Raw genomic sequence first — 230,686 nt, 5'->3', positions numbered from 1 at the left:
AATATTGCGGCAGCCTCTGCCAAGAGGTTGTGCCAGCTATTATCGTCTAGCGAAGGGGATAACGGGTTCATCGTTCATTTTCTCCTAAGCGTTCATAGAATACATACTCACGATTTCCATTATACAATATAGCGGGCTTGGAAGCGATCAAACGTTCGTATGGCTGCGATGCAAAATGAAAAAAGCTTACGGAAGCGCGTTGGCGCATTCGCAAGCTTATTCGTTCGTGTAGTGCCTATTATTTCTCGTAGAAGCTATTCGGCGTCCTCAAGCGTCATCGCGCTCAGATCAGCGCCGCGCTGAAGCTCGCGAATGCTGTAGCCGAACGTCATTTGCAGATGAGGGTAATCAGGGAAGCTGTCCCAGTCGCCGCCCCATTCAAAATGGAGCGATTTCGCAATCGCGACGACCTCTTGCCAGTCGGATTTCCCGTTATCGTTCAGGTCGGCGTTCATCTCCCAGCTTGCGCTGCCGTCATCCTTGAGCAGAGCGAAATCCACGGCCAGCCCGAAGTTATGGTACGATTGCCCGCCTTTCGCCTTCGTCACAATCGATCCGTCATCGGAACGGCCTTTGCGGTAAAGCGCATCTTGCTCGGCTGCGCTGCGGAAGCCGTCCGTTATGAGGATACGGATGCCTTGCTTCTTGGCTAATCGGACGAGCTCATCCGCTTGCTGGCGCACGATAGGATGGAGCTGGGCCGTCTTGATTTGCAGCTGCCTCGGCTTGGCCATGTCGGACAACTGCCTGTCGATCAGGACCGCGGCAATGATGACGATGAACGTGAGCAGCAAATAGAGCATAAAGCGGCGCCGACGGCGGCTTTTTTTCACAGATAGTCGAGTAGGCGCTTGCGGCATGGTGTTATATTGCACGGGTGAGGCTCCTTCCTATACGAAAAAACAACGGGGAACAGCAAAAAGCGGCGATACGGTCGCCGCTCTGCCGTCCATCAGGCCGGTCGCTCTGCGGCGTCCGGTCCTATTCCTAGATCAAGCCAGCGTGTTTCAGCCCTTGGCGGATGCCGCCTTCATCGACATGCGCGGTCACGTAATCCGCATGCGGAATCAGCTCCGGATGCGAGTTGCCCATCGCGATGCCAAGGCCAACGGCCGCTAGCATTTCCTTGTCGTTGAGGCCGTCGCCGAATGCGGCAGCTTCTTCGACTGCGATGCCTAGATGCTGGAGCATTGCTTCGATGCCGAGCGCTTTGGAGCCGCCCTCCGGCAGCACGTCCATTGCGGTTTTGTGCCAGCGAACGAGGCGCAAGCCCGGAAGGGACTCCGCATAAAGCTCTTCCTCATGCGCTTCGCAGTGGAGGAATGCTTGATAGATGCTCGTCTTTTGCCAATATTCCGGGTCATGTCCAGGCAGCTCAACCTTCAGCGAGTTGACCGAATTCAGCATGTGCGGATGCGAATCTGTATCTGCGTAGTAGGTTTCGCCGCCTTCGAATACGAGCGGATGGCCGTGTTGGCCGGCTTGCACGACCAGTGCCTCCAAGCGCTCGCGCGGAATCGGACGCTCGAACAGCACGCGTCCTTGGTGTACGACGTAAGCGCCGTTCAGGCTAATGAATGAATTGATGCCGAGCTGCTCGGCGATCGACTTGAAGAAGTAAGGCGCGCGGCCCGTTGCAATGACGACCTCGACGTCCGTCTTGCTCAGCTCGCGCAGCGCGTCGATCGTATCCCGCGGAATTTGTTTTTCCTCGTTTACAAGCGTACCGTCAATGTCAAAAAACACGATTTTATAACTCATGATTGCCTCTCCTATCCTTCCCTTGCGGGTCTCTAGTAGATTGCGTTGATTACCGCCTATCATACTATGGACCGGCTGTGTGCGTCGAGGGTGGGGGGATGGTGGATTTAGGAGGAGCAGGGCTGCGATGCTTACTTCATTGCAACGATTGAGCCGGTTATAAAGATTTTGTTGAAAGGATGCATGTATCGGTCGCCTAAAGATCTTCTAAATATTGATTTCTTTCGACTAAAATCGACAAAAATAAAATTGATCAGCATATAGTATGGGTGTTGTTGCAAATGATTCAATACAAAATGAAAATTAAAATGGAGGTTTATATGAATAATTCATCTTTTATCGTGGTAACTCTAGTTGCTGTAGTTATTTTTGTTATTACATTGCTTACATTTTTAGTGTCGCTTCCAAGTCAAGGATTAATCTCGATGAGTGATACAAAAACCGCAACGATGTCGGGAATAGGCCTCATTGTTGAGGCTGTGCTCTATTATCTTATTGTTAAAGTCTATCTAGCGCATAAAGAATAAAATTGTGATCCCGCATCGCGTAGCGCAACTTTAGCATCAGCATCCACGTCGGGGAGGTAACAGATAGTTAGGGGGCTGGATGTCGATGAAATATAGAGGGCTCGCAGGCGGTTTGCTGGCGTTGCTGCTATTGCTAACGGTACACGCAGTTCCGGCGCATGCGCTGGATTTCGCGATGGTGCCGCTGCCGGAGCTGGCAGATCAGGCAGACACTATTGTCGTTGGCGTACCGGAAGAGAAAGAGCATAGGAAGCAAGGGAAAGACCGGTATGAGGTTGCGATTCAACAAGTTATAAAAGGCAGCATGGACGTTGGCGACGAGATCGGCGTTTATCTCCTGCCTTTTGGAGACGAAGGCTTGATGGAGCTGGATGAGTCGTATGTGCTGATTCTGGATAAGCGGGAAGGCGAATATCATGTCGCGGGCGTGCATCAAGGCTTTATCCGGCTGGAGGAGGACGGCTCGTTCTACTCGCGTTATTATGCGGCCAATGACGTGAAGGACTGGCTGGAATCGGTAGGAGCTATTGATGAATCGATTAGGCCCGAGCGTCCGAATGCCGTGACGGATGTCGGGCGAGATTTTGACGGGGATTCAGGCTGGGAGCCAGATCGCCACGGGCATATGCGAGTCATACACGGCCACGATCATCGAGGCGTATCGGGGGACCGCGATGACGTGAATGAGGGCCGCTATTTGGATAAGCAGATGATGCGATTTATCATAACCGCTGTCAGCATGGGAGCAGGCTTGTTGTTGGTAGCCGGAATCGTAGGCTTTGCTGGCTCGCGTCGGCAAGATTAAGTGCATAATGGAGCGCCTTCGGGGACAGTCTATGGTTGACGAAGGAGGCGATTCGCATGAGCTACTTTAACAACCTCAACACCTCGCAATTCGTGCAAAAAGTAAACGAGCAGCAGAACAGGCAGCGGTTGAACAAAAATCGCGGCAAAGGTTCGCCGGAGGCGTCGCTGCAGACGAAGCAGCATTCGACGAATAAGTAGGATTGTGAGAAATATTGAAAGCTTAACAGCCCTTTTTGGATAGGGGCTGTTTTTGTTGTTTGTAATTCCAAATAATTGGTATACTGGTGTTGCGAACCTGAAGCTCACATGATTTTCCTAGGAGGTTCGCGCAGCCCGCTGTTGTTGGGTTTGTTGGGGTTTGAAGCGGATATTTTTGAGTTTTGGAGAGGTAATATTTGAGGTTCGCGAATTATGCCCTGAAAACCTTGATTTAATAGGGGGTTGGAGAGGGTGCTGTCGCTCCCTACGCGGGAGCGTGGATTGAAACGCGCGAAATCAAAACAGGTAAAATGAGGTTGTTGTCGCTCCCTACGCGGGAGCGTGGATTGAAACACCAGCAGGAGCTGCTTGTGCTCGCAAAGGTAAGAGTCGCTCCCTACGCGGGAGCGTGGATTGAAACAACCCTGACTGGTTTAGCTTTACTGCAGATTTTGTCGCTCCCTACGCGGGAGCGTGGATTGAAACTGTTGACTGCTTATTAGGTAGGACTGACGATCCTTGTCGCTCCCCATACGGGAGCGTGGATTGAAAACTAGTGGGATAAGAGGATGTATCCACGAGTCACTCCCCGTGCAGGAAAAGGTGCAGATCGGGGCAGTGAGTTGTGAAGAAAAAATACCTACTGGTCTCTTTTTAGCTGTCATATAATTAAGATACGAAAGGATGTGGTGAATCATAAACAAACGTGGATGGCTAGGCCTTGCCTTTTTAATCGTGGCTATTGTATTCGTCCTACTGGGTTCTTACTTGATTGTTAAAAGTCCGAATTTAGGGTGGGCAGCTGCCGAACGTTTCCTGCAGGAGAAGAGTAGTTTAAATTCGTCGGAGTACACCCTGTTCCTTCAAAACGCAATTGACTCGTATAAATTAACCGGTATCCTCTTCTTATCTGGTGGACTGTTGTCGTGCCTGCCACCAATAATTGTAACAAGCGTTTTTGGATGGAGAGAGCGTGTAATCTATGACAAAACGTAACTCGAGCATCAGCATGTCTCTGCTTATAGTTGTTGCAGTACTGGCGGCAATCGTATTCGGAGGTTATCACTGGTTTGAATCGAAAATGACTGACCGACCCGTTCCTAAAGAACGAACCGTCGAAGAGCACTTCAATGCTTCAGACGTTAAATTGCTTGGTCCAGCATACACAGATATGCTCCAAACGAGTCCTTACTATTACGCATTTGAAGGGACAAAGGATGGCAACACAATCGTTATTATTGTGGATCAAAACTTTGGCCGATCAGGAGCTAATCCATTAGTTGAGCAGTCCTACGTCATCATTTATCCGCAAATCAAAAACACCAACCGGATCGAAGTTTCCGACGGCCAGCGCCATTATGAAGCTGCGGTAACTAAAAAAATCATTTCGTCGGACGGAAAACCTGTTAATCTCGTTTTCGAATCGGAAGGAAAGAGCATCAACACATATGACTGGGGATTGCAGCTGCTCAAAGACTATTAATCATAACTAACGGTGAAAAAATCAAAAGCCCTGCAAGCGACACCCAACCAAGTGTCCGCCTTGCGGGGCTTTTGCCATCTCTACCTTATCTCATCACCATTAAGCTATTAAGGCTCAATTCCCCACTGCAACGACCCTGACACATAACCCGTCATCTTGCTCCAGTCCACATAGCTGGACCCTGTCGAGCTGAAGGAGTAGTCGCCAGTCTGGGTGTAGTTGCTCCAATCTGTGCGCGAGACGCGGATTTGGATTTCGGCGGATGCGCCGGCTGCGAGGGAGCCTGCGCCGCTCGTGAAGCCGAGCTCCAAATAGTTGTCGGCACCAGTCTTAGGCGTAGCCATGTTCACAAACGCACCCGTTACGTTAGCATTGCCCATTTGCGCCCAGTCGCAGAAAAATGCTTGTGCTATGTTGGCATCCTTGGTGTAGTAGTACCGCAGCTTTACGTCGGCGAGGTTAAGCGCTGTCGTGCCCGTGTTCACGATCTTGATGCGCGGGCTGAGCGTGTTGCTGGATGCGGCTGTCGTGCCGCTGTACATTTGGATTTTGAAGCTGCCTGTTGTCGTTGTTGACGTCGTGTCTACAACCGACACCGCAAGCGTGGCAGCTGCGCCAGCGCTGAAGTTGAACGTGAGCGTGGTCGTGCCGACCGATTGAGCGGCGAGGTAGCTTTTCTTGATCGTGACAGCCGAGCCGGAAACGGTGTAGTCCGTGCCGGAAACGAGCGTAGCTGAGCCGTTTTTGATACTCGACAACGTGTTGCCGTTCAGCGTCATCGTAACGCCGATATCGACTTGGTTGACGGTTTTCTTATCGAACGATGAGGCAGTCGGCGTGATCGTCGAGTTGCTGACGGTAGACGTCGTGTCGACGACCGATACCGCCAGCGTTGCAGCCGCACCAGCGCTGAAGCTGAACGTGAGCGTGGTCGTGCCGACCGCTTGAGCGGCGAGATAGCTTTTCTTGATCGTGACAGCCGAGCCGGAAACCGTGTAGTCCGTGCCGGAAACGAGCGTAGCCGCGCCGTTTTTGATGCTTGCAAGCGTGTTGCCGTTCAGTGTCATCGTAACGCCGATATCCGCTTGATTGGCGATTTTCTTATCGAACGAAGCGGTCGTAGGCGTGATCGACGAGTTGTTGACCGGCGGCGTTGTGCCGCTAGGGTCGGCATACAAAATGCCGCGGCCGTTCGTGCCGAGGTAAACGCGGCCAAAGATGCGCGGATCGCCCGTGATGACGCTGTTCGTTACGCCGTACTGATGCTGGTCGTCATTGATGCGGACCCATGAAGCGCCTGCATCGTCGGAGCGGTAGATGCCGCGAACGTTATCGATTTTGGCCGAGGTGTAGACGGCTGGATACGTTTGGCCCGGTGCCGCTTTGCCGAAGCCGACGACGTCAGCCTCTTGAACATTGGACAGCTTGGTGAACGAAGCGCCGCCGTTGGTGGAATGCCATAAGCCGTAGACTGTTTTATCATCGCCGCCCGCAAGCCAGATGTCGCCCTCTGCGCCGAAGACGGATTTCAGGTTGCCGGTCGCTGGGAGCCCGGTTGCCGTGGTTTGCGTAAACGCTGCGCCGCCGTTGGTGGAGATGTAGACGTTGCCGCCGGAGAACGCATAGTATTTGTTTTTGTTGACGCGGTCGGAGACGACCTGGGCGCCGGCAGGGACGCCTGTGCTTGCCGTCCACGAGTTGCCGCCGACGGAGTAGAAGACGCCGATATCGGAGGTGCTCCACACGAGCGAGCTGCCGTCCGCCGATACGGCGATTTTGCCGCCGCCCTTCGTGCCGGAAGGCTGGCTTGGGTTGAACCAGTTGCCGCCGCCGTCATAGGACAGCGCGATGGAAGGCTTAGTCGTTGCATCGACGGCGCCGACGCGTGCCATGAAGGTTGGGTTCGTTTCTGCAAAATCGATGCTCGACGTAACGCCTGGATTCGTGAGCATTTTGGTCGGAGCAACGGTCAGATCCGTGTGGCGGAAGCCGGATACGTCACCGACTGCGCTGACAAGCGGAGCGCCGATTGGCGGGCTGACGAGATCGTTGACCGCCATTTCTTCTAGATTTTTAGCCATGACGGAAATGTTGACCTTGGAGCTGGTGCCCCAGTTGAGCAGGTTGTTCGTGCCATAGATCGTCGCGCCCGTGCCATACATCATCCGGTTCGGGTTATGCGGGTCGATCTCGATGTCGCCGATCATCCAGCCAAGCTTAAGTGCAGGCTCCAGCGGCTGCGGGTTCGAGCCGAAGTCGAGCCAAGGCGCCGCCGAGATGTCTTGCGTGTACAGCAGGTCGCGGTTCGGGTAGCCGCTCCAAGACCAAATGCTGGTCCACGTTGCGCCGCCGTCCGTCGAACGGTAGATGTTGGCATCCGGCCACCAGGAGTTGAGCGTCGTGACCATGATCGTGTTCGGGTTCGTGCGGTCGATCGCGAGGCCGCCATAGCCGAAGTAAGCATCCGTGCTCGTGCTTGGAATCGGGCTAATGTTCGTCCAGACGCCCGTTGTCGTATTGAGCTTGTAGACATCGCCTTTGACACCGTCATAAGGACCGCTGCTGTCGTTGTATGTGATGTAAAGATTGCCGTTGGAAATTTCGCCGTGATGAGGGACGAAGCCAGTTGGCTGCCCGGGCACAGCTGCCCATGTCGCGCCGCCGTCCGTGCTGCGGTAGATGCTATTCGCTTTGTCCGCTACGCCGACATAGATGGTCTGGGTAGCGCTGCCCGCCGTGCCCGTCGACTTGTCGAACGTAATCCAAGCGATGCCCATAATGTCTGCGGTGTAGGGATAGGAAGCGTCCTGCACATACGTGCCGGGATTCGTGAAGGAGGTCACTTTGTTCCACGTTACGCCATAGTCGGTCGATTTCCAAAGACCGTTGCCGCTGCGTGCGCCGAAGTAGAGGATGCTGTTCTTGTTGGGGTCAATGGAGAGGCGTTCGCCCATGGAACGGCCCGGCATGTTGCCGCCGACGTAGAAGGGGAGCTGCGTGATTTGCCAAGTATTTCCTTTGTCCGTGGAGCGCATGATGTAGCCATGGTTCGGATCCCACCCGTTCGTGTACATGCCGGCTGCGATGTAGACGCGGTTCGGATCGACGGGGTCGGTCGCGAGGGCGTCGACGCCGAGCTTGCCCCAATCGGTCCAGCCGACGTTATCCAGAAGCGGGATCCAGCTGCTGTCCGCCTTGTTCCAACGGTAGACGCCGCCGATATCGGTACGAGCGTAGATCAGATCAGGCTCCGTTTCGTTAAAAATAATGCCGGGAACAAAGCCGCCGCCCGCACCTGTATTGACGTTCTTCCAAGTGTAAGGCGCGCTAGGGGCAGCGTGTGCTGCGGGCGCTGAGATGGAGAGGGAGGTGCCGATTAACACAGTTGCGACGAGCAGGCTGCACCACCGGGTAACACGTTTACGAATCACATAAATACCTCCAATCAGATTATAAAATCGAAATCAGTTCACCAATCTAAAACGTTTTCGAAAAACGAAGCAAAGTTGCCGGCTTTTCCGGTTTGTGGGGCAACGCCGTTTGCGAAACAAGATCGGTTTGTCTAATTCGGGCTTATCCTCTCCCTTCTCGTGTATGCGTTTTCATATTAGCATGAATCTGCCTAATCTTGTAAAGTGAAATTTTTCGACACGTTGGCTAGGGTGACGTGGCTGCCGAAAAACAGCGAGCAGAGGATGTTCAGCTGCTGGCGTTAATCGAAAGCGTTACCGATTATATGGCTGCGGTCGGCTGGCGAGCCGGAGGCCGAATAGGTAATAAAAATGTGCCCTATTCAGTCGGCTAGCGAGCCGGAGTACGAATAGGTAATAAAAATGTTCCCTAGTCTGTCGGCTAGCGAGCCGGAGGGCGAATAGGTAATAAAAATCTTCCCTATTCGGTCGGCTGGCGAGCCGAAGGGCGAATAGGGAATAAAAATCTGCCCTATTCGGTCGGCTGGCGGGCCGGAGTGCGAATAGGGAATAAAAATCTGCCCTATTCGGTCGGCTGCGAGCCGGAGTACGAATAGGTAATAAAAATGTTCCCTAGTCTGTCGGCTAGCGAGCCGGAGCACGATTAGGGCGTAAAAGTTTGCGCGAAAAAGCAGCCAAACAGGAGAGAGCCCCCGTTTGACCGCCTCAGTCAGACATTCATTCACGCTAGTAATCACGGCTGCGCCGCGTTCGTCGAAGCTGGCGGCGATGTCGCCGCGGACTTGGAGCTTGAGCCGACGAAAGCGCTCAAGTCGATGAACGGGGTCGCCCCGCCAGTGACGTTCGGCAGGTGGCCGTCCCATTTTTCCAACGCTTTCTCCTGCACCTCGATCTGCTTGTATTGCACCAGCTCCGCCGTAACCTCCTGCTTTTTCAGCTTGAGCGACTCGGCTTCTGCTTGCGCCTGGGCGATTGTTTGCTTGGCTTCGATCTGGATGCGCTTGAGATCGTTCTCGGCCTTCAGCGCTTGCTGCTGGGCAACCTGTTTGGCTTCGATAGATTGGTTAAACGCGTCGCTGAACTTAAAATTCACGATGTTAATTTCTTTGACGATTAAATTATATTTGGCCAATCGCGCGGTCAAATGATCGCTGATTTCGTTCGCGACGAGATCGCGCTTGGCGATGAGATCCTCTGCGGGATAGCGGGCGGTCACTTCCTTGACGATTTCTTGGACGGCTGGATTAATGATGATGTTGTCGTAGTTGCCTCCGACGTTGTTCATGAGGGTGAACGCGGTTGATTTTTCGACGGAGTAGTTGACGGCCACATGTGTGGATACCGGCTGCAGATCCATCGAGGAGGCGGAGGAGTCGGTCTCGGCTTTGGCAACCTGCGTATTCACTTGGATGACGGATTGGAAGAAGGGAACCTTCAGGTGGATGCCGGGCTCAAGCACGTTGTTATTCAGCTTGCCGAATGTTTGGTATAGCCCGACGTGGCCGTATTGAACAGTTGCATAGCTGTTGAAGCCGATAATGATCAGCAGTAGGACGCCGATGACGCTGAGGATGTATTTCCACGGGTTAGCGCCTCCTCTGCGGCGGATGTTGGCGTGCGGGTCAGATGGGCTCATAGAAGACCTCCTTGGAATTGCAAGAGTAGGGGTGTTGCGCATTCGGAGTAATCGTATGTGCCAATTCGCGAACTATGCCTGTTATTCCGGTGCAACCTTCGCGCAGCGAGCGCGTCTATATCGCCATAGAAGACAGAATGGGGCGTGTGAAATAAAGGTGAAAAAGCAAGCATATAGCGTGGTTCTGATAGCGGCGTTGCTGCTGGCGGCGGGGTGGTTTGCGATGGAGGATGGGTTTGGGAGAGGGGATGCGCCGGACGGGCAAGCATTAGAGCGGGAGCCGGAGCAAGCGCCCGAGCCGAAGCGAGAGTATGTAAAAGAGCGAGTACAAGAGCATATGCAAGCGTCGCACCAGGATGGGGGAGCCGGGCAAGCGGAGGCGGAAGCTGAGCAACAAACGGAAGCTAAGCAGCAAGCCAGCCCAGTGCCGCTCGCGTTTAAATCAATGGCCAGCGGCGTAGAGAAGATTCAGCCGCTGCGCAGCTTAGCCAAATCGGATATCATCCGAACGATTGCATACGGGGCGTATACGTTCGTTGTCTTCTCGTTGCCGGAAGCAGCCGATTCGATGGAACGATGGATCGGCCTGAAGCATGATAACATCGTCTACCGGATCGGTACGATTGGAGGCGAAGCGTATGAGAGCCAGATCGAGGTAGGCTCAATCGAACTGTTCGGCCAGTCCTACATTCGCTTGACGGGCTATTGCGGCGCAAGTTGCGCTGTCGAGCACTATATTGAAGTGAAAGACGGCATGCCCGTTCCGCTATTGTTTTTGAATGCTCATGCTCCTGCAAGGGCGGCGGATTGGAACGGGGATGGCGTGAATGAGTTGATCTATGAAGAGGGGATGCCGCTGGACGTTGTGCTCATACAGCGGCGGGAGGGTAAACTGGTCTATGCCAGCGTGGGTCAGGCGCTTCACGCGACCCAAGGTGTGTCTTACGAGGATGGAGAGCGCCGATTCGTCCTGTATAACGGGCAGGGAGAGCGGCATTATCGGATCACGGACGAAGAGCATCCGACGCTTGTGCCCGAATAGGGGAGTGCCGGAATGTACGTGGATAAAGGCGAATTGTCAATAAATCAGATGCGGCGACCAGTCGTTGTTCCGCTGCTCCGACCGAAGCGGAGGAAGCGAGAGCGATAAGGCAGCAGCGTCTAGATAGTCGGGAACGGACGAAACGGCTGCCGCTGGCGAACCATGCGCAATAGAGGCTGGGAATGGATCGTCCATCAGCCGATCCAGCGTATCGAAGTCTCTTGCATATAGCGCGGCATCCCAACGGACGCGAGAAATGACGCCCGCCACAACAGGAAGCGGAAAGCCAGTGGCGGCTGCAATGACGCGGGCTGCTCCGATTGGGTTGTCCCGCATGTATTGGTGGGCGCGAAGATGGGCCTTCAAATAAGCGATGACGATATCCTCGTTGCTCCGAGCCCATTGGGTGCTGGCGACGACGCCGGTTAGATAGTCCTCGCCGATGCCCTCCTCGAACAACACGCTGCCCGCGCCGACATATTGCGCAAGGCTGATGTACGGTTCCCACATGACGCTGGCCTCAATTTTGCGATCGACGAGCCCGTCCCAGCTTTCCTTCATCGTGCAATGCTCCACCCGCAGGTTCGACCGGCCCGAGGCGCGCATTAGCCGATTCAATCGACAGCCTGCGCTGGAGTGGGGCACGGTTGCGATCCGCTCAAACGGCAATTCCTCTCGCGTCTCTGTCTTATCGCTCGCAACGGCGACCGAGATGCCGCGCCCGCCGGCTGTCTTGCCGTCGAAGGCGAGCAGGACAGCATCGAAGTCGGGCAGCATACGGCTTAGGCGCTGGCTCATCATGATCGGATAGTCGCCAAGCGAAGCGATTTGGACATGCCCGCCGATCATCGCTTCAACAAGGCTTAGGCCGCTGGCCGCATCGCGCCATTCCACTTGTACGGCTAAGGGGAGACGCAGGGCGGCAAGCTCCTGCTCGAACAGCTTCAGTCCTCGAATGAGCAGCGGGCTCCACATATGCGCAGTCGCGCTTTGATAGCCGATCGTAACGGTGATAGGGGCATTCCGCTCGCAGAAGGCAGGAGTGCCCGGCGTTCGAACGATGGCGTGCGCCCGGATCCACTCGTCCAGATGAACGGGGTCGATCATAATTTCTTTGCCAATCTGGACGTAAGGCAGACGCTTGTTTCTCCGCCAACGGTCGATCGTGGAACGGCTGACGCCAAGCATATCCATCGCTTGCTGCAGCGTGACGTAAGGCAACTTTCCATTCGGCATGAGGACGCCCCTCTCCTTCATTTATCGCCTAATACCCGACTAAACGCATTGGAATTTAACATTTATAATAGTCTAGCCTATCCGCTGGTATTCGGCAACCCTTTTCATTTCCATTTCATGGGTAAATTTATCATTCGTAGTCACAGGTAGTCGATTGTATTCATTGCATTGACGATGCTTTTGAGCCCATGCTACATTCGTTTCGATCAAATACAACCAAACAAATCGGAATTATCGACCGGCCCACTGGAGATGTCCGTTTTGCCTTGCCACGGGTAAAATGCGCATCTCCTTTTTGGTATGGCTAACGATCGCTTAGAAGCGTGAGAAAGGGTGAATCCAAGCATGGAGACGAGAGAATATACAGCGGATGTCGTCATCGTGGGCGGCGGAACGGCGGGGACGATGGCTGCGATTAAGGCGAAGCAGGCCTATCCGTCGCTGAGTGTGCTCGTGCTCGACAAGGCGGACATTCGGCGAAGCGGCGCAATCAGCATGGGGATGGACGGATTGAACAACGCCGTCATTCCGGGCAAGGCGACGCCAGAGGAATACACATGGGAAATTACCGAATCCAATGACGGCATCGTCGATCAGCAGGCGGTCTTCCGGCAGGCGAGCGAGTGCTACGACATCGTGAAGGAGCTCGATTCGTGGGGCGTTGATTTTGAGAAGGATGCGAAGGGCGACTACGAGGTGTACCGCGTTCACCGGAAGGGGCGCTATGTGCTGCCGATGCCGAAGGCAAGCGACCTGAAGCTGATTTTGGCCAAAAAGGTCAAGCAAATGCGGTGCAAAGTCGTGAACCGGGTCATGGCGACGAGGCTGCTCACCGAAGGGAATCGCGTGGCGGGCGTGCTCGGTCTGGATGTGAAAAACGGCGATTACATCATCGTTCGAGCCAAATCCGTCATTTTAACGGCGGGAGCGGCGGGCCGCATGGGCTTGACGGATTCCGGCTATCTGTACAGCACGTATGAGAATCCGACCAACTCGGGCGAAGGCTACGCGATGGCTTATCATGCGGGCGTCGAGCTGACAGGCATCGAATGCTATCAGATCAATCCGACGATGAAGGACTATAACGGACCTGCATGCGCATACGTGGCTGGCCCGTTCGGCGGCTACACGGCGAATGCCAAGGGCGAACGGGTGACCGGCTGCGACTACTGGAGCGGCGAGCTCATCATGAACATGTGGAAAATGGCGAACAAAGGCGAGTGGCCGCTTTACTTGAAGCTGACGCATCTCGACGATGAATCGATCTCGAAGATCGAAGCCATTCTGCATCATAACGAGCGGCCGAGCCGCGACCGGTTTCATGCAGGCCGAGGGAAGGACTATCGGACCGACATGGTCGAGCTGCATTTTTCCGAGGTGGGGCTTTGCAGCGGGCACAGCGCGGCGGGCGTGCTCGTGGACCACGAGGCGCAGACGTCGATGGAAGGGCTGTTCGCCGCGGGCGATATGGCGAGCGTGCCGCATCAATATTTGCTCGGAGCGCTGACCTTCGGCAAAATCGCAGGGACGAACGCGGCGGCATATGCAGCGGGCGCGGCGCAGCTCGAAGCGAGCCAAGAGCAGATCGAAGCAGAGCGTGTGCGGATCTATAAGCCGCTCGAGCTTCCGGCAGGCGTGCCTCATCAGCAGGTGGAGACGAAAATTCGGCGGATCGTCAGCCAGTATTTGATGCCGCCGAAGACGGTCGTGAAGATGGACGTCGCGCTTGAGAAGATCGAGCATTTTCGCAAGGTGGATTTGACGCTGCTCGGCGCCCGCGATCCGCATGAGCTTGGCCGAGCGCTCGAGGTGCACAGCATCGTCGACTGCGCGGAGATGATGGCTAAAGCGTCGTTGTTCCGCAAGGAAAGCCGCTGGGGCTTCTATCATTACTTCCTCGATTATCCGGAGCGGGACGACGCCAATTGGATGAAGCGAGTTGTACTGCGCAAAGGAGAGAACGGCGAAATGCTGTTGTATACGAAGGAGCTGCCGCCGCAGATCATTACTAGCCGCCCAGCGAGCGAAGAGGAGGAGACATCCCATGTTCAATCTGTCGTCTAAGCTAATTTCGCAGCCTGTCGAGGCAAGCGTCATTATCGATCGAGACAAGTGCATCGGCTGCGATATATGCGTGCAGGTGTGCCCGATGGGCATTCTGGCGCTCGACGATCAAGGCAAAGCCTATATGAAATACGACGAATGCTGGTACTGCACCCCATGCCAGACCGACTGCCCCGTAGATGCAGTAACCGTGAATATTCCTTATTTGGTCAGATAAATAGAGGCGTATAGGGAGCGTGGAGAAAATGGTGCGAGCATTAAGCAGGCGGTTCGCTTACGGGCGGCTGTTGACTTTACTTACAGCGGCGGCGCTGCTGCTGCAGGGCTGCGCGGAAGGTGGAAGCGGGGGCGGGGCCAAGGCGGCCGAGGCACAGAGCGCCTCAGGCTATGCTGGCAAGGCGGCCACGATTACAGTCGGATATCAGTCGCCGACGGCGCAGACTTGGGGTGCGCTGATTGTCAAAAACCAGAAGCTGTTCGAGAAGTATTTGAAGGAGCTGGCTCCCGATGACGACGTGAAGGTGAATTGGTTTGATGCTCCCGCGGGATCGGTGCTGAACAACAACATGATCGGCGGCAAAATCCAGCTCTCGTTCCTCGGCGATATGCCGTCCTTGCTTAATGGAGTGCTCGGCATTACGCAGAAAAATTACCATTCCGTCTTCTTAGCATTTGACGGGAAAGGCGCAGTAGGGCGCAATCAAGCGATTGTTGTGCCTAATGGCAGCGATATCAAGAGCATCGAGGATCTGAAGGGGAAGACGGTATCGACGCCAATCGGGTCCAGTGCCCACCGGATGCTGCTGGAGACGCTTCGCCAGCATGGCTTGGTCGATGATGTGAAGATCGTGGACCAGTCGGTCACAGTCGGGATGCAGAGCATTGAGCAGAACAAGATTGCGGCACATGCCACGTGGGCGCCTTATCCGAATTTGATTCAATATAAAGGCTTCGGCACGATTCTGTCCCCCGGAGAGGCAACTGGAATCGATTATTTGGCAGGCGTGGTCGCGAACCGGGATTGGGCGAAGCAAAATCGCATCTATGCGGTAGCTTTCCTGAAAGCTTTGAATGAGGCGCATGCTTTCGCTAAAGCGCATCCCGAGGAGACGGCTCGCATCTTCGAGCAGGAGAGCGGTTTTCCGCCTGAAGTTTGCAAGACCATGGTCGAGAACATCCGCTTCGACGCCGCGATTTATGGGAAGGACGTGAGCACGCTCAAGGGCAGCGCCGCATTCTTAACCAGCATTGGCAAGCTGAAAGCAGCGCTCGATCTTGACGCGTTCATCGACGATTCGTATTTGCGAGAAGCGGTGAAGTCGACAGGCAAGCCCTATCTAACGGACGAGGAGCTGCATGGCGAATGGATAGCCGATCGAACGTATTGACGATTGCCGCGAGGACTGATAGTTCCCGCCAGAGGAAAATTCGCCGCATGCGGAAGGGGCCGCTGGCAGCAGCGGCCATTCGGGCCGCTTCGGTGCTGGTGTTTCTGCTCCTGTGGCATGCGCTGGTGCTGCTGAACGTGATGTGGCCGCTTCAATTCGGCAATTTGCCGCATCCCGCCGCTATTGTATCGGCGTGGTACGTTAATTTGGGGGCGGAGAGCTATTACACGGATATTGCTGTTAGTGCGGCTCGCGTGCTGTCGGGGATCGCGCTTGGCTTCGCGGCTGCCGTCCCGCTCGGCATGTGGATCGGCCTGACGCGTATCGGGCGCAATGGGCTGTACCCAAGCTTGGAGCTATTTCGCCCGATCCCGCTTATCGCTTACTTGCCCGTCGCTATGCTGCTGTTCAAGACGATTGAGGGCGGCATCGTGTTTATTACGTTCATTGGCGCTTTCTTTCCTATTCTCATCAGCAGCAGGGACGCCGCACGACGGGTGTCCCCTTCGCTTATTCAAGCGGCGAGGGTGCTTGGATGCGGTCCGGTGCAAGCGATTTGGCGCGTCTATCTGCCCGCGATGGCGCCAGAGATTTTCACGGGCTTGTCGGTTGGCATAGGGGCATCATGGATGGGGGTTATTACAGGCGAAATGATGTCCGGCCAGACCGGGATCGGCTATACGACCTGGCAGGCTTACCATTTGCTCGATTATGATCAGTCGATTATCGGGATGTTCACGATCGGGGCGCTAGGCTTCGGCTCCTCTGCATGCATACGGCTCGTGGAGCGGCTGCTGCTGCGCTGGCAATGAATACAATGATGCGAAAGCGAGGGTGTGTGAGATGGATGTGGAGGTGAAGCGAGCGTCTAAGTCGTACCATTCGAGCGGCGGCAAAGCCGTCGAGGCGCTGTCCGCCATTGACCTGACGATTTCGTCAGGCGAGTTCGTCTGCCTGCTCGGCCCGTCGGGCTGCGGCAAGAGCACGCTGTTGAAGCTGATTGCCGGCATCGAGACCGCAAGCAGCGGAGCGGTTATATGCGCTGGAGAGGTGGTGGTGGGGCCCTCTACAGGTCGCGGGTTTATTTTTCAAGACTACTCGTTGTTCCCTTGGCTCACTGTGCGGCAAAATATCGCATTCGGGCTCCAGCGGGGCAAAGGGACGAAGCGGGAAAAAAGGGAGCTCGCTGAGCATTATATCCGGCTGTTCGAGCTGGAGGAAGCGGCAGGACTGTATCCGAAGCAGCTGTCCGGCGGCATGAGCCAGCGGGTAGCGATTGCCCGGGCGCTATGCTTGCAGCCGAAGCTGCTGCTCATGGATGAACCGTTCGCTGCGCTGGACGCCATGCTCAGGCAGAAGCTGCAGGAGGAGCTGGTGCGCATCTGGCAGCGGGAGAACGCGACGTTCGTATTCGTCACGCATGATGTAGAGGAGGCCATCTTCTTGGCGGACCGAATCATCGTCATGTCGCCGCGTCCGGGAGCGGTCAGCGCGATTGTGCCTGTCCAGCTGCCGCGTCCCCGTGAGCGGACGGATGCTGCATTCGTCGAGCTGCGCGCCTCCGTGCTGCGCCTGCTCCACGAGCGGCAGAGCTCGATTGCGCAATAGGGGTAGCGCTTTCTGGTGGCAAGCAAGATTCATTGCTTGTCTGCCAGAGAGCTTTTTTGCCATGGCGTGTGGAGGTCATGCTTTATCGGTCATGAGGTGCAGGAATGCCGGGAGGCGCTTCGATGACCGGCGGTTTGCCCAGCTCCTCCTGCACGAACCGTATCCACGTGCGGGCTGCATAAGAGAGGTATCGCTCCTTGCTCCAGATCATCGCGAGCTGCCAAACCAGGCGCGGCTTATGGAGCGCGATGGCGGAGAAGCGGGACGGATCGAGCGAGCGGCATACCGATTCGGGCAAAAGGGTAACGCCGAGCTTGGCGGCGACCATCTCGGTCATAAAGTCCCATTGAGAGCTTTCAAATACGACGCGAGGCTCGAAGCCTTCCGCCCGGCTGTGCTCGACGACGAGATGGCGCAGCGTGAAGTCTTCGCGGAACAGCACGAAGGGCTCGTCCTTTAGCTCTGCGAGCGTTACATTTGTACGATTGGCGAGGGGATGTCCATGGTGAACGAGCAGCATGAGCTTTTCCTCCAGCAGCGGGTGGAGGTGGAAGCGACCTTCGCCTTCTACAGGCAGCAGCACGATGCCGATATCAAGCTCGCCGCTGTCGATGTCGAGCTCGTTGCGCCGTCCGCCTTGCTCCACGAGACGGAGCTGAACGTTCGGGTACCGCGTGTTGAACTGCTCGATAACCGACGGGAAGAAGCGTCCTCCGATCATCGGCGGAATGCCGATTCGGATCGTGCCGCTTTTCAGCTCGATCAGGTCGTCCAATTGGGCGGTCATATCCTCCATCGCCTTCGTCACTTGCTGCGCGGAGCGAAATATCGTTTCGCCTGCATCGGTGAGGCGAATCGTTTTGCCCGAGCGGTCCAGCAGCGTTGCGCCCAGCTCCTCCTCGAGCAGACGGACCATTTTGGACAAGGTGGGCTGCGTAACGTTCAGGTGGCGAGAGGCGACGGTAAAGCTGCGGTGTTGGGCGACGGCGATGAAGTAGGTAAGATGGCGAATGTCCATGAGCGAGTTACTCCTTCTTTTTCCTAATGCGCATCCGGCGAGAAATCGCCTTGATGAATGGCAGCGTTTTAGCGCAGCGCTAGCGCGGGATGCACGATTTGTCTCGTATTAAGTATAGATAAATGGAATGAAAACGATTCGAAAAATGTATTTTATCTATACCTTCATCAGGTCTATAGTTAGTAAGATCAATAATGAGGGTGATGAAAGATGAATGCAATAAAACAAGTGCGGAATGAACAACAATCCCGGTCGACGATGGAAGCGAAGCCGGCCAGCGCGTCGCGCACGGTCAAATGCTCGCTTGTGCTGCCGCCGGATACGAACCATCACGGCACGATTTTTGGCGGCAAGCTGATGGCATATATCGATGATGTTGCTACGATTGCGGCGACGCGGCATGCGCGCCGTCCGGTCGTGACGGCATCGACGGACTCTGTCGATTTTCTGAATCCGGTGCGGAAAGGTGACTCGGTCTGCCTGACCGCTTTCGTAACGTGGGCGAATCGAACGTCTATGGAAATTTTCGTGCGCGTCGTAACCGAGGATTTGCTGTCGGGCGAACGGACGGTTTGCGCGACGTCGTTTCTGACCTTCGTAGCGCTCGGCGAGGACGGCAAGCCGACCGAGGTGCCGCCTGTGCTGCCGCAATCCAACGAAGAAATTCAGCTGTATGACACCGCTCCGCTGCGCAAAGAGGCTCGGAAAGTGAGGCGGCAAGAAAGCAAGCATTTTGCTGATATTTTCGGGGAAAGCTACCAGTGGAACGTGGAGCCGGCCTCGGAGCAAACGCAATCCGCAGCAGCTGCGCCTAGCCCGCGCGAAACGGATGCAGCTCCGGCCGATAAGGATCGGAAGCGTCCTGCCGGAAGGCAAGCTTCGACGTCGCATGCGCATGCCCGGAAACCGCATCTATCGATCGCGGACAGCAGCAAGGGCGGCATCAACCCTGCGCTGAGCCAGTTTACATCGGTACCTCGCTTGTTCGGAATCGCGTCTGTGCCGCAGCTTGAGCAGGCATCTGCTGAGGACGAAGCCGCTCCGGCGAACGCTTTTGCTCGCTGCTGGGATTCGGACTGGGATTAATATCGCTTAGTAGTTAAGGCGCGAAATCCTGGCTTACGTAAGAGTAGCTTACTTCGGAGAACACTATGATTTTTTTGAAACTCTACGTTTTTTAACGTAGGGTTTTTCTGTTTGTTTTGAATAGGGCATAAAAATCTGCCCTATAGGCCGCCGCAGGCTGCCCAAGCGCGAATAGGGCATAAAAATCTGCCCTATAGGCCGCCGCAGGCTGCCCAAGCGCGAATAGGGCATAAAAAACTGCCCTATAGGCCGCCGCTGGCTGCCCAAGCGCGAATAGGGCATAAAAATCTGCCCTATAGGCTGCTGCAGGCTGCCCAAGCGCGAATAGGGCATAAAAAACTGCCCTATAGGCCGCCGCAGCGCACTCGAGCGCGAATAGGGCATGAAAACCTGCCCTATAGGCCGCCGCAGGCTGCCCAAGCGCGAATAGGGCATAAAAATCTGCCCTATAGGCCGCCGCAGCGCACTCGAGCGCGAATAGGGCATGAAAACCTGCCCTATAGGCCGCCGCAGCGCACTCGAGCGCGAATAGGGCATGAAAACCTGCCCTATAGGCAGCCGCAGCCTGCGGCAGCCTATAGGGCATAAAAATCTGCCCTATCGGCTGCCGCAGGGCGCCTAAGCGCCAATAGGGCATAAAAATCTACCCTATAGGCCGCCGCAGGCTGCCCAAGCACGAATAGGGCAAAAAAAATCTGCCCTAAAAGCCGCCGCAGGCGGCCTATTTGTTGGCCTATTTGTTATACAGGGCCACCATGCGCATCGCCTCATCGCGCAAGCGTTCCGCCAGCTCGGCCGGAGCCAGCACCTCCACGTCGGAGCCGAACGATAACAAGGAGCGATAGAGCATGGGATCGTTCGGCAGTTCGGCATTTACGAGCATATAACCGTCCTCACAGACGGTGATCTGTTCGGGCTTGTAGTAATCGAACACGCGCGGACGGACTGCTGGGGAGAAACGAAAGGATACCGCAATCGGCTCAAAAATGAGGCGTGGCGTTCGCAGTTGCAGGTTGTTGGCGCGTTCAGCCGCTTCTTCCCGCCACTCGAAACGATCGTCTTCCAAGCGGAGATCCATTATCCGAGTTAAGCGAAATGTGCGAAAATCCTCTCTCATCCGGCAGTAGCCATATGCATACCACACGTACCCTTTCAGGACAACACTATATAGCTCAACTTTACGCTCGGATAGCTGTCCTTGCCCATCGGTATAGGAGAAGGCGACGATGCGCTGCTCTCGAACGGCTTGCCGAATCAGCGGCAGGCGAGATGGCTCTGCAGGGTCATTCTGATGCCACGGATTAATATCAATGATGAGCTCTCGCGAGCGCTGCTGCGCATAATGCTGCTCCGTATGGTTTAGCAGCGCACCCACCTTGTCGAGTAGACCGGCGACATGCGTCTCGTCCATCGCGGTGCGAATGCCGCGAAGCGCCGTCATGATGGATTGCAGCTCATCGAGCGACAAATACTGCCGTTCGATGCCGTAGCGCTCCGTCAATTCGTAGCCGCCAGCCATTCCGGCGTAAGAAACGACAGGGATGCCCGCCATATTGATCGTCTCCAGATCGCGGTAAATCGTACGCAGCGACACTTCAAAGCGCTCGGATAGTTCCTTGGCAGTAATCCGCTTGCGATTGAGCAGCAGCATAGTGATCGCGAGCAATCGTTCGAGCTTCATTCCTGCTGCTCCTTCTGCAGAGCAGTTTCCACGCAGCTGCGGCATATGCAGGCTTTGCCCGTAAGCTCGGGAGGAACAAGCGCGAGCAAGGCGGCGGGAATGGAAGCGCGTAAACACCAGCAGCCTTCGCCGTTCGTAGAAGGGATGAGCTGTCCGCAGCGGTTGTCGCCGCCGCATAGTGGGCAGCGAGTTTCGTCATGATTCATCGGCTTTATTAACCTCCTGTTACAGTGATATTCGATAAGGTTCATTATAATGGAAACGGGCGAGCGAGCACATAGTTAACAGGTCGCAGCAGGTTGTGAGAGCGTTCGACTATTTCCGAGGAAATAACCGTGAATTCCAAAATAAAAAAACGTCAGTTGTGCTGCATATGTCGCATCACGACATATGTCATCCGGTATGGGCGATTCTGATTAACGACTGAACATGAAAGCGCCTTATATTGATGTTATGTATACTGACATACCTTTTGATGTGAGGTTTTGCAGTCAAAACGGTTGATTTCAGGACGCAAATCGATATTTTTTCGCTATTGATTGTGTCGCGTTCGTCGGTTACAGTAGAGTTAGTGTAATATAACCTGACATAAAGTAACGATATGCTTGGAACATTTGATTTAGAAATATATCTATGTCACATATCCTTTCACCTGACTTGAACGAATAGAGCGGCGAATAGGAACCTGGAGGGGACGGAATGACGAAGCAAAAGCTTATCCTCATCGGTAACGGGATGGCGGGCGTCCGCTGCGTGGAAGAAATACTGAACCTGCAGCCGGATGCGTTCGACGTGACGATATTCGGCGCCGAGCCGCACCCAAACTATAACCGGATCATGTTGTCGAAAGTGCTGCAAGGGGACACACCCATGTCCGAAATTACGATCAATGACTGGCAATGGTACCGTGATCGGGGGATCACGCTCTATACCGGCGAGACAGTGACGCGGATTGATAAAGACCGCCAAGTGGTCTATACGGATCAGGGCCGCAAGGCGACCTATGACAAATTAATTATTGCTACTGGTTCTTTGCCGTTCATGCTGCCGCTGCCGGGTATCGACAAGCCGGGCGTAACCGCATTCCGGGATATGAAGGATTGCCAGACGATGATCGAGGCGGGCAAGTCATATAAGCGCGCGGCGGTTATCGGCGGCGGGCTGCTCGGGCTTGAAGCGGCGCGCGGGCTGCTGAACCTGGGGATGGAGGACGTATATGTCATCCACAATTATCGGTATTTAATGAACCGCCAGCTGGACAAACGAGCGGCTGATATGCTCAAGCAGGAGCTGGAGAGCCAAGGCATGAAGTTTTTGCTGGAGAAAAATACGGAGCGGATTACGGGCAAGAAACGGGTGGAGGGGCTTCAATTTACGGACGGCACGAAGCTCGCTGTCGATCTGGTCGTGGTGGCAGTCGGCATTCGCCCGAACGTGCGGCTTGCGGCTGATAGCGGCATTGAAGTCAATCGCGCAATCGTCGTCAACGACCGGATGGAAACGAGCGTTCCGAATATTTATGCGGTCGGCGAGTGCGCGGAGCATCGCGATATCGTTTACGGGCTGGTTGCGCCGCTATATGAGCAGGGCAAGGTGCTTGCCCGCGCAGTGTGCGGGGAGGCAACGGAGGGCTATACGGGCTCGGTGCTGTATTCGCAGCTGAAGGTATCGGGGGTTGATGTTTTCTCGGCAGGCGATATCGAGGATGCGCAGCTCCACACCTCCATGTTGAACTTTGATGGCATTCGCAAAACGTACCGTAAGATCGGCATTCGCAACAATCGCATCGTCGGCGCGGTGTTGTTTGGGGATAGTGCGGAGAGCAACAAGCTGCTTGGCTATGTTAAGCAGCGTGCGGATGTGTCCGTGCTGGAGGCGGAGGCTGCGTCTTCCGCAAGCGGCGGAAGCGACGAGTATGTGTGCTCGCTAGCTGACACGGAGACGATCTGTTCCTGTAACGGCGTAACGAAAGGCGCAATCGTAGCGACGATTCGCGAGAAAGGCTTGGATACGTTCGAGCAGGTTCGCGAGTGCACGCGTGCGGCAAGCTCATGCGGCGGCTGCAAGCCGCTTGTCTCATCGCTGTTGAAGGTAACGCTTGAAAGCGGCGACGAGGAGGGGCAGCCGGTGCAGCCGGTATGCGGCTGCACATCGCTTAGCCGGGAAGAGCTAAAGGCGGCAACGGCGGCAGGCCAGTTTGCCAGCGCGGCGGAAGCGATGAAGGCGCTCGGATGGCGAACGCCGGAAGGCTGCGGCCTATGCCGCCCTGCGGTTCGGTACTACGTTGGCGCAACGGCTGCGGTTGCTGCGCCTGCCGCGGCGGATGGCGATCTTGATCCAACGACTGCCGCAGCTGCGGCAGTCGGATATCCGTTGCTCGCCGATGGCACGTATGCGATACAGCCTCGGCTGTACGGCGGCGTTATGACGGCAGAGCAGCTGCGACGGATCGCCGATGTGATCGAACGCTACGGCGTGCCGCTGGCGAAAATGAACGGCGATGGGCGCCTTGAGCTGCTCGGCTTGAACGCGCAGGCGGCGGCGAACGCTTCGGAGGCGCTCGGCGTGCCAGTGGCGGCAGCGACGCACGGTCGGCCTGTCTTGTCCGTCGTCACCTGTGGCGGCACCGCTTATGAGCGCGGCGCGCTCCGCGACTCTGTCGCGCTAGGCGCGGCGCTAGAGCGCAGGTTGGAGCGGCTGCAGCTTCCGGCTGCGGTAAGCGCCGGCGTTTCGGCCAGCCCGCTGCATCGGGCGGGTACGCTTATCCGCGACATCGGCCTCGTCGGCGTGCCTGGCGGATGGGAGCTGTATGCGGGCGGAAGCGCCAGCCCAGAGGTGAAGGAAGCGAAGCTGCTCTTCACCGAGCAAGAGGAAGGGGCGGCGCCGGATACGGTCGCAGCGCTGCTGCAGCTATATAGCGAAGAAGCATACTACGGTGAACCGCTCTGGCAATGGATAGAGCGCGCCGGCATCGTACAAGTGCGGGAGCGGCTGCTGGATCCGCGGAGCCGCCGTGCGCTGCTTGCTCGGACGGTGGGACCCTTACGAACGAATGAAAAGCTAGGACATATCATCAATAGCGAAGAGCAGCCGAAGGCTGTTGCGAGGTGACGAGGATGAGCATGCAACCTGTAAAAGATAGGCAAGGAACAGCGCAAGGGGCTTCGGCCAGCCCTTTTGTTATGGAGACGCAGTGTCCATTTTGCAGCGTTCAGTGCAAGATGCGGCTGACCGAGTTTGCGCCTAACGCGCTATTGGCAGCAGGCGGCAATGCGCCGGTGCTCGATTATGATGAGCCTGTGCAGTATGCGGTCGAGGCGAAGCCGAACAAGGCGTCCGAAGGGCGGCTATGCGTCAAAGGCATGAATGCGTATCAGCATGCTGTTAGCGATGACCGGATCGTATATCCGATGGCGCGCCGCGGCGATACGTTCGAGCGAATCTCGTGGGAGGAAGCGAACGCGATGATGGCGGAGCGGCTGCAAGCGATCGCGGCACAGCATGGCCGCGATGCGATTGGCTTGTATGGCGGAGGCTCGCTGACGAATGAGTCGGCTTATCTGCTCGGCAAATTCGCCCGTGTGGCGCTTCGCACCCGCTATATCGATTACAACGGGCGGTTTTGCATGTCGGCGGCGGCATCGGCCGGCAACAAAACGTTTGGCATTGACCGCGGCCTGACGAATCCGCTCTCTGACATTCCGCTTGCGAAGTGTATCATCCTGACGGGGACGAACATTGCGGAATGCCAACCGACCCTGACGCCGTATTTCACGAAGGCCAAGGAAAATGGCGCCTATATTATCGTCATTGATCCGCGGGAGACGGGCACGTCGAAGATGGCGGACCTGCATTTGCGGGTAAAACCGGGCATGGACGCTGCGCTGGCGAACGGCATGCTGCGTGCGCTAATCGAGGAAGGGCTCGTCGACGAGAAGTTCGTTCGCGCTCGAACCAAAGGCTATGATGCGCTGCGAGCTCATATTGAAGCGCAATCCGTTGAAGCGATTGCGGAGCTGGCGGGCGTCCCTGCGGAATCGATCCGCAAGGCGGCGATCGCTTTCGGCAAGGCCGAAACGGGCATGGTGTTCACCGCTCGCGGTGTCGAACAGCAGACGGATGGCTTTATGGCGGTTCGCAATTTTTTGAATTTGACGCTGCTGACCGGAAAAATCGGCAAGCCAGGCTGCGGTTATGGCGCCGTCACAGGGCAAGGCAATGGCCAAGGCGGGCGCGAGCACGGCCAGAAGGCCGATCAGCTGCCGGGATATCGCTTGATCGAGAATGAAGCGCATCGCGCGTATATCGCTGGCGTATGGAATATCGATCCGAGCGAGCTGCCGGGCAAAGGGGTCTCCGCCTATGAAATGATGGAGAAAGTCCATGATCGCGAAATTCGCGCGCTGATCGTGATGGGCTCGAATCCGGTCGTGTCGAATCCGAACGCGAACCTTGTGGAAGAAGCGATGGAGCGGCTGGAGTTTCTCGTCGTGGCCGATATGTTTATGTCGGAGACGGCACGTTCAGCGGATCTTATTTTGCCGGTCACGTCCTATCTGGAGAACAAAGGCACGCTGACTAACTTGGAAGGGCGCGTGCTGCTGCGTGAAGGCAGTCGCCCGGCTCCCGGGGAAGCGCGCCACGACTGGCGGATTCTGTGCGATCTGGCTGAGCGTCTGGGTCGAGGCCAATACTTTGCGTATTCGGATGCCGAAGAGATATTCGAGGAGCTGCGTATCGCGAGCAAAGGCGGAGTGGCGGACTACTACGGCATTACGTACGAGCGGCTGCGCCGCGAGGAAGGCGTCTACTGGCCTTGCCCGTCGCTCGACCATGTCGGCGATGGACGGCTGTTCGAGTCGACATTCGCTCATTCGGACGGTCTGGCGGAGCTTGTGCCGGTTGAGAACCACTTCCCGGATGAACGAACAGATGAAGCCTATCCGATCTATCTGACGACGGGCCGCGTGCTCAGCCATTATCTGACGGGTGTGCAGACAAGGCGCAGCCATACGCTGGCATCACGCGACTTTGAATCGTTCGTCGAGCTTCATCCGAATGCGGCGAAGCGGTTTGGCGTTGCGGATGGCCAGCTCGTTACCTTGACGTCTCGCCGCGGCGAGATAGTCGTTCGCTGCCGCGTAACGCGGAGCATTCGCGAGGATACGGTATTCGTTCCGATGCATTGGGGCGACGTGCAAAATGTGAACAAAGTGACGAATCAGGCGCTTGACCCTACCTGTCGCATGCCGGGCTTTAAGGTGTGCGCGGTTCATGTTCGCCCGCTCGTCGTCGAGCATTATGCCTAATTCATTTGTATATAACGAACAAACGAACGGATTGGAACAGAGAGGCGCATGACGCCTCTCTGTTTTTTTGATTTCAAACAATGAAAACACCGCTCCGCAGAAAGTGAAGGAGTTGCTGTAGAATCCATTTATTTCCCTCGAAAATGGCTTCGTATTCGCCGATTAAGAAAGTAGGACTATGGATTCAACACCTAGAAGGAGACAGCATGATGAATCGCCCTCAGCCTTTTCGAGTATATAGAAAAATGATTGTTTATAGCCTTATAGGTCTTTTTGCCTACTTATCGTATGCCTATCCCGTTGAGCTGTTTTTCGGGACGGGCTTTTCGTGCGGCGGGGCACTCCTGCTGTTAGCATCGCAGTTGTTCGGCTGGCGAGCGGGCTTGCTGCTGCTTGTCCTCGTGCATGGCGCTGTTATAAGCTTCGTGCTGCCAAGTTCAAGCTTTCTGCTCCATACCGTGGAAATCGCGCTTACTGCGGCTCTGGCAAGCCGGTGGCGGAAGCTCGGGATGATCGGCGCTAATGCGTTGTACTGGCTATTCATCGGCATGCCCATGCAGCTATATATGCATTGGCATGCAGGTCATTCGACGCAAGAGACTTTATTTTTCACTTATACGGTTTTGGCCGGCGGTTTAGGAAATGCGCTTATTGCTGAGCTGGCGCAAAAATACGGAAGAGTCAGCGTTCTGCTTGGGCATGCCTCGGCGAGGACGGGCGCTACGCTGCGAATATCCCGTGCATTGCTGCATATTACGTTGGCTGCGATGCTCGGCTCTTCTATGCTGTTTTTTATTAATGGGGGGCATACATTTAAGGAAAATATGATGCGCGACCTCAAGCAGCAAGCGAGCCAGTCGGCAATGATGTTGGAATTGGGCTTCCAAGCGATGTCAGATGCGGAGCTTCGAGGCTTGCGCCTTCACGGGTACCTGGAGTTGGCCGATGTTCGCAATTTGATCCAGAACGTACTTTCCTCGACCCCCTATGAGGCCGAATTGCATTCACGTGATGGCCAAAGCTTGCTGATCGTATCGAACGGGACGATGCCAATGCAGCAATGGCATGGACTCGTCAGTCGGCAAAAAAACGGTCCGCTGCACGGGCAAATGTGGTCGCCGGAGCCGCCAGGGCCGGGGCTTGCAGGTGAGCAGTGGATGAAGATGTCCTACACTTATCCGGTGTATTTGGATGATTTCGTCCTGTATGTCCGGCTGCCGCTCGATTCGTATCGCAACGAGGTGTACAGCGTCTACGCCGCACAGCTGATGAGCGGCATCTATATCAGCATTATTTTTGGCCTGTTCGCACTGTTCATTCATCGGTTTCTCGTTCGCGCTGTACATCGATTGGCGATGATGTCTGCCGGCATTCCCGATAAGGTGAAGGCGGGCGAGGCGCTCGTGTGGCCGCAATCGAATCTGGAAGAGATTAACTGGCTTGTGAGCAACTTTCGTGTCGTCACCTTGAAGCTGAGTACGATGTTCAAGGAGTCAAGAGAACTAGCTTATTACGACTCGTTGACAGGTTTGCCGAATCGCTTGCATTTCCATGAGCATTTGCGGCAAGCGGTTGAGCAGGCGCAGCAGAGCGAAGGGCAGGAAGTATATGTCATGTTCGTTGATTTGGATCGGTTCAAGCATATTAACGATACGCTTGGCCATGCGGTAGGCGACCTGCTGCTGCAGCAAGTGGCGGTGCGGCTTTCAAGGGATTTGGAACCGCATATGTTTATGGCTCGCCTTGGGGGCGATGAATTCGTGCTCGTGCTCATTGCGGAGGAGGAGGAGGCACGTGCGCTGGCGACGGAGCTGCTGGCTGACTTGGAGAATCCGTTCCATATTGGAGGCGAGGAGCTCTACGTGACGGCTAGCGTCGGCATCGGATCGTCTGCGATAAGTGGCTTGGAGGCGGAGACGATTGTCAAAAATGCTGATTTCGCCATGTACGATTCCAAAGCGATCGGCGGTAATGGGTACTCCTTCTTCACTCCGCCGAAGACGGACCTCTCACAGCGGATGAGGCTAGAATTCGAGCTGCGCAAAGCGGTGGATCGCCGGCAGCTCCAGCTTCATTACATGCCGATCTATGATCGGGGCGCGGAGCGGACGATTTCTATTGAGGCGCTGCTGCGATGGACGCATCCTGAATATGGTCCGATTTCCCCTGGGGTATTCATTCCGATGGCGGAAAGCTGCGGATTGTTGAAGCCGATTGGGGAATGGGTCGCAAGAGAAGCATGTCGCCAAATCAAGGAATGGCTGGATAATGGCGAACCGGTTGTGCCAGTCGCGATCAATTTATCTCCAACGCAGATCCAGCTGCATGGAATCGTTGATTATTTGGAGGAACTGCTGACAGAAACGGGCATTCCGCCTGAGTTGTTAGAGGTTGAGATTACGGAGGAAGTGTTCGCCAAGCATCCTGAGCGGGTTATTGCTGAACTGCACCGCTTGAAGCAGCGCGGCGTGAAAGTATGGATCGATGATTTTGGCACGGGCTATTCCTCGCTTGGCTTATTGAATCGCATGCCGGTGGATGGTTTCAAAATTGACCGGACCTTCGTTCATGAGCTGGATCGAGATAAGGACAAGCTGTCGATCGTCCAGACGATGCTGCTGCTTGCTCAGGCAAGGAATTGGCTTGTTGTCGCGGAGGGCGTCGAAACGAATGGCGAATCTGAAGCGCTGAAGACTGCTGGCTGCTGCTTGCAGCAAGGTTTCTATTACAGCCGAGCGTTGCCGGCGCAAGAGATGGGCAAGTGGTTTGGGCGGGGAGGGATGCGCATTGAATAGGGGGAAGGGGATGCGAACGGGAGTCTTGCTGCTGGGCGTAATGCTCTTCGTGCAAGGCTGTACGCCGGCGCAGCATGTTTTTCAAGAGGAGCCTGTCATCCAGTCGGCAAAGCCGGAGGTGGCGGAAGCTAGCCGAACGCTGCATCTATTAACCTCTTATTCCTATGAGGAAGGGGATGCCGGAGCATTCGAGAAGAGCCGCAACGTGAACATTCAAAGGAAGCTCACGTCGAGAAGCTCCGTTGAAGAGATATTGGCGGCGCTGGACAGCAGCAACCCGCCGGATCTGATCGAATTGGATTATGGGCAGATGAGCGGCCTCATTAATTTTGATACATTTGAGGATTTGTCTATGCCTCCCTACAATGCGGTGGAAGCGGCGAACCGTTATTTTCCCGGGCTGAGTTTGGAGCGGTTTCGCTCGTTAAAGAATATGAAGCTGGTATTTATGCCAAGATCGCTGCATGCTGGCGTCACCTTTTACCGAGCAGATGTGCTGAAGGAAAATGGGTTTCCGAGCGATCCAGAGCAGCTTGGTACTTACATGGAAAGCTCAGAGCGCTGGCTTCAAATGACTAGAGCGTTAGCGAAGAAGGGCAAGCGTACGATGCAGCAGCCGACGGATCCGTTCGAGATTTATGGGTTTACGAACGGGTTTTTTCGATCAAATGGCTCATTCGTGCGCAACACGAATGCATATATCGATGCGCTGCGTATCGCGAGGGCTGCGTATAAGGAGCAGCTGCCGCTAGGTGCGTCCATCTGGGATGCCGCCGGGCAGGAGGCGCTTCGCAGTGGTGAATTGGTTATGTTCGTCAATGGGGAATGGGCAACCGAACAGCTGTCAGAATGGTTGCCTAAGCTAGCGGACAAGTGGCAAATCACGCGGCTTCCCTTTAATCAGTATGGCATCATTTCGGGCTGGGTGTACGCGATACCGAAGCAGAGCAAGAACAAGGAGGCCGCATGGGCGTATATGCAGTACCAGCTAGAAAATGAGCAGCGTTACCGCGCTTCGCTATATTCTTCGAAATGGTATGACAAGCTCGCGCCGGTCTACACGACGCCGCTTGATGCCCAAGCGAGCGCGATATGGGACAAGGAGATCGGTTGGCGCTATACGACCCTGATGACACCGGAGCGGGTGATCGAAACGATTGAATCAACGATTCGCAGCGAATTATCGGATCAGCTCTCGTTCTTCGCACCACACGATACGAATGGGGTTCATTTGGGCAACCAATGATCGTCCATTTACAATCCGATTTAATCAGACTACACTAGAGTCTATTGATTATTACAGAGAGAATGGATAGGTGATCGGGAGATGAGCACTTCGAAGACCGCAACAATCGAGATTTCGCCGCTTGTGGAGCAGCTCGGGCTGAAGCCGCATGTCGAAGGCGGATGGTACAAAGAATTGTGGAAAGCATCGTTCACGATACCGCAGGAGACGTTAGGCGGCGATTATTCGGGCCCGCGCTTCTCGGCTTCGTCGATTTATTTTGTCCTTCATCCGGGCGAGCAATCCGCATGGCACACTGTTTTATCGGATGAGCTGTGGCTGTGGCATTCGGGCAGCCCGTTGCTGCTGACGCTGGGCGGCGACGGCGAGCTCCCGGGGGAAGAGACGGAAATTATTATTGGAGCCGACGTAGCGGCTGGACAGCATCCGCAAGCGCTCGTGCCTGCTCGTGTATGGCAGAAGGCTCGCCCGCTTGGCGATGAGCCAGTGCTCGTATCTTGCGTCGTGGCGCCAGGCTTCCATTATGATGATTTCAAGCTGATCGGTAGTAAATAACAGTCGCATCAAGCGAATGAAGAACCGGCCTTTGCGAGGGATTGAAGCCTTTGTGAATGGTCGGTTTTTTGTTGGGCGCCAGACCAATCGATTCATAAATATTTTGTATATTAATGTTACTTTAGGCAGGGAGAATATCGAATACTGTCGAATGATAGGAGAGGTGATAAAATCGGGGGATTTGCCCGTTATTCCTATAGCTTGCGCTTATTGGATACCATGGAGGCGTATGATGAAAGCGTTCGTTAAATTAATGTTATGGCTAGTGTTGGTTGTTATAGGGATTGGCAGCATCGCGTTGCCAGTTGAAGCTGCTGACCAGCCCAATGCGGCGGATCAGCCTGCTGTTGCGATCACGAACTGGGAGTATAAGTGGCTGTCGGTTGAGGAAGCTGCTGAACCGATCGATCGAGTAATCGGTGTCAAAGGCTGGGTAAAGGCAGATGCATTGCATCCAATGCCAAGTATGCCTGATGGTATTGGCGGAGCGCTTATCCAGGTCAAACTCCCTGAACTCGATTGGTTAACGCCAGCAATCTGGTTTAAGGGAATTCGAAGTACGTCGATTGATGCATTCAGGGAAGGACAGAGCATGCCGTTTTATCATTCCGAACGGTCATATGGAAAAGATGCGGTGTATATGCTGTTACCGCTGTTTCCTACGGATAGTGGAAGCGTGTTGACTATTAAGCTTCAGTCAGTCAAGGGACGTATCGCGATTACGTCAGACATCCTTCTTGGAGATTATTATCAAATGGAACCCGAATATGTAAAATATGATGTTATTGATGTGATATATGGAAGCGCCTTGATTTTTTTGGCGCTTATTATGGCAGTGTGTTTATTCTTTCTCAAGAGACAGCAGATTGCGCTCTGGCTGTCATTATGTCTTATTATCTTGTGTATTGGGTGCATGGTGCTGGGGTATTCGCCAGCATTCCATCACTTTGCTAAACGAGAAAATGGAGTTCTGCTGTCTAGTCTGTTCGACATTGGTTTATTATCGATCGTACCGATCTTTACGCTTTTCTTCGAGATTGTGTTCGGTGGTGGAGCGTTTGGTTTGATTAGAAAGCTGCGCATCGCCCAGATGATCTGTTCGGCTCTTGCGCTCGTAACCTATGTGTTTGACAGGTTCAACATCGACCTGTTTGGCCTGAGTATTATTATGGTACCACTATTAGGTGTCTCTTTTTTAGTGCAGTTTATCATTCTTTCCACTTATTCGATTAGCTCTACAATCAAAGGGAATAGGGATGCGTTGCTCATTTCAATTGGCTTCGGACTTTTCTCTATTGCAGGAATTTATAACTTGGTTTTGTATTATGGGGATAACAGTTACCAACTAATCTGGTGGAAATGGGGACTGTTGTGCTTTATCCTTTCATTAATTGCTGTCATGGGCAGGCAATTTTCAAGTAATTATGATCGCATAATACGGTATTCTAAAGAGCTGGAGATGTTCAATCATGAGCTGCAGCGTTCAGAAAAAATGGAAATCATTAGCCAGTTGGCTGCGTCCGTTGCTCACGAAGTTCGAAACCCTCTGCAGGTCACTAGAGGTTTCCTTCAGTTAATGGGGGATAAGTCCGTGCAAGAGAAGGATAAGCGCTTCCTGCATATGGCGATTCAAGAGCTGGATCGGGCATCCAGCATTATTACCGACTTTCTTACGTTTGCTAAGCCGCAGTTGGAAGATGTCACGCTGCTTTGTATAACCGAAGAGCTTAGTCAGATTGAGGCAATGATGTCACCGCTTGCGACGATGCAGGGGGCTAAAATTGAATTGGAAGTTGAACCCAATCTGTATGCTATGGGGAATACGGCCAAGTTTAAACAAGCACTCATCAACATGGTGAAGAATAGTCTTGAGGCGACGAACCGCGGCAATGGCTGGATTCAAATTATTGCGCGGGTCGAAGATAACGACGTCGTCGTGTGCATTGCTGATAATGGAGAAGGAATTGAAGAAGAAGCTCTGGCAAAACTAGGTGAGCCTTACTTTACAAATAAGTCTAAAGGCACCGGGCTAGGATTAATGGTCACTTTCCGCATTATTGAGGTTATGCAGGGTACGTTGCGGTTTCGTAGTCAGAAAGGTGTAGGGACAGAGGCAATCATCCGACTTCCGTCCGCAGCTGCCGATAGTCAGGTAAATGAGAAACAAAAAAGAACTGCTGAGGCATAGAAGCCTTTGGCAGTTCTTGTTGTTGATAGCAATTGCGCAATTACCACTCGTATCCTTCGGTAGTGCTTGTTGCGCTAGACTTCAGCTGATTGCTGCTAGGTTTCTGAGGAATAACAAGGTAGAGTTCTGTATCAGTTTCTTCAAGTGCTTTCAGCTTTAAGTTAGCTGGTACATCGATACCGTAAGCATCCTTTAAAGCTGCATTCGGATCGGAGAGCAGTAGTTGTTTGAAAGCCTCGTCTTCCCATGCTTTCTGAATAAGCTGCTGTTTTAATAGTTCTGCGTTCGCCATGTGATCTCCAATCCCTTCGCACAATAGTAGTAGTTCTTTCTTCCTAATTCTATCATGCAAAAGAATTAAAATCTATCATATTTATCCTTATTTCGACAAAAAATTAAAAATTCCGCCATGCATTAACGATAATTTATTTTGTTCGATCTGATTAGCGACATCATTTAGTTGTTTGGTCAATGTTTCGTGAAAGGAATGTACATGCATTATCGTTTTTTCCAGTTCCGGCTCGCTGATCGAGTTTTCCAGCAACGATTGATGTGCGTCGGACGCTATTGTCGCGAATGAGCGCAAGCCGCTTTTTAGATAAAGCTCGTCTTCCAGTTGCTTGCGATCGAGAGGAGCTCGTGGTTGATCGATGGGGAGGCTGGCATGATAACGCTGGTTCAAATGGATAATCAACATGTTGCTATTGCTGCCCTGCTCCCAGTCCTCTTCCCAGTCCATCCAGTCATCCATCATCTGAAGTGTAAGCAGGATTCGATTAATGGCGGCCTCGAAGGAAGGGATCCAATGCTCCTTCCCGGCAGCTATCGCGATACAAGCAGCAGCCAGCTTTACTGGAGCAGACTTGTTTGCAAAATTAAACGCTTCGGCTGGTTCCGAGATCGAGCCATACGGGAGTCGCTGCTCTTGCTCAGTTGCAACGGCAATTGCCCACTCGCTCAGATATCGCCGATACAACGTCCAGAATAGCGAGTCGGCTGGAAATTCTGATTGAAACAGCCGCATCATTTCATCGTGGAAGAGAGCTGTCAACGCGACGGCGTGAGCGGGGGAAATCGCGCTAAGCTTGTCGGTGGGCTGGCGGTCAGCCCGATCGTCCAGCAAGAAGAAATAAAGCATAGCGAATATGCAAGAAGTCGTAAGCCGTTCGACCTTGTCCTCGGAAAGGTTACAGGACTCGTTCGTCCATAGGGGGAGCAGGTAACAGATATAGTTTTTGGTGCTGCCTTGCTCTAATGGATTGTAGGCACGCCAATACTCGCTCCCTGCTGACGCGAGCGGCTCGGGAAAAGCCTGTATTCGTTCAGCTACTTGGGCAGCAACTGTCGATAATGAATCCTTATAGTCAGTAAACCAGCTCTTCATTAGGCTATTCCCTCCAGCACTTGTATTGTCGCAATTGTTTAAACCGATTATACAAGAAAAGAGCCGTGCGAGTAATCTCGCACGGCTCTTCTGATTTAAGCGTCCAACCCGCGCTGGCGCTGGCGTTGGCGTGAGCCAATCGCGCGCGGCAGCAGCACGATAACAAGCAGGTACATTACTTCGACAAGCGCGATTGCGCCAATGACGTCCCAGAGCACATGCTGTTTGACGAACAGCGTCGACATGATAATTGTTGATGACATTCCGTAGATGAGCGTCCGGTTCAGCCAATTGCGCGCAGGGCTCACGGCGAGCAGGCGCATCATGAGATAGCTGGAGAAGCAGTGAATGCTCGGGAAGCAGTTGAACGGGCGGTCCCGTTCATATACGTAACGCATCAGCTGCGAGAATACATCGTCGCCAATAACCTCAGGCCGAGGTACGGTTGTCTGGAATACCGAGTAAATCATATAGCAGGTCAAAGCGCATAGCGTGTACATAAGTACGCCGCGGTAGTACGATGTCCGGTCCTTGAAGAAGAAATAAACCAGGCAGATGTAGATATAAACAATCCATACGCTGTATGGCAAGACGAACGCCCTCAGGAACGGGGTTGCCTTATCGAAGGACGTCACAAGGCTGTATACCTCGTGATCCGGTTGATTGAACACTTTGTACAAATAACCGAGAACGGGAAAGACGAGCATCAACAGCAGCGGGGCGAAGAAAGCAAGCCGCTCACGACTGAGCCACTTTGTCCGTATTGACATGATGATATCAATCTCCTTCATTCTGAGTCTGATTTGATGTGCGCGCAGCGCCCGAAGGGACATGTCCCTCGGCAGGCGGCAGCGACTTTGCATAGGTATGCGATAGCTCAAGCAGCTTGAGCGCACGGTCGAATTCCGATTGCGCCGGATAAGGCGCTTCGGCAGGATCTCCAGGCAACGGATAGACAACGCCGTCCTTGAACTGTTCGCCAGGCACGAAGATGCTCTTGTCGTTAATAAGTGAGCCCGATGGCAAATAATAACGTTCAGGCAGCAGGTTACTTGTATGATTCATTAGATCTTGGCCAAAATAAATTTCATTATCGAGCGGAATGCCCGCTAAGTTTGCGATAGTCGGCATGATATCGACTTGGCCGGCAGTTTGCATGCGCACCTCAGGCTCAAGCGCGCCTGGAGCTGCGATGATGAGCGGAATATTGAGCATATCCGTATAGGAATAAGGTTTGCCAAGTATGGATTGCAGCAGCTCGCGATCTGTATCGTTGAGCGAGTATACCGGCAGTCCCATGTGGTCGCCGTAGATAACCAGCATTGTGTTATCCCATAGACCATATTCCTTCAGTTTGTCGATTAGAAGGCCGATCGCCTCATCGGCATAATGCTGCGATTGAATATAATTGCCGGCGAAGGAGCCTTCGTATTGCTCAGGCAGCTGCAGCTTCTCCACCGAGTCCGGCAGGAAATTGAAGGGATGATGCGATGACATCGAGATGATGTTGGCGTATACCCGTTGGCCGGATTTGTTTATATCGGCAATTTCTTTGATCGCTTGTTCATAAAGGATTTTGTCCGACGAACCGAATGCAATCGTATCTTCCGTGCCGTACCATTCTTTATCATAGTAGTAGTTGAAGCCGAGCGCGCTGTAAAGCTTGTCGCGATTCCAGAACTTCACGTCATTCGTATGGAACGTTGCAGCAAGGTAGCCCGCTTTCTCGAACCGCTTCGGCAAAGAAGGAATCGCATGATCGACATATTCATCGGTTGCAGCGCCGATGGGCGGCACATACAACGAAGTATTGGTCATAAACTCGGCATCCGACGTGTTGCCTTGCCCGACCATTTGGAACATATGCTTAAAATAAACCGATTCATCCTTCAGCTTATTCAGGTTCGGCGTAACCTCATGCCCATTCACCTTCAAGCCGAGCAGGAAGTTTTGGAAAGCTTCCATCTGAATGACGATAACGTTCCGTCCTTGCGCAGCGGCCCAATCCGCCGGCTTGTCCCCGGCAGGGACAGGCGTGTTGCCCTTCAGCTTCATGATCGCTTCTGGCGTAACTTCCGAGATGGCAACGGTTCGATCGTCTTTGCCGCTTGTTGCAACCTTGTAAAGCTCATAGTTGACGATGCCCATTTCTTCTGTTTGGCGCACCTCGTTAATGACATCTTTATGCTGCCATACGGTTACGAGCGCGACAGCCAGCATAACGACCAGCAATGAGGCCATTGCTGATCGTGGAAAGCGTGCGGCAGAGACGGAAGCCCAGCCGCGCGCTTTTTTGCTGAAGGTTAGTGCAAGGCCGATAGCGACAATGTCGGTGAAGATAAGCAGGAAAGAGGGATGCATAAGCTGAAAGACGCTTCCTTTGACCTCTCCGACCTGCCCGACTTGCGCGAGCGCATGATACGTGACGATAATGCCAAAGTACTTGTAGTACATAATGACGGCAAAATAGACGCCTGTGAGCAGTAAGTTGACGGCGAGATAAATACCAAGCTTGCGCTTGGACGCTAGCAGCTCAATGATGGCGAATATGGCCCAGATCGCGGGAAGCTCAGTAAGCAGCGGCTTCCAGCTGAAGCCGATGTCGTAAATGACCTGCCACGACATATAAACTTTGATGATCATAACAATTGAAAAAATAAAAAAAGGACTGTACAACCACGTTCTCCGATTGTGACTCACAATCAATCCCACCTCGATCTCCCGATCTCTTCGTTGACGTTTGTAAACTAATTTATAATTTTAATGATTTGTGTGGATGAATACAACTCATATTAAATGTCGCCATTGCTAACAACAGCGCTTTGGAAGCACGATCTGGATAATGGCCCTGCTCTTGGCTCTCGGCGAATCCGCGTTCAGTAGTCGCAAGAGCAATTCAAAATCGGTTTCCGTGCAGCTAGCGTCTCATCGAGACGGCTGACGACTGTGCTCGTTGGCGCTTCCAGAACCTTCTCTGGCGCATGCTCGGCTTCCCAAGCAATCTGGAGCATCGTATCGATGAAGCGGTCGAGCGTTTCTTTGCTTTCCGTTTCAGTCGGCTCAATCATCATACTCTCTTCCACGATGAGAGGAAAGTAAACGGTAGGCGGATGAAAGCCGAAGTCGAGCAGTCGCTTCGCCATATCGAACGTTCGGACGCCATACGCCTTTTGCCGTGAGCCGGATAGGACGAACTCATGCTTGCAGATGCCGGAGTAAGGCATATGGAAGGCGGGGCTAAGGCGGCTCCGCATATAGTTGGCATTCAGGACCGCACATTCCGATACGCGCCGCAGCCCTTCTGCGCCGTACGAGCGAATATAGGCATAAGCGCGCACAAGGATGCCGAAGTTGCCGTGGAACGGCTTCACGCGGCCGATGGACAGCGGGCGATCGTGATCATAGTCGAAGGAATCGTCGGGAAGGCGGGCAATAAGCGGCGCGGGCAAAAAGGGCTCCAGCAGCCGTTTGACGCCTACGGGGCCGGAGCCAGGACCGCCGCCGCCATGCGGCGTGCTCATCGTTTTGTGCAAATTGAGATGGACGACATCGAAGCCCATGTCGCCGGGGCGAGCGATGCCCATGATGGCATTCGCGTTCGCGCCGTCATAATAAAGCAGACCGCCGGCTTGGTGAACGATGTCCGCGATCTCAACGATCTGCTCCTCGAACAGCCCGAGCGTATTCGGATTGGTCAGCATAAGCGCCGCGGTGTCGGGGCCGACCGCAGCGCGCAGCGCATCGAGATCGACGAGCCCGCGCGCATCAGACTTCAGCGTTACGGCTGTATAGCCGGCAGCGGCGGCACTCGCCGGATTGGTGCCGTGAGAGGAATCGGGCACGAGCACTTGCGTGCGCCGTTCGCCGCGGCTCTCGTGATAAGCGCGGATCATGCGCAGGCCGGTCCACTCCCCATGGGCTCCGGCGGCCGGCTGGAGCGAAACGGCGTCCATGCCCGTTATCGCAGCGAGATCGCATTGCAGTGTATAAAGCAATTCCAATGCGCCTTGCACAGTCGATTTCGGCTGATACGGATGAAGGCTGGCGAGTCCCGGAAGCCGAGCGATATCCTCATGCAGCTTCGGATTATATTTCATCGTGCAGGATCCTAGCGGGTAAAACCCGTTATCGACGCCGAAGTTGCGGCGCGATAATGCGGTGTAGTGCCGAGTGACATCAACCTCATATAGCTCCGGCAGCGCTGCGGGAGCCTTGCGCAGGAGAGAGGCAGGGATGCAATCCTCCAGCGGAAGCTCGGGCACGTCGTCGCATGCGGGCAAGGAGCAGGCGATGCGCCCGGGACGGCTCCGATCGAAAATAAGCGGGGGAGCGGGTTGTTCATTTGCGTTCATACGGCGTATTCCTCCAATCGTGCAGCTAACCGATCGATTTCCGATTGGGTTCGCTTCTCGGTTACGGCGATTAGCATGCAGCCAGGCAGCTCTGGATAATCCGCTTCGAGGCTGTACCCGCCAAGGATGCCGTCCCCCATAAGCTGGTCATTTACTGCTGTGCACGTGAGCCCCTCGGGCAGTTGAACGACAAATTCATTGAAGGCTGGAGCGCTGAGCGGCAGCTTGAAGCCGGGCCGCGCGGCGATTGCGGAGGCAGCATAGCGCGCTTTGCGTACGTTGAGCGCGGCTGTAGCTTGCAAGCCCGTTCGGCCCATAATCGACAAGTAGACAGCGGCGCCAAGCGCGAGGAGCGCTTGATTGGAGCAAATGTTAGACGTCGCTTTCTCGCGCCTTATATGCTGCTCACGCGCTTGCAGCGTCAGCACGAAGCCGCGTTTGCCATCCCGGTCGACGGTCTGTCCGACGATCCGTCCAGGCATGCGCCGCATCAGCGGCTCTGCAACTGCAAAGAAGCCGCAGGTAGGTCCTCCGAATGACTGGTGGAGTCCGAGCGGCTGCGCGTCGCCGACGACGATATCTGCCCCCAGGCAGCCCGGCGGCTCCAATACCCCGAGCGATAGCGGGTTCGCGCTAACGACGAGAAGCGCGCCGCAATGATGGGCAAGCGGCTCGATGGAGGCGAGCGCTTCGATGCAGCCGAGGAAGTTAGGCGATTGGATAAGAACGGCCGCGACCGTATCATCGACAACGTCGGACAACTGTTCGAGATCCGTCGTGCCGACTCCGGCAGCGAGGCCGATTTCAATGAGCTCAATCCCTAGCGCTTGGGCTGTCGTCGCGAGAATATGCCGCGCTTCGGGATGGATGCCCCGCGAGACGGCAAGCCGCTTCCGCTTAGTAGTGCCGCAAGCGAGCAAGCCGGCTTCGGCGAGCGCAGTGGCGCCGTCATACATGCTGGCGTTGGCGACAGCCATCTGAGTCAACTCACATATATACGATTGAAATTCAAAAATAGCTTGGAGCTCCCCTTGGCTGATTTCTGGCTGATAGGGTGTGTAAGCTGTGTAGAACTCCGAGCGCGATAGCACATGGCCGATGACAGCGGGGATATGGTGATCGTAGATGCCGGCGCCTAGGAAGCTGATCAAACGGGTGGTATCGCAGTTGCGAGCGGCTAGCTCGCGCATATGCGACCAAAGCGCGTACTCATCCAGCGGCTCCGAAACGGGGAGCTGGCCGTTAAAGCGGACGGAGGCGGGGATGTCATGGAACAGCTCATCAATCGAGGCAACCCCTATGGCTTGCAGCATTTCCGCTTCATCCTGCGCGGTCATAGGGATATAGCGATGGCGATAAGGAAGCATGCTCTCTCACCTCCCGCCCGTGGCAGGAAGACGCTTATAGAAAGGTGTCGGAACTACGGAAGCTGGGCATGAAGCACCGCGAATATCAACCAGGAGCGGCGTGCCTAGCGCAGCGTAATCCGCCTGAAGCAGCGCAAGGCCGATGTTCCGCTTGAGCGTAGGCGCATGTGTGCCGGATGTCACATATCCAACCTGAACACCGTCAGCAGCGAATATCGCATAGCCCGCCCGCGGAATGCTGCGCTCTGCTAATTCGATGCCAACCAACCGGCGTGGAGCGCCCTCGGTCAGCTGTTTCAGCAGCACGCTGCGTCCGATGAAATCGCCTTTATCCGGTTTTACGAATGCGCGTAATCCCGCTTCGACCGGCGTTATGGAGTCGGACAGCTCATGCCCGTGCAGCGGAAGGCGAGCTTCCAGTCGCAGCGTATCCCGCGCGCCAAGCCCAGCCGCTACCGCGCCGTAGCGTTCGCCAGCCTGCAGCAAGCCGTTCCAGAGCGCTTCCGCATCAGCAGCGGCTGCATACAGCTCAAAGCCATCCTCACCGGTGTACCCGGTGCGTGAAACGAGTGCAGGCACGCCGCACACCGTAGCGGATTGCATAAATTGGAACGAGGTGAGCTTGTTCCATGCTGCACCCGGCGCAGCATCAAGAGCATCGCTGAGAATGGCTGCTGCATCCGGTCCTTGGAGCGCAAGCAGGGCGGTCCGCTCGGTCATATTGTCAATCGTAATATCACCGATGAGATGCTCGCGCAGCCACTCCAGCACCTGCGTCGTATTGGAGGCGTTCACGACAAGCATATATTGGTCCGCAGACAATCGGTAGACGAGGAGGTCGTCGATGACGCCGCCTTCGTTATTGCACATCAACGTATATTGGGCGCGGCCGTCCTTAAGCAGAGAGACGTCGTTAGTCGTAAGCCGCTGGAGGAAGGCTTCGGCAAATAGCCCAGTAACGGTCAGCCTCCCCATATGCGAAACATCGAACAATCCAGCCGAGCGCCTGACGGCCTCGTGCTCCTTGACGATACTCGTGAATTGCACAGGCAATTCCCAACCGCCAAAATCGACGGTTCGGACACCGGGCTGCTTGCCGTACAGGGAAAATAGGGGCGTACGCCGGAGCGTTTTCATCAGGGATCACCTCTTCGCGTAGGATTGGGCTGCATGGGGAAAAGAATGGGATATCGCGCGCTTGTTCGTCATAGGAGTGAATAGGGAGACGAATGCAGAAGCCTGTTGTATTCATGCATACGCGGAAAGGGTGTCGAACATGAGTGAAGTAAGGGCGGGACTGCGATATACGGAGGAGCACGAGTGGGTTGCGCTTCAGAGCGACCGAATCGTCCGGGTTGGCATAACCGATCACGCGCAGTGTGAGCTAGGCGATATCGTGTATGTGGAGCTGCCGTCTATAGGAGCGGAGGTTGAGGCGCTCCAGCCGATGGGCACGATCGAGTCCGTGAAGACGGTGTCGGATTTGTTCAGCCCTGTCAGCGGCATAATTGTGCAAGTGAATGAGGCGCTGGCCAGCATGCCGGAAGCGGTGAATGAGCAGCCGTATGAAGCGGGATGGCTCGTGGACATCCAGGTGCGCAATGATGCTCAGGTTGCGATAAGCGGGCTGTTGACGGCAGAACAGTATGAGAAAAGGATAAATGTAGGGCCTTAGTCGGAAAAAATACACGACTCCCGAGAAGAAATGGCTGTTTGTCCCGCCAAGGGGATGTATAATCTTACCTAGGGAAGTTTGGGCAACGCCATCGGAGGAGAAGCAGCATGATGATGTTACAAGGGACGTACAGCCTAGGAATCGTTGCGCTTTCGTTTATAATCGCAACGTTATCTTCCTTTTCTGCACTTCATACAATCGGCCGGGTCTTGCAGGCGCATGGCCGTTCTAAACAGGGCTGGATGCTCGTTGGCGCCTTCGTGATGGGCTGCGGCATATGGTCGATGCATTTTGTCGGAATGATCGCTTTTCATCTCCATGTGCAGGTCACTTATGATGTGCCGACTACGGCGCTCTCGCTCGTGGCGGCCATCGCGGCATCGTATATCGCGTTCTATTTGACGCAAAGGTCCGAGTCCAGGCGAAGCTTGATCTTCGTTGGCGGCATTGTGATGGGACTTGGCATTGCAGGCATGCACTATATCGGGATGTCCGCGCTCCGCCTGCCGGGCGAGATGCGCTACGAGCCTTCTTATTTAGTGCTATCGGTAGGTGTCGCGATTGTGGTGTCATACGCGGCTTTGTATCTGTTCAGCCGCGTACGGACCACCAACATGAACCGTTCTGCATTGCGCAAATGGTTTGCAGCGGCGCTGATGGGTTTAGCGGTATGCGGCATGCACTATACGGGCATGCGCGCCGTATCCTTCTGGTGCGGCGGCGGGGAGATGATGGACGAGTCGCCTTTGAACGTATTTTTGGTAAGCGCGGTTACGACGGCGATGCTGCTGCTGCTGCTTATTTCATGGGGCATGGTTTATATTGATCGGGCAGTGCTGGTTCGGATGGCATACACGGATCCCCTAACGGGCCTGCCGAATCGATATGAGCTCAGCAACAGGTTTGATTGGTTCTTGCAGCGTGCGAATCAAGGGGCTGTGCTGTTCGTTGATATCGACCAGTTCAAGACGATTAACGATACGCTTGGACATGAAATTGGCGATCTGCTTGTGCTCGATGCAAGCAAGCGACTAGCGCAGCTATCGGAGTCGCTGCAGGTGTTTCGCATCGGCGGCGACGAGTTTTTGCTCATTATTTCGAATGTCGGGCAAGCGGAAGCGGAGGAGATGGCTAGTAGGCTGCTGGCAAGCATCCATCGTCCGTTCCAGCTGGATGGCCATGAGCTTTATGTGACGTGCAGCATCGGCATCAGCTTATATCCGGAGCACGGGCGTGATCAGACGCTGCTGCTGAAGACGGCGGATACGGCGATGTACGATGCGAAGAGCAAAGGGAAAAATCGATTTCAACTGTTTCACCATGGGATGGAGCAGCGGCTCGTTCGGCGGATGGCATTAGAGAAGGACTTGCGCAGGGCGATGAAGCGGGGCGGAGAGTTCGTCGTGCATTACCAGCCCAAATGGGATACGCGCATCGGCGGGCCCTCAGGCTTCGAGGCGCTCGTGCGGTGGCAGCACCCGGAGCTAGGGCTCGTGCCGCCCTCTGAATTTATTCCGATCGCCGAGGAAACGGGGCTCATCGTGGGGCTGTCGCGGTTTGTCCTTCAGCAAGCCTGCCAGGACTGCCTGCGCTGGGAGCGGGATGGATACGGGGAATTGACCATTGCTGTGAATACGTCTGTGAAGCTGTTTGACAGCCATCTTTTGTACGATACGGTGCGTGAATCGCTTGAGCAGTGCAAGCTTCCGCCTGAGCGGCTGGAGCTTGAAATTACCGAGTCGATCGTCATCCACGATATGACCGATGTCATTGCGCAATTGAATCAGATACGCTCGCTAGGCGTGAAAGTATCAATGGACGATTTTGGCTCAGGCTACTCTTCGCTTGGCACGCTTGATCGGATTCCGATTGATACAGTCAAGATTGATCGCATGTTTGTGAACGAGAGCCATTTGCCGGCCAAGCAGGCGATTATTCGGACGATCGTTATGCTGGCGCAGCAGCTTGGCTTGGAGGTTGTGGCCGAAGGCGTTGAAGAAGAACAGCAGGTCGCCTTGCTTATCGAGTCGGGCTGCCCGGTCATTCAAGGCTATTATTTTGGCAAACCGATGGATGATATTCGCGTTCGCGTCTGGCTGGATGATCTCGCGTATAAGGAAGCTGCATGCGCCGATGGCAAGTGACGCATACTAGTGGAACATTGGCTGGTTAACCATTTGGAAGAAACGGGTGTATCAGACGTGATCAAGGAAACAAGGCGGCTGGCAAGCCGCGCAGCGACAGCCGTAGCGGCGATGCTTCTCGCGCAGAGCATAGGGACAGGCCTAATTGGCGCAAAGGCGGAGGGGACGGCAGCAGTTGGATCAAGTGCAGCTGTTGTAGAGCCAACCGACCGCTATACGACGGTGAAGCGGAGCGATGGGCTCAATCTCGTATTCCCGGTCATAAGCGACATTCATATCGGGGCAGGAGACAAAGCCGTAACGAAATTCACTAGCGTCATGAAGCAAATTAATCGCATTGCGCCGCATTATGATGCGATGGTGAGCGCAGGGGATTTGACGGATAAAGGAGAGGCAGCGCAGTACGACTCGTTTATGGCGGTCTATAACAGCCAGAAGCAGGCGTCTGCCCGCCATTTGCTGGCCATTGGCAACCATGATTATTACGGCAGCTCCAGCGCTTCGCGCGCGCAGAAGCTGTTTATGGACAAGACGGGCATGCCGGGTATTTACTATGATGCGTGGATTAATGGCTATCACTTTATCGTCATCGGCAGCGAGAGCAAGACGACGAATGGCACGCTCTCCGATCGCCAGCTTGGATGGCTGAACGCGAAGCTTGCGGATCACGCCAGCGCGGACAAGCCGATCTTCGTCATTTTTCATCAGCATATTAGCAATACGGTGTACGGCAGCGACGAATGGGGACATACGCAAAAGCATAAGCAGCTGTACGCAATCTTGGCCCGTTATCCGCAAGTCATTACCTTCTCCGGGCATTCGCACTATATGCTGAACGATCCGCGAAGCGCGCATCAACGAGACTTCACGTCCTTCGGAACAGCTTCCGTTCGATATCCGGAGCTTGAATCGGGTATGGCGCAGGGCAGCCATCCGTCGGATGACATCGCCCAAGGCTATATCGTTCAAGTGAAGGACAAGCAAGTGATCGTGAAGCGGCGCGATTTCCATCGGGATGACTGGACAGGCGAGGATTGGATTGTCGATTATCCTGCGCGCAAGTCGGCTTTTCGTTATACGGACGATCGCGATAAGGAGAAGCCGCAATTCGGGCCAGCTGCGAAGGCGGTGATTATGCCGGGCAGCATTCGTGGCACCCAAGCGACGGTTTCATTCAACCAAGCCTCGGATAACCTGTTCGTTCACTCGTACGATATCGAAGTAAGTCGGGCAAGCACTGGGAAGCACGCGTTGACGGTGCATGCGTTCTCTGAATTTTATAAATATCCGATGCCGTCCAGCCTATCGTTCGAGCTGAAAGGGCTAACGCCCGATACGGCCTATGTGGCCAAAGTCGTTGCAATTGATTCGTTCGGCAATCGCAGCGCGAAGCCGCTGGCTGTATCGTTCCGGACCGCGAAGCTGTCGCCGCTTCGAGCAGGTGAAGTAACCCGTCTGCTCAGCTTATCGATGTACAACGCTATGGATGGCGCTTCTCGTTGGCTCAGGCTTTATAGCGACCAATAACCAAAAAGGACGGGCTGCATGCCATATGCAGTCCGTCCTTTTTATAGCTTATCTGCCTCCAGCGGCTGATTTTGACCTGTTGGCAGGGTGCGGGGCTCCGCCGGCCTCCGCCAAGAAACGAGAAATATCGGTCTTCTGGCCATGGTAGAAGGCAGGGGAGCTGACGTACAGCCGCTCGCGAGCGCGCGTTACGGCGACGTAGAGCAGACGGCGCTCCTCTTCGATCGCTTCCTCCTTCTCGCGTGCGGCTTTCTCTGGCGTAGTAGCCTGCTTGGGTTGCTGCGGTTGGGTTGCCGAGCGGTGAGGCATGATGTTTTCCGTTGCACCGACGACGAATACGACCGGGAACTCCAGCCCCTTCGACTTGTGAATGGTCATCATCTGCACGCTTCCGGGCTCCGTTTCCGGCGCTGCGCTTGCTGTGTAGCGCTCTTGCTTCTGTTTGTCCCGCGCATCCGCTTGCCGCTTCGCCATCTCGTCGGCGAAAGCAAGGAACGCTTCCACCGTATCGAATCTTCCCGCAGACGTCTCCAGCTCGTCCAACAACTCCTTCATAAGCTCTTTATGCGGCGTGCCGCCACGGTTCGTTTCTGCAAATTTATCGAAGAAAGCGTCGCGAATCCGGCGAATGGCGGTCGCAGGGCGAATGGATGCGATCGCTTTGATCAGCCGCAGCCGTTCCAGTACCTGATCCTTCTGAAATTGCTGCAAGCGCGGAAAATTGGTTAAGTGGATAAGCGGCCATTTTTTCGCGCGCTCGCTTTCCTGTTCGTTAATCCATTTCATGCCGGCGTCGCGATTCACGTACAGCGTCGGGAGCATCTCTTCAATCGCCTGCTTGTCCCGATGGTGAAGCGATATTCTTAAGTGCGCCATGACTGGACGAATAAGCGAGGATTCATAAAAGGAATAACCTTCGCCATGCTCTTCGACCGGAATGCCGGCTTGAAGCAGATTCTCGATCGTTGCGCGGCCGCTGCCGGCTGAACGGTAGAGCACAGCGATATCGCCATAGCGATATTGCCCGGACTCAACCAGCTTGCGGACGGATGCTGTAATGAGGGAGGCTTCTTCCTCGCTTGTAGCAGGGCGGGCAAACATCGGTTTGCCGATGGTGCCTAAGCTGGCGTCATCGGATGCTGCTGGCATCTCAGCGCCAATGCCGGCAAGGGCTGCGCTTGGAGCAGCTGCATGCGATAGCGGGGAGTCGCTCGCGGCTGCTGCCGCAACCTCGCCGTCTGCGCTGCTGTGACTTGCAGCTTCCTCGCGCGGTGCGGGTACCGTCAGCGTTTTCGGCCGCCGATTGCGGTTGCCGCGAATAATGGCGTTGCCAAGCCCGACGATCGCGGCGCTCGAACGGTAGTTCACGCTGAGCGTAACGACTCGCGCGTCGGGGTACAGCTTGTCGAACGACAGAATGGCATCGGCGCTTGCGCCATTAAAGGAATAGATCGTCTGGTCGTCATCGCCGACAACCATCAGATTGCGCTGTTTCCCGGCGATGAGCCGCACGATCTCGTATTGCACCGTGTTCGTGTCCTGAAACTCATCGACCATCACGTATCGGAACCGCTCCTGCAGCGTCGCGAGCAGCTGTTCGTCCTCACTGAGCATACGATGAGCGAGCAGCAGGACATCATCGAAGTCGATGGCGCGGCTCTCTGCCTTCCATTGCTCATATCGGATCAGGACGCGCTTCATCTCGCGTTCGGCCGTTGAGCTCTCCGGCATGTCGGATGCGGTTAACAGCCGGCATTTGTAGGAGGAGAGAAGCGCCAGCAGCGTTTCCGGCTCATAGTCGAGCGTCGTGCCGGCTTCACGCAGCAGCCGCTTTACGGTCATGCGCTGCTGGCCGGGATCGCCGAGTACGGCCGACTGATTGCCGCGACGACGCAGCAGCTGCAGGCAGAAGGAGTGGAAGGTGCGCGCTTCGATCGATTTGGCGGTCGTTGTCGATATGCCCGGCAAGCCGGCAAGGCGAAGCTTCATCTCGTCGGCAGCTTTGCGAGAAAACGTCACGAGGAGCAGCTGCCGTGCCGGAACGCGGCGAACGGCGATGAGGTAGGCTGCTCGGCAAGCGAGCGTCGTCGTCTTGCCGGAGCCCGCGCCCGCGATCGTGAGCAGCGGTCCTTCGCCGTGCCGGACAGCTTGCAGCTGCTGGTCGTTGAGCATGACGTTTTGCTCGTCAAGCGCTTGCAGGAAGCGGGCGTCCCGCTTTGGATCATATGAAGAGGCGTTCTCCGCGTCCATGGGGGAAGAGGAGCTTGCCAGAACATGTGAAGAGGCTTGGCTAGCATGCCTTCTTATCATGGAAGCAGGTTCTACGGTTCGGGAAGCGCCTGTAATGGTGTATCGGTATTGCTGCATTGGGTACTAGTCCTTTCTGCTTGTCCATGCGGTTTGATGCATAAGCTGTTGGCTTTCATTATACCATGCCGTACAAGCGGACACCCTTGCGAGTCATCATTATGTAAAAGCCGCATATATCCATGTCCGTCGAACCGGATAAACACAGCCGTGCATGTCATTAGTCTGCTAGCTCGTCGTCTCGTCGTAATGCGCGCTGCCGATTCACGTAAAGCTTGAATTGCTTAGTGCGAATGACCATGGCACGCCGGTCGGCGAATAGCTGACGCTCTCGCACCTTCCACGTATGGGACATGCGGTTCGCTCTGCGTATTGCGGCAAAATGGTATCGAGACGATGTGCGAAGACGGAAGCCTTTGCGAAGGCAGGCACGAATGAATTGTACATCGGAGCCTTGCCTCTTCTTGCCGAACTTCACGCGCTTGAACACGCGTTGGTGGAACATGATCGTCGCTCCTGCAATGCGTTTCACCCCGGAGTAGGGGCGAAACGGCTGTCTTCGGAGCAGAAGCGTTTGCCGATGGGGGAAATAAAAAAAGAAGGAGCTCTTGCCTACAAGATCAGCCTTGGTCACGCGGAAGGTGTTTACCGCCTCTGACAGATATAAGGGGCCATAATAGTCGTCATCGTCGAACTTAGCAATGTAAGGGTAGCGCGCTCGTGAGGCGGCATAATTCAAGCAATCGCCGAGAGGGCGGCGCCCGGCGATTCGCAGCACGCGTACGTTGTCATAGGCGCTGGCGGCCCGTTTGTAGCGCTTCATGCTCATTCCTTTGCGATTCAGCACGATAATAAGCTCTTTGCGCACCCCTTGCTGGCGTGCATAATTGTCCAGCAGCTGCTTCATAAGCTGCGGCCGCATTGTGGGGCTGACGACTGTCACCCCGGCTGGAGCGAAGCTCTCCATTCCCATCTCCATCTCTGTCATCTGGAAAGCCCTCCTTTATTGAGGAATGTATGGCCTGCTTTGGCAAAAGGGGCGATTATCCCCCGTCATTGGACGTGTGCGCGAACCCTTCTACTTCGTACCTTATTGAGAGAGCGTAAAGGAAGAGTAGGATAGGAGGGCGGCATTATGTTAGACGAGGCTAAGGCGGGAGACTACGAGCCAAGCGACATCGGCGTCATCGGTGTGATTGGACTTGGCTATGTCGGCTTGCCGTTTGCCATGGCCTTTGTACGCCGCGGGTTTGCCGTTATCGGGATTGATGTGGATGCGCGGAAGCTCGAGATGCTTCAGCGAGGAAAAAGTTATATTCGCGATGTTGAGGACGCTGAGCTTGCAGAGGCTGTGACAGCGGGCAAGCTGGTCGTTTCCTCTAGCTTTTCGCGTTTAGCAGACGCTTCTAGCATTGTCATTTGCGTGCCGACGCCGCTTACGGCCAATCAGGCGCCAGATTTGAGCTTCTTAACCGCCGCATGCCGCCAGTTGCAGCCGCATCTAAGCTTTGGTCAGTTGGTCATCGTTGAGAGCACGACGTTCCCTGGAACGACGCGCGAAGTCGTTCAGCCGTTGCTGGAGCTTGGCGGATTGCGGGCAGGGGAATCGTTTCATTTGGCTTATTCGCCGGAACGAATCGATCCGGGCAACACGGCGACACCCGTGGAGGACGTGCCGAAGGTCGTGAGCGGGCTAACCGCACCGTGTTTAACGCGTATCGTATCGCTCTACAGCGCCGTCTTTCATCAAGTCGTGCCGGTATCGTCGACGGATACGGCGGAGGCTGCCAAGCTGCTCGAAAACAGTTTTCGTCTTGTGAATATTTCGTTTATTAATGAATTTGCGAAGCTTTGCGACCAGCTCGGATTGGATATATGGGAAGTGATCCGCGCGGCAAGCACGAAGCCTTACGGCTTTATGAGCTTTCTGCCGGGGCCAGGCATTGGCGGCCATTGCATTCCCGTTGATCCCTTATATATGCAGTGGAAGGCCCGTGAAGCCGGAACGGAGAGCCGGTTTATTGAGCTTTCACGCGATACGAACGAGTCCATTCCCAGCTACATCGTCAGCCGATTGGAGCGGCTTCTGCAGCCCGAGCGGACATTGAACGGAGCGAGCATTCTTATATGCGGGGTTACGTACAAAAGAGACGTCGCCGATCTGCGGGAATCGAGCGCTTTGGTAGTAATGGAGCGCCTGTGCAACGCCGGAGCGACGGTTGCTTATTATGACCCTTACATTCCGACCGTTCGAATCGGAGAGGCGTCATGGCGCAGCATTTCATTAACGGATGAAGCGATTGCGGCAGCGGACTGCATACTCATTCATACCGACCATGCGGGGCTGCCGATTGATCGTATCGTGGCGCATGCGGCAGCGATTTATGATACGCGTAACCTAACGCGCGGCAAGAGCGGTCCGGGCAAGCTAGCGCGATTCGGCGATGGAAGCCGGCAGTAGGGTGCTGTCTCTCGAGCTGTCTATCTTCGTTTGGGAAAAAGCTTTGCGGCGGTGATGATGCGATCCGGCCCTTTTCCGAAGTCGATGGCAACCTTCCCTGTTTCGTTGGCGATTCGCGGAGCAAGCACGACGGCATTGACCCCGCAAGAGAGTAAGGCGATGTCGAAGCGGTTGCGTACAGCGACGGCTTCTTTCATCGTGCTTTTGATCTGGTCATAATGGGAAAAAGCGATTTTGTGCGTGACGTTGAGCTTATATCGATCGCTTGTCAAGAGGGCTTCAAGCGGCGCGGGGTTTCTCGTTACAAGCAAAATGCGCTGATGCTTTAGCATCCGCCAAAATTTATCGCTCTCGGGCATCATGCGGTTTACGCATGCATGACAGCGCATAGTCGGATTCAGCTGGTAATGGCTGAAGATTTCATTCGTCAGCTTTCGTTTCAAATAGTCGGGCGCTTTGATTTGATCATCATCAAGGGGAAGCAGCCCGACGATCGTGGCTTCTTTGATGGAACGAACCATCTCGTCTCGCAGCGCCAAATTCGGCAGCGTTACGCCTTTTTCGCCCTGATTGGCTTTGATCGCCCATGGCTCGCGCAGCACCTTGCTTATGCTCCATACGGATTGCTGCGCCATCACGAGGTTCTCGCCATCGCCGATTCGCACGAGAGACAGGGGAGCGACTTCGTATAGCGCGCGCTCGATCGTGTCCAGAACCTTTTTGAGATTCAAATATTTGGCCATAGCTCCCCTCGTTCTCGTCAGTCTTATGCCGTGCAGGCTATTTAATACTATATGTGCGACCAGGCCGAGAGGGAGATAATCATAAGGCCCAATCCTGTGCAGCTTGACCAAAACGACTTGTGTAAGCGTTACCGAAATCGTTTTAGTTCTTGTTTTCATTAAAAAAGGCCGCTATAATGGGGTGGATAGTTTAAAGGATAAACTAAGTTGGCGAGCCGAAATCTAACCATGATGATAAATAAAGGAGCATTGACCCATGAAGGATATCACTGTGTTTCCGTTTCGTAACCCAGCCTTGCCGCTCGAGGAGCGGGTGTCGGATCTCGTATCCCGACTTACGCTGGAAGAGAAAATTCACAATATGCCGCAATATCAGTCTGCAATCGAACGGCTCGGCATTCAGGCGTACAAGCATGGCACGGAAGGCGCGCATGGCATCGCCTGGCTTGGTGAGGCGACGTCTTTCCCGCAGCCAATCGGACTGGGCTGCACATGGGATCAGGAGCTGATGAAGGAAATTGGCGATGTGATCGGTACGGAGGCCCGCGTGTTCTATAAGCGCAATCCCCAAATCAACGGGTTAACCCTTTGGGCGCCGACTGTCGATATGGAGCGCGACCCGCGATGGGGGCGGACGGAGGAGGCCTACGGCGAGGACCCGCACCTGACAAGCGAGCTGGCGGTTGCGCTGACGCAAGGCATGCAAGGCGACCACCCGAAGTATTTGAAAGCCGTTGCCACATTAAAGCATTTTCTTGGCAACAACAATGAAATCAACCGGGGCAGCTGCTCTGTAAGCATCGACCCGCGCAATATGCGAGAGTACTATTTCAAAGCATTCGAGCCAGTCTTCGTCAAAGGCGGCGCACAGTCGATGATGACGGCATACAACTCCGTAAACGGGACGCCGGTGCTGCTTCACGAGACGGTGGACAGCGTCGTGAAGGAGCAGTGGATGGATGGCTTTATCGTCAGCGACGCAGGCGATATGATCGGTATCGTCAACGATCATCATTATTATGATTCGTTGGCGCAGGCGGTAGCTGAATCTATTAAAGCTGGCATCGACAGCATTACGGACGAAGCGAAGGCCGTAACCGATGCGATTCGGGATGCGCTGGAGCAAGGGCTGCTTGGCGAGGCGGATTTGGACAAGGCGCTCTCGAATACGTTCCGAGTGCGGATGCGCCTCGGCGAGTTCGATCCGCAGGAGCTGGTGCCGTATGCGGCTATCGACGACTCATCGCTCATGAAGCCGGAGCATCAAGCGCTTTCCCTGAAGGCGGCTCGGAAAAATATCGTGCTGCTCAAAAACGACGGCGCTCTCCCGCTTGATGCGGAGAAGCTGAGCAAGATTGCCGTTATCGGCCCGCTTGGCGATACAGTCTATCGGGACTGGTATTCCGGCACTTTCCCTTATAAAATAACGCCGCTGCAAGCGATCCAGCAGAAGCTGGCTGGCAAGTCGGTTGCGTTCGCAGACGGCAACGACCGGATCAAGCTTCGCTCCAGAGCAAATGGACAGTACCTAGCGATTGCGGACGGAGAGAGCAAACAGCTGGCAGCCGCGGCGGATGCTGCCGGCGCGGAGACGTTCCAAGTCGGCGACTGGGGCTGGGGCAGCTTGACGCTGCAAGCGGAGAGCAACGGCAAATATGTAACGACGGATGAAACGAATATAACGGCATCTGCCGATGAAGCGTTCGGCTGGTTCGTGAAGGAAGTGTTTCAATTGGAGCCGCAAGAAAACGGCGCGGTTGCCATGAAGACGTGGAACAACAAGGCCGTCGTCTCCTCGGCAGATCAGTGGCTTGTCGTGGATGAGGAGCTGAATTCGTTCGGCGATAGGGATACCTACGATAAAGAAGTCGTCTATGACGGACTGCAAGCTGCCGTTGAAGCGGCGAAGCAATCCGAGGTTGCGATCGTCTTTGTAGGTAACAATCCGCTCGTGAACGGCAAGGAAGAGAATGACCGTCCGGGATTGGAGCTTGCAGCGTCGCAGGAGCGCCTAGTGAAGGCGGTATTCGAAGCGAATCCGAACACGGTTGTCGTCGTCACAGGGGGATACCCGTTCACGTTGAACTGGATCGAAGCGAATATTCCGGCCGTCATTTATTCGTCGCATTCCGGGCAAGAGCATGGCGCTGCACTGGCTGATGTGCTGTTCGGCGACTATAATCCGGCTGGACGGTTGAATATGACATGGTACCGTTCGGCTGATCAGCTCCCTGATCTGATGGACTACGACATTATGAAGGGCAAACGGACGTATTTGTATTTCGAGGACAAGCCGCTATATCCATTCGGGCATGGCTTGTCGTACGCCGCGTTCGCTTATAGCGACCCGCAGCTTGGAGCCGCGGCGATTAGCGCAGAGGATGAACTTTCCGTATCGGTACACGTACAGAACACGAGCGCGGTAGCGGGCGAAGAAGTCGTGCAGCTGTATGTGAAAGCAGGCAAGTCGCGCGTGAAGCGCCCGGTGAAGAAGCTTTATGGCTTCCGCCGCGTCATGCTGCAGCCGGGAGAAGCTCAGACGGTTGCCTTCACCGTTCCGGCGACAGAGCTTGCGATCTGGGACGTTACACGGGATCGATATGCGGTGGAATCCGGCGAATACACGCTGCTTCTGGGCAGCAGCTCGGAGGATATACGAACGAGCGCGACCGTGCAGGTGAATGGAGAGACAATACCTCCGCGCAGCCTGAGCGCGCAAACAAAAGCAGAGAACTATGACGATTACGAAGGGGTGTTCCTCGGGGAGAGCAAAGAAGGGTATGCATGCGTCGAGCTGTCCGCCGGCAGCGGCTGGATTGCGTTCCGCGACGCGGAGCTGGGAACCGGGGCAACTTCCTTCCAGGCGCGAGTGGCAGTCGCAGCGGACGGCGGGCGCATTGAAGTGCGTCTCGGCTCGGCAGAAGGCGCGGTTGCCGGAACGGTAGAAGTGCAAGCAACTGGCGGCGCACAAGCTTGGACGACAGTGACAGCAGCGTTGCAAAGCGCAGCTGGCCGTCAAGACGTGTATATCGTGTTGACGGGCGATATTCGCTTAAGCTGGATTCAGCTGGCGTAAGCGGCAGCTGAATGAAACTGGAGCTTTTCCGATCATGGAATAAGATCGGAAAAGCTTTTTTACATAAAAACGACAAATTAATGAATCCTTTTGGGCGGTTCATCGTAATACCGGTTGCGAACGAAAAACAATCGTCTAATATTGAAAATATTGTATATTTCGCAAGGGATTTGCCGAACCTAAATGTTTGTATAAGCAAGTAGATTTTTGATTCTTACTAGAGTATAGTTGGAACTAGACACTGGAAATTAAGGGCTTTTGCCCCTCTTATTTCATCAAGCGCAGGAATCGGATAGGGATTGAAGGGAGGTGAGCAAGCAATGTCAATCAGTTTGGTAAAAGGTCAAAAAATCGACCTGACAAAAGGCAGATCCGGTTTGACCAAAGTCGTCATCGGCTTGGGCTGGGATCCGGTTGAGGCACGTGGGTTTTTCGGAATGAAGAAGAAGCAGGCCAATATCGATTGTGACGCTTCCGTACTGATGTTGAATGAACAATCGAAACTTACAAATGAGCATCATGTCATTTGTTTCTATAATAAACAAAGCCCGTGCCAATCCGTTATTCACTCCGGAGACAATCTGACAGGTGAAGGCGATGGGGACGACGAGCAAATTATGATCGATTTGTCGAAGGTGCCAGCGAACGTGGATAAGATTCTCGCGGTCGTTAATATTTATGACTGCGTTAACCGCAAACAGGATTTCGGCATGATCAAATCGGCTTACATCCGCGTAATGGATGGAAGCAGCAACGAGATGGTGCGGTTCAATCTTACCGAGAGCTACGCAGGCAAGACCGCGTTGATCTGCGGAGAGCTCTACCGTCATAATGGCGAGTGGAAATTTGCTGCAATCGGCGAGGGCACGCACGCGACGCACGTGAATCAAATCGCAGCCGCTCATCAATAAGAGCTTGGCTAGCACGCATGCCTGATTGGCAGAAGAGAGGTACACATTCATGGCGATTAATTTGACTAAAGGCCAGAAGGTCGATCTGACGAAAACGAATCCAGGCCTTTCCAAGATCACGGTCGGTCTTGGCTGGGACACGAATAAGTATGACGGCGGCAAGGATTTCGACCTGGACGTTTCGCTGTTCTTGACGAACGCGGCAGGTAAAGTTGAAACGGAGCGCAATTTTATTTTCTTCAATAACCGTCAGAACGAGAACGGCTCCGTTGTACATACGGGCGATAACCGTACGGGCGAAGGCGAAGGCGATGACGAGCAAATCAACATCGATTTGGCGAACGTGCCAGCGAACGTAGAGAAAATCGCGTTCACGATCACGATCTACGAAGCGAACGAGCGTAATCAGAACTTCGGTCAAGTATCCCGCGCGTACGTACGGATCATGAACGAAGGCAGCAACGCAGAGCTGATCCGCTTCGACCTTGGCGAAGACTTCTCCGTTGAAACGGGCGTAGTTGTCGGCGAACTGTATCGCCACAGCGGCGAATGGAAATTCAGCGCAATCGGCAGCGGCTACAAAGACGGCCTTGCAGGCTTGACGCGCGACTACGGCGTGCAATAAGAATGACGAAATGCCCGTGCGGCAGGCGATCGCTAAGGCGATTCGCCTGCCGCATGCGGCTTTACATTGAGGAAGAGAGGATGACGAACGCATGAGTATTTCATTGTCCAAAGGCCAACGCATCGATCTGACGAAGACGAATCCTGGTTTGACGAAGGTCGTTGTCGGACTCGGTTGGGATACGAACAAATATAACGGCGGCGCCGATTTTGACTTGGATGCTTCGGCTTTCCTGCTTCATGAAGATGGCAAAGCGAAAGGCGCAGACGACTTTATTTTCTATAACAATACTTCAGGCGGCAACGGTTCTGTTGTCCATACGGGCGATAACCGTACGGGCGAGGGCGATGGGGACGATGAGCAAATCGATGTCGACCTTAGTAAAGTGCCTGCTAACATTAGCCGCATCGGCATTACGGTTACGATCTATGACTATGAGTCGCGCGGACAAAACTTCGGACAAGTTTCCAACGCTTTCGTGCGCGTTGTGGACGCAGCAACGAACCGCGAGCTGATGCGTTATGACCTGGGCGAAGATTTCTCGACGGAAACGGCAGTCGTGTTCTGCGAGTTCTATCGCCATGGCGAAGAGTGGAAATTCCAGGCGATCGGAAGCGGCTTCTCGGGCGGCTTGACGGCACTCTGCCAGAACTACGGATTGGATGCTAAGTAACAAGCAAGACCGGAAGACCCGCGCTGCGGGTCTTCCCGTTCCACTTATTTTACTTAGAGGGTGACCACATATGGCGGTAGCAGTAGTCAAAGGACAGAAGGTTGACATTACGAAGACCAATCCCGGACTCACGCAGTTGAAGGTGGCGATCGGGTGGCAGTCGTCCTCGGCTGTCGAAGTTGATACCTCTGCGTTTCTGCTTGGCGAGAATGGCATGACGTCGGGCGACGAGGATTTAATTTTTTATAATCAGCCTTCCAACGGCTTTATCCGTTATGAGAATGGACAAGCACCTGATCAGAAGCAATTTGTAATTGATCTGCAGCGTGTGCCGGCGAACATTCACCGGGTTGCATTCAGCCTAACGTTATACGATGAGCAGCAAGGGTTCAAACAAGTGAAGGATGCCTATATCCGGTTCATGAACGGAGCCACCGGCCAAGAAGCGGTCCGGTATGACCTTGGAAACAACTTCTCTGTCGAGACCGCAGTTGTCGTCGGAGAGTTTTATCGATATAACGGAGAGTGGAAATTTAATGCGATCGGATCCGGTTTCTCCGGCGGATTAAAGGCGCTTTGCGCAAACTATGGCATAGCCGTTCAACAGGATGAGCCGGCGAAGCCTCCTGTGCCATCGTCGGCGCCGACGCCATCTCCGGCGCCGGCGGCTTCCGTGCCGCCGCCGTCCTCGCCTTCTTCCGCAGGCGCACCTGTCCATCTTAATCTGAAGAAGATTGAGCTCAAGAAGAAGGGCGATAAAATTAATCTGACGAAGGGTCCGAAAGGCGATCTCGGCGAGATCCGGATTAATTTGAACTGGAACAGGCAGCAGGGCAAGGGTGGATTTTTCAGCAAAAGCCGTTCGGTCGATCTCGATTTGGCCTGCTTGTACGAGCTGAATGATGGGCGAAAAGGCGTCGTTCAAGCGCTTGGCAATTCGTTCGGATCGCTGGATCGGGCGCCATACGTCGCGCTTGACGGGGATGACCGGACGGGAACGGTAGCGACGGGCGAGAACATTCGCATTAATGGAGCCCGTGTTAGCGAGATCAAGCGTATCCTTATCTTCACGTTTATCTATCAGGGCGCGGCGAACTGGAAGGATGCGGACGGGGTCGTTACGATCGAGCAGCAAGGCGGGCCAGACATTATTGTCCATATGAATGAGCATGATAACCAAAAGGGCATGTGCGCCATTGCGATGATTCATAATGTCGGCAATGAGACGTTCAGCATCGAGCGGCTCGTCCAGTTTTATAATGGGCATTCCGAGCTGGACCGCGCCTACGATTGGGGCATGCGCTGGGTAGCAGGCAAGAAATAACACTAATTGAGCACAATGGAGGCAGTTTAGATGGGTTGGTTTTCAGATTTTATTGACAAAGTGGGAGAAAGCTACGGGCATTTCTTCTCCTGGAGTGACGTTGCGGCTACGTTCTCCGATCCTGTTAGCTGGGGCATTATCGCAAGCTTGATTCTTCTTGAAGGCTTGCTGTCGGCGGATAACGCGCTCGTTCTCGCTGTCATGGTTCGCCACTTGCCGAAGGAGCAGCAGAAGCGCGCATTGTTCTACGGTTTGCTCGGCGCGTATGTGTTCCGTTTCCTTGCGATCGGTTTAGGTACATATCTCGTCAAGATTACCTTGGTGAAGGTGCTAGGCGCAGCGTATCTGTTATTTATTGCGTATAAAGGGTTGTTCAAAGGTTCAGATGAAGGCGAGACGAGTAATAAGAACTATGGCTTCTGGAAAACCGTCCTGATGGTTGAACTCATGGATATCGCGTTCAGTATCGACAGTGTCATCGCGGCGTTCGGCGTAAGCGATCAAGTATGGGTCTTGTTCGTCGGCGGTATTCTCGGCGTACTGATGATGCGCGGCGTTGCGCAAGTGTTCCTGAAGCTGATCGATCGTTTCCCGGAGCTGGAGCAAGCGGCATTCATTCTCATCGCGGTTATCGCAGTGAAAATGCTTGCGGGCGCATTCGGTTACCATGTATCTCACTACCTGTTCTTTGCAGCGATGATCGTCGTATTCGGCGGCACGATGGTGCTCAGCGCGATGCGCAGCAAGAAGAGAGCAAACAAAGAAGCATAATACTGCGACTATGCATTAGCTGCGGCACGAATCCCTCCCATCTCGGAGGGATTCGTTGGTATTAGGCGAAGAAAGGAGCGAATATCGCTATGCGCTATTTTAATGAATTGTCCGAGGACGAGCTGCCGGCACTATTCTATTCGCCCCCCGGTTCATTCACGAACCGGTCCCCGCAGGAACTATTGGCCTATGCAATAGGCGCCGCGCTTTATATGCCTGCTACACGAACGACCATTGCAAGCGATATTGTGACAGGCAAGCTCGAAAGCTTAGTGACGGCTGTTATTGATCTGGAGGATGCGGTCGGTGACAACGAGGTGGAGGAAGCGGAGCGCTCAGCGATTCAGCAGCTTAGCCGGATCGCGCTAGCGATCGAAAGCGGCGTCATGTCATTGGAGCGGCTTCCTCTTCTTTTTGTTCGCGTACGTACGGCTGAGCAGCTAGAGAGATTGCTAGAGGAGCTCGGTCATTCGGCGCATGTGCTCACGGGGTTTGTTTTCCCTAAGTTTACGACGGCTAATGGAGAACGTTATTTCCGGTTGCTGGAGCGGTATAACCGAACCAGAGCAGCGGACGAGCCGCTGTTATACGGCATGCCAGTGCTCGAGAGCGCATCGATTATTTATAAGGAGTCGCGGTTGGAGTCTCTGATTGGGATTAAGCGATTGCTCGATTATTATCGTCCGCATGTGCTGAATGTCCGGATCGGCGCAACTGATTTCTCCAGCCTATTCGGCTTGCGCAGAAGTCCGGAGACGACGGTGTACGATATTGCCCCGATTCGCGACTGCATTGCAGATATTATTAATGTTTTCGGAAGGGCTCAGGACGGCTACGTGATCTCGGGCCCGGTCTGGGAGTACTTCGCGTCGTCTCCTAATCGCCTTCCGTTGGCATCCTTGCGAGATTCGAGACTGCGAGAGGCGCTGCTGCCTGAGCTGGAGCTGTCGCATGCCATGCTGCAGGGACGGCGGGAGGCGAGCGGTAACGGCCAGTTAGAACGGGAGATTATGCTGGACAAAGAGAACGGGATTATCGGCAAAACCATTATTCATCCTTCGCATCTTCGTACTGTCCAAGCGATGTACGCGGTCACGCATGAGGAGTATACCGATGCTTTCGCCATTATTGCGGGCAGCGATGGCAGCCTTGGCGTAATGAAGAGCGAGTATTCGAACAAAATGAATGAAATGAAGCCGCATTACAACTGGGCACGGCGAATCATGGCCCGAGCCAACATATATGGGGTGCTGCATGAACAACAACGCTACTCGGATTTGCTCCGAGAACAAGACTACGCACGTTTATAACATTGCCGGCAGCCTGAAGGTCACGGTTACGGAAGCGGATAATCCGTTCATCCTGCCTATAACCCAGCTGTTCAGCATGGCAGCACGCAACAATCCGAAGCGATCGTTTCTATTCGTGAGCAAGCTGCTGGGCAAACATATTCCGATTAACCCGCATACATCGCTGCTTGGCGGGTATGCGCTCGCTGCTCTGCTGTGCCGGCATTTGCAGCCGGAACGCGCGGATGAGCTGGCGTCGGTACTGCATTTGACGATGGAGGGCTTAACGGACCCGACGCGGGCTGCGGAGGTGTATCGGCAGCTAATCGCTAAGCGGCTGAAGCTGTCCGAGCCGGTGAAGCTGCTGGGCTTTGCGGAGACGGCAACAGCATTAGGGCATGCCATGTTCGATGCATTAGCGGAGCAAGCGACTTACTTGCATACGACACGAGAGCTGCTGCCGGAACGGCAGTCGGTGCTCCAATTCGATGAGGAGCACTCGCACGCGGTAGCGCACCGTTGTTATGCGGAGCGGCCGGATTTTTTGGCCGACGATGAGATCGTTGTTTTCGTCGATGACGAGATGACGACGGGCAAGACGACGCTTAATTTGATCCGGGATATGCAGGACAAATATCCGCGCAAGCGGTATATCGTCGCTGCGCTGCTCGATTGGCGAAGCGCGGCGGATGAGGCTGCATTTGCGGCGATGGAGCAGGAGTTCGGCATCGCCATCGAGACGATCTGTCTGTATCGCGGCACGATCGAGGTGGAAGGCGCTGCTTTCCCGGATGGTGCGCCGCAAGGGCTCGTTCAAGCATTTGGCGGAAGCAGCGAGGAGCAGGCGGGGGGAGCCTCGGCTGCGAGCGAAGCGCTCGCTGGGCCTCTCGTTAGGCTGCACCGGCTGAACGGTATTTTCGAGGAAGTCCAAGCCGTATCGGCTGATCTCGCTAATCGCCGCAACGAGACGCCGTATATTAGGGAAACCGGGCGTTTCGGCATTAGCGCCAGCGACCGTGCGAAGACGGATCGTGCGATTCAAGCGGCTGCGGCGCAGCTGCGCGTCATTCGCCAGCAGCGTATCAATGCAGCGGTTTCTAGATATGGCGCTGCTTTGGCAGAGGCTGGCGCAGGAGCGGCAGTTGGCAAAACGCTTGTCGTTGGCACCGGCGAATTCATGTATGTGCCGATGCGGATCGCAGCGGAGCTGGGCGAGGGCGTTTATTACCAGTCGACGACGCGGAGCCCGATCCATCCGCTTCAGCATACGGATTATGCGGTACGTGACGGCGTCTCGTTCCCTTCGCCTGACGACGAGCAGGTGAAGCATTTTATCTATAATCTGCATGCGCATGCTTATGATGACGTCTTCATCGTGCTGGAGCGGGAGGCGACGGAGGAGATGCTCGCGCCGATGCTCCGTGCATTCCGAACGATGCCATGCAAGGCCGTTCATTTCATAAGCTGTGCGAGTCAGCCATACAGCAAGCTGGGGGCGGATGCGCATGAGTAGCGTAGATCGATCTGCAGCTGCATCCTGCGTTACAGGTGACGTGAATGGCGATGTGAATCGGCTGTTCGCTCGCATGATCTCGCCGCCTGTGCCGCTCGGAAGCTACGATCCGTCGGATGTTACGTTTCTGCTCAAAGATTTGCGCGGCGCGGAACTAGAGATGCCAACCGAGGATCGGGAGGAAGCTATTCAGTCGGGGGTGCATTACTCGGAAATGCTGCCTGCCGAATATGAGCCCTCGGAGCGGTATTTGCAATTGTTTCACGATTCGCTTGGCGCGACAGCGGAGCTGGTGGCAGAAGGCGTTGCAGCGGTTGCCGAGCTAATTGTGCGCAAACGCGGCCTCGATTGCGTGCTTGTCTCGCTAGCGCGGGCGGGGACGCCGATTGGCGTGCTGATCAAACGGTACATTGCGCAGCGATATGGCGTTTCTTTGCCGCACTATAGCATTTCGATTATTCGCGGCAAAGGCATCGACGAAAATGCGCTGCTGTATATGCTGCAGCAGCATGGCGCGGATGCCAAGCTGCAATTCGTGGATGGCTGGACAGGCAAAGGGGCAATTCGCAGGACGCTCATTCAAGCCTGCCAGCAATTTGAGGCCAAATACGGGATAACGCTTAGCGACGATCTGGCTGTGCTGGCGGACCCCGGGCATTGCTCGCAAACGTTCGGGACGCGAGAGGACTTCCTCATTCCAAGCGCTTGCTTGAATGCAACAGTGTCTGGCCTGATGAGCCGGACTGTGCTGAAGGAAGGGTTGATAGGACCGGATGATTTTCACGGCTCCAAATATTATGACCACTGGCGTGAGATTGATGTCTCGATCTTGTTTGTAGAGAAGATCGAAGCGCATTACGAAAAGGTTGCTGAGCGGGCAAAGGCTTTCGCAGAGGAGCAGCGGCGCGTTCCGCCGGCCGTTACGTGGAGAGGACTATCCGATATTAAGCAGGTGCAGGCGGCATATGGCATCGCAGATATGAATCTCGTTAAGCCGGGCGTTGGGGAGACGAGCCGCGTTCTGCTGCGCCGCGTGCCTTGGAAAATTCTTGTGGATCGCTTGGATAATCCGCATTTGGGGCACATCATGCTGCTTGCGGAGGAGCGCGGCGTTCCGGTTGAAGTATTCCCCGGGCTTACTTACTCGTGCTGCGGCATTATTAAACCGCTGAACGGAGGGACGCCATGATTTATGCATGCGATTTGGACATGACGCTGATCTATTCGCATCGCGCGATGCTTGTATCGCCGGATACGCCAGGCATCAGCGTAGTGGAGCGCTACGGCGGCAAGACAGGAGCTTTCATGTCCGATGCCGCGATGGCGGAGCTGAAGGCTTTAACGCAGCGCATCATATTCGTACCGGTAACGACGCGAACGATGGCGCAATACCGCCGAATCGAAGTGTTTCAACAGATGATCATTCCGGCATATGCGATAACGAGCAATGGCGGCAATATTTTGCATGGCGATGAAGTGGATACGCAGTGGCAGCGTCTCGTACAGGAGCGGATGAGAGGAGAAGCATGCTCCCCCGAGGAGGCGTTCCGCACGTTCGCGCCGATCGTCAGCGACGATTGGATACTGGAGAGCCGGCTCTGCGACGAGCTGTTCTACGTCTATCTGATGGACCGTGACCGGATGCCGGCAGAGGCTGTTCAGGAGCGGGCGAAGGCGCTTGCCGAGCTTGGCTGGGAACTGTCGGTGCAAGGGCGCAAAGTATACATTGTTCCTGCTGTCGTGAATAAGCGCGATGCCGTCGCGTACATTCGCCAGCGACATCCCGAGCTGCCCTTGGCTGCATCGGGCGATTCGCTGCTGGACCGCAGCTTGCTGGAATCCGCAGACTATGCCATCGCACCGGCCCACGGCGAGCTGCATCGCATTTACCAAGAGACGGGCGTAAAGGGAAGCTGGAGGTTTACGCAGCATTCCGGATTGTTCGCGTCGGAGGAGATCGTCGCCTATGTGGCGTCGCAAGCGGAAGGCTCGGCAACAACGTTAAGCAAGGCAGTCGAATAGAAGGGGAGCTGGACATGAGCAAAAAAGAGCTTCGCGTATATTTTAACCGGTGGTTTTCCGTCGCCTATCATTACATGAACAGCATTCGCCACAATGAGGACGGCGTTGCGTTCAAGCTATACGGCACACACCCCGACCCAGGGCATATGGCGCTGCAAGCTGCTGATTATGCGACGGTCGAGCCTGTACTTCATGGACTGGATTACGCACAGTTTTGCGTTGATTTCTGCCGAGAGCATGAGATTGACGTCTTCATCCCAAGACTGCATATGCTCGATATTGCTCGCCACATCGCGTTGTTTGACGAGATCGGGACACAAGTGACGGTATGCCGTGATGTGGAGCTGCTAGAGAAGCTGACGATTAAGGACAAGTTCTATGAAGCGGTTCGAGCGACGGGCATCATGGAGGTTCCGGCATACGAGGTTGTCCGTGACGCCGAGGGCTTCAAGCAAGCCTATGCACGGTTAAGAGAAGCGGGACATCGCGTCTGCTTCAAGCCGACCGATTCGGAGGGCGGGCTGGGCTTCCGAATCGTAAACGACGAGCGCGATGCGTTGAAGGATCTGTTCGGTTATGTGACCAACGAGTTGACGTTTGACGAGGCATACAGCATTTTGGCCCGGGCGGAGCGTTTCCCTGAAATGATGGTCATGGAGCTGCTGGATGGTCCGGAGTACAGCATCGATTGTCTCGCGAATCGGGACGGCAAGCTGCTGGCGGCAGTGCCGCGTCGCAAAGCGGACGGACGCCTTCGCGTGCTGGAGGATAACGCCGAGCTTATCGCCATCGCTCATCGCGTTGCAGAGACGTATCGCATTCCGTACAACTTTAATATACAAATGCGCTGCAATGGCGGCGTGCCGAAGCTTCTGGAAATTAATCCGCGAATGTCCGGCGGACTGCATGCCACCTGCTTAGCCGGCATCAACTTCCCGTATTTAGGCGTCAAAGCCGCGTTAGGACAACCGATTGAGCCGTTGAAGCCGGAATTCGGCATTACGACGAGCCACATCGAGCTGTCGATGCGCATGCAGACGTTCGAAGGAAGCTTAAAGCGCATGATGCGCTAGGCGGACAGTTCTGACAAATTGCGGAACTATAGGCGTCGCCACTGCTTGCTGAACGTATGGCATAGGCTGCTCCCCCGACTCGCGACGGGGATTTTGCTGCTCCCCCGGCTCCATTGACAGCGTTAGCGAGGGTTTCTACAATAGTGAGAGAGACTAACGTGTCCATGTGGAGGGAATTGCTTGTGAGGAAAAATGTACTGGTCGGCGGTGCAATCGGATATGTTGCTGCAGTTGTATTAAGCTTTATGCTGCCTGAGATTCTAACGCTGTTCATTCCGGCGATTGGCGCTATATTCGGCAGCTTGCTCCCGGCTCGAAACCGTGGTCCGGCTCCAAGCTTGGATATGTCCGGCCAACCGGCAGGACCGCTTCCGGATCGCCTGCAGCCGCCTCAGCAGCATCAGCAATCGCAGCAGCTTCATGGCGGGGGAGGACGGCAGCCGCAGGTTGCGCCAGCGCCTGCTGCATCGCAATCAGCAGCAGCGCCGATTTTGCCGGAGGGCTTCGGTCCGGTTGTCGAGTATTTGCAGGTGCTAGAAGATATGATCATTTCCGAGGGACAGCAGCATAACCTCGATAGCGAGATCGTCGAGAAGTCGCTTTCTTTGTTCTCTCGTGTACAACGGATTATTCCATTGCTCGAGCAACTTGGGGATAGCAATACGAACCATACGATTCGCAGGCTGATTCTGAAGGATCTTAACGGAGTTATTAATCCGTTTTTGCGCCTTAGCGGCGAGATGAAGAGCAAAAACCGCCGAATGCTGCTTAACGGCTTAAAAGATGTTGATTCCAAAATTTCCGCTATCGCATCCACGATCGAACATAAGGATCTGCTTGAATTGCAGACCAAAGCAGAGCTGATTCACCAGCGGTATAATCAATCAGAGCTATAACGATAGGGAGGCCTGTTAGATGTCGACGCAATTGGTGCAGTTGAAGCAAGAGGATGAACAGAAGGTTGTGCAGGAAGCATCCCGACTGATCGGACAAGTCGCGCAGACGGACTCGGTTCAGTTGGATACGCTGATGGACGAAATCGGGAAGCTCGGTATCAAAACGCAGGAAAAGGCAGGACAGACGCTGAAGCTGCTTGACCGTCCCGTTAACGACCTGATGAATGGCAGTCGTTCAGAAGTGTCCAACATGATCTTGAAGCTGCGCAGCGAGTGCGAGACGCTTCAGCAGAGCAAGAATGTCGGCTTCCTGGGCAAAATGCTGCGCAAAAGTCCGTTGAAAAACTACGTGTACAAGTATCAGACGGTCAAAACGAACGTCGATGCGATCATTAACGGCTTGCGCGACGGCAAGGATACGCTTGAGGAGAGCATCGTCAACATGCGCCAGCTCAAGCGTAGCTCGCTGGAAGAGATTTATTCGCTGCAGACCAAAATTACGTTCGGGGACAAGCTCAAGGAGCTGTTCGAGACGGAGATCGCGAATCCGGACAATGCTGGCCGCAAGGCGCAGCTGGAGCGCGGTTTGCGCAAAGTAGTTACCCGCATTCAATCGATGACCGAGATGATTATGCTCTACAATCAGGCGATTGCGGCAACGGATATCATTAACGACAACAATGATAAGCTGATCGACTCCGTCAACAATGCGATTGACAAGACGTCTAATCTAATTACCGTTTCGGCGATGATCGCGCTTGCATTGAACGACCAAGAGAAAGTCATTAGCGCGGTAGATGCAACGAATAAGACGATCGAAAATCAGTTCCAGGAAAATGCGCGCTTGCTGCGCCAGACGACCGAGAAAACGAACGAATTGCTGGCGAAGCCGTCGATGTCGATGGAAGCGGTCAACCGGGCCATCGGCGATTTGATGGCGGCAATCGATATGTCCGAGCAGTCGAACAGGCGCATCATCGATAGCTGCAACGACTACACGAGCAAAATGACGTCGATTAATGCGCAGCTTGCAAACCGTCTGGGCCATGGTTCGGATGCGGCGTCAGCTCCGGCATTGAAGTCGGGCGTTCCGGCAGAGAATGAGATCAGCTCCTTGTTAAGCTAGCAAACATTCGGCATAATGATGCGTCCTCCTGCATAGATTGGCAGAAAAGCCGTCTGCGCATGGAGGGAGGCTGGTTGGTCGGATGCTTTCCGTCATACTGGGCTGTGTCATTGTTGTCTTGATTGTAATCGCAAGCAGCGAGCGGGCCGAGGCCATCGCAGAATTGAATGAGCAGCATGGTTATGATTCGAGCAACAACAGCAAGAAGGGCTGATCCGTTACGCGCTTGAGGCGCTTGGCGGGCCGGCCTTTTTTGGCTGCCGGCATGCGGTCAGGAGCAGGGTTTAAGGCAGCGTTAGGAAACCGAAGCAGGCGGGTATTGATTAGGGGCCGGGCCGGAAGAAAGCAAAGAGAAGGACGAGGTTGATGAGGAGGAGAATGCCGAGCCATACATTCATTTTATTTTCTCGAATAAATTTCATGGAGCGACACTCCGTTCATTGACGTTAGGTAGTAGATTCTCTGCTTTCTACTTTACCGTAATTCTTTAATCGGCGTAAAGTCCAGTCTGCCGCCATTGTGGTATAATTTATGAATTATAGAGAAGATCATTCCGGGAGGAGCAAAGACATGCTGGATTTCTCGTTCGAAATTATCGATGAGACGCGGATCAACATGCAGTATCGTTACGGCAGTGCGATGTTTACCTTCAACCTGTATTACCAACAGGATAATTGGACGCTTCATCCGTTCGATGGCATGCTGCTCCAAAATCGGGAAATGTGCCGATTGGTCGTAGCTGAGCTGCTGCAGCATAAGGATTTCCATGTCATGCTTGCCCGCGAAAATATTACGTTGTCCGCGCTTCGGACATCGATCGATCTTCAGTCACAAGAGGAAGCTGCGCACGATTTGGACACGAGAGGGGATCGGGAGCGTTTCGGCTCGCGAAGCCGCTCGCGCCGCAATAATCAAGAGGATGGGCAAGACCTGCTTGATACGTTTATCGAGGAGAATACATTCGAAGACATTATTCTCATGGAGCAGGGCCGGATGGAGAAACGGATTGCTTTCTTCCGCCGCATTATCGAGAAGATGTTTATGGAAGGCTACGGGCCAGAAGATGATGAGTTCCGCAATGTGCAGGCCATTATTCGTATTTATAAAGATGCGTATGACCAATTGTCGGACTTGGGCAATCTCGACATCCGGCCGGATGACCGGAAGAGATGGTGACGACAATGGAAGACGGATACCTGTGGAGCAGAGGCTCCTTGGTATCCGTCTTTTTGTTTATTTAAGCGAAAAATTGCGGCAAGTACGCTCGATTCGCCTCCAGCATCTCGTCGAGCAGCGCAACGGCGGTATCGACGGAAGGAACGAGCGGATGATGCGCCATCGCTTGCAGCGCTAAGCCGCGGTCGCCAGTGACAGCAGCGCGGATGGCGAGCTGCTCATACGTTTTGACCGCATGGATGAGACCCTTGGATTGCGGCGGCACGTTGGTGACGGGCAAAGGCAGCGGCCCGCTTTTGGTCACGATGCAATTCACCTCAATGGATGCGTCCGCTGGCAGGAAGTCGAGCACGCCTTGGTTCGCGACATTCAGCGTCTGGATGTCATTCGTTCCGTTGTAGAGGGAGCGCATCAGGTTGACGGCTGCTTCGGAATAGTACGCGCCGCCGCGCTGCTCCAGCTGTTTGGGCTTCTCGGATAGTGCTGGATCGGCGTACAGCTTGAACAGCTCGTCCTCGACGCGCTTGACGACTTCCGCCCGAATGCCGTCCTGCTTCAGCGCTTTTTGCTGATCCGCTAGCATTTTGTCCGTCATATAGAAGTACTTCAAGTAATACGAAGGCAATGCGCCGAGCGAGCGGAGGAACGTCGGATTCCAGCCTTGCTGCGGCACGTTTTTCGCGCTGTAATCCTCTTGGTTGTTCAGCAGCTCCGTCAGCTTATCCACGCCGTCGACTTCGACGCGCGATACCCAGTGCAGATGGTTGAGGCCGACGAACTCCGTGTATATACGATCGGCAGATACGCCATACTTGCCTGATAACCACTTCCGCAAGCCGATCGGAGCGTTGCAAAGCCCGATGCTGCGCACGTTGGCATGCTGGAGAATGGCTTCAGTTACCATGCCCGCGGGATTGGTAAAGTTGAGCAGCCAAGCGTTGGGCGCAAGCTCTTCGATGTCACGGCAAATGTCGAGCAGCACCGGAATTGTCCGCAGCGCCTTCATCATGCCCCCTGGTCCGGTCGTCTCTTGGCCGATTACGTTATAGCTTAGCGGGATCGTCTCGTCGCGGCCGCGCGCAGCCAGCATGCCGACACGCATCTGCGTGCTGACGAAGTCGGCGCCTTCGATCGCCCGGCGGCGGTCCGTTGTTAGATGCACCTGCATGGGCAGCCCGGATTGCTCCACCATACGCTGCGCGAGCTGTCCGACGATGTTGAGCTTATGCAGCCCTTCTTCGATATCGACGAGCCACAGCTCGCGAACAGGCAGCTGCTCATAATTGCGAATAAAACCTTCTACAAGCTCAGGCGTATAAGAGGAGCCGCCGCCGATTACCGCGATTTTTAGACCGTTTGCCATGTTTGTCAGATCCCTTCTGGTAGTTGATTAAATTCGCTATAAGCGCTCATCTTGCGATGGATATCAGGAGTTACGGTTTGTCCGGCTGCCTCCATCGCGCGCCAGACGGCGCCGACGACAGGCTCTGTAGCTAACGTAACGATTCGCGCGTGAGGGGCGACCGCTAAGGTGGCCTGCTCGATCGCTCCGCGAATCCAACCGCCGGTATCCCCGCGCGTGACCAAGCTGCCCGCTAGCACGACATCGAACGTATCGCCGTTCATGCCAAGCTTGCGAACGACTGCGCTTGCCGATTTGCCCAGCTCAGCGCCTTGGCGGTTTAGGATTGCGATAGCGACCGCGTCGTTCTGCGCCGCGGCTTGGAACAGCAGTCTCGCTGCGTCCAGCGGCACGGCTTTGTCGTGATCGAGGTAGTCGTTGTACATCGTCTCGACGTCGGGGTACCCAAGCAGGTCAAGCAGCAGCGGCGTGAGGACGGTTGGCTGCTCGCGGCCATCCCAAGCGCGGATGACGGAGCGGAAGGCTTCGATGTTGAGCGCGCCGCCTCCGCCGAAATCGCCGTACATATAGTTGAAGCCGCCGCATTGGAACGAAGTGCCGGCGGGGTTGATGCCGACGCAGTTCGTGCCCGTGCCGCAAATAATGCCGATGCCATAGGGGCGCGTCGTTCCGGCACGAAGCCCGATCAGCGTATCGCATTCAATAGACCATCTCGGGAAATCAAGCGACGCGATGAGCGGACGAAGGATTTGATAGTCGGTCTCGCGGTCCGCTCCTGCCAGGCCGAAGCAGGCATGGGTAACATCCTCTCGGCTAAGTCCAGCTTGCTCTAACGCTTGCGCCGTTGCAGCGCGGATACTGGATTCGGCCTCGTCCCGGCCATTCTGATGATTGCCTCGTCCGCCTTTGCCTTTGCCGAGAATATTGCCATGCACATCTGTCAGTAGGGCGTACGTTTTGCTCCCGCCGCTGTCGATGCCTAAGTATACGGTCATGCTTATGGAGTCCCCTTTCGCGGCTGCGCCGTCGTGTTGCGAATAATTAGAGAAGGCTGCAGCTTCTGCTGCATGCTGCGATGCACGCCGCCGATTCGCGAGAGCAGCATATGCGCGGCCGAATGAGCGATGCCGTCGGCTGGCTGGCGAATCGTCGTCAGATGCGGGCGAAGCTTGGAAGCGAGCGTTTGATCGTCATAGCCGATAACGGAAACGTCATGGGGCACGCGCAGGCCGGCTTCGGTCAGCGCATTGATGACGCCGAGCGCAATGTGATCGTCTCCCGCGAACACGGCAGTGGGGAGGCATTTTGCTTCGATCCAGCCTTTGGTCGTTTCATAGCCGAACTCGACATCATAATCGCCCAGCACAAGTTCGAATGGCTCGATGCCTGCACGTTGAAGCTCGTCGAGGAAGCCGCTTCGCCGCTCCCGCGTGCTTCGGAACCGTTCGCTGCCGCACAGATGGGCGATAGAGGTATGCCCTAGCTCAAGCAAATGGCGTGCCGCCGTTTGTCCGCCGGTATAGTTGTCGATCGTGATGGACCATGCGTCGTTGTCCGGCTTTTGGTTATCGATAAGGACGTAGGGAATGCCGCGGCGCTTCATCTCCACGATGTACGCATCCTCTTCAAGGGGAGAGAGGAGCACGAGCCCGTCTACCCGATCCTCTTGAATCAAATAGTGGCTGTCATCCTCGGACATGTTGCCGACAACAGCTACGGCAAGGAAGTAGCCTTGCATGGCCAGCTCTTCATTGAGCCGCTGGACGACAGTGTCGAACATCGAGTCTTGCAGCGTCGTCAGAATGACGCCGATGATGCCGGTTCGTCCGCTCGATAATGACCTTGCAGCAGCATTGGGGCGATAGCCGAGCTCTTTTACTGCCTCAAGCACCTTCTGGCGATTGTGTTCGCGCACGGAGGGAGAGCCGTTTAGCACACGGGACACCGTTACGACGGATAGGCCGGATTTTTTGGCAACATCGTGGATGTTGATTTTCATAGGTGGTGCTCCTCCGAAATTCATAAAGTTAAATCGGTTAAACTTTTAGGGCGTAATAATCTAAATATTTGCTGTTGCAAAGGTACATGTGTTGTTATGAAAGTTAAATCGATTAAACTTTTGTTCGTGCATTAACTATAACGCAATAGGACGGCATGCGCAACCTTTGGATTCGAATGCCGCTAGTGATGGGGAGGACGATGGCGTAAAGTTTGTTTGTAACGGACTGAGCGGCCCTTATTTGAGCATAATCCGGCATATTTATTTTGTAACGGACCGAGCAGCCGTTATTTGGCCAATATCGTCCCCGCGAGGCGCTGAAATGGCTAAATAACGGCAGAGTGGTCCGTTACTTTTGCAGCGTGCGCGTGTGGAGGGGGATAGCGGCTCTGCAGTCCGTTAGAATTTCGGTAACGCTTACGCAGTTCCCCGTTGTCGGGGGGTTCTTGGCAGCAAAGTATCGGAAAAAAGGCAGTCCCCGCAATCATCATCGATGATGATTGCGGGGACTGCCGCATTCTAGTCGCTAACCGTTCACGACCTCGCCGCCGTTCAGATGAATCATCTGCCCCGTCATGTACGAGGAGTCGTCACAGGCGAGGAACACATACGCCGCCGCCATTTCGTACGGCTGGCCGGGCCGTTTCAGCGGCGTGTCTGAGCCGAACTCGGACACGAGCTGAGCGTCAAAGGACGCAGGAATGAGCGGCGTCCAGATCGGGCCGGGCGCGACGCCGTTCACGCGAATGCCGCGATCAGCGAGCTGCACTGCGAGCGCGCGCGTGAAGGCGACGACGGCGCCCTTGGTCGCGGAGTAGTCGACCAGCAGCGGGTTGCCTTTGTACGCAGTGATTGACGCGGTGTTAATGATCGACGTTCCAGCTTTTAAGAGCGGAAGGGCAGCCTTCGTCAAGTAGAACATGCCGAATACGTTCGTGCGGAAGGTCCGCTCCAGCTGCTGTGCGGTTAATTGCTCGAGCTGCTGGACGACATGCTGCTCTGCGGCGTTGTTGACCAGCACATCGACGCCGCCAAGCGTTTGCTTCGTTTGGTCAACCGCTTGCTGGCAGAACGCCTCATCGCCAATATCGCCGGCGATGAGCAAACAGCGGCGGCCATGCGACTCGATGATCGCTTTGGTCGCCTGCGCATCGCCATGCTCATCCAAATAAACAATCGCGACATCGGCGCCTTCCTTGGCGAATGCGACAGAAGCTGCGCGACCAATGCCGCTGTCGCCGCCTGTGATGAGCGCCACTTTGCCTTGCAGCTTGCCGGCTGCTTTATAAGAGGGCGATTCGAATGCGGGAAGCGGGTTCATCTCGGATTCGATACCCGGCTGGCGATTCTGGTGCTGCGGCGGCAGTACTTGATGTTTCTGTGGTTGAGACGGGCTCATCGTGTAGGAAGCCTCCTTGCGTGCGAATTGCACGTTTTGCGATAACGAGCGAATTTCATTAACCCGTCCTTATTATGGATAAAGGGGGTATTTCTATTCACAAGTTTCGAAGAGAGGCTTCCTCGCCCGAAGGGGGAATCAGCGCTTATGCTTATTGAGGATCAAGCGCAATCGTTAATGAAGCATGAACTATCTCGTTAGGCGCTACCATCACGAGCTCTTGCTGCACGTTAAGCTCGGTCGTTTTGGCCATCCATGGCTCCACGCAGAAGAACGGCTTGCCATCGACGGACCAAAGCACGATGTAACGGAAGTTGTCGCTGTAGGACAGGCGCACGGTACGGCCGCCCGACACTGGGAAAGCGATCGTCGGCTTCACGGGATCGAGCAGCGTAACGGACTCGACCATGCCGGACAGGTCGAGGGAGCCCTCGAATGGCTTTTCGACCATGTCGTTGTAATCGAGGTAAACCGTCGCGTCGGTCTCATAAGCGATGTTTTTCGTATCCGTATTGAAATAAGGGTGGAAGCCAGCGTACATGGGCATCGGCTCGGCGCCGTGGTTTTTGTACTGCTGCTCCAGCTGCAGCTTGCCGTCTTGCAGCGTGTACGTGAAGAGCAGCTCGAATGCGAATGGGTACGATTCCAGCGTGGCAGCATTGCTGGTCAAGCGCAGCGTCACGGAGGCGAGTCCTTCCGTCGACTGGCCGACAACCTCCCAAGCCGAAGTGCGGGCTACGCCATGATTGCGCATCGGATAGGTGGTTCCGTTCCAGACGTATTCCGCATTGTCCAATTGGCCGCAGATAGGGAACAAGATCGGATTGCCGCCGCGAATGTTCGCATTCGGGTCAATGAACGTGGATTCGTCCAAGTAGAAAAGCTCCAGGTCGTTCAGCTTGCAGCTGATCGCAATGCCGCCGCGCTCGGGGCATAGGGTTACGCTGGAGGAGGTCGAAGCCTCGGAAAGCTCAATCATCGTGTAATGCTCGTTGTACGTACGGACTGAATAAGGTGCGCTCATCTAGATTTCCTCCAAATTATGACGAATTAGCAACAACGCCGAAACGGTGTGACTTTTGAATAGCATACCACAATGGCCGTTGTCAATCTAAACCTTACGTCCCATGTCACCGATATAAAGTCCTATATAGCTGCATTTTGGGGGGACCTTACTATGAACAATCACATGATGGGTCGGACAACGGCGTCTGACCGCCTCGGCATTCATTTAACGGGTGCACGGCTACAGCAAGTAGCGTTTACGGGGATCACAGAGGAAGATCTGAAGATACTTCATGCGCAAGAAGCGCTGTTCGGCACCATTACGGATTTGGTCGTAGACGAGCTGTATGAGCGGCTGCTGCAGGAGCCTGAACTCGCAGCCATCATTAATAGCCACAGTACGCTTGACCGATTGAAAGGGACGCAGCGATGGTATTTCCAGTCGTTGACGGCCGGCTTGATCGATGAAGCCTTCTTCGAGCGCCGCCTTCACATCGGCCGCATCCACTCGAGAATCGGACTGACGACAAACTGGTATTTGGGCACCTATATGCTGTATCTTCAAATCGCAACGCAGCAGTTGAAGCGCGCGCTGCCCGATCAATGGGCAGTCGTTGTCATGTCCTTGAGCAAGCTGTTTAATCTCGATTCGCAGGTTGTGCTGGAAGCCTATGAGGAAGACGAGAAGGAAAAAATCCAGCGGATGGTCGAAGAGAAGCAGCATCTGCTCCTCCGCGTCAATGCGGCAGTGCAAGAGCTGACGTCCATGATTGCAGAGCTAAACGCAAGCAGCCGCAAAATGGCCGATTCTGCCGAGAATACGGCAGAGCTGCAACGAAGCTCGAACGAGCAGGTGAAGGAGCTTCACCGACAGGTCGAGGATATTGGCTCGCTGGGCACAACGATGAAGGAAGTGTCCGATCAGACGCATCTGATCGGATTGAATGCGTCGATCGAAGCGGCGCGAGCAGGAGAGGAAGGGCGCGGGTTTGCTGTCGTTGCTAACGAGATCCGCAAGCTGGCGGCCAACTCCAAGCAATCGCTCGGGCTCATTCAAGAGAAGCTAGGCAGCATCTACACGGCACTGAATCTCGTACAGCGGGGCAGCGATCAGACCGTTATACTTGCAGAGGGGCAGGCAGCAAGCTCCCAAGAGCTGTCGGCATTCGTTCAGATGATCGAATCCGTTGCTTTGGAACTTGAAGCGCTGCAGCAGGAATAGGCCGTTCGCTCGGCTAGCACAAATAATCAACAACCGAAACAACCCGTATTCGACCAGAAGCGCGCAGGACGACTTCCAATTCGATACGGGTTGTTTGTGCAGCAGGCTGAGCTTGCCCTCGCGCCTAATCACTTCGACTCCGTGAGAGGCGGTTCATCTCCGTTTAGAGCGGACAGGTCCGTCAGAGATTCGGATACTGCATCCGCGCTTTCATTTTCATCATCTTCATCTTCGTCCTCGTCATCCTCGACAACGCGCTGCAGCAGCATGCCGTCGGTGCTGTCGTTCGTGCCCGTGACGAATTCGCGCAAATAATACATGACATAGTCGCCGTAACGGCTGTCTGCTGCTTCGGCCAAGTCATGTACCCAATGAACGCCTGATTCGACGGAATCGAGGACAAGGACGGATGCGGCCGCGTATACGCCGCTTGCGACTTGCAGGTACGTAGCGTTGGTCTTGAATTCAGCATAGGCCTCTTCATTCGTTACGTGATTGTACATGTAGCGCTCATGGTCGTCATAGACGATCAAAACGCCGATGAGATCGCCGCCAACGAGCTTGCCATCGTCCGGATGCAGCAACTTCTGGTCATACTTCCAGAGCTCGTCGGTGTCATCCAGATTGTCATAGATTTGCTCCGTTGTGTAATCATTCACGCGATAGATAAAAGCGCTCTCCACCTCGTAATCCTCGGCCAATGCGATGGTTTCCTCATGAGCCATGATGCAGCCGGAGAACGTGATGTCGCCCATTCGGACTTCATATTCGCGATCATAGACGTTGCCATAAATCATATAAGTGGTTTCGCCAATGGAATAGACCGGGAAGTTGGACACGGCTTCCTCAAGGAAGCATTCCGGCGACCACGTGACGTAGACGGTATTAGGCTTTACAAGCGAAGGGTCCTCATAGAATGTATCGTCTTTCTCGACAACGTAGATGGCACGAGGCTTCTTGTCCGGATTTTCTTTCATCAGCTCTACGGCCATCCACTGCACAACTCCAGGGTTCATGCCGGAGCATACGATCGCTTTTACACGCTTATAAGTGCTCTCTGCCGCATCGAATCGATCGATTCGTTCGAGCAGGCTCGTCGTCTCTAATTCGGGTTCTTCGTCGACTTCCTCGTCCTCCAGCGCAGTGTTGACGTAGCTAATGCCGAGCTCGTCACAGCAGGCAATCATGCTCCGCGTGTCAGCCCAAGACAGGTCGATGACCAACTGGGTGTTAGTGCGGACGCAGTGCTCTTTTAACGATTCGGCATCCGTTAGGTCAAGCTGATGAAGTTTTAGACGGGCGGATAGCTCCGGCGCGAAGCTGCGATAGTAGCTGCGCGGTTTTTGCTCCCGGTCGATGCCGTGGATGCGGCTGTTGGCCAGGCAGGCATGCAAAGGGGAATGCTCGTCCAAAAGGGAGTGCTCGAACAATGTGAGAAGGGCCCGGGCGACGCCTCCCGAGCTTCCAAGTACGGTTATAGCGAAAGGGATGTCCATCCTTTCGCCTCCTCTCAATGTAATGGTTCGGACGATACATGTCAGCATGCTGCCAGAGGTGACGGCGCAGCCGACTCGTCCTTTTCTTCATCCTATTCGAGAGATTGATAGGACGATTGATACATGAGCGGACGGGCAAATGGAGGTTTTGAGGGAATATTGGAAAAATACTCTTTACGCCGTGCTGGATGTCCGGTATAAATCAAGATAGCAAACTGAAATGCTTGTCCTTGTCGGAATGTTCACGAAGATCTAATAGGAATTGTAGGTACAGATGGGAGGGGACCAGCGTTTGCGTAAAAAAGCTAGCTCACTTTATATGCTCGCTGCCGTTATGTTGCTGCCTTTGTTCGCGTATGCGTTACTGAGAAGCTTCAGTTCGCTCGATCGGACGCTAAGCGCGCCGACTGGCCATTTTTATGTCGTAAGCATCGTCTCTGCCTTGGCAATGGCCATGGCGGTTATGGTCGGCATTGCAGGCGTGCGCCTGCGAAACGTAAAAGTGACGTTCGCAGCGCTCGCGTACATATCGCTAGCTGAAGTTTTCCTGCTGCATGGGCTCTCAACTCCGGGGTTTCTAATGCACGCATCCAAGCTGCCGACGTTGGCTGCCCAAATCAGCATCGTGCTTGCGGTATCGTGGCTCTGGCTGTCATCGCTGTCTAGCGATCAGCCGGTTATTCGGCTGCTCTCTCGCTACAACCGAAACCTTCTGCCGGTATGGACGCTGATTCTAGGTATTGCATGCTTGCTGCTGTTCCAAAGTCATCACTTGATGGATATGGAGTTTCTAACGAGCAGCGGGTTCAAATGGAGCGCGACCGTTTATACCGTAGCGTTTGCCGGATGGACGATGCGGCGTTATTGGCAGTCCTATCAAGCATGGTGCTCACCAATGCAAATAGCGATGGTATACAGCGCGGGGCTGCTTATCGTGTCGCAGTTCATTATGGTGACAGGCGAGGTGTGGCATTTAAGCTGGTGGATTTATCATCTTACGCTGCTTATTTCAGTCGTGTTTACGCTGGTAGGCATTCGCTATCAGTATGCGGTGAGGGATACGTTCGGAGAATCCTTGCTTCATCTGTTTCGGGCGAATCCAAGGGAGTGGATTCAGACTTGTTTATCGCCAAGCGTTCGCGCGCTTATTATGACAACGGAGACACGCGATCCTTATACGGCCGGCCATAACTATCGCGTTGCGTTGTATGCGCTTCGGCTAGGCGAGCGTATGGAGCTGAATACCGAGCAATTGCGGGCAATCGCGCTGGGCGGCATCGTTCATGATGTAGGCAAGCTGCAGGTTCCGGATGCCATCCTTAATAAGCCAGGGCGGCTAACGGCGCTCGAGCGCAGCATTATTGAAGAGCATCCCACATCTGGCTTTAATTTATGCAAACGAATCGGCTTCATGACCGAGGAGCTGGCGGTTATTCGTTCTCACCATGAGCGATGGGACGGCACCGGTTACCCGGATCGGCTGAAGCATGATAAAATTCCGCTGCTCGCACGGATTACGGCGGTGGCGGACGTGTATGACGCGTTAACTTCGTCGCGATCGTATCGAAAGGCAATGTCGCATCAGGAGGCGCTAGCGATTATTGAAGCGGAGCGAGGCATCCATTTTGATCCCGCATGCGTGGATGCTTGGCTGTTGCTGGCACAAGAAGATGCGGAGTTTTTCAGCCGAATATCGGGCAGCGACAGGGAGAAGCAGCTCGTCAAGGGATAGCGGAGGCAAACAGCTTCCATTATGTTCAAATGAAATAACATGTGCGGATATGAAACAATCCTCTCTTCTAGGTCGTCTATTAAACAGCAGCAGGTTCATAGACAACTTAGAAATCGAGGGATCCCACATGAAAAAAATGATTGCAATTACTTTTGCTCTCGCTATTATTCTGGCGGGCACCATGTACACGAAGGTAGTCGGCAAAGATACAGAACCGCATACAGCTCAGACCCCGACGGCAGAAGGCCAGCAGTCTGAAACAGGCACGGAGCCGACAGCTCCTGCACAGACGGACAAGCCCGACGAGGAGTCGCAGGGAACCGGCCAGCTTTCGGATTCAAGCGAGAATCAGGCGGATGGCGAGGCAGACGGACAGAGCGGCAAGACAGATCGCCCATCGGATAGCCAAGCCGACGGCAAGCCGGCCAGCACGAACACAAGCGGCAAGCCATCTGGCGGCAAACCGGCGAGTGGCAGCAAGGCTTCCGTTGTAACAGCTGCCAAGCCGGAGGCGGTTGGCGTGTTGGTGAACAAGACGCATCGGCTGCCAGCAGGCTATGTGCCGCGCGATCTGGTGTACCCGGATGTACCATTTATTTTTAGCGAAAAGGCTGACAAACGCAAAATGCGCAAGGAAGCGGCAGCGGCGTTGAAGGAGCTGTTCGACGGCGCGTCCAAGGACGGCATCTCGCTTGCAGGCGTGTCGGGGTACCGGTCGGAAGCGCGTCAAAAGACGCTGTTTAACAACTATGTGAAACGCGACGGCGAAGCGGCGGCAGCAAGGTACAGCGCGCGTCCGGGCTTTAGCGAGCATCAGACGGGATTAGCGATTGATGTATCGGGAACGGGCGGCAAATGTGCAGCCGAGGATTGCTTTGCGGATACGGACGAGGCGAAGTGGTTGGCGGATCATTCATTTGAATATGGCTTTATTATTCGTTATCCAGCGAACAAGGAGAAAGTGACCGGTTATAAGTATGAATCTTGGCATCTTCGGTACGTGGGCGTAGATATGGCTGTCGCTATGCATACGAGCGGTCTGACGCTGGAGGAGTATACGGAAGAAAATGTAACGAACTAGATATCCAGTTAGCGCCGCAGCGATGCTGCATCGATCGTAAGTCTGAAGGAACAGACGATTGATGCCATAGCTGCGGCTTTTTTTATCCAGCGAAGTGGTAAATCCATTGTGTATAGGAAAAATATAAAAATAAATCAGGAATAAAGTAGGAATTAGTCGATTGATGTCGAAAAGAAAAGGGCAGCAAGTGTTGTTTGTTACCCTAGTCCGCATCACCTATCGACCTAGTTCGTTAGACTGCAGTATTTCGGAAATTAAATCTTTGCAGCCGCCAGAAAGGAATTTTCGCTATGTCAAAAGCTTTGAGATCGTTGGAATATGAGGATCTGTTCCACCATTACCAGCCGATCGTGGACGGGCAGTCCGACGTAGTCTATGGGTATGAAGCGCTGATTAGAAGCCGAGCAGGGATTGGTCCAGGGGAACTCTTCCAGAACGCCAGACAGTGCGGGGAACTTTATCGTTTGGATACGTTATCGTTTGAGATGGCTATCGCGTTTTATTTTGGCGGGGAACGCTCGCCGAACGACCGAACGATTTTATTTGTTAACCTTCTCCCATCGACGCTGGCACATCCTTCGTTCCCGTCATTTATGTCACGAATGGAGGGACATTACGTACGTTTCTTCGATCGGATCGTCGTTGAGTTAAACGAATCCACCGAGGAAGCAAATTTATGGAGTACGCCGGGCTTTGCTGAAGGCACCGGTATTTTGCGAGCAAGCGGCATTCGTCTAGCGTTGGACGATACAGGAGAGGGCGCTTCATCCCTTCGGAAGTTCGTAGAGCTATCGCCGGATATCGTCAAGCTTGACCGTTATTTCGCACAGGGGTTGACTGAATCAGGCCAGAAGCAGCGTGTCGTTAATCTAATGGCTGAGCTGTGCCGCAACGATTCCTTGCTCATTCTTGAGGGAGTAGAGACCGAGCAGGATTGGGAGATGGCCAGAAGTCTAGGCGTTTCGTTAGGACAAGGCTATTGGCTGGGAAGACCGGGACAATTGCCTTTTTAACAGCGTTGTTAACCGCATAGCTACGGCATGTTATAAAAAGAAGCCAAGCGCCTCTGAGGAGGAGCTTGGCGTTTTATATTTTAGAAGTTTGGCGTATCTACGATCAGTCCGATAACTTTCGGAACGCCGCTCGTGTCGCGGATTTCGATGCCGTTCTCGATCTGCTGCGTGAACGAGCTGTATTCGGAGCCGGAAGCGGACGCCGACTCAAAGTTGAAGGGACCGATTCCGAAGCTGGCGCTGGCGGACCACTGCGTCATAGTCGTTGTGTTGTTCCAGTCCTTGGAGGTAAAGCGCATGTAAGGCGCATAGCCGAGCACGACCCCTTTGACCACCACATTCATTAGCCCGTTAGGTCCCCAGATTTGCTTGCCGATGAAGCTGGTGCCTGGCATCCAGTTGTTGAAGTCCTTATAGGTGCGCAGCAGGCCTTCAAAGTACCAGTCGCCGGGATTAACGTTAACGGTAATGATATCTTGGTACGTGATTAGCATGTCGTACGAATAGTTTTCTTGATATTGGCTGCTGCTGGATTCGCTTGTTTTGCCGCCGAGCCAGAACCAGTCGATCGGGATGCCCACGCTCGCACTGAATTTCCACGAGCTGTCCTTCTCCGTAGCTTGCTGATCGTTGAGCGTAATTTGCACCTTCGCTTTATCGGCGAACAGCGGGGAGCCGTTAGCTGCAACGGCATCCTGCTGCTTGCGCAGCCAATTGCGAACGTTCTGCAGCTCGCTCGTTTTGAACCGCGGCACTGAAGCGGTCGTATCATTTTCTTTGATCGTCATCTGAAATTGCGATGTTTGCTGAAGTTCGTCCGTCGTATGCGGTTCGAAAGGATCAGCGAGCGCTACCGCTTCGGATGCGTCGGCAAGCTCTTGGTAGTCGGGTCCGAACTTTTGCAGCAGCAGGGCGTTGAGCTGGGTCGTTAAGCCAGCGAGCAGCGAGCCGAATGTGCTTTCGAGCGCTTCAACTTTTGCTTTATAATTGTCCGTCGTCAACTGGTCCTGCCGGTACGAGCTCCAGGTCGGGTCTGGCGGCGTGGACATGAAAAGCTTGCAGGTTTTGCCGGAGTCGTCGAATTCAGCGCATACCTCGTTCAGCCAATCCTCGTAAAACCCTTGGTAGATCAGGGAGACATCGCTGCTGAGCGTCGCGATTTTGCTGCGAAGCGCATCGATTTGCGTATCGAGATCGTCGGAAGCGCCGCCAGTCGTGCCGCTGCCGGAGGAGCTGTCCGAGCCGCCCGCTGGCACAAGGTCGCGCACCCATTGCTGGTACGTATCGAACAACCGGGTATTAAACGCGCCATTCCACGTTAAGCCCCAATCCGGGATCGTATTGCCGAGATTATAAGCGTCGGTTAAGGCAATCGCTTCGTTCTCGTTAGCAAGGTTGGAGTTGATTGCCCCTGCTGCGGAGATGAAGTTTTTCGGATCAGTGCCGGGCAGCTGGCCTGCGATTGTTGTGACGAATAATTGCCAGAACGCGGCTTGGTCTTGCGTAACTGCATTGTTAGACATGGTTGTAGCCTCCTATATCGTTTGGTTGGTTAAATTTCTTTGAATAGATCGGACAGGCCCTCGAACTCGCCTTCGCTCTCGCCGTTGTATGCGTCATCGTCCTGAACGGCATCATCCTGCTCATTGACGTTGTCCTCGTTTTGCTCGATCTCGCCATTCTCGTTGATGTTATCCAGTCCTTGCTCCATCGCCTGCACATCCTCGGCACGCGGCAGCTGCTCGTCGCTGATGCCATCCAGCCCCTGCGCATTGTCATAGTTTTCAGGCTGCGCGCCATCGACATTCGAATCGAATGATCCGTTCTCATTGAGCGATTGCTCATCGCTGGAAACCTCGATCATTTCGAACGAATCATCCAGCTCCTCTTCCATATTGGATTTCTTGTCGTCGGTGACAGCTGATTTTACTTTCTCAACGAATTCGGAAATGGCTTTGAACCGTTTAGGCACCGAGGCGATGAAGTCCACGATGAAGACAGCCGCCATAAAGTAGCCGATATATTTCATCGCTTTGTCGACTTCGCTAAGCTTCACGGACGGAGGCGTAGGGCATTTCTTGCGATCACCGCCGCCCGAGCCGCTGTTGTCTACTGGAGGCTTGCCGATTCGGCCGAAAATATTTTTCTTCGTCTCCGCTCCGTTTTCATAATACGTAATCGTTCCGAAAAACTCGTTGCCCACATAGCCGTCTTTATCGTCTTTGGCAGCACGCGTCACTTGGCTGAACGTTAACTGGCCGGAATGGCTAATGGTGAAATCATCCTTCGTCCAGCTCAGCACGCCCTTGTCGTAGGTTACTTTATTTAATTCTTTGTCCAGCATATCGCTGCCGATCGAGATGCCGTCCGTGCTGGAGTAGATGAGCACCGTCGGGCCAGTCTCGGATTTGCCGTCCGTCGTCGTGATGACCGTGTTGCCGTAAACGCCGGTCCAGAACTTCAGATCAACATTGCGCATTGATTTGAAGGAAGCCGCAACTTGTTGGGCAGAGCAACGGTAGCCATTGTTCTTCAAGTATTGGTCGGGTGCAGTCGAGTCCGAATCATGCGCCGTTTGCATCGCTTTCTGCCAGCCAGCCAGCAGGGCGGGCTTCGCCAAAATGTCCTGAACGAAACGATCGGACTCGTCGTTAGGCTCGCTTTCCTTGAGGTGATCGTTGTAGAAGTCGGTTTTGGTCAGCTCGAGGACGAAGACGGCTGCGGTTTGATACCCTTTTTGCGCCAAGAAATTATTGATGATCTTGATCTTTTCTTTGTATATCGCGTCTTTGTCGTCCGCCGGGGGAGGGCTGTCGTCGAGCTTCGCTTTCATGCTCGCCAGCAGTGATGTCCATTGCTGCTTAAGCGTTTGGTTCACCTGCAGATCGGATACGAACATCATTGCGTCTGCCTGCCACTTCAACTGATTGGGATCGTTCGTGTTAACGTCGAATACGCTGGAACCGTCATTTGCCGTCGTTGCTTGCACCTTTGCCATTGTAATTCCTCCTCAGAAATCGGTTTGTATTTGGGTTGTCGTCTGCTTGTTTGCTACATCACAATCATAAGCGGCTATACGGGAGCGGATAAGTGACTGGAGTAAGCAGTATGTCATATGACGAGGGGATGACTGGGGTAATGGTGCGGCGGTTGGGGGATGCGGTTGGCATGCTACTGTTGGGCGACCACTGCGCAGGGCGAATGTTCCTTCCGATCGCTGTTGTCCCCGGATTCATCGGGTTGTGTAAGACCGTTAAGCGGTCTGAATCCGGGGACAAAGGCAAAAATCTTCCCTATCGGAGCAAACGAGGGCCGGATGAGTGAATAGGGAATAACGATATTCCCTATCGGAGCCAACGAGGGCTGGGTGAGTGAATAGGGAAGAAATATCTGCCCTATTGGAGCCAACGAGTGCTGGGTGAGTGAATAGGGAACAACGATATTCCCTATCGGGGCAAAAGAGTGCCCGGTGAGCGAATAGGGAACAAAAATCTTCCCTATCGGAGCAAACGAGGGCCTGATGAGTGAATAGGGAATAACGATATTCCCTATCGGAGCCAACGAGGGCTGGGTGAGTGAATAGGGAATAACGATATTCCCTATCGGAGCCAACGAGGGCTGGGTGAGCGAATAGGGAATAACGATCTTCCCTATTGGAGCCAACGAGGGCTGGGTGAGTGAATAGGGAATAACGATATTCCCTATCGGAGCCAACGAGGGCTGGGTGAGTGAATAGGGAATAAATATCTTCCCTATTGGAGCAAACGATGGCCGGATGAGTGAATAGGGAACAAAGATCTTCCCTATTGGGGCAAACGAGGGCTGGGTGAGTGAATAGGGAATAACGATCTTCCCTATCATAGCAAACGAGGGCCTGATGAGTGGATAGGGAAGAAATATCCGCCTTTCCCCATAAGGGCAATGGGCGCACAAAAAAGCCACACAGGCGTTGCAACCTGTGTGGCCTGCGGTTTATAGGCGGGCTCTCAGCGTCTATGCAGCGGAGTCCTCTAGCCAGCGGCTGGCTAGAGGACTCCATGCCGGCCTAATCTAGCCAGCCCTCCGCTTCTACCTAGCCATGCTCCAGCATACCCTTAAGCCTAGCGATGACTTTGGCGCGGTCGTTCATGCCGACCTTTTCATAGATGACGCTGATGTAGTTTTTGACGGTGCCTTCGGTGATGAACAACGCCTCGGCAATTTCACGGTTGTTCTTGTAGGCGATGAGCAGCGTGGCGATTTCGATCTCTCGCGGCGTCAGGGCAAAGTCTGCGCCAGCGAAGGTAGGGCTCGTGACCGAGCGAAGTCGCATGGCAAGCTTTGCCGCAATGGATGCAGGGAGCAGGAGTTCGCCCCGCATTGCCTCGCGAAGGGCCCCTGTCAGCTTGTTTGCTGTGAAGTCTTTGAGCAGAATGCCGCTTGCGCCCCCGGCGAGCCCTTCGACAACGTAATGCTCATCAGAGAAGGTTGTCAGCAGCAAAATGATAGTATCGGGATAATCCGCCTTTATGCGCTGCGTGCTAATGATGCCGTTCATAATGGGCATTTCGATGTCCATGAGGACGATGTGCGGCCGGAGGCGGCCGACCAGCTCGTAGCCTTCCTGTCCATTGTTCGCTGTGCCGACGACCTGCATATCAGGCTGAAGATTGACGATGATCTCGATTCCATCTCGCACAAGGGTCTGATCCTCTACGATCACAATGGCGATGTTAGGGTCAGGCAAGCTTATCACTCCTTTGGAGGGGGAATAGGATTTCGAGCAGGCAGCCTTGTCCTTCGACTGCGCCAATGTGAAAATGTCCGCCCCAACGCTCTGCGGCCTCCTTCATTGATGCCAAACCAAAGCCGAGGATAGGAGAAGAATAGGGGGCCCCGCTGTTGAACAGCTTGACGACTAAGCCTTGCTCTCGTTCAACCAGCTCGAATTGGAAGTCCCGGCTATCGCCGTGGCGAATCCCATTCGTGATGCCCTCCTGCAGCACGCGGTATACGAGCTTCTCCTGCTCGGGATGCAATCGCGCGGATAGCGGCTCGATCCGATGGTCAATCGTGATGCCTGCATAGCGGGTCGCCTCGGCGATAAACTTCTCCAATGAGGCTTCCAGCCGAACCGTATCTTCCGTCGCATCCGTGAGCATGCGGACAGAACGGCGCATTTCCTGCAATCCGCGGCGCATCAGATCCGCAACGAGCGTTAATCGTTCCGCTGCGAGTGTTGGTTCATGATCGAATAGCGTCATCGAAGCCTCCAGCTGGACGATGCTGGCGGTGAGCATATGCCCGACGTGGTCGTGAATGTCGCGCGCTATTCGGTTGCGCTCCTCCAGCACAGACAAATCCGACATCACTTGGGCACGCTGCTCCATGGTCTGCTCAAGCGCAAGCATTCTCACTGCGATTTCCTGCTCTAGTGAGGCGTTCCAGCGCGCAATCTGCAGATGCAGCGTAAGCCTTGCCAGCAGCTCCTGCTTGCCGATCGGTTTGATCATATAATCATTAGCGCCATGGCGGTACGCGGTGAGCAAGTCATTTGTTTGGTTGACGGCAGTCAGGAATAGTACAGGCACTTCTCCTGAGTTATACAGCTGCCGGATTTCATTGCAAATTTCGAAACCGGACACGACGGGCATCATGACATCGAGCAGCGCGATTTCGGGCTTAAAGCCAGCTTGAATCCAGCCGATCGCCTCGTGCCCGCTGCTCGTCATGCGAATGTCGTAGCCGCTGCCAAGGTATTGCGCAAGCACGGAGAGGTTGACCGGATCGTCGTCCACGATCAGCGCCGCAGGACGTTCGCCGCTCGTCCTTTTCGAGTCGAACGGCAGCGCTCCGCCTTGCGCCATCGGGACGACGGATCCCGTTTTCATGTCGTTGTTGTGATCAGGGCTTTCGTGCTCCGATTGAAGGGCAAAGGACGATTGCAGGGAACCAGACGCCAGAGGAGCCGTCTCCGTATTGGCGCTTATTCTTGCGATATAGCCTACGCTTGCCATGAATCCATCGGTTTCCTCGCTTGCCTCAGGAAGGGTGAACGAGAAGGATGAGCCTAATCCCGGCGTGGATTCAGCCCATATGCGGCCGCCGTGCAGCTCAACGAGCTTCTTCGTGATAGAGAGGCCGATGCCTGTCCCGCCGAAGCGGCTATTCGTCGTCGGATCGAGCTGCTCGAATGACTCGAAGATGACCCCAAGGCTTTCTTGAGCGATTCCGATTCCAGTGTCTTTGATGTTGATCGTGATTTGACGCGCTTGCTTGCGGGCGGAAATGACGACATGCCCTTGCAGCGTGAATTTGGTTGCATTGCCGACGAGATTATGCAGCATCTGATGGAGCCGATTCTCGTCTGCGCGCACCTGCAGAGCGGGCGGCACCTCATTAATGAGCAGAAGCCCCTTGCCTTCAGCCAGTGGCCGGAGCAGGTGCAGGACGAGCTCTACGATTTGATGGACATTAATCGTCACGGGGTGGAGTTGAATTTCCCGATTCCGCAGCTTGGAGAAATCCAAAATATCGTTCACCAGATGGGCGAGCCGCTGCCCGCTGGATCGTATTAGCTGGAGATGCCCGTTTTCTTCAGCCGAAAGCCGACTGCCGGCAGGTCCGTCCAGCAGCGATTCCGTGAGCCCGATGATGCCGTGCAGCGGAGTGCGAAGCTCATGCGAGGTGCGGGCAAGGAACTCATCCTTCAGCTTGTCCAGCGAGAGCAGCCGCTCGGAGAGCTGTTCGACCTGACGGAATGCTTTGGAAAATTTCATCGATAGCAATAAGGATTGCAAAAATGCGAAAAGCAGAACGCCCGTTGACAGTAGCGCAGGAAAATGCCCGGCTTTGCGCATGAATGCGTCGCTTACGCCGGTGGCGAAAATGACCATGAAGCCGCCGATCAGCAGGAGGGCACCTGATTGCCGCTGCTTGGCGGCGCGGACGGCGATGAAAGCCGAATAAAGCACCGCGGCAGCTGTCAGAATTTCGAATGGAATCAGCAGGTGGTCATAGCCTTGGACATTCAAAACAAGCACGGAGGCAATGAGCAGCAGCGTGAACAGCCCGTAGCCTTTGCGCACAAACGAAGAGAAGAGGGTTGGGAACAGCTCGTGTACGTAGGCAACCAAGAAATAGAAGCCGGCATAAACGGTCAGATAGGACAGCTTCGCGAATAACTCGAATGACATGCCCGGGAATACATCGAGAATATATCGCGAATTGACCAGTAAAGCGCGTACGGCCATGCATAAGCAGAAGATCGCGAAATTAAGCGTCGTCCGATCGTTTCGCCGCAGGGCAAACAGGAACAGATGATAGACCGCCATCATGCCAAGCGCTCCGAATTGGATAAAGTCCTGTACGAGCTCGCTTGATCGCGATGCGATCAGCTGATCGGCGGTGCCAAGCAGCAGCGTATTGTTGATGCCCCCTCGGGGATAAGTGAAATTGGCGGTTTGAATGACAATATCAAGCGTCCCGTTTTTCACATCGATCGGAATAACGGCGGAGGGGCTGTACCGGGCGGTTGTTGACGCTGCATTCACGCCCGGCTTCCCGGCGGTGTACACGAGTTTGTCATTGACCCATACGGAGCAGGAGGAGTAGATATTGCGCAATTTGATCGCAAGCAGCTCCTCATTGCGGATGGATGTTACGTGCAGCCGATAAGTGGCGTAGCCGGTGGCGGAGCGACCGGGCGCGCTTGCCGAGCTTTTCGTCCAAAAGCTTGGCACCTGCATGTAGCTGCCGCCTGAAGGTACATTGACGCCACTCCAGTCCGATGGGGTCAGCAATTGCTGCCAGTAGAAGGACCAACGGCCATCCAGCTTAATCGGCCCATCCTCAGAAGCGTCCCAATCCGCTAAATCGATACTGCCGTCAATTATGGCTGGCGAGCCATCGTTCGGCTGCGCAGCTGTCGCATCGCCGGGCGCAAGCGACAAGCTGCTTACGCCCAGGGTCAACAGGAGAAAGAAGGAAACGACAATACGGATCATGAGACCGGAATAGAAGCAATGTCGATGAGCACTTCATCATCCAGCGTCGCATGCAGCAGAAGCGGGAGGTGATGGCTTGATGTGAAGCTGGCCGGCTCGTAGCTGTTCGCAACCGGATGATCGGGCAGCAGGCCAAGCTGAATATAGGTTTCGGCTAGCAGCTTGCTGCAGAAAAAATCTTGGAACGATGTGCGGATGCCTAGCTTGCCTTCCAGCACCTCGAGATACATGTGAAGATGGCTTGGGAACGTCGCTTCATAAACCTGTTCCATGAACGAATTGAGCTTCTCCAGCATCTGAGGCGTTCGATCGACGTTCAAGCGGCGGATCGCAAACTTCCCATCGTATTTGCAGCTGACGTCTGTCGAGAGCCGATCAACGAGGCGCACCAGCTGCGGGCCGGGCTTTTGGTCATGGAAGCGCACATCCTCCAGATTGTCGAGCGACGTGGATTCCCACAGCAGCAGCTGATCGTCCGGCGTGCGTACGATCATGGCGACATGGGACCATTCGCAATGCTCCAGCTTCTCGATTCGCTGGCTGCCTGCCCCGATACCGCTTGCAAAAAAGATATCTCCAGTTTGAAGCTCGCCTTTCAATTCTTCGAATGTTACCGTCTTTGGCGACATTGGTACCCCTCCATGAATTCGTGTTAAAACCTATTTTGTCATTAATGATACTGGATGAAATAGAAGGGTCTGTCAAGACATCATGTTGCGTGCAGCATTACATAAAAAAGGCCGAATCCGATTCTTCGGATTCAGCCTCTTCTTTATGAAGGATTCCGCCATTCGCTCACAGCAGCGCGATAACGAGCAGCTCGAACAGAACGAGCGGCAGCACGGCATTGAAGGGCATGAATCCGCGCGGATCCTGCCAAGCGCATTGCAGATAAAGGCAGCGCTCGTCGACGTGTACGATGACGCCTGTATACTTGTGGCCGTCGACCGTCTCAACGCAAACGTGACGATGCATATAGCTGCCGCAGACGGGATTGAGTTTGCTCCGAATGTCTCGTACGTGCTTGGCGTGGTTCGCATCTGCCTTGTAGATGACCTTCTGGTGATCGTGAATGGCTACTTGCTTATGGGGCGCTTCCAGTTTCTCGTATTTATCGACTTTTTCGACCTTCTCGATTTTCATATGTTTATCGTGCTTATCTAGCTTTTCCATGGGCGATCTCCTCCCCGTATGCTGTTGCCCTATCGTATGCGGGCGATCGCCCGGCGGTGATTCGATTCGCTTGATCGTGTACAATAAGGACTAGAGGGGGATTTGAATGGCATTTTCAAAAGTGTTTTTCATTAACCTGAGCGTCCTTATTACGATCGCTTACCTGTTCAATATCGGCTACAAATATTTGTTCCCGAACGTATCGGAGCGGCTCAAATATGCGATCTCGATGCTCGTGTTCGTCCTGGCGGGCTGGGTGACGATGCTGTTCGGCTTGCGCGTCGGCGACACGCAGCTGTTCGATCTGCGGTTCGTACCGCTCATTATGGCGATTCTCGTCTTCGCTCGGCCGGGCGCGTTTCTCCTGATTGGCGCAGGCATAGGGGCCGGACGATTATTTTATGGCGTGAACGACGCGTCTTGGGCAGGCTGTATGAATATGGCGATGCTCGGCGTGTTCGCGGCGCTCATTAATTGGTATCTGCAGCGTGTGGAATGGCGGTTTTTCTGGAAAGCATGCTTGGCTGTCGTTGGGATCAACGTGCTTAATGCGCTTGATATCGCCATTATGGGCGTCATTCCATTCGACGTGTATTGGCTGGAGGTTGCGCCGATTACGCTGCCGTTAGCGACGCTGCTGAGCGGGTTTTTCGTCTTTATGATTCGCGACTTCCACAAGGAGCAGCTGCGGATCGGCGAGCTGCGCGGCATGAATATTATTTTGCGGCGGCAGACCAAGGAGCTTCGCGAAGCGAAGCGCGATTTGGAAGAGAAGGCGCGTCAGCTGATGCTGGCCTCCAAGTATAAGTCCGAGTTTCTGGCCAACATGTCGCATGAGCTGAAGACGCCGCTGAACAGCATCCTTCTCATCTCCCAGCTGATCCGGGATAACGACGATGAACGCTACGGCATGGATGAGGTGCGCTACGGCGAAATCATTCATTCGGCAGGCAACGATTTGCTGCAGCTTATCAACGATATTCTTGACCTTTCGAAGGTCGAGGCGGGCAAAATGGACATCGTCATCGAGCCGATCTCGCCGCTGGATCTCGTCCAAATGATGCAGGCGATGTTCCAGCCGATGGCGGACCAGAAGTCCGTCGAGTTTTTGGTGGAATACGCGGAGGACGTGCCGGATACGCTCTATACCGATGCGCTGCGGGTGAATCAGATTATGCGGAACCTGCTGTTCAACGCATTCAAGTTTACGGAGAGCGGCTCTGTCACCCTCCATGTCGGCGTTGAACTGGCGCCCGAGAATACGACAGGAAAGCGGCGACTTCGCGATTGGACGAGCGTGCTTTACCGCGGGCGTACGGGGACCGGAGGCGGGGTAGCGGCCCGCAATGGCGAGTCGACGACGAACCGTATTCGCAAAACCGTGTTCGCGGCGTTTCCGACGACCGGGCTTGCCCGCACGGGGCAGAAGCGAACGGATGCGCCAGATGCGGGGGTTGCATTGCCCGTGGTGGCAGGCTCTCAGCCGATGGAAGCTGCAGGGGTTCTAATGGCGACGAAGTCGATCGAAGCGCTATCCGCTGAGCAGGGCGAGCTGTCCAGAAGGCTGCCGCGCAAGCAGGAGGCTGTCATGGAGCAATGGCTGACGCTTGCGGTCGAGGATACAGGCATCGGCATCGATGATGAGAAGCAGCAGCTGATTTTCGAGGCGTTCCAGCAGGAGGACGGTGCCATTAATCGCAAATATGGCGGAACCGGGCTAGGCCTATCGATCAGTCTGCAGCTGGCGAGGCTGCTTGGAGGATCATTGGCGCTGCGTAGCGAGAAGGGCAAGGGAAGCATTTTTACGCTGCGCCTGCCGCTCAAATCCGAGCCGCCTGAGCCGTCGGAATCGAGCGAAAGCTAATTTGGTTTTTTGCGAAAACCTGTTGACTTTCAAATTCGTGCGAGGTATATTATAAAAGTCGCCGATGAGACAAACTCGTCGAAACGACAAGCACGCTGATGTAGCTCAGCTGGTAGAGCAACGCATTCGTAATGCGTAGGTCGGGGGTTCGAATCCCTTCATCAGCACCACTTTTAAATCGTAGACGCGGTCCCATTGGGAACCGCGTTTTTTGCATTTATCATACTAAATTGAACGTGCAACAGGCAGCTAGTAGGAGGCCCGTTTATGTGGAGAACGAATGCGAGCAGTGTCGTTGCATTCTGTGCAATGACAAAGTTTGAGAGGGGTGGCTGCGCCGTCTCCCATTGTAATTCTTACAACGGGAGGGAGTGCCGGCAGAAAGTTGTGCAGGAAAATGCGTGTTCTTACAGGTTTCCATTGTATGGTTTGCAATGAGGAGCTCTAATTGCGAGGCATGGGACGGTCCTCATTGCACACATTGCAACGAGGATTGCCCCCAGTCTCGGACAAAACGTCGGCTCGGTCTTCAGACCGAGCCGCTTTCGTTCCTCCGCCGCTGTAGCGGCTTATTCGGTTTGCGTATACTTAGCGTAACAGTGTTATGTTACATCGCTTTGCTGTGTGCATGGCAAGGAAATGAGGGTGACTCATGGAGCAGGAGCTGATTTCAAAAAAAGAGCTGCTTGAGCGCACGGGAATCTCATATGGTCAATTATACAGGTGGAAGCGAAAGCAGCTCATTCCCGAGGAATGGTTTATTCGCAAAGCTACATTCACAGGGCAGGAGACGTTTTTCCCGCGCCAGCTGGTGCTCAGCCGCATCGACCATATCGTGCAGTTCAAAGAGGATCTGTCGCTGGACCAGTTGGCGGATCGCTTATCTCCGCTTCAGGCGGATATTCGGATCCGGGAAGAGGAGCTTCGGAGCCGGTCCATCGTTTCTGCTGATCTCTTGGCTCGTTACGCTGGACCGTTCCTTCAGGAGGGGGCGCTGTCCTTCGATCTAGCGTTTTATTTGTATGTGCTGGATCAGCTAGGCGCATCAACCTCCAGCGCGCTGTCGGATGCCGATGGACGCAGGCTGCTTAGGCTTCTGCAGGAGCATTATCCGCAGGTGGAGGGGAAGCAGAGCGAGCTGATTATGCTAGGCGCCCAAGGCCTGAGCCTGTTTATGCTGCAGTGCGGCTTTGGCGAGCTGTATACGGATGAGCAGGCAACGGTTTCAGTCAGACTTTCGCTTGGCGAATTGATGGAGTCATTCAAGATGAAGCTGTATAGCTTTGAAGCGTAAGTCAAGATGAACGGAAGGCAGGGGAGCGATATGATCGGCGTAGAAACGGTGGAAGCGGGCTTAAGAGATTTGAGCCTGCAAGGCACAGGCAAGTCCGGGGGCGGACGCTTTCGCCGTGTCACTATGGAAGGGATTTCGACCATTAACGGCAATCTGGTCTGCGAGCAGTTCAAGCTTGATGGGGTTGGTCGCGTCAATGGAGGGATCCAGGCGAATTTCTTCGAGGTCCACGGCGTGTTCAGAAGCCAAAGCGGCATTAAGGCGCACAAGGTCGAGGCGGAAGGGAAGCTTAGCGTCCATGGCATGTTCAGAAGCGAAACGTTCGCGATTAACGGCTTGCTGAAGCTGACAGGCGATTGCGTGGGCGAGCGGTTTGCGATGTATGGCGGGTTTTCGATGGAAGGGATGCTCAACGCCGATACTGTTGAACTCGATATGCAGACCCGCTGCGCGGCTAAGGAGATCGGCGGCTCGATCATTCGCGTACGGGCTGCGCACGGCGGTTGGAAGCGGCTGATCGGCTGGGTCGTCCCTGCTTTGCGGACCGAGCTTGTGGCGGAAACGATTGAAGGCGATGAGCTTACGCTGGAACACGTGCGTGCGCAAGTCGTACGCGGGCGCGATGTTGCCATCGGCGCTGGCTGCCGCATCGATCGGGTGGAATATACGAATACGTTAACCGTTCATGAGACGGCTATCGTGAAGGAACGCAAACAAGCTTAGTGGAAGGGGGATCAAGGGAATGGAGCATACTTATCCAAGCAATATGAGCGTTACGGGAAGCGGATCGATTGCTAGCGGCGCGTATAACAAAGTGAAAATAATCGGCGAGTGCGAGGTGCTGGGCGCGCTCGATTGCGAAACGTTCACCTGCATGGGCACCTGTATCGTCTTGGGGCCGGTTCGGGCGGGTTATTTTAAGCTGCAAGGCGAAGTGACGGTGAATGACGATTGGAGCGGCGGCGAGCTCAAAGGAATGGGACAATTGACGGTTGGCGGACATATTCGCGGACGAACCATTAGCTTAATGGGGCAGCTGGCAGCAAGCCAGAGCGTAGAGGCGGAGACCATTTCAGTGAAGGGGGCAGTCGAGCTCAAAGGATTACTGAATGCCGAACGGCTAGAGCTGCGCCTTTATGGCCCCAGCTACGTGAAGGAGATCGGAGGCGGCCGCATTGACATTAGGCGGAGCCGTTGGTCGACGATCAAGGGGTGGATTGCGCCGCAGAAGCATACCGAATTAATCGTATCGACGATCGAAGGCGATGAAATCTATTTGGAGCATACCCGTGCTGACGTCGTAAGAGGCAATCGCATTCATCTAGGAGCAGGATGCCAGATCGGCCGCGTCGAATATACGCAGTCGCTCCATGTTGCTCGACAAGCGGTCGTTCATTCAGAAATTCAGTTGTAGATCAGGGAGGGATTTTTGCAAATGTTAGCTACGCAAAGCAATCGGCTCGGATTTGTCGTAGCAGGCTTGCTGCTCGGCATTTTCGTCGCGGCGATTGACAATACGATCGTCGCTACGGCGATGGCAACAATCGTATCGGATTTAGGCGGTATGGAGAAATTCGTATGGGTAACCTCCGCGTATTTAGTAACGGAGATGGCGGCGATGCCGATTTTCGGCAAGCTGTCGGATATGTATGGGCGCAAACGCTTCTTCATGCTCGGAATCGGCTTGTTCCTGTTAGGCTCGATCTTATGCGGCACTGCGCACAGCATCGTCGAGCTGAGCATTTATCGCGCGATTCAAGGCATTGGCGGCGGTGCGCTCGTGCCGATCGCCTTCACGATCGTATTCGACGTGTTTCCGCCGGAGAAGCGGGGGAAAATGGGGGGCTTGTTCGGCGCTGTATTCGGCACGTCGAGCCTGTTCGGACCGCTGCTTGGCGCTTATTTGACCGATCATATTCACTGGCGCTGGATTTTCTACATCAACCTGCCGCTCGGCCTTATCGCACTGGCGCTGGTGTACCTGTTCTATCGCGAGTCAATGGAGCATTCCAAGCAGCAGATTGATTGGTGGGGCGCGACGACGCTTGTCGGATCGATCGTCTGCCTCATGTTCGCGCTGGAGCTGGGCGGGCAAGAATACGCATGGGATTCGACAGCCATCATTGGCTTATTCTCGATCTCGGCTGCATTGATGGCGGTCTTCCTCTACGTGGAGACGAAAGCCAAGGAGCCGATCATCTCGTACGATATGTTCCGCAAGCGGCTGTTCGCTGCAAGCACGGTTATCGGGCTCTTGTATGGCGCGGGGTTCATTACGTTCGCCATGTACATTCCGATCTACATTCAAGGCGTGACGGGTGGAACCGCAACGCAATCGGGGCTTTTCCTGCTGCCGATGACGCTCGGCTCGGTCGTTGCGGCACAGCTAGGCGGCATGTCGGTAGGCCGAACCTCTTACCGGAACGTGATGCTCTTCTCGGCGGTTATCTTCATCATCGGTACGCTGCTGCTGGGGACGATTACGCCCGACACGCCGAGCTTCCTGCTTACCATCTACTTGATCATTGCAGGCCTTGGCGTCGGCTTCTCGTTCTCCGTGCTCGGCATGTCGGCGATTCACCACTTTGATGTGCGGCAGCGCGGCTCCGCCAACTCGACGATGGCGTTCCTTCGTTCGCTCGGGATGACCGTTGGCCTGACGGTGTTTGGCATTCTGCAGCGTAATCTGTTAAAGGATGACCTCAGCTCCGTATTCAGCGGCGGCGGGGCGCCGAGGGCAGGGACTGACCAGTTCGGGGATGTGCGCCAATTGCTTTCGCCCGAGAACCGGGCACAGATACCGACTGATGTAATGGACAAAATCGTCGATGCGCTGTCCTCGTCGATCTCGACGATGTTCCTCTGGGCGATCATCCCGGCGGGACTCTCGTTGGTTGCTGTGTTCTTCATGGGCAATGACCGGCTGATCATTCCAAGCCGAGGTCAAGCAGGCAAGGCGCAGCAGGAAGCGTCGGTCAGCTCACAGAAGCGGTAGCGGTAGCAGTAGCAGTAGAAGAAGAAGGCATCAGCATTAAGCCTGGCATGGAAAAGAACGATAAGGGACAATCCGCCATTAGGGCTGGTTGTCCCTTTCGCCATTTGTACGCGTCGGCAATTGACATGGCGAGCTTGTATGCCCTTTAGCGATGCATGTCCGAGAATATACGGATGACGGTTACTTCTTGTCCATACCTTTTGGCTGCCCCGTCATATCTTATGGTGAGCATGTCAGAAGGGAGGAATGATGAATGACTTTCAAAACAGCTGGAATTCGCATCAATCGAGTACGGGTGATGAGCGTGGCCAAGCGCAATACGCGCACTTCTTCTTCTTGCGGCTGTGATCACTCAAGCGGCAATCGCAGCAGCAGCGGCAACCGGAGCTGCGGCCACAAAGAAGACCCTGCCGTCGATGCCATTCAAGAAGCTGGAGACGAAATTAGCTGCATTTTTGGTCAACTGAAAAACAGATGGGTCGCTAACGAGCTGGCAATGGCTATTCGTGATCGCAACGGTCGTCAGGTAGAGCGCATACTGAAGCATTGCGGTTGTGACTGCAAAGTGGTTGCATTCTTCTGTACGTACGATTCGGATTGCGTTCGCGTATGCTGTCAATTCGGCAAGTGGAATGAAGTAAAAGTGACGTTCGATATTTGTATCAGCAAAGTGAAAAACCGCTGCTAATCGTTCATTCTTCGGCCTAATCGGCATGGATCGACGGCTCCCGCTGGGGGCCGTTTTCCATTTGGCGCGGAACAGCAGAGGTACCCGCTGCATATGCTACCGCAAACGACTATAGGCCAACGCAGGGGTGACTTATGCCAACGATACCGAATTTCCCGCCGCAGCTGCTGGAGGAGCATCGCATCTGGCATCATACGAATCATGTGCAAAGCAACTTCGTTCCTTTCGGATGGGGGGAGCGGTTTCTTCGGTTTCATCGCCAGTTCATTCGCAAGGCGTTGAATTGGTATGGGCAGCAGGGCTATGATAACCGGTTTGTTGCGCCTTGGGAGCAAGTGCCGGAAGCGATTCGCAATGCGCCTTGCTATAACCGCTCCGCCGAATTCCGCATTGCATCGCAGCCGCAGTCGTTCGCGACGCTGGATGAGCTGGGGCGGTTTATGGAGTCGAGCCAGCTTCACGGCTGTATCCACGAGACAGCGGCAAGAGTTTATCGCGAGCCTGACATCAATGATTTTGACCTAGCGCCTCGGAATACGGTGTTTTACAGCATTCATGGCTTAATCGACCAATGGTATGCGAACTGGGAGGCGGCGACAGGACAGCGCGGGGCGGGACGGCGTCCTTTTCTCAAGAAGGATGAACGGTCCAGATGACCTAATAGCAATAAGCCAGACAAGTGCTTCCACAAGGGAGCGCCTGCCTGGCTTATTGGGCGTCATGATGAAGTGAGGGATTGAAGCATTCGGAAAATATCGATGTAATAGCGCGGATCGCGCGGTACGAATTGCGCAGCCGTAACGGATCGAACTGTCGGCATAAGCTGGCCTTCTGCATCAAGCTCAGCGCCAGCCGCCGCGATCTCCGGCAGCCGTCCCTCGAATAAATCGATCATCGCCTCCAGCTTCGCCTCATAGATGCCGGATACTTCCTCTGCCTGCAGCTTGAACGAGGTCAGCGGCAAGTCGCATACAAGTCCGAACACGTGGCTAAGCTCCCTGTCGATGAACGGACGGCCATTCACCTCGCCCTCCGCCTGCTCGCGCCACTGCATCAGCGGATGAAGGGAGGCGAAGGGGACGGCAATGCCGAGCTCTTCTTCGAGCTCGCGCACAGCATGTGCAAGCGTCTCTCCCGCCGCTAGATGCCCGGCTGCCGTAATGTCGTAATGGCCGGGATTCGTGTCCTTCGTAAGCTGGCGCAGCTGGAAGCGTACGAAACGGTCGCCGCCCTGGCGGCGGGTCAGCCAGCAGTGGAAGGTTTGATGCCAGTGCCCAAGCGCATGCGTCTGGGCGCGGGTGGCTTGTCCGAGCGGCCGCATGTCCTCGTCATAGATATCGAACCATTCTTCTGCCATCGGCTAGCCCTGTGCAGAGTGAGCTTGCTCCAGATGCGAGGTGCAGTGCTTGCAGCGCGTTGCGCGAATCGGAACGAGGGACAAGCAGTGCGGGCATTCCTTTTCTGTTGGCGCAGCCGGCTTCTCTTCAACGGGCTTGCGCTGCAGTTTGTTGATCCCTTTGATCATAAAGAAAATACAGAGCGCGACGATCAAGAAATCAAGCACGACGTTAATGAATTGGCCGTAGGCGATGACGGGAATGCCGCTCTGCTGGGCTTGAGCAAGCGAGAGCGAGGACATCGGAGTGCCATCGGCAAGCGCGCCGCTTTTGTCCAGGTCCTTCAAGTTAATATAGAGATCTTTGAAGCCTTTTTCGCCGAGCAGCATGCCGATAGGCGGCATTATGATATCGTTAACGATCGATGTGACGATTTTGCCGAATGCGCCGCCGATAATGACACCGACAGCGAGGTCGATGACATTGCCTTTCATAGCGAATGTTTTAAATTCCTTCAGTAAAGAACCCAATGATATGCCTCCTCGGAAGAACATCCTCCCTTAATTTACAGTACATTATACCCGCAATAGATAGGTTTCGAACAGGTCTATGAGGCAAAATGCGCATAGCAATGCGGATCTAACGACAAATAGGACTAAAGAACTAAGTATATAAAAAAGGATTTTATGGAAAATTGTCGAAAATAAACCGACGATAACGATACGAACAAAGAGGGTCTGGTCCGATCATGAATGAATATATCGATACGAATATGAGGACGGAGCTGTTGGTTTTTTTGGTCCTTGCGTTTGTCATTATCGTCTTCTCCTCCTTTACGATGTTTACGCTGATCACTCATCTCAAACGGGAACAATCGCGAAGACGCCATGTATGGCTGCTTGGCGGATCGGCTGTGTTTGGCATTGGCCTGTGGTCGATGCATTTTCTCGCGTTGCTGTCGACCAACCACTATTCATTTATTAACATATCGATGCTGCTTACGCTGTTCGTCTCCTCCGGGCTAGCTTACTTCTCGTTTCTCGTGCTTGGGAGCGAGCGAATAGGGCCCTTCTTCGTCCGGCTAGGGCTGGCTACCCTGCTGCTGGGCTTAGGAAGCTTGCTTCTGCACTACTTAAACCGATTGTCCGGTCCAGTAGAGGCGTTTCATTTTGATCCCGTCATGTTCGGGTTGTCGATTGTCCTCATCCTATTAGGGGCAGCGATAGCGCTGCTGCTGCATGAGATGAACCCGGAATCCACCGCATGGCCGGCAAGCATCGTCTTGGGCAGCTCATGCATGATGATGCATATGCTTGGGATGAGGGGGCTGTCCTTCGCATATAGCGAGGTCATGACGACCGAGCGGCTCAATGAGTATTATATGGTGCTCGCAGTGATGCTGGGGCTCGCTACACTCGCGATTCTTGGCATCAGCCTGATGACAAGGATGTCTGATCGTCGTTATCGTCAAGCAGACCAGCGCTACAAGCAGCTTGTCGAGAATTCCATCGACATGATCGCCGTGCTCGACGGCAACCATTGGGAATATATTAACCGGTCAGGCCTTCGACTGTTTAACGCCTCGGAGAAGGAAGAAATGGTAGGCAAGTCCATTTACTTATTCCTGCACCCTAAGCATCATGCCGAAACGGCAAGGCGCATTGGCATATTCGAAGCGGGGAAGACGTACCCGCCGGAGGAGCTTGAATGGTTTACGGTTTGCGGCAAAAAGCTGTATACCGAGGTTGTAATTGCGTCCACGACGCTGCGCGGCCGGCCAGCCTTCCAATTGATCGTTCGCGACATCTCGGAGCGCAAGAAGAACGAAGAGCTGCTCATTAACTCGGAGAAGCTGTACGTTGCAGGGCAGCTGGCGGCCGGCATCGCCCATGAGATTCGCAATCCGCTGACATCGCTTAAGGGCTTCTTGCAATTGATTTCGACGGGCAGAAGCAATGGACGGAACTATTTTGACATCATGAAGTCGGAGCTGAATCGAATCGAGTCGATCGTGAGCGAGCTGCTCATGCTGTCGAAGCCGCAGGTATATGAGCTGACCCACCATGATATGCGCCAAGTGCTCAACGATACGGTCATGCTGCTGGAGGCGCAGGCCTCCCTGCACAATACCGAAATTGTAGTTGAGACGGACCCTGCCCCGTTATGGACGTTCGGCGTGGGGAATCAAATAAAACAGGTATTCATAAATGTAATAAAAAACGCGATTGAAGCAATGGAGGACGGCGGCAAAATCGTCATCACGAGCAGGCTTGAGGATGGCAACGTCGTTACCCGGATTATCGACCAAGGACCAGGCATTCCGAAGGAGCAGCTGGCCAAGATGGGGCAGCCGTTCTATACGACCAAGGACAGAGGAACGGGGCTTGGGCTCATGGTGACGTTCAAAATTGTCGATAATCATCAAGGACGCATTCAAGCGCACAGCGAAATGGGAGAGGGTGCGACCTTTGTCATTTCGTTCCCGTACACGACTCCGCCGCAAGCTGGCGAGCCATCCGGACAGACGCCGGAAGCAGCGGGGGCGCTGCGGTCAGGAACCACCCTAAGGTCATTGAATTGCTCGATCGATGAAGCGAGCATTCGCGAATTGCAAAAACCGTAATTTTACGAAACCGCTTCTTCCTTGCATCGTATCTATGGCATACCCAAGCGAAGCCCTTGCGGCTTAAATCATGATTATGGGAGGAGATTATCGATGTTTAATCGTTTTTTAGCTAGTATCGGAATCGGTAATGCGAAGATTGATACGGTATTGGAAAAGTCGCGGTACGCGCCAGGCGAAGAGGTTCGCGGCGTGGTCCGTATGCAAGGGGGCTCGGTCGATCAGCGTATCGAGACAGTCCAGCTGTCGGTCATGACGGAATATATCCGTGAAACGGATGACCATAAGCATCGGCATCACGCCGAAATCGCACGTTTTCATGTCACGAAGCCGTTCACATTGCAACCCAATGAGCGCCAAGAGGTTCCATTCTCTTTCCTTTTGCCTTATGAAACGCCCTTGACGATCGGACGCGCGCCGGTATGGATTAAGACCGAGCTCGATGTTCGCGGCGCGGTTGACCCGGGGGACACGGACCGCATTGAAGTTCAGCCTTCGCAAGGACAGCATGTCGTGCTGGAAGCACTCTCGCGCATCGGATTCCGCTTGCGTGAGGCAGAATGCCAATATGCGGCTCGACTGGGCGGTCGGATGCCATTCGTTCAGGAGTTCGAGTTCGTGCCAACGACGCAATTCCGCGGCCAGCTCGATGAGCTGGAAGTGACGTTCTTCAACCGCGGGCAGGAGCTGGAGCTGCTCTTGCAGATTGACCGCAAAGCGCGCGGCTTGGGCGGCTGGCTGTCGGAGGCGATGGACATGGATGAGACGTTCGTTCGCGTAACCTTCACAGAAAGCCAGCTTGCGCAAGGGCCGGATGCGATTGCCCATCAGCTGGCGGATATTATCCACCGTTACGTGTAAGAGAACAAGCAGCATACGCATTACTTGAGCCCGAAGCATCGCCGCAAGGCGGGCTTCGGGCTTTGCTGCATGTTCTTTTTGCATAGAGAACGATTGTTCGGTATAATCGAGAGCACATCGTATGATTGGGACAGATACAGGGGGAACGTTACCGATGGCGGAGCCATTAAAATTGATGTACAATGCGCCTTTCGCGCATACCTTCGGTTCGCTCGTGCAGGCAGCATGGCCGCCCTTCGACGTGCAGCGCTTCGTCGCGTTGGTAGAAGGCGACGGCTGGGAGGAACTGGAGCTTAAGGGGCGGATGCGGCGTTTAACGACCACGCTAGGCGAGCTGCTCCCGCCGGAATATGAGGAAGCGGTTCGCATCCTGTGCCTGATTGATGAGAAATGCACCGGGTTTCCTTATTTGATTTTCCCCGAGTTCATTGAAATCTATGGCGGGGCAGAGGAGCATTGGGAGCTGTCGATGGCCATGCTGGAGAGATTCACGAAGCGGTCGTCCTCGGAGTTTGCCATACGCCCATTCATTCTGGCTAACCCGGAGCGTACGCTTGCCCGAATGCTGGAATGGGCGGAAAGCGAAGATGAGCATGTAAGAAGGCTCGCGAGTGAAGGATGCCGGCCTCGACTGCCTTGGGCGCCAGCGCTTCCGATGCTGAAGAAGGACCCGTCGCCTGCGCTGCCGATATTGGAGCGGCTGAAGGCGGACGAGTCGCTTTATGTGCGCAAGAGCGTCGCGAACCATTTGAATGATATAAGCAAGGACAATCCTGCGGTAGTTGTTGAGCTCTCGCAGCGCTGGTACGGCCAGCACCCGCTTACCGACTGGATCGTGCGGAAGGGCTGCAGAACGCTGGTCAAGCAGGCGGAGCCAGCGGTTCTGGCGATATTCGGCTATGGAGCGGATGCGCTGCCGACGGCGGTTGCCGGGGAGGACACGGAGCCGGGCGCAGCGGGCTATGCGTTGCTGCAGGAGCCGGCGGCGCTCAGCGTAGACAAGACGGACGTCCATATCGGCGAAGCGTCGATGCTGCGTTATGACGTGCAGCTGTCGCCGGAGGCGATGGGGCGTGTAAGGCTGGAATATGGCGTTGATTACGTCCGGCTGAAGGGCAAGCGGTCGCATAAACGGTTTCTAATCGCGGACAAGCCGATTACGGGCGAGACGAGGCGGTTGTCCGGCGAGAAAAGGATCGTATGGCAGGAGCTGTCGACGCGCAAGCTGTGGCCTGGCGAGCATCGGATTTCGCTCTGGGTGAACGGCAAGGAGCAGCTGTCGACGAGCATAATGCTGCACGCTGACGGGAAGGCGGAGCCGCAATGACGATTGGCGCTCGCGTCCTAAAGACCGGAATGGCGGTCGCGCTTGCGATTTACATCAGCGGGCTGCTGGGGTTTCCATCGCCGCTCATTGCGGCGGTCGCTTCCATTTTTACGATTCAGCCATCGATTTATCGTTCTTGGCAGCAGATTAGCGACCAGCTGCAGACGAATGTGCTTGGCGCGATCGTGGCGCTTGCCGCGCTGCGGCTGTTCGGCCATACGCCGATTGCGGTAGGCTTAGTCTGTATTCTGGTTATTCTGATCAGCATCAGATTCAAGATGGAGAGCACCATTGGGCTAACGCTCGTGACCGTCGTGGCGATCATGGAGGCGCATGATGCGGGCTATGACGCCGCGTTGAGTCGATTCCTGATGGTATTGACCGGCATGGGGGCGGCATTCCTTGTGAATGTCGTGATCTTTCCGCCGCGTCCGCGCAAGCAATTTTCCGAGCAGGTGCATCATGCCTTCGACCAGCTGTCCCTCTTGCTTCGAACCGCCATCTCTAACGAAATGAAGGAGCAGGTGTTTAATGCAGAGAAGGAACGGCTGCACGGCACGCTGCGCAAGCTTGATGAGCGATTCTCCGTGTTTGAGGAGGAGCGGGCGATTCGGGCGGTCAGCAAGGCAGCGAGAGCACGCCAGCTGCTTGTTTCCAAGGGAATGATCAAGGCGCTGCAGAAGGGCAGCGATTTGCTGGAAATCGTGGAGGAGCATTATTTTGCGGCTCCGGGGGCGGGCGAATGGGCGCATCAGTTCGATCGGCATATCGAAGAGCTGACGAAGTATCATGAGCATATTTTGCTGAAGTCCGAAGGGAAGATGAAGGCAAACGCGCATATCGAACCGGAAGAGGAACGGGAGGCCAAGCTTGCAGCGCAGCTTACCGTATATTTGGGCGAAGCGGATGAGGATCGCAAGCGGCTCGTGTTCGTTGCCTCGGCGATGTTCGAATATGCGTATCATCTGCGCCGATTAGAGAAGCTGATCGATCAGGTGCAGCAGCGCGACAGTTAGTTGCTGCGCCGCAATTTTGCCGTGCATGGATAAAAGCCGCACAATGCTCCTGCCTTTTGAGGCGAGGGCATGTGCGGCTTTTTACGTAGGACGAATGAGGCGAGTGCCCAGCCATTCGTTTATTTTTCGGAACGCGTATCCTTCGGGTGGCGACGCGGATGCTGCATATGCGCTTCGGGACTGTCGTCGTCATCCTTAGGAACTAACCGAGGGTCGGTGTGGCCCTTGTGATGATTGTCAAAATCAAGCTCGACAAGCTCCCACTCGGTGTTTCCCAGCATCGGATCGGATGGGAACAGCTGGCCACGCTCCATCTTCTCCTCGCGTCCCCACTCGTTTTTGTATACGCCCTCTACCTCGACTTGCTCGCCGGATATCGGATCCATTTTGTTGTGGCTGTTGTTGTTATCGTGTACGGACAAGCGAAATTCCCTCCTCTTATCATCGGTCATTCACTCGTGTATAGCCTTGTCAGCAGGCGAAGAATGACCTTCCATGCGTAGCTCACAGGCCGTGCTTCGTTACCGCCGAGCTGTCGGCGTCGGACTGCAGCTGGCTAGCAGCCGATTTGCTTGCTTGTCCTTGATCGGCAAGCGATTGCTTCTTGCTAGCCGCCTTCTGCTTATCGGATGGCAATTTGCCGGACATGGTGCAACAGCCTCCTTCCATCGTGGCATAGCCGGGACATTCCGGCTCTAACATAAGCTGCCTTAACAGTGTGCCACGGGAAGCGGGATCTTATGAACGAACGGGAAGAGGGAACGTGCTTAGTTACAGCAAACGAAGGCCGCAGGAGGGACAGTCGCGATGCTGCTCGGTAACGGTCTCGCCGCAAGCAGGGCAAGGCTCGGAGAATGCCTCGAGTGCAGCGGCTGATTGCGCGGCCGAGTCCTTGCTGGCATCCTCCTGCGCGTTCGCGTTGCCCGAGCGGAGATGGGCAGGCGTGCCGAAGATCGTTTCCACCATTTCCTTAAGGTCCTTAAACTTGTCCGAATCGTCGGTGGATAGCTTAACGATCAGAAACATCGCGCCCAGCAACGCAAAAGCGAGAAAAAGGACGAAGGCGGTAGCGCCCGCGGAATACCAATTGATGCTCATGATCATGTCGCCTTGGCCTCCTGTTATTTGACTTGATAACGCGTTTCGAGCTTTTTGCCGCCGAACCACATGACCAAGAGAACGGAAACGAGGACGATGATACGCCAAGGCTCTCGCGTGAAGTTAGAGATGTCGGCGCTCACAAGGGAAATGCTGAAGATCATGACCGCTTTGCCGAGCAGCGTCGCAACAAGAAAGGTTCGGAAGGGCAGTGCGCTAAAGCCTGCCACGACGTTGATGAGCGCCGATGGAGTGAACGGGAAGCATGCGAATAAAAATAAGGGCGTGAAGCCTTTCCGCTCGATCCAGTGGAAAAATTTTTGCGTCTTCGGAAATCGCCGTTGAAACCAGGCGCCTAAGCGGCTGCCAAGCGTGCGAGCGAGCCAGAAGACGATGGAAGCGCCTAAAGTTACGCCGATCCAGGAAAGCAGGAAGCCGTACCAGAGGCCGTAAATATTCGCATTTGCTGCGACGATGACGACCAGAGGAAGCGCTGGAACCAGCGCCTCCAAGACCGGCATAAGCAGCCCGGGCAAGGGCCCGTATGCGGAATAGCTTTGAAGCGTTCGTTCGATATGCTGGAGATCGAGCGTTTTGAGATGATGAATCCAATCCTGCCACTGGCTCATGCGTGCACGGTCACCTTAGCCTTTCGTATGGGAGTTGCCCCCGGAGCGGGGAGGTTCCGCATGCTCCGCAAAGCTGCGAAAAGGGAACCAGAGATAGAACAGTCCGATCAGGCCGAATAAGACGGCGCTGTACCAGACGACGGACGGAACGCCGATCCGGGAGGCGATGACGCCGCCGACGATCGGGCCAATCATAACGCCAATGCCTTCCACGGTCGAAAATAGCCCCCAGCCTAGCCCCTGTTGCTTAGGCGGGACGTAAGAGGCGAGCAGCGCGTTCCATGCTGGCAGCACCGCGGCGTAGGATAGGCCGAGCGCACCGGCAAGAAGAAGGCATTTGCTGAACGACGGCGCCCATGCTAGCGAATACAGCGTCAAGGCAAAGCAGGCGAAGCCGATGACGAGAAACCACTTTTTCCCGCCGATTCGGTCCGATAGCCGCCCGAGCGGCATAAGGCCGCCAACGGTGCAAGCGCCCCCTACGACAAGGAGCAGCGAGTATTGGGCGCCTGTCAGGCCAAGCTTGTCGCTAGCGAAGCTAGGCAGGATCGGGACGAGCATGCTCGCGCCGGTCGTTTGGAGGATCATGCCCGGCAGCAGCAGCCTCATCTGGCGAAGCTTATCGCGCAGGACAACAAGCTGCTGGCCAAGCGGCATTTGGGATACGCCATGCGCGCGTCCTCCGTGCATCAGCAGCGATAAGGCAAGGGCAGCGACGGACATCGCAAGCAGCAGCATAAAGGTCCATTTGCGGCTGTAATCCAGCAATAGGTTGGCGGCGATTGGGCCGGCGCCAAGCCCGACAAACCAGATCGTATACAAGTATCCCATCTGCGTGGCCCGCCGGTCCTCCGATACTCGCGTAAGGCAGACGATCCAGATCGGCGAAATGCCGATGCCGAACAATGCGGAGGCTGTAATGAACAGCCACGCGGTCGTTGCATACGGCAGCAATGCGATGCCGAGGGTCGTCAATAGCAGACCGGCCTGCACGACGAAGCGTGCGGACATTCGGTCAAGCAGATAGCCGATGACGAGTTTTAGTACCGTATCCGTTATGTAATGTGCGGTAACGGCAACTCCAATAATGTCGAGGGAAAGGCCAAGCGTCTTTTCGCCGTATACGGGCAAGAAGCTGATTACGCCTGCCCCTCGAATGAACTCAACGAGAAACAAGATGGCGGAGAACAGAATCATCTCCGCGCCGAACCATCGATTTCGATTGACTGCGGCTGTACCGGTCACGGCATTTTTAGCTCCTTACATTTGCAAAATGGAGGATGCCTCTTCCATTATAGGACAATGTACCAAAATATCCAAAGCGATCATATTCGCTGCATTGGATCGTCCTAAAGCTCGGGAAGCGGCTCGGCTTTGCAGCAAAGTCTGCGGATGATGAAGGAGCGCGGCTGCTGCGCGGCGGAGCTCGTCAGGGTTGCTCGCGATGGTGGCTGCGCCTTTATTTTGCAAGTACAACGCGTTATTTTTCTCCTGTCCGGGAACGGGGCGGTAGAGCAGAATAGGCAGCCCAGCAGCAAGGCCCTCCGAAAGCGTGAGGCCGCCTGGCTTGGTGACGAGGCAGTCCGCGAGCAGCATGAGCTCATGGATAGTGTCGACATAATCGAATATATGAATGCGGGTAACGATGTCATTAGGGGAGCGATCAGGATCTGGAACGTCGGAGGTGCCTGCTGTATAGCGGGTGCGCATCGCTTCCGCGAGCTGCGCATTGCGCCCGCAGATGAGCGCGATTGTCAGATTAGGCTCTTGAAGCAAAGCGTCGCAGACTGCGGCAATGTCAGGCATTACCCCTTGCGCGCCAGCCATGAGCAGGACGATCGGTCGTTCTGATGGAAGATTGTAGCGGCGATAAAGAGCGGTTCGATCCGCTTGTTTATAGTCGTGGTCCGCAGTGAGCCCGGTAAAGCCCCGTTTGATGGGAATGCCGCTTACGATGATGCGCTGCGCGGCAATGCCGAGCGAGATAAGCTCAAGCTTGAGATCTTCTGTCGCAACGTAATAGCGGTCTACGCAAGGATGGACCCAGCGGCGGTGGAGGTCAAAATCGGTAATGACGGCGGAAGTCGGCACATGCGCGGGGGAGCCCCGACGTTTGGCAGACGCTGCGAACATCGGGAACGTATAGACGACAGCGTCGGGCTGTTCTGCCGCGAGGATGCGGCGAAGCTTATCACGGCCAAAGGCGTGCAGCCAGCCGCCGAGCAGCGAATCGTGCTTCATGGGGCGGGTGCGGTCATAGACCCAGCCGTATAAGGCGGGCATCCGCGTGTAACTGCTGTGATAGACGCGGCGGGAAACCTGATTAATGAGCGGGTTCGATTCCGCGAGCAAATCGACGAGCTTGATGCAGCCGCTCGCGATGCCCTGCAGTTCCAGCGCTTCAGCGATGGCGCGAGCGGCTTGCAGATGGCCCTCCCCGTATGAGGCGTACACGATGAGAAGCTTAGGGCAGCGAGGAGTTGGGGCGGGCGAGGCAAACGGCGTATTTGGCCAAGCAGACGTTGTTTTTGCATCCATGCGTCACACCTCCTAGCGGAAGTGTAAGGCGCATTTGTAATGGGGGAATAAACGGCGCTTAAAATTTGCGGATTTCGGGCGTTTTGGCGTATTCGAATTTGCTTCTGCACTATGGTAAAGTAAGTAAGTCTGGACATCAGACGCAGAAAATATTCATTCTCAATAGTTGAAGGGAGCAGGGAAAACAAATGGAGTACACCGCACTTGGCAAATCAGGGCTTCGCGTTAGTCGACTATGCTTGGGTACAATGAATTTTGGCGTGGATACGGACGAGCAGGAATCATTTCGCATAATGGATGCCGCATTGGATGCAGGCATTAATTTCTTTGATACCGCTAACATCTATGGATGGGGCGAAAATGCCGGACGGACGGAGGAAATTATCGGCCGTTGGTTCGCGCAAGGGGGCGGCCGCCGGGAACGTACCGTTCTCGCCACTAAATTTTATGGGGATATGAGCGATCCGCTGGACGGGCCTAATGCTGAGGCAGGGCTATCCGCTTACAAGCTGCGCCGCCATCTCGAGGGCTCGCTAAAACGTCTGCAGACCGATCACATTGAACTTTATCAAATGCATCATATCGATCGCCGCGTCAGCTGGAACGAGCTTTGGAGCGCATTCGAGATTGCGGCTGCGCAAGGCAAAATCGGATACGTCGGCTCCAGCAACTTCGCCGGATGGGATATCGCGGTCGCGCAAGGCGAAGCGAAGGCGCGCGGCCACCTTGGCCTCGTTTGCGAGCAGCATAAGTACAACCTGCTGTGCCGCTTGCCTGAGCTGGAGGTGCTGCCAGCTTCGCAGGCGCTGGGCTTGGGCGTTATTCCATGGAGCCCGCTCGACGGCGGCTTGCTCGCGGGCAATGCCCGCCGGGGCGGCGCGGGCAAACGCAGCGGCGGCGACGCCAAGCGCCTCGAGCGACATGCTGCGCAGCTCGAGGCATTCGGCGCGCTCTGCGACGAGCTCGGCGAGCGCGAGGACACGATCGCGCTCGCGTGGCTGCTCGCGCAGCCGGCGGTCACCGCGCCGATCATCGGCGTGCGCACGCTTGAGCAGTTCGATCGCTCGCTCCGCGCGGTCGAGCTGAAGCTCGATGCAGCCACGCTTGCGCGGCTGGACGAGATCTTCCCTGGCCCAGGCGGGTCGGCGCCGAAGGCTTACGCGTGGTAGCAGCCGGTTTGTGAATAGGGCGAATTAAACCTTCACAAACTCGGCGCCGGCGCGAAGCGCTCGGCAACGATTTGCGGATTTGCGCGGAAGGGATTCCGCGCGAGAGCAAAGCCGGCCCGCCGGCCGCACGCAAGGCCAAACAGGGAACAAAAATGTTCCCTATCGGCCAACTGGCCGCGCTCAAGGCACAATAGGGAACAAAAATGTTCCCTATCGGCCAACTGGCCGCACGCATGGCCAAACAGGGAACAAAAATGTTCCCTATCGGCCAACCGGCCGCACGCAAGGCCAAATAGGGAACAAGAATGTTCCCTATTGGCCAACCGGCCGTGCGCAAGGCCAAACAGGGAATAAAAATGTTCCCTATCGGCCAACCGGCCGCACGCAAGGCCAAACAGGGAACAAAAATGTTCCCTATCGGCCAACCGGCCGTGCGCAAGGCCAAACAGGGAACAAAAATGTTCCCTATCGGCCCGCTGGCCGCGCTCAAGGCACAATAGGGAACAAAAATGTTCCCTATCGGCCAACTGGCCGCACGCAAGGGAACAAGAATGTTCCCTATTGGCCAACCGGCCGCACGCAAGGCCAAACAGGGAACAAAAATGTTCCCTATCGGCCCGCCGGCCGTGCGCAAGGCCAAACAGGGAACAAAAATGTTCCCTATCGGCCAACCGGCCGCGCAAAAGAGGCAATAGGGTAGGAAAATCTGCCCTATTGCCTCTTTTTACACTCCCAACAAGCTTAAACCCGAGCCGGTTCGCCGCTCAAGCGCTCGGCCAAATCAATAAACGTGCGCAGCGCCAAGTGAATGCGGTCGAAGACCGGGTTGCTTTGCTCATAATCGCCGGACGCTTCCGAGAGTGCGCTGTGCTGGCCATAGCCAATGGAGATCCACTCGGGGCTGTTCACGCCATGCAGGTTGCGAACGATCGCCTGCAGCTGCAGCAGCGAGCTCGTCCCGATCGGGCCGCCGGCGGAGCTGGCTGAGAGCACGGTTTTGCCGTTGAAATGCGTTTGCCCGAGGAAATCGAGCGCGTTTTTCAATACGCCGGAGATGCTGCCGTGATATTCAGGTGTCGCCAGAATAACGCCGTCGGCTTGGAGCATGGCCTGCTGGAGCTCGGCTACCGCACCGTCCGGCTCGGGCGTAACATCTGGAGAATAGAAGGGAAGCGGCTGCTTGTAAAGATCGAATAGCTGGACGAGATGGCCCTGCTTGGTTAGATACTTGTTTGCATATTCGGCTAATTTGGTGCTCGTCGCATCCTTGCGGTTAGAGCCTGCGATAATGACAATGTTCATCGTAATTTCCTCCTCCGAGTCAAACGGGATTTTATAGTTCTCATCTTACCGGAATCCCAAGGTGAAATCGTCGTTGCTTAGTCTGATTTTTCCAATTGCTTCCCTTCTACTTTGGTTGCATCTTTTCTAAGACTTTGGTCTGAGTTGCCCTTGCCAAAAATCAAACCCCCGGCACGCTTCAATCGCGCCGGGGGTTCTTCGTTACGGTTGATCAATCCCTTGCTTCACTGCAAAAATCGCCGCCTGCGTGCGATCGGCAAACCCCAGCTTTTCGAGCACATGGCTGACGTGAGTCTTGACCGTCTTCTCCGTAATGGAGAGCGAATCGCCGATCTCCTTGTTGCTCATGCCCGTTGCAATCAGCCGGAGCACCTCATGCTCGCGCTTGGTCAACTCCGACAGCCGCTTCGCCGCTTCGTCGGGGTCGTCTCGATTGGATTCCGGTTCTGCGAGGATGTTCATCAGCCGGCTTGCCGCATCAGGGTGCAGCTCGACCTGCCCCTGCCATACGCGGCGAATGGCGCGGACCAGCTCATCCGGCTCAATGTCCTTGAGCAAATATCCTTTTGCCCCCGCTCGAATGGCTGGCAGCACATGCGCCTCATCGGAAAAGGAAGTGAGCACGATGACCTTCACATGCGGATGCGATTGCTTCAACCGCTTGGTCACCTCAATGCCGTCCAGAACGGGCATGTTCAGATCCATAAGAATCATATCCGGCGCCAGCTCGGCTGCGCGTTCAATGGTTTCCTGTCCGTTTGACGCTTCGCCTATGACCTGCAGATCGGATTGCATCGAAAGAAACATTTGCAGCCCTTTGCGCACCATAGCGTGATCGTCCGCGAGCAGCAGCTTGATCGTCATCGGTTCAATTACCTCCAGACCGTTCAATTGATAGAGAAGGGAGCGGCACGCGAACCTCCACAAGCGTACCGCCGTCACTCGGACGAGCCAGCGTAAACTGGCCGCCCAACGCCTCGGCGCGCTCGCGCATCGTGGACAAGCCGATCGAATTCGCAGTAGCGTCGCCCAAAGCCAAGTCCTCATCCAAGCCGCTGCCGTTATCTTGAATCGAAAGTTTCGCTTGATCGCTCGTAAGGAGAAGGGAGAGATAGGCAAGCTTCGTTCCCGCATGCTTGCTCACATTATTGAGCGCTTCTTGTCCGATGCGCCATAAAGCTTCCTCGACCATGCGAGGCATTTCGCGCACGCCTTCGAGCTGCGTATGGACGTGGAGTCCGAGCCGCTGTCCGTACTCCTGCAGTCCTGTTACGAGTCCGGCCTGCAGATCGGCGGGACGAAGCTGAAGGATGAGCGCGCGCATTTCCTTGAGTGCGCTTTGCGATAACGTCTGCATGTCGCGAACGGCAGCGATCGCGGCATCCGTGTCCGGCGAAGGGCTAGCGAGCAGGCCCTCAACGCCCCGCGACGTGACGGACAGCGAGAAGAGCAGTTGGCTAACGGAATCGTGCAAATCTCGCGCCAGCCGATTGCGCTCGTCCCAGCGGGCAAGCTCATGCCGCTGCTCGGCTAAGCGAGAATTCTGCAGCTTCAGCGCGATATGCTCGGCTAACGCTTCCAGAATGGGGCGGTCAGCCAGCGAAAACTCTCCTGGCCGATTGCTGCCCAACACGAGCACGCCGTCCCCGGCGCTGCCGAAGGGCAACGGGATAGCAACCGCTGCAATGGGCTTGTTGTTCGCATTACGGTAAGGCTCGCGTGTGCATGAGGCAAGCGAGGCGGCCTCCTCGCGTGAGGCGATCGCCAGTTGGCGGTTTACTGCAGCTTCATAAAGCCACCCGGACGAAGGGAGAGGCATGCGGCTGAGCCAGCGGTTCGTTGATCCGTTAACGAAGGCGGCGCGCTGGATGAGCTCGTCGCCGGATAACTCGTATAGCGCAGCGATCGGCCATTGGAATTGTTCGCCGATCAATTGAATCGCGCGCTCCGCCAGCAGCGTCGGATGCGTGTAGGCTTGGAGCTGCGAGCCAAGCGCGCGGCTGAACTCATCGAGCTTGGCGAATCGCTCGGCACGCTGCTGTTCGGCCGCATACAGGCGAATGCGGTCTATCGCGCCGCCAATCTGGAAGGCGACGGATTGGAGCAAAGCCAGCTCCTCGTCGCTGAAGCGCTCCTTGCCGGGAGCGGCGATGTTGAGCAGCCCGACGAGCCGTTTGCCTGCGCGCAGGGGCACGGTTGCGTGATGCGTGATGCCGTTCGTATCGCCCCACTTGAAGGTCGCGGCATCCTCAATTCGTTTACAGTTTAAAATGTTAACGGCGTTTTTCAGCTTGCCGCCCCAATAGCGGTCCAAACACCAGCATGAGCCGTTGTTCATGCGCTGGCCCTCGTTGCCGCTTAGGGCGGGCGGGAGGTTTTTCTCCGCCGTGCAGCGGTAATCCATATAAGCGTCGGAGAGAAAAATCCAGCCAGTCGTTAATCCCGTTAATTCCAGAAGCTTCTCCAGCACGGAATGAAGCATCGTTGAAAGCTCATTAGCCTGATTAAGCGTCTCGGCAATGATTTTGAGCAGCGCTAACTCGTGCACGCGATGCTCAGGCAGCTTGTGCGGGGAGCTCGCGACTACGAGCGAGCCCGAATCAGCAGAGCAGCACTCGGCCCCTGTCGTATCCCAGACGTCGGAATCATTCGAAGCATCTGGCGCGCAGCAACCATCGGCTGCGCATACGGAGGAGCCGCTGTTAACGCTGGAGTCGCTGGTATGCGCCTTGTCGTCATCTACGCGCCCTTGTTCGCATGGCTCGTTCGCAAAATTCAATTCGATCGCCTCCACAAGATCAGATGAGCAGATTGAACAACAGCGGATCCTTGTTCAGCTCATAGAACGTCAGTCCCTTGGCATACATGCGTTCGATGAGCGGCGCGTAATCCTCCCGATGCTTCAGTTCTATGCCGACAAGGGCAGGTCCATTATCCTTGTTATGCTGCTTCGTATATTGGAAACGCGTAATATCGTCGTTAGGACCGAGCACATCATCCAGAAATTCGCGAAGCGCGCCTGCCCGTTGAGGGAAGTTGACCGTAAAATAATGCTTTAGCCCTTCATAAATAAGCGAGCGCTCCTTGATCTCCTGCATCCGGTCGACATCGTTGTTGCCGCCGCTGATGACGCAGATGACCGTTTTGCCTTTGATTTGCTCGCGGTAAAGGTCAAGCGCAGCGATCGGAAGCGCGCCTGCGGGCTCCGCTACGATCGCATTCTCATTGTAGAGATCGAGCAGCGTCGTACAGACTTTGCCTTCCGGCACGAGCAGCACATCGTCCAGCAGCTCGCGGCAAACCTCGAAGGTCAGATCCCCGATTCGTTTGACGGCAGCGCCATCCACGAACTTATCGATCTCTTCGAGCGGCACCACCTTGCCTGCATCGAGCGAACGCTGCAAGGAAGGCGCGCCTTTCGGCTCGATGCCGATGATCCGCGTGCTAGGCGAAACAGCTTTCACGTAGGAGGCAACGCCTGCGGCAAGCCCGCCGCCGCCGACCGTGACAAAAATATAATCCGGCGCGCCCTCGGATGCTTCCATGATTTCTTGTCCGATCGTTCCGTTGCCTGCAACGATTTTCTCATCGTCGAACGGATGGATGAAGGCCATGCCAGTCCGTTCACTCTCGGCAATGGCTTGTGCATAGGCATCGTCGAAGGTGTCGCCGATCAGCACGACCTCCACCTGCGAGCCGCCGAAGAAGGATACTTGCTTTACTTTCTGGCGAGGCGTCGTGCTTGGCATATAGATTTTTCCGGGAATGCCAAGGGCATGGCAGGAGTAGGCGACGCCCTGCGCATGATTGCCTGCGCTCGCGCAGATGACGCCCTGCGCAGTTAGCTCGGGAGATAGGGAGCGGATTTTATGGTAAGCGCCGCGTATTTTGAACGAGCGGACGATTTGCAAATCTTCGCGTTTAAGCCAAACCTCGCATTCGTATCGTTCAGACAGAACGCGGCTGTGCTGCAAAGGCGTACGCGTGACGACTTCCTTCAGGTGCAATTGGGCCAACATGATTTCCTCTAGGGTGACGCGGCGCGATTCATTCCGGTTAGCTGTAGCCATGTGCGGACATCCTTTCCATCAGCAAAAGTTGATAATAGCATTGTACACAAAAAAATCCCGTCCCTCATAGGGACGAGATTAGACTCGCGTTACCACCCTCGTTCCATCGAATGGCTAGCAGCGGAAGTGCCTTCCGAGCCGTCCGCATGAAGGCGGTGGCGGCGTATGCCAGCTAAAACGATAGCGCTCCATCGCGTACGTGTGCATACGCGTTCCCGGTAACGGGGGACGACCGTCTGCGCTTACGGCTTGCGGTTATGGCCAAGCGAGATTCAGCGCGGCTTCTCGGGGAGGATGCTTTCTTCGGGCGCAAACATCGGCTTGCAGCGAATGCCGACTCTCTGTGGAATGCGATGCGAAGAGCGTGTTCCCTTCATGGAATGTAACGATTTGGTATTGTTATACGCCTGGAAGGCTCTTTTGTCAAGCGGCGATTGCCCAGGTGAAGCATTAAATGGCAATGCCGTCGCCTTTCTCGTTTGCCGCTCCTGCTGATCCAGCTGGGAGCTATAGTGACAATACGTGGCAATTGTTCTTAAATTAATAAATCTAATAATGACGCTCATATCGCAGATATGATAAAATCTCTCATAGATGGGAGCGTCGGTTGACGCGGAGGAGAGGGATTAGTCAATTGTTTCGCGGCATTCGTTTGAATCGCACTTGGCTCGAAGTTTCTGATTTGGAACCGTCCACTATTCTTAATATGCATAGCTCGGCGATTGACGGCGATTTTATACCTGATCCTACCGGCAAGGGCAACCATTCGGGCGCCTACGCTGATAAGACTAGATTTGAAGAAGCAATGGCGATAAGCGAGAAGTATATCCAGCTTTTTCTGGAAGAAATCAAGTCGGTTGAAGGAACGATTTCCTATCCGTACTTGTTCCTGTGGAACAATCCTGACGGCATACTGCTTCACAGCTCATGTCCGTCATCAATGACGGATGTGCCTAGACAAGCGGGGCTTGTTCCGGGATTGCTAATGGATAAGCATGTGCTTGGCTTGAACGCGATTTCTTTGGCGATGGAGACGGGGCGAACAGTCGTCGTTCGAGGCGACGAGCATACCGTTAATTTGTTTACGTTGTGGAATTGCGTTTGCTGCCCAGTACGAATGGGCGAAACGGGCGAGATTGTCGGGTATTTGGATATCTCGTTTGATTTTATGTATGACCCCGGATTTGTTGTTCCGCTGCTGAGCCATCTAGCCAATCGGATCGGCAAGGCGATTGACGCTTTGGGCGCATAAGGGAAGCGCGGCCTGCCGGATGGCGGGGCGCTGTACAAATAGGATGATAAAGGCCAATTCTTATTGCGGCGTCGGAAGACGCGGATATGAGAATTGGCTTTTTTGTATATGGACTGGAAATAGGGATTGACAATGCGACTGATAATCGTTATCATTCAATACATAAAAGGAATGATAATCATTATCAAGTGAATGGGACATTCAATTGTATCGGGCTTCAGCAACAGGAGCCGGTCTTCAATCAACTATAGCAATGAACAATGATGAAGAAGGAGAGGGGCTTTCACGTAATGGGCTTGTTATACGATTTGATCGCGTGCCAGTCGGGAGCGGATGAACAGGATCGAACGGCTTCCGAAGGGAACGGACGGGGCGAGGGTGAAAGCTTGCAGCAAGCGGTGGAAGCGCTGCTTGCCTACCATCAAGAGACGCGGGAGCTGCTGGAAGCGGGCAGGAACGGAAAGGGGCTGTCGTCATGAAGGGCGGAGAAGCGGTTAGCAAGCAGAAGCCATGGAATTGGATGCTCTTCCCGTTCTCGGCCGTGAAGATGGATGGCGACAACGTGTATGCGGCTTCTCCTGGGAATGGCATTTATCATAGCAGCTCCACGAGCGACTGGACGCGAATCAGCGAGGATTTGCCTTCCGATCTCGTCGTTAATCGGCTGCAGCTTGCGCAAGGGAAGCTGTATGCATGTACGAATGAAGGGTTGTTCACGTATGAGGATGGGGAATGGCGTTATCCAGTAAGCTCGATTCCTTGTTATCAATATAAATCCGCGGGCCAGTGCAGCTGGGCGGCAACGGAATATGGACTTTGGCATCGGTGCGGGGGCGCATGGGAGAAGGTCGCATGCCCGGAGCTCAAAGTATACGACTTTTTGAATTTGCCGCAATTCCTCATTGTAGGACATGAAAACGGCATGGCGGTGTACGACCGGTTGGTAGATGAGTGGAGCGAGTACGATCTGCAGGTCGAGGTGACCTCTCTGGCCGTGTATCACGGGCATTTGCTCGGAGCAGGAGCTGGCGGCGAACTGATCGTAGGCAACAAACGCGGCGGCTTCGACGTCTTGCGCTTCGATAATCGCATTATTTTCTCGCTTGTGAGGCAAGGCGGACATGTATATGCATGCACGGACAAAGGCTTGTACCGCATCGGCTACTTGCGCGGGCAAGTTACGTTATTCGCTGTTAAGCTAGGCTTTCCGGTAACGGACGTGGACTCCGACGGCAAGGAAATGATGATGGCAACGCTGTTCGAAGGGATTCAGACGATGCCGCTCGGCAGAGAACAAGAGGAGGAAGCGTAACAATGCCTAAAGTCATAATCGTCTTCGCCAGCATGTCGGGCAATACGGAGGAAATGGCGGACGCGATCGCCGAAGGCGTAAAGCTGGCGGGCGTAGAGCCTATCGTGATGAATGTAATGGATGCCGAAGCGTCACAGCTGGCAGATTACGATGCGATTATTCTGGGCGCCTACACGTGGGGCGATGGCGAGCTGCCGGATGAAATGCTCGATTATTACGAGGCGATGGATGGGCTTGATCTAAGCGGCAAGCAAGCAGCAACCTTCGGTTCTGGCGATTCGGCTTACGATATTTTTTGTGGGGCCGTCGACATGCTAGAGCAGAAGCTGAAGGACTGCGGCGCGGTGATTGCAGCTGACAGCATGAAGGTGGAGCTAAATCCGACCAATGAACAATCGGAGCAGTGCCGAGCGCTTGGGCGCAGGCTTGCGGAGCTCGTCGGAGCGGGCGTTTAAGGACGCGCCATATGGGCTGGGCGAATGCGCGGGAGGTGACGGGGGATGGCGGAGCAACGGTCGGGCAAAGCAATGCTTGAGGATTACCGCTTGGAGGACTGGCTTCGCTGTCCTTATCGATACGCGCGCAAGCGCGCATCGGACCGTCGGGCTGACCGCCTGCATTGGCGCCAGCTAGCGCAATATGCGATCAGCCATACAGTGAATGGCTTCTACCAATTGCCAGTGCAGTCGCGGAAGCGCGAAGCGATCAATCGGCTGCTGGAAGGCCGCTGGACGAATAAAGTGGACAGCTTCGAGTCCGCTACCCAGTATGAGCATGTGAAAGCTTTGCTGAAGGTGCGACTGTACCAGTTGCTGCTCGGAAGAAAGAGCTTTGACGGGATCAACGGCGATCCAATTATTGCGTTCGAGCGTTTTGAAACTTATGTTCAGCCGCTAGGGACGACGTTGTCCGTCATTTTTCATTCGGTATTCGGAGAAGCGGACGGACGCGAGCTCGTCATACGCAAATATACGGTCAATGCGGACCGTGACATCAGCGAAGCGTTTCGTCATCTCGTAACCGTGTTTGGTTACTATGCGTTCGGCCGAGTGCCGTCACGCATCGAAGTGCACGCCTTGCTGGACGGTACCGTCCAGTGCTGGCAGCCCGACGCCGCAGCCGTGTGTGCGTCGGTCGATTACTTGCGCTTGCTGCTCTCGTTCGAGATGGATGAGGGCGGCATACGCAAATCGGGCGATGCGGCCGAGTGCCGCACCTGCCCCCTCAGAGGCGACTGTCTGGCTGAAGGAGCACGTTCTTCTGTTGAGGAAGTCTCACCAACGTGTATGCCAGGCATTGTCATGTGAATGGCTTGATTGCCCTGAGCGGATCCAGGCAAAATCGCTAATCTATCTCTCATTTCAGGCATCATCGTGATTTCGCATTACTGCTACACCCCCTTCCTAGAGAAGGCTGCGGCGTAAATGTGCCGCGTCGCAGCTTTCGCCTGCCGGGTTATACCGGCAGGTTCTTTTTTTTATCTAATTATCACCTTTACAACCTTATTTAATTTGATAGAATATTAATAAATTAAAGAATATTTCCGCTTATATTTGCATATTTACACACAGCGAAGGAGATTGCTCCTCATGACGAATCAGCAGCTGCTCACCTTTCGTTCACCACCGCTTCCTTATTTTATTGAATCTAATCGCGTGACCTATTCGGCGGGGGAGGAGCATCCGAATCGCTCGAATATCGGCGTATTTGATATGCTGTTCCTGCATGAAGGGACGCTCCACATCGGCGAAGAGGACAAGCAGTGGTCGCTCGTCCCCGGGCAAATCTTGATTCTTCGGCCGGATCGATGGCACTATTCCGTAAAGCCGTGCGAGCAGGAGACGGTCTTCGACTGGATCCATTTCCAGGCTCCGGGCGAGTGGGAAGAGACAGACAGCGCGCATCCCGGTACGCTGCGCGGCGATTATTATACTTATGCAATAAGGCTGCCCAAGCATATGACGCTTTCCTACCCGGAGGAAGCGCGCGAGATGTTCGCAGGCCTGCATGAAGCGGCAAGCGGCTCCTCCCATGCGGCGTTCTGGGATCGGCAGCAGCGTTTCCTGCATCTGCTGCAGATGCTCGACGAGGGCTGGCGCTCGGATGAAGCGAAGGCAGCCGTGTCGGTGGCGGAGCGGGCTGCAGCCTATTTGAAGCTGCACTACCGAGCACCGATTAGCAACGGCATGCTTAGCGAAGCTTTGCGCCTCCATTCGAACTACATTGCACGCTGCATGACGGATGTGTTCGGCTGCACGCCGCAGCAGTATTTGCTCTACTATCGACTTGATCAAGCCAAGCTGCTGCTAATTAAGACGGACTGGCCGATTGCCCGAGTGGCGGAGGAAACAGGCTTTCGGCAGACGCCGCATTTTTCCCGCTTATTCGCAGAGCACACGGGGTTATCGCCGCTGCGATTCCGCAAGCGGTTTACAGGGTAGGCGAAGATCGCGGCTCTCATTTGCATAAATTCCCACTCGGTGCCAAATACTACCGTATCCCGATTGGAAGGCAGGCGGATGAGGTGGAGCGATTCGCGCTGAAGTCAGATGTGCATGAAGTGGTTGACCAATTTAAGGTATGGAATGTGAGAAGCTGCTTGGCAAACCGATTCAATATCGCGCCGACGCAGCAGGTATCGATCGTGATGAATGACCGGCACCAGCAGCGGACGATCGATGAAGCGAGATGGGGGCTGTTCCCGTTCTGGGCGAAGGATTCCATTAATGCAGATGGGGAGCGGGTCGGCTCGAAGCAGCATTTTAACCGGATGCTCAAAAGCCGCCGCTGCATCGTGCCGAGCACCGGATTTTACGGCTGGAAGCAGGAGGGGCCCGAGCGCGATCCGCGCGCGATGCATATCGTCGTGGATCGGAAGCCGCTGTTCGGCATGGCGGGCATTTACGACAGCTGGATTAACCCGCAGGGGAAAGAGGAGCGGGCGTTTACGATATTGACAGTCCAGTCCTCGGGTCCGATGTCCGCATGGCAGCAGCGCCTGCCGGTTGTTCTCGACGAGGAGGGCATCGAGCGCTGGATGAGTCCTGCGGTAACGGAGTTCGCCGAGCTGCGTACGTTTATTCAACCGCTGGAGCCGTTCCAGCTGCGCTCGTTCCCGGTGACGAATGCGGTTAGCGACGTGAAGTACGAGCAGCCCGATTGCGTGCTGGAGCTGAAATTCGGCTCGGCGTAAGTCTAATGCATCCAAAAGAAGCCCTGAGCGAGGCAGCGCTCAGGGCTTCTTGCTATGGGGCGGTGATGTATCGTGATGCTGCGTGTTGTGCGTTGCGTGCTGTGCGTTGCGTGCTGTGGCGTTGCGCATTGTGTGTTGTGTGCTGAAGTGCTGCGCCCTGTGGGGGCGGAGGTTATTGTATTCTGTGCAATGACCCCTTAAGCTTAGTGCGCTATAAGCTGTTCCCATTGCAATTCGTACAACGGCAAACCTCACATTTTCGCGAAATTTGCTTTAAACACACTTATGGAAACTTCCTCATTGTATGAATTGCAATGAAAGGATCATTGGAGAGAGCTAACGAAGATCCCATTGTACATCATGCAATAGGGAGTGGGGCGGCGGAGCCAATTCCGTTCGCCGTTGGCGTGAGCGCCATAACCGGAAGGTTGAGATGGCGGGCAATTCGGCTATAATGTGTAAGGGCCGATCCTCCATCGGATTGGCTAGAAAGAAGGTAAGTTTATGCGAATTGCAATCCCGCTGCTATGGTGCGCCGTTCTGTTCGTCTGCACCTGCACGATGAGCTTTAAGCTGCTGCTGCAGCATTTTGTGATCGAGTTTCATTGGGACGCCGACCCTAACCTTAGCGATTTGTTCCGGATGAATGATGTTTGGTTGACCAGCAAGCTGTATTTGCTGCAAAAAATCGGTCATTTCTCAGGCTTCTTCATCCTGACCCTGCTTCTCATATCGGCAGCAAGGCATGCCCGCAGCAACCCGTTAACCGCGATTCGCAAGGGCGTCATGCTGGCAGCAGGCTACGCCGTCCTGACGGAAGTGCTGCAGCTTTACTTCGGCCGGGATGGCCGCATTATCGATATGTTTATCGATGGCGCAGGCATTGCCCTTGCGGCAAGAATTGCGTACAGAGCTAGCAGGGGCCAGCAGGCGAAGAGCCGCCAACTGCGAGCTTAAGGGCTTAAGCCAGCGCCAATTCGCATGGGCTGTCGGCATTTTGTCGGCAGTCCTTTTTGCTGCGCACATAAAAACAACCTCCGGTATCGGAGTGCCGGAAGCTGTTCCAGGTTAAGGCTTTGCTAGCTGCTGGACGTAGTGGCTGGGCGCTACGCCGACAACTTTTTTGAACATGCGGGAAAAAAGCAGCGCATCCTTGTAGCCGACCGAGCGGGCGGTCTCCGTGACGGATAAACCGGTGCTGCGCAGCAGCTCTTTGGCTTTCTCCATGCGATAGTGGAGCAAATATTGCTGCGGCGGCATGCCGAGCGCCTCTCGGAAAAGCGTGGCGACGTATTTGCGGTCCAGTCCGAGATACTCGGACAATTGGCGAATCGTCACTTCTTCGTCGTAGTGGCGATGGATGAAGTCGGCGGCTTGCCGCACATATTCCTCCCGCGGCTTGCGGGCATCCGGCGCCTGCTGCTCAGCGGGAGCGAGCCGGATAAGCGTGGCAAGCAGCTCATACAAGGTCGCTTGCTGCAGCAGATCGCCTCCGGGACGCTCGCTCGTTTCCGCTAATCGGTCAAACCAGCTGCTATCCATCTCCGCAGGCTGATCAAATACCGGATTCACGGTTAGTGTCGTACGCTCCAGCACCAGATCAGCCTGCTGGCCGACGAAAGCGATGCAGTTGTATTTCCACGGGTCGTCCATATCCGCCGTATAAGAATAGACCTCGTTAGGGGGCGCATAGAAACCTTGTCCGCTTTGGATCGAATGGGTTTGGCCCCGATAGGTCATGCTGCCTCGACCCGATCGGGCAAAGTAAAGCTTGTGATGATCCTTGACGCCCGGCCCCCAGCTTTGGCCCGGCGTGTTGGCCTGCGCTCCCCAATAAATCATTTGCAAATCATGCGCGGCAACGGCAGCCGCTGGCTTGTTTCGAATGCCTTCTTTGGTTCGTCTTGTGCTCAATTGCTTCACCCGCTTCTGTTTTTCGACGATATTGCGATCTCGAATATTCTGACATTATACCATATTGTTCAGTCATTCTGTCATTGGGAATACATGACTGGCAGTGCTACAATAAGGCCATTACGGACAAGGAGCTGAACACTTTGGTATATACAGCTAATGAGAAACGCTATGACTCTATGACATATAACCGCAGCGGCCGCAGCGGCTTGCTGTTGCCCGCATTATCGCTAGGCCTCTGGCATAATTTTGGAGGAGTGGACAAGTACGAGAACGGCCGTGCGATGGTTCGCCATGCCTTCGATCTGGGCATTACGCATTTCGACCTTGCGAACAACTACGGACCGCCGGCAGGCTCCGCAGAGGAAAACTTCGGCCGCATCCTGTCGCAAGACATGGCGCCATACCGCGATGAGATGATCATTTCGACGAAAGCCGGCTATTACATGTGGCAGGGCCCTTACGGCGAGTGGGGCTCGCGCAAATATCTGGTTTCGAGCCTCGACCAAAGCTTGAAGCGGATGGGACTCGACTATGTCGATATTTTCTACCATCACCGTCCGGACCCGAACACGCCGCTTGAAGAAACGATGGGCGCATTGGATGCGATCGTACGCTCCGGCAAAGCGCTGTATGTCGGCATCTCGAACTATTCTGCGGAGCAAACGGCTGAAGCATCGGCGATCTTGAAGCGTCTTGGAACGCCATGCCTGATTCATCAGCCATCGTATTCCATGCTCAACCGTTGGATCGAGGATGGCTTGCAGGATGTGCTCGATCAAGAGGGCATCGGATCGATCGTCTTCTCGCCACTGGCGGGCGGCGTATTGACGGACCGTTACTTGGGCGGCGTGCCTGCTGATTCCCGTGCCGGAGGGGCAAGCGTGTTCCTCCAATCGAACGATCTGACCGAAGCCAAAATGGCGAAGGTCCGCAAGCTTAACGAGTATGCGCAAGAGCGCGGCCAAACGCTGGCGCAGATGGCGCTTGCTTGGGTGGTTCGCGGCGGACGCGTAACGTCGGCGCTGATCGGCGCAAGCCGCGTCTCGCAAATCGACGACAACGTAGCGGCGCTGAACAACCTGGCGTTCACAGAAGAAGAGCTGCGCCGCATCGAAAACGTGCTGGCGCTGCCGAACTAAATAACCGAGGGCTGCGCCGCAGCCAAATAAAGGGGCTTTCACCTTGCCATCGACGATGGCAAGGTGAAAGCCCCTTCGCATTATCTTGCTTATCGGCATGGCGGGAATGGCATAATGTCAGCCACTTGGCTGAACGGATAATGGAACGTCGCGAATTGCGATTGGTACAAGTATTGCAACAGGAAGAGCTCGCCGTTTTGGACGGCGCACAGGACGCCGGTCACGCCGGTGCCATTTCGCATCGAGAGGCCGACGGGACGACCGATGAGCATGCTCGCTTTTTGCTGCAGAGAAACAGTAGGGGGCATCGCGCCGGGGGATGGCATAAACATAGCTGCACCTCATTAATGGAGCTTAGAAGCTGCAGTCAATATATGCGAATGCCCGCCCCGAGGTTACCGCAAGGGCCGTCCGATTATTTGAAGAATCGAATCGTAAGCGGGTAACGATAGTGGCTGCCGTCATTGGCGCGTATGGCGCCGATGATCGTCAGAATGATCCAAGCGATGCCTAGCAGAATGGACGTAAGAATGCCGATTACGATCGTAATCAGAATGCCGGAAATAATGCCATAGATGGCCATACTGATCTGGAAGTTGAGCGACTCTTTGCCTTGCGCGTCAATATAAGCGGATTCATCCTTCTTGATGAGCCAGATGACAAGCGGACCGAGAATGGAGCCGAACGGAATGATGATGCCAACGAAAGCGAGCAGATGGCAAAGCATGCCGTACAATCGGTCATCCCGGGACAGATGATCAGGATACATCACTTACCCTCTCCTTTACTGGCGGACGTGAGTAACGGCCTATCGATGAACGATATGCAGCAACATACATGGCTATTCGGAACAAATTTGCGGATAGGAAAAAGTTCCTATTTCATATATTTACAAGTGAATGGAGGCTTCTTATAATATGGAAACGGCTTCAATGCTGAATGGGAGAAAATGGGGCGTGAAACGATGGGTCGCATCAAGTGGCTTTTTCTCGGATTAATCGGAACGATTCTGTTAAGCACGACTGCGCCTGTTGTCGCATCGGCTGCCGCGGCCGGAGCGACGGCTAGCCCTGCGGGTGCGGGCTGCGACGCATCCTGGTACGAGAAGTCGATGGCTTATGTGCCGACCGGACGGATAACGAATAAAGGGCAAGCGCAGCCGATCGAAGTGCAGATCGATAATGATACGGCGCTATATAAGACAAATGCAACACTTAGCTACGGCTCTACAGTGAAGGTATACGGCACGCTAAAGGTGAATGGGAGTACCTACTACGCGCTTCAAGATGATAAGTTTGTGAAAGCGTCGACGAATGTGAAATTCGAGGCGCTGCCCGAGAAGGTTCGGAATTGTATGGAGCCGCTCATCAGCGAGCATAACGTGAACCTATGGGTAGCAGAGGCAAGCAAAATAAAAACGCCGATTGCCAAGCTCGCCTATCTGTTCACTACGCTGACGGATCATGTCGCCTATGATTATGCGTTGTATGAAGGGACCGGCGGCAATATGCGGTCTCACACGAGCACAGGGGCATTAGCTTATGGCATGGCGGTCTGCGATGGCTATGCTTCCGCGCTGCAGGTGCTGCTGACGAAAGCCGGCATCGTAAACAAGACGATAACCGGCAGTGCCAACAACGGCAGCGGCCGAGGGTACGAAGCGCATATGTGGAATTTAGTGAAGCTCGATGGGTTTTGGTATCATGTCGATTCGACGTGGGGCGATAACTACATCGACCAGTTCCATTATTTCCTGCTGCCGGATCAGGATATGGGCCGTAATCATAAGTGGAGCGTAAAAACATACGCAACGAACGATAAGTACGCGTATTTTGATCGACTCGAAGTGTTTAATATGGACTATGTGAACGGAACCTATGACGAAATTCGGGCGGATGGCATTTATCGCGTGCAGCTTGCCGACAAGAAGAAGTTTACGCGGATTACGCCGGCTAACGACCGCGTTTATCGCAGGCCGCAGATCGATAATGGCACGATGTACTATTTGACGGATCGCGGGCTCAAGCGGGTGGGGGAGGATGGCTCCGATCCTAGGCTTATCCCGACAGGCGTGACGAACGACTTTATCGTATTTAACGGACATATCTACTACACGCACTTTATCGTTTCGTTTGATTCCCCTTATGAATTTCATTTGAACAAAACCGACTTGGACGGCAGCAATCCGGCAAGCGTGCATACGTTCACAGATCCCGACCATAACTTTAGCGGCTTCTATCTCATGAATAACGGCGCGCATAGCACGTTGTATTACTACACGAATGATCATGAGCTGGTGCAGGTCGATTCATATTAGTTAAAAAACACTGCTCACCTCGTTACAGCGATTGCTCGCTTGCTGACGAGGGGCAGTGTTTTTATTTAGCCGCATAAATGCTTCGCGCGCTTAATAGATCGTATGGATAATATCCTCAAAATTCGGCTCATCCAGATGAACGTCCTCGATCTCTCCGTATTGCTCAAGCAAGCGAAGGGCGTCCATGGCGCTAAGCTCGTTGCGATTGCACGCAATTGTGACTGTGCAGTCTTCGAAAGCGAGAAGGTGCAGCGCACTGGCTTCGACAATAGGTCCAGCCGATTCAGCGGAATGGGATGAAGCAGTCGATTGCGTATGGGAGCTAGGATGATGATTGGTGTGAATGCTCTGGTGGCTGGACGTCAGCGACTCGGGTAACGCTGGCTTCTGCCGGTAAGTGACGCGTATGACCGTTGGCAGGCCGATTCGACGGCGCAGCTCTTTAATGGTGCCATCGAAGCCGAGCGTTCCTTGGTTAATGACGATGACCCGGCTGCACAGCTGCTCGATATCGTCCATGTCGTGCGTCGTGAGCAGGATCGTTTTGCCCATCGCGACGTTAATATTGCGCAAGTATTCGCGAATGCTGCGTTTGGCGATGACATCAAGACCGATCGTGGGCTCGTCGAGGAACAAAATGTCGGGATCATGCAGCAGGGCAGCGGCGAGATCCGCACGCATGCGTTGGCCGAGCGACAGCTTACGGACGGGTGTATCTATATATTCGTCCAGCTGCAGCAGCTCCGTAAGTTCTTGCATCCGAGCCGCTTTGACTGCTGGCGCGAGTCCGTACATTGCGGCCAGAATATCGTAAGAGTCGCGAACGGGCAAGTCCCACCATAGCTGAGAGCGTTGGCCGAACAGCACGCCGAGCCTTCTCGCTACACGGCGTCTGTCGCGATGCGGGTTTAATCCATCGATCCGGACTTCGCCGGAGGTAGGGTGCAGAATGCCGGACAGCATCTTGATCGTCGTCGATTTCCCGGCGCCATTGGGGCCGATATATCCGACGAATTCGCCGGGCTCGATCGTAAAATTAACGCCGCTAACGGCATGCTTCATCGCGTGTTGGCGAGACAGCATGGTTCGGAAGCCGCGGAATGGACCTTCCGGGGCCGCGACGGGAAGCCGGAAGCTTTTATGTAAATTCGTAACGGTGATCATGGAAGTCGCTCCTTACGTTTTTGCGAAGCAAAAGCACTTCGAAAGCATAGTGCGCGTCGAAGGCTATGCTTCGATTTTTGCCCATGCTTAGCTGCCTGTGCTTTGATACCGGCTTAAGCCGAGCCGCCAGAATATCAGAGACAAGACGAGCAATGCGCCTGCAACGGCGGCGGCCAGCGGCAGCATCCACCAGCCTGTATCCCCGCGCAGCACGAACAAGCCCGGCATGTAATTGGCAAAGCCGACTGGAATGACGCCGAGCAAAATCCCTTGCAGCCACCTTGGATAAATCGATATCGGATATTGCGCGGCCGTTCTCGCAGCATCCTCGGTAATGTTTTGCAGCTCGGTAATGCGCGTGAGCCAAAAGCCGACGGTCGCAGTAAGCAGGCCGATTGCGAACAGCAGCACGGCGCCGGAGAAAATGACGAAGATCGATAAAGGAACGGCAATCCAGCCGAGCTGGCCTGCCTGCATGAGAGAGGCGAGGGAGAGCGATAGAATCGCGATGCCTTGGATCAGTTCGCCAGCGCGTATGGATACATTCCGCGACATAAGCGCGACGAGCACCGGCACGGGACGCAGCAGCAGCGCATCCAGTTCGCCGCTAACGAGGTAGCTTTCGATGTTGTGCACATCAGAAGCGACGGTGCGGTACAACGCTTTGGACAGAGTCAATACGGCATAAAGCCAGCCAGCTTCCGAGAGACTCCAGCCCTGAATGTGGCCGAATTTGAGCAAAATGACGGCAAGCATCAAAAATTCAACGACGTTAATTAATGCGGACATCGCCGTCGAGAACCAAAAGTTAAAGCGATACTGCATGCGACTGCGAAAGCTCGCAGCGACGAGCAGACCATACATGCGAAGTCCGTTCATCCGCCTTGCACCTCCACTTTTCGCCGCATAATAGAGGTTACTGTCAGGCATACGCACGTCAGTGCAGCAGCCCAAAGCAGCGACCCGATGAGCTCGCTCGGCTGTGCCATGTCGAGATAGATGCGTGTAGGAACGTAATGCAGATACGGATAAAACGAATAGCGGGCGATCGCAGCGAGCGGCTCTGGCAGCCATTCGAGCGGAATCATAAAGCCGGACAGCAGCATGCTGAGCGCGTAATTGACCCAGTACAGCCAACGTGATTCCGTCGACCAGAGGGCGAAAGCTCCGATCAAGTAGTTGAGGCAAATGCAAATGTGGGCGGCAAGCAGCAAAGCAATCGCGGTCCAAGCATAGGCCAGCCAGGATGTCGGCAGATAGAAGGGGAGGACGAGCGCGTACAAAACGTAGAGAGGGATAAATTTGTACACGAATTGATAAGCGACCTGCCCCCATTCCTTGCTCATCAGCTGGTAGAACAAATGAGCGGGACGCATGAGCTCCAGCGCAATTTGTCCAGTGCGGACAGATTGTTCGATCCCGAGCCCGTTCGTAAGGAAGGCGGCGACCCATAAGGAGCATTGATTAAACGCCACATAGCTGACGATGCCGGCGGTCCCGTAACTGCCGAGCGGTTGGTCAGCGGCAATCGCTGTCCAGATCGAGACATAGATAAAGCCGAATAAAGCGCTTGCGATGTTGTGGATCAGATGCGCGCCGCGATATTGCTTGTTGCGGGCGTAGTTTTTGCGGGCCAAAACGTAGAAAAGCATGTAACACCTCCAACCAATGATTAGGCGAAAGTGCGTAGAGCGCGGAAGAAGATCATAGCAGAGCGGGATGGAGGTTTGCAAGCGTTTTTTTAGTTCGCTATTGGCGGGGAAATGGGCTGGCGGAGGGAATAGGGAAGGGAGATGTGCGCTATTGGTGGGGGAGTGAGCTGGCGGCTGGAATAGGGAAGGAAAATGTGCGCTATTGGTGGGGAAATGAGCTGGCGGCTGGAATAGGGAAGGGAAATGTGCGCTATTGGCGGGGAGATGAGCTGGTGGAGGGGATAGGGAAGGGAAATGTACGCTATTGGCGGGGAAATGGGCTGGTGGAGGGAATAGGGAAGGGAGATGTGCGCTATTGGTGGGGAAATGAGTTGGCGGATGGGATAGGGAAGGGAAATGTGCGCTATTGGTGGGGGAGTGAGCTGACAGCGAGGGGAAGCAGAAAGACTGGCGATGCAGAAAATTTCTGCACCGCCAGTTCATGATAGTAGTTAGTTTAAGTTGTCGGAGCGATGCCGAACGTTTGGCGCTCGGGCGATGAGTTAGGTGGCTCCGGCTCCAAGCGATCTTCTGAATTCCGCCGTGAGCAGCGGCACGATTTCGAACAGGTCGCCGACGATGCCGTAGTCGGCGACGCCGAAGATGGGGGCTTCGGCGTCTTTGTTGATGGCGACGATGACGCGAGAGCCGCTCATGCCAGCGAGATGCTGGATTGCGCCGCTGATGCCGCAGGCAATATAGAGCTGGGGCGTCACGACTTTGCCGGTTTGCCCGATCTGCAGCGCGTAGTCGCAGTAGCCCGCGTCGCAGGCGCCGCGCGAGGCGCCGACTGCGCCGCCGAGCAAGGCGGCAAGCGCCTGCAGCGGCGCGAAGCCATCGGCGCTGCGGACGCCTCGGCCGCCGGAGACGATGACATCGGCCTCGGCGAGATCAACGCCGCCGCTCGCCTTGCGTACGACGGAGCGGACGGTCGTCCATAGCGTCGGCGCGCGATAAGCAAGCGCCGCCACGCTGCCTTGCGGGATGCCGGGCGGAAGCGGCTTCGCCGGCGGAAGATTGTTCGGGCGCACCGACAGCACCGCTGGTGCGCCCGGCACGATGCGAAGCCGCTCGACGGCTTTGCCGGCGTAGAGCGGCCGCACGAATACGACGTCACCGCCATCGCCGCTATGCTCGATGGCGGTGACGTCGGCAATATGGGCCGCGCCGATGGCGGCGGCCACGCGGGGCGCGACCTCGCGCCCCAAAGCGGTGTGGCCGAGCAGCACGGCGCTCGGCTGCACCGCATCGATGGCGGCGGCGATCGCAGCCTGCACCGCCTCCGGCGCGCTGCCATGCAGCGAAGGGTCGTCGGCCACATGGACGACGACCGCGCCGCGTGCGGCCAGCTCGGCGGCAGCTTCCGCAAGCGCCGCGCTATCGGTGCCGGCGATGACGGCGTGCACCGCGCCGCTATCGCCGGCGAGCAGCCTGGCTGCGCCAAGCGCCTCCAGTGCGACGCGGCGCAGCCGCCCGTCTTTGCTTTCGGCGTAGACCAAGCAGGTTAGGCTCATAGAGAGTAGCCTCCTTTTGTAGAAAAGATCCTGAGGCTTCGGGGCCTCAGGTAAAGTGCGGCGAGAACGCGATTGTTAAGCAAGCGCCAATCCATTTTTGTTATGTGATCTCGCAGGCATGTTCAGGTCGACTGGTTGCAGTGCTTCCAGCTCCATCCCGGCCCCTAATTTCCGCGTCCTAAAGCACCTTAGCCTCATCATGCAGCAGCCTGACCAGCTCGGCGGCCTGCACCGCGGGGTCGCCAGCAATCCGCTTGCCTGCGGCGCGCGCCGCTGCAGCATCCACTGTTGCTCGAACAGCCTTTGGAGAAGGAGTATCCACGCCAAGACCAGCCAACTCGCTTCGGTTGACGACGCGAAGCGGCTTCCGCTTTGCCTTCATAATGCCGGGCAGCGAAGGGTAGCGCGGCTCGTTCAATCCTTGCTGCGCGGTGACCAAAGCGGGAAGGGGGACCTCGACCGTTACGGCATCCCCTTCGGCGTCGCGTTCGGCGACGAGCGTGCCGCCGGCAAGGTCGAGCTTCACCGCAGCGGACACATGGGGCAAGCCCAGCCGCTGCGCCACTTGCAGGGCAACGCTTCCCGACCCGGTATCCACGGCGAATAAACCGGCTAGCACGAGATCCGGCGCCAACGGCTGGATAACTGCCGCGACCGCGGCGGCAACCGCCGCGCTGTCGTCCTCGGAGCCGATTTCGATCCGAATGGCCTCATCCGCCCCCATCGCAAGGGCCGTGCGCAGCGCTTCCGCGCTTTGCTCCGGTCCGCATGCAACGGCCGTAATGCTAATGCCGCCGCCGCCCGCACGCTCGCGAATGCGCAGCGCCTCCTCCAATGCGTACTCGTCGTAAGGGTTCACAATAAGCTTGACGCCCTCGGACGAGACTTGCCCTCCGCGCACGACGATTTTTTCCTCGGTGTCGAACGTTTGCTTGACCAGCACAACGATGTTCATATTGGCTCTCGCCTCCTCATACCAGCGCGAATCATGCCTTACTACACCTTTATGTTCCTTCCAAAATGGCGCGTGTCCGTCAGTGCTACGATATGAAAGACGGCCAGCGATTAGACTATCGCCCGAGCCTTGAATCTCCCAGCAGCGGTCTTCCGGCCAACCGAAAATAACAATCGTTCCGCGCGTCGCGTCAGTTCGGTTCCCTCTCGGTTTCCTCATGGTCTCTTTCCGGTTCCCTCGATACCTTCATTCATTCCAAAGCGTCTCGTACCACGATTACACGGGCTCACAGGCGGCATGTTCACGTAAGGGAGTTCATATACTGGGAACAACGCGCAGTTGTGAAAGCGCTTCAACAACTTGTCCGATCGAAGGACATGAGCAAAGGGGCGGTGCTGCGTTGACGGAGGAATGGGCGATTAAGGCGGTCAAATGGCTCTTGTTTGCATGCGTGTCAGGCATGGCGCTCAGGTGGTTTGCACAGGCCGTTCTCAGTCGAGTCGCATACATGCGGCTGGGCAAAGGGACGTTTCGTCCGCCGCCTGCTCCTCAACCCGCAAGCGGGGAGGCTGCGGCCTTGAAGGCGCATCCGAAGCAGGCAAGGCGAGCGCGAGCGAAGGCATTCGGAGACGTAGGGGCGCAAGTATTAGGCCATCGCAAGCTGCTGCGCGATTTGCGAAGCGGCATCATGCACTTGCTGTTTTTTTACGGCTTTATTGTGCTGCAGTTCGGCGCGCTGGATTTGATCTGGCGGGGCTTAACGGAGCAGCCGCTTCCTTATGCCCGTTACGGCTGGTTCTCCTTCGTGCAGGAAACGACGGTTGCCGTCGTATTCATCGCCGTGCTTTATAGCGTGTATCGGCGGTACGGAGAACGGGTCGAACGGCTCAAGCGCGGCTGGAAGCCCGCGATTGTGTCGCTGTTCATTGGAGGCATTTGCGCAACCGTCTTGCTTACGCTCTCGTTTGAGCGCATTGCTCAGCCAGCCGATGTGTTTCCCCAAGCCTATGCGCCAATTACGGCTGCAATCGCTTCGATCCTTACTGCAATTGGCGCCACGCCGGCAGCGGCGGAGTCTGGCAATGAGGCAGCATGGTGGCTGCATCTATTCGTGCTGCTCGGATTTCTCGTCTACGTGCCGCAGTCCAAACATTTTCACCTGCTGACGGCGCCGGCGAACCTATGGCTAAGGCGCGGGGCGAAGCCCGGGCGGCTTGAGCCTATTAATTTGGAGGATGAGGAGGCGGAGTCGTTCGGCGTAGGACGCGTTGAAGATTTTCGGCGCAAGCAGCTGCTCGATTTGTACGCTTGCGTGGAATGCGGACGGTGCACAAACGTATGTCCAGCCTCGAACACCGGCAAGCTGCTGTCGCCGATGCATTTGATCGTGAAGCTGAGAGACCATCTGACGGAAAAGGGGGCGGCTGTCACACAGCAGCGGCCGAATGCGCCAGCGTGGCTGTGGGGGAAGGACGGCGATGAACAATCAGGCAGCGGAGCGCACGCGATGGGAGCTTCTGTGCCGGTATGGAACGGCGGGCGAAGCGCGGCGGATACCTCCATCGCCCCGACGATGGAGGCGCAGGCCGAGGCCTGGCAGCGGACGCTGCCAGGGGAAGGCGGCTCGTCCGCAGAGGATACGCCGCTTATCGGGGGCGTGATGACGGAGGCGGAGCTGTGGTCATGCACAACCTGCCGCAATTGCGAGGATCAGTGTCCGGTCGGCAATGAGCATGTGGACAAAATCATCGATATGCGCCGCCATCTCGTGCTGATGGAAGGGCGGCTGCCCGCGGAGGGACAGCGCGCGATGCAAAATATCGAGCGGCAGGGCAATCCATGGGGGCTGCCCCGCGCCGAACGCGCCGCTTGGATGGAAGCATGCGAGCAGCAGACCGGCATCGTGGTCGAGTCTGTTCGAGACATGGCGCAGCGCGGCGAGCAGCCGGAGTGGGTCGTGTGGGCGGGCTCGATGGGCGCTTACGATACGCGCAGCCGCAAAGTGCTGTTCGCGCTCGTTCGGCTGCTTCACGCCGCGGGCGTGCGATTCGCGGCGCTAGGGGAGGAGGAGCGCAATTCGGGCGATACGCCGCGCAGGCTCGGCAACGAGCTGCTGTTTCAGGAGCTGTGCGCAGACAACATTGCGACGCTGGAGCGGTACGGCATCCGGCGGATCGTGACGGCATGCCCGCATACGTTTCATGCGCTGCGCAATGAATATCCCGATTTTGGCCTATCGCCAGAAACGGAAGTGGTACACCATACCGAGCTGCTGGCGCGGCTGCTGGATGACGGGCGGCTGACGCCGGTTCACCCGCTGCGCGAGACGGTCGCTTACCATGATTCCTGCTACATGGGACGGTATAACGGCGCTTATGAGGCGCCACGGCGCATTTTGTGGGCGATTCCTTCGCTTCAGCTAGCCGAGCTGGAGCGTTCGGGGCGCAATGCGATGTGCTGCGGCGCTGGCGGCGGGCTCATGTGGATGGAAGAGAAAGCGGGCGCCCGCGTGAACGTGGCGAGGGTGACGCAGGCGCTGGCGGTCGAACCGACGGTGATCGGCTCCGGCTGCCCTTACTGCTTGACGATGATGGAGGATGGGCTTCGCCATTTGGAACAGGAGAATACGTCGGCACGCGATGTCGCGGAGCTGCTCGCCGCTTCGGTGCTCGGGTGAACTGAGCGTTAGCGCGTGACGCGGGTCGCAGCTCGCAAATCTTCGTACGCAGCAGCATTCTGCGTCACACACTACACGCCGCGCTGCGGCGCATGATATGCATCACACAATATCAGCATGACAGAGGAGGGATTCGCGTGAGTCAATCCCATCGACCGATCCGTCAAGCGGCGGTCATCGGGTCTGGCGTTATGGGCGCCGCGATCGCCGGCCATTTGGCCAATGCAGGCATTCGGGTCACATTGCTCGACATTGCGCCTGACCGACTAACGGCTGAAGAGGAGAAGGCGGGCTTGACGCTTGATCGTCCTGAGGTGAGGCGGCGGCTGGCAGCGGCTGCGATCGCGAGATTTAAATCATCAAAGCCAGCTCCGTTATACGATCCGTCATTCGCAAGCCGCCTGACGCCGGGCTGCCTCGCCGACGACGCGCATAAGCTTCGGGAGGCCGAATGGATCGTGGAGGCGGTAACTGAACGTCCGGATGTGAAGAAGGCGGTGCTCGATCTTGTGGAGCAGCATCGCGCGCCGGGGTCCATCGTCAGCACGAACACGTCGGGCTTGTCGGTTGCTGCGCTTGCCGAGGGGAGAAGCGAGGACTTTCGAAAGCATTTTCTAGCGGCGCATTTCTTTAATCCGCCTCGTTACATGAAGCTGGTCGAGCTTGTGACTTCGCCTGACACGGACGACGCTGCGCTGAGCAGGCTGTCCGAGGTGTGCGAGCGGCAGCTAGGCAAAGGCGTCGTCGTCGCCAAAGATACGCCGAACTTTATCGCCAACCGCATCGGGACGTACGGTATGCTCGTGACGCTGGAAGAGATGGCGCGGTTCGGCTTGACGGTGGAGGAAGTGGATGCGCTGACGGGGCCTTCGCTCGGACGTCCGAAGACGGCGACGTTTCGGATGCTAGATCTCGTTGGTTTGGATACGCTGCTGCATGTGGTCGATAACGTGCGCGAGCGGAGCGATGATCCCGAGGATGCCAGCGTATTCGCGCGTCCGGCGATTTTGGAGCGGCTTGTGTCGGAAGGACGGCTGGGCGAAAAAAGCGGCCAAGGCTTTTACCGCAAACGCAAGCCTGCTGGCGGCGGCCCAGGCCGCAGCGAAATCGAAGCGCTATCGCTCGTCACCAATGATTACGCGCCTGTAGCAAAAGTATCTTCGCCTATCATCGACGGGGCGAAGGCTGCCAAAGGCGCAGCGGCCAAGGCGCAAGCGCTGCTGGCCGGCGTCTGGCAGGCGCCGCTGCCGCCCGGCGGCGCCCAAGCTGCCCAAGCAGCGCCGCGCGCTGGCACGAGCGCGGGAGGCGGCGGCTCCGCGTCGCTGCATGCCGCCGGCGCGCCTGCGCCAGCCGCACCGGCATCGGCGCACAGCGACGCAGCTGGCGCGGGCGCCGGGGCAGCCCCGCCTCGCGCGGATGCCACAGCATCCGCTGCATCCGCCGCTTCGCCAGCAGGCGCGGCGGCACTAGCGCCGCATGCAAGTGCAGCGGCGCCAACCAGCGAGCCTGCCGCCGCGAGCCCTGCGGCCGCCAACGCCCGTCACGCGCTGCCGCGTGACGTCCGCTACACGCTGTTCTCGTGGTACGCGCTGAAGCGAACGCTGCTGTACGCAGCGCGGCAGGTCGGCGTCATCGCCGATACCATCGTCGATATCGATCGTGCGATGGAATGGGGCTTTAACTGGGAGCTGGGCCCATTCGCGCTCTGGGATGCGCTTGGCGTTGAGCGGACGGTACGCCGCATGAAGGCGGAGGGCGATGCGATTCCGGAATGGGTCGAGTCGTGGCTGGCCGCGGGCAACAAAACCTTTTATAAGCAGGAGGGCCTGTCGCGGCTCTACGTATCGAGCGGTGCATTCCGGACGGTAGAGGAGCCTGCCGATACGATCTTGCTTCAGCCGCTGAAAGCGGCGGGTCGCATCATAATGGGTAATGCGGGAGCGAGCTTGATCGATATCGGGGACGATGTGGCTTGCTTGGAGTTCCATTCGCCGAACAATGCGATCGGCTCGGATATATTGACGGCGATCCGGCGTTCGGCCGAGGAGGTTGGGCGGAATTGGCGGGGCTTGGTCGTGGCCAATGAAGGCCGCAACTTCTGCGTCGGAGCGAATTTGCTGCTGCTGCTTATGGAAGCGCAGAACGACGAGTGGGATGAGGTTGAGGATATTATCCGCCAGTTCCAAGACAGCATGCTGCAGCTCAAAAGGGTGGAGCGGCCGGTCGTCGCCGCCCCGCATCGGATGACGCTCGGCGGCGGCGTCGAAGCGTGCCTGCCGGCGGATCGGGTTCTGTTCTCGCCTGAAACGTACTACGGGCTCGTCGAGACGGGCGTCGGGCTCATACCCGCTGGCGGCGGCTGCAAGGAAGCGGCACTCATGGCTGCTGTGCGTGCCCAGTCGGTTGCCCATGGCTCGCTTAACGATCAGCTGGTGCCGCTGTTCGAAACGATTGCGATGGCCAAAACAACGACAAGCGGGCATGAAGCGGCGGCAATCGGACTGATGCGTCCGCAGGATGCAGTCATCGGGCGGCAGGATGCTCGCATTGCGGAGGCGAAGCGGGCCGTGCTGGAGCTGGATCGCGCCGGCTATGCAGCGCCCGATCCGCAGCAGCGCGTAGCCGTCGCCGGCCGTGAAGGCAAGGCCGTGCTCCTGCTCGCCGTCGACGCGATGCGGCGAGGCGGTTTTATAAGCGCGCATGACGCGCGGATTGCGACGCAGCTTGCGCATGTGCTCGCGGGCGGCGATGCCGCGCCGGGCGCTGAGGTTAGCGAGCAATATTTGCTCGATTTGGAACGCGAAGCGTTCTTGACGCTGCTTGGCGAGCCGCTGACGCAGCAGCGGATGCGCCATATGCTGGAGACCGGCAAGCCGCTGCGCAACTAAGTCTCGTACAGAAGGGGGAGAGTGAATGCCTAACGATTGGGAACGCGATCCTGTCATCGTCTCCGCGGTGCGGACCGCAGTCGGCAAAGCCAAACGGGGCGCGTTGTCGCAGACGCGCGCGGAGGATATGGGGCGCGCCGTGCTGCGGGCGGCTGTCGATCGGGTGCCGGGGCTGCGTGCGTCCGACATCGAAGATGTCATCATCGGCTGCGCGATGCCGGAAGGCGAGCAAGGGCTTAATTTTGCAAGGTTGATGTCGCTGTATGCGGGCTTCCCGCATTCCGTGCCAGCAGTGACGGTGAATCGCTTCTGCGCATCCGGGCTTCAAGCGATTGCTTATGCTTCCGAGCGCATACGGCTCGGCGAAGCTGAGGTGATCGTAGCTGGCGGGGTCGAAAGCATGAGCCATGTGCCGATGACGGGCTTCCGGCTGTCGCCTCATCCGGCCATCGTCGATATGATGCCTGAAGCCTATATGGGGATGGGGCACACGGCTGAGGAGGTTGCGCTGCGCTATGGCGTCAGCCGCCAAGATCAGGATGCGTTTGCGGCAGGAAGCCACCGCAAGGCGGCGGCCGCGATTGCCGAAGGGCGATTTCAGGATGAAATCGTCCCGATGGAGGTGAAGCTTGCGAGCGTGGATGCGTCAGGACGGCCGATTGAGCGATCCTTTACGTTTCAGGTCGATGAAGGGGTACGGCCGGATACGACGGAGGCAAGGCTGGCTGCGCTGAAGCCGTCCTTCGCGCGCGCGGGCACCGTGACAGCGGGCAATGCCTCGCAGATGAGCGACGGCGCTGCGGCAGTCGTCGTCATGAGCCGGGCGCGGGCAGTGCGGCTCGGCGTGCAGCCGCTGGCGAGCTTCCGCTCCTACGCGGTTGCGGGCGTTGCGCCTGAGGTGATGGGCATCGGGCCAATCGAAGCGATTCCGAAGGCGGTTGCTCGCGCGAGAATTTCGCTGGATCAGGTCGACTTGTTCGAACTGAACGAAGCGTTCGCCGCGCAGTGCGTACCGATTATTCGGGAGCTGGGTTTGGCGGAGGAACGGGTGAATGTGAACGGCGGCGCGATTGCGCTTGGGCATCCGCTGGGCTGCACGGGAGCGAAGCTTACCGTTTCGCTGTTGCATGAGCTGCGCAGGCGGGATGCGCGATACGGGATCGTGTCGATGTGCGTTGGAGGAGGCATGGGCGCCGCAGGCGTGTTCGAACTAGAGAGGAGCGTGTGAGCCGATGGCGACGGAGAGCGTACGGAACGGCGGCCGTTTTGTCGTGGACGACTTTGCGCCGGATACTATCGCTACACCGGAGGATCTGACCGAAGAGCAGCGGATGATGGCCGATGCGGCCCGCGCATTCGTCGAGGGAGAGGTGAAGACGCGCGACGAGGAGCTGGAGAAGCTCAATTACGGCCTAACCGTAGAGCTGATGCGCAAGGCTGGCGAGCTCGGCTTGCTTGGAGCGGATGTGCCGGAAGCTTATGGAGGGCTCGGGCTCGACAAGGTGAGCACGACGCTGCTGTCGGAGACGATGGCGGAAGCTTCCTCGTTCGCATTGTCCGTCGGCGCGCATGTTGGCATCGGCACGCTGCCGATCGTCTTCTTCGGAACGCCGGAGCAGAAAGCGCGGTATTTGCCGGACTTGGCTGCCGGCACCCGGATCGCAGCGTACTGTCTGACCGAACCGGGCTCCGGTTCGGATGCGCTTGGCGCTAGGACGACGGCGCGGCTGTCGCCGGACGGTAGCCATTATTTGCTCAACGGCTCCAAGCTATACATTACGAATGCCGCCTTCGCCGACATTTATATCGTCTATGCGAAGGTAGACGGCGATCATTTTACGGCGTTCATCGTCGAGCGGGGAACGCCGGGCTTCACGGTCGGTCCGGAGGAGAAGAAGATGGGCATTAAGGGCTCCTCGACCTGCCCGTTGTTTTTCGAGGATGCGCCGGTTCCGGTCGCCAATGTGCTGGGTGAGGTAGGCAAAGGCCATCAAATCGCCTTCAACATCTTGAACATCGGGCGGTTCAAGCTGGGCGCAGGCTGCGTTGGAACGGCGAAGGAGGCAATTCGACTGTCAGTTGGCTATGCGGCGGCGCGCAAGCAGTTTGGGCGGCCAATCGCCAGCTTTCCGCTCATTGGCGCGAAGCTCGCGGATATGAACATCGCCGCCTTTGTGATGGAGAGCATGGTATATCGGACGGCGGGCTGGATTGACGAGGGGCTAAGCCAGGCGGACCCGAATGCCCCGGACAGCGGCGCGCAAGCGGCCAAAGCGATTGCCGAGTATGCATTGGAATGCTCGATCGTGAAGGTGTTCGCGACGGAGGCGCTCGATTATATCGCGGATGAAGGGGTGCAAATCCACGGGGGCTACGGCTACATGCAGGAGTATAAAATCGAGCGAATCTATCGCGACTCGCGCATTAACCGTATTTTCGAAGGGACGAATGAAATCAATCGGATGCTTATCCCCGGCACGCTGATGAAAAAAGCGCTCAAAGGCGACCTGCCGCTGCTTCGCAAGGCGCGCGCTCTGCAGGCGGAGCTGCTGCAGCCGATGCCTTTGCCGTCATTCGAGGATGTGTTGAGCCTGGAATCCTATCGTCTAGCTCAAGCGAAACGCACGTTTCTTGCAGTCGGGGGCCTCGCCGTTCAGCAGCTGGGCCTGCGGCTGGAGCAGGAGCAGGAGGTGCTCGTTACGCTGGCGGATATCATGATCGACATTTACGCGATGGAGAGCGCGCTGCTGCGGGTGAAGAAGCTCATTGCCCGAGAAGGCGAAGCGAAGGCGGGCAATGCCATCGATATGACGGTCGTATTCGTGCAGGAGGCGATGGAGCGGATCGAACAGCTGGCGAAGAAAGGGCTGGCCGCCGTCGAGCAAGGCGATTCGCTGCAGGTGCAGCTGTCCGTGCTGAAGAAGCTGATGCGCGCGCCGCAGGAGGACACGATCGCCCGCAAGCGCATGATTGCCGCGAAAGTGAAGGAAGCGGGCCGCTACGTCGTGTAACCGCCCAACATCCCCATTCGAATCGGAAAGGGTGAGGACGATGGAACCGATTGAGCCGCGTCCGTGGTTTCGCCATTACCCAGACGAGGTGCCGCCATCGGCGAGTTATCCCGATTGGTCGATTCCCGATTTGCTGCTAGAGGCAGCGCGCAAGCACGGCGACCGGCCTGCTATATATTTCTTGGGCAAGTCCATCACGTACAATCGCTTGCTGGAGGATGTCCGCCGGATGGCGGGAATCCTCCGGGGGCTGGGGGTTGTCAAAGGCGAACGGGTCGCGATCATGCTGCCGAACTGTCCGCAAGCGGTTATTGCATATTACGGAGCGCTGCTAGCTGGCGCGGTCGTCGTTCAGACGAATCCGCTTTACGTCGAGCGCGAGCTCGAACATCAGCTGGCGGACAGCGGCGCATCCGTCATTATTACGGTTGATCTGCTGTATGCAAGGCTTGCGCGGGTGCGCGGTGAGCATCCAGAACTAGGACCTTTGCCCGATTTGCGCAAAGTCATCGTCACTTCTATAAAAGATGGGCTTCCTTTTCCGAAAAAGATAATATATCCGCTCAAACAGTGGAAAGATGGCTTCCGTCCGGACATCCCGTACGGGAAGCACGGCGTTCATGCGTACTCTCGACTGATGGCTGACGCCAAGCCGGATTTTGCCGCCGCCGCTGACATTGACGCGGCGAACGATTTGGCGCAGCTGCAGTATACAGGCGGTACGACAGGGCTTGCCAAAGGGGTTATGCTGACACATCGCAATTTGGTCGCCAATACGATGCAGACATCGGCTTGGTTCTATCGCTCGACCGATACGCGCGAGCGTTTTTTGGCGGCGCTGCCGCTCTTTCATGTTTTTGGTTTAACGGTATTAATGAATTTGGCGACGCTGCGGGCAGGCGAGCTTATTTTGCTGCCCCGATTCGATACGGTGCAGGTGCTGCAGACGATACGGGAGAAGCGTCCGTCGATCTTCCCTGGTGCGCCGACCATGTATGTTGCCTTAATTAATCATCCGCAGGCATCCAAGATGGACCTGTCCTCGATCGAAATTTGCGTAAGCGGCTCCGCTCCGCTTCCGCTTGAGGTGCAGGAAAGGTTCGAGGCGTTGACCGGAGGAAGGCTGATCGAAGGCTACGGCTTAACGGAAGCTTCGCCAGTAACGCATGCCAACCCGATATGGGGAAAACGGAAGATTGGAACTATCGGGCTCCCTTTCCCCGATACGGATTGCTTGATCGTGGATCAAGACACGGGCGAGCCTGCTGCGGTTGGCCAGATCGGCGAGCTTGCGATCCGCGGCCCTCAGGTGATGAAAGGGTACTGGAATCGGCCGAACGAGACCGCCAAGGTGCTTCGTGACGGCTGGCTGTATACGGGCGATTTGGCGACGATGGACGAGGACGGATTTTTTACGATCGTGGATCGCATTAAAGACGTGATCATTGCAGGAGGGTTCAATATTTATCCGCGCGAGGTCGAGGAGGTGCTGTATGAGCATCCCGGCGTTCAGGAAGCAGCGATCATTGGCATTGCGGATGAGTATCGCGGGCAAACCGTGAAGGCGTACATTATTCCGAAGCAAGGCGTGGAGCTGACGCAGGTTGAGCTGAATCGATGGTGCCGCGAACGGCTAGCTTCCTTCAAAGTTCCGCATGTGTATGAGTTCCGCGATACGCTGCCCAAAACGATTATCGGCAAGGTGCTGAAGCGCAAGCTCCATGAAGAGCTGGAGAAGGAGAACGATCTTAGCCGCGAAGGGAGCGATGGGAATGATGCCGATTGAGCCGCCGAGCGAGGAAGAGAACTGGGCACAGATGGAAGAGCGAGCCCGGCTGACCTTCTGGGGTACGCTCGGCTGCGAAGTCGTAAGCGCAGAGCCTGGCAGAGCGATCGTCAGCCTTTCATGCACAGAGCGGCATTTGAATATGGCGAATATCGTGCATGGCGGAGTGCTTGCATCCATCATGGACAATACGATGGGGCTCGCGGCGATGCGAGCCTTTCCGGGAGAGCTGCTTGTGACGGCTCAGATGAACATTCATTATCTCGCTTCAGCAGGCGTTGGCGAGATTCGCTGCGAAGCGGTCACCGTGCATCGGTCACGGCGGACCGTCACGATGCAGGGCCATATTTATGGCGCGGACGGGGGCTTGCTGGCATGGGGAAGCAGCGCTTTTCGCTTGGTGGCGCCGGAGCGCTAGCCGGACGCATCGGTTGAAAGGGGCTACCCTTTTCGTTATACTAACTATATCTGGAAAATGGTTGTGAGGGGGCATCAGGATGGTTGTTGAAGGATGGGTGACAGCCCTTGTTGTCGTATTTGGCATACTTGTAGCCGTAGTAGGCGTGATCGCGTACCTGCGCATGTTCCGAAAAGGGGCCGACGCTGTCGACTACCGTTCGGCGACGGGCGAGGACCCTTCGCGATCCGCAAACCCCTCGCAACTAGCGGATTCGCAGCTATTGCCGGAGGACCGGAACGAGGAGCAATAGTGTGGGTTTTGTAAAAATTGTTTATGTAAACGTTTTAATTATTCGATTCCCTTTTATAGCTAACCGTCGGGTGTTATAATAGTGAGAAAAGTGCAAATTGTTTGCTTTTTGTCCATTGTCCATTGGAACTGCCTACTACCGAAGGGAGGATCAGCGGCGTCGCGCCGTCTTCCGTACTCGTACCGTGAAGTTAAAGGATGACCATCCAACGCTTAGGGGGGGAGATTTCATGGCCAAACATAGCCAGAATGAAGTCAAGGAAAGCCTGAAAGAGCTCACGCGAATTTTTCAACCGAAAGATCCTCGTAAATTTGTGAAGGATTATATTCGCAAATACCGGATAACCGGAGGTTACGAAGAAGAATTAACGATGTTGGTGGAAGATGAGCTCGGCAAGCTGAACTCCTCGGTCGGATAAGCGGGCAGCACCATACAGTTTGATAGATCAGCCTTGTTCCATTAATTGGAGCAAGGCTTTTTTCTGCTGGGCACCGGTGTTATTCATGGGAATGCGTCGTGTTGGAAACACTGTGATCAAACGTCAGCAGCTGGAGGTGTCTTTATCTGATCGAGCTTAAGGCTGTCACCAAAAGGTACCATAGCGCCTCGGGCGTGACGGAAGCGATCCGCGGCATTGATTTGCATGTGCGCAGCGGCGAGATTTTCGGCGTCATCGGCCATTCCGGGGCAGGCAAGAGCACACTCTTGCGGTGCGTGAATTTGTTGGAGAGGCCGACCTCGGGCAGCGTCGTCGTGGGAGGCACGGAGCTTACCCGTCTGAGTACGAGGCAGCTTCAGCAGCATCGCAGGAGAATCGGGATTATTTTTCAGCATTTCAATCTGCTCTCGACGGCGACAGTGCATGATAACGTCGCATTCCCGCTGCGGCTCGCCAGACAGCCGAGATCGGAAATTCGCGCCAGAGTGGATGAGCTGTTAGGTTTGGTCGGGCTGGAAGGCTACGGGGATCGTTATCCGTCCCAACTGTCTGGCGGCCAGAAGCAGCGTGTAGGCATCGCTCGCGCTTTGGCGAATAAGCCGGATGTGCTGTTATGCGATGAGGCGACCTCGGCGCTCGACCCGCAGACGACGGACTCGATCCTGTCTCTGCTGCTCGACATTAATGAAAAGCTTGGTTTGACGATTATGCTGATTACGCATGAGATGCATGTCATCCGGTCGATTTGCGATCGGGTGGCGGTCATCGATCAAGGTGAGATCGTCGAGATGGGCGATGTCATCGATGTGTTTTTGCATCCGCGTGCACAGGTGACGCAGGATTTCGTAGAGCAATCGACGCATGCTTCCAGCGGTTTTCCGAGCGAGGAAGGGATCAGGCGGGGGAGGCTGCTGCGCGTTCGGTTCAAAGGCAAACAGACCTATGAACCGGTTTTGTTCGAGGCGGTGAAGGAAACCGGTGCGGTATTCTCGATTTTACAGGGGACGGTATCCCGCATGAAACGAATTCCGTATGGGCAGCTGCTCGTCGACGTAAGGGGAAGCGATGGCGACGTAGAGCGAATTGTGGCGCGCTTGCATGCAGAAGGCATTGAAGCAGAGGTGCTGGCATGAGCATGTCGTTCGAAAATGTCCGTCCGGACGAAATACGCGAAGCAGCGATTGACACGCTGACGATGCTCGGCTTATCGCTTCTGTTTACCATTGCGCTTGGCTTGCTGCTGGGCATCATTCTGTTTCTGACCTCACGCGGCCAGCTGCTCAGCCAGCCGATCGCGTATGGCGTGCTTTCGTTTATTGTGAACGTGCTGCGTTCCGTGCCATTCGTCATTTTGATGATCTCGATTATGCCGTTTACCAAATGGCTCACCGGAACGTCCATCGGAGTGGAGGGTTCCATTCCGCCGCTGGTCGTTGCGGCAGCGCCGTTCTTCGCCCGGCTCGTCGAAACCTCGCTGCGCGAGGTCGATCGTGGCGTCATTGAGGCAGCGCAAGCGATGGGAGCATCCAGTTGGACGATCGTGCGCCGCGTGCTGCTGCGGGAATCAAGGATGGGGCTTACAGCAGGCATTACCATTACGGCTGTTACGCTAGTCTCTTATACCGCGATGTCAGGCGTGATCGGCGGCGGCGGCCTTGGGGATTTGGCGCTGCGTTACGGGTACCAGCGGTTCCAGACGGACGTCATGTTCGTTACGGTCGTGCTGCTTGTTATTCTCGTGCAATTGCTTCAATCGATAGGAGATCTTGTTGTTCGGCGGATGAGCCGCAAATAATTGAACGATGACATCTGTGGAGGCTGATACTGCTTATGACGACGAACGGTTGGAGGATGAATCATATGGAACATTCGGATAAGCTTCGGAAGCCATGGAAGGCGCTTGCTTTGCTTATGCTTACAGTGGTGCTTGCGCTTTCGTTGGTCGCATGCGGCAATAAGGACGAGGATCAGAATGAGGATGAGGGCAAGACGGAGCAAGGGGCTGGTGGGACGGCAGCGGTGACTTTAAAGGTCGGCGCTACTCCGGTGCCGCATGCCGAGATTTTGAAAGAGGTGCAGCCGATTTTGAAGGAGCAGGGCGTCAATCTTGAAATCGTCGAGTTCAACGACTACGTTCAGCCGAACGTTCAAGTGTACGAGAAGCAGCTGGATGCGAACTTCTTTCAGCATACGCCTTATTTGGACCAGTTTAACAAGGATAAGGGGTACGACCTGGTGAAGGTCACGGGGGTTCATATCGAGCCGCTCGGCGCATACTCCAAGACATTGAAGAAGCTCGATGAGCTCGGAGATGGGGCGAAGGTAGCGATTCCGAATGACCCGTCGAACGGCGGCCGCGCCCTGTCCTTATTGGAGAAAAACGGCCTGCTGAAGCTGAAGGAAGGGGTTGGCGTCAGCGCCACGATCGGGGACATTACAGATAATCCGAAGAAGCTTAAGGTGACCGAGCTGGAGGCCGCGACGCTGCCTCGCGTGCTGGATGAAGTGGATCTGGGGATCATCAATACGAACTATGCGCTCGAAGCTGGACTTGTCCCGACAACGGATGCGTTGTTCCTTGAAGGCAAGGACTCGCCGTACGTTAACATTCTCGTATCGAGGCCGGATGACAAGGACAGCGAAGCGATGAAGAAGCTGGCAGAGGCTTTGAATAGCGATAAGGTGCGGACGTTCATTGAGCAAAAATATAAAGGCGCAGTCGTTCCGGCATTCTAGGGTGCAGAGTAAAGATAAGCTGAGCGATAAAGGATCAGAAAACGGACCATCATCCCGGCCGGTTTTCTGGTTCTTTTTTTTGCGTGGTTTCGGGCACTTTTGCGCGTCAACGCTATGCTTTACGTGTTCTGACTTTATTCCGCCCGGAATAAATTAAGGCATAAGGAAGACGGGAGTGATGACGCGTGGTGGAAAGGAAGTCGCAGGAGGATATTCGCCGAATCGCTAAGGCAGGACGCGTCGTGGCGGAGTGTCATCGGGCTATCGCCAGTCGGATTGCGCCCGGCGTCACGACCTTGGAGATTGATCGATTCGTGGAGCGTTTAATGCGCGAACGGGGCGCAACTCCGGCTCAGAAAGGGTATCGAGGCTATCCTTTTGCCACATGCGCTTCGGTGAACGACGTCGTCTGCCACGGGTTTCCGGATGCGGAGCCGCTGGAGGAGGGCGACATTGTCACGATCGATATGGTGGCGGATGTAGACGGCTGGAAAGCCGACTCGGCATGGACGTTTCCGATCGGGCGGGCATCGACAAGGGCGAAACGGCTGCTGCGAGCCACGCGGAATGCACTGGATCGGGCGATTGCGCAGGCGGTGCCGGGCAAGCGGTTGGGCGATATCGGACATGCGGTGAAGAAAAGTGCGGAGGAATCGGGATTTGCGGTCGTAACCGGCTTTGTGGGGCATGGCATCGGCCGCGACATTCATGAATCGCCAGCGGTCGAAAATAAGGGGCGAGAAGGCAAAGGCATTATGCTGAAGCCCGGAATGGTCATTACGATTGAGCCGATCTTAACGACGGGCTCATCGGAGGTGTCGATTGGGCAGGACGGCTGGAGCGCCCGGACGCGCGACGGCTCGTTGGCCGCCATGTTCGAGCATACGATTGCGATTACGGAGAAGGGGCCATTGATTTTGACAGACTGGTAAGATGTTCAGCCTGCGGGCGAGCAGGGCCGAGCGAATAGGGCATATAAATGTGCCCTATTGCCCGGCGAGCGTGCAGCCGGAGCGAATAGGGAATAGAAAAATGCCCTATTGCCCGGCGGGCGTGCAGCCGGAGCGAATAGGGAATAGAAAAATGCCCTATTGCCCGGCGGGCGTGCAGCCGGAGCGAATAGGGAATAGAAAAATGCCCTATTGCCCGGCGGGCGTGCAGCCGGAGCGAATAGGGAATAGAAATGTGCCCTATTGTCCGGCGAGCGTGCAGCCGGAGCGAATAGGGAATATAAATGTGCCCTATTGCCCGGCGAGCGTGCAGCCGGAGCGAATAGGGAATAGAAAAATGCCCTATTGCCCGGCGAGCGTGCAGCCGGAGCGAATAGGGCATATAAAAATGCCCTATCTATATTGACGGGTACAAGCTTCCTGTTTACTATGGAGGATAGAAACTAACAACGTTGTTAATATCCTTCGGGAAATCGATGATGATAAGGTGATCAGGGATGAAAAAGCTAAGAACAACGCAGCTGTTGACCGAAGCGGGCGTCGTAGCCGTCCTGCGGGCGGATTCGGCAGAGGCAGTAGCAGACATGGCGCGCCATGCGATTAGAGGCGGCATCAAGGCGATCGAGATTACGATGACAGTTCCTTTTGCGCTGCGGGCGATTGAACAGCTCGCGGCTGAGTTTTCAAGCGAAGCCGACCCGTCGTCGGACAAGTTTGCCATTATCGGCGTCGGTACCGTGCTCGATCCTGAGACGGCCCGGGCAGCTATTCTCGCAGGAGCGGAATTCGTCGTCGCGCCGTGCTTCAGCGAAGGCACGATCAAGCTTTGCAATCGCTACAGCGTGCCCGTTATGCCGGGAGCGGTCACGATTCATGAAATTCAGAGCGCGCTAGAGCTCGGCGTGGACATCGTGAAGCTGTTCCCGGGCAATTTGTTCTCGCCATCCATTATTTCGGCGATCAAAGGGCCGCTGCCGCAGGCGAATGTGATGCCGACTGGCGGCGTCTCGCTCAGCAATTTGAAGGATTGGATCAGGGCGGGCGCTGTTGCGGTCGGGATCGGATCGGATCTGACGAAGGAAGCGGTTCAAACAGGCGATTATTCATCAATCGAACGGAAAGCGGCAGCTTATATCGCAGCGTATCGCAGCGCGAAGGCGTAAGCGCAAGCCATTTCGCGTGCTGTACGGTAGGTATCGGCGTTTCTCTCTGCCTAACGGCAGGGGGGCGCCGAATTTTTGCGTGACTATAGCAGTGGTGACGGCGGGTTCAATGGACCTGCTTTTTTTATTTGCAATAGGTGGGAATCATTGACTTTAATTGAAATGATGTGGTTAAATGTACGGGAATTGATGCTACGGAACGACGCAACATTTGATCGCAATTGTAAGGGGTGGAGAAACAAAATGGAAGTTAAGCAGCATAAACGGAATGCACTGGCGGCACCCAATGGCTTGACACATTTGGAGAAGCTCGCAATTGTCGTAATCGTCGCGATTATCGCGATCCTTGCAGTCCCATCAATAAAGGAGCTTGTGCATATTTCTCAGGTGCACGCAGATGAGAGAGGCCAGCAGCAGATCGTTGCAGCAGCTATGCATTACGTTATGGCGACGAACATGAGCACGAATAAAAATATAGCGATAGAGACGCTTATCGAGCAGGGCTTTCTGCAGCAGGAGCCTGGATTTTATAATCAATCGCACAGTCCGCGGCATGCGGTTATCACCTTTAGCATCAATGGCGTTCCAACGATTACGCTGGATGCTGACGACGTACTGGTTCAGGGAATTCAGGAAGGGACTCCGCGTTAAGGAGCAGAAGGGCCGAACGCTGCTTTTAGAACAGTCTCCATTAGGGTAACATTGGGAGTGGCGGTATGTATGACAATACTTCGGCTCAGGAGGCGGAATGATGGAATACCGGATTGAGAAGGACACGATGGGCGAGATTCGCGTAGCGGCTGACAAGCTATGGGGCGCCCAAACGCAGCGAAGCTTGGAAAATTTCCGCATCGGCGGAGACCGTATGCCAATGGAGATCGTCCGCGCGATGGCGATCGTCAAAAAAGCGGCAGCGGAGTCGAACGAGGCGCTTGGCGTACTTGATCCGGAGAAAGCGAAAGCGATCGGATTAGCGGTCGATGATATAGTAAACGGCGAATTGGATGGCCACTTCCCGTTAGTCGTCTGGCAGACCGGCAGCGGCACGCAGACGAATATGAACGTGAACGAGGTCGTCGCTAGACGGGCGAACGCTTGGCTGGAGCAGCAGGGCAGCGACGCTCGCATCCATCCGAATGATGATGTGAACCGGTCGCAGAGCTCCAACGACACATTCCCCGCAGCTATGCATATAGCAGGCGTGACAGCGGTCGAGGATCAGCTGCTGCCAGCGCTGGCTGAGCTCAGCCGCACACTGGCGGATAAGGCGGAGAAATTCCGCGGTATCGTCAAAATCGGCCGGACGCATCTGCAAGATGCAACGCCGTTGACGCTCGGCCAAGAGGTAAGCGGATGGCATGCCATGCTGGCAGAGGCGGAAGGCATGCTGCGCGCGAGCCTCCCGGCTATGCGCGGGTTGGCGTTGGGCGGTACGGCCGTAGGCACGGGCATTAACGCGCCTCCCGGCTTTGCGGCGCTTGTCGCCGAGAAGGCGAGCGCGCTGACGGGCAAGTCATTCGTTACGGCGCCGAACAAGTTCCACGCGCTGACGAGCCATGATGCGATCGTCTTCGTCCATGGCGCGATTAAGGCGTTAGCCGCGAATTTGATGAAAATCGCCAACGATGTGCGCTGGCTGGCAAGCGGTCCGCGAAGCGGCATCGGGGAGCTGACGATTCCAGAGAATGAACCGGGCAGCTCGATCATGCCGGGCAAGGTGAACCCGACGCAGTGCGAAGCGCTGACGATGGTCGTTTGCCAGGTAATGGGCAACGATACGGCGATTGGCGTAGCGGCGAGCCAGGGCAATTTTGAGCTGAACGTATATAAACCGGTTATCATCTACAACTTCCTGCACTCGGTGCGGCTGCTCGCTGATGCGATGCGCTCCTTCAATGAGCACTGTGCAATTGGCATCGAGCCGAACGAAGCGGTCATTCGCCGTAATGTCGAGCAATCGCTTATGCTGGTGACGGCCTTGAACCCCCATATTGGCTACGAGAACGCCGCATCGATTGCGAAGAAGGCGCATAAGGAAAGCACGACGCTCCGTGAGGCGGCGATAAGCAGCGGTTTGCTGACGGGCGAGCAGTTCGATGCATACGTTCGACCAGAGCAAATGGTAGGGCCTAACGCATAGCGCGAGCCGAGAACGAGGCCGGTTTCACTCGTATAGAAGAACCAAGCGGTCAGCTGTCTATCCCGTTGCAGTACGTGCAATGAACAGGCATGGTTTGACTTGAAAAAGGCTGTTCCATTGCATTTGATGCAATGGAACAGCCTTTTTGGCTACTAGATGCGACGGTTCGGGTCTGGAGGAGTGAGTCTCGTTGTACGATCTGCAATGATGCGCTCTTGCTGTGATGGGAAGCGCGGTCTCATTGTACGGTTTGCAACGAACGGAACCGAGGAACCTGCGCCAAGCGCACAGTCGCACTATCGTTACGCTCATCCTCGTCGATTCCGGCGATGAATCCGCCACCAAGCGATAAGCGCTCCGATAACGAGGAGCGCGGCTGCCGCCGTAATCGCGATCACCTTCACATTCGGCACGCCGACCGTAACGTCGAACTTGTCCGGCTCGGTCAGCGACAGATGCCAGACGAGCGTTTTGCCGCCATCCTCCACTGCGTCGGCATTATGAGCTTTCGCGCGCAGGGGCATCGTCAGCTTAAAATCAAATTGCAGCTCGCGCAGCACCAGCTTGCGGACCAGCGGGTTCAGATCGGCCAAGCGATCCGTGACCTCGCTTCGCACGCGTTCAGGCATCAGCTTGCTCAAGTCCGCGTCGATCATGACATGCTCGTCCGTCGTAAATGGGCCGCCCTTCGACGTTTCTCTTGTAACGGTGACGCCAGGCACCTGTACGTCCGTTCCTTTTTTAAAATCTATCGACCGAGTGGCATGCAGCTTCGCCTGCCCATTATCGGTAGATAAGGGATCGACCGCGAAGCCGCTCTCGGCGAGCTTCTCGCTTATTTTGGCCATTACGTCGCCGCCGCCCAGTGCGGTGAGCGCTTTGCTATTGAGTGCCATCGTGAGGGAGAGATCGCCCGTGCCATTTGCTTTTATTCGAAGATGCGCTTCGCCTTGGGCGCAGCCAGCCGTGACCGCAAGCAAGCTAAGCAGCATAAGCACGAGCAGCAGAATGCGTCGAGGAGAATGGTTCATTTTATCGATACCTCCACCAAAAATAACAACACTACTTACGATACGCCTCGCATCTGACAATAGCAATAGCGCGACAGGCATCTCTAGATGCAGGGCTGAACTCGTGTGCTATAATAAGGGGATGATGACGGATAACCGGGAAAAGAGTGTGAATACGCGATGCATATCTTATCAGTCGAGCATTTGACCAAAACGTATGGAGAAAAAACGCTGTTCGAGGACATCTCGTTCGGCGTTGCCGAAGGGGATAAAATAGGCATTATCGGCGTCAACGGAACGGGCAAATCGACGCTGTTGAAAGTGATAGCGAACCTTGAACCGGCTGACTCGGGCAAGGTTTCAATTTCTGGGAAAGCAACGATTCGGATGCTCGCGCAAAATCCGGCGTATGACCCGGAGGAAACGATTCTGGAGCATGCGCTCGGCGGGGCATCGCCAGAGATGGCGGCCGTTCGCGCTTATCATGAGGCGCTGCTGGCGCTGGAGCTTAATCCTAGCGATGAGAAGCTTCAGCAGAAGCTTGTCGAAGTGAATGCCAAGATGGACGAGCTGAACGCATGGCAGCTGGAAAATGACGCGAAGGCCGCGCTCTCGAAGCTCGGCCTGCACGATTTTAGCGTTCGGATGGGCGTGCTCTCGGGCGGCCAGCGCAAACGCGCGGCGATGGCGGCGGCGCTGGTGCAGCCGTCGGACTTGCTCATCCTCGATGAGCCGACCAACCACATCGATAATGAGTCTGTCGCTTGGCTTGAAGCGATGCTGCAGAAGCGGCGCGGCGCGCTGCTCATGATTACGCATGATCGCTATTTTCTTGATCGTGTAGCGAATCGCGTGCTGGAGCTCGATCGCGGGCGGGCTTACTTCTATGAAGCGAATTACAGCCGGTTTTTGGAGCTGAAGCTGGAGCGCGAGGAGCGGGAGGCGGCATCGGAATCGAAGCGGCAGAACTTACTGCGCAACGAGCTGGCGTGGATTCGCCGCGGTGCGAAAGCGCGCTCGACCAAGCAGAAAGCGCGGATTGAGCGGTTCGAAAAGCTGAAGGCGCAAGGGCCGGGCCAATCGGCAGGCAAAATGGACGTATCCGTTGCCTCGGCGCGACTGGGCCGGAAGATTGTAGAGCTGGAGGATGTCGGACATCGCTTCGGCGAGCGGATGCTGTTCCGCAGCTTTAGCTACATGGCGGTGCCAGAGGATCGCGTCGGCATCGTCGGCCGCAACGGCAGCGGCAAATCGACCTTACTCAAGATCATTGGGGACCGTCTGGAGCCAACCGAAGGGAAAGCCGAAATCGGCCCAACGGTGCGCGTCGGCTGGTTCTCTCAGGAGCATGAAGAGATGGACGAATCGCTGCGCGTCATTGAGTATATTCGCGACGGCGCGGAGCAGGTGAAGACGGCCGATGGCACTAGCGTCTCTGCTTCGCAAATGCTGGAGCGCTTCCTTTTCCCGCCGACGATGCAATGGACGCTGATCGGCAGGCTGTCCGGCGGCGAGAAGCGCCGGCTGCAGCTGCTTCGCGTGCTGATGGAAGCGCCGAACGTGCTGCTGCTCGACGAGCCGACGAATGATTTGGATATCGCGACGCTATCCGTGCTTGAGGAGTATTTGGAAGACTTCCCGGGCGTCGTCTTCGTGGTCTCCCATGATCGCTATTTCTTAGATCGAACGGTCGATCGGCTGTTTGCATTCGAAGGCACAGAAGAAGTTGCGATTCATGCGGGCAACTATTCCGAATATGAAGAGCGGACGCGCGGACGGGGCGATGACGCCTCGGAGGGTGCGACGTCAGGCGGCGCTGCTGGCAAAAGCGGCTCAGCCAACCGACCAGCCGGGCAGGGAGCGAGCACGGCGGCGGCAGCGAACGCGCAGCCAGCAGCAGTTGAAGATACCGGACGGCAGAAGAACTTGCGGATGTCATATAAAGACCAGAAGGATTTTGAGTCCATCGACGAGTGGATCGCCGAGACGGAGGAAGCGCTGACGAAGGTGGCTGAGCAGATGGACGCCTCGGGCAGCGACTCCGTGCTCCTTCAGCAGCTGATCGCGGAGCAAAGCCAATTGGAGACGAAGCTCGAAGAGCTGATGGAGCGCTGGACGTACTTGAACGAGCTCGCTGAGCAGATCGAGGCGCAGAAGAAGAAGTAACAGCACTGTATATGGGACGAGCGCTGGAAGGAACGTACGACGTGTGCCGGAAACAGCGTCCAAATAGGAGAAGCATGCCCGACATCGGGTATGCTTTTTTCGTGTGCGGGTTGAGTTAACGGACCGAGTGGACGTTATTTCGGCTCAAAAAGGGGAACGCCAAAGCTAACGGACACCAGAGGCGTTATTTCCCAGTTATCAGCGGTAATGCGAGCATATGCGGGCGAATAACGGCCCGTGTGTCTGTTAGAATGTGCAAAAGGCTCATTTTCGCCTAATAGCGGCATTCCGGTCCGTTACACACACCCACGATCTTAACCAGATCAAGATGAAACCTTTCGCCTCCACAATGCGTCCGAATGGGCAGATAAGGAGGGATGGATATGAAACATAGGTACAAATGGGGAATTGTCATATTGGCATGTTTATGGTTATTGAGCGGCTGCAGCCAATCGACGGCATCCATACACACATCGTCTTCGGCTGTTTCGCCATCAGCTGTCCAGCCTTCGGCCGGGCAAGTCGCACAGACGGCAAAAACGCAGGTGTCGGGAGCGCCAGCAATGCCGTCATCAGGCGTACAGTGGGTTTACATGTCGTGGCCGATTCCGTCCCAGTATGTCAGCAGCCCGCTAATTGGCGGTCGAGACAATCAGCGAATTGATCAGCTCCTGCAGTGGATCGATCAGGCGAAGCGGGTGGACGGCAAGGGGCTGAGCTCTCCGCTGGATGGGCGCAGCATGGCGGTGAATATCGAATTTAGCCGAAAAAGGATAATCGTCATTCGCCCCGCATGGACATGCGATAGCAATAAGGATTCGCAAGGCAATACAACCACGTCATGCAAGCCGGTCGACAATCGCGTCTGGATCGAGGGAACCGCAGACGGGCCGTATTTTGCAGAGTCGGGCCAGCTCTATTCTTTCGTCAGTAAGGGTTACTTGGATTGGATGCCGAATGTAAAGCCATACGAAGCGCCTTCGCAGGTGGCCGTTGGCGCGCCATTCACGATACTCGGACGCGGGGCTCGTACAGAGCATGTGACGGTTGCATTGATGAAAGGCGATTCCACCCTATGGGCGCAGACCGTCCCTGTGAAAGAGGGGGAGTGGCGGCTGGAGGGGCAGATGTCAGATCAGCTGCCGGCTGGAGATTGCGAATGGAAAATCGATACGGGGATCACGACGTTTGGCGTAGGGGTTAAGCTGGTGGCGTAGCGTCCCACGCATCAAGGGGAGCAGCGCTTTGCTGATTTACGGAAGAAACCTAAAGTTATGTTAAAAAATGAATACTTTCGACAATTTTCGACAACGATTTACCTAAGTACTGTAGTATCCTGTGAACATTAATGGGATGCAGGTTGAGGTGTGAATATGACAAAGAGAGGTTTTTTGATTTATCTATCGAGCGTAGTTTCGGGCATTTCTTTGTTCTATTTATACCGTATGATGAGTTTCGGGAAACACGCAAAAGGAGCAGCCGAAGGAAACGTAGCCAGCGCCGTCGCAGTGGTCATAATTGGCGTTTATATTTACTTGTTTGCGATTTCGAGAAAAAGCCATGCCGTTGATGCTTGGAGCAGCATTTTTATATGCTTGATATCGTTAGTGGCAACGCCTGTTATTTTGAATTCGATTTAAAAGCAGCTTTGTTTATAAAATGAAACCCGCCGGTTTGGTCGCTCCATCGACCAGCCGGCGGGTTTTGTTTGTTTTTTACCGTTTGCGAAGCTCGAAAAACTCGCATTCTGAACGCGTATAGTAAGCGAGGTCGCTGACGCTCGATTGAATGACGACCGTGCTGTCATCGAACCGGACGAGCGTGCCGCCGTTCTCGATCATGTGATCGTCGCGGAATACGCGCAGCTTAATCTGGCGGTCGAGTGCTTCTTGAAAATCCGAATCGGTATGGAGTCGGCGATTAATAGACATGGCGGAATGCTCCTCTGCACTCAAAATTAATAGTTCGCGCGATAGTCGACCAGATTTTTGTCCGGCCGTCCATCCTGGATATAAGCGGCGAGGTTGCGAAGGAAGAGCGCGGTGACCCGCTCGCTGTAACGGTCGGTCTGGCCGGCGGTATGCGGCGTGAGAATGACGTTGTCCATCTCCCATAGCGGATGATTCTCAGGCAGCGGCTCCGGCTCGGTTACATCAAGCCCTGCCCCGGCGATGACGCCGTCACGCAGCGCCTGAACGAGGTCGTCGGTAACGACGGAAGGCCCGCGGCCGATATTGACGAAGAACGCAGACGGCTTCATTTGCGCGAAAGCCGAGGCATTGAACAGCCCTGTCGTTTCTGCTGTTAGAGGCAGGATGTTCACCACGAAATCGCTTGCCGCCAGCACATCATGAAGTCCCGACATGCTGTACATGTGATCGAAGCCGTCAGCAGGGCGGCCGGAGCGTCTCACGCCGAGCGTTTTCATGCCGAAGGCCCGCGCGAGCCGCGCAAGCTCGGAGCCGATTTCGCCTGCGCCGATGATGCCGATCGTTTTATGATGGATCTCGCCAAAGTTGCCTTTCGGATTCCACAGCCGCTTCTCTTGGTTGCGGACAGCCGTGTGAATGTGGCGCGTGAAACCGAGCATCATCGCCAGCGCGGTCTCTGATACCTGCGGAGGATGAACGCCGCTCGCATCGGTGAGCATAACGCCTTTAGCCTCCAGCTTGGCAAGAGGCAGCTTGTCTACCCCGGCAGACCAAGCCTGCACCCAGCGCAGCTTGGAATCCGGCAGCAAACCGTCGGTCTCAATAGCAGGGCTCCAGCCGACGACAACTTCCGCTTCGCGGAACAGCTGGCTGTCGAGCTCCTTTACTTTGCCGAAGCGCACATCCCAGCCTGCTGCCGCTTCGCGAACGCGGGACTGCTCGTCAGGCGAGAGGCCGCCCATCACAATCATTAATTTTTGGCTCATAGTGAAACCCTCCTGATGTTCAGATCGTCTCCTAAGTATACCAGATGATGCCGCCGAACTTGTTGGCACACCTGCAAAATGCTAGTATGGGGAAAATCGTTACTATTGGAGCGTGGCATAAAGCATGGCTGTAACAGCGGAACAGGTAGCCCAGTGGATGCTGGACGAAGTGAGAAACAAGGGCATTTTGCATCAAGAGGAAGCAACGCAGTACATTGCAAGCCGGTTCGGCGAGTCGTTCTTGTACGTGAACGATAACGGCAATTTGTCGATTGGCAAGGATGTGAAGAAGGCATTCCGCAAGCTGCATAAAGGCAGGGCGGCATGGGAGCGCGACGGCTTTTTCTGGGGCTGGAGCTAGCGCTACTCTACGAGCAGAGGAGTTGTTCCCCGCTTGGACACGAAGAAGTGGATCATGGGCATCGGCTTGACGGTCATTCTGTTATGCGGCATAGCGGTAGGCATCTATACGTTCCCTCGGTCGATTGACGTGACGCTGCACGGCGTCAAATATCAGCTGGGCGCCGATGGCGCGAAGGCGGGAACGGAATCGGCAACGGTGGTTATTCATGGCGTATCGCGCATGAGCATTTGGGGCGACCGCACGTTCAAGGGGCGAGTTACCGTCGTTGGCGAGAACATACCGGTGCCAGAGGACCAGCGGGATCTGGAAATCCATTTTATGCGTGATGGCTACGGGCCGATGTCTTATGGTTACGTTGAACGCGTGAATGGCAAAACGATGCCGAAGGTGTATGGCTATCATACGCTGTTCGCGAATAAAGACTACTCGGAAGTGACGCTGCTCGTGATGACGCCAGTCAAGATGGCCAACGGCGAAGAGGGCAAGAGCTGGAGCCCCGATGATGGATTCATGATCGCTGCGCCTGCGAGCAACCGCGAGGATGCGCTGGCGCTTTCCAATAAGCGGATGGATGACTATTTTGACCATCCGTCCGTTAAGCCGCTGAAGTAGCTAGGCGGGCGCGGTGTTCGAGTGAGAACTGATTAGAAAAAGGGGCTGAAGCCCTCGGTAGATGGAATCTACGCGAGGGCCAGCCCCTTTTGTTGTTTATACCGAAACTTTGCTGTGCAGCTCTTCGAGGTAACGCTCCGCTTCCAGAGCAGCCATGCAGCCGCTGCCAGCAGCTGTAATCGCTTGGCGATATTTCGTATCCTGCACGTCGCCGCAAGCGAAGACGCCCGGGATGTTCGTCTCGGTTGTGCCTGGCTTCACGTTAATGTAGCCATGCTCATCCGTGTCGATTTGGCCGCCGAGGAAGCCGGTGTTCGGCGTGTGGCCGATTGCCACGAACACCCCGTCTGTCTCGATTACTTCTTCTTGGCCAGTCTCGTTGTTGCGCACTTTCAGGCCAGTTACGCCCAATACGCCTGCTTCGACTTCAACTGGCGTGTTGTTAAGCGCCCATGCGATTTTCTCGTTGGAGCGAGCGCGGTCCTGCATGATTTTGGAGGCGCGAAGCTCGCTGCGACGGTTAACCAGCGTTACCTGCGATGCGAAGCGAGTCAAGAAATGCGCTTCTTCCATCGCGGAGTCGCCGCCGCCGATGACGACGATTTTTTTGCCGCGGAAGAAAAATCCGTCACAGGTAGCGCAAGTGCTGACGCCGCGTCCGATGTTCGTTTGCTCGCCTGGGATGCCCAGATATTTGGCCGATGCGCCCGTGGAGATGATGATCGATTCCGCCTGCAGCTGTTTGCCGCCCTCGACGTTGATCGTGAATGGACGTTGGCTGAAGTCGACGTCGTTCACCCAGCCCGTGATGAATTCAGCGCCGAAGCGCTGCGCTTGCTTGCGCATGTTGGACATGAGCTCGGAGCCGAGGATGCCTTCCGGGAAACCTGGGAAGTTCTCGATTTCGGTTGTTGTCGTGAGCTGTCCGCCTGGCTGCGGTCCTTCAATGACGAGCGGCGCCATGTTGGCGCGCGCCAGGTAAATTGCTGCGGTCAGGCCTGCAGGGCCGGTGCCGATAATAATCGTTTTGTACATATAGTTGTCCTCCCCGATGAGTGCTATTTATATTGTGTGCAATTGAAATTGATTCGTAGTTTAAAATTATTATAAATAAGCGTTTTTGTCAATATGCTCAAAGCAGCTTTACATGGTAGCTGCGGCGTCTCGGTCCGTCGAATTCGCAAAAGTAAATGCCCTGCCATGTGCCGAGCACGAGGCGTCCGTCCTCAATGAGCACGGTTTGGCTCGTTCCAACCGTCATAGCTTTCAAGTGGGCAGCCGTGTTGCCTTCGGCATGCCGATAGCGCGGGTGCTCCCACGGGTAAACCTCGTCAAGCCGCATGAGCACGTCATGCTTGACGTCAGGGTCGGCGTTCTCTTGAATGGTGATGCCCGCCGTCGTATGGGGGCAATAGATGACAGCGATGCCGCTGCGCCTGCCGTCCTTGGATACGATCGCAGCGACTTGGCGCGTAATATCGATCATTTCATCGCGACGTGCCGTGGACAACGTCTCGGTCGTTATCATGGTTTGGTCACTCCTAGCGTAAACTGCTCGACTGAGCAAGTGGTAATGTTTCCTACACAGTGTGGCATGCGGGGAATAGGCCTGTCAACGGCGGATGGGGCTGGCGGCAAGGCAGGGCGGCTGTGAATTTTAAGGATACGCTAAGGAAGCGGCTGGATAGGCTATGCTATGATGGGCGTAGAGTGCGGATTTGTCCGCCCATGGGGTCGGAATGAGGGAGCTGAGGGCGAATATGGCCAAAATATTAGTCGTAGACGATGACCCGAACATTCGGGAGCTGTCGAGCGTTTTCCTGCGACGGGAGGGCTACGAGATTTTGCAGGCGACGGATGGCGAAGATGCGCTGCGCCAGTTGGAGGCCGTGAGGCCGGATATGGCGATTATGGATATTATGATGCCGCGAATGGACGGCTGGGCGCTTTGCGAAGCGCTGCGCGACAGCTATGGGCAGGACATGCCGCTATTGATGCTGACGGCCAAAGGGGAAACCTCGCATAAGGTTCGCGCATTCGAGCTGGGGGCAGACGATTATTTGGTCAAGCCCTTCGATCCGCTTGAGCTGGTCGTGCGGGTGAAGGCGTTGTTGAAGCGATATAAAATAGTGGCGTCGCATACGGTGGAGGTCGGTTGCATCTCGCTGAGCAAGACGGACTATGACGTGACAATGCCAGAAGGCAGAGTGAAGCTGCCGCCGAAGGAGTTTGAGCTGCTGTTCAAAATGGCGAGCTACCCAAACAAAACGTTCGCGCGCGAGCAATTGATCGAGCAGCTGTGGGGCGTCGATTATGAAGGCGACGAGCGAACGGTCGACGTCCACGTGAAGCGGCTTCGCGAACGGTTTCCGGAGCAAACCTCAGGCTTTCGCATCGTCACGATTCGCGGTCTCGGCTACCGGCTGGAGGTGGCTTCCGATTGAAGCTGCGCAGCTTATATGTGCGATTGGTCGGCATGTTTCTTGCGGTCGTGCTGATTAGTATCGCCGTGGCATTTTTATTCACGAATCATTATTTCCGCAAAGATATTCGGACCGAGCAATCGATTCAGCTGTCGAACACGATCTCGGATATTGAACGACTGTATATGGTATCGCAGCCGCGCGGGCTGATGCCGTTCCTGTCGGAGACAGCTCGCTTGCAAGGGGTAACGATGGTTGGCGTAACGATGGACGGCCGATGGTTCGGCTTCGGCGAGCGATTCCGATCGATCGGCGAGCAGCTGCAGCCAGAGCAGGTGGAATCGGTATTTCAGGGGCGAACGATCGCCGTGCAGCTATCGGACGATGAACAGACGGGTCGCCCGCAAGGGCGAGTCGTTGGCAAAATGGCGAAGTTCGGCCCTTTTGAAGTTGCGTTGTTTCTAAGCCCGGAGCGGATGCCGCTGGAACGCAGCTTCATGCGGACGTCGAATATGCTTTTGATGTCATTGCTGATCATCGGAAGTTTATTGTTTCTCGTAGCTGCGCGCTACCTCGTTCAGCCGCTCAAGCAATTAACGCGGGCGACGGGACGCCTTGCCAAAGGCGACTTCACGGTCCGCGTGCCGATGAATCGCAAGGATGAGCTGGGCGAGCTGGCCGATAGCTTCAATAAAATGGCGGACAGCCTCAGCCAGATCGAGTCGATGCGGTCGGATTTTGTATCCAGCGTGTCGCATGAGCTGCAGTCGCCGCTTACCTCGATAAACGGCTTTGCAGAGGCGCTGCGCAGCACGCAGGTGACGGAGGAAGAGCGAAGCCACTACGTAGACATCATTAAGCAGGAGAGCGGGCGGCTATCGCGCCTTAGCGATAATATGCTGCGGCTGGCGTCCCTTGATTCGCAGCATCATCCGTTTCATCCGCAACCGTTCCGTCTGGATCGCCAGCTCAGGGATGTGGTGCTGTCCTGCGAGCCGCAATGGGCGGACAAGGGGATCGAGCTGGAGCTGCATTTGCTGGAAACCGTTATCCAAGCCGATGTCGATAGCTTGAATCAAGTGTGGGTGAATGTGCTGCACAATGCGATCAAGTTCACCCCGAAGGGTGGAAGGATATCGATCACGATGCAGCACCCCGGCGGCGAAGAGGCCGTTATCGTTCGGCTGTCCGATACGGGACCCGGCATACCCGCAGAAGCGCGTGAACGCATATTCGAACGGTTTTATAAGGCTGATCCATCGCGCGACCGAAGCAGCGGGGGAAGCGGACTCGGCTTGTCGATCGTGAAGCGAATCGTCAGCCTCCACGGCGGAAGCGTGGAAGCGGAGCCGCTGTCCGAGTTTGGACGGTTCAGCAGCGGGACGACGATCGTCGTTCAGCTGCCGCTTAAGCCGCAAGCAGAGCCGGACGAGGCGCGCTGACATTTGTCTTACGGGCAGTTATGATCGGCTGCCGGCTCGCATACGATTGCCAATATGACCACAGTTAAGGAAAGGCGGTTGCAGAGCGAGATGATGGAGCGAAAACGTGTACGCAAGGCAATTATCCCAGCAGGTGGACTAGGCACGAGATTTCTCCCGGCGACGAAGGCGCAGCCGAAGGAGATGCTTCCGCTCATCGACAAGCCGGCCATTCAATATATTGTGGAAGAGGCAGTCGCATCGGGCATCGAGAGCATCATGATCGTTAGCGGCCGCAATAAGCGGGCGATCGAGGACCATTTTGACAAGTCGGCTGAGCTGGAAACGGAGCTTGAGGAGCGAGGCAAGGCGGAGCTGCTGGAGCTTGTTCGGGACATTTCGCAGCTGGCGGACATTTGTTATGTCCGGCAAAAAGAGCCGCTTGGGCTCGGCCATGCTGTCCTATGCGCGAAGTCATTCGCCGAGAATGAGCCGTTCGCGGTTCTGCTGGGAGACGATATCCTGCTATCTGAGCCGCCCTGCCTGAAGCAAATGATCGACATGCATGAGCGCACGGGATCGTCCGTGGTAGGCGTCATGGAGGTGCCTTGGGATCAGACTCACAAATATGGCATCGTCGATCTGGAAAGGCCGGGCTACTCGACGCGCATACGCGGCATGGTGGAGAAGCCTGCTCCGGGAGAAGCGCCATCTAACCTGGCGGTCGTCGGGCGATATGTGCTGGACCCTGCGATTTTCGGGCTGCTCGACCAGGCGCAGCCCGGCAAGGGCGGCGAAATTCAGTTGACGGATAGCTTGGTCCGGCTGAACCGATTCTCGCCGATTGAAGCGTTCGCGTTCACGGGCGTGCGGCATGACATTGGCGATAAGCTGGGCTTCGTGCAAGCGACGATTGACATGGCGCTGAAGCGTCCCGATCTCGCCGATGCGGTCCGCGCGTATATGCTGGAGCGATTGTCGCCGACGCATACGTAGCGCTTGAGGCATTATTGCATAAGGCTCAGGCTTCGATAGAGATGGCGGTGCAGGAGGGATACCTTCTGTGTCGCCTTTTTGCATGCAGTCGCTGCGCATCAAAAAGTGCTCCAATTCGACGGAGTGATTGGCTTATTTTTTAAAATACGCACCTACGTAGCGGTTGTAATTGCAGTTTGTACAATGAAAAGTTAAGCAGATGGCCGTAATCGAAGCTTCATTGCAATCCGTACAACGAGAAAAGGTTCGTAGCCCTTGATTAACCGAGAAAGCAATGCAGATGATGTTTGACAATGTAGAAAATACAATGAGAGGCTCCATCCAAGGCTAAACAAGCTGATGGAATTGCATCAAATGCAATGAGACGTATGAATACAACCTTGAAGTTTTACCCTTCTCTGCTGGTGGGCATACAGGTACTATACGAGCAGTTGGCGAGAAGGAGCGAATTCATACAATGAGCAAAGGTTCTAAGGTTAGTGCTTTAAAACGCATAGGGCTGTTGGCAGTCGGCGTAGTGACGCTAGGATTAATCATTAGCGGGTGCGATGGGCCAGAGGATCAAGCGGTGAACGGACAGCAGATTGGGATGGCCGAGGATCACCATATGCACGAGGCAGGCAAGCAAACGGATAAGGGCGCGGATATGGATATGAGCGTAGAGATGGACCATGCCTCGATGGGTCATGAGCATGCCGGACATGCGATGGATCATAGCGGTTTATCGGAAACGAGTGATGGGATACAAGCCGTTATGGCAGCAGCATCTGACCCGTTGACCGCTGGCCGAATGGAGACGCTGAAGCTCCAGATCGAAGGCAACGACCGCATGCCGATTACCAAGTTCGACGTAAGCCATGAGAAGCTGTTGCATCTCATCATTGTGAGCGAGGATTTAAGCGATTTTCGCCACGTTCACCCCGAATACGCCGGAAACGGGGTATTCACGGTTCGTACCCAATTCGAGCATGGCGGCCGGTACAAATGGTTCGCGGATTTCGTGCCGGATGGGGCCAAGAGCGTCACGCGCAGCGGATGGTTGACGATTGACGGCAAGCCGATCTATGATGCCCCTCCATTGAAGGCGGATACGAAGCTTGAACAGGAAGCGGATGGCCTGCGCGTCAAGCTTTCAATAAGCGAGACAACGCATGGCAAGGCTGCAGCGCTGGCTTTCCGTTTCTATGATGCGAAGACGAGTCAGCCGGTTAGCGATCTTCAGCCTTATCTGGGCGCTGTTGGACATGTCGTCATTCTGTCGTCGGATACGGAGCGCTATCTCCATGTTCATCCCTCGGATGAGAAAACAAGCGGCCCCGAGGCAGTTTTTCACACTAATTTTCCTAATGCAGGGGTGTATAAGGTGTGGGGGCAGTTCAAGCGTGCGGATCGGGTCATTACGGTACCATTCATTATTGAGATTAGATAAAGGCATGAATCGGGATTGCTGCTGCGTATAGTGGAATAAAGCGATCATGAGGAGGACGGCGAATGGGTTTGAAGCAAACGAAATTATCCGTATCCGGCATGTCATGCGTAAATTGCGTGAAGGCGGTCGAGGAGGCGCTGCGCCCGCTCGGCGCAAGCGGCGTGGTGAGCTTGGCCGGGGGAAGCGTTGACGTGACCTATGACGATAGCCAATTGCATTTATCGCGTATACGCGAAGCGATTGAGGAGCAGGGCTTTGATGTTGCGTTGTGACCAACGAATATAGGGAGCATGGCCGTATTGGCCATGCTTCTTTTATTTGCCTAGCCCTTTGACGAAACTTAGGTTGGATATAGGCGCGAATTCATATAAAATGTAGGTTGGTAGTTCAATAGAGGCATTTATTTGGGAGTGGAGTTTTGTGTTCTGTTCGTATTGCGGTAAGCACAATCCTCAGCAGGATGGACGATTTTGCAGCTATTGCGGGAAACTGCTGGCTGAGACGTCGATCAAAGAGGACTATATAGATGAAGTGAAACAAGAGATTGCGATAACCAAGAGCGCGGATGCATGGGATGCCGAACGCGAGGAAGCTGAAATCGATTCGCAGGAGCAGGGAGAGCTGATCCTGCGCCCGCGTCAGAGACTGAAGAAACCAAGCCTCTATGCATGGCTTGTCCCCCTGCTGCTGGCACTGATCGTTGGCGGCGGGTTATATGGTTATATGGGGTATGAGAAGCTGCAAAATGACAGAGTAACCGGGTGGCATCAGGAAGCGAAGCGGCAAGCGCTGTTGGGGAGCTATGACAAGGCGACAGGGCTGCTCGATAAGGCGATTGCCCTGCGTCCGAATTACGCCGCATTGGCTGCTGATCGGTCGATCGTGCAGATGGCAGCGCAATTGCAGCGCCAATTAGCTGAAACGAACGCGCAGCTCGGCAAGCACCATATCGAGGATGCGACCGTAGGCCTGGATAAGCTGCAGGGGGAACTGGATAAGCATAAGGAGCCGCTTTTCGAGCCGCTGCATGCTAGCCTGAAGGAGCAGCGCATCAAGTTGACGGTGCTTACTATTAAGGCTGAGCTGGATGAGCTGGATACCGTTCCCGCCTTGGCGGATAAGTTGCGTGTCGCAGATGAGCTGGACAGTGAAGAGGCGGGAGCTGTCCGCGACCAGATTATCGGGAAGATCGCCGGAGTAGCGTTGAAAGATGCAGAGCGTTTGCTGCAGAAGAAAAGCTTCACGGATGCGCTTGCGGCGGCGGACGAGGGATTGGAATACGCGACTGGCAATGAGAAGCTTGAAGCGATGAAGGTACAGATTAAGAAGGAGAAGAAAGCCTACGAGGATGCCGAAGCAAGCCGGATGGAGCAGGCGATGCAGAAGGCGGCGGAGGAGGATCTCAAAAACCGGACAGCGGCAATTAACGTCGATCAGCTGGATGTGAAGTTGGATGAGTACGGAGATTTGCATATTCATGCGGAGCTGACCAATGTGGCGACGAAGCCGGTTTACTCGGTTTACGTAGAATATACGCTTAAAGACAGTAATGGCAATGTGCTGGATACGGGGACGGCCTATGCGACACCGGATTATGTTGAGCCCGGCGAGAAGGCGATGATCGATGATATCTATTATGGCGCTTACCAGAATGCAACGGTTCGCATCGATAGAGCCGGATGGTATTTGGATTAAGAGAGGGACTTACAATGAAAAGAGATGGATGGATATGTCTCATCGCCAGCCTTGTGGTGCTCTGCGCTGGGGCGATTGGCGTGGTTCAAATCGGGCGGAAAGTGCCGGATCAGCTTACGGGCAGCGCGCTTTTGGCTTTGCCCGCCGCCGCTGCCGATAAGGATGCGCCGCTTGCGAAGCGGCCGCTCAAGGACGTTATATTTACGACGCAGAAGCTGGTTGTCACGATTGAGACGGAAGACGGCTCGCTGGGCTCTGGGTTTCTATACAATGATCATGGCGATTTAATGACGAATGGCCATGTGGTCGTAGGAGCCAATAAGGTGAAAGTAAAAACCGCAGATGCGCGCGTGCTTGACGGTACGGTCATTGGGATTGGTACCGATATCGACGTCGCTGTCGTTCGCGTGCCCGCCTTGGCTGGCACGAAGCCGCTCGCGCTTGATCAAGAACGCGTAGGTGAGATTGGGGATGAGGTGCTTGCGATCGGCAGTCCGCTTGGCTACCAGAATACCGTAACGACGGGCATCATAAGCGGCGTTGGCCGAGACCTGGATATCGAGCCGTATACGTATAAGGATATGTATCAAATATCGGCTCCGATAGCACCGGGTAACAGCGGAGGCCCGCTTGTCGATCGCGATACTGGAGCTGTGCTGGGCATTAACTCCGCAGGAGCGGAGCAGGGCGCGATTGGATTCAGCATTCCGATCAGCCAAGTGCTTCCGCTGGCGGAACAATGGTCGGATTCGCCGATGAAGGAGCTGCCGGAATCGCTGGCGATGGATTCGGATACTTTCGAGGGCGGCGAAGTGGGGGACGTATCGTTCGAGGATATGGCTACGTATCTCGTGACGCACTTCTATGATAGTCTCAACAGCGGCGATTATGTCTATGCTTATTCGCTAATCGGCAGCACGTGGTTGGCAGGCACGCCGTATGAGAACTTCCGGGAAGGCTACTTGTCTACCAAAAACGTTACGCTGGAGGATATTAAAGTGACTACGACGGATGACGAGCAGGCCGTCGTGACAGCGATCGTCTCCGCGCAGGAGCGGATAGATGGAGAAGCTCGGTTAAGCAAATATAAAGTGACGTACACGGTCGGCTACGAGAACGATCAATTGAAGCTGCTAAGCGGCAAAGGCGACAAAATCGAGCCTTGACCTTGAGGCCATCTAGAGCCGTAAGGCTGTGATACTTGCACGCAATAAAACCGGGACAAAGCTGTTGCAAACAGCCTTTGTCCCGGTTTTTAATTTATGCAATTAAAGATTGGTTGCTGCTTGAGCCGGCGCTGCTGTGCGCAGTCGCAGCTCTTCAACTAGCTCTTGAATCGCATTGTCGAGACGCTCCGTCAGCTCATCGTTCAAGCTGAACGTGAGGTCATCGCCTTGTCCTGAACGAGTCACTTGATTGTCGGTCGCATAGATCGCGCTAGCGAAGTTGCGTGCGCCTAGAGATGACAATACCGGCTTGAGCGCATAGTCGATGGATAGTAAATGAGCAATCGTGCCGCCGATGAATACGGGAGCGATAACTTTGTTCGCGAGGCCTTTTTGAGGAAGCAAATCCAGGTAGGTTTTCAATATGCCGCTGAAGGAGGCTTTGTATACCGGGCTGGCAATGACGACGGCATCTGCTGCTTCGACGAGCGCGTTGGCGGCAACGATGGCAGGGCTATCAAAGCGAGCGCCGATAAGGTCATCTGCCGGGAGCGATGCAACGTTGATCGTTGCAACGGCGATGCCTTGCGTATGGAGCTGGTTCTCGATGTATTGCGTGACGCCGATCAGACGCGAGGATTGATTCGGGGTAGCTGTAATAAAGACAACATTGGACATGAGCTTCATCTCCTTAAATGTTAACTTATCAAAAATAGTATACCAGTAATTAGTCTGTTTGTAAGTTCCTGAATAGAGGGGGTGGTTTAACTTTGTTTTCCGATTTAAATACTATGAATTAATTTCAATATAGCATGAGCGTCCAGTTTGGTCAACATGGTCTTTAAACTTAAAGAGACTCCAACCGCCCAATCATTGGACGGTTGAAGTCTCTTTAAGTTTCTTGCGATTCAGGTTAGCTGAATTCTTCCGGAGCCTCATTCAAATAATTGCGTTCTTCTACGTATTGAAGTTGAGGTTCCTCCTCACTCCCTACATCGCCCTGACTGCGTCCGCCCGGGCGGAAGAAGAGCTCTAGAGCGACTGTATCGCCGCGCTGTAAAGGAGCGTTCAGCAACGTCGACGGAATTTGGCGGCCATTCAGCAGAAGGTTGAAGTGCACGCCGTCTACGATTGGAATGCCGCTAACCGATATAATCTGGCCACCAGGGCCGATCGTCACGACGCCTGTGCTTCGCAACGCATTCGCGATTGTGATGCCTGGATAGAAGCGAATCGAGTAGGCCTGAGTGATGTTAGGGAATGCGCGCCCGCCATTAATAACGACAGTGACCACATTGGGTCCCGGGAATGGTCCTGGAGGGAACGGTCCAGGAGGGATCGGGATTGGAATTGGTATCGGGATTGGTATCGGTCCAGGCGGGAACGGCGGTCTTGGTGGTGGGAACGGTGGCGGGAATGGTGGCGGGAATGGTGGCGGGAACGGTGGTGGGAATGGTGGCGGGAACGGTGGTGGGAATGGTGGTCTAGGCGGCGGGAACGGTGGCGGCGGGAACGGCTGCGGTGGAAACGGTCCAGGCGGGAATGGTCCTGGTCCAGGCCCCGGCGGAAACGGTCCAGGCGGGAATGGCCCTGGTCCAGGCCCCGGCGGAAACGGTCCAGGCGGGAATGGCCCCGGTCCAGGTCCCGGCGGAAACGGTCCAGGCGGGAATGGCCCCGGTCCAGGTCCCGGAGGAAACGGTCCGGGCGGGAACGGCCCCTGCCCAGGCGGTCTAGGCGGCGGGAACGGACCTTGCCCCGGTCCCATCGGGAAAGGCATGAGCCCTCTCGGGTCGTAGTAGACGCCATACTCGCCTTCCGGAAGCGCGCCTGCGTCTGCCGGCTGCCCGTTCGGGTCGTATCCATAGCCTTGATCGTAACCACCGTAGTCGTAAGGATAACCATACGGGTATCCATAACCGTAGTAGCTCGGGTACATCGGTATATTTAACCTCCTTCTGCTGACAGCGTATGTTCAGGTTAAGTCTATGCGGGGAGGGCATGTTCGCTTGCCTAAACAAAAAACCGCCGTTCCATGTAGGAACGACGGTCTTTGTAAGCTTGTCCGAGAATGAATTACTTCGCTGCTGCCTCGTAACGTTGGCCAACAGCTTCCCAGTTTACTACATTCCAGAATGCTGCGATGTAGTCAGGGCGTTTGTTTTGATATTTGAGGTAATAAGCATGCTCCCAAACGTCCAGACCGAGGAGCGGCGTGTCGCCTTCCATGATCGGGCTGTCTTGGTTTGGCAGGCTGTATACTTTCAGTTTGCCGTCTTGTCCAAGCGCAAGCCATGCCCAGCCGGAGCCGAAACGCGTAGCGCCTGCTTTAGCGAAATCTTCTTTGAACTTGTCGAAGCCGCCCAGCTCGCTTGCGATTGCGTCAGCAAGCTTGCCCGTAGGAGCGCCGCCGCCGTTAGGGCCGATCGTTTCCCAGAAGAGGGAGTGGTTCGCATGGCCGCCGCCGTTGTTGCGAACAGCTGTGCGGATTGCTTCTGGAACGCTGTTCAGATCAGCAATCAGATCTTCGATCGATTTGCTTTGCAGCTCTGGAGCGGATTCGAGAGCAGCGTTAAGGTTCGTTACATAAGCGTTGTGGTGACGGTCGTGGTGGATCTCCATCGTTGTTTCGTCAAAATGCGGTTCGAGCGCATTGTTAGCATAAGGCAAAGCAGGCAGTTGATGAGCCATTGTGAATTACCTCCCGTTAATATGTGTTGATTCAGGATCATTATCCCTTATTCAGGTGAATAAATCAACATTGTTGTTGCAAAAGTCGAATTCCGCCATAACGGCCATAGGATGGCTCGAGAACGAGAGATTTATGTCGGAATTTCGAGAAAAGCCGAGATAATCTGCCTCAAATTCATGAAAGCGCTTAAATTTAAGCGCTTTCAGCAGAAAATCGGCGAAATATTAAATAATTTAAAGTTTTTTTAAAGATTTCAGAAGGATTTGACTCTTTTTTGTCGTATTTTAATACGATAAGCTTGTACTATGACATCGATCGAGGAGTTGTAACACATGTACGTTCGTTCCTTCCAGTTATCTGACTACGGCCCAGTGACGGCGTTGTTGGAGGATGTGTTGTCGGAAGATTGCTACGAACTGACAATGGGCGCATTTGCGCGGCAATTGTCATGGGATAGCGATTTGGTGCTCGTTGCAGTCGAACAAAACGAAATCGTAGGCATGATTATCGGCACGATTGACAACAATAAGGGATACTACTACCGAGTAGCCGTAATGCCAGAGTATCAACGCCAAGGAATTGGCCAAACTCTGATTCAAGGACTTAAGCAACGATTCGAACAACGTAATGTGACCAAAATCATGATCACTGCAGATGAGTTTAACGAGAAGGTTTTGCCTCTGTATGAGAAACTAGGCTATGCAACAGGGGACTTCTTCCGATCGTTCCAGAAGCTTAGCATCGTCGCAGGCTAAATGTACTTACTAAGACGATTATCCGAGACGTATGGTCCCGGTTATTGAAAGCATATCCGACATGCCATTGCATTTGGCGGGCGGATATGCTTTTCTTATATAATTAGGGAAAGAACGCAAGTAGTCAGGAGAACGTATGAACAATTATCGGCCCTGCATGATTAAAAGCTTTAAGCACAATGGCCGCTTGCACCGGTTTTGGCATCGCAATTGGCTTATACCCGAAGAGCGTCTTGCGCCTGTGCATGCAGCGCAATCGATGAGCGTATTGATCAACCGTCAGACGCCAATTCAGGAAGCGGACGGGAAGCTATGGACAAGCCGTGTGCCGGCTGTATCGTTTTTCATTCCCGGAGAGTGGTTTAATGTTGTTGCCCTCCTTGAAGATTCGGGCATCAGATATTATTGCAATGTTGCTTCTCCCATTACGCTGAACGACAATGTTTTTACTTATATTGATTATGACCTGGATGTCATTCGAACGATCGATGGCGGCATTCATGTCGTGGATCGGGACGAGTTTGAGCGCCACAAAGTGATCTATCATTATTCCGACATCGTCATCGATAAAGCGGAGACGGGCTTGAAGGCGCTGCTCCGCCGCGTCAGAGCTTCAGAAGCGCCATTTAATGATGAGATCGTGTACGGCTACTATGAGGATTGGGCGCGCGAGATGTCTATGGGGAACTTAAGTTAGGAGCTGATTCGATGTCTGATTTGGAGCAGGACGTGCGCACAGGCGCAGCCAAGCAACGGCCTTCCTTTGAATGGATAGGTTGGATCAAGACAGTATCGATTGCTCTAACGGTCGTGCTGTTGCTTCATGCTTTTGTTTTTCACCTGTCCAAGGTAGAAGGGCATTCGATGGAGCCGACGCTGCATGACCGAGACTGGCTGTTTGTGAACAAGCTGGTTTATTTGCTTCGGAATCCTAAGCTGGATGAAGTCGTTATTTTGCGAGATCCGACAGATGATCCTGACAAAAGGCTGCTCGTCAAAAGAGTCGTCGGCGTTCCGGGCGACAAGATCGAAATTCGACAGAAGGTGCTTTTCCGTAATGGCGTTCAAGTGGAAGAGCCTTATGTCGACACAGCGATTGAGGATTTCGATTATGGTCCTTACACGGTGCCGGAAGGCTTTTATTTCGTAATGGGCGACAATCGCCATTCAAGGGCAAGCCGGGACAGTCGATCGTTCGGGCCTGTCGAGAGGGAGCGAATCAATGGTCGTGCCGATTGGATCGTATGGCCGATGAAAGAGATGAATGGGCTGTAGGAGCAAGCTGCGCGCGTGGCTGCGCGAAGCCTCCTGACCCTTACGCAATATCCGGCGAGGAGGTAAAGACATCGATGGAACGAATGGAGCAGGGCGACGGGTTGCCGGAATTGGATTGGCATGCGCTGAAAGCGGAGATGAAGCTGGCAGCAGCATCGCTTGGAATAGATGATATTGGCATTGCCTCAGCTGATCCCTTCACCGAATTGAAGGATCGGCTTATTCGACATCGGGAGCAGGGGCGGGAATCGGGCTTTGAGGAGCCGGATCTCGACAAACGAACGAATCCTTCCCTGCTATTCGATCGCCCCAAATCGATTATCGCAATCGCCGTCGCGTATCCGTCGAAGCTGCCGGACCCGCCGAAGTCAGAGCCTGGCGCAAGGCGCGGCATTTTCGCTAGAGCATCATGGGGCATTGATTATCATACAGCGCTGCGCAATCGGCTGGCTAAGCTCGAAGAATGGCTGTATGCGAGGGTGCCGGGCGTGCGGATGGAGAGCATGGTGGATACGGGTGCATTATCCGACCGTGCGGTTGCGGAGCGGGCGGGCATCGGCTGGAGCGGGCACAATTGCTCGATCATTTCGCCTAAGCTCGGATCATGGATTTACTTGGGCGAAATCATTACGAACCTGCCGCTTCCGCCGGATACGCCAGTGACGGAAAATTGCGGAGAATGCACCAAATGCATCGACGCTTGCCCGACAGGCGCGTTGGTTGGTCCCGGCCAACTGGATTCGAGCAAATGCGTCTCGTTTTTAACGCAGACGAAGGGAATGCTGTCGGATGAATATATGCGCAAAATCGGCAATCGTCTGTACGGCTGCGATACGTGTCAGATCGTATGTCCCGCTAACCGCGGGAAAAACTGGACGCATCATCCTGAACTGCAGCCGGAGCCAGAGCAGGCGAAGCCGCTGCTGCTGCCTTTGCTGAAGATTGGGAATCGGGAATTCAAGGAGCAGTTCGGTACGGTTTCTGGCGCATGGCGGGGCAAAAAGCCGATCCAGCGCAACGCGATTATCGCGCTGGGCAACTTCCGAGAACGAGCAGCTGTCCCAGCATTAGCGGACGTGCTGGGCACCGATCCAAGGCCTGTTATGCGAGGAACGGCGGCATGGGCGCTTGGTCGAATCGGGGGAGATGCTGCTGAGGAAGCGCTTCGACAGGCGCAAGCCGTCGAAACAGATGAGGAAGCGACAGCAGAAATTGCCCGGGCAATGATTGCGCTTTCATTGCAGTCGGAACATGATGTCGAAGTCTAGTCAATCGTTGGGAAATCGAGGGGATTCCGGCAGCTTCGACTCGATAGCTTCAACGCGGGGCCGAATGACGAATCAGAATGTGCAAGCCCAGCCACGATTGGAAAAATCGTCGTTTGCGCACGAAAAGTTAACATGCTATCATTAATTGCATTATTCTTAATGAAATTAGCATCATTAAATAGGATAAGGACAGGTGACCCTACGATATGTGGATTACAATTACAGCCATCGTGGCTTTAATCGTCGGCGCTGCCGGCGGATTTTTTGCAGGGGTATTCTACTTGCGCAAACAGCTGGAGCGGATGCAAAACGACCCCGCAATGCTGCAAAAAATGGCGCAGCAAATGGGCTATAACATGAATAAACAGCAAATGCAAAAAGCGCAGCAAATGATGAAAAATCAGAAGTTTAAGCGTTAGGAAACGGCAGTTTCTGCGCGTCCGGAAGGAGGAGATCGGATGGCGGGCATGAAGGACTATGTGAATGCTGCAGTTGGCAGCAACCGCGAACAGATTGAGTTTCATGTGAAGGAAATTTTGAAGCTGATTGGCGAGGATGTCGAGCGGGAAGGTTTGCTCGAGACGCCGGCGCGAGTCGCGCGCATGTATGAGGAAATATTTGCCGGTTACGAGGTGGACCCGCGTGACGTGCTTGGCGTGACGTTCGATGAACAGCACGAGGAGCTCGTTATTGTGAAGGACATCGTTTTTTATAGCCAATGCGAGCACCATATGGCGCCGTTTTTCGGCAAAGTGCATATCGGCTACATCCCTAGCGGCAAAATCGCAGGCTTAAGCAAGCTGGCGAGGCTTGTCGAGGCGGTGACGCGCAAGCTTCAGGTGCAGGAACGCATTACGTCGCAAATCGCGGATATTCTAGCTGAGACGCTTTCGCCTCATGGCGTAATGGTCGTAGTGGAAGGCGAGCATCTGTGCATGTGCGCACGTGGCGTGAAGAAGCCGGGCAGCAAGACGATTACGTCTGCCGTACGCGGCCAGTTCCATCGCAACGCCGCAGCGCGAGCAGAGTTTATGGCATTAATTAGAGATTAATGGAATCGAAATAATGCAGTAGAAAGAGCACGTCCAAACCCTTCGGGGTGCGGTGCGCGCTCTTTTTTTTGTACTTTTGGATGCAATTGTCACAGAAATGTCATCAGAAAATATTTTTGAACAAATATTGACAACTATAATGATAATCATTATCATAGTAAGCGGGCAAGTGAATGATTATCATTATCAATGCAAACGGCTTGGGAGGTTAACATGACAAGGTTATTCAAGGCAAGTGCGATCGCGCTTGCAGTCGCCCTACTGCTGAGCGGATGCGGTTCGTCCGGCGGCGGAAGTGAAACGGCATCCATTCAGGGACAGGGGAAGAAAGAAGAGGCTAAAACTTCGACGATTGCACCGGCTAAGGTTGAAGTGGCCGATTATCCTTCAGGCGTGTCTCAGCTCCGCGACTTGACCAAGCAATTCAAGCAAGCGGTCGAATCCGGCAGCGAAGAGGAACCGAAGCGAATCGCAGCAGAAATCGCAGGCGTCTGGGAAGCCGTCAAGCAGGAGGCGCAGTCGAAGAATGCGGAGCTTTACCCGCAGCTGGAGCAGGATCTAGCGAGCTTTCTAGGTTTGTTCAGCGGCGAGAAGCCCGACAATGAGGCTGCCATTCAGCAAGCCTACCAGCTCTATCAGCGGTTCCGGGATCTGTCCAAGGCATTGGAAGGGAACTAACGTTAGGCTGCATCGTGTGATATGTTGTACCGTCGTACACGTCTTGCACCAAGAACAGGCATAAAGGCATCGTAATTCTCATAATGGAAAGGTGATTGAACTTATCATGCATGCTACATTCAAATCGCGCTTCATCGCACTCATGCTCATTCTGGCGATCTCCGTTGCCGTCGTGCCTTTTACGGCTAACGCAGCAGGCGCCGTATCCGTTACGTTGAACGGAAGTAAGCTTTCTTTTGAAACGAGCCCGGTCATTAAAGACGGAACAACGCTGGTGCCTTACCGCACAATCGCTGAGAAATTGAATGCGAAGGTTGGCTGGAATAAACAAACGCAAAAGGTAACGGTAACGAAAGGCACGAAAACGGTCGTTCTGACGGTAGGCAGCAAAACGGCAACGGTAAACGGCAAGTCCGTTAAGCTGGACGCTGTACCGACGGTTAAAAACGGCACGACGCTCGTGCCGCTGCGCTTCCTTGGCGAGTCCCTCGGCATCTGGGTGAACTGGAAAGCGGCAACGTCGACAGTTGCTCTGGAAACGAAAAGAACGATCTCGCACGCAATGGGTTCGACAACGCTGACATCGGTACCGCAACGTGTTGTTGTTCTGACGAACGGTTTGGTTGACGCATCCGTTTACCTCGGCATTAAGCCGGTAGGCGCAGTTGAGTCGTACTCGGAGCAGCCTTGGTACGCATTCCTTCGCAGCGGCATGACGGGCGTTAAAAATCTGGGTGACGAAACGCAGCCGAACCTGGAAGCAATCGTTAAACTGAAGCCTGACCTCATCATCGGCTCCAAAATGCGTCACGAAAAAATCTACAGCCAGCTGAAAGCGATCGCGCCGACGCTGATGACAGAAGACGTATTCTCGTTCAAAAGCACGCTGGCGCTTGAAGCAAAAGCATTGAACAAAGAAACGAAAGCAGATGCTTTCTTGGCATCCTGGAACAGCAAAGTTGCAGCGTTTAAGAAAGAAATCGGCTCCAAAGCGAAAAGCACAGAAGTATCGGTTATCCGCTTCAACCCGGACGGCAGCTCCCGTGCATACTTGGACGGCTTCGCGATTAACATCCTTAAAGAGCTTGGCTTCAAGCTGACGCAAGCGCAGCTGAAAGCACGTGTTGGCGAATCGACGGTTGTGACGGTTACGAATCAAGAGCAAACGAAATTGCTTGATGCCGACTACATCTTCGACTTCACGACGGACTGGGTAGGCGACGGCGGCGTGTACAAAGTGCAGAAGGACTGGACGTCCAGCGCGCTTTGGAAAAACCTTGACGCCGTTAAGAACGGCAAATACTACAAAGTTAACGTGATCACGTGGAACTACTCGGCAGGTCCAATGGCAGCCAAAGCAATGCTTGACGATCTGTACTTCTACTTCGATCTGGAATAGAACGCAGTTTGGCGACAAACTGAAAAATAGCGACGCAACGATAAGAAGAATGGGCGCATGTCCTGTTCTTCTTTCGCGCGTACGTCATGAGAGGAAGGACATTTGTGATCGCACAAGGCTTGACCAGCGCTCGCGCGAGAGCAGTAGTGCTGCTAGCCGGCTTCGTCCTGCTGCTTATTTGCCTCGGTGCCAGCACGACGCTGGGGGCAACGCGAATTGGCGTGCACGACGCAATCGGGGCAATTACGCAATATGACGACAGCTCTAACGAGCAAATTATCGTGAGGACGACTCGGATTCCGCGTGTGCTTATTTCTGCCGCGATTGGCGCGAGCCTTGCCATTGCAGGGGCACTGATGCAGGCGATTACGGGCAATCCCCTCGCTTCGCCGACGGTGCTTGGCATTAATGCGGGCGCTGCGGCGTTCGTCGTCTTCGCCATCACGGTACTCGGAATCGGCGGGATGAATGCGCTAATATGGATCGCCTTTGGCGGCGCGGCCTTTGGGGCGATAACGGTCTATCTGCTAGGGTCGCTGGGCAGGGATGGCTTATCGCCGCTGCGCATCGTATTGGCAGGCGCCGCCATGACAGCCTTGTTTGCATCTGTGACGCAAGGGCTGCTAGTTATGAATGAGAATGGGCTGAACGATGTGCTGTATTGGCTGACGGGCTCTGTTTCTGGCAAGGATCTCTCGGCTTTGACGGCTGTACTGCCTTATTTGGCGATTAGCTGGGTTGCAGCGCTATTCCTCGGACGGCCGATTAACGTACTGATCATGGGCGAGGATGCGGCAACGGGTCTGGGGCAGCGAACGGCTGCGGTCAAAATCGTAGGCGGGATCGTCATCGTGCTCCTTGCAGGCAGCTCGGTTGCCGTTGCCGGACCGATTGGCTTCGTCGGCATCGTCATTCCGCATCTGTCCCGTTATCTAGGCGGCATCGACTATCGCTGGGTCATTCCCTTCAGCGGCGTGCTGGGCGCCATTCTGCTGCTGTTAGCAGACCTGATTGCAAGATTCATCATTATGCCGCAAGAGCTGCCGGTAGGCATCATGACAGCGATTATCGGCGTGCCGTTCTTCATCGCTATTGCGAGGAGGGAGCGCAAACGATGAATAAATCATACCTGACGATTCGTATTCCTGCGCTTCCTGTATCCGTTCAAATCCATCGCCGAACAGCTAGCATCATTGCATCGCTGACGGCTGCTGTTGTCGTGCTCGCGCTAGTAAGCGCTGGCCTCGGCGATTATCGGATCATGCCAATGGACGTGCTGCGCGCGATACGCGGAACCGGAACGGAGGAGCAGCTGCTTGTGGTGCAAACGCTGCGGCTGCCGCGCATCCTCATCAGCATGCTGGCGGGCGCAGGCTTGGCTGCCGCCGGCACGATTTTGCAATGCGTCGTGCGGAACCCGCTAGCAGCGCCCGATGTGGTAGGCGTAACAGGCGGCGCTTCCGTAGGGGCAGTCTTCTTCATTACGCAGCTGCCAGGCCTATATGATATTCGCTTGCTTCCTATCACTGCAATGGCCGGTGCGCTAATCGCAGCGCTCGTGGTCTATGCGCTTGCTTGGAAAAAAGGCGTCTCTACCGTTCGCCTTGTGCTTGTCGGCATTGGCATCGCATCGGTATTGTCGGCGCTTGTTTCGATGCTGCTCATTATGGCGCCTTCAACCTACTCGGCGTCCTCGGCTTATATTTGGCTGACAGGCACGGTCTACGGGGCGAACTGGGACAATGTCCGAACGCTGCTGCCGTGGATGGTTCCGCTGCTTATTCTTGCATGGCTGGCAGGCGCGCGCGCGCTTAACATTCAACAGCTAGGCGATGATATAGCGGCCGGGGCAGGCAGCGCCGTTCAACGGCAAAGGCTGTGGCTGCTGCTGCTTGCGGTCGGCCTTGCGGGCTCTGCCGTATCGATGGTCGGGACGATCGGCTTTGTCGGCTTGATCGCGCCGCATATGGCAAGGCGTCTTGTAGGCGCTTCCGCAGGCGGACTTATTCCGGCTTCGGCCTTGATTGGCGCCTGCATTCTCATGGGGGCCGACCTGGTCGGGCGCACGTTGTTTTTGCCGCACGACGTGCCAGCAGGCGTATTTACGGCAGCGATAGGCGCGCCGTTCTTTATTTATTTGCTATTTCGAACGCGCAATGCGCGATGACGGGAGGATGAACGAAAGATGAGCATGAGCGTGGGTAAAGGGCCGAGCGTAATAGGCGCAGGTGCAGGTCAACTCGAAACGAATCAGCTGTCGCTCTCTTACGGGGGAGACCGTATCATCGACAGCCTCGATTTGGCCATTCCGCAATCCCGAATCAGCGTGCTGATCGGTCCGAACGGATGCGGCAAATCGACGCTGCTGCGTTCGATGGCGCGGCTGCTGAAGCCGTTGTCTGGCGCAGTACTGCTGGATGGGCACGATATCGCCAAGCAATCGACGAAGGATGTGGCGAAGCGTCTCGCTATTCTTCCGCAAGGGCCGACTGCGCCGGAAGGCTTGACGGTGTATCAACTGGTCAAGCAAGGGCGATATCCGCATCAGAGCTGGCTGAATCAATGGTCGCGCGAGGATGAGCGGATGGTCGGCGAGGCGCTGGCTGCGACGAAGCTGGAGGCGCTGGCGGATCGGCAGGTCGACTCGTTATCGGGCGGCCAGCGGCAGCGTGCGTGGATTGCGATGACGCTGGCGCAGGGAACGAACACGATACTGCTCGACGAGCCAACGACGTATCTGGATATGGCGCATCAGGTTGATGTGCTGGATCTGCTGTTTGAGCTGAACGAAAACAAGGGCAGCACGATCGTGATGGTGCTTCATGACCTGAACTTGGCATGCCGGTATGCGCATCATTTGATTGCCGTCCGGGACAGAGGGATCTATGCGCAAGGGGCGCCTGAAACGATCGTTAGCCAAGCGCTGGTGAAGGATGTGTTCGGCATGGACTGCGAGCTGCTGCCTGATCCGTTCTTTGGCACGCCGTTGTGCGTGCCTCGCGGACGCGGGCGTGTAGCGCATCATGTATGGGGGCGCGAAGAAGCGGCGCCGACCGTGGAGTCCAATTCGGCTTAGCCGAACGAAAGGGGGGCAGGCTGTCCCTTGACCGCAGACAGGTTATTCAGGCAGGGGCTGCACAATTATGCTTGGAATGCCGCAGCGGGACGAGGGCAGCCTCCGCCAGCATGGTACACGGGAATGACAAGTCAGGAAGCCTGATCCATTTTTACGCTTGTGTTGATAATAATAATCATTTACAATAACGAAGAATAAACGATACTGATAATCATTATCACTTAACGAGCATAATGAGAATAATCCTCTTGCGGTCATTAGAGTAAAGGGAGAAAAGGAGTTGAATGGTGGAATGCCGGGAAACGGCTTTTACTTGGAAAGTCAACAACGGAGGGAGTCCAACGCACGCTCCTATCCGCGAAAGCTGCCCGTCGCACTGACTGAAGCAGCAGGGATGAAAGTGAAGGATGCAGATGGCAACTGGTACTTTGATTGTCTCGCAGGTGCTGGCACGCTGGCGCTGGGACACAATCACCCTGTCGTCATCGAAGCGATTCGAGGCGTGCTGGATACGGGACTCCCGCTGCACACGCTGGATCTTACGACACCGGTGAAAGAGCATTTCGTCGACGAATTGTTCGCTTCGCTGCCTCCAGCATTCGCGGCGCGAGCTAAAGTACAGTTTTGCGGCCCTTCGGGCGCTGACGCCGTAGAGGCGGCGCTCAAGCTGGTGAAGACGGCAACCGGCAGACGAACGATGCTGTCGTTCCACGGCGGTTATCATGGGATGACGCACGGCGCACTCGGGCTGACAGGCAATCTTGGTCCCAAAGGGGCCGTTGGCCCGCTGATGAGCGATGTTCATTTTCTGCCTTACCCGTACAGCTACCGCTGCCCGTTCGAGCTTGGAGGCGAGCAAGGCTGGCAGGTAGCTGCGCGATATGCGGAGCGGATGCTGGCTGATCCAGAGAGCGGCATCGTGCAGCCCGCGGGGATGATCATGGAAGCCGTACAAGGCGAGGGCGGCGTCATTCCTTCTCCGGACGGTTGGCTGAAGGAGATGCGTGCCATGACAGCGGCGCGCGGCATCCCGCTCATTATGGACGAGGTTCAAGCGGGAATCGGTCGTACGGGCAAAATGTTCGCGTTCGAGCATGCCGATATCGTACCGGATGTCATCGTGCTATCGAAGGCGATCGGGGGAAGCTTGCCGCTGGCAGTCGTCGTTTACGACGAGTCGCTGGACGTGTGGCAGCCTGGCGCGCATGCGGGAACGTTCCGCGGCAATCAAATGGCGATGGCTGCCGGTGCAGCTACGCTGAAGTTTATTCGCGATAACCGGCTTGAGACGCATGCAGCCGCTATAGGGGAGCGTCTTCAGGAGGCGCTGCGCCGCATCCAAGCAGATGTTTCCTGCATCGGCGAAGTGCGCGGCAAGGGACTGATGATTGGCGTCGAGATCGTCCAATCCGATGCAGAGCCTGATCGCTTAGGCGCTTACCCCGCGCGTCCGGGGCTGGCGCGTGCGATTCAGCAAGCCTGCCTGGCGCGGGGACTGATTTTGGAGCTTGGCGGAAGGCATGGCAGCGTCGTCAGGTTCCTGCCGCCGCTTATCATAACGCCGGAGCAGGCGGATGAGGTTGCTTCGAGGTTCCATGATGCAGTGCGTGCGGCAGAGCTTGCGTGCAGCGGCGTGCGGGAAGAGGTGCGGGCATGACGGTTGGGGCGGACGTTCAGGAGCAAACTGTGGAGCAGCGGAGAGCGTCGGCAGGCGAGTTGTTCGGGGACTTGTTCCTCGGACCGGAGCTCGCGAGCCAGGATGCCTATCGGAGTATGATCAATACGGCGACCGAGGTGCTGATTCGCGAGTTCGCCGCTTCGGCTAAGCCATACAGCGGGGCGGCTCCAGAGTCGCTGCTGGCTGCGTTAGAACGGCAGCCGGTATGTCCCGAGGAGCCGTCCGAAACGATGTCCGAGCTGCTGAACCGACTCGGTGCGGATATGCTGCGGCATTCGGCCGTGGTGACGCATCCCGCATGCGTCGCGCATCTGCACTGTCCGCCGCTTATGGCCTCTCTGGCAGCAGAAGCGTGGATTGCGGCTTCGAACCAATCGATGGATTCATGGGACCAGAGCATGGCAGGGACGATGCTGGAAGAGCATGTGATGGCATGGCTCTGCGGACTGTACGGGCTGGCGGAAACTGGCGATGGCGTCTTCACGAGCGGCGGCACGCAGTCGAACCTGATGGGATTGCTGCTGGCGCGCAACCACTATGCTGCGGTCCGCTGGAATTGGAATGTTCAGCAGCGAGGATTGCCGGCAGCCAGCTGCCGCCTTCGCATTCTTTGCTCGGAGGAAGCGCATTTTACCGTGAAGCAATCGGCGGCGCTGCTCGGTTTAGGGGAGCAGGCGGTCGTAACGATCAAGACTGATTCTCGCCATCGGATGCGCAAGGATGATTTGCTGCTGAAGCTGAAGGAACTGAAGGGGAGCGGCTTGCTCCCGTTCGCGCTTGTCGCGACGGCGGGCACGACGGACTTCGGCGCAATCGATCCGCTGGAAGAGCTGGCTGCAATAGCGCGGCAGAACGGCATGTGGTTCCACGTTGATGCAGCATACGGCGGAGCTCTGGCGATGAGCGAATCGCAGCGGGCAAGGCTTCGGGGAATCGAGGAAGCGGATTCTGTAACCGTCGATTTTCATAAGGGGTTCTATCAGCCGATTAGCTGCGGCGCTTTCCTTGTCCGAGACAAGGAAACGTTCCAATCGATCCGCATGAGCGCCGATTATTTGAATCCCGAATCGGACGAGGAGGCAGGCGTGCCGAATCTGGTCGTGAAGTCGATCCAAACGACGCGCCGGTTCGATGCGCTGAAGCTGTATCTGTCGCTTCAGCATGTCGGCGGCCGCAAGTTCGGCGAGATGGTGGACCATACGGTTCGATTGGCCCAAGATACGGCTGTGCTGATCAAAGCGGAACCGAGGCTCGCGCTGCTTGCCGAGCCGGAACTGGGAACGGTTGTGTTCCGTTACATGCCGGTTAGCCGGGAGCTGAATGATGACAATTCGCTGCATTGGGCGGATGAGCTGAATGCGCGCATTCGGGACCGGCTGCTTGCCGACGGTTGGGCGGTACTGGCCCGCACGAGAGTATGGGGACGGCAATGCTTGAAGATGACGCTGCTAAATCCGCTGACGGAGTCAGCGCATACGGCAATTATTATACGAAAAATTGTAGAGGCGGGGCTCGCGCTGGAGACGGAGCAACAAGCGGGATAATTTCCGGCAGCGCGGATCGTTTTTTTGAATCGATTGGGAGGAACGGACTTTCATGGTAATGACGACAAGCAAAGCAAGAGCTATTGCAAATGAAGCGGCCTTGCAAGGGCTGATGAACTGTTATTTGCGCGAGACGGGCGCTGGCGAATGGCTGAAGGCCGGGGAAGCGCCGAGCGGGCTGACCTCCGGCGGGCGTAAAGCGGCGGAAGCGATTCAAGGGCCGGATGGGCTGGTTGTCTGCTCCCTGCCAGAGCAAGGCGCTGTTCTGCTAATTGGCGTCAACTATCGTTCGGCTACGGGGCGGCATCTGTTCCGGTTCCCGATGGTGATCCAGTACGGCGGGGCCGCAGATCGGGTTGTAGAGGCTGATTACTTGACGGTTGCGGCGTTGCTGACCAAAGAGTTGACGCTTGCTGCCGAACAGGCGGCGAAGCAAGCAGGGCGGTCGTCGGGGACAGCTGTGCGCGAGGGTTCAGCTCCTGGCGCAGGCTCGGAGGAGCTGATGCTTCGCATCATTCAGAGCACGGCGAACGTTGCGCAGTTCGTTGAAGCGCGTGCCGTCGATGCGGATGCGCTCTATGCGTTCGACTCGAGCTTTATCAAGCAGGAGCAGGCGCTAGTGTTCGGCCACCTGCTCCATCCTACGCCGAAGAGCCGGCAAGGCGTGCCGGAAGAGCGCCAAGCGGATTATTCGCCAGAGCTCAAGGGCGAGTTCCAGCTGCACTACTATCGTGCGCATCGTTCGATCGTCGTGGAGGATTCCTCGGTAGAGGCTAGCGCGACGGAGCTCGTGAAGCAGGAGCTGCGCGAGGATGCAAGCGTACCGGCTGAATGGAAGGCTGCGTATGCTGCGGCTGATGAAGAATGGTCGCTCCTTCCGGTCCATCCGCTGCAAGCGAACTGGCTGAAGGACCGCTCTTATGTGCAAGAAGCGATCCGTGCCGGATTGCTGTACGATTTGGGACCGCAAGGGCGCGCCTATGCGGCGACTTCCTCGCTGCGAACGGTTTATCATCCGGAGTCGCGATTCATGTATAAATGCTCCGTGCCTGTTAAAGTAACGAATTCGCTGCGCGTTAACTTGTATAAAGAGCTGGAACGCGGCGTTGAGGTAAGCCGCCTGCTGGAAACGCCGATCGGCGACGTTCGCGCGCAATATGAAGGCTTCGGCATCGTGACCGATCCTGCATTCATTACGCTGCGATTGGGCGGGGCGGAAGGCATTCGCGAGACCGGCTTCGAGCTGGTGCTGCGCGATAACCTGTTCCGTGCCGGCGACGGCGCTGAGGAGGCGACGCCAGTCGCATCGCTCGTACAGGACGCGCTGCCAGGGTACAAGTCGCGCCTTGGCGTCATTATCGAGGAGCTGGCGCAGCGCGAAGGCCGCACGACGGCGGATGTAAGCGCCGACTGGTTCGACCGGTATTTGGAGCTGTCGCTGAAGCCGATGGTCTCGCTCTATATGCAGTGGGGCATTGCACTGGAAGCGCATCAGCAGAACAGCGTAGTCAGCCTGGCTGACGGTTATCCGGCGAAGTTCCACTATCGGGACAATCAAGGGTATTACTTCTGCAAATCGACGGAATCGCTGCTGAATGCTCAGCTGCCAGGCATCGGGGAGCGGAGCGAAACGGTATGCGAGGACGCGATTGCGGATGAGCGGTTCCGCTATTATTTGATTTTCAATCATATGTTCGGGCTTATTAACGGGTTTGGCACAGCGGGCCTCATCGATGAGCGGGTGCTGCTGGGCAAGCTGCGGGCCGCGCTGGCAGCATTCCTGCCGGTTAACCGCGAGCCGTCTGTTTTCCTGCATTCGCTGCTGAATGAACGGACGCTGCCGTGCAAAGCTAACCTACTTACCCGTCTGCATGATATGGATGAGCTGGTGGGCTCGCTCGATACGCAATCGGTCTATGTGCAAGTACCGAATCCGCTTGTGGAGGAGGTGACGGAGCATGGCGTCAACGCAAACGGAGCACAATCGGCCGCAGCTGTCCGGTAACGGATTGGGCGGCGCTACCTACGAGAGCTACCATGCAGGCATTGGGCGGATGATCGGATTCCGCCCCGTGTCCATGGAGCTGGACTTTGATCGGCTGCTTCGCTGGCAGCATGAACCGCATGTTATTCCCTTCTGGAAGCTGAATATTTCGGAGCAGGCTTATCGGGACCATTTGACAGCGTTTCTGGCGGATGATCATCAGACGCTTTATATCGGACTGCTCGATGGCGAGCCGATGAGCTACTTTGAAGCCTATTGGGCGAATCGGGATATTATCGGCCGCTACTACGAGCCGCATCCGGAGGACCAAGGCATTCATCTGTTGATCGGCGAGCCTTCCTATCTTGGACGCGGCTATGCGGCCCCGCTGCTGCAGACGATGATGCGCATGCTGCTGCAGCATGGCGGCACCGAGAAGCTGGTTGCAGAGCCGGATGTGCGCAACGATAAAATGATTCACATTTTCAGCCGCTGCGGCTTTGAATGGTCACAGGATGTCGAGCTGCCGGATAAGACGGGCGCTTTGATGTTCGCGAGCCGCGAACGGTTGATGGGGGGCGGATATCTTGACTAACCGAATTCATGATGTCATTGGCGTCGGCATCGGCCCGTTCAATCTTAGCTTGGCGGCACTGCTCGAAGCGGCGCCGGAGGTGGACGCGGTCTTCTTCGACCGGAAGCCGTCGTTCGAATGGCATGCTGGCATGCTCATCGAAGGCACGACGCTGCAGGTGCCGTTCTTCGCTGACTTGGTGACGATGGCGGACCCGACGCATCGGCTTAGTTATTTGAACTATTTGCATGAGCAGGGACGGCTGTATCACTTCTACTTCCTGGAGAAGTTTCACATCCCTCGCCGCGAATACAACGATTACTGCCGATGGGCGGCGGAGCAGCTGTCGTCCTGCCGATTCGGTACGGATGTCGTCGCGATTCGACAGGAAGAAGGACCTGATGGTGCGCTGTATGCCGTTGAGACGCGTGACGCAGCTAGCGGCGCAGTGGCCGTCCATTATGCGCGTGACCTCGTGCTTGGCGTCGGAAGCGTGCCGAATGTGCTGCCGCAGTTTAGAGGGCTGCCTACAGAGGACGTGTTCCATTCGGCTTCCTTCATGGATCGGCTGCCGCGGTGCCGTGAAGCGAAATCCATTACAGTCATTGGCTCGGGCCAGAGCGCGGCTGAAGTGTTCCTGAAGCTGCTTGGCGAACAGGGCGAGCATGGCTATCGGTTGGATTGGCTGACGCGTTCGTCCGGCTTCTTCCCGATGGAATATTCGAAGCTGGGGCTGGAGCACTTCTCCCCGGACTATACCGAATACTTCTATGGGCTGCCGCAGGCGACCAAGGATAAGGTGCGAAGCAAGCAGCATTTGCTGTATAAGGGGATCAGCGCAACGACGATCGGCGACATCTATGATGCGTTGTACGACGCTAGCGTTGGCGGACAAAAACCGCCGGTGCGGCTGCTTGCGCATGCGGATGTCGTCGAGATCGCGCCGCAGGGCGATGGAGATGGCTATCGACTGAACGTCCGCCATGTGGAGCAGCAAGCCGCATTCGAGCGGCAAGCGGATGTTGTGATTATGGCTACCGGCTATGATCATCCGCTGCCCGCATGCATTGAACCGCTTAGCGGGCTCATCCAGTATGACGAGCAGGGGCGTTTGCTGATCGATCAGGATTATCGCGTAAAGCTGGCGGAGAATGCCGGAGGCCGGATTTTTGTCCAAAATGGCGAGCTCCACACGCATGGCATCGGTGCGCCGGACCTTGGATTGGGCGCGCATCGCAGCAGCTTGATCGTGAACGGATTGGCTGGCCGCGAGGTGTACAAGACGCGTGAGCGCAACGTATTCCAGCAGTTCGGCGTGCAAGGCGAATAGGACGCAAACGAAAAACGGTGGGACGAGGGGGAATCGGGTGATGAAGGCGCAGCCGTTCGACATGCAGCTGGCGGAAGCGATTCAGTCGGATGTATACGTTCAAGTAAGGCGGCGGGTGTTCCGGCAGCTGATCGAGTCGATGCTGTACGAGCGGATTGTTTCTGCGGAAACGGTTCAGCTCGGCAAGGAAACGCTGTTTTTGATTCATGGCCGCGACAAGGATGGCGTACCGATTACATACAACGTCAAGGGCGGCAAACGATTGTCGTTCGGGCGGATTCGATTAAGCGATTCGCCGCCGCTCCGCATCGCGAAGGAAGGCCGCCGGGAGGCGGATGATTATCGAATGTTTCTCCAAGAGGTGCTTGGCGCGGACGCAGCGGACAAAAGCAAGCGGAATGCGTTCGTCAAGGAGCTGGAGGCAACGCTGGCCAATGACGCGATTGCGCAGCGGTATCGGCGGGAGACGGGGCTAAGCCTGACTGCCGCATCCAGCTTTGGCGAGCTTGAGACGGCGGCGATGGACGGGCATCCGTATCACCCGTGCTACAAGTCGCGAATTGGCTTTACGCTGACCGATCAAGCGGCTTTCGGTCCGGAATTCGCGCCAGAGGTTCGGCCGGTATGGCTGGCGATTCGCCAATCCGATGCGGCGATGGCAATCGAGAAGGGACGCTCTTTCGAATCGCTTTGGAAGCAGGAGCTGGGTCAAGCGCAGTATGACCGGTTTATGTCGGCTTTAGCGAAGGAATCAGCTGCAGTCGAGGAAACGCCTGTGCAGTGGGCGCTGCTTCCGGTCCATCCGTGGCAATGGCGCAACCTCGCATTCCAGCTGTCCCCGGCGATTCGCGATGGGGAGATTGTGCCGTTGGGCCAATCGGACGATGCTTATCGCCCGCAGCAGTCCATTCGCACGATGTCCAATGCTACCACGCCAGCCAAGTCGTCAATCAAGCTGGCGATGAGCCTGTTGAATACGTCGTCGTATCGGCATATCGAGCCGCATGATGCTGTTGCTGCTCCATACGTTTCCGCTTGGCTCAAGCAGGTAGTAAGCAGCGACGCATATCTCATGGAATCCGGCACGATTCTGTTGGCGGAGTACGCGGCGGTTGCTTACGATCCGTCGTCCGCGCAAGCGGGCGCCGGTTCTTCGGAAGCCAGAGTAGAAGTCAGGCTGGGAGCGGCTGCCACTGCATTGAAGGTTGGCGATGAAGGCGCATTGAGCTGTATTTGGCGGGAAAGTCTAGAGCCTCATCTGAAATCTGGCGAGCGGGCTGTGCCCTTCCATGCATTGAGCGCGATCGATATCGACGGTACGCCGTTCATCGAGCCGTGGCTGCAGCAGTACGGGATTGAAAAATGGCTGTCGCAGCTGTTCGAGGCTGCTGTCATGCCTGTCGTGCATCTGCTCGGCGCGCATGGCATTGCGCTGGAATCGCATGCCCAGAACATGGCGCTCGTCCATCGCGACGGCAGGCCGGTACGGGCAGCGCTTAAAGATTTTCACGAGGATGCCATGTACTATCGTCCCTTCCTAAGCAAGGAAGCCGCGGCATCATGCCCGGATTTCACGCAGGCGCATCGCAAATTCCATGATCCGCGCCAAGGAAGAGAATGCGAATCGCTCGCTCCGCTGCGCTATATGCTGCTCGGCGCGCTGTATTGCATTAATTTGGCGGAGCTTGCGATGATGCTTGCCGACCGCTATCGGTTCGAAGAGCGCCGATTCTGGACGCTGGCGGCAGAAGCGATTGAAACGCATCTGCAGCGTTACCCTCAGCTGAGGGAGCGATTCGACCAGCTCGACCTATTCGGCCCGACGACAAAATTGGAGCAGCTGACGAGGAAACGGCTCGTTAAGCTGGCGGAAGGCGCTCCAGCCGGATCGTTCATGCACGAAGTATCGAATCCGCTGCATCTCGTCTCGGCACAGAAGGAGTTATCCATATGATTACAATAAACCGGGAGCCTGTTCAAGTAGGCTCGTTCGAAGCCCGCTTGGCGCTGCTGCGCAAGTCGAACGCGCTTCGCGCGTGCGCTGGCAAACGCCTAGCGATTTGCTTGCAAGATCCGATCGACATGATCGGGGCGGTGCTCATTGTGAAGGAGCAGGGGGCATCTGCGCTGCTGCTGCATGCGGAGACGCCGGAGGCGACCGCGAGGCAGCGAGCGATCGATGCTGGCTGTGAAGTGCTGCTTTATGGAAGCGCGGACGGTTACATCAGCCTTGCCGAGCAGGTGTCGGGCAACTGGTCCGAAGCTGCTGGCAAGCTGGCGAATGGCTGGGAGCGCGGGCCTGTGTCCGCTGAGCCGTCGCTGCTTCAATTCAGCTCAGGCACGACGGGTGCGCCAAAGCTCATCCAGCGGGCATGGGAAGAGGTCGATGCCGAGGTTAAGGCGTATAACGAATCGTTGGGAGAAGCTGCGAATGCTTCGCCTATCGTATTAGCGCCTGTCTCGCATGCTTACGGGCTGATTAGCGGCGTATTGTCGGCATTCGCGCGCGGCAAGGCTCCAATCGTCGTAACTGCGACCAATCCGAAGCTGACGCTGGGCATTATTCGCGACACGCCGGAGCATCTCGTGTATGGCGTGCCGCTGCTGCTGCATGTGATCTCCTCGCTGGCGCCGCAAGACTTCCGATTCCATCGGCTGATGAGCTCCGGCGCGCCGATGACTGGCGCGCTGCTGGAGCGGCTTTCGAGCGTTTCGGCTGCTGTTATGCAACAGTATGGCTGCTCGGAAGCGGGATGCATCTCGCTGGCTGCGCAGATGCAGCATTGCGGCGACCTCGGGTTGCCGCTGTCGCATATGACGGTGACGGCAGGCCGCGGCCAAGCTGCGGCGGAAGAGCTGTTCGTAGAGGTGGCCGGCACTGGCCGCCGCATCGCAACAGGCGATCTCGGCTATGCCGATGAGCAGGGAAGGCTGCATTTTATGTCCCGGCTGGATGATGTCATTAACGTAGGCGGATTAAACGTATTTCCACTTGAAGTGGAGGAGCGGCTGGTCGAGTGCAATGGCGTGAAGGAAGCGGTAGTCTTCCGCGGCCGCCATCCGATCATGGGGGAACGGGCATTGGCGCTCGTGACGATTGATGCTGCCGAGCAGGATCGGTTAACGCCTAGCGACATTCGGGCATGGTGCGCGGAAGGGCTCCCTCCTTATAAAGTGCCGTCAGAAATACGGATTGTGGACGCGATTCCACGCAATGCAACAGGCAAAGTAAGCCGTGCGATGCTGGCAAGGGAACAAGAAAGCGAGGCTTAACATAGATGGAACGGATCGTGGTGTTACAGCAAGTAGAGAGGCTCCTGCGCGACAAGCTGCAGCTGCAGCTGGCAGGTGCGCTGGAGGAATCGCTCCGGCTGAATGAGGATCTGCGCATCGATTCCATTATGATGCTGCAGTTGATCGTATTGCTTGAGCGTGAGCTCGCGCTGCGGGTGCCGGAGCAAGAGGTCGATGCGCGCGCATTTGCGACAGTAGGCTCGCTGCTTGATTTCATCGAGCGGCTGGAGCCGTTGGACGGAGGCGCCGCATGATTAAGGTACATTGCCTCGTCAGCTGCTTCTGCGAAATCATTAAGCGGCGTGCGGGCGGACGCGCCGATCATCGCCCGTTTTATTTTGGCGTGTGGGACTCTGATTTTGATGTCACGGAGGAAGGGCGCATCACGTACTATTCGGCGCGCACTGACCATGACCATTTTGTCGATTGGTATCGGGCGTTCTTCGGGGTCGGCATTCGAGAGTGGTACGATTTCACCCGGAATGCGGAGCATAACTGGCAGCTGCTGCTGAACCTGCTGGACAACAAGACGGAGGACCAATATGTCGTCGTCCAGATTGATATGTCGATGCTGCCGGAGCGTGAAAACAAGTTCGCAGCGAAGCCGTTTCCGCATTTCCTGATGCTGTCGAAGACGGACAATGAGGACGAATGGTTTATGTTCGATCCGGATTTCCGGTGGGAGGGCAATCTGCCTAAGGAACGGATTAAGGAAGCGTTCCTGCACAATGAATATGGCGGCGGGTATGTGATCGATGCGGGACGCATCGAAAATCCATCGCCTGATGTGATTGCGGGCTTGTACGAAGCGACGATGCGCAAGGATGAGAATGAGCTTGTCTCGCGCCTGCGGGACATCGTCGTGAGCATGGCGGAGGGGCGCGGCGGGCGCACGCTCGATACGCTGCTGTCTGCTGTTCAGCAGTTGAATATTCTCGTTATCCGAAAATACAGCTACGATTACGCGCTAATGTTCTTCCGCGATCGGCTGGGCTTGTCCGAAGACAATTACGAGCGGTGGTGCCAAGAGATTCGCGATCTCGTGCAGGCTTTCCACACGGTGCAATATATGTGCGTAAAGCTGTCGATGACGAAGGATCTGGCGCTGCTGCCGGACATTCTCGGGCATTTGGACCGGGCGGATGCAATCGAGTTCTCGATTAAGAGCGAGATCGACCGGCAGTACCGGATGTGGAAGCAGGCGGAATTGGCGCCCGGCGAACGGATTCGGACCGTTGTCGGGCAGGCGTAAGCAGCCGAGCATCGAAGAGTCGAAGAGCCGAAGGAGGCAGCTGGCATGAAAATAAGCTTGTGCACGATTTCGTTCCGCCACTCGCTCGTCTCGTTCGCAACGATCGTGCGATTCGCGCTGCGCGAACGATTCGACGGCATTGAGCTGTGGGGCGCACACGCCGAGTGGCTGGCTACGGCTGAGGAACGCGAAGCGACGAAGGAGCAGCTGCGGCTCATGCATGGGCATGGCCTGCGGATTGCGATGATTAGCGATTACTTCGACATCGCCACGGAGGAGCGCTTCGCAGCAACGCAGGCGAAAGCGCATCGGCTGGCGGCGCTCGCGCGCTGGTATGGCACGACGCGCCTGCGTACGTTCGCTGGCCCTCTGCCAAGCTGCAAGGTTTCGCCCGACATGCGGCGGGAGTACGTGAAGCGGCTTCGGGCGCTTAGCGATATTTGCGCGCAGTATGGCGTTACGCTGCTCGCCGAGACGCATCCTGGCACGTTGTCGGATGATCTTGCTTCAGCTCGCACGCTCATCGATGAGGTCGGGCATGGCGCATTCGGCATCAACCTCGATTTCCTGCATCTGTGGGAGGCGGGCGATGACGTTCTTGCCGCGTATGCGGAGCTGCAGCCATGGGTGCATCATTTTCATCTCAAAAATGTATCGTCCGCTGACCGTCTCTACGTGTTCGAGCCTGCTCAGGTGTACGCGTCGGGAAGCGATCGAACCGGCATGGTTCCATTGTCTGACGGAGCGCTTGACTTCCGGCCTATCATCGCCGCGATCGGCGATAGCGAGCTTTACAGCTCGCTGGAATGGTTCGGCGCGCAGCCGTTCGAGACGCTGGCGGCGGACGCTGCATGGCTCCGCCAGTTAACGGTCGACGGCGATGGCAACGGCGATCAGTCGAGTACGAATGAAGGGCGATTGCAGCCCGCGTCGGTTTCTGAATAAGCGATAAGCAATTGCATATGCATGTGCAATTTGCGAGGACTGAGAAGAGGCATCATAAATAGCGGCTTTGGCGCTATCCGTCCGTTGGCGGAGTAGGCGTCGAAGCCGCTCGTTGTTTCGTTCGGATTCAGGCAAGGTTGTCGCGTACACCCTGCGCGCTGCGCGCGTGCGTGTAGGGTTAGAACGGCTCCCAGACAAGCTTGCTTGCTTTCTCGAACCGCTCATTCGCATAAGGCCAGTTTACGACGTTCCACCAATCCTTAATGTAGTCGGCACGGTTGTTTTGATGCTTGAGATAGTACGCATGCTCCCAAACATCTAACAGCAGGATCGGCACGACATCCCATTGGGACAAATTCTGATGCTTCTCGGCGGTCAAAATTTCAAGGCGGCGGCTGCGCGGGCTCCATACCAAGATGGCCCAGCCGCTGCCCTCGACCTTGGCTGCCGCTTCGGAAAACTGCTTCTTGAACGCCTCAAAGCTGCCAAAATCATGCTTGATTTGCGCGCCGAGAGGACCGATCGCGGGACCTCCTGCATGCGGGGCCATAACGTTCCAGAACAGCGTATGCAAATAGTGGCCGGCGCCATTGAACGCAAGCTCGCGCTCCCAGTGCTTGACGAGGTCAAAGTTGCCGGAGCGGCGTGCCTCCTCAAGCTCGCGCTCGGCTTTGTTTAAGCCGTCGACGTAGCTTTGATGATGCTTGTCATGGTGGATGCGCATCGTTTTCTCATCGATATAAGGCTCAAGCGCGTTGTACGGATACGGCAGCGGAGGAAGCCTGTGACCGCCGATTGGCACTTGGGCGACTGGCGCCCGGTCCGCATCTGCATCGGAACCGCCCTGAGGGTCATCCCCAGCATTAGCGATGTCTTGCGTGCCCGCATGGCTGCTCCTGTCGGCGTTTCTCAGCGCTTCTGCAGATTGCGCGAGCGCCTGTTCAGGCGAATACGAGTAGCGGTACGTTTCCTGTAAGCCTAAGAAGCCGTTGGATTCTCGCACGGCATGCAGGATGAAAGACCTTGCGGCAGGCGCGGAGGCGAGCGAAGCGCTTCGCTCCATCAGGTGGAGCAGATGCTCGACGAGCTTCTGCGATTGATAGGCAGAAGCCTGCAGCAGCAGATCGGCTTGTGCCTGCGTCATGGCGGAGCTAGAGCCGTCGCCGGCGTTATCGCTGCGCGTCAGCGCTTCGTTGAGGCAGCGGTCAGCGACGCGTTCCGCTGCGCGCAGCGGCTGCTCCCATTCGTTCAGCAGCCACTTGAATTCGGGCTCCAGCGTGGGCGTGAAGCGGCGGATCATCGCTGCATGCTCGATTTCTTGCCTTTTCCAATCGCGAATTTCCTCTAGCAGGCGAATCGGCGTTTGGGGACCATATACAAAAAGCACGACATCAGCCTCCTCGTTCAATGAACATCTCTTAAGATGTATTCGCTAGAACGTGGCGCTATGTCGTGCTTATGGCACTAAAGGACAATCGAGCTCGTTTCATCGACATGCTGCTGATGCACTTGGCCTAGGAATAAAGCCGCGCGTTGAATATATTCCTTCGCATGGACTTGGAACAGCAGTTCATGCTTGCCGCCTTCTACAATCCATTCCCGGGATAGGGGGTTCGTTTGCTTGGCAGCGATGTGCTCCGCAATTTCGTAAGGCGCTTTGGCATCATTCGTCCCGTGCATAATAAACAGCGGGATCGGATAATCCTTCGAGAGCACCTGCTTCGCTGGAATGCCGCTAAGCGATGTGCCGGTGAAAGCCGGAAGCATAAGCTCGATGAGCGGCAGCGACGGATATTTGGGCAGCGGCAGGATTTGTTTTACGTTATGGAACAGCGTGTCCGGACTTGGAAGGAACAGGCTGTCGAGAATCATCGCATCGATTTTATCGGTTTGCAGCCCTGCTTGAAGCGCTGTGCCGGCGCCCATCGAGAAGCCCCAGACGACGATCTCGTCGGCACCGCGGGATTTAACATAATCGACAGCAGCGAGAAGCTGTTGGGATTCCTCATAACCGCCTGTTGCCGGCGCTTTGTAGTCCGTGGACGCATAGCCGTAGTCGAACATGAACACATTGTAGTTCAAACGATGCAGCAGGGTTGCCAAGTCATACATGGGCACCCATGTTTCCTCGCGGTTGGCGCCATAGCCGTGGCTGAAAATAACGGTGCGCTTCGACTCGATGGCCGGCGTTTCCGCAGCAGCCGTTTGCGCAACGGCGCCGAAGGAGTCGCCGTCATCTTTGCCGGATGGAATGAACCAACCGCCGACGGTTGTACGGTTGCTATGGCTTGGGAAGCTTACATTTTCATAAGAGAGGCCGACAGCCTCCTTAGGATTCGAATAGAGAGGGGCGACGTAGGGATGAGCCAGCATCCAGGCGATATAGCCGTGGAATGCGACGACCGCTAGCACGCATAACGCGACGATGGAAGTCAGCGAAGCGAACAGCGCGTGTCTGCGGCGCCCTTGTCTCGTACGCGATTGGTGCTGAGGAACGGGACGGACGGCGGGAACCAACGGATTCGGGACAGACAATGGTGTCGTAATAATGGTGCTGCTCATCCGGAACATCCCCTCTCAATGGAAGCGCTTTAGTAAATTGGTACTACCATCGTATGACCCTCGTACGAGAGTGTCAATCGATGTCGACGACTTGTTAACGCTTTGTAATATAGCTGTAAAATAGGGCCATCTTCTTTACGCTAGCCGTAATCTTAGTTATACTAAGTGCAATGAGGTTTCATTGTACGAAACTACAGTCTTCAGCCAATCGGTGGAAAAGGGAGTGTGTGCGAGGTGGCAGAGGAGGGCAAATCGACCGTTCGCGCGGTGGAGCGCGCGCTTGATATTTTGCAGTGTTTTACAGCGGGAACGGACTTCGGAATGACGGAAATCGCCGATCGCGTCGGCTTACACAAAAGCACGGTTCACCGCATGCTGTCGACGCTGGAGGATCGCGGCTTCGTAGAGCGGGATCCCGCGACGGAGCGATATCGGCTTGGTTTCCGGGTATGGGAGCTATCCGCGCATTTAACCTCATCGGATGATCCGGCCGTCATCTGGCTTCCGGAGATGGAGCGGCTGCGTAATGTGCTGGGCGAGACGGTGAGCCTATATGTACGCGACGGTGGGGAACGGATTCGGATTCAAGCGGTGCAGAGCAATCAGGCCGTTCGACGGGTAGCAACCGTAGGGGCAAGGCTGCCGTTGTATGTCGGCGCATCGAGCAAGGTGCTCATTGCCTTCGCGGACGAAGCGACGCAAGCGGAAATATGGGGAGAGCTGGAGTCGATTCAGCCAACTGTCGTTAACAAGCATATGTTCGAATGCCAAATGAATGAGATTCGCCATCATGGCTACGCCACGAGCATGGAGGAACGGGAGCCGGGCGCGGCGGCGGTATCCGCACCGATTTTTGACCGCCATGGACGGCTTGTCGCCGCCTTGTCGATATCGGGACCGTCCAGCCGTCTTACGCTGGACCGGATGAAGGAAATCGCGCCGACCGTCATCGAGGCTGCCGCCCGTATGGGAACGATGGCGCGATAATATAAGGAAAACGTCTCGCTCTCGACCATCCGGTCGGTGGGACGTTTTTTTGTTAGGAATCCGTCTGCTGGAGTGGAGTGTCGGCAGCAGGTGTTTTCCGCTCTAACGGACAGTAGCGCCGTTATAGGGTGCAAAACCTCGGTATGTGGCGTGTAACGGACCCCAGTGACGCTATTTCATGTTTTTGCTGGGTTTGGAAGGTGTTTATCGGGAAATAAGGTCTCCTGTGTCCGTTAGAATTTTAAAAGGCCTCTTTTCGGCCAAATAGCGGCTCTGGTGTCCGTTAGAATATGCGACGAGAGAAGGGGTTGCACTGCACTAGTAAATACGGAGGGCTGTTACTTTGTTATGTCCATGTGGTAACCAGCCGGCAACCGCATGGCGAAATAGTGATTGTCGCGCCTGTGGGGGCGAAACTTGAAGCAAGTGCTGGAACTGAAAGCATGCTGTCTTAGATTCAGAGCAGCGCTGACATTTCGGACTGAAGCGTTCCGGAGATCGGCATCATCGGAAGACGGAGCGTATCGGAGGAGAGAATGCCCCGCTGGGCTAGCAGCCATTTTAGAGGTGCGGGATTGGATTCTTTGAATAACGAATGAATGAGCGGCAGCAGCCGGTCAAATGCGGCCTGCGCCTGATGGAGCTGCCCTTCGGCGGCAAGGCGGTAAACCTGCACGAAGGCATCCGTATCGACATTTGCTGAGGCCAGCATGCCGCCGCTTGCTCCTTCGCATAGCATCGCGTGGAAGTATTGGTCCTCTCCGCACATAATCGGCTTGCAATCCTTGTTTGTGGTTAAGTCGGAGACGAGCTCGATGCCGCCGGAGCAGTCTTTGAGGCCGATTACGCCGTCAATATCCAGAAGGGTGCGCATCGTGTGGGCGTCGATCCGCACGCCAGTTCGAGCTGGAATCTCATAGACGATGACGGGAACGCCGACCTGCGCGACCGCTCGGTAATGCGCGATGATGCCCTCCAGCGAAGGACGGCTGTAGTACGGGACAACGACGAGAACCGCATCGGCGCCGAGTTCGCCTGCCTGCGCCGTCCTTCTGACGGATGAGGCTGTATCGTTCGTTCCTGTCCCGATGACAACTGGGATTTTCCTTTGATGCTGGTTCATGCACAGCAAGGTCGCTTGCATAAGACGTGAAACCTCTTCCCAAGCAACCGTGGGCGATTCGCCAGTCGTACCATTTAAGACGAGACCTTGAATATCATGGCGCAGCAATCCGCCCAGATGTTGGTGATAGGATGTAATATCGAGCTCTCCGCCCGGCATAAAAGGGGTGACAACAGGGACATAGATTCCGCGCAGTTCATGTTCTTTTAGCATCGTAACGCCTCCTGGCAATTTGGAATGGCTTTACTTTAGCATGGAATAATGCATCGGTGTTATCTATAATATTCGATGATGAATATCAATAATTTTGATGAGGTGATAGGATGGACCTTACCTATTTCCAAACCTTTCGCGAAGTCGCCGTCCGTCAAAGCATTACGCGAGCAGCGGAGGCGCTCGGCTATGCGCAGTCTAGCGTGACGACACAGATTCAGAAGCTGGAGAAGGCGTATGACGTTCAGCTGTTTGAACGATATGGGAAAGGGCTGCGCCTGACGTCAGCCGGAGAGGAGCTGCTGAGAATTGCGGTTCAGATGCTCGATTTGTATCAGGAATCGCAAGAGAAATTGGCTAAGCAGGGCGGGGGGACGCTTGCGATCGGAACGATTGACTCCTTGGCCTCGTACTATCTCCCGCCCTTCATCCAGCGTATTCGAGAGGCTCAGCCCGAGTTATCCATTCGGCTGCAACCAGACCATGAACCGACGATTCTAAACAAGGTGCGTGAAGGCGAGATCGATATGGGCTTGCTGCTGGATATTAAGCCGGCGGATACGTCGTTGGCGTGGATCACGATTCGTCAGGAGCCGCTTGTTATCGTCGCGCGTCCCGACCACGCATTGTTGGCGGTGCGGAACATGAAGCTTGCCGATTTGGATGGAGCGGAATGGATGATGACGGAGGAGAGCTGCAACTATCGGATTATGCTCGAAAAGCTATTGCGATCGCAGGGGATTTCCTATCATATCGGGCTTGAGCTGGGCAATCCGGAAGCGATCAAACGATGCGTCAAAGCCGGTTCAGGCATTGCGATATTGCCTTATATGGCGGTTCAAGAGGAAATTAGGCGAGGCGAACTGGCAGAGCTGCCGCTGCATCAGCCGGAACTTTGTTTGGAGCTGCTGCTGGCCATGCACCCGAAAAAGTGGAAATCGCACGCACTGAGGCAATTTATTGAGCTTTTGAAGGAGCATGAGCCGGAATAGCGCATGGCGAGCAAATGGTTCGCAAGCTGGTGACGATGGTGACAACGCCGCAAACGCTTTGCGTCCCGCAATGAGGGCGCGAAGACTAGCGCAGGCTCACTTGAAATTGGAGCAGTGGGTCTTGAGGTCGAGCAGGAGACGCTTCGCATTCCGTAAGGCCCTAGCACTGACCAGCCCACGCCCCGTCTAGCACACTGTAGCGTTCATCCGCTACTTAGCTCTAACGGACCGTAATGCCGTTATACGGCGTAAAACCTCATCGTTTGGCGTGTAACGGACCTCAGTGACGCTATTTCATGTTTTTGTTGGGTTTGGAAGGCGTTTATCGGCAAATAAGGACTTCTGAGTCCGTTACAATCGCAAAAGGCCATATCCAGACCGAATAACGGCTCTGGGGTCCGTTAGCGCATACGACTAAAGAAGTATAGGTGGCGGGAGTGAGCTACTGCCTTGTGCTGAGGACTCGTTAGTAATATCTGGATATAATGTCTTCACAAGTATTACTTCACAAACAAGTGGGGGATTTAAAGTGGAGATTAAGGAAACAGGCATCATCTTATTTTGCGAGGACTATGAATTGGTATTGAAGTTCTACGAGGAGAAACTGGGCCTACCTGTCCGACAGCGAGGAGACGAGCTAGCGATATTGGAGTTCGGCGGCAGCTATCTGATGATCGAAAATGGCGGTATTGCTTCAGCAAATGAGAAAACGAGATCACAAAATGCGGTAGTTATCCGGTTTAATGTTCATGACGTTGACTCGACAGCAGCGCAACTGGTTTCAAGAGGGGTTCCAGTGGATGTAAGGCGGTTTCATTGGGGGACGGTTGGGGTCATTATTGATCCAGAGGGCAATCGCATTGAGTTGAAGGATTGATCGGATGGCGCTTTCAGAGTGTCAATACGTTAGATCGTCGAAAATAAAAAATAGCCCCATCAACCTAACGGTCGATGGGGCTGTTTGACTTCATCACAGCATTACATGCTTGCGATCATTTGACGAAGTACCGTCTGCAGGATACCGCTGTTGCGGTAGTAGTCGACGTCCACGAGGGAGTCGAGGCGGACGATGGCTTGGAACTCGAACGTCGAGCCGTCTTCGCGCTTCGCGTTAACCGTAACCAGTTGTCCCGGTTGCACGTTATTGCTGAGGCCGACGATGTCGAACGTTTCGCGTCCCGTAATGCCGAGCGACGACCAGCTTTGACCTGGTTGGAATTGGAGCGGGAGAACGCCCATGCCAACGAGGTTGGAGCGGTGAATACGCTCGAAGCTTTCAGCGATAACCGCTTTAACGCCGAGCAGGAACGTACCTTTAGCTGCCCAGTCGCGCGAGCTGCCTGTACCGTACTCTTTGCCTGCGATTACGACGAGGTTTTTGCCTTCAGCTTGGTATTTCATCGAAGCGTCGTAGATCGACATGACTTCGTCTGTAGGCAGGTATTTCGTTACGCCGCCTTCCGTGCCTGGAGCCACTTGGTTCCGGATGCGGATGTTAGCGAACGTACCGCGCATCATCACTTCGTGATGGCCGCGGCGCGAGCCGTACGAGTTGAAGTCTTCGCGTTTTACGCCATGCTCGATCAGGTATTTGCCTGCCGGGCTGTCGGCTTTGATGTTGCCGGCTGGCGAGATATGGTCCGTCGTTACGGAGTCGCCGAGCAGGGCAAGCACGTTCGAGCCATTGATGTCAGCGATGTCGCCAACTTCAGCGCCAAGGTTGGAGAAGAACGGCGGGTTCGCGATGTACGTCGAAGCGTCATCCCACTCGTAGCTTTCGCCTTGCGGCACGTCGATTGCGTTCCAACGCTCGTTTTGCGTGAAGACGTTGGCATATTTGTCGCGGAAAATTTGCGGGCTCATCGCCGTGCTGATTGCTTCTTGGATTTCCGCTTTCGTAGGCCAGATGTCTTTCAGGTAAACCGGTTGGTTGTCATTGTCGTAACCGATTGGATCGTTAGCCAGGTCGATGTTAACCGTACCAGCCAGCGCGTATGCAACAACCAGCGGCGGCGAAGCCAGGTAGTTGGCTTTTACTTGCGCATGGACGCGGCCTTCGAAGTTACGGTTACCGGACAGTACAGCTGCTACCGTCATGTCGTTGTCAGCGATTGCTTGACCAACTTCGTCTGGAAGCGGACCGGAGTTACCGATACAAGTAGCGCAGCCATAACCTGCAACGTGGAAGCCGATTGCTTCGAGCGGCTCGATCAGGCCAGCGTTTTTGAGATATTCCGTAACGACGAGGGAACCTGGCGTCAGGGACGATTTGACGTAACCTGGCTTCGTCAGGCCGCGAGCGACTGCTTTCTTCGCCACGATACCTGCGCCGACCATTACGCTCGGGTTGGACGTATTCGTGCAAGACGTGATTGCTGCGATAACGACAGCGCCAGTGCCCATTACGCTAGCGTCGCCGCTTGGGTGCTTCACGTCTACTTTTTGCTCGATCTTCTCTTCGGACAGGCCGTAGCCGCCTTTGTCGATCGGCGTGCGGATGATGCTGTTGAACGCTTCTTTCATCGCTGTCAGCTCTACGCGGTCTTGCGGACGCTTAGGACCTGCGAGCGATGGAACAACCGTCGACATGTCGAGCTCGATCACGTCGGAGAATACTGGATCAGCCAGATCGTCCGTACGGAACATGCCTTGTTCTTTGTAGTAAGCTTCAACGAGAGCGATTTGCTCTTCTTCGCGGCCAGTCGAACGGAGGAACGCGAGCGCCTCGTCGTCGACAGGGAAGAAGCCGATTGTTGCGCCGTACTCAGGAGCCATGTTGGCAACCGTTGCACGGTCAGCAAGGCTGATGTTGGAAAGGCCAGGACCGTAGAACTCGACGAATTTGCCGACTACGCCTTTTTTACGAAGCATTTGCGTTACTGTCAGCGCGAGGTCAGTTGCCGTCGAGCCTTCTGGCAGGCTGCCCGTCAGCTTGAAGCCGATAACTTCTGGCATGACGAAGTACAGCGGTTGTCCGAGCATGCCGGCTTCCGCCTCGATGCCGCCAACGCCCCAGCCGACTACGCCAAGACCGTTGATCATCGTTGTATGGGAGTCCGTGCCTACGAGCGAGTCCGGATATACGACCGTTTCGCCGTCTACCGTTTTCGTTGCTGCTACGGATGCGAGATATTCAAGGTTAACTTGGTGAACGATACCCGTTGCTGGTGGAACCGCGCGGAAGTTATCGAACGCCGTTTGTGCCCAGCGAAGGAATTTGTAACGTTCAGCATTACGCTCGAACTCGATTTTCATGTTCGTTTCGAGAGCGTCCGGCGTACCGAAAGCGTCGACCATGACCGAGTGGTCAATTACGAGGTCAACGGGCACGAGCGGGTTGATCCGTTTTGGATCGCCGCCTGCTTTTTTCACCGTGTCGCGCATTGCTGCCAAGTCAACGACAACCGGAACGCCAGTGAAGTCTTGCAGCACGATACGAGCAGGGATGAACGGAATTTCTTTCTCCGAACGTCCGTCAGCCCAAGTTGCGAGCTGTTTAACGTGATCAGCCGTGATGCCGCGTCCGTCGAATTGGCGAACCGCCGCCTCGAGCAGCACTTTGATGGAGAAAGGAAGTTTGGAAATGTTGCCGAGTCCTTGTTTCTCAAGGGCTGGCAGGTTGTAGTAAGCGTACGATTTGCCGCCGGATTCCAGCGTCGAGCGGACGCCGTATTGGTCTTGCTTTGCCATAAACAAAAACGCCTCCTTAATGGGTTCAAGAAAACAATGCAATAAATGCTCATGTTTCACTCTATGAAACACGATTTCAAAAAAGGCTTATGTGTTCATTATATCGTTTTTATAGGGTTCACGTAAAGCCCGTAAACGATCATTTCGACTTGCAATTTACATGAATGCGCGCATTCGCTCATATGATGAAGCGTATCGTTCTGGCGATCGGACTGCCGATCGTTTTGTCGCTCACTCGAAGCCCATCCTCGGATGGAGCAAACGGTAGGAGTTGATCGTTATGCCGCGTTCGGCGAATCGTGGGGCTGGAAAACGCGGCGGCATCGCGCCGCGGGTACCGCAGCAGCGTCAATCGCTGCAGCTTCAACCGCAGCAGCCTGTCGCCGAAGGCTGGAAAACCGGCGTCCATGCGTACATTCATTGCTTTAATCAAGCAGAGGTCGATCAGCATTCCTCGGTGTTCGAGGGGCTGGTTGCCGATCGGGACCATCTGCTGCGCCTCGATTCCCGATTAGAGCGGCTTCGCGAGCGGGAGCTGCTTCGAGGCGTCCTGTCGTCGCGAAGCGAGACGAAGGCCGAGATCGTGCGAGTGAACGAATCCGTTTCCGAGACGACGGTATTATTGAAGCTGCGCATAAAACGCATTATGGAGCAGAAGAGCCGTTCCTATACGGAGGAACGATTCGAGCATGAGCGAATTTGGCTCGCCCGGGAAGGCGGGAGCTGGGCAATCACTCGGATTGAGCCGGTCGTATCCGAGCGGAGGCCGCGTTTTGGCACCAGCGAGCTCAGCCTGCTGTCAGAGGAAGGCAGCGATCTATCCGATGGATCCCAGCGGAAAGCTCGTCCGCCTTCAGCGCCGTTCTTAAATTATGATATTTTGCCCGAAATCAAACATCGCGCCAAACAAATATATCGAAGGGACCTTGTGGCAGCGTACGCGGACCGATGGTGGAATGAACCGAATCCGGCTTATGAGAATTTCGAGGTAAATTGCACGAATTACGTGTCCCAGTGCATCTTTGCAGGCCATGCCCCAATGAACTATACTGGTAAAAGGGAAAGCGGCTGGTGGTATCAAGGTCGGTCCGGCGGGCGCGAAATGTGGAGCTACAGCTGGGCGGTTGCCAACGCGCTGCAGTCCAATTTGGCATCGGGCCGCAACAGCGGCATGCGAGCCACGGTTGTTGAATCGGCGGATCAGCTGCAGCTGGGCGATGTTATTTTGTATGACTGGAACGGCGATTACCGCTTTCAGCATAGTACAGTGGTTACGGCGTTCGATGCGGACGGCATGCCGCTCGTGAATGCGAATACGGTAGCGAGCCGTCACCGCTATTGGGATTATAAAGACTCCTACGCCTGGACGGAACGAACGAGATATCGTTTGTATCATATAGCCGATCAATTTTGACATGTTCATAGCCACCAATTATAAACGTTCGGAGGATTAATCAAAATGGGCGAGAAGGTTCGCGTAGGTCTTATTTACGGGGGAAAATCAGGGGAACACGAGGTTTCGCTGCGCACAGCGCTTGCGGTCATGGGCGAATTTGACTTTAGCCGGTATGAAGTGAAGCCTTTCTATATTACGACGGACGGCCAATGGCGCACGGCGGATGTGCTGCTCGCGCCTCCAGCGGACGTGGCTGCGCTTCGTCTGGGCGGCGCTGAGCAAGCGGACGCGGCTGCGATCGGCTCGGGCGGGGCGCTCGCTCCTGTCTTCCAAGGGCTGCAAGCTGGATCGGCAAGCCATGGGGGGAATGGCGCAGTTGATGTCATTTTCCCATTGCTGCATGGCACATTCGGCGAGGACGGCACGATTCAAGGTCTGCTTGAGATGGCGAACATTCCTTATGTAGGTGCAGGCGTGCTTGCTTCGGCTGTCGGCATGGATAAGGTGATGATGAAGAAGGTATTCGCGCACGAAGGGCTGCCGCAGTGCATGTTCCGTTATTTCAACCGGACGCAGTGGGACAAAGAAACGGATTACTATGTGACAGAGATCGAAGTGTCGCTCGGATACCCGTGCTTCATTAAACCGGCCAACCTTGGCTCCAGCGTCGGGATCTCCAAAGCGAAAAATCGCGAGGAGCTGATCGAAGCGATCAATTACGCATTCCGTTACGACCGCAAAGTCATCGTCGAGGAGTTCGTCGATGCGCGCGAGATCGAGGTGAGCGTGCTGGGCAATGATGAGCCGAAGGCATCTGTGCCTGGTGAGATTCGGCCATCGAATGATTTTTACGATTATAAAGCAAAGTATATTGATGGGACCTCCGTCATGGAAATCCCAGCGAACATCCCGGCGCTTACATCAGAGGCTGTTCGCGAGATGGCAATTCGCGCATACCAAGCGATTGACGGCTCCGGGCTGTCTCGCGTCGACTTCTTCATGCGCAAATCCGATGGCGAGCTGTTCATTAACGAAGTGAATACGATGCCGGGCTTTACGCCATTCAGCATGTACCCGCTCATGTGGCAAGAAACGGGGCTCCCGTATCGCGAGCTTCTGGATACGCTAATCGAGCTGGCGCTGCAGCGGCATGCCGACAAGCAACGCATTGATTACGGCGGCGGTTCCCCTCTTTAATGGGACCGCTTGCCCTTTTATACAAAGGACAAGCCTATACAATATATTCGCCAGAGGAGGCAAGGTTCAATGGGCTTTCAAACCGAATTCAATTCCGTATGCAAATTCAAGTCCGAGCAGGAGCTGTATGAGCTGCTGGAGTACGGCCGCGGCAAAATGGTGAAAAGCGGATTCCGCGTATTCCCGACAGGCCAGAAGGTCATTGCCTACTCGCCGACCAATCAAGCGATTGCGATTGTGCGCATCGTTGCATCGATTGCGGAAATCAATTTCCAAGGCGATGAAGTGACTGAGGTTGAAATGGTGCTCGTTCGGAAGTTGACGGAGGAAGAAGCGAACGTGCAGACGGCGCTTGCGCATGAAATGTTTTTCGGAGAGCATAGCGCATGATTGTCCGGTTCGGATTCGTAGCGATGAGCATGTTGTTGGAGAATGCATCGCCCTCCAAAACGATGACGTTCGCGAGCTTCTCGAAGCTTGAGGATCGGGAAGCGGGCCTGAGGAAGCTGGAACGGATAGCAGAGGAAAACCTGACCAATACGCTGCGGATGCTGAAGCATTGCCGCGGCAACGGCATTCAGGTGTATCGGTTTTCTTCCAAGCTCATTCCACTGGCGACGCATGATGCGTTGGCGGATTGGAACCCGTTTCCTGCGCTCGCGGATAAGTTTGCCGAAATCGGGGCTTTCGTACGGGACAACAACATGCGCGTATCGTTTCATCCGGACCACTTTTGCGTGTTCAGCACGCCACGGCCGGAGGTGCTGGCCAAGTCTCGCGAGGATGTGGACTATCATGTTCGGATGCTAGAGGCAATGGGGCTGAACGAAGCGTTCAAAAATAATATTCACGTAGGCGGCGCTTACGGCAACAAGGAAGTGTCGGGCGCTAGATTCATTCAACAGTTCGGTGAGACGGATGCGCGTTACCGAAACCGGATTTCGCTCGAGAATGATGACAAGACCTTTAACGTCCGAGAGACGCTGGGCATCGCCGAGGCGGTTGGCGTGCCGATGGTGCTTGATATTCATCATCATGCGGTGAATGACGGCGGAGAGAGCGATCGCTCACTGCACGGCGACTTGTGGCCGCGGATCGTACGCACTTGGGAGCAGGAGAACATGCGATTGGCTGAAGCAGGCGCGAATCAGGGACATGCCATTACGGATGGCGACGCTGCTGGGACAGATGATGCATGCATCATGCTGGATGCCGCATTCGGTACGGAGCCTGCTAATGGCTCATCGTTATGGCTTCCGCCCAAAATTCACGCCTCGAGTCCCAAGAGCCCGACAGATCCGCGAAGTCACGCTGATTATGTGGAAACGGGCCCGCTGCTCCACTTTCTGCGGTCAATCGCCGGATCTGTCGCTGCTGTCGACTGTATGCTGGAGGCGAAGCGAAAGGACGACGCGCTGCTGCGGCTGATGGATGAGCTGCGCGAGCTGGAGGCGCGAGGAGAGGGCTTCCGCGTGATCAGCGAATCGGCGATCGAGCTGTAAGAGGGGCCGCCATCGGGGATTATGGCGGCTTTTGCACGTAAACAGCTTGGCTAGGCATGCGAACGAAAGAAGGGAAATATATTGCTAGAGATCGTTCTGCTGGCATTGCTTGGACTCATTTCAGCCATATTCGGGAGTATCGTTGGGCTAGGCGGCGGCATTATTATCGTCCCGGCGCTGACGCTGCTCGGACCGCAATTGGTTGGTTCTGAGATCGACCATGCGACAGCTGTTGGAACTTCATTGGCCGTGCTGATCGTAACCGCGCTAGCGTCGACGATGGCTTATTCCAAGAAGAAGCGCGTAGACTGGCGCAGCGGCTGGCTGTTATTTATGACGAGCGGGCCTGCGGCAATGATCGGTTCCGCGCTGACAGGGCATATGAGCAACGGCCCTTTCCAATTATCATTTGGCATTTTTATGCTTCTTATGGCCGGATTGCTCGTGGCGCGCGACTATATGAAGCCGATAAGCCGACAGTGGCCTGTCGTTCGTACATATACCGATGACAAGGGCGAGCAGCATCATTATGGGTACGCTGTATTGCCGGCATTGCTGGTTGGCTTTGCTGTAGGGCTTATATCGGGCTTATTCGGAATCGGCGGCGGATCGCTGTTCGTACCGGTCATGGTGCTGCTGTTCCGATTCCCGCCGCATGTGGCTACGGCAACCTCGATGTTCGTCATCTTTTTATCGTCTACGCTGGGAACGGGCGTGCATGCATGGCTAGGCGAAACGAACTGGTGGATTGTGCTGGTGCTTGCGCCAGGCGCATGGCTAGGAGGCAAGGCAGGAGCGTGGATCGCATCGCGGATGACGGGCAAGGCGCTGCTCTGGGTGCTTCGAATTACGTTGGTCCTCATGGCGGCGCAGCTCATTACGGAAGGTTTGTCTGCGACCTAAATTGCACAGCTATCAATCGCGGATTGTTGACCGATTAACGCAAAGGGGCGAAACTTTGCAGGGTGCGAGGCGTATTGTAGTAAGCAACCCGAACAATAGGAAGGTAGCGTGATCGAAAGTGAGTGAACAGCGAGACGTTCCCGCAATCGGGGGCAAAAGCTTCACGGCTGTCGCGATTAACAGCGCAGCGAAGGCAGGAGAATGGATTAAGACGAAGCTCGGTAAGCACACGACGCTTAATCTGAAATATTCGGCGCAGGACCTTGTGACCGAGGTAGACAAGGGCGCTGAGACGATGATTCGCAATCTGATTATGACCCATTTCCCTCATCATTCATTCCTAGGAGAGGAAGGTGTCCAGCCAGGTCCGGAAGCTTCCGAGCGCGCACTGAGCAACGTGCAGGATGAAGAGTATTTGTGGATCGTTGATCCGGTGGACGGGACGACGAACTTCGTGCATGGGTTCCCGTTCTTCTCGGTATCTATAGCGCTGGCGCATAAGGGCGAAGTTATTGTAGGCATTGTATACGACCCGATGCGAGACGAGCTGTTCGTCGCGGAGAAGGGGAAAGGCGCTTATGTGCATGGCCAACGGATGTCGGTATCCGAAGAGGCTGATCTGCGCGAAAGCTTGGTTGCAACAGGGTTCCCGGCGGACCCGCTTATGCTGCAACCAAACCTGCAGCAATTGCAGGCGATTGCGCCGCAAGTAAGAAATATTCGCTCCGGCGGTTCAGCCGCGTTACATATGGCTTATGTGGCGGCAGGACGACTGAGCGGCTTCTGGGAGCAGGGGCTGAACGCGTGGGATCTGGCGGCAGGTTATCTGCTTATTAAGGAATCCGGCGGTCGAGTTAGCGATATGGCAGGCGAACCGTACCATCTGGGCGTACGGCATGTGGCAGCGACGAATGGACGGATTCATGATAGCTTCGTTGATGAATTGAAAAAGGCAGGGGCGGCTTCCCGAACGGAGGGCTAGCCAGCCGATTGCTCGAAAATAAGCCGCTCGGCGCATGCCGGGGGCTTATTTTGATAGATGTAGGAGACGAGAGGAGTGCGAAACGATGTTAATGCCTATTTTACAGGTGGATTCGGAACAAATTCCGGAATATGCGATCGTATGCGGCGACCCTAGACGGGCAGCGGCCATCGCCGAGAAGCTGGAGGGCGCGGAAGAGCTGGCGTTTGCCCGGGAGTATCGGACGTTTGTCGGCGAATACCAAGGGGTGAAGCTTGCTGTCGTGAGCCATGGCGTCGGCTGCCCAGGCGCGGCGGTTTGCTTTGAGGAGCTGATTCGCGCGGGCGTAAAGACGCTTATCCGCGTTGGGACGGCAGGCTCGTACTCAGCGGACTATCCGGCAGGCAGCTTGATCGTTAGCACGGCGGCGATTCGGACGGACGGCTTGACGCGGCAGCTCGTACCCGACGGCTTCCCGGCGGTTGCCGACAGCGATGTGGTGAACGCGATATACGCTGCTGCCCTGGAGACGGAAGGCGCAGGCGTCGTTGGCAAGGGCATGACCGTGACGCTGGACGTGTTTTTCAATGGCGTAGAGGAATTCCCTCATAAGAAACTGAAAGCGGCGGGCGCTCTTGCTGTCGAGATGGAGATATCGGCCTTGTACGTCATCGCTTCGCTCCGGGGCGCGCGTGCAGGCGCGATTGTCGCGCTCGACGGTTATGCCGACGCGGACCTCGCCGCCGAGTACGACCCGCACACGAACGCTGTAGCGGAAGCAGTAGAGCGGGAGATTGCTGCGGCGCTTGGCGCGATCGTCAAGCTGGCTAATAACGCTTAATAATGTTTAGCAGTTGCTTAAACCTCCTCGCGCATAGCGCGAACGAATAACGGGACGAGTTTAGGGTCCCACTGCAAGCCTTGTCCTTCTTCAAGAATGGACAAGGCTTTTTCGCGATTCATCCCTTTGCGGTACGGACGGTCTGACGTCATGGCATCATAAGCGTCTGCAATGGCAATAATGCGTCCTAGCAGCGGAATGTCCTCGCCAGCGAGCCCATCAGGATAGCCGCCACCGTTATACTGCTCATGATGCGATCGGACGCCGGGCAGAATGTCGGCGACGGCCTCTGCCGGATCGATTTGCTTCAAAATGTTGACGCCAAGCACCGGATGCTGCTTAATTGCAGTAAACTCTTCATCGGTAAGCCGGCCCTCCTTCAGCAGTACGGTGTCGCGTATGCCGATTTTGCCGATATCATGAAGCAGTGCGGAACGCCGAATCACATCGAGCTCCTTTTCGGATAATGAAAAGAGACGGCCGATGCGGACGGAAAAGTCGGCAACGCGCAAGGAATGGCCGGCAGTATAAGGATCTCGGGCGTCGAGTGCGGCTGCGAGCGTGGTGAAATAGCTTTGAATGAGCTGCTTGTTCATGCGTTCCCGAATCTGAAGACCTTCGAGCATATGATTGAACCCGGATACAAGTCTTGAAAATTCGTCCGCATACAGATCGGGCGCTTGCGTGCTGAAGTCGCCGTCGCGGACGTTTTGCTGGGCTTGGAACAATCCTTGAATGGGATGGACGATGTCACGAGCCAGCAGCCAAGCGCCGAGCGATGAGAAGAGAATGCACATGACGACGACGACGGCAGCCCACCGCGAATAATCGGCCGCTGCTTGTTCGGCATGTGCGCCCAACCTGATTTGCGTAGCCATGCTGAATATGAGGATCGGGAAGGTGCCAAGGAGGAAGGCGCTCCATTGAAACTTGCGTTGGATGGGCACGAGCACCTTTCCGTTAAGCATCAAATCCGTTGCAAATCGTGAAGCGTATGTTTGCTGAATATGCATTAATAATGGCCGAATCGCCTGATTCGTTAAGAAGAATTCGATCATCGCATGCAAGCTTGCAATGAGCACCGCGCCCATGCAGGCCAACCCTACGTAATAGTACGGTACAGACAAAGCGCCGGCGTGGATCATAAGTAGCGATACCGTAATGCTCGGTATGGATAGTCCGAGCAGATGCGGTCCCAATATGCGCCGAACAGCGAGTAAGGGAAACTTATGGACGCGATAATAAGCCGCTTTCATCATCTCGGGTGTAGGGAACGCTTCTTGAAACAACGAACGAATCGGTGCAATGTGCCGCCGGAATAAGAGGAGCTCCGCGGCAGCCATGATGATGAGGCTCCCAATCAAGATGGAAGCTAGTCGAAGCAGCTCCTTGACAGGCACGTCCAGCGTTGTGAAGATAAGTATGCTTCCGACACCCAGTACAGCTGCACCCGAGCCGATTAAATAGTTGCGAATCAGTTGCTTCAAAAACATGCGGTAGACGTCCGGCTTCATAAGTTCCTCCTGGTGATTGCCTTGAAACCCCAGTATAACGTATTCTCGACCATTGGACATGGGCAAAAAATGACCGAATACCCGCTGCCTACGGCAAGCGGTATTCGGTCATCGTTTAAGAGAGCTTTAAATAAGCACGTTCCTCAGCGCGCGGTCCGCGGCTTCAATCGTTGCATCGACATCCGCGTCCGTATGCGCCGTCGTCAGGAACCATGCTTCGTATTTGGATGGCGCGATCACGACGCCTTCCTCAAGCAGTCCGCGGAAGAAGCGGGCGAATTGCTCGCCATCCGTATCCTGCGCTTCCTCGTAGTTCGTGACCGGATGGTCGCAGAAGTGCGTGGAGAACGCGCCGCGAATGCGGTTGATCGTCAGAGGCACGCCGTGCTTGACAGCGGCAGCGCCGATGCCGTCCGCGAGGCGGATAGCTAGTCGCTCCATCTCCTCGTAAACGCCAGGGGCGCCAAGCACCTCAAGGCATGCAATGCCCGCGGAGATCGATGCAGGGTTGCCGGCCATCGTTCCTGCCTGGTAGGCTGGGCCGAGCGGAGCAACCTGCTCCATGATTTCCTTGCGGCCGCCATAGGCGCCGATCGGCAGGCCGCCGCCGATGATTTTGCCCAGTGCGGTTAAGTCCGGCTCCACTGCTGCTTGGTCCGGAAACACGTGGTACGTTTGCGTGCTGCCGTAGTGGAAGCGGAAGGCGCTGATGACTTCGTCATAAATGACAAGCGCGCCAGCTTCGCGTGTCAGCTTGCACAGCTCTTCCAGATAGCCGGGCTTGGGCATGACCATGCCGAAGTTGCCGACGATCGGTTCAACCATAACGGCCGCGGTGTCGCTGCCCCAACGGTCCAACGCTTCGCGCAGCGCAGCGATATCATTGAACGGCACCGTGATCACTTCATGTGCGATGCTGGTCGGGATGCCCGCGCTGTCTGGAATGCCAAGCGTTGATGGGCCGGAGCCGGCTGCGACGAGCACAAGATCGGAATGGCCGTGGTAGCAGCCGGCGAATTTGATGATTTTGCTTTTCTTAGTGTAAGCGCGTGCGACGCGGATCGTCGACATGACGGCTTCGGTGCCGGAATTGACGAACCGGACTTTATCGAGCGATGGAATGGATGCCTTCAGCATGCGGGCCAGCTTGATCTCAAGCTCGGTCGGCGTGCCGTACAGCGTGCCGTTCGTTGCCGCCCGCACGATAGCTTCCGTTATATGAGGGTGGGCGTGTCCGGTAATGATAGGGCCGTAGGCTGCCAGATAGTCGGTGAAGCGGTTGCCGTCCACATCCCAGAAATAAGCGCCATTGGCCCGTTCCATGAATACAGGAGCGCCGCCTCCGACGGCTTTGAACGATCGCGAGGGGCTGTTGACCCCGCCGACGATATGCTGTAAGGCTTCTTCGTATAATTGTGCAGAACGCGTGCGATTCATCGTCATAGTTCATTACCCTCCGTTATAGCTGCTTCCTGAGTATTATAGCAAAAAGGTAGGCGTACGGGCTATTTTGGTATGATGCATGGTAACAAAAGCTTGGGCGATGCAAATAAAAACGCTCTTCCCGCCGGCTGGGAAGAGCGTACTGATTTGGGTTCTAGTTCGATGTATCGGATGAACTGCTGCTGCCAGAGCTGCCGTCTGTGCCGTCCGTGCTGTTCGTGGTCGAAGTGCCGTCCGTGCTTGTGTCGTCCGTACCGGTACCCGTTCCTGGCGTGTTGTCTTTAGCCAGCGAGTCTTGAACGAACTGGCGAAGCTTGCCCTCGTCGCTTATGCCAATGACGGCTGCGCCGCCCACTTTATCAGATGAGATAAGGTCCATCGGAGGCACCTGATCAGAGCCGGCCATATCGATGCTGAGTCCTAATTGTCCGAGCTTCAGCATATCCTCGACTGACAAGTTTGTCTCAATATCTTCGCTGACGCTGTTGATAATATTAGTCATCCGAAGGATGTTCCAGCCGCTTAATACTTTATGGGCTACAGCCGACAGGAATTCGCGCTGGCGTCCTGTCCGCGTAAAGTCGCTCATCTGGTCATGGCGGAAGCGTACGTATTGAAGCGCTTTGTCGCCGTCGAGATGCTGCTGACCTTTTTTGAGATGAATGTCATACTTATTCTTATCCGCATTGTCGACGTAGTTCATATCCTTTTCGACATAGAAGTCTACGCCGCCGATCGCATCGACCAGCGACTTGAAGCCTTCAAACTCGGTATACACATAATATTGAATGTCGAGGCCGAGCAGCTCGCCAATCGTCGTACGAGCAAGACGCTCGCCGCCAAGCGTAACTGCCGTATTGATGCGGCCCGAGCCATGTCCTGGGATCTCGACGTAGGTATCGCGAAGGACGGAGAATACATGTCCCTTCTTGGTTGCCGGATCGACGGACAGCACGATCATGGAGTCGGAGCGTGCAACCTGATTTTTCTCAAGACCGCGGCCGTCGCCGCCCATAAGCAATATGTTAACGCGCTCTGTGCCTTCCCACTTGGGAGGCTCTGCTGTCGTATTGTCGTCCTTGAATTGGCTGAACTTCGAGTCTTCGCCGGTCTTATGCAGATTGCCTACTGCATTGTAGACGGTGAACAGCCAGATAAAAACAGCGGCTATAATAACTAATAAGCCGAATAAAATCCACAACCACCACGGCTTCCTGCGTTTACGTTTTTGACGCGCTTCCATTGAATGTCGCTCCTTTTTGGAGTATGCTTTTCACTTGTCCATAAGATATTGTATGATTACATATCATAAAATTATAAGATGGAATGTCGGTTCGAATCAAGTCTTATACAAAATGCATGAATGGACAGCGACTTTATCGATATTTGTCGATGTTGAAGGGAGTTAAGTTCGGTGACACAACTAGCAATAGATGTACGCGATCTAAGAAAACAGTTCAAGGTACAGAACAATCGTACAGGGCTTGGCGGTGCTATTCGCGACCTGTTCAAGCGCGAATACCGCGAGGTTGCGGCGGTAAAGGACATCACGTTCCAAATTCCGCATGGCGAGATTTGCGGCTATATCGGCGAGAATGGCGCGGGCAAGTCGACCACGATCAAAATGCTGACCGGCATTCTTGTTCCGACTTCAGGCATGCTGCGCGTTAATGGATATGTTCCGCATAAGGAACGCGAGAAATTCGTCAAGGAAATCGGGGTCGTATTCGGCCAGCGCTCGCAGCTATGGTGGGATATCGGCGTCATTGAGTCTTTCCAGCTGCTCCGCAAGGTGTATCGCGTGCCTGAGGCGGATTTCCGCAAGCGGCTGGATGAGCTGGTTGAACGGCTGCAGCTCGGCGAACTGCTGAATCGTCCGGTGCGCAAGCTTAGCTTAGGCCAGCGGATGCGCTGCGAGCTCGTGGCATCGCTGCTGCATAACCCGTCGATTCTGTTCTTGGACGAGCCGACGATCGGTCTTGATATCATTGTAAAAACGGAAATTCGCGAGTTCCTGAAGGAAATGAATCGCGAGCATGGCACGACGATCCTGCTGACGACGCATGACCTGCAAGATATTGAAGCGTTATGCTCCCGCGTCATCATGCTGGATGATGGCCGAATTATTTATGATGGCGGATTGGAAGAGCTCAAGACGCGATGGAGCAAGGGACGGGAGATCAAGTTCCAATTCGGTTCGGCGATCAGCCTTGATCGGCTGCGGGACATGACAGAGGGGCTGGGCGTGACGTGGACGATGGACAACGACGTTGAAGCGGGCATGTGGTTGCCGCATGCGGTTAACGTGTCCGATGCGCTGGCGCGTGTCGTAGGCTCGTCCGCGGATATCCGCGACATCAAGATTAACGAAACGAATACGGATGAGATCGTTCGCGAAATTTATCAGTCGGGCAGCGCGGAAACGAAGGCCGCTACGGCTGCTGCGCTGGAAGCGCCAGCTGACACGGAAGAGAAGGAGTCGACGCGGCCATGATGAGCGCGTATATCGATTTTATCCGCATACGATTTCTGATGATGCTGGCTTATCGGGTCAACTATTATAGCGGCATCGTGATCTATGCGATCAACATTGGCGCGTATTACTTCCTATGGGAGGCCATCTATGGCGATCAGAAGACGCTGGCCGGGTTTACCATTTCGCAGATGACGACGTACGTCGCCGTCTCCTGGATGGCGCGGGCGTTTTATTTTAACAACTTGGATCGTGAGATCGCGAATGAAATCAGGGACGGCAGCGTAGCGATTCAGCTCATCAGGCCCTATTCCTATCTTGCGGTCAAAATGATGCAGGGCTTCGGCGAAGGCATCTTCCGCCTATTCCTGTTCATGGCGCCGGGCATGGTCATCGTCTGCCTGCTGTTCCCGGTGAGGCTGCCGACCGATCCAGCCGTATGGGGCATTTATCTTGTGATGCTGCTGTTCGCTTTCTTAATTAATACGCAGATCAATATGCTAACGGGCTTGTTCGCGTTCTTCGTCGAAAATAACGAGGGCATGATGCGCATGAAGCGCGTCATCGTCGACTTGTTCTCGGGCGTCGTCGTGCCGATCGCGTTCTTCCCGGGATGGCTGTCGGTTACGATGAAATGGCTGCCGTTCCAAGCGATTACGTATTTGCCGAGCTCGGTATTCACGGGGCGTACGCCGCTGTCGGAGGCTGGGCAGGTGCTAGGCCTGCAGGCGATCTGGTTCGTCGTGCTGCTCGTGCCGATGGCGCTCACATGGCGCGCAGCGCGTAATCGGCTGTTCGTGCAAGGAGGTTAATGCAGCGATGCTATATTTGTCATTATTTTGGGAATATCTCAAAAACTACGCCAAAACAAAGCTCACCTATCGCGCCGATTTCTGGATTGAAGTGCTGTCGGATTTGATGTTCCAAGGGCTGAACCTGATCTTTATTCTGATTGTGTTCCAGCATACGCCGTCGCTCGGGGGCTGGTCGGAATCAGAGGTTGTGTTCGTTTACGGATTTTTCATGGTGCCCTATGGCATCTTCGGGACGTTTTTCAGTCTATGGAACTTCGGCGACCGTTATATTGCCAAAGGCGAAATGGACCGCATTTTGACGCGGCCGGCCCATAACCTGTTCCAAGTTACGCTTGAAAATATGGACCCGCCGGCGCTCATTGGCTCCCTCGTCGGGGTAATCATCATGGCGATCAGCTGGGGCGAGCTCGGGCTTGCGTTCGATTGGGTGCAAATTCCGATGATGGTATTGCTTATACTCGGAGCCGTACTGATCTATGCAGGCATGTACACGGCGCTCACGGCGATTTCGTTCTACTCGGATGCGCCGACGGGCATTTTGCCGCTCATGTACAACATCCAGAATTACGGGCGTTACCCGATCAACATCTACAACAAGATCATTCGTTTCGTGCTCACATGGGTGCTGCCATTCGCGTTTGTCGGCGTCATCCCGGCATCGTATTTCCTCGAGCGCAAAGGGGACGATATCTCGTCGCTGGCGCTTCTGACGCCAGTCGTCGGCGTGATCGCTTTTGCGATTGGGCTTACGGTGTGGAACCGCGGCGTGAAGCGGTATCGGGGGGCAGGCTCGTAGAGGTGTGCCGCGCTTGCTGCGCTGCAAACATAGAATAAAGAAGGAAGCCTCCAGCCACTGCATGTCAGTGATGCTGGAGGCTTTCGTTGTAAGTATAGGGCAGATTTATCTGCCCTATTAGGTGTGGAAGCGTGCGAGCGTGCGAATAGGGAATAAAAACCTGCCCTATTGAGTGTGAAAGCGTACAAGCGTGCGAATAGGGAATAAAAACCTGCCCTATTGGGTGTGAAAGCGTGCGAGCGTGCGAATAGGGAATAAAAACCTGCCCTATTGAGTGTGAAAGCGTGCAAGTGTGCGAATAGGGAATAAAAACCTGCCCTATTGAGTGTGAAAGCGTGCGAGCGTGCGAATAGGGAATAAAAACCTGCCCTATTGGGCGTGAAAGCGTGCAAGTGTGCGGATAGGGAATAAAAACCTGCCCTATTGAGTGTGAAAGCGTACAAGCGTGCGGATAGGGAATAAAAACCTGCCCTATTAGGTGTGGAAGCATGCGAGCGTGCGAATAGGGAATAAAAACCTGCCCTATTGGGCGTGAAAGCATGCAAGCGTGCGAATAGGGAATAAAAACCTGCCCTATTAGGTGTGGAAGCATGCGAGCGTGCGAATAGGGAATAAAAACCTGCCCTATTAGGTGTGGAAGCATGCAAGCGTGCGAATAGGGAATAAAAACCTGCCCTATTGGGCGTGAAAGCGACCGAGCGCCCCGCCCTTACTCCGGTGCAACCCCGTTCCAGAACAAATCGACCATCGCTTTGGCGAGCTCGGGGGTCGATTGGAACAGGTCGGCGGGGTGGCGGCGGTTGCCGAGCATGAGGAGAGCGCTAAGCGTGTGCGACAGCAGCAGCGGGTTCGCGGGGCGAATTTGACCAGCGGCTATCGCTTGGCGGAAGTAATGCGCGAGCACATCGTGAATCGCTTCCTCAGCTGCGCGGATGCGCGCCAGCTGCTCCTCGGACAGATGGGGCACAGCATCGCGCATCATGGACTCAAAATCCATGTGAGGCGTCGACATCTTGATTAGCGCCAGCTTTTCGAGTCCGCTGCGAATATCTGCCGCTTGCTCAAGCAGCTTCTCGGTATTGACTCGCGAAACCGTGAGCATCCAAATGAGCGATTCCGTGAATAACACAGCCTTATTTGCAAAATGGTAATAAAGCGATGCTTTCGTTACATTGCATAGCTGCGCAATTTGGTTCAGTGAAATCGGCTCGTAGCCGTGCTCCATAAACAGCTTGGAGGCCGTTCGTATGATCGTATCGTTCGTAGGGGCGCTCTGGTCAGCGCGTTTGGGTCTGCCTAGCGATTTAGCCGATTTGGCTGTACGCGGTGGGGTCATGATGAACACCTTCTATATGAGATAGTTATGAAATGAAATGTTTGAAATTTAGACATTGATTAATTAACCGTACGGTATATATAATTATGTTGGCTATCATTATTATACAACCGTTACCCGATCGTAGCACGTACCATTGTAGTATCGTTCCCGCGATATGGCAATTGTAAGCGCACAGGTTTATCCGATGGATGAACACACCGGGAGCGGCAGAGGAGAGAGCGATCATGGACGTGAATAAAGGGCTAGGCCGTTATGTAACTGGCAAAAGAGGCCGTTGGGTTACGCTGCTCGTATGGCTGGCCATCGCGGTTGTCCTTACGCTGGCGTTGCCAGCTGTGGGAGATCAAGAGAACAACAACGCGGCGAACTTGAGCGACGCCAAGCCATCCGTACAGGCTGCTGCGATTGCGGATAAAGAGTTTCCAAGCGGCAGCAGCGTGCCTGCGCTATTAGTGCTGCATCGGGAGGGGAGCCTACAGCCTGCTGACTTAGAAAAGCTCCAGCAGCTGACGGCTCAGTGGGAGGCGAATCCGCTGCCGTACCAAACGAGCATCCCGCCGCTGCATAAGCTGCCGATGCCTGCGCTTCAGCAGCAGTTATCCAAGGATGGCAGCACCATTGTAACGCCGGTCCTTTTTAGCAAAGAGGCTGACACGGATCAGTTGAAGGAAAGCCTCGATCGCTTGCGCGCAGATATGAACAAAACGTTCAATGGCGACCTGTTTGACCCATCAGCTCGTGGAGCTGAGGATGCCATCAGCGCACGTATAACCGGACCTGTAGGCATTCAAGTCGATGCAACCGGTCTGTTCAAAAATGCGGACGTTTCGCTGCTTCTGGCGACGGTCCTGCTCGTTCTCATTATTTTGCTCTTCATTTATCGCTCGCCTGTGCTGGCGTTCATTCCATTAATCGCAGTCGGCTTCGCCTATATGGTCGTCGGGCCGATTCTCGGCTGGATGGCGCGAGAAGGCTGGATAACGGTTGACTCGCAAGGCATTTCGATTATGACTGTACTATTATTCGGAGCTGGAACGGATTACTGCCTCTTCTTAATCTCACGCTTCCGTCAGCTGCTTAGCACGGAGAGGGATAAAGGCAAAGCATTACGGCTTGCCATATTCGGATCATCCGGCGCCATCGCCATGAGCGGACTTACTGTCGTGCTGTCGCTGCTATCGCTGCTGCTAGCGCAATACGGCGCGTACCATCGCTTTGCTGTGCCGTTCAGCTTGTCGATTCTCATCATGGCGGTTGCGAGCCTTACGCTCGTACCAGCGCTGCTGGCGATCATCGGCCGGGCTTCTTTCTATCCATTCGTGCCGCGCACGCCGGAGATGATCGCAGAGCGCGCTCGTAAGAAAGGCAAAGCGGCTCCTCCCGCGAAGCCAACACGTCAAGGCTTTACTGGCCGAATTGTCGTTCGGCGCCCTTGGACGGTTGTGATCACGACGCTTATCGTACTCGGAACGCTTGCAGGATTTTCGTCGCGAATTGAAGTGACGTATGATATTTTGTCTTCCTTCCCGAAAGACATGGAGTCGCGTGAAGGCTTCGCCCTTATAGGCGAGCAGTTCTCCCCGGGCGAGCTTGCGCCGGTGCAGGTCATCGTCGATACGAAAGGCGAGGCCATCGATCTCAAAAGCCAGCTCTCGAAGCTGCCGTACGTCGCGCAAGTATCGGAGCCGCAGCAAGGCCAGCACGATCCGAACATCATTGCTGTCGACGTGTCATTGACGATGAACCCTTATTCGCTAGAAGCGATGGAGCTGATTCCTCAGCTTCGCGAGAAGGCGCAGTCGGCGCTGCATGCAGCGGGCGATGACGCTAAGGATCGCGTTTGGATCGGCGGACAGACGGCGGACCAATACGATACCAAGGAAGCGGGCGACCGCGATACGTCGATTATTATCCCTGTCGTCATCGGGCTTATTACGCTGCTGCTGCTCGGTTACCTGCGCTCCGTCGTAGCGACCGCCTATTTGATCGGCACCGTCATTCTCTCTTACTTCTCGGCGCTGGGTCTCGGCTGGCTTATCATTCATTACGGGCTAGGCGCGGACGCCATTGCGGGTTCGATACCGCTTTATTCGTTCGTATTCCTCGTCGCGCTGGGCGAAGATTACAACATTTTTATGATTTCGAGTATTTGGGACAAAAGAAAACGGATGCCGCTTCGCCGCGCGATCAGCGAAGGCGTGAGCGAGACTGGGTCGGTCATCACGTCCGCGGGCGTGATTCTGGCAGGCACGTTCGCTGTGTTGGCTTCGCTACCGATCCAGGTGCTCGTCCAATTCGGGATCGTGACGGCCGTTGGCGTCCTGCTCGATACGTTTATCGTGCGACCGTTCCTCGTGCCTGCGATAACGGCGCTGCTGGGCCGTGCGGCATTTTGGCCAGGCAAGCATGTGGAGATAGCTGAAGCGGAAGAGCCGTTGGCATCGCGTCAGGCCTAACACGGAATAATTGATAGCTCTCCCTGCGGCTTATAGAGGCTGCGAGGGAGGGCTTTTTGACGTATAATGTAGAAACAGGAATAAAGGAGTGCGGAGGGAGAGACCAGAAATGGCGACAAAGAAGCAATCAACAGCCGAAGTGGGCAAGCCGGCGCCGGCGTTTACATTGGAAGGCTCGGGCGGCAAGCCGGTTTCGCTCGGCGATTATATCGGAAAAAAGGTTATTCTGTTTTTCTATCCGAAGGATATGACAACGGCGTGCACGCAGGAGGCTTGCGATTTCCGCGATGCGCATGTTGCGCTGAAGGGGCGTAATACGGTCATTCTAGGCATCAGCATGGACGATACGGCGCGGCATGGTAAATTTATCGCCAAGTACGATTTGCCGTACGAGCTGCTGACGGATGCCGAGCATGCCGTATGCGAGCTGTACGGCGTCTGGCAGCTAAAGAAGCTGTATGGCCGTGAATATATGGGGATCGTTCGTTCCACGTTCCTGATTGACGAGCAGGGCGTGCTCGTGCAGGAGTGGCGCAACTTGAAGGTTAAAGGGCATGTAGACAACGTCGTTGCCGCGATTGCGGCAGCCGAGTCGGCCAAGGTGTAACGCATATTTGAAGCATAGGAAAGAAAGCCCGAACAATCATTCTTCGCGACGAGGCGGAAGGCTGGTTGTTCGGGCTTTTTTGATTAGACGGGTAGGCGTAATGCACTAAATCGATAACGGGCTATGAAGCGTATCTGACTTCTCCAGCTGCAGCGTTGCATGCTCCAAGCCATATTCGTCAGCGAGCTGCTTCAGCGCTTCCTGCAGCACCAGCTGGCAGTCCTGATGCTCATCGATCAGCAGATGGGCGCTTAAGGCGGGCAAGCCGGACGTAATGGTCCAAATGTGCAAATCATGCACGTCGCGCACGCCTTCGATCGCGAGCAGCGTTTGCTTCACGTCATCGCAGGCAATGCCTTCTGGCGAGCCCTCCATCAAGATGTGAATGACGGACTTCAGGATGCCCCATGCGCCGCGCAGAATGAGAAGCGCAACGAGTACGCTAACGAGCGGGTCAGCCCAGTTCCAGCCGAATGCGGTGACGAGCAGCCCGGCGACGATTGCGCCGACAGAGCCTAATGCATCGCCAAGGATGTGCAGGTAAGCCGAGCGAACGTTCAAGTTATGCTCGACATCGCCTTGGCGATGAAGCGACCATGCGCTGATCAGGTTGGCAAGCAGCCCGACGGAGGCGATCAGCATCATTGGCAGCCCGGCGACTTGCGGCGGAGCTCCGAGGCGATGGTACGCTTCGACGGCGATCAGGACGGCGATGACGAACAGGGTCAACGCATTGAAGAGCGCCGCTAATATTTCGAAGCGATGGAATCCGTATGTTTTGGCCGCGGTCGCAGGCCTCGCCGCGAACCAGAAGGCGACGAGGCTTAGCGCGATGGCGGCTGTATCGCTCAGCATGTGGCCGGAGTCGCTGAGCAGCGCCAAGCTGCTGGTCAACAGCCCGCCGACGAATTCCAGCACCATAATGCCGCCCGTAATGCCAAGCGCGATGGCGAGCCCGCGGCGATTGCCTTGTCCGTGCGAATGGCCATGATGCGAGTGCCCGTGCGAGTGTCCGTGATGGTGATGGGCGTGACCATGGTCGTGCGAATGAGCGTGAGCCTGTTTCGAGCGTCCCTGTTTTTGGACATTCCCATGATTATGCTCGTGTCCTTCATGTGCATGCTCGTGGTTGTGCTCATCGTGCGCATGACCATGCGTGCAAGCGTGGCCGCTATGCGAGTCATGGCTGTGGCCGTGCTGTCCCTCGTCGATTGCATCGCCGCGTTCATGCGACTCTGTATGCTGGTCGTTGTTTCTTTTTGTACGATTTGCGTTAGCTTGCGTCGGATTGTTGTGGTTATGGCTCATGATTGGTACCCCCTCAACTAACATATGAATAAGTGCTCATATATTAGCTTTATTGTAGCAGTACGATGTCATTCCTACAAGCCTATTTTACGGTTATAATAGGGAAAGGTGGTGACGTGACCGATGGACAAGCATGAAATAACAGATGAGGGCGGAAGCCCGGAAATCGTGCTTCAGGTGAAGGACGGGCTGCTTGACGACCGGTCGGCTGCGTCCATGTCGGAGCTGTTTAAGGCGCTTGGAGACCCGACGCGGATCAAAATCATTCATGCGCTGCTCCAACATGAGCTTAATGTGCATGATTTGACGGTCGTGCTCGGGATGGGGCAGTCAGCTGTATCGCATCAATTGCGGTATTTGCGCAACCTGCGGATCGTGAAGCGCCGGAAAGAAGGCAAGACCGTCTATTATTCATTAGACGATAACCATATCGAGCAGTTGTTCGTTCTGACCCTTCAGCATCTTGAACACGACTAGATCTAGTATAGGCAATTGTATGCGCGAGATGTGTCGTCCGTGATGTTAACAGTGGCAGGACGTGTATGATTTTGTAGGAAGCTGCGTTTATTTGAAAAAGTCGAGGGAGGCTTTCATGCCTGCGTTCGGCTTTTTTTGTGCGCTGTTTTTCATACTTGTTTGCATGAAGCGTTATGAAAAACAGCCTGTTTTTTCATGTAAATAGCCTTCCCCATCATTCGACATTTCTCTCTAGCAGCGTTCGGATATGTGCAGAAAAGTCAGACAAAACCGCTAGCCCTTGCCCTGATTGGGCTCGTCCTCTGTCAAGCACTTTTTGTTGCCAAATGCAGGCCGTCGACCATTGACACGCACAATATATAGTTATATCATTGTCTCAGTCATCCTACATATTGATTTAATAGAGTTAGGGACATGAACGGAACGCTAGATCTGGAGGGGCTAAAACATGCTAGTTGTCTACGATTCGAGGACGGGTAACGTCCGCCGCTTTGTCGAAAAATTGAATATGAAATCACTCTCAATCGAGAATGATGGAGACATGATGGTGGAGGAGCCTTTCGTGCTCGTTACGTTTACAACAGGGTTCGGACAAGTGCCGGATCGCGTGGAGAAATTCCTCGGCCGCAATGCTAGCAAGCTTAAAGGCGTATCGGCAAGCGGCAATCGCAACTGGGGCGATGCATTCGCTCGCAGTGCAGACGATATTTCCAAACGGTACAACGTGCCGGTTATCCATAAATTCGAGCTGTCCGGCACCGGACGGGACGTCGATCAATTTCAGCAAGGAGTGAATAAGCTTGCGGCATATTGAGCTCAATAATGAACTGATGCAGCGCGGCGAGGACGGATTTTTCCGATTAGAGAAAGATCAAGAGGCGGTAACTGCATTCATGGAAGAGGTCGCTGCGAAGAGCATGCGCTTCAATAGCTTCACCGAGCAAGTCACTTATATGATTCAAAACGACTTCTACGAAGACGTGTACGCACGATATACGCCGGAGCAGGTAGAAGAGATCTTCGCTTCGACGCACGGCTTTAACTTCCAATTCTCCTCGTACATGGCCGCATCGAAGTTCTATACGGACTACGCCATGAAGAGCGACGATCGTACGGTCTATATGGAGAAATATCCGGATCGCGTAGCTATGGTTGCCCTGCATCTAGGCGAAGGCGACTTCGACAAAGCGAAACGATTGGCTGTTTCCATGATGGAGCAGCGGGTACAGCCGGCAACGCCGACGTTCCTGAACGCAGGCAAAAGTCGCCGCGGCGAAATGGTTTCCTGCTTCCTGCTGGAGATGGATGACTCGCTGAACTCGATCAACTACGTGCTCGGAACGTGCATGCAGCTGTCCAAAATCGGCGGCGGCGTTGCCGTCAATCTGTCCAAGCTTCGCGGACGGGGCGAGCCGATCAAAGGCGTTGAAGGCGCGGCCAAAGGCATCATGCCGGTGCTGAAGCTGATGGAGGATGCGTTCTCCTACGCGGACCAAATGGGCCAACGCAAAGGCTCGGGCGCAGGCTATTACAACATTTTCGGCTGGGACGTCATGGAGTTCCTCGATAGCAAGAAAATCAACGCCGATGAGAAGACACGCCTGAAGACGTTGTCGATCGGCCTCATCGTACCGAACAAGTTCTACGAGTTGGCAGCGCAAAATAAACCGCTCGTCGTGTTCGGACCGCATTCCATCCATAAAGCATACGGCGTCCACATGGACGACATGGATCTGGACGAAATGTACGACACGCTGCTCGCTGACGAGCGCGTGAAGAAGAAATCGATCATGAGCGCGCGGGAAATGCTCGTGAAAATCGCGATGATTCAGCTCGAATCGGGCTATCCATATATTATGAACCGCAGCAACGCCAACAAGGATCATGCGCTCAAGGGCATCGGCGCGATCAAGATGTCGAACCTGTGCACGGAGATCTTCCAGCTGCAGGAGACGTCGGAGATCAACGATTACGGCCAATCCGATGTGATCCGCCGCGACATTAGCTGTAATTTGGCATCGATGAACATTGTAAATGTCATGGATCTTGGCAAGATTAAAGAATCCGTGCATGAAGGCATCGAAGGCTTGACATCCGTCAGCGACATGGCGCAGATCGCAAACGCACCGGGCATTCGCAAAGCGAACGAGGAATTGCATTCCGTCGGCCTTGGCGCAATGAACCTGAACGGTTATCTGGCGAAGAATAAAATCGCTTATGAGAGCGAAGAGGCGCGTGATTTTGCCCGTACGTTCTTCATGATGATGAACTTCTACTCGCTGGAGAAGAGCATGCACATCGCCCGCGACCGCGGCGAAACGTTCAAAGGATTCGAGCAATCCGAGTATGCGAATGGCAACTATTTCGACCGCTACCTGTCGACGGATTTCCGTCCACAGACAGCTCGCGCGCTTGAGCTGTTCGGCGAGATGCACATTCCGTCTCCGGATGACTGGGCTGAGCTGAAGGCGCAAGTGATGAAGCATGGCGTATATCACGCTTATCGTTTGGCAATCGCGCCGACGCAAAGCATCTCGTATATTCAAAATGCGACGTCGAGCGTTATGCCGGTCGTTGAGCACATCGAGACGCGCACGTACGCGAACTCGACGACGTACTATCCAATGCCTTATCTGGCGCAGGATAACTACTTCTTCTACAAATCGGCGTATCAGATGGACCAATTCAAAGTGATCGACATGATCGCTGAGATTTCTCAGCATATTGACCAAGGAATTTCGACGGTTCTGCACGTAAACAGCGATGTTACGACGCGCGAGCTGTCCCGTTACTACATTTATGCTGCCAAAAAAGGGCTTAAATCGCTCTACTACACGCGGACAAACCGCTTAAGCGTAGAGGAGTGCATCAGCTGCGCCGTATAAGGCGAGCTGATGCGACTTCTACCTATATAGATTCGAGAGGGACGGATGAACGATGGCGATGGAAGCTGTAAACTGGAACCGACCGGACGATGATTTCACATTGACGTTCTGGAACCAGAACATTATGCAATTTTGGACGGACGAAGAGATCCCGCTTTCCGATGACAAAATGTCTTGGATCGAGCTAAGCGACGCGCAGCGCGAGTTATATATGAAGGTGCTCGGCGGCTTGACGCTGCTCGATACGATTCAAGGCGGCGTCGGCATTCCGAAGATTGTCGAGCATGTTGACGGGCTGCAGCGCAAAGCGGTGTTGTCGTTCATGGGCATGATGGAGCAAATCCACGCCAAGTCGTACAGCAGCATCTTCACGACGCTGGCATCCACCGAAGAGATCGACGGCGTGTTCGCATGGGTGAAAACGCAGCCACAGCTTCAGAACAAAGCAGAGTGGATCTCGGTTTACTATAATAACATCACGACGCCGAAGAGCTTGTACCTCGCGCTTGCAGCATCCGTGCTGCTGGAAAGCTACTTGTTCTACAGCGGCTTCTTCTATCCGCTCTTCTTGGCTGGCCAAGGCAAAATGACGAGCAGCGGCGAGATCATCGACCTGATCCTGCGCGACGAGAGCATCCACGGCCTGTACGTTGGCGTGCTGGCGCAAGAGGTGTACCGCGACCTGACGCCGGAAGAACGCGGAGAAGCGGACACGGAGCTGCGCGAGCTGATCGATCGCCTGCATGCGAACGAGGAAGTGTATACGAAGGAGCTTTACAGCGGCGTTGGCCTGGCAGACGAAGTGCTGACCTACGTTCGTTACAACTGCAACAAGGGACTTATGAACCTTGGATTGGACCCGATTTTCCCGGAAGAGGAAATCAACCCAATCGTGTTTAACGGCATCAGCACGCGGACGAAGCAGCATGACTTCTTCTCGAAGAAGGGCAACGGCTATGTGCGTACGCTGAACGTAGAGACGCTGCGCGACGAGGATTTCGATTTTTAAATAGAAAAGTAGAAGAGAAGAGCAGAACCGCCGCTTGCGGGTCTGCTCTTTTTTTGCATGATCAAATGCGTGCCGGGCCGGCTGTTGAACGTGACGTACCATTGCTGACAGCGTACCGTTGATTGCTGCGCAAGTTGCACGTGACGCAACATGGGACGTAGCTTAAGTAGAACGTCATACACCGGTGATGGGGCTACGTAATGTTGATCGCCGAGTACGTTGATTGATACACAACATTGATCGCTGTGCACGTTATGCGATTGCATTTTGTGCAATGAGACAAGCTCAAAGCAGTTGCTCAACGCCCCGCCATTGCAGTTCATACAACGGGAGAGTGGAGCTCAGCACGATTCAGTGTGTCAAAACGTTCATTTACGGGTTTTTCATTGTACAGATTGCAATGGCAAGGAGAAATACCAAGTATCGAGTAGTTGTCATTGTAGAGAATGCAATGATGAACAAGTTTAGGGTGGAGCGAACATTTTCTATTTAATAGATTGTCATTTGCTAGAGTTGTCTCTCATATACTCTATCAACCGGGCGGACAAGACCGGAATGAAGGGTGAGGTGGACGGGTATGATTCGTCGTCGGATCGTGAGAGCTGTGTATGCAATGGTGATTGCAGTGAGTGCGGCGGCATTCAGCGGATGGTTTGTCGATCAAGGGGAAGCGTCGGGCGAGCTTGGCGGGAGCGAGGGGGAGCAAGTCTATCTTAGCGCTCCAGCGGCAACGGCTAATGGTAACGATGCTTATGTCCTTGGATCAGCAAATACAGCGAGTACAGCGAATGCAGCGAATGTGGCAGATATCAAGGCAGCGAGCGATAGCGTAGAGCCAATTGCGATTGACGAAGCAGCGCGAACGACGACGAATTCATCCGATAGAAATAGCGGGAGCAAGATTAGCGCAGTGACCGTTAGCGTTAAGGCGGTGGGCGGAACAGTGGTGGAGCCGCCGCAGCAGGCGCAGCCCGCGGATAAAACGGTCTATTTGACGTTCGATGACGGACCGAGCAAGCTGACGGGGCAAGTGCTCGATATTTTGAAAAAGAACGGCATTCACGCGACCTTCTTCGTGCTCGGCGAGCAGGTGGAAGCCCATCCGGAGCTGTTGAAGCGCATCGTGGCGGAAGGGCATACGGTCGGCAACCATACGTACGACCATGTGTATAAGGAGCTGTACAGCGGATTCGGCGAATTCGCGAAGCAAATCGTCAGGACGGAAACAGCGCTGCAGGAAGCGGCAGGCATTCGTACGAAGCTGGTGCGAGCGCCGGGCGGAACGTTCGGCAACTTCGACCAGTCGTATTTTGATGCGATGAAGGGTGCGGGCTACACCTTGTTCGACTGGACGGTCGACAGCGGCGATTCGGTGCGGATTGGCGTCCCGGCATCCGAAATTGTAAGCAACGTTCATCAATCCAAGCTATCCCATGAAACGATCGTCCTGCTGCATGACAGCCAAAGCCATGCGGAGTCGGTCAAAGCGTTGCCGGAAATCATTCACTATTATAAGAGCAAAGGCTATTCGTTCGCTGCGTTATCGGAGCAGGTGAAACCGGTCACGTTCCGCTTGTCGGACAAGCTGAAGTGGAGCCGGCCGAAAGCGACGGCGTCCGATCGCGAGCTAGTTGGACGAGGGATTGTGCAGGAGCACGGCGCTGAGCCGTTCGTATTCTCGGGAGAGCGAGCAGGGGGAGCGGCGGTTGACCAGCAGCTGCTGGAGCTCGTCGTGCTTGCAGGCGAACGCTCCATTGTTTTCGCGCCTGACAGCTTCGCTAAGGCAGGGGATGACTGGCAAGTGCCGCTTCGTAATTTGGTAGAGGGGATCGGGGGAAGCGTAAGCTGGGATGTTGGGCAGCGTGCGGCGCGAGTAACGTTTGCCAATGGCGAGCGATATGAGGTGCGCGCAGACGACAAAGCTGGAATCGAGCTGCGCGGCGGCGTGATGTATGCTCCGTTGCTGGCTGTATTGAAGCAATTTGGCATCGCGACGGAACCGAATGTTTCCTAGCGGATAGGCGAATGCTTCACGATGAAAGGGGAAAAGTTCGGGCTTTAGCAGGTCTATTCGCTCGTATTTTGGGAGAGACTGCTAGATAAAGAGATTTCGAGATGAGATTTCTATCATCTAGCAGGAGGCGGAATAGGGATGACGACCGTAACGAAATACGAGCGTTGGCCGGAGGATGACGGGGGATGGAGCGGGCTCGGGGACTGGCATGAGCCGCCGGAACAGCTGCTCGCACGGATGAGAGATAAGATCGGAACGGTGCTTTTTGGCAAGGAAGAAGTGATTTCGAACGTGCTGGTCGCTTTTCTTGCGGGCGGCCACGTCCTGCTTGAGGATGTGCCAGGCGTTGGCAAAACGATGCTGGCACGGGCATTCGCTGCCGTGATCGGCGGGGAATTCAAGCGAATCCAGCTGACGGCGGATATGCAGCCAGCGGATGTGACGGGCGGTTCCGTATGGGATGGCCGAAACGGATCGTTTCTATTCGTGCCGGGCCCGATTATGGCGAACGTTGTTTTGGCGGATGAGCTGAATCGCACCCCGCCGCGGACGCAGTCCGCCTTGCTTGAGGCGATGGAAGAGCGCTGTGTCACGACCGATGGCGAGAGCCGCAGGCTGCCGGACCCGTTCATGCTCATTGCGACCCAAAATCCATGGGATTATGAAGGCACTTTCGCGTTGCCGGAGGCGCAGACTGACCGTTTCATGATGCGGTTATCCATTGGGTATCCATCGCGCGAGCATGAGACGCGTCTATTAGCCGCGCTCGCAGATAATCGGATGATCGATCCCGCGGCGATGAAGCCGGTCGTAGCAGTAGAGGAATGGCGCCGGATGCAGCGCGAATGCAAGACGGTGCATGTGCATCCGGACTTGCTGCCTTATGCGGTCGCGATTGTGAGCGAGACGCGTTCAGCGGCTGAGCTGGAGGCAGGCGCCAGTCCGAGGGCGTCGCGCGATTGGCTGCGCGCGGCGCAAGCGTGCGCTTATATGGAAGGGCGGCGATTCGTGCTGCCGGACGATCTAATCGCGGTAGCGGAACATGTGCTTGCGCACCGATTAACGCTGCAGCCGTCTTATGCGGCTTCCGGTCACACTGCAGCGAGCGTATTGGCGCGCATTATGCGGGAAACGCCGTTGCCTGCTTCTGTAAGCAGCGGGAGGCGTCGCCGATGAACGGCAAGCAGGGGCTGGGCCAGTTTGGGGAGACGGGGAGTTCAGGTAAACCGAGTAATCCGAGTCCGAGTAAATCTGGTGAATCGGGCATTTCGGGCAAAGCCAGTACTGGCAGCAGCCGTACCGATACAAAAGGACGCGCAGGCATGCCAAACGCAGCAGCGTTGTCGCCGCGCTATCGGACGCGCAGCTTCCTGTGGACGCTCTTCATCAGCGGATGGGCTATTGCGGTTGGAGCAGCTGTGTGGCGCGGGGAAAAGCCAGAGCTGTTCGTCGCGCTCGTATTAACCGGAGTAGGAATGATCGGCTTGCTCCCTGCGTTAGCTGCATCGCTGGCGGGACTAGAGGCAGCCCGAGCATTATCGCAGCCGGAAGGACAGGCGGGCGGGGAGATTACGGTAACGGTCACGCTTCGTTCTCGCATTCCGCTGTCATTGGTCTGGCTATCGTTCCGAGAAACGATTGTGAATGAAAGCGGTGCGAACGAGCGGACCGTCGTCTTTCGTCAAATCATGCTGCCATGGTGGCGCAAAGAATGGACGGTTTCGTACACGGTGAAGGACTTAGAGCGGGGCATTTATCGATTTCTTGATTGCGAGGCGACGATTGGCGATGTGCTGGGGTTAACCGCTGTAAGCAGCAGCTTCGCAGCTCGCAGGCAAACAGGCGGAAAGCTGGCGAAGCCTGCGGCGGGCGATATGCGCAAGCAGGGTGACAAGAGCATGTCTGGCGACAAAAGCTTGACTGGCGGTAAGCGCAAGTCAGGCGATAGGAGTAAAACGCGTAGGAGCAAGCGACAGGACAAGAGTATGAATGGCAGCCAGCTCTCCCAGAGCGCTGATGCGGGGATGACGCTGCTCGTGCTGCCAGAATGGACGGGTCCGGTAGATGCTGTTTCGGCAGGCGGACGGGCGAGTAAGGCCGGCGATGGACGCTACGTTGCGCCATCAGCAGGGGGGCACTCCCGAATGGCTGAGAGCAAGCAGAGAAGAATGGCTGCTGCTTGGCCGCATACGGCGGTTGATCCATCTGGCGCACAGCGGCTTCCCTACCGGCCAGGCGATGATGCCCGGCGCATCGATTGGCGGGCGGCATCACGCGGCGGCATTTGGATGACGAAGCGCGATCGGACCGAATGGCCGCCTGAGCTCGTGCTGCTGTTGGATACATCGGCGGAGGCATATGGGAGCAATGATCGTATTTTTGACTGTGCAGCTGGCTATATGGCGGCGCTCGTTCGCCAAGCAGCGAGAGCGGACAAGCCGTTCCGAATGCTGTGGAGTACGGAAGAAGCGGCAATGCTTCATGGAGCTGCCAATGATCGAGGAGCTATGCGGCAAAAACGAATGTCGGAGGAACGTATCATTTTGGAGCAGCTTGGGCGTGTTCGTCCGTCGAAGGGAGAGGGACGAGCGGATGCTGCGTTAGAGCAACGATTAGCGGATGTGCCTCGCGGCGCTTCCTTGGTTGTCGTTACGGCGGATTGGAAAAATAGCGAGCTTGGCGAGCGAGTGGCTCAGCTTGCATCAACAAGCGGCTTCCGAGTTGAGATTCATGTGTTAACCCCGCAGCGCGTACCATCGATGGGAATGCGGGAGCGAAAGCGCGATTGGGAATGTGCGGGCATTCGCGTCGTTTGGGTATCGCTTCCAGACCCCGCTTCCGAATCAGCTGGGGCTGTAGCGGAAGGCGGTGAGCGGCATGGGTAAACGATGGGCGCAGAAGCGTTCGGATGCAGACGTGCTGCTGCGTTTGCATGACACGGTTCCATTTGGCCAGCGGATGTGGACGAGCCTCTTGTTGTATGGGCTGCTGCTAGAGTGGATATGGCCTTGGACACGCGGCGCTCATGGCGAGGTAATACGATCAGCGCCTCTGCTGCTTGCGGTGTTAGGCTTTACGGTCGGGGAACTGTTCCGGTTTCGCGCGGTGGCGGCATTCGTGTGGAATCTGCTCGTCGTAATGGCGGCTGTTATGCAGCTGTATCGCCCGGAAGGGCAATCGATGCTGAACTGGCTGGTCAACTCCCCCACACGGCTGATTGATCAAATCATCCAGCTGTCCGATGGCGGCATGTGGCTGATGTCGGGCGAGCTTCGCGCATTTATTTTGCTGGCGGGCTGGGCACTGCTTGTTCCGGCGCTTCAATTAATTATATGGGCTAGACAATTTGCGCATGGTTTAGGCATTGTCACGATTGTTTATTTGCTTATGCTGCATGAATGGATCGGCATGGATACGCAGTGGGGGCTTATGCGAGCCGCTTTGGAATGGCTGCTTCTGGCTGCTGCGGTGACGCTTGCGCGCGTCCATCGCGTATATGGGCAGGGGGCGGACCATGGCTATATCGGCTGGTCCGCGGGCTGGCGCTCCTCTTGGGCAGGCGGTGCTGCGATTATTGTGGTGATAGCCGCATGCGCTGCGTTGCTCGGCATTTCCAATCGAACGTGGGCGGACAAACCGGCGAATTGGACGACGGCATGGACGGACCAGTGGAACGGGACGATTCGGCAGTTGGCGGACCGGTACGCTGCACAGACGGCTAATGCGCGGGAGGAGAGCCGTTCGACCGGATATGGGTTCGACGACAGCAAGCTGGGGGCATCGCTCGGAAGCAATGCGTCTGTCCGATTCACGGTTCAGTCCGACAGGGCGATGTATTGGCGCGGGACGAGCAGGTCCGTCTATACGGGTCAGGGCTGGGCGGACAGTCCGATGGCATGGATGAGCATTTCGTTAGGCCAAAAGGCGGGAGAAAGCGCTGCGGGGCATGCCGGTGATGCGGTTCGTGAAGGCAATGCCGCAGGTGAAAGGGGAAGCGATTTCGCTGCGCAGCAGGGAATGACGGAAGCTGAGGAATTGCAGTCCGCTGCCGTCACCCAAACGATCCAGCTGGCAGAGCCGGAAGCGGGACTGCCGCTGTTCATTGGTGGGGCGAATGCGACCATTAAAGAGCTGGTGGCCGATGCGCCTTCCCGCCAGCTGTTCCGGTATTGGCAGGATGCAGCGACAGGAACGTTTTTCCCGCCCGGAGATAATCTAAAAATATCATCCTATACCGTTGAGGCGCAGCCGCCTATTGATGGCGATGCGCTGGGCGAGCGGCTGAAGGCGGTTGAAGCGTTGAAGGGTGCTGGTGCGGATGAGGGTGCGAGTGAAGGGACCAGTGAAAGCGGAAAGGCGAGCGGGAGCGCTAGTGAAAGCAGCAGCGATGGCGGTTCGGGTTCCAGTTCGGAAAGGGCGAACGCTATCGCTGGAGACGCAGTGAGTAAGGGGACCAGCGCTGCTGACGGGAGTGAAGATGAAAGGATCGGCTCGCTAGTCGCGGAGGGGCAGGGCAGTTCAGTGGCTAAGTCTCCGGGTGATCCGGCAGAAATAATCGCCGAGTATACGCAGCTGCCGGACTCGTTGCCGGCGAGGGTAGGCGAGTTGGCGGCGAAGATCATGAAGGACAGCGCTGAAGATACGGCCGACGCGAGCCGATATGCGAAAGTGACAGCGATCGAATCGTATTTGAAAACCCATTATGCTTATACGCTGCAAGGATCGAAGGTTCCGCCAACTGGAGCGGATTTCGTAGACGATTTCTTGTTCGAGCAGCGGCAAGGCTATTGCGTTCATTTTTCAACTGCGATGGTGGTGATGCTTCGCACCCAGGGCATACCCGCGCGTTGGGTAAAAGGGTACGCTCCCGGAGAGCGCACGGTCATGCCTAGCAACAGCGCAGGCGGCGTAACGACTGCCGAAGCTGGCATCGGCGGAGCGGGTTTACTGCTGAGCGGGGGCGACGGGGAAGCGCGGGCTGCGGATGGAGAGATCCATACAAAGCTAAGTGAACGTGTAAGAGGAACTGTGGGCAAAGGTGTAAATGAAAGTTTGCGATTGAGCAACATTTCTTTAGAAAATGCAGCTCTGACGGCTGAGGGGGAGTCTGCTCGCTCTGTCTCGGAGGCTTCGTCAGGCGAAAGATCGACGTTTGTTGTGCGCGATTCGGATGCGCATGCGTGGGTTGAGGTTTATTTTGCGGGAGTGGGCTGGGTATCGTTCGAGCCCACTCCCGGCTTCGCCGGCGCGGCTGCGGCTTCGCTATCCGCAGCCGATGCCGTCGGCATCGCCCCGGGCCAGCACGCTGGGCCCGAGGCGGCAAGCTCGCGCGCTGTGCTGCCTAGCAGCGCGCCTGCATGGGCGAAGGCGGCCGCTGCGCAGGCCGCCGAAGCGATCGCGCGAGTCGGCGACGCACTCGCGCAAGCATGGCGGCAAGCCGCCGGCGGCGCAAGCGCCGGCGGAG

The 230,686-nt window shown here is 55.4% G+C and carries 202 protein-coding genes, 1 tRNA gene, 3 pseudogenes and 1 CRISPR repeat array (1 of these 207 cut by a window edge); of the genes and pseudogenes, 138 read left to right on the top strand and 68 right to left on the bottom strand.

Going from position 1 to position 230,686, the window contains the following annotated elements:
• From PAECUDRAFT_RS14620 to PAECUDRAFT_RS14610, 3 genes are all read right to left on the bottom strand, one after another.
• Positions 1-71 carry the beginning of an SWIM zinc finger family protein gene (locus PAECUDRAFT_RS14620; protein WP_006038880.1) on the bottom strand. 1,549 nt of this gene lie to the left of the window's left edge, so only the first 71 of its 1,620 coding nucleotides appear in the window; the start codon lies at positions 69-71; the stop codon falls past the left edge of the window.
• Between the two features lie 183 nt (positions 72-254).
• Positions 255-875, bottom strand: coding sequence for a M15 family metallopeptidase (locus tag PAECUDRAFT_RS14615; RefSeq protein ID WP_006038879.1), 621 nt, complete (start codon positions 873-875; stop codon positions 255-257).
• Between the two features lie 112 nt (positions 876-987).
• The gene (locus PAECUDRAFT_RS14610; protein WP_006038878.1) at positions 988-1,761 is read right to left on the bottom strand and encodes a Cof-type HAD-IIB family hydrolase; all 774 of its coding nucleotides are present in this window, start codon (positions 1,759-1,761) and stop codon (positions 988-990) included.
• A gap of 281 nt (positions 1,762-2,042) precedes the next feature.
• On the opposite strand from PAECUDRAFT_RS14610, the gene PAECUDRAFT_RS14605 reads away from it, so the two are divergent.
• From PAECUDRAFT_RS14605 to PAECUDRAFT_RS14595, 4 genes are all read left to right on the top strand, one after another.
• The gene (locus PAECUDRAFT_RS14605) at positions 2,043-2,288 is read left to right on the top strand and encodes a hypothetical protein (RefSeq protein WP_040712665.1); all 246 of its coding nucleotides are present in this window, start codon (positions 2,043-2,045) and stop codon (positions 2,286-2,288) included.
• A gap of 85 nt (positions 2,289-2,373) precedes the next feature.
• Positions 2,374-3,093 carry a hypothetical protein gene (locus tag PAECUDRAFT_RS14600; protein ID WP_006038876.1) on the top strand — a complete coding sequence of 240 codons (720 nt, stop codon included), beginning with the start codon at positions 2,374-2,376 and terminating at the stop codon, positions 3,091-3,093.
• Positions 3,094-3,149: 56 nt separating this feature from the next.
• Complete coding sequence (locus PAECUDRAFT_RS25320) at positions 3,150-3,293, top strand: DUF4023 family protein (protein ID WP_006038875.1); 144 nt, start codon at positions 3,150-3,152, stop codon at positions 3,291-3,293.
• A 257-nt stretch (positions 3,294-3,550) separates the two neighbouring features.
• Positions 3,551-3,846: a CRISPR direct-repeat array (repeat unit 32 nt; unit sequence GTCGCTCCCTACGCGGGAGCGTGGATTGAAAC).
• 429 nt (positions 3,847-4,275) lie between these two features.
• Complete coding sequence (locus PAECUDRAFT_RS14595; RefSeq protein WP_006038874.1) at positions 4,276-4,776, top strand: hypothetical protein; 501 nt, start codon at positions 4,276-4,278, stop codon at positions 4,774-4,776.
• A 107-nt stretch (positions 4,777-4,883) separates the two neighbouring features.
• Here PAECUDRAFT_RS14595 and PAECUDRAFT_RS14590 read toward each other — a convergent pair whose 3' ends face one another.
• Positions 4,884-8,207 (bottom strand): X2-like carbohydrate binding domain-containing protein, encoded by a 3,324-nt coding sequence (locus PAECUDRAFT_RS14590; RefSeq protein WP_006038873.1) that lies wholly within the window; start codon positions 8,205-8,207, stop codon positions 4,884-4,886.
• 236 nt (positions 8,208-8,443) lie between these two features.
• Here PAECUDRAFT_RS14590 and PAECUDRAFT_RS25940 point away from each other — a divergent pair, with 236 nt between their 5' ends.
• On the top strand, positions 8,444-8,581 hold the full coding sequence (locus PAECUDRAFT_RS25940; RefSeq protein ID WP_158306251.1) for a hypothetical protein: 138 nt from the start codon (positions 8,444-8,446) through the stop codon (positions 8,579-8,581).
• Positions 8,582-8,940: 359 nt separating this feature from the next.
• Here the strand turns inward: PAECUDRAFT_RS25940 and PAECUDRAFT_RS14585 are convergent, their stop codons facing one another.
• Positions 8,941-9,843 carry a prohibitin family protein gene (locus PAECUDRAFT_RS14585; RefSeq protein ID WP_006038871.1) on the bottom strand — a complete coding sequence of 301 codons (903 nt, stop codon included), beginning with the start codon at positions 9,841-9,843 and terminating at the stop codon, positions 8,941-8,943.
• 157 nt (positions 9,844-10,000) lie between these two features.
• Here PAECUDRAFT_RS14585 and PAECUDRAFT_RS14580 point away from each other — a divergent pair, with 157 nt between their 5' ends.
• Positions 10,001-10,885 carry a hypothetical protein gene (locus PAECUDRAFT_RS14580; RefSeq protein WP_040712662.1) on the top strand — a complete coding sequence of 295 codons (885 nt, stop codon included), beginning with the start codon at positions 10,001-10,003 and terminating at the stop codon, positions 10,883-10,885.
• Positions 10,886-10,921: 36 nt separating this feature from the next.
• On the opposite strand, the gene PAECUDRAFT_RS14575 is transcribed toward PAECUDRAFT_RS14580, so the two are convergent.
• Complete coding sequence (locus tag PAECUDRAFT_RS14575; RefSeq protein ID WP_006038869.1) at positions 10,922-12,121, bottom strand: helix-turn-helix domain-containing protein; 1,200 nt, start codon at positions 12,119-12,121, stop codon at positions 10,922-10,924.
• A gap of 345 nt (positions 12,122-12,466) precedes the next feature.
• Here PAECUDRAFT_RS14575 and PAECUDRAFT_RS14570 point away from each other — a divergent pair, with 345 nt between their 5' ends.
• Genes PAECUDRAFT_RS14570 through PAECUDRAFT_RS14550 form a run of 5 tightly spaced genes read left to right on the top strand, consistent with a single transcriptional unit; the run spans position 12,467 to position 17,181 of the window.
• Entirely contained in the window at positions 12,467-14,185 is a 1,719-nt protein-coding gene (locus PAECUDRAFT_RS14570; RefSeq protein ID WP_006038868.1) for a fumarate reductase/succinate dehydrogenase flavoprotein subunit, read from the top strand.
• Positions 14,166-14,402, top strand: coding sequence for a 4Fe-4S dicluster domain-containing protein (locus PAECUDRAFT_RS14565; RefSeq protein ID WP_006038867.1), 237 nt, complete (start codon positions 14,166-14,168; stop codon positions 14,400-14,402). Before PAECUDRAFT_RS14570 ends, PAECUDRAFT_RS14565 begins: the two co-directional genes overlap by 20 nt.
• Before the next feature lie 28 nt (positions 14,403-14,430).
• Complete coding sequence (locus PAECUDRAFT_RS14560; protein ID WP_006038866.1) at positions 14,431-15,573, top strand: ABC transporter substrate-binding protein; 1,143 nt, start codon at positions 14,431-14,433, stop codon at positions 15,571-15,573.
• A complete protein-coding gene (locus PAECUDRAFT_RS14555; RefSeq protein ID WP_006038865.1) occupies positions 15,549-16,385 on the top strand; it encodes an ABC transporter permease in 837 nt (278 codons plus the stop codon). The genes PAECUDRAFT_RS14560 and PAECUDRAFT_RS14555 overlap by 25 nt, the downstream gene beginning before the upstream one ends.
• A 31-nt stretch (positions 16,386-16,416) precedes the next feature.
• Positions 16,417-17,181: an ABC transporter ATP-binding protein gene (locus PAECUDRAFT_RS14550; protein WP_006038864.1), complete on the top strand. Its 765-nt coding sequence runs from the start codon at positions 16,417-16,419 to the stop codon at positions 17,179-17,181.
• Between the two features lie 82 nt (positions 17,182-17,263).
• On the opposite strand, the gene PAECUDRAFT_RS14545 is transcribed toward PAECUDRAFT_RS14550, so the two are convergent.
• Positions 17,264-18,199, bottom strand: a complete 936-nt coding sequence (locus PAECUDRAFT_RS14545; protein WP_006038863.1) for a LysR family transcriptional regulator — start codon at positions 18,197-18,199, stop codon at positions 17,264-17,266.
• A gap of 258 nt (positions 18,200-18,457) precedes the next feature.
• On the opposite strand from PAECUDRAFT_RS14545, the pseudogene PAECUDRAFT_RS25530 reads away from it, so the two are divergent.
• Positions 18,458-18,964, top strand: a pseudogene (locus tag PAECUDRAFT_RS25530) (acyl-CoA thioesterase); the annotation flags it as partial.
• A 1,054-nt stretch (positions 18,965-20,018) separates the two neighbouring features.
• Here PAECUDRAFT_RS25530 and PAECUDRAFT_RS14530 read toward each other — a convergent pair.
• Both PAECUDRAFT_RS14530 and PAECUDRAFT_RS14525 read right to left on the bottom strand, forming a co-directional pair.
• Positions 20,019-20,966 (bottom strand): helix-turn-helix transcriptional regulator, encoded by a 948-nt coding sequence (locus PAECUDRAFT_RS14530; RefSeq protein ID WP_006038860.1) that lies wholly within the window; start codon positions 20,964-20,966, stop codon positions 20,019-20,021.
• Positions 20,963-21,172: a cysteine-rich CWC family protein gene (locus tag PAECUDRAFT_RS14525; RefSeq protein ID WP_006038859.1), complete on the bottom strand. Its 210-nt coding sequence runs from the start codon at positions 21,170-21,172 to the stop codon at positions 20,963-20,965. The genes PAECUDRAFT_RS14530 and PAECUDRAFT_RS14525 overlap by 4 nt, the downstream gene beginning before the upstream one ends.
• 493 nt (positions 21,173-21,665) lie before the next feature.
• Here PAECUDRAFT_RS14525 and nirB point away from each other — a divergent pair, with 493 nt between their 5' ends.
• From nirB to PAECUDRAFT_RS14495, 6 genes are all read left to right on the top strand, one after another.
• Complete coding sequence (gene nirB, locus PAECUDRAFT_RS14520) at positions 21,666-24,077, top strand: nitrite reductase large subunit NirB (RefSeq protein ID WP_006038858.1); 2,412 nt, start codon at positions 21,666-21,668, stop codon at positions 24,075-24,077.
• 11 nt (positions 24,078-24,088) lie between these two features.
• Complete coding sequence (gene nasC, locus PAECUDRAFT_RS14515) at positions 24,089-26,275, top strand: assimilatory nitrate reductase catalytic subunit NasC (protein ID WP_006038857.1); 2,187 nt, start codon at positions 24,089-24,091, stop codon at positions 26,273-26,275.
• A gap of 206 nt (positions 26,276-26,481) precedes the next feature.
• Positions 26,482-29,070, top strand: a complete 2,589-nt coding sequence (locus tag PAECUDRAFT_RS14510; RefSeq protein ID WP_050794358.1) for a putative bifunctional diguanylate cyclase/phosphodiesterase — start codon at positions 26,482-26,484, stop codon at positions 29,068-29,070.
• A 10-nt stretch (positions 29,071-29,080) separates the two neighbouring features.
• Positions 29,081-30,316: an ABC transporter substrate-binding protein gene (locus PAECUDRAFT_RS14505; protein ID WP_040712658.1), complete on the top strand. Its 1,236-nt coding sequence runs from the start codon at positions 29,081-29,083 to the stop codon at positions 30,314-30,316.
• A gap of 81 nt (positions 30,317-30,397) precedes the next feature.
• Entirely contained in the window at positions 30,398-30,871 is a 474-nt protein-coding gene (locus PAECUDRAFT_RS14500) for a cupin domain-containing protein (RefSeq protein WP_006038854.1), read from the top strand.
• Between the two features lie 229 nt (positions 30,872-31,100).
• Positions 31,101-33,059, top strand: coding sequence for a sensor histidine kinase (locus PAECUDRAFT_RS14495; RefSeq protein ID WP_199558757.1), 1,959 nt, complete (start codon positions 31,101-31,103; stop codon positions 33,057-33,059).
• Positions 33,060-33,099: 40 nt separating this feature from the next.
• Here the strand turns inward: PAECUDRAFT_RS14495 and PAECUDRAFT_RS14490 are convergent, their stop codons facing one another.
• The 7 genes from PAECUDRAFT_RS14490 to gcvT form a co-directional block, all read right to left on the bottom strand.
• The gene (locus tag PAECUDRAFT_RS14490; RefSeq protein ID WP_006038852.1) at positions 33,100-33,351 is read right to left on the bottom strand and encodes an NHLP leader peptide family RiPP precursor; all 252 of its coding nucleotides are present in this window, start codon (positions 33,349-33,351) and stop codon (positions 33,100-33,102) included.
• Positions 33,352-33,438: 87 nt separating this feature from the next.
• The gene (locus PAECUDRAFT_RS14485; protein WP_006038851.1) at positions 33,439-34,443 is read right to left on the bottom strand and encodes a hypothetical protein; all 1,005 of its coding nucleotides are present in this window, start codon (positions 34,441-34,443) and stop codon (positions 33,439-33,441) included.
• A gap of 95 nt (positions 34,444-34,538) precedes the next feature.
• Complete coding sequence (locus PAECUDRAFT_RS14480) at positions 34,539-35,213, bottom strand: phosphatase PAP2 family protein (protein ID WP_006038850.1); 675 nt, start codon at positions 35,211-35,213, stop codon at positions 34,539-34,541.
• A 7-nt stretch (positions 35,214-35,220) separates the two neighbouring features.
• On the bottom strand, positions 35,221-37,143 hold the full coding sequence (locus PAECUDRAFT_RS14475; protein ID WP_006038849.1) for an LTA synthase family protein: 1,923 nt from the start codon (positions 37,141-37,143) through the stop codon (positions 35,221-35,223).
• A gap of 176 nt (positions 37,144-37,319) precedes the next feature.
• Positions 37,320-38,795: an aminomethyl-transferring glycine dehydrogenase subunit GcvPB gene (gene gcvPB / locus PAECUDRAFT_RS14470; RefSeq protein WP_006038848.1), complete on the bottom strand. Its 1,476-nt coding sequence runs from the start codon at positions 38,793-38,795 to the stop codon at positions 37,320-37,322.
• Positions 38,792-40,162 (bottom strand): aminomethyl-transferring glycine dehydrogenase subunit GcvPA, encoded by a 1,371-nt coding sequence (gene gcvPA, locus PAECUDRAFT_RS14465; protein ID WP_006038847.1) that lies wholly within the window; start codon positions 40,160-40,162, stop codon positions 38,792-38,794. Before gcvPA ends, gcvPB begins: the two co-directional genes overlap by 4 nt.
• A gap of 6 nt (positions 40,163-40,168) precedes the next feature.
• Positions 40,169-41,299, bottom strand: coding sequence for a glycine cleavage system aminomethyltransferase GcvT (gene gcvT / locus PAECUDRAFT_RS14460; protein WP_006038846.1), 1,131 nt, complete (start codon positions 41,297-41,299; stop codon positions 40,169-40,171).
• Positions 41,300-41,438: 139 nt separating this feature from the next.
• Here gcvT and gcvH point away from each other — a divergent pair, with 139 nt between their 5' ends.
• From gcvH to PAECUDRAFT_RS14445, 3 genes are all read left to right on the top strand, one after another.
• Positions 41,439-41,837 (top strand): glycine cleavage system protein GcvH, encoded by a 399-nt coding sequence (gene gcvH / locus PAECUDRAFT_RS14455; RefSeq protein WP_006038845.1) that lies wholly within the window; start codon positions 41,439-41,441, stop codon positions 41,835-41,837.
• A gap of 107 nt (positions 41,838-41,944) precedes the next feature.
• Positions 41,945-43,981, top strand: coding sequence for a bifunctional diguanylate cyclase/phosphodiesterase (locus tag PAECUDRAFT_RS14450; protein ID WP_006038844.1), 2,037 nt, complete (start codon positions 41,945-41,947; stop codon positions 43,979-43,981).
• A gap of 9 nt (positions 43,982-43,990) precedes the next feature.
• Positions 43,991-45,508, top strand: a complete 1,518-nt coding sequence (locus tag PAECUDRAFT_RS14445) for a metallophosphoesterase (RefSeq protein ID WP_006038843.1) — start codon at positions 43,991-43,993, stop codon at positions 45,506-45,508.
• A 48-nt stretch (positions 45,509-45,556) separates the two neighbouring features.
• Here PAECUDRAFT_RS14445 and PAECUDRAFT_RS24760 read toward each other — a convergent pair whose 3' ends face one another.
• Both PAECUDRAFT_RS24760 and PAECUDRAFT_RS14435 read right to left on the bottom strand, forming a co-directional pair.
• Positions 45,557-47,875 carry an ATP-dependent helicase gene (locus tag PAECUDRAFT_RS24760; RefSeq protein ID WP_006038842.1) on the bottom strand — a complete coding sequence of 773 codons (2,319 nt, stop codon included), beginning with the start codon at positions 47,873-47,875 and terminating at the stop codon, positions 45,557-45,559.
• 160 nt (positions 47,876-48,035) lie between these two features.
• A complete protein-coding gene (locus tag PAECUDRAFT_RS14435; protein ID WP_006038841.1) occupies positions 48,036-48,803 on the bottom strand; it encodes a glycosyltransferase family 2 protein in 768 nt (255 codons plus the stop codon).
• A 147-nt stretch (positions 48,804-48,950) separates the two neighbouring features.
• On the opposite strand from PAECUDRAFT_RS14435, the gene PAECUDRAFT_RS14430 reads away from it, so the two are divergent.
• A complete protein-coding gene (locus PAECUDRAFT_RS14430) occupies positions 48,951-50,276 on the top strand; it encodes a nucleotide sugar dehydrogenase (protein WP_006038840.1) in 1,326 nt (441 codons plus the stop codon).
• Positions 50,277-50,296: 20 nt separating this feature from the next.
• Here the strand turns inward: PAECUDRAFT_RS14430 and PAECUDRAFT_RS14425 are convergent, their stop codons facing one another.
• Entirely contained in the window at positions 50,297-51,019 is a 723-nt protein-coding gene (locus PAECUDRAFT_RS14425; RefSeq protein WP_006038839.1) for a GT-D fold domain-containing glycosyltransferase, read from the bottom strand.
• 256 nt (positions 51,020-51,275) lie between these two features.
• Here PAECUDRAFT_RS14425 and PAECUDRAFT_RS14420 point away from each other — a divergent pair, with 256 nt between their 5' ends.
• The 15 genes from PAECUDRAFT_RS14420 (at position 51,276) to PAECUDRAFT_RS14350 (ending at position 67,494) form a co-directional block, all read left to right on the top strand.
• Entirely contained in the window at positions 51,276-54,095 is a 2,820-nt protein-coding gene (locus tag PAECUDRAFT_RS14420; RefSeq protein WP_006038838.1) for a glycoside hydrolase family 3 protein, read from the top strand.
• A 320-nt stretch (positions 54,096-54,415) separates the two neighbouring features.
• Positions 54,416-55,006 carry a TerD family protein gene (locus tag PAECUDRAFT_RS14410; RefSeq protein ID WP_006038837.1) on the top strand — a complete coding sequence of 197 codons (591 nt, stop codon included), beginning with the start codon at positions 54,416-54,418 and terminating at the stop codon, positions 55,004-55,006.
• 49 nt (positions 55,007-55,055) lie between these two features.
• Positions 55,056-55,631: a TerD family protein gene (locus PAECUDRAFT_RS14405; protein ID WP_006038836.1), complete on the top strand. Its 576-nt coding sequence runs from the start codon at positions 55,056-55,058 to the stop codon at positions 55,629-55,631.
• Between the two features lie 91 nt (positions 55,632-55,722).
• Positions 55,723-56,304, top strand: a complete 582-nt coding sequence (locus tag PAECUDRAFT_RS14400; RefSeq protein ID WP_006038835.1) for a TerD family protein — start codon at positions 55,723-55,725, stop codon at positions 56,302-56,304.
• 70 nt (positions 56,305-56,374) lie between these two features.
• Positions 56,375-57,628, top strand: coding sequence for a TerD family protein (locus PAECUDRAFT_RS14395; protein ID WP_006038834.1), 1,254 nt, complete (start codon positions 56,375-56,377; stop codon positions 57,626-57,628).
• 30 nt (positions 57,629-57,658) lie between these two features.
• Positions 57,659-58,399, top strand: a complete 741-nt coding sequence (locus PAECUDRAFT_RS14390) for a TerC family protein (RefSeq protein ID WP_006038833.1) — start codon at positions 57,659-57,661, stop codon at positions 58,397-58,399.
• Positions 58,400-58,488: 89 nt separating this feature from the next.
• The gene (locus PAECUDRAFT_RS14385) at positions 58,489-59,709 is read left to right on the top strand and encodes an HpcH/HpaI aldolase/citrate lyase family protein (RefSeq protein ID WP_006038832.1); all 1,221 of its coding nucleotides are present in this window, start codon (positions 58,489-58,491) and stop codon (positions 59,707-59,709) included.
• Positions 59,654-61,201 (top strand): phosphoribosyltransferase family protein, encoded by a 1,548-nt coding sequence (locus PAECUDRAFT_RS14380; RefSeq protein WP_006038831.1) that lies wholly within the window; start codon positions 59,654-59,656, stop codon positions 61,199-61,201. Before PAECUDRAFT_RS14385 ends, PAECUDRAFT_RS14380 begins: the two co-directional genes overlap by 56 nt.
• 73 nt (positions 61,202-61,274) lie before the next feature.
• On the top strand, positions 61,275-62,390 hold the full coding sequence (locus tag PAECUDRAFT_RS14375; protein WP_407636295.1) for a cysteine protease StiP family protein: 1,116 nt from the start codon (positions 61,275-61,277) through the stop codon (positions 62,388-62,390).
• A complete protein-coding gene (locus PAECUDRAFT_RS14370) occupies positions 62,387-63,223 on the top strand; it encodes an HAD family hydrolase (protein WP_006038829.1) in 837 nt (278 codons plus the stop codon). The genes PAECUDRAFT_RS14375 and PAECUDRAFT_RS14370 overlap by 4 nt, the downstream gene beginning before the upstream one ends.
• Before the next feature lie 14 nt (positions 63,224-63,237).
• Positions 63,238-64,296, top strand: a complete 1,059-nt coding sequence (locus PAECUDRAFT_RS14365; RefSeq protein WP_006038828.1) for an ATP-grasp domain-containing protein — start codon at positions 63,238-63,240, stop codon at positions 64,294-64,296.
• Between the two features lie 182 nt (positions 64,297-64,478).
• Entirely contained in the window at positions 64,479-65,192 is a 714-nt protein-coding gene (locus tag PAECUDRAFT_RS14360) for a hypothetical protein (RefSeq protein WP_006038827.1), read from the top strand.
• Between the two features lie 19 nt (positions 65,193-65,211).
• Positions 65,212-66,318 (top strand): toxic anion resistance protein, encoded by a 1,107-nt coding sequence (locus tag PAECUDRAFT_RS14355; protein ID WP_006038826.1) that lies wholly within the window; start codon positions 65,212-65,214, stop codon positions 66,316-66,318.
• Between the two features lie 82 nt (positions 66,319-66,400).
• Positions 66,401-66,532, top strand: a complete 132-nt coding sequence (locus PAECUDRAFT_RS26580; protein WP_006038825.1) for a hypothetical protein — start codon at positions 66,401-66,403, stop codon at positions 66,530-66,532.
• 356 nt (positions 66,533-66,888) lie between these two features.
• On the top strand, positions 66,889-67,494 hold the full coding sequence (locus PAECUDRAFT_RS14350; protein WP_006038823.1) for a hypothetical protein: 606 nt from the start codon (positions 66,889-66,891) through the stop codon (positions 67,492-67,494).
• A 61-nt stretch (positions 67,495-67,555) separates the two neighbouring features.
• On the opposite strand, the gene PAECUDRAFT_RS14345 is transcribed toward PAECUDRAFT_RS14350, so the two are convergent.
• From PAECUDRAFT_RS14345 to PAECUDRAFT_RS14325, 5 genes are all read right to left on the bottom strand, one after another.
• Entirely contained in the window at positions 67,556-68,857 is a 1,302-nt protein-coding gene (locus PAECUDRAFT_RS14345; RefSeq protein ID WP_006038822.1) for a 6-phospho-beta-glucosidase, read from the bottom strand.
• Positions 68,858-68,862: 5 nt separating this feature from the next.
• Positions 68,863-69,852: an N-acetylglucosamine kinase gene (locus PAECUDRAFT_RS14340; protein ID WP_006038821.1), complete on the bottom strand. Its 990-nt coding sequence runs from the start codon at positions 69,850-69,852 to the stop codon at positions 68,863-68,865.
• A gap of 2 nt (positions 69,853-69,854) precedes the next feature.
• On the bottom strand, positions 69,855-70,856 hold the full coding sequence (locus PAECUDRAFT_RS14335; RefSeq protein ID WP_006038820.1) for a LacI family DNA-binding transcriptional regulator: 1,002 nt from the start codon (positions 70,854-70,856) through the stop codon (positions 69,855-69,857).
• A gap of 526 nt (positions 70,857-71,382) precedes the next feature.
• On the bottom strand, positions 71,383-72,255 hold the full coding sequence (locus PAECUDRAFT_RS14330; RefSeq protein ID WP_006038819.1) for an SDR family oxidoreductase: 873 nt from the start codon (positions 72,253-72,255) through the stop codon (positions 71,383-71,385).
• A 151-nt stretch (positions 72,256-72,406) separates the two neighbouring features.
• Positions 72,407-73,279 (bottom strand): aldose epimerase family protein, encoded by an 873-nt coding sequence (locus PAECUDRAFT_RS14325; protein WP_006038818.1) that lies wholly within the window; start codon positions 73,277-73,279, stop codon positions 72,407-72,409.
• A 153-nt stretch (positions 73,280-73,432) separates the two neighbouring features.
• Here PAECUDRAFT_RS14325 and PAECUDRAFT_RS14320 point away from each other — a divergent pair, with 153 nt between their 5' ends.
• Positions 73,433-74,482, top strand: a complete 1,050-nt coding sequence (locus PAECUDRAFT_RS14320; RefSeq protein WP_006038817.1) for a globin-coupled sensor protein — start codon at positions 73,433-73,435, stop codon at positions 74,480-74,482.
• A 128-nt stretch (positions 74,483-74,610) separates the two neighbouring features.
• On the opposite strand, the gene PAECUDRAFT_RS14315 is transcribed toward PAECUDRAFT_RS14320, so the two are convergent.
• A complete protein-coding gene (locus tag PAECUDRAFT_RS14315) occupies positions 74,611-75,978 on the bottom strand; it encodes a saccharopine dehydrogenase NADP-binding domain-containing protein (RefSeq protein WP_006038816.1) in 1,368 nt (455 codons plus the stop codon).
• A 292-nt stretch (positions 75,979-76,270) separates the two neighbouring features.
• On the opposite strand from PAECUDRAFT_RS14315, the gene PAECUDRAFT_RS14310 reads away from it, so the two are divergent.
• From PAECUDRAFT_RS14310 to PAECUDRAFT_RS14300, 3 genes are all read left to right on the top strand, one after another.
• Positions 76,271-77,710 (top strand): HD-GYP domain-containing protein, encoded by a 1,440-nt coding sequence (locus tag PAECUDRAFT_RS14310; protein WP_006038815.1) that lies wholly within the window; start codon positions 76,271-76,273, stop codon positions 77,708-77,710.
• Between the two features lie 127 nt (positions 77,711-77,837).
• A complete protein-coding gene (locus PAECUDRAFT_RS14305; protein WP_006038814.1) occupies positions 77,838-78,791 on the top strand; it encodes a M15 family metallopeptidase in 954 nt (317 codons plus the stop codon).
• Between the two features lie 290 nt (positions 78,792-79,081).
• On the top strand, positions 79,082-79,804 hold the full coding sequence (locus PAECUDRAFT_RS14300) for an EAL domain-containing protein (protein ID WP_006038812.1): 723 nt from the start codon (positions 79,082-79,084) through the stop codon (positions 79,802-79,804).
• Between the two features lie 80 nt (positions 79,805-79,884).
• On the opposite strand, the gene PAECUDRAFT_RS14295 is transcribed toward PAECUDRAFT_RS14300, so the two are convergent.
• Complete coding sequence (locus PAECUDRAFT_RS14295) at positions 79,885-81,327, bottom strand: hypothetical protein (protein WP_006038811.1); 1,443 nt, start codon at positions 81,325-81,327, stop codon at positions 79,885-79,887.
• A gap of 29 nt (positions 81,328-81,356) precedes the next feature.
• Positions 81,357-82,802, bottom strand: a complete 1,446-nt coding sequence (locus tag PAECUDRAFT_RS14290) for a hypothetical protein (RefSeq protein ID WP_006038810.1) — start codon at positions 82,800-82,802, stop codon at positions 81,357-81,359.
• 110 nt (positions 82,803-82,912) lie between these two features.
• Between PAECUDRAFT_RS14290 and PAECUDRAFT_RS25310 the strand changes: the two genes are divergently transcribed.
• Positions 82,913-83,128, top strand: a complete 216-nt coding sequence (locus PAECUDRAFT_RS25310) for a hypothetical protein (protein WP_006038809.1) — start codon at positions 82,913-82,915, stop codon at positions 83,126-83,128.
• A 748-nt stretch (positions 83,129-83,876) separates the two neighbouring features.
• Here the strand turns inward: PAECUDRAFT_RS25310 and PAECUDRAFT_RS14280 are convergent.
• From PAECUDRAFT_RS14280 to PAECUDRAFT_RS14265, 4 genes are all read right to left on the bottom strand, one after another.
• A complete protein-coding gene (locus tag PAECUDRAFT_RS14280; RefSeq protein ID WP_407636294.1) occupies positions 83,877-84,539 on the bottom strand; it encodes a response regulator in 663 nt (220 codons plus the stop codon).
• Entirely contained in the window at positions 84,523-87,735 is a 3,213-nt protein-coding gene (locus PAECUDRAFT_RS14275; protein ID WP_233516766.1) for an ATP-binding protein, read from the bottom strand. Before PAECUDRAFT_RS14275 ends, PAECUDRAFT_RS14280 begins: the two co-directional genes overlap by 17 nt.
• Positions 87,736-87,785: 50 nt before the next feature.
• Positions 87,786-88,418, bottom strand: a complete 633-nt coding sequence (locus PAECUDRAFT_RS14270) for a C40 family peptidase (protein ID WP_006038805.1) — start codon at positions 88,416-88,418, stop codon at positions 87,786-87,788.
• Positions 88,419-88,584: 166 nt separating this feature from the next.
• Complete coding sequence (locus PAECUDRAFT_RS14265) at positions 88,585-88,962, bottom strand: hypothetical protein (protein ID WP_006038804.1); 378 nt, start codon at positions 88,960-88,962, stop codon at positions 88,585-88,587.
• Positions 88,963-89,068: 106 nt separating this feature from the next.
• Here PAECUDRAFT_RS14265 and PAECUDRAFT_RS26735 point away from each other — a divergent pair.
• The 9 genes and pseudogenes from PAECUDRAFT_RS26735 to PAECUDRAFT_RS14225 all read left to right on the top strand — a co-directional run.
• Positions 89,069-89,959 (top strand): annotated as a pseudogene (locus PAECUDRAFT_RS26735) (histidine kinase dimerization/phospho-acceptor domain-containing protein); the annotation flags it as partial.
• A gap of 519 nt (positions 89,960-90,478) precedes the next feature.
• Positions 90,479-90,781, top strand: a pseudogene (locus tag PAECUDRAFT_RS26730) (ATP-binding protein); the annotation flags it as partial.
• A 139-nt stretch (positions 90,782-90,920) separates the two neighbouring features.
• Positions 90,921-90,996 (top strand) — tRNA-Thr (locus PAECUDRAFT_RS14255).
• 482 nt (positions 90,997-91,478) lie between these two features.
• Complete coding sequence (locus PAECUDRAFT_RS14250) at positions 91,479-92,120, top strand: DUF4004 family protein (protein ID WP_006038801.1); 642 nt, start codon at positions 91,479-91,481, stop codon at positions 92,118-92,120.
• Positions 92,121-92,126: 6 nt separating this feature from the next.
• Positions 92,127-92,843, top strand: coding sequence for a hypothetical protein (locus PAECUDRAFT_RS14245; RefSeq protein WP_144266542.1), 717 nt, complete (start codon positions 92,127-92,129; stop codon positions 92,841-92,843).
• Between the two features lie 19 nt (positions 92,844-92,862).
• Positions 92,863-93,534: a hypothetical protein gene (locus tag PAECUDRAFT_RS14240; protein ID WP_006038799.1), complete on the top strand. Its 672-nt coding sequence runs from the start codon at positions 92,863-92,865 to the stop codon at positions 93,532-93,534.
• A gap of 21 nt (positions 93,535-93,555) precedes the next feature.
• Positions 93,556-95,115, top strand: a complete 1,560-nt coding sequence (locus tag PAECUDRAFT_RS14235; protein ID WP_006038798.1) for an MDR family MFS transporter — start codon at positions 93,556-93,558, stop codon at positions 95,113-95,115.
• Positions 95,116-95,368: 253 nt separating this feature from the next.
• Positions 95,369-95,803: a hypothetical protein gene (locus tag PAECUDRAFT_RS25690; RefSeq protein WP_006038797.1), complete on the top strand. Its 435-nt coding sequence runs from the start codon at positions 95,369-95,371 to the stop codon at positions 95,801-95,803.
• Positions 95,804-95,937: 134 nt separating this feature from the next.
• On the top strand, positions 95,938-96,459 hold the full coding sequence (locus PAECUDRAFT_RS14225) for a hypothetical protein (protein WP_006038796.1): 522 nt from the start codon (positions 95,938-95,940) through the stop codon (positions 96,457-96,459).
• Between the two features lie 62 nt (positions 96,460-96,521).
• Here the strand turns inward: PAECUDRAFT_RS14225 and PAECUDRAFT_RS14220 are convergent, their stop codons facing one another.
• A complete protein-coding gene (locus PAECUDRAFT_RS14220) occupies positions 96,522-97,160 on the bottom strand; it encodes an NUDIX hydrolase (protein ID WP_006038795.1) in 639 nt (212 codons plus the stop codon).
• Between the two features lie 3 nt (positions 97,161-97,163).
• On the bottom strand, positions 97,164-97,676 hold the full coding sequence (gene mscL, locus PAECUDRAFT_RS14215) for a large conductance mechanosensitive channel protein MscL (protein ID WP_233516771.1): 513 nt from the start codon (positions 97,674-97,676) through the stop codon (positions 97,164-97,166).
• A 212-nt stretch (positions 97,677-97,888) separates the two neighbouring features.
• Between mscL and PAECUDRAFT_RS24755 the strand changes: the two genes are divergently transcribed.
• The 4 genes from PAECUDRAFT_RS24755 (at position 97,889) to PAECUDRAFT_RS14195 (ending at position 102,967) form a co-directional block, all read left to right on the top strand.
• A complete protein-coding gene (locus PAECUDRAFT_RS24755; RefSeq protein WP_006038793.1) occupies positions 97,889-99,763 on the top strand; it encodes an ATP-binding protein in 1,875 nt (624 codons plus the stop codon).
• 93 nt (positions 99,764-99,856) lie between these two features.
• A complete protein-coding gene (locus PAECUDRAFT_RS14205) occupies positions 99,857-100,624 on the top strand; it encodes a sporulation protein (RefSeq protein WP_006038792.1) in 768 nt (255 codons plus the stop codon).
• Positions 100,625-100,778: 154 nt separating this feature from the next.
• Entirely contained in the window at positions 100,779-101,951 is a 1,173-nt protein-coding gene (locus PAECUDRAFT_RS14200; protein WP_006038791.1) for a DNA alkylation repair protein, read from the top strand.
• Positions 101,948-102,967: an FUSC family protein gene (locus PAECUDRAFT_RS14195; RefSeq protein WP_006038790.1), complete on the top strand. Its 1,020-nt coding sequence runs from the start codon at positions 101,948-101,950 to the stop codon at positions 102,965-102,967. The genes PAECUDRAFT_RS14200 and PAECUDRAFT_RS14195 overlap by 4 nt, the downstream gene beginning before the upstream one ends.
• A 119-nt stretch (positions 102,968-103,086) precedes the next feature.
• Here PAECUDRAFT_RS14195 and PAECUDRAFT_RS14190 read toward each other — a convergent pair whose 3' ends face one another.
• The 6 genes from PAECUDRAFT_RS14190 to PAECUDRAFT_RS14170 form a co-directional block, all read right to left on the bottom strand.
• Positions 103,087-103,389, bottom strand: coding sequence for a hypothetical protein (locus PAECUDRAFT_RS14190; protein ID WP_006038789.1), 303 nt, complete (start codon positions 103,387-103,389; stop codon positions 103,087-103,089).
• A gap of 82 nt (positions 103,390-103,471) precedes the next feature.
• Positions 103,472-103,615, bottom strand: coding sequence for a hypothetical protein (locus PAECUDRAFT_RS26135; protein ID WP_006038788.1), 144 nt, complete (start codon positions 103,613-103,615; stop codon positions 103,472-103,474).
• 123 nt (positions 103,616-103,738) lie between these two features.
• Positions 103,739-104,071 carry a hypothetical protein gene (locus PAECUDRAFT_RS14185; RefSeq protein WP_006038787.1) on the bottom strand — a complete coding sequence of 111 codons (333 nt, stop codon included), beginning with the start codon at positions 104,069-104,071 and terminating at the stop codon, positions 103,739-103,741.
• 17 nt (positions 104,072-104,088) lie between these two features.
• Entirely contained in the window at positions 104,089-104,694 is a 606-nt protein-coding gene (locus tag PAECUDRAFT_RS14180) for a TVP38/TMEM64 family protein (RefSeq protein WP_006038786.1), read from the bottom strand.
• Positions 104,695-104,709: 15 nt separating this feature from the next.
• The gene (locus PAECUDRAFT_RS14175; RefSeq protein WP_006038785.1) at positions 104,710-105,939 is read right to left on the bottom strand and encodes an MFS transporter; all 1,230 of its coding nucleotides are present in this window, start codon (positions 105,937-105,939) and stop codon (positions 104,710-104,712) included.
• 15 nt (positions 105,940-105,954) lie between these two features.
• Positions 105,955-107,232: an MGDG synthase family glycosyltransferase gene (locus tag PAECUDRAFT_RS14170; RefSeq protein ID WP_006038784.1), complete on the bottom strand. Its 1,278-nt coding sequence runs from the start codon at positions 107,230-107,232 to the stop codon at positions 105,955-105,957.
• Between the two features lie 188 nt (positions 107,233-107,420).
• Between PAECUDRAFT_RS14170 and PAECUDRAFT_RS14165 the strand changes: the two genes are divergently transcribed.
• Together PAECUDRAFT_RS14165 and PAECUDRAFT_RS25685 are read left to right on the top strand one after the other, a co-directional pair.
• The gene (locus tag PAECUDRAFT_RS14165; RefSeq protein ID WP_006038783.1) at positions 107,421-108,401 is read left to right on the top strand and encodes an aldo/keto reductase; all 981 of its coding nucleotides are present in this window, start codon (positions 107,421-107,423) and stop codon (positions 108,399-108,401) included.
• A 79-nt stretch (positions 108,402-108,480) separates the two neighbouring features.
• Positions 108,481-109,101: a hypothetical protein gene (locus PAECUDRAFT_RS25685; RefSeq protein ID WP_144266541.1), complete on the top strand. Its 621-nt coding sequence runs from the start codon at positions 108,481-108,483 to the stop codon at positions 109,099-109,101.
• A gap of 41 nt (positions 109,102-109,142) precedes the next feature.
• On the opposite strand, the gene PAECUDRAFT_RS14150 is transcribed toward PAECUDRAFT_RS25685, so the two are convergent.
• The 4 genes from PAECUDRAFT_RS14150 to ilvA form a co-directional block, all read right to left on the bottom strand.
• The gene (locus tag PAECUDRAFT_RS14150) at positions 109,143-109,703 is read right to left on the bottom strand and encodes an NADPH-dependent FMN reductase (protein WP_006038782.1); all 561 of its coding nucleotides are present in this window, start codon (positions 109,701-109,703) and stop codon (positions 109,143-109,145) included.
• Positions 109,704-109,904: 201 nt separating this feature from the next.
• On the bottom strand, positions 109,905-110,567 hold the full coding sequence (locus PAECUDRAFT_RS14145; RefSeq protein ID WP_006038781.1) for a response regulator: 663 nt from the start codon (positions 110,565-110,567) through the stop codon (positions 109,905-109,907).
• A gap of 4 nt (positions 110,568-110,571) precedes the next feature.
• Positions 110,572-112,482: a GAF domain-containing sensor histidine kinase gene (locus PAECUDRAFT_RS14140; RefSeq protein WP_006038780.1), complete on the bottom strand. Its 1,911-nt coding sequence runs from the start codon at positions 112,480-112,482 to the stop codon at positions 110,572-110,574.
• A 19-nt stretch (positions 112,483-112,501) separates the two neighbouring features.
• On the bottom strand, positions 112,502-113,773 hold the full coding sequence (gene ilvA, locus PAECUDRAFT_RS14135) for a threonine ammonia-lyase IlvA (RefSeq protein ID WP_006038779.1): 1,272 nt from the start codon (positions 113,771-113,773) through the stop codon (positions 112,502-112,504).
• Positions 113,774-114,407: 634 nt separating this feature from the next.
• On the opposite strand from ilvA, the gene PAECUDRAFT_RS24750 reads away from it, so the two are divergent.
• From PAECUDRAFT_RS24750 to PAECUDRAFT_RS14090, 8 genes are all read left to right on the top strand, one after another.
• Positions 114,408-115,025, top strand: coding sequence for a hypothetical protein (locus PAECUDRAFT_RS24750; RefSeq protein ID WP_050794355.1), 618 nt, complete (start codon positions 114,408-114,410; stop codon positions 115,023-115,025).
• A 290-nt stretch (positions 115,026-115,315) separates the two neighbouring features.
• Positions 115,316-115,504, top strand: a complete 189-nt coding sequence (locus PAECUDRAFT_RS14120) for a hypothetical protein (protein ID WP_006038777.1) — start codon at positions 115,316-115,318, stop codon at positions 115,502-115,504.
• Positions 115,501-116,337: a hypothetical protein gene (locus tag PAECUDRAFT_RS14115; protein ID WP_006038776.1), complete on the top strand. Its 837-nt coding sequence runs from the start codon at positions 115,501-115,503 to the stop codon at positions 116,335-116,337. Before PAECUDRAFT_RS14120 ends, PAECUDRAFT_RS14115 begins: the two co-directional genes overlap by 4 nt.
• 2 nt (positions 116,338-116,339) lie before the next feature.
• Entirely contained in the window at positions 116,340-116,792 is a 453-nt protein-coding gene (locus PAECUDRAFT_RS14110; RefSeq protein WP_006038775.1) for a flavodoxin, read from the top strand.
• A 45-nt stretch (positions 116,793-116,837) separates the two neighbouring features.
• The gene (locus PAECUDRAFT_RS24745; RefSeq protein WP_006038774.1) at positions 116,838-117,644 is read left to right on the top strand and encodes a hypothetical protein; all 807 of its coding nucleotides are present in this window, start codon (positions 116,838-116,840) and stop codon (positions 117,642-117,644) included.
• A gap of 282 nt (positions 117,645-117,926) precedes the next feature.
• Positions 117,927-118,778 carry a helix-turn-helix transcriptional regulator gene (locus tag PAECUDRAFT_RS14100; protein WP_006038773.1) on the top strand — a complete coding sequence of 284 codons (852 nt, stop codon included), beginning with the start codon at positions 117,927-117,929 and terminating at the stop codon, positions 118,776-118,778.
• A gap of 20 nt (positions 118,779-118,798) precedes the next feature.
• The gene (locus PAECUDRAFT_RS14095; RefSeq protein WP_233516765.1) at positions 118,799-119,530 is read left to right on the top strand and encodes an SOS response-associated peptidase; all 732 of its coding nucleotides are present in this window, start codon (positions 118,799-118,801) and stop codon (positions 119,528-119,530) included.
• Between the two features lie 504 nt (positions 119,531-120,034).
• Positions 120,035-120,487: a VanZ family protein gene (locus PAECUDRAFT_RS14090; protein ID WP_006038771.1), complete on the top strand. Its 453-nt coding sequence runs from the start codon at positions 120,035-120,037 to the stop codon at positions 120,485-120,487.
• Positions 120,488-120,598: 111 nt separating this feature from the next.
• Here the strand turns inward: PAECUDRAFT_RS14090 and PAECUDRAFT_RS14085 are convergent, their stop codons facing one another.
• Positions 120,599-121,444, bottom strand: coding sequence for an AraC family transcriptional regulator (locus PAECUDRAFT_RS14085; protein ID WP_040712637.1), 846 nt, complete (start codon positions 121,442-121,444; stop codon positions 120,599-120,601).
• Positions 121,445-121,587: 143 nt separating this feature from the next.
• Here PAECUDRAFT_RS14085 and mgrA point away from each other — a divergent pair, with 143 nt between their 5' ends.
• Positions 121,588-122,586, top strand: coding sequence for an L-glyceraldehyde 3-phosphate reductase (gene mgrA / locus PAECUDRAFT_RS14080; RefSeq protein ID WP_006038769.1), 999 nt, complete (start codon positions 121,588-121,590; stop codon positions 122,584-122,586).
• A gap of 89 nt (positions 122,587-122,675) precedes the next feature.
• On the opposite strand, the gene PAECUDRAFT_RS14075 is transcribed toward mgrA, so the two are convergent.
• Complete coding sequence (locus PAECUDRAFT_RS14075; protein ID WP_006038768.1) at positions 122,676-122,918, bottom strand: hypothetical protein; 243 nt, start codon at positions 122,916-122,918, stop codon at positions 122,676-122,678.
• 83 nt (positions 122,919-123,001) lie between these two features.
• A complete protein-coding gene (locus PAECUDRAFT_RS14070; RefSeq protein WP_006038767.1) occupies positions 123,002-123,355 on the bottom strand; it encodes a DUF4870 domain-containing protein in 354 nt (117 codons plus the stop codon).
• Between the two features lie 195 nt (positions 123,356-123,550).
• On the opposite strand from PAECUDRAFT_RS14070, the gene PAECUDRAFT_RS14065 reads away from it, so the two are divergent.
• Positions 123,551-124,903, top strand: coding sequence for an SLAP domain-containing protein (locus PAECUDRAFT_RS14065; protein ID WP_040712633.1), 1,353 nt, complete (start codon positions 123,551-123,553; stop codon positions 124,901-124,903).
• Positions 124,904-124,993: 90 nt separating this feature from the next.
• Here the strand turns inward: PAECUDRAFT_RS14065 and PAECUDRAFT_RS14060 are convergent, their stop codons facing one another.
• The 5 genes from PAECUDRAFT_RS14060 to PAECUDRAFT_RS14035 all read right to left on the bottom strand — a co-directional run bounded on the left by PAECUDRAFT_RS14060 (position 124,994) and on the right by PAECUDRAFT_RS14035 (position 130,227).
• Positions 124,994-126,067, bottom strand: a complete 1,074-nt coding sequence (locus PAECUDRAFT_RS14060; RefSeq protein WP_006038765.1) for an ABC transporter ATP-binding protein — start codon at positions 126,065-126,067, stop codon at positions 124,994-124,996.
• A gap of 87 nt (positions 126,068-126,154) precedes the next feature.
• Complete coding sequence (locus PAECUDRAFT_RS14055) at positions 126,155-126,946, bottom strand: ABC transporter permease (RefSeq protein ID WP_006038764.1); 792 nt, start codon at positions 126,944-126,946, stop codon at positions 126,155-126,157.
• Positions 126,943-127,719 (bottom strand): ABC transporter permease, encoded by a 777-nt coding sequence (locus PAECUDRAFT_RS14050; protein WP_006038763.1) that lies wholly within the window; start codon positions 127,717-127,719, stop codon positions 126,943-126,945. Before PAECUDRAFT_RS14050 ends, PAECUDRAFT_RS14055 begins: the two co-directional genes overlap by 4 nt.
• Before the next feature lie 542 nt (positions 127,720-128,261).
• Positions 128,262-129,272, bottom strand: a complete 1,011-nt coding sequence (locus PAECUDRAFT_RS14040; protein ID WP_006038761.1) for an electron transfer flavoprotein subunit alpha/FixB family protein — start codon at positions 129,270-129,272, stop codon at positions 128,262-128,264.
• A gap of 178 nt (positions 129,273-129,450) precedes the next feature.
• Positions 129,451-130,227 carry an electron transfer flavoprotein subunit beta/FixA family protein gene (locus PAECUDRAFT_RS14035; protein WP_006038760.1) on the bottom strand — a complete coding sequence of 259 codons (777 nt, stop codon included), beginning with the start codon at positions 130,225-130,227 and terminating at the stop codon, positions 129,451-129,453.
• Positions 130,228-130,687: 460 nt separating this feature from the next.
• Here PAECUDRAFT_RS14035 and PAECUDRAFT_RS14030 point away from each other — a divergent pair, with 460 nt between their 5' ends.
• From PAECUDRAFT_RS14030 to fumC, 15 genes are all read left to right on the top strand, one after another.
• Positions 130,688-132,904, top strand: coding sequence for a (Fe-S)-binding protein (locus PAECUDRAFT_RS14030; RefSeq protein ID WP_050794360.1), 2,217 nt, complete (start codon positions 130,688-130,690; stop codon positions 132,902-132,904).
• 137 nt (positions 132,905-133,041) lie between these two features.
• Complete coding sequence (locus tag PAECUDRAFT_RS26400; protein WP_006038758.1) at positions 133,042-135,792, top strand: 3-hydroxyacyl-CoA dehydrogenase/enoyl-CoA hydratase family protein; 2,751 nt, start codon at positions 133,042-133,044, stop codon at positions 135,790-135,792.
• A gap of 25 nt (positions 135,793-135,817) precedes the next feature.
• The gene (locus tag PAECUDRAFT_RS14020; protein WP_006038757.1) at positions 135,818-137,020 is read left to right on the top strand and encodes an acetyl-CoA C-acyltransferase; all 1,203 of its coding nucleotides are present in this window, start codon (positions 135,818-135,820) and stop codon (positions 137,018-137,020) included.
• Between the two features lie 4 nt (positions 137,021-137,024).
• Positions 137,025-138,803, top strand: coding sequence for an acyl-CoA dehydrogenase family protein (locus PAECUDRAFT_RS14015; protein ID WP_006038756.1), 1,779 nt, complete (start codon positions 137,025-137,027; stop codon positions 138,801-138,803).
• Positions 138,804-138,843: 40 nt separating this feature from the next.
• Positions 138,844-140,589: a long-chain-fatty-acid--CoA ligase gene (locus PAECUDRAFT_RS14010; RefSeq protein WP_006038755.1), complete on the top strand. Its 1,746-nt coding sequence runs from the start codon at positions 138,844-138,846 to the stop codon at positions 140,587-140,589.
• Positions 140,576-141,007 (top strand): PaaI family thioesterase, encoded by a 432-nt coding sequence (locus PAECUDRAFT_RS14005; RefSeq protein WP_006038754.1) that lies wholly within the window; start codon positions 140,576-140,578, stop codon positions 141,005-141,007. Before PAECUDRAFT_RS14010 ends, PAECUDRAFT_RS14005 begins: the two co-directional genes overlap by 14 nt.
• 79 nt (positions 141,008-141,086) lie before the next feature.
• Entirely contained in the window at positions 141,087-141,299 is a 213-nt protein-coding gene (locus tag PAECUDRAFT_RS14000; protein ID WP_006038753.1) for a hypothetical protein, read from the top strand.
• A gap of 229 nt (positions 141,300-141,528) precedes the next feature.
• Positions 141,529-141,717, top strand: coding sequence for a hypothetical protein (locus PAECUDRAFT_RS13995; protein ID WP_006038752.1), 189 nt, complete (start codon positions 141,529-141,531; stop codon positions 141,715-141,717).
• A 146-nt stretch (positions 141,718-141,863) separates the two neighbouring features.
• The gene (locus tag PAECUDRAFT_RS13990) at positions 141,864-142,871 is read left to right on the top strand and encodes a methionine ABC transporter ATP-binding protein (protein ID WP_040712631.1); all 1,008 of its coding nucleotides are present in this window, start codon (positions 141,864-141,866) and stop codon (positions 142,869-142,871) included.
• Positions 142,868-143,533, top strand: coding sequence for a methionine ABC transporter permease (locus PAECUDRAFT_RS13985; RefSeq protein WP_006038750.1), 666 nt, complete (start codon positions 142,868-142,870; stop codon positions 143,531-143,533). The genes PAECUDRAFT_RS13990 and PAECUDRAFT_RS13985 overlap by 4 nt, the downstream gene beginning before the upstream one ends.
• A gap of 65 nt (positions 143,534-143,598) precedes the next feature.
• Positions 143,599-144,474, top strand: coding sequence for a MetQ/NlpA family ABC transporter substrate-binding protein (locus PAECUDRAFT_RS13980; protein ID WP_040712714.1), 876 nt, complete (start codon positions 143,599-143,601; stop codon positions 144,472-144,474).
• 185 nt (positions 144,475-144,659) lie between these two features.
• A complete protein-coding gene (gene map / locus PAECUDRAFT_RS13975; RefSeq protein WP_006038748.1) occupies positions 144,660-145,406 on the top strand; it encodes a type I methionyl aminopeptidase in 747 nt (248 codons plus the stop codon).
• Positions 145,407-145,921: 515 nt separating this feature from the next.
• On the top strand, positions 145,922-146,587 hold the full coding sequence (locus tag PAECUDRAFT_RS13970; protein ID WP_006038747.1) for a bifunctional 2-keto-4-hydroxyglutarate aldolase/2-keto-3-deoxy-6-phosphogluconate aldolase: 666 nt from the start codon (positions 145,922-145,924) through the stop codon (positions 146,585-146,587).
• A 243-nt stretch (positions 146,588-146,830) separates the two neighbouring features.
• Positions 146,831-147,238 carry a hypothetical protein gene (locus PAECUDRAFT_RS24740; protein ID WP_006038746.1) on the top strand — a complete coding sequence of 136 codons (408 nt, stop codon included), beginning with the start codon at positions 146,831-146,833 and terminating at the stop codon, positions 147,236-147,238.
• Between the two features lie 100 nt (positions 147,239-147,338).
• Positions 147,339-148,727, top strand: a complete 1,389-nt coding sequence (gene fumC, locus PAECUDRAFT_RS13960) for a class II fumarate hydratase (protein ID WP_006038745.1) — start codon at positions 147,339-147,341, stop codon at positions 148,725-148,727.
• Between the two features lie 308 nt (positions 148,728-149,035).
• Here fumC and PAECUDRAFT_RS13955 read toward each other — a convergent pair whose 3' ends face one another.
• Positions 149,036-149,758, bottom strand: coding sequence for a hypothetical protein (locus PAECUDRAFT_RS13955; RefSeq protein ID WP_006038744.1), 723 nt, complete (start codon positions 149,756-149,758; stop codon positions 149,036-149,038).
• 159 nt (positions 149,759-149,917) lie between these two features.
• Between PAECUDRAFT_RS13955 and PAECUDRAFT_RS13950 the strand changes: the two genes are divergently transcribed.
• Both PAECUDRAFT_RS13950 and PAECUDRAFT_RS13945 read left to right on the top strand, forming a co-directional pair.
• Positions 149,918-151,903 (top strand): ABC-F family ATP-binding cassette domain-containing protein, encoded by a 1,986-nt coding sequence (locus tag PAECUDRAFT_RS13950; protein ID WP_006038743.1) that lies wholly within the window; start codon positions 149,918-149,920, stop codon positions 151,901-151,903.
• 383 nt (positions 151,904-152,286) lie between these two features.
• Positions 152,287-153,120 carry a hypothetical protein gene (locus PAECUDRAFT_RS13945; protein ID WP_006038742.1) on the top strand — a complete coding sequence of 278 codons (834 nt, stop codon included), beginning with the start codon at positions 152,287-152,289 and terminating at the stop codon, positions 153,118-153,120.
• 498 nt (positions 153,121-153,618) lie between these two features.
• Here PAECUDRAFT_RS13945 and PAECUDRAFT_RS13935 read toward each other — a convergent pair whose 3' ends face one another.
• Together PAECUDRAFT_RS13935 and PAECUDRAFT_RS13930 are read right to left on the bottom strand one after the other, a co-directional pair.
• Entirely contained in the window at positions 153,619-153,834 is a 216-nt protein-coding gene (locus PAECUDRAFT_RS13935) for an LSm family protein (protein WP_006038740.1), read from the bottom strand.
• 26 nt (positions 153,835-153,860) lie between these two features.
• Positions 153,861-154,820: a D-2-hydroxyacid dehydrogenase gene (locus PAECUDRAFT_RS13930; protein WP_006038739.1), complete on the bottom strand. Its 960-nt coding sequence runs from the start codon at positions 154,818-154,820 to the stop codon at positions 153,861-153,863.
• 124 nt (positions 154,821-154,944) lie between these two features.
• Between PAECUDRAFT_RS13930 and PAECUDRAFT_RS13925 the strand changes: the two genes are divergently transcribed.
• Positions 154,945-155,181 carry a DUF6953 family protein gene (locus PAECUDRAFT_RS13925; RefSeq protein ID WP_006038738.1) on the top strand — a complete coding sequence of 79 codons (237 nt, stop codon included), beginning with the start codon at positions 154,945-154,947 and terminating at the stop codon, positions 155,179-155,181.
• Positions 155,182-155,214: 33 nt separating this feature from the next.
• Positions 155,215-155,796, top strand: a complete 582-nt coding sequence (locus PAECUDRAFT_RS13920) for a hypothetical protein (protein ID WP_006038737.1) — start codon at positions 155,215-155,217, stop codon at positions 155,794-155,796.
• A 96-nt stretch (positions 155,797-155,892) separates the two neighbouring features.
• Here the strand turns inward: PAECUDRAFT_RS13920 and trxB are convergent, their stop codons facing one another.
• Positions 155,893-156,831, bottom strand: a complete 939-nt coding sequence (trxB, locus tag PAECUDRAFT_RS13915; protein ID WP_006038736.1) for a thioredoxin-disulfide reductase — start codon at positions 156,829-156,831, stop codon at positions 155,893-155,895.
• 97 nt (positions 156,832-156,928) lie between these two features.
• Positions 156,929-157,324 (bottom strand): secondary thiamine-phosphate synthase enzyme YjbQ, encoded by a 396-nt coding sequence (locus tag PAECUDRAFT_RS13910; protein WP_006038735.1) that lies wholly within the window; start codon positions 157,322-157,324, stop codon positions 156,929-156,931.
• Positions 157,325-157,556: 232 nt separating this feature from the next.
• On the opposite strand from PAECUDRAFT_RS13910, the gene PAECUDRAFT_RS13905 reads away from it, so the two are divergent.
• The 7 genes from PAECUDRAFT_RS13905 (at position 157,557) to PAECUDRAFT_RS13875 (ending at position 164,926) form a co-directional block, all read left to right on the top strand.
• Positions 157,557-158,240 (top strand): response regulator transcription factor, encoded by a 684-nt coding sequence (locus PAECUDRAFT_RS13905; RefSeq protein WP_006038734.1) that lies wholly within the window; start codon positions 157,557-157,559, stop codon positions 158,238-158,240.
• Complete coding sequence (locus PAECUDRAFT_RS13900; protein WP_006038733.1) at positions 158,237-159,661, top strand: sensor histidine kinase; 1,425 nt, start codon at positions 158,237-158,239, stop codon at positions 159,659-159,661. The genes PAECUDRAFT_RS13905 and PAECUDRAFT_RS13900 overlap by 4 nt, the downstream gene beginning before the upstream one ends.
• 90 nt (positions 159,662-159,751) lie before the next feature.
• Positions 159,752-160,636: a UTP--glucose-1-phosphate uridylyltransferase GalU gene (gene galU, locus PAECUDRAFT_RS13895; protein ID WP_006038732.1), complete on the top strand. Its 885-nt coding sequence runs from the start codon at positions 159,752-159,754 to the stop codon at positions 160,634-160,636.
• A gap of 457 nt (positions 160,637-161,093) precedes the next feature.
• Positions 161,094-162,065 carry a hypothetical protein gene (locus PAECUDRAFT_RS13890; RefSeq protein WP_006038731.1) on the top strand — a complete coding sequence of 324 codons (972 nt, stop codon included), beginning with the start codon at positions 161,094-161,096 and terminating at the stop codon, positions 162,063-162,065.
• Positions 162,066-162,127: 62 nt separating this feature from the next.
• A complete protein-coding gene (locus tag PAECUDRAFT_RS13885; RefSeq protein ID WP_006038730.1) occupies positions 162,128-162,337 on the top strand; it encodes a cation transporter in 210 nt (69 codons plus the stop codon).
• A 148-nt stretch (positions 162,338-162,485) separates the two neighbouring features.
• Entirely contained in the window at positions 162,486-163,760 is a 1,275-nt protein-coding gene (locus tag PAECUDRAFT_RS13880) for an FxLYD domain-containing protein (RefSeq protein WP_006038729.1), read from the top strand.
• Between the two features lie 14 nt (positions 163,761-163,774).
• The gene (locus PAECUDRAFT_RS13875; RefSeq protein WP_006038728.1) at positions 163,775-164,926 is read left to right on the top strand and encodes a S1C family serine protease; all 1,152 of its coding nucleotides are present in this window, start codon (positions 163,775-163,777) and stop codon (positions 164,924-164,926) included.
• A 102-nt stretch (positions 164,927-165,028) separates the two neighbouring features.
• On the opposite strand, the gene ssuE is transcribed toward PAECUDRAFT_RS13875, so the two are convergent.
• Positions 165,029-165,604 (bottom strand): NADPH-dependent FMN reductase, encoded by a 576-nt coding sequence (gene ssuE, locus PAECUDRAFT_RS13870; RefSeq protein WP_006038727.1) that lies wholly within the window; start codon positions 165,602-165,604, stop codon positions 165,029-165,031.
• A gap of 235 nt (positions 165,605-165,839) precedes the next feature.
• On the bottom strand, positions 165,840-166,220 hold the full coding sequence (locus tag PAECUDRAFT_RS13865; protein WP_050794354.1) for a hypothetical protein: 381 nt from the start codon (positions 166,218-166,220) through the stop codon (positions 165,840-165,842).
• Between the two features lie 50 nt (positions 166,221-166,270).
• Here PAECUDRAFT_RS13865 and PAECUDRAFT_RS25935 point away from each other — a divergent pair, with 50 nt between their 5' ends.
• Positions 166,271-166,414 carry a hypothetical protein gene (locus PAECUDRAFT_RS25935; RefSeq protein WP_158306250.1) on the top strand — a complete coding sequence of 48 codons (144 nt, stop codon included), beginning with the start codon at positions 166,271-166,273 and terminating at the stop codon, positions 166,412-166,414.
• Positions 166,415-166,999: 585 nt separating this feature from the next.
• On the opposite strand, the gene PAECUDRAFT_RS13855 is transcribed toward PAECUDRAFT_RS25935, so the two are convergent.
• Entirely contained in the window at positions 167,000-167,614 is a 615-nt protein-coding gene (locus PAECUDRAFT_RS13855) for a superoxide dismutase (RefSeq protein ID WP_006038725.1), read from the bottom strand.
• A 333-nt stretch (positions 167,615-167,947) separates the two neighbouring features.
• On the opposite strand from PAECUDRAFT_RS13855, the gene PAECUDRAFT_RS13850 reads away from it, so the two are divergent.
• The 21 genes from PAECUDRAFT_RS13850 to PAECUDRAFT_RS13750 all read left to right on the top strand — a co-directional run bounded on the left by PAECUDRAFT_RS13850 (position 167,948) and on the right by PAECUDRAFT_RS13750 (position 189,719).
• The gene (locus PAECUDRAFT_RS13850; protein WP_006038724.1) at positions 167,948-168,370 is read left to right on the top strand and encodes a GNAT family N-acetyltransferase; all 423 of its coding nucleotides are present in this window, start codon (positions 167,948-167,950) and stop codon (positions 168,368-168,370) included.
• 136 nt (positions 168,371-168,506) lie between these two features.
• On the top strand, positions 168,507-169,067 hold the full coding sequence (locus PAECUDRAFT_RS13845) for a DUF402 domain-containing protein (RefSeq protein ID WP_006038723.1): 561 nt from the start codon (positions 168,507-168,509) through the stop codon (positions 169,065-169,067).
• An 11-nt stretch (positions 169,068-169,078) separates the two neighbouring features.
• Positions 169,079-169,645 carry a signal peptidase I gene (gene lepB, locus PAECUDRAFT_RS13840; RefSeq protein ID WP_006038722.1) on the top strand — a complete coding sequence of 189 codons (567 nt, stop codon included), beginning with the start codon at positions 169,079-169,081 and terminating at the stop codon, positions 169,643-169,645.
• A 74-nt stretch (positions 169,646-169,719) separates the two neighbouring features.
• Positions 169,720-170,913 (top strand): tRNA epoxyqueuosine(34) reductase QueG, encoded by a 1,194-nt coding sequence (gene queG, locus PAECUDRAFT_RS13835; protein ID WP_006038721.1) that lies wholly within the window; start codon positions 169,720-169,722, stop codon positions 170,911-170,913.
• A gap of 206 nt (positions 170,914-171,119) precedes the next feature.
• Positions 171,120-171,332 (top strand): YneF family protein, encoded by a 213-nt coding sequence (locus PAECUDRAFT_RS13830; RefSeq protein WP_006038720.1) that lies wholly within the window; start codon positions 171,120-171,122, stop codon positions 171,330-171,332.
• 39 nt (positions 171,333-171,371) lie between these two features.
• Positions 171,372-171,965, top strand: a complete 594-nt coding sequence (gene folE, locus PAECUDRAFT_RS13825; protein WP_006038719.1) for a GTP cyclohydrolase I FolE — start codon at positions 171,372-171,374, stop codon at positions 171,963-171,965.
• A 213-nt stretch (positions 171,966-172,178) separates the two neighbouring features.
• Entirely contained in the window at positions 172,179-172,643 is a 465-nt protein-coding gene (locus PAECUDRAFT_RS13820) for a hypothetical protein (protein WP_006038718.1), read from the top strand.
• Positions 172,644-172,749: 106 nt separating this feature from the next.
• A complete protein-coding gene (locus tag PAECUDRAFT_RS13815; RefSeq protein WP_006038717.1) occupies positions 172,750-174,042 on the top strand; it encodes a stalk domain-containing protein in 1,293 nt (430 codons plus the stop codon).
• A gap of 104 nt (positions 174,043-174,146) precedes the next feature.
• Positions 174,147-175,160 carry a FecCD family ABC transporter permease gene (locus PAECUDRAFT_RS13810; protein WP_006038716.1) on the top strand — a complete coding sequence of 338 codons (1,014 nt, stop codon included), beginning with the start codon at positions 174,147-174,149 and terminating at the stop codon, positions 175,158-175,160.
• The gene (locus PAECUDRAFT_RS13805) at positions 175,157-176,209 is read left to right on the top strand and encodes a FecCD family ABC transporter permease (protein WP_006038715.1); all 1,053 of its coding nucleotides are present in this window, start codon (positions 175,157-175,159) and stop codon (positions 176,207-176,209) included. The genes PAECUDRAFT_RS13810 and PAECUDRAFT_RS13805 overlap by 4 nt, the downstream gene beginning before the upstream one ends.
• Before the next feature lie 18 nt (positions 176,210-176,227).
• A complete protein-coding gene (locus PAECUDRAFT_RS13800; protein ID WP_006038714.1) occupies positions 176,228-177,118 on the top strand; it encodes an ABC transporter ATP-binding protein in 891 nt (296 codons plus the stop codon).
• Between the two features lie 292 nt (positions 177,119-177,410).
• On the top strand, positions 177,411-178,775 hold the full coding sequence (locus PAECUDRAFT_RS13795; RefSeq protein ID WP_006038713.1) for an aspartate aminotransferase family protein: 1,365 nt from the start codon (positions 177,411-177,413) through the stop codon (positions 178,773-178,775).
• Positions 178,772-180,340 (top strand): pyridoxal phosphate-dependent decarboxylase family protein, encoded by a 1,569-nt coding sequence (locus PAECUDRAFT_RS13790; protein WP_006038712.1) that lies wholly within the window; start codon positions 178,772-178,774, stop codon positions 180,338-180,340. Before PAECUDRAFT_RS13795 ends, PAECUDRAFT_RS13790 begins: the two co-directional genes overlap by 4 nt.
• Positions 180,341-180,392: 52 nt before the next feature.
• Positions 180,393-182,345: an IucA/IucC family protein gene (locus PAECUDRAFT_RS13785; protein WP_006038711.1), complete on the top strand. Its 1,953-nt coding sequence runs from the start codon at positions 180,393-180,395 to the stop codon at positions 182,343-182,345.
• Positions 182,299-182,919, top strand: a complete 621-nt coding sequence (locus PAECUDRAFT_RS13780) for a GNAT family N-acetyltransferase (RefSeq protein WP_006038710.1) — start codon at positions 182,299-182,301, stop codon at positions 182,917-182,919. The genes PAECUDRAFT_RS13785 and PAECUDRAFT_RS13780 overlap by 47 nt, the downstream gene beginning before the upstream one ends.
• Complete coding sequence (locus PAECUDRAFT_RS13775) at positions 182,912-184,228, top strand: lysine N(6)-hydroxylase/L-ornithine N(5)-oxygenase family protein (protein ID WP_006038709.1); 1,317 nt, start codon at positions 182,912-182,914, stop codon at positions 184,226-184,228. Before PAECUDRAFT_RS13780 ends, PAECUDRAFT_RS13775 begins: the two co-directional genes overlap by 8 nt.
• A gap of 40 nt (positions 184,229-184,268) precedes the next feature.
• Positions 184,269-186,182 (top strand): IucA/IucC family protein, encoded by a 1,914-nt coding sequence (locus PAECUDRAFT_RS13770; protein ID WP_006038708.1) that lies wholly within the window; start codon positions 184,269-184,271, stop codon positions 186,180-186,182.
• Entirely contained in the window at positions 186,179-187,501 is a 1,323-nt protein-coding gene (locus PAECUDRAFT_RS13765) for an AMP-binding protein (RefSeq protein ID WP_006038707.1), read from the top strand. Before PAECUDRAFT_RS13770 ends, PAECUDRAFT_RS13765 begins: the two co-directional genes overlap by 4 nt.
• Before the next feature lie 5 nt (positions 187,502-187,506).
• Positions 187,507-187,776 carry a petrobactin biosynthesis protein AsbD gene (gene asbD, locus PAECUDRAFT_RS13760; protein WP_006038706.1) on the top strand — a complete coding sequence of 90 codons (270 nt, stop codon included), beginning with the start codon at positions 187,507-187,509 and terminating at the stop codon, positions 187,774-187,776.
• Positions 187,773-188,774: a DUF6005 family protein gene (locus PAECUDRAFT_RS13755; RefSeq protein WP_006038705.1), complete on the top strand. Its 1,002-nt coding sequence runs from the start codon at positions 187,773-187,775 to the stop codon at positions 188,772-188,774. Before asbD ends, PAECUDRAFT_RS13755 begins: the two co-directional genes overlap by 4 nt.
• Positions 188,775-188,819: 45 nt before the next feature.
• On the top strand, positions 188,820-189,719 hold the full coding sequence (locus PAECUDRAFT_RS13750) for a sugar phosphate isomerase/epimerase family protein (RefSeq protein ID WP_006038704.1): 900 nt from the start codon (positions 188,820-188,822) through the stop codon (positions 189,717-189,719).
• A 178-nt stretch (positions 189,720-189,897) separates the two neighbouring features.
• On the opposite strand, the gene PAECUDRAFT_RS13745 is transcribed toward PAECUDRAFT_RS13750, so the two are convergent.
• Positions 189,898-191,106, bottom strand: a complete 1,209-nt coding sequence (locus PAECUDRAFT_RS13745; protein WP_006038703.1) for a Fe-Mn family superoxide dismutase — start codon at positions 191,104-191,106, stop codon at positions 189,898-189,900.
• A gap of 77 nt (positions 191,107-191,183) precedes the next feature.
• Entirely contained in the window at positions 191,184-192,281 is a 1,098-nt protein-coding gene (locus tag PAECUDRAFT_RS13740; RefSeq protein ID WP_006038702.1) for an alpha/beta hydrolase, read from the bottom strand.
• A gap of 234 nt (positions 192,282-192,515) precedes the next feature.
• Between PAECUDRAFT_RS13740 and PAECUDRAFT_RS13735 the strand changes: the two genes are divergently transcribed.
• Positions 192,516-193,268 (top strand): IclR family transcriptional regulator, encoded by a 753-nt coding sequence (locus PAECUDRAFT_RS13735; protein ID WP_006038701.1) that lies wholly within the window; start codon positions 192,516-192,518, stop codon positions 193,266-193,268.
• A 457-nt stretch (positions 193,269-193,725) separates the two neighbouring features.
• Here the strand turns inward: PAECUDRAFT_RS13735 and dapA are convergent, their stop codons facing one another.
• Positions 193,726-194,604 (bottom strand): 4-hydroxy-tetrahydrodipicolinate synthase, encoded by an 879-nt coding sequence (dapA, locus tag PAECUDRAFT_RS13730; protein ID WP_006038700.1) that lies wholly within the window; start codon positions 194,602-194,604, stop codon positions 193,726-193,728.
• Between the two features lie 110 nt (positions 194,605-194,714).
• Here dapA and PAECUDRAFT_RS13725 point away from each other — a divergent pair, with 110 nt between their 5' ends.
• Both PAECUDRAFT_RS13725 and PAECUDRAFT_RS13720 read left to right on the top strand, forming a co-directional pair.
• A complete protein-coding gene (locus PAECUDRAFT_RS13725; RefSeq protein WP_006038699.1) occupies positions 194,715-195,596 on the top strand; it encodes a LysR family transcriptional regulator in 882 nt (293 codons plus the stop codon).
• A 529-nt stretch (positions 195,597-196,125) separates the two neighbouring features.
• Entirely contained in the window at positions 196,126-196,473 is a 348-nt protein-coding gene (locus PAECUDRAFT_RS13720) for a VOC family protein (protein ID WP_006038698.1), read from the top strand.
• Between the two features lie 101 nt (positions 196,474-196,574).
• Here the strand turns inward: PAECUDRAFT_RS13720 and acnA are convergent, their stop codons facing one another.
• Positions 196,575-199,286, bottom strand: coding sequence for an aconitate hydratase AcnA (acnA, locus tag PAECUDRAFT_RS13715; protein WP_006038697.1), 2,712 nt, complete (start codon positions 199,284-199,286; stop codon positions 196,575-196,577).
• A 280-nt stretch (positions 199,287-199,566) separates the two neighbouring features.
• Between acnA and PAECUDRAFT_RS13710 the strand changes: the two genes are divergently transcribed.
• The 7 genes from PAECUDRAFT_RS13710 (at position 199,567) to PAECUDRAFT_RS13680 (ending at position 206,086) form a co-directional block, all read left to right on the top strand.
• Positions 199,567-200,700 carry an amidase domain-containing protein gene (locus PAECUDRAFT_RS13710; RefSeq protein WP_006038696.1) on the top strand — a complete coding sequence of 378 codons (1,134 nt, stop codon included), beginning with the start codon at positions 199,567-199,569 and terminating at the stop codon, positions 200,698-200,700.
• 45 nt (positions 200,701-200,745) lie between these two features.
• Positions 200,746-201,879: a D-alanine--D-alanine ligase gene (locus tag PAECUDRAFT_RS13705; RefSeq protein WP_006038695.1), complete on the top strand. Its 1,134-nt coding sequence runs from the start codon at positions 200,746-200,748 to the stop codon at positions 201,877-201,879.
• Between the two features lie 69 nt (positions 201,880-201,948).
• The gene (locus PAECUDRAFT_RS13700; RefSeq protein WP_006038694.1) at positions 201,949-202,269 is read left to right on the top strand and encodes a hypothetical protein; all 321 of its coding nucleotides are present in this window, start codon (positions 201,949-201,951) and stop codon (positions 202,267-202,269) included.
• Positions 202,266-203,381 (top strand): UV DNA damage repair endonuclease UvsE, encoded by a 1,116-nt coding sequence (uvsE, locus tag PAECUDRAFT_RS13695; protein ID WP_006038693.1) that lies wholly within the window; start codon positions 202,266-202,268, stop codon positions 203,379-203,381. Before PAECUDRAFT_RS13700 ends, uvsE begins: the two co-directional genes overlap by 4 nt.
• Positions 203,382-203,462: 81 nt before the next feature.
• Positions 203,463-204,284 carry a sulfite exporter TauE/SafE family protein gene (locus tag PAECUDRAFT_RS13690; RefSeq protein WP_006038692.1) on the top strand — a complete coding sequence of 274 codons (822 nt, stop codon included), beginning with the start codon at positions 203,463-203,465 and terminating at the stop codon, positions 204,282-204,284.
• 118 nt (positions 204,285-204,402) lie between these two features.
• Positions 204,403-205,266 carry an inositol monophosphatase family protein gene (locus PAECUDRAFT_RS13685; protein WP_006038691.1) on the top strand — a complete coding sequence of 288 codons (864 nt, stop codon included), beginning with the start codon at positions 204,403-204,405 and terminating at the stop codon, positions 205,264-205,266.
• 85 nt (positions 205,267-205,351) lie between these two features.
• The gene (locus tag PAECUDRAFT_RS13680) at positions 205,352-206,086 is read left to right on the top strand and encodes a nucleoside phosphorylase (protein WP_006038690.1); all 735 of its coding nucleotides are present in this window, start codon (positions 205,352-205,354) and stop codon (positions 206,084-206,086) included.
• A 17-nt stretch (positions 206,087-206,103) separates the two neighbouring features.
• Here the strand turns inward: PAECUDRAFT_RS13680 and PAECUDRAFT_RS13675 are convergent, their stop codons facing one another.
• The 3 genes from PAECUDRAFT_RS13675 to PAECUDRAFT_RS13665 form a co-directional block, all read right to left on the bottom strand.
• Positions 206,104-207,600 carry an HD domain-containing phosphohydrolase gene (locus PAECUDRAFT_RS13675; RefSeq protein WP_006038689.1) on the bottom strand — a complete coding sequence of 499 codons (1,497 nt, stop codon included), beginning with the start codon at positions 207,598-207,600 and terminating at the stop codon, positions 206,104-206,106.
• Between the two features lie 126 nt (positions 207,601-207,726).
• Positions 207,727-209,043 carry a glutamate-1-semialdehyde 2,1-aminomutase gene (locus tag PAECUDRAFT_RS13670; RefSeq protein ID WP_006038688.1) on the bottom strand — a complete coding sequence of 439 codons (1,317 nt, stop codon included), beginning with the start codon at positions 209,041-209,043 and terminating at the stop codon, positions 207,727-207,729.
• Positions 209,044-209,197: 154 nt separating this feature from the next.
• Positions 209,198-210,286 carry an LCP family protein gene (locus PAECUDRAFT_RS13665; RefSeq protein WP_006038687.1) on the bottom strand — a complete coding sequence of 363 codons (1,089 nt, stop codon included), beginning with the start codon at positions 210,284-210,286 and terminating at the stop codon, positions 209,198-209,200.
• A gap of 171 nt (positions 210,287-210,457) precedes the next feature.
• Here PAECUDRAFT_RS13665 and PAECUDRAFT_RS13660 point away from each other — a divergent pair, with 171 nt between their 5' ends.
• The 3 genes from PAECUDRAFT_RS13660 to PAECUDRAFT_RS13650 are packed head-to-tail and all read left to right on the top strand — an operon-like array spanning position 210,458 to position 213,127.
• Positions 210,458-211,537: an ABC transporter ATP-binding protein gene (locus PAECUDRAFT_RS13660; RefSeq protein WP_006038686.1), complete on the top strand. Its 1,080-nt coding sequence runs from the start codon at positions 210,458-210,460 to the stop codon at positions 211,535-211,537.
• Positions 211,534-212,328, top strand: coding sequence for an ABC transporter permease (locus PAECUDRAFT_RS13655; protein WP_006038685.1), 795 nt, complete (start codon positions 211,534-211,536; stop codon positions 212,326-212,328). Before PAECUDRAFT_RS13660 ends, PAECUDRAFT_RS13655 begins: the two co-directional genes overlap by 4 nt.
• A gap of 7 nt (positions 212,329-212,335) precedes the next feature.
• The gene (locus PAECUDRAFT_RS13650; protein ID WP_006038684.1) at positions 212,336-213,127 is read left to right on the top strand and encodes an ABC transporter permease; all 792 of its coding nucleotides are present in this window, start codon (positions 212,336-212,338) and stop codon (positions 213,125-213,127) included.
• A gap of 709 nt (positions 213,128-213,836) precedes the next feature.
• Here PAECUDRAFT_RS13650 and PAECUDRAFT_RS13645 read toward each other — a convergent pair.
• Positions 213,837-214,463: a TetR/AcrR family transcriptional regulator gene (locus tag PAECUDRAFT_RS13645; protein WP_006038683.1), complete on the bottom strand. Its 627-nt coding sequence runs from the start codon at positions 214,461-214,463 to the stop codon at positions 213,837-213,839.
• 227 nt (positions 214,464-214,690) lie between these two features.
• On the opposite strand from PAECUDRAFT_RS13645, the gene PAECUDRAFT_RS13640 reads away from it, so the two are divergent.
• Together PAECUDRAFT_RS13640 and bcp are read left to right on the top strand one after the other, a co-directional pair.
• Positions 214,691-216,922 (top strand): MMPL family transporter, encoded by a 2,232-nt coding sequence (locus PAECUDRAFT_RS13640; RefSeq protein WP_006038682.1) that lies wholly within the window; start codon positions 214,691-214,693, stop codon positions 216,920-216,922.
• A gap of 109 nt (positions 216,923-217,031) precedes the next feature.
• On the top strand, positions 217,032-217,529 hold the full coding sequence (gene bcp / locus PAECUDRAFT_RS13635; RefSeq protein WP_006038681.1) for a thioredoxin-dependent thiol peroxidase: 498 nt from the start codon (positions 217,032-217,034) through the stop codon (positions 217,527-217,529).
• Between the two features lie 105 nt (positions 217,530-217,634).
• Here bcp and PAECUDRAFT_RS13630 read toward each other — a convergent pair whose 3' ends face one another.
• Complete coding sequence (locus PAECUDRAFT_RS13630; protein WP_006038680.1) at positions 217,635-218,837, bottom strand: cation diffusion facilitator family transporter; 1,203 nt, start codon at positions 218,835-218,837, stop codon at positions 217,635-217,637.
• A gap of 123 nt (positions 218,838-218,960) precedes the next feature.
• Here PAECUDRAFT_RS13630 and PAECUDRAFT_RS13625 point away from each other — a divergent pair, with 123 nt between their 5' ends.
• From PAECUDRAFT_RS13625 to PAECUDRAFT_RS26395, 8 genes are all read left to right on the top strand, one after another.
• Positions 218,961-219,314, top strand: a complete 354-nt coding sequence (locus tag PAECUDRAFT_RS13625) for an ArsR/SmtB family transcription factor (RefSeq protein WP_006038679.1) — start codon at positions 218,961-218,963, stop codon at positions 219,312-219,314.
• Between the two features lie 448 nt (positions 219,315-219,762).
• The gene (nrdI, locus tag PAECUDRAFT_RS13620; protein WP_006038678.1) at positions 219,763-220,128 is read left to right on the top strand and encodes a class Ib ribonucleoside-diphosphate reductase assembly flavoprotein NrdI; all 366 of its coding nucleotides are present in this window, start codon (positions 219,763-219,765) and stop codon (positions 220,126-220,128) included.
• On the top strand, positions 220,115-222,199 hold the full coding sequence (gene nrdE / locus PAECUDRAFT_RS13615; protein WP_006038677.1) for a class 1b ribonucleoside-diphosphate reductase subunit alpha: 2,085 nt from the start codon (positions 220,115-220,117) through the stop codon (positions 222,197-222,199). The genes nrdI and nrdE overlap by 14 nt, the downstream gene beginning before the upstream one ends.
• A 58-nt stretch (positions 222,200-222,257) precedes the next feature.
• Positions 222,258-223,208 (top strand): class 1b ribonucleoside-diphosphate reductase subunit beta, encoded by a 951-nt coding sequence (gene nrdF / locus PAECUDRAFT_RS13610; RefSeq protein ID WP_040712680.1) that lies wholly within the window; start codon positions 222,258-222,260, stop codon positions 223,206-223,208.
• A gap of 577 nt (positions 223,209-223,785) precedes the next feature.
• Positions 223,786-225,222, top strand: a complete 1,437-nt coding sequence (locus PAECUDRAFT_RS24730; protein ID WP_006038675.1) for a polysaccharide deacetylase family protein — start codon at positions 223,786-223,788, stop codon at positions 225,220-225,222.
• A 138-nt stretch (positions 225,223-225,360) separates the two neighbouring features.
• Positions 225,361-226,398 (top strand): AAA family ATPase, encoded by a 1,038-nt coding sequence (locus tag PAECUDRAFT_RS13600; RefSeq protein WP_006038674.1) that lies wholly within the window; start codon positions 225,361-225,363, stop codon positions 226,396-226,398.
• Positions 226,395-228,107: a DUF58 domain-containing protein gene (locus tag PAECUDRAFT_RS13595; RefSeq protein WP_006038673.1), complete on the top strand. Its 1,713-nt coding sequence runs from the start codon at positions 226,395-226,397 to the stop codon at positions 228,105-228,107. The genes PAECUDRAFT_RS13600 and PAECUDRAFT_RS13595 overlap by 4 nt, the downstream gene beginning before the upstream one ends.
• Positions 228,100-230,686 (top strand): transglutaminase-like domain-containing protein (locus tag PAECUDRAFT_RS26395; protein ID WP_006038672.1); only part of this gene is annotated, 2,587 nt, incomplete at its 3' end. The genes PAECUDRAFT_RS13595 and PAECUDRAFT_RS26395, both read left to right, overlap by 8 nt.

The organism is Paenibacillus curdlanolyticus YK9 (assembly GCF_000179615.1).
In the GTDB taxonomy this organism is placed as follows: Bacteria; Bacillota; Bacilli; order Paenibacillales; family Paenibacillaceae; genus Paenibacillus_T; species Paenibacillus_T curdlanolyticus.
The sequence above is the reverse complement of the archived record's forward strand: the minus strand, read 5'-3'. Positions and strand labels throughout refer to the sequence as shown.

Coding starts and splice junctions, on each gene's coding strand:
- PAECUDRAFT_RS14610 (WP_006038878.1), bottom strand. CDS start 1,761: ATGAGTTATAAAATCGTGTTTTTTGACATTGACGGTACGCTTGTAAAC.
- PAECUDRAFT_RS14605 (WP_040712665.1), top strand. CDS start 2,043: ATGATTCAATACAAAATGAAAATTAAAATGGAGGTTTATATGAATAAT.
- PAECUDRAFT_RS14600 (WP_006038876.1), top strand. CDS start 2,374: ATGAAATATAGAGGGCTCGCAGGCGGTTTGCTGGCGTTGCTGCTATTG.
- PAECUDRAFT_RS25320 (WP_006038875.1), top strand. CDS start 3,150: ATGAGCTACTTTAACAACCTCAACACCTCGCAATTCGTGCAAAAAGTA.
- PAECUDRAFT_RS14595 (WP_006038874.1), top strand. CDS start 4,276: ATGACAAAACGTAACTCGAGCATCAGCATGTCTCTGCTTATAGTTGTT.
- PAECUDRAFT_RS14585 (WP_006038871.1), bottom strand. CDS start 9,843: ATGAGCCCATCTGACCCGCACGCCAACATCCGCCGCAGAGGAGGCGCT.
- PAECUDRAFT_RS14575 (WP_006038869.1), bottom strand. CDS start 12,121: ATGCCGAATGGAAAGTTGCCTTACGTCACGCTGCAGCAAGCGATGGAT.
- PAECUDRAFT_RS14570 (WP_006038868.1), top strand. CDS start 12,467: ATGGAGACGAGAGAATATACAGCGGATGTCGTCATCGTGGGCGGCGGA.
- PAECUDRAFT_RS14565 (WP_006038867.1), top strand. CDS start 14,166: ATGTTCAATCTGTCGTCTAAGCTAATTTCGCAGCCTGTCGAGGCAAGC.
- PAECUDRAFT_RS14560 (WP_006038866.1), top strand. CDS start 14,431: ATGGTGCGAGCATTAAGCAGGCGGTTCGCTTACGGGCGGCTGTTGACT.
- PAECUDRAFT_RS14555 (WP_006038865.1), top strand. CDS start 15,549: ATGGATAGCCGATCGAACGTATTGACGATTGCCGCGAGGACTGATAGT.
- PAECUDRAFT_RS14550 (WP_006038864.1), top strand. CDS start 16,417: ATGGATGTGGAGGTGAAGCGAGCGTCTAAGTCGTACCATTCGAGCGGC.
- PAECUDRAFT_RS14545 (WP_006038863.1), bottom strand. CDS start 18,199: ATGGACATTCGCCATCTTACCTACTTCATCGCCGTCGCCCAACACCGC.
- PAECUDRAFT_RS14530 (WP_006038860.1), bottom strand. CDS start 20,966: ATGAAGCTCGAACGATTGCTCGCGATCACTATGCTGCTGCTCAATCGC.
- PAECUDRAFT_RS14525 (WP_006038859.1), bottom strand. CDS start 21,172: ATGAATCATGACGAAACTCGCTGCCCACTATGCGGCGGCGACAACCGC.
- nirB (WP_006038858.1), top strand. CDS start 21,666: ATGACGAAGCAAAAGCTTATCCTCATCGGTAACGGGATGGCGGGCGTC.
- nasC (WP_006038857.1), top strand. CDS start 24,089: ATGCAACCTGTAAAAGATAGGCAAGGAACAGCGCAAGGGGCTTCGGCC.
- PAECUDRAFT_RS14510 (WP_050794358.1), top strand. CDS start 26,482: ATGATGAATCGCCCTCAGCCTTTTCGAGTATATAGAAAAATGATTGTT.
- PAECUDRAFT_RS14505 (WP_040712658.1), top strand. CDS start 29,081: ATGCGAACGGGAGTCTTGCTGCTGGGCGTAATGCTCTTCGTGCAAGGC.
- PAECUDRAFT_RS14500 (WP_006038854.1), top strand. CDS start 30,398: ATGAGCACTTCGAAGACCGCAACAATCGAGATTTCGCCGCTTGTGGAG.
- PAECUDRAFT_RS14495 (WP_199558757.1), top strand. CDS start 31,101: ATGATGAAAGCGTTCGTTAAATTAATGTTATGGCTAGTGTTGGTTGTT.
- PAECUDRAFT_RS14490 (WP_006038852.1), bottom strand. CDS start 33,351: ATGGCGAACGCAGAACTATTAAAACAGCAGCTTATTCAGAAAGCATGG.
- PAECUDRAFT_RS14485 (WP_006038851.1), bottom strand. CDS start 34,443: ATGAAGAGCTGGTTTACTGACTATAAGGATTCATTATCGACAGTTGCT.
- PAECUDRAFT_RS14480 (WP_006038850.1), bottom strand. CDS start 35,213: ATGTCAATACGGACAAAGTGGCTCAGTCGTGAGCGGCTTGCTTTCTTC.
- gcvPB (WP_006038848.1), bottom strand. CDS start 38,795: ATGAACGCAAATGAACAACCCGCTCCCCCGCTTATTTTCGATCGGAGC.
- gcvPA (WP_006038847.1), bottom strand. CDS start 40,162: ATGCTTCCTTATCGCCATCGCTATATCCCTATGACCGCGCAGGATGAA.
- gcvT (WP_006038846.1), bottom strand. CDS start 41,299: ATGAAAACGCTCCGGCGTACGCCCCTATTTTCCCTGTACGGCAAGCAG.
- gcvH (WP_006038845.1), top strand. CDS start 41,439: ATGAGTGAAGTAAGGGCGGGACTGCGATATACGGAGGAGCACGAGTGG.
- PAECUDRAFT_RS14450 (WP_006038844.1), top strand. CDS start 41,945: ATGATGATGTTACAAGGGACGTACAGCCTAGGAATCGTTGCGCTTTCG.
- PAECUDRAFT_RS24760 (WP_006038842.1), bottom strand. CDS start 47,875: ATGCAGCAATACCGATACACCATTACAGGCGCTTCCCGAACCGTAGAA.
- PAECUDRAFT_RS14435 (WP_006038841.1), bottom strand. CDS start 48,803: ATGACAGAGATGGAGATGGGAATGGAGAGCTTCGCTCCAGCCGGGGTG.
- PAECUDRAFT_RS14430 (WP_006038840.1), top strand. CDS start 48,951: ATGTTAGACGAGGCTAAGGCGGGAGACTACGAGCCAAGCGACATCGGC.
- PAECUDRAFT_RS14425 (WP_006038839.1), bottom strand. CDS start 51,019: ATGGCCAAATATTTGAATCTCAAAAAGGTTCTGGACACGATCGAGCGC.
- PAECUDRAFT_RS14420 (WP_006038838.1), top strand. CDS start 51,276: ATGAAGGATATCACTGTGTTTCCGTTTCGTAACCCAGCCTTGCCGCTC.
- PAECUDRAFT_RS14410 (WP_006038837.1), top strand. CDS start 54,416: ATGTCAATCAGTTTGGTAAAAGGTCAAAAAATCGACCTGACAAAAGGC.
- PAECUDRAFT_RS14405 (WP_006038836.1), top strand. CDS start 55,056: ATGGCGATTAATTTGACTAAAGGCCAGAAGGTCGATCTGACGAAAACG.
- PAECUDRAFT_RS14400 (WP_006038835.1), top strand. CDS start 55,723: ATGAGTATTTCATTGTCCAAAGGCCAACGCATCGATCTGACGAAGACG.
- PAECUDRAFT_RS14395 (WP_006038834.1), top strand. CDS start 56,375: ATGGCGGTAGCAGTAGTCAAAGGACAGAAGGTTGACATTACGAAGACC.
- PAECUDRAFT_RS14390 (WP_006038833.1), top strand. CDS start 57,659: ATGGGTTGGTTTTCAGATTTTATTGACAAAGTGGGAGAAAGCTACGGG.
- PAECUDRAFT_RS14385 (WP_006038832.1), top strand. CDS start 58,489: ATGCGCTATTTTAATGAATTGTCCGAGGACGAGCTGCCGGCACTATTC.
- PAECUDRAFT_RS14380 (WP_006038831.1), top strand. CDS start 59,654: ATGAACAACAACGCTACTCGGATTTGCTCCGAGAACAAGACTACGCAC.
- PAECUDRAFT_RS14375 (WP_407636295.1), top strand. CDS start 61,275: ATGATCTCGCCGCCTGTGCCGCTCGGAAGCTACGATCCGTCGGATGTT.
- PAECUDRAFT_RS14370 (WP_006038829.1), top strand. CDS start 62,387: ATGATTTATGCATGCGATTTGGACATGACGCTGATCTATTCGCATCGC.
- PAECUDRAFT_RS14365 (WP_006038828.1), top strand. CDS start 63,238: ATGAGCAAAAAAGAGCTTCGCGTATATTTTAACCGGTGGTTTTCCGTC.
- PAECUDRAFT_RS14355 (WP_006038826.1), top strand. CDS start 65,212: ATGTCGACGCAATTGGTGCAGTTGAAGCAAGAGGATGAACAGAAGGTT.
- PAECUDRAFT_RS26580 (WP_006038825.1), top strand. CDS start 66,401: ATGCTTTCCGTCATACTGGGCTGTGTCATTGTTGTCTTGATTGTAATC.
- PAECUDRAFT_RS14350 (WP_006038823.1), top strand. CDS start 66,889: ATGCTGGATTTCTCGTTCGAAATTATCGATGAGACGCGGATCAACATG.
- PAECUDRAFT_RS14345 (WP_006038822.1), bottom strand. CDS start 68,857: ATGGCAAACGGTCTAAAAATCGCGGTAATCGGCGGCGGCTCCTCTTAT.
- PAECUDRAFT_RS14340 (WP_006038821.1), bottom strand. CDS start 69,852: ATGACCGTATACTTAGGCATCGACAGCGGCGGGAGCAAAACGTACGCC.
- PAECUDRAFT_RS14335 (WP_006038820.1), bottom strand. CDS start 70,856: ATGAAAATCAACATCCACGATGTTGCCAAAAAATCCGGCCTATCCGTC.
- PAECUDRAFT_RS14330 (WP_006038819.1), bottom strand. CDS start 72,255: ATGAGCCCGTCTCAACCACAGAAACATCAAGTACTGCCGCCGCAGCAC.
- PAECUDRAFT_RS14325 (WP_006038818.1), bottom strand. CDS start 73,279: ATGAGCGCACCTTATTCAGTCCGTACGTACAACGAGCATTACACGATG.
- PAECUDRAFT_RS14320 (WP_006038817.1), top strand. CDS start 73,433: ATGAACAATCACATGATGGGTCGGACAACGGCGTCTGACCGCCTCGGC.
- PAECUDRAFT_RS14315 (WP_006038816.1), bottom strand. CDS start 75,978: ATGGACATCCCTTTCGCTATAACCGTACTTGGAAGCTCGGGAGGCGTC.
- PAECUDRAFT_RS14305 (WP_006038814.1), top strand. CDS start 77,838: ATGAAAAAAATGATTGCAATTACTTTTGCTCTCGCTATTATTCTGGCG.
- PAECUDRAFT_RS14300 (WP_006038812.1), top strand. CDS start 79,082: ATGTCAAAAGCTTTGAGATCGTTGGAATATGAGGATCTGTTCCACCAT.
- PAECUDRAFT_RS14295 (WP_006038811.1), bottom strand. CDS start 81,327: ATGTCTAACAATGCAGTTACGCAAGACCAAGCCGCGTTCTGGCAATTA.
- PAECUDRAFT_RS14290 (WP_006038810.1), bottom strand. CDS start 82,802: ATGGCAAAGGTGCAAGCAACGACGGCAAATGACGGTTCCAGCGTATTC.
- PAECUDRAFT_RS25310 (WP_006038809.1), top strand. CDS start 82,913: ATGTCATATGACGAGGGGATGACTGGGGTAATGGTGCGGCGGTTGGGG.
- PAECUDRAFT_RS14270 (WP_006038805.1), bottom strand. CDS start 88,418: ATGTCGCCAAAGACGGTAACATTCGAAGAATTGAAAGGCGAGCTTCAA.
- PAECUDRAFT_RS14265 (WP_006038804.1), bottom strand. CDS start 88,962: ATGGAAAAGCTAGATAAGCACGATAAACATATGAAAATCGAGAAGGTC.
- PAECUDRAFT_RS14250 (WP_006038801.1), top strand. CDS start 91,479: ATGGAGCAGGAGCTGATTTCAAAAAAAGAGCTGCTTGAGCGCACGGGA.
- PAECUDRAFT_RS14245 (WP_144266542.1), top strand. CDS start 92,127: ATGAACGGAAGGCAGGGGAGCGATATGATCGGCGTAGAAACGGTGGAA.
- PAECUDRAFT_RS14240 (WP_006038799.1), top strand. CDS start 92,863: ATGGAGCATACTTATCCAAGCAATATGAGCGTTACGGGAAGCGGATCG.
- PAECUDRAFT_RS14235 (WP_006038798.1), top strand. CDS start 93,556: ATGTTAGCTACGCAAAGCAATCGGCTCGGATTTGTCGTAGCAGGCTTG.
- PAECUDRAFT_RS25690 (WP_006038797.1), top strand. CDS start 95,369: ATGACTTTCAAAACAGCTGGAATTCGCATCAATCGAGTACGGGTGATG.
- PAECUDRAFT_RS14225 (WP_006038796.1), top strand. CDS start 95,938: ATGCCAACGATACCGAATTTCCCGCCGCAGCTGCTGGAGGAGCATCGC.
- PAECUDRAFT_RS14220 (WP_006038795.1), bottom strand. CDS start 97,160: ATGGCAGAAGAATGGTTCGATATCTATGACGAGGACATGCGGCCGCTC.
- PAECUDRAFT_RS24755 (WP_006038793.1), top strand. CDS start 97,889: ATGAATGAATATATCGATACGAATATGAGGACGGAGCTGTTGGTTTTT.
- PAECUDRAFT_RS14205 (WP_006038792.1), top strand. CDS start 99,857: ATGTTTAATCGTTTTTTAGCTAGTATCGGAATCGGTAATGCGAAGATT.
- PAECUDRAFT_RS14200 (WP_006038791.1), top strand. CDS start 100,779: ATGGCGGAGCCATTAAAATTGATGTACAATGCGCCTTTCGCGCATACC.
- PAECUDRAFT_RS14195 (WP_006038790.1), top strand. CDS start 101,948: ATGACGATTGGCGCTCGCGTCCTAAAGACCGGAATGGCGGTCGCGCTT.
- PAECUDRAFT_RS26135 (WP_006038788.1), bottom strand. CDS start 103,615: ATGTCCGGCAAATTGCCATCCGATAAGCAGAAGGCGGCTAGCAAGAAG.
- PAECUDRAFT_RS14185 (WP_006038787.1), bottom strand. CDS start 104,071: ATGATCATGAGCATCAATTGGTATTCCGCGGGCGCTACCGCCTTCGTC.
- PAECUDRAFT_RS14180 (WP_006038786.1), bottom strand. CDS start 104,694: ATGAGCCAGTGGCAGGATTGGATTCATCATCTCAAAACGCTCGATCTC.
- PAECUDRAFT_RS14170 (WP_006038784.1), bottom strand. CDS start 107,232: ATGGATGCAAAAACAACGTCTGCTTGGCCAAATACGCCGTTTGCCTCG.
- PAECUDRAFT_RS14165 (WP_006038783.1), top strand. CDS start 107,421: ATGGAGTACACCGCACTTGGCAAATCAGGGCTTCGCGTTAGTCGACTA.
- PAECUDRAFT_RS14150 (WP_006038782.1), bottom strand. CDS start 109,703: ATGAACATTGTCATTATCGCAGGCTCTAACCGCAAGGATGCGACGAGC.
- PAECUDRAFT_RS14145 (WP_006038781.1), bottom strand. CDS start 110,567: ATGACGATCAAGCTGCTGCTCGCGGACGATCACGCTATGGTGCGCAAA.
- ilvA (WP_006038779.1), bottom strand. CDS start 113,773: ATGGCTACAGCTAACCGGAATGAATCGCGCCGCGTCACCCTAGAGGAA.
- PAECUDRAFT_RS14120 (WP_006038777.1), top strand. CDS start 115,316: ATGGGCTTGTTATACGATTTGATCGCGTGCCAGTCGGGAGCGGATGAA.
- PAECUDRAFT_RS14115 (WP_006038776.1), top strand. CDS start 115,501: ATGAAGGGCGGAGAAGCGGTTAGCAAGCAGAAGCCATGGAATTGGATG.
- PAECUDRAFT_RS14110 (WP_006038775.1), top strand. CDS start 116,340: ATGCCTAAAGTCATAATCGTCTTCGCCAGCATGTCGGGCAATACGGAG.
- PAECUDRAFT_RS24745 (WP_006038774.1), top strand. CDS start 116,838: ATGGCGGAGCAACGGTCGGGCAAAGCAATGCTTGAGGATTACCGCTTG.
- PAECUDRAFT_RS14100 (WP_006038773.1), top strand. CDS start 117,927: ATGACGAATCAGCAGCTGCTCACCTTTCGTTCACCACCGCTTCCTTAT.
- PAECUDRAFT_RS14090 (WP_006038771.1), top strand. CDS start 120,035: ATGCGAATTGCAATCCCGCTGCTATGGTGCGCCGTTCTGTTCGTCTGC.
- PAECUDRAFT_RS14075 (WP_006038768.1), bottom strand. CDS start 122,918: ATGTTTATGCCATCCCCCGGCGCGATGCCCCCTACTGTTTCTCTGCAG.
- PAECUDRAFT_RS14070 (WP_006038767.1), bottom strand. CDS start 123,355: ATGTATCCTGATCATCTGTCCCGGGATGACCGATTGTACGGCATGCTT.
- PAECUDRAFT_RS14065 (WP_040712633.1), top strand. CDS start 123,551: ATGGGTCGCATCAAGTGGCTTTTTCTCGGATTAATCGGAACGATTCTG.
- PAECUDRAFT_RS14060 (WP_006038765.1), bottom strand. CDS start 126,067: ATGATCACCGTTACGAATTTACATAAAAGCTTCCGGCTTCCCGTCGCG.
- PAECUDRAFT_RS14055 (WP_006038764.1), bottom strand. CDS start 126,946: ATGAACGGACTTCGCATGTATGGTCTGCTCGTCGCTGCGAGCTTTCGC.
- PAECUDRAFT_RS14050 (WP_006038763.1), bottom strand. CDS start 127,719: ATGCTTTTCTACGTTTTGGCCCGCAAAAACTACGCCCGCAACAAGCAA.
- PAECUDRAFT_RS14040 (WP_006038761.1), bottom strand. CDS start 129,272: ATGAGCCTAACCTGCTTGGTCTACGCCGAAAGCAAAGACGGGCGGCTG.
- PAECUDRAFT_RS14035 (WP_006038760.1), bottom strand. CDS start 130,227: ATGAACATCGTTGTGCTGGTCAAGCAAACGTTCGACACCGAGGAAAAA.
- PAECUDRAFT_RS14030 (WP_050794360.1), top strand. CDS start 130,688: ATGGCGCTCAGGTGGTTTGCACAGGCCGTTCTCAGTCGAGTCGCATAC.
- PAECUDRAFT_RS14020 (WP_006038757.1), top strand. CDS start 135,818: ATGCCTAACGATTGGGAACGCGATCCTGTCATCGTCTCCGCGGTGCGG.
- PAECUDRAFT_RS14015 (WP_006038756.1), top strand. CDS start 137,025: ATGGCGACGGAGAGCGTACGGAACGGCGGCCGTTTTGTCGTGGACGAC.
- PAECUDRAFT_RS14010 (WP_006038755.1), top strand. CDS start 138,844: ATGGAACCGATTGAGCCGCGTCCGTGGTTTCGCCATTACCCAGACGAG.
- PAECUDRAFT_RS14005 (WP_006038754.1), top strand. CDS start 140,576: ATGATGCCGATTGAGCCGCCGAGCGAGGAAGAGAACTGGGCACAGATG.
- PAECUDRAFT_RS14000 (WP_006038753.1), top strand. CDS start 141,087: ATGGTTGTTGAAGGATGGGTGACAGCCCTTGTTGTCGTATTTGGCATA.
- PAECUDRAFT_RS13995 (WP_006038752.1), top strand. CDS start 141,529: ATGGCCAAACATAGCCAGAATGAAGTCAAGGAAAGCCTGAAAGAGCTC.
- PAECUDRAFT_RS13985 (WP_006038750.1), top strand. CDS start 142,868: ATGAGCATGTCGTTCGAAAATGTCCGTCCGGACGAAATACGCGAAGCA.
- PAECUDRAFT_RS13980 (WP_040712714.1), top strand. CDS start 143,599: ATGGAACATTCGGATAAGCTTCGGAAGCCATGGAAGGCGCTTGCTTTG.
- PAECUDRAFT_RS13970 (WP_006038747.1), top strand. CDS start 145,922: ATGAAAAAGCTAAGAACAACGCAGCTGTTGACCGAAGCGGGCGTCGTA.
- PAECUDRAFT_RS24740 (WP_006038746.1), top strand. CDS start 146,831: ATGGAAGTTAAGCAGCATAAACGGAATGCACTGGCGGCACCCAATGGC.
- fumC (WP_006038745.1), top strand. CDS start 147,339: ATGGAATACCGGATTGAGAAGGACACGATGGGCGAGATTCGCGTAGCG.
- PAECUDRAFT_RS13955 (WP_006038744.1), bottom strand. CDS start 149,758: ATGAACCATTCTCCTCGACGCATTCTGCTGCTCGTGCTTATGCTGCTT.
- PAECUDRAFT_RS13950 (WP_006038743.1), top strand. CDS start 149,918: ATGCATATCTTATCAGTCGAGCATTTGACCAAAACGTATGGAGAAAAA.
- PAECUDRAFT_RS13945 (WP_006038742.1), top strand. CDS start 152,287: ATGAAACATAGGTACAAATGGGGAATTGTCATATTGGCATGTTTATGG.
- PAECUDRAFT_RS13935 (WP_006038740.1), bottom strand. CDS start 153,834: ATGTCTATTAATCGCCGACTCCATACCGATTCGGATTTTCAAGAAGCA.
- PAECUDRAFT_RS13930 (WP_006038739.1), bottom strand. CDS start 154,820: ATGAGCCAAAAATTAATGATTGTGATGGGCGGCCTCTCGCCTGACGAG.
- PAECUDRAFT_RS13925 (WP_006038738.1), top strand. CDS start 154,945: ATGGCTGTAACAGCGGAACAGGTAGCCCAGTGGATGCTGGACGAAGTG.
- trxB (WP_006038736.1), bottom strand. CDS start 156,831: ATGTACAAAACGATTATTATCGGCACCGGCCCTGCAGGCCTGACCGCA.
- PAECUDRAFT_RS13910 (WP_006038735.1), bottom strand. CDS start 157,324: ATGATAACGACCGAGACGTTGTCCACGGCACGTCGCGATGAAATGATC.
- PAECUDRAFT_RS13905 (WP_006038734.1), top strand. CDS start 157,557: ATGGCCAAAATATTAGTCGTAGACGATGACCCGAACATTCGGGAGCTG.
- galU (WP_006038732.1), top strand. CDS start 159,752: ATGATGGAGCGAAAACGTGTACGCAAGGCAATTATCCCAGCAGGTGGA.
- PAECUDRAFT_RS13890 (WP_006038731.1), top strand. CDS start 161,094: ATGAGCAAAGGTTCTAAGGTTAGTGCTTTAAAACGCATAGGGCTGTTG.
- PAECUDRAFT_RS13885 (WP_006038730.1), top strand. CDS start 162,128: ATGGGTTTGAAGCAAACGAAATTATCCGTATCCGGCATGTCATGCGTA.
- PAECUDRAFT_RS13875 (WP_006038728.1), top strand. CDS start 163,775: ATGAAAAGAGATGGATGGATATGTCTCATCGCCAGCCTTGTGGTGCTC.
- ssuE (WP_006038727.1), bottom strand. CDS start 165,604: ATGTCCAATGTTGTCTTTATTACAGCTACCCCGAATCAATCCTCGCGT.
- PAECUDRAFT_RS13855 (WP_006038725.1), bottom strand. CDS start 167,614: ATGGCTCATCAACTGCCTGCTTTGCCTTATGCTAACAATGCGCTCGAA.
- PAECUDRAFT_RS13850 (WP_006038724.1), top strand. CDS start 167,948: ATGTACGTTCGTTCCTTCCAGTTATCTGACTACGGCCCAGTGACGGCG.
- PAECUDRAFT_RS13845 (WP_006038723.1), top strand. CDS start 168,507: ATGAACAATTATCGGCCCTGCATGATTAAAAGCTTTAAGCACAATGGC.
- lepB (WP_006038722.1), top strand. CDS start 169,079: ATGTCTGATTTGGAGCAGGACGTGCGCACAGGCGCAGCCAAGCAACGG.
- queG (WP_006038721.1), top strand. CDS start 169,720: ATGGAACGAATGGAGCAGGGCGACGGGTTGCCGGAATTGGATTGGCAT.
- PAECUDRAFT_RS13830 (WP_006038720.1), top strand. CDS start 171,120: ATGTGGATTACAATTACAGCCATCGTGGCTTTAATCGTCGGCGCTGCC.
- folE (WP_006038719.1), top strand. CDS start 171,372: ATGGCGGGCATGAAGGACTATGTGAATGCTGCAGTTGGCAGCAACCGC.
- PAECUDRAFT_RS13820 (WP_006038718.1), top strand. CDS start 172,179: ATGACAAGGTTATTCAAGGCAAGTGCGATCGCGCTTGCAGTCGCCCTA.
- PAECUDRAFT_RS13815 (WP_006038717.1), top strand. CDS start 172,750: ATGCATGCTACATTCAAATCGCGCTTCATCGCACTCATGCTCATTCTG.
- PAECUDRAFT_RS13805 (WP_006038715.1), top strand. CDS start 175,157: ATGAATAAATCATACCTGACGATTCGTATTCCTGCGCTTCCTGTATCC.
- PAECUDRAFT_RS13800 (WP_006038714.1), top strand. CDS start 176,228: ATGAGCATGAGCGTGGGTAAAGGGCCGAGCGTAATAGGCGCAGGTGCA.
- PAECUDRAFT_RS13795 (WP_006038713.1), top strand. CDS start 177,411: ATGCCGGGAAACGGCTTTTACTTGGAAAGTCAACAACGGAGGGAGTCC.
- PAECUDRAFT_RS13790 (WP_006038712.1), top strand. CDS start 178,772: ATGACGGTTGGGGCGGACGTTCAGGAGCAAACTGTGGAGCAGCGGAGA.
- PAECUDRAFT_RS13785 (WP_006038711.1), top strand. CDS start 180,393: ATGGTAATGACGACAAGCAAAGCAAGAGCTATTGCAAATGAAGCGGCC.
- PAECUDRAFT_RS13780 (WP_006038710.1), top strand. CDS start 182,299: ATGGCGTCAACGCAAACGGAGCACAATCGGCCGCAGCTGTCCGGTAAC.
- PAECUDRAFT_RS13770 (WP_006038708.1), top strand. CDS start 184,269: ATGAAGGCGCAGCCGTTCGACATGCAGCTGGCGGAAGCGATTCAGTCG.
- PAECUDRAFT_RS13765 (WP_006038707.1), top strand. CDS start 186,179: ATGATTACAATAAACCGGGAGCCTGTTCAAGTAGGCTCGTTCGAAGCC.
- asbD (WP_006038706.1), top strand. CDS start 187,507: ATGGAACGGATCGTGGTGTTACAGCAAGTAGAGAGGCTCCTGCGCGAC.
- PAECUDRAFT_RS13755 (WP_006038705.1), top strand. CDS start 187,773: ATGATTAAGGTACATTGCCTCGTCAGCTGCTTCTGCGAAATCATTAAG.
- PAECUDRAFT_RS13750 (WP_006038704.1), top strand. CDS start 188,820: ATGAAAATAAGCTTGTGCACGATTTCGTTCCGCCACTCGCTCGTCTCG.
- PAECUDRAFT_RS13740 (WP_006038702.1), bottom strand. CDS start 192,281: ATGAGCAGCACCATTATTACGACACCATTGTCTGTCCCGAATCCGTTG.
- dapA (WP_006038700.1), bottom strand. CDS start 194,604: ATGCTAAAAGAACATGAACTGCGCGGAATCTATGTCCCTGTTGTCACC.
- PAECUDRAFT_RS13725 (WP_006038699.1), top strand. CDS start 194,715: ATGGACCTTACCTATTTCCAAACCTTTCGCGAAGTCGCCGTCCGTCAA.
- acnA (WP_006038697.1), bottom strand. CDS start 199,286: ATGGCAAAGCAAGACCAATACGGCGTCCGCTCGACGCTGGAATCCGGC.
- PAECUDRAFT_RS13710 (WP_006038696.1), top strand. CDS start 199,567: ATGCCGCGTTCGGCGAATCGTGGGGCTGGAAAACGCGGCGGCATCGCG.
- PAECUDRAFT_RS13705 (WP_006038695.1), top strand. CDS start 200,746: ATGGGCGAGAAGGTTCGCGTAGGTCTTATTTACGGGGGAAAATCAGGG.
- PAECUDRAFT_RS13700 (WP_006038694.1), top strand. CDS start 201,949: ATGGGCTTTCAAACCGAATTCAATTCCGTATGCAAATTCAAGTCCGAG.
- uvsE (WP_006038693.1), top strand. CDS start 202,266: ATGATTGTCCGGTTCGGATTCGTAGCGATGAGCATGTTGTTGGAGAAT.
- PAECUDRAFT_RS13680 (WP_006038690.1), top strand. CDS start 205,352: ATGTTAATGCCTATTTTACAGGTGGATTCGGAACAAATTCCGGAATAT.
- PAECUDRAFT_RS13675 (WP_006038689.1), bottom strand. CDS start 207,600: ATGAAGCCGGACGTCTACCGCATGTTTTTGAAGCAACTGATTCGCAAC.
- PAECUDRAFT_RS13670 (WP_006038688.1), bottom strand. CDS start 209,043: ATGACGATGAATCGCACGCGTTCTGCACAATTATACGAAGAAGCCTTA.
- PAECUDRAFT_RS13665 (WP_006038687.1), bottom strand. CDS start 210,286: ATGGAAGCGCGTCAAAAACGTAAACGCAGGAAGCCGTGGTGGTTGTGG.
- PAECUDRAFT_RS13655 (WP_006038685.1), top strand. CDS start 211,534: ATGATGAGCGCGTATATCGATTTTATCCGCATACGATTTCTGATGATG.
- PAECUDRAFT_RS13650 (WP_006038684.1), top strand. CDS start 212,336: ATGCTATATTTGTCATTATTTTGGGAATATCTCAAAAACTACGCCAAA.
- PAECUDRAFT_RS13645 (WP_006038683.1), bottom strand. CDS start 214,463: ATGACCCCACCGCGTACAGCCAAATCGGCTAAATCGCTAGGCAGACCC.
- PAECUDRAFT_RS13640 (WP_006038682.1), top strand. CDS start 214,691: ATGGACGTGAATAAAGGGCTAGGCCGTTATGTAACTGGCAAAAGAGGC.
- bcp (WP_006038681.1), top strand. CDS start 217,032: ATGGCGACAAAGAAGCAATCAACAGCCGAAGTGGGCAAGCCGGCGCCG.
- PAECUDRAFT_RS13630 (WP_006038680.1), bottom strand. CDS start 218,837: ATGAGCCATAACCACAACAATCCGACGCAAGCTAACGCAAATCGTACA.
- PAECUDRAFT_RS13625 (WP_006038679.1), top strand. CDS start 218,961: ATGGACAAGCATGAAATAACAGATGAGGGCGGAAGCCCGGAAATCGTG.
- nrdI (WP_006038678.1), top strand. CDS start 219,763: ATGCTAGTTGTCTACGATTCGAGGACGGGTAACGTCCGCCGCTTTGTC.
- nrdF (WP_040712680.1), top strand. CDS start 222,258: ATGGAAGCTGTAAACTGGAACCGACCGGACGATGATTTCACATTGACG.
- PAECUDRAFT_RS24730 (WP_006038675.1), top strand. CDS start 223,786: ATGATTCGTCGTCGGATCGTGAGAGCTGTGTATGCAATGGTGATTGCA.
- PAECUDRAFT_RS13600 (WP_006038674.1), top strand. CDS start 225,361: ATGACGACCGTAACGAAATACGAGCGTTGGCCGGAGGATGACGGGGGA.
- PAECUDRAFT_RS13595 (WP_006038673.1), top strand. CDS start 226,395: ATGAACGGCAAGCAGGGGCTGGGCCAGTTTGGGGAGACGGGGAGTTCA.